This is a genomic window from Sphingobium sp. RS1, from assembly GCF_056156825.1.
The window spans coordinates 2,566,657-2,783,824 of sequence record NZ_JBLZXE010000002.1 but is presented as its reverse complement, the minus strand read 5'-3'; the positions used below and the strand labels follow the sequence as shown (position 1 = coordinate 2,783,824).

Below are 217,168 nucleotides of genomic sequence, written 5' to 3'. Positions count from 1 at the left end.
CCGGGCGACAACTGGATATCGGCATAGATGGTCTGGGCATAGGTGGTGACGGGCGAGGTTTCGCCCCAGAGCGACCCCATGATGACGCGGGCACGGACATGGCCATCGTCGATCACCGGCATGCCGCCTTCGCTGACATGCTCGAAGGCCGGGTCCATTTCCTCGAAGCGGTCGGGCAAGGCGAGCCAGGTCTGGATGGCCGAGAGCTTCGACAGTTTCGCGCGATCCTCGTCCGGCGAGCGTTCCGAATGGACGATCCCCTTGCCAGCGGTCATCAGGTTGACCGCGCCCGGCTCGATCAGTTGCTCGGTGCCCAGCGAGTCCCGGTGGAGGAAGGCGCCTTCATACATATAGGTGACGGTGGCGAGGTTGATGTGCGGGTGCGGCCGCACGTCGATCCCCTGCCCCGCGCCGATCTTCGCCGGGCCGGCCTGATCGAAGAAGATGAAGGGGCCGACCATGGTGCGCCCCTTGACCGGCAGGGACCGGTGCACCCGGAAATCACCCAGATCATGCGTGGTGGGCGTGATTGTTTGGAGGATGAGGTCGTCCGGCGCCATCAGGCTTCGCCCGGCGCGCGGGCCTTGATGGCGAGGGCATGGACCTTGTCGCGCAACAGGTCGGCGAGCGCAGCGTTGACGAGGCGCTGGCGCGCGACGCGGGCCTGGCCGGTGAAGCGGCCGGACACGATGTCCACCGTGAAATGGCTTTCGCCCGAGCCGTCATGGCCGGCATGGCCGCGATGCTTTTCGCTGTCGTCGATGACAGCGAGATGGTCGGGCAAGAGGGCAGCGCGCAGGCGCGCCTCGATTTCGGTGGCAACGGGGCCTTTGAGGTCTGTGGTCATCTTTCCTATATAGGCTGCTTTGCCAGCAGATCATCAGGACAATCTTGAGCAGCGACCCTTTCTCGTCCCGTCGTTTCAACCGTTTCCATGGCCGGGTGGAAAGCGACCGCCCCTGCGCGGTGCCGGGCTGCCCCGAGCCGGGCGAATTCCGCGCGCCAGCCAATGACGGTAGCCAGTCCAACATGGAGGGGCCGCGCTGGCGCTGGCTGTGCCTGGACCATGTGAAGGCGTTCAATCAGGGCTATAATTTCTTCAACGGCATGTCGCCCGAAGAGATCGCGGCGGCGCAGCGCCCCTATGCCGGGTGGGAGCGGGAGACGCGGGCCTTTTCCTCCAATGCGCACAGCCCGCCGCCCAAATGGTCGGATTTTTCTGATCCGCTCGACGCGATCGGCGCCAAGTTCAAGGAGCGGATGGCCAAGGCGAAGGCAGACGCGCAGGTGCGGCAGGACGGGAAATTTCTGTCGCCAGATGACCGCAAGGCGCTGTCGGTCATGGGCCTGCCGGTGGACGCCGACCGCAAGGCGCTGCGCAGCCGCTATACCGAGTTGCTGCGCCGCTATCACCCGGACCATAATGGCGGCGACCGGACCCAGGAAGGCGCTTTGCAGGCAGTGATCGAGGCCTATGCGCATTTGCGCAAGGCATCGGTCTTTGCCTGACATCCTCGCTTAACTTCGCACTTTTCCCGCAAGTTTCGACATTATCGTACGGGAATAGGAAATTTTGCTGCGCGGGCGGAGGGTTAGCCGACGGGGAGAAAGAGCCGGCTACCTTTGTACCAGAAGCCCTTGATGTAGGACAGCGCAGCCCCCTTGCCCCCATCCGGCAGGACTGTCATAGCGCCCGGCCTTTCAGAATCCCGGAGACTTTTCATGCAGCAGGTGCCGCGCGCGCTGGGCCTCGATTTTGGCACGACCAACAGCGTGGCCGCGCTGGCGACGGACGGGGAGTCGCAACTGGTGGAATTTACCGGCGAACAGGCGACCGGGGCGGTGTTTCGCTCCGCGCTCTGTTTCTGGCATGACGACGGCGTGAAAGGCGGCATGGCGCATGAGGCGGGGCCATGGGCGATCGCCGAATATATGGAATATCCCGAGGACAGCCGCTTCCTGCAATCGTTCAAGTCGGTGGCGGCCAGCCCCATTTTCGAAAGCGCCAATGTGTTCGAGAAGCGGTTCCGCTTCGAGGAACTGGGGCAGATGTTCCTGAACCGGATGATCGGCCATGCCGGCGGCATGCTGGACAAAAGGCCGGAGCGGATCGTGGTCGGCCGGCCGGTCGAATATGCCGGATCGCGGCCGGATGAGGCGCTCGCGCGCAAACGCTATGACGCGATGTTCGCCGGGTTCGGCACCGAGGTGCATTATGTCTATGAACCGCTGGGCGCGGCGTTCAGCTATGCCAGCCGGATCGACCACGCCGCCACCATCCTGGTCGCGGACTTTGGCGGGGGTACCAGCGACTTTTCGCTGGTGCGGATCGAGGCGCCGGGCGCGGCGCGGCGGGCGACGCCGCTGGGGTCGGCGGGTATCGGCCTGGCCGGGGACCGGTTCGATTATCGCATCCTCGACAATCTGGTGCTGCCGATGCTGGGCAAGGGCGGCAGTTATCAGAGTTTCGGCAAGGAACTGGAGATACCGCGCAGCTATTTCGCCGATTTTGCCGACTGGTCGCGCCTGGCGCTGATGCGCAACCGGCGCACGATGGACGAACTGGCACGGTTGCAGAAGACGGCGAAGGAGCCGGCGGCGATCGGCCGGATGATCACGGTGATCGAAAAGGAACTGGGCTATCCGCTCTATGATGCCGTCGGTGCGCTGAAGCGGGCGCTGTCGGATCAGGAGGAGGCGATCTTTCGCTTTTCGGGCGGCGGGCTGGAGATCGAGCAAGCGGTGTCGCGCGCCGAGTTCGAGGGCTGGATCGCGCCGGATATCGCCCAGATCGAGGCAACGGTGGATAAGGCACTGGCCAAGGCGGGCGTGACGCCTGATACTATCGACCGGGTGTTCCTGACCGGGGGATCATCGCTGATCCCGGCGATCCGTGATATTTTCCGGGCGCGGTTCGGGCAGGACAGGCTGGCTACCGGCGGCGAACTGACCTCCATCGCGCATGGGCTGGCGCTGATCGGCGAGGAAGCCAATTTGGCGGAATGGGCCGCTTGATCGTCGCGTTGCGAAGCGCCACTCTATCGACACGCGCTTTGAATCTGGGTTAGGGCGCGACTGACTCGCAGAAAGATGACGGACCCGATGACTGATATTTCCAACGTCCAGCCTGACACCCGCGCCGAAACGCTGCTGGAAGCGCCCGACCGCGAAGTGGATGCGCGGGAAATCTTCGGCATCGATGTCGACATGAAGATTCCGGCCTTTTCGGAGGCCGACGAGCGCGTGCCCGACCTCGACCCCGCCTATGTGTTCGACCCGGACACCACGCTGGCGATCCTGGCGGGCTTTGCGTTCAACCGCCGCGTCATGGTGCAGGGCTATCATGGTACCGGCAAGTCTAGCCATATCGAGCAGATTGCCGCACGCCTGAAATGGCCGTGCATCCGCATCAACCTCGACGCGCATATCAGCCGTATCGACCTGGTCGGACGCGACGCCATTGTGCTGCAAGACGGGCAGCAGGTGACGCAGTTCAAGGAAGGCCTGCTGCCATGGGCGTTGCAACGTCCGGTCGCCCTGGTGTTCGACGAATATGATGCCGGTCGCCCGGACGTGATGTTCGTGATCCAGCGCGTGCTGGAGACGGACGGCAAGATGACGCTGCTCGACCAGAATCGCGTGATCCGGCCGAACCCGCATTTCCGCCTGTTCGCGACCGCCAATACGGTGGGTCTGGGCGACACGACCGGCCTCTATCACGGCACGCAGCAGATCAACCAGGGCCAGATGGACCGGTGGAATCTGGTCGTGGCGCTGAATTACCTGCCCGCCGCGACCGAGGCGCAGGTGGTGCTGGCGAAGTCGGGCGAATATGATCATGAGGGCGGCCGCAAGGAGGTCGAGAATATGATCAAGGTCGCCGAACTGACGCGGCAGGGCTTCATCAACGGCGATATTTCGACCGTCATGTCGCCCCGTACCGTGATCAGCTGGGCGCAGAATGCGCTGATCTTCAAGAATGTCGGCTTCGCCTTCCGCCTGAGCTTCCTCAACAAATGCGATGAGGCCGAGCGGGCATTGGTCGCCGAATATTATCAGCGCGTGTTCGGCAAGGACTTGCCGGAAAGCGTGGCGAGCCGGGCGAACTGACCGTTCGCCCTGCTAGTGGCGCTTTTGGCACGGCAGGGAGACAGAAGATGATCGTCGTCGAACGGATCGACCCGACAGGCGGGACCGCGCACCGGATCAGCATCCGGGGGCATGAGATCGTGGCCGACATGTCGGCGCCCGATGGCCATGATGCCGGGCCGGACCCGCATGACCTGTATGATACGGCGCTGGGCGCGTGCAAGGCGATGACGATGCTCTGGTATGCGCAGCGCAACGCCATTCCGGTGGAGAATATCCATGTCGGCGTGGTTCGCGATGCTAGCCAGGAGCGCAAGGGCATCTACAAGCTGACCACGCGCATCGCGCTGACCGGAGACATGAGCGACGAGCAGCATGACAAGCTGATCGCGGTGGCGGCGAAATGCCCGGTCCACAAGCTGATGAGCGAAGTCGAGACGCAGATCGAGACGATCGCGGTGCCCCGCGTCGGGGAGCCGGAGCGGCCATGAGCGAGGAGGCGGTGATGGAACGCAGCGGATTGCCATTGGCCAGCGCGTTCAACCTGCGCGATTTCGGCGGTTATCCGACGGCGGACGGCCGCACGATCCGGCGCGGCATGCTGTACCGGTCGGGCACGATGGCGCTGCTGACGCCGGAGGACAGCGCGCAATTGCAGGCGCTGGGCATTCGCGCGATCTGCGATTTCCGGCGTCCGGCCGAGCGCATTTCGGAGCCGACCCGCTGGCATGACGCCACGGTCGATTATTATTGCCGCGATTATAGCGGGGCGACCGGCGTGCTGGTCGACATGCTGCATGAGGGGCGCGTTACGGCCGAGGATATGCGGACGGCAATGCTGACCGTCTATCATGAGATCGCGACCGAGCATGCCGAAGCCTATCGCGCCATGTTTGCGCAGATGCTGGCCGGCCATCTGCCGATCCTGATCAACTGTTCGGCGGGCAAGGACCGGACCGGGGCCGGTGCGGCCATGGTGCTGGCGGCGCTGGGCGTGTCGCGCGAGGTCATCATCGAGGATTATCTGCTGACCAACAGCCATGCCGACTGGACATGGCGGCTGGCGCAGGGCGAAAGCCATCTGAGCCGGCTGAAACAGGCGCGGGCGGACCTGCTTAAGCCGTTGCTGATCGCCGATGCCGCCTATCTGGAAGCGCTGTTCGACCATTTCGACCGACTGCATGGCGGCGTCGACGGCTATCTGCGCGATGTGCTGGGCGTGGGCGTAGCCGAGCAGGCGGCGCTGCGCGAGGTATTGCTTATTCCATGAGCGAACGGTCCCCCATCGACGCCTTCAAGGATGTGCTGTCCGGCGTGGCGCGCGCGATCACCCGCGATGCCGAGGTCGAGGTCGGCTTTACCGCCGATACGCCGCACGCCGTGGGCAAGGCGATCAAGGTGCCGACGCCCGGCCGTACCCTGCCCGCCGATCAGGTGGCGCTGGCGCGCGGTTTCGCCGATGCGTCCGCGCTGAAGCTGCGCCACCATAATCCCAAGATCCATGCGGCGTCCGCGCCGGGCGAGGCGGTGGCGCGCGCGGTGTTCGACGCGGTCGAGCAGGCGCGGGTCGAGGCGATCGGCGCGCGGTCGATGGAGGGCGTGCGCGCCAATCTCAATCACGCGCTGGACCTGCGGCTGAAATCCGACGCGATCCGTCGGGCGCGATCGGCCGACGAGGTGCCGCTGTCCACCGCATTGGCGCTGAAGGTGCGCGAGCGGCTGACCGGGCAGGCCATCCCCAAGGATGTGGCGGCGGGCGTCGCCATGGTCGAGCAGTGGATCGAGGACAAGGCTGGTGCCGATCTCGACGCGCTGACCATGGCGATCGACGACCAGCGCGCGTTCCAGAAGCTGACGACGGCAATGCTGGAACATCTGCAACTGATCGACGCCGATGTGCCGCCTGATACCGAAGAGCCGGAAGCCGAGGATGAGGGCGAGGATCAGGAAGACCAGCAGGAAGAGGGCGAGAGCGGCCAGGAGGAATCCGGCGACAGCGACATGAACGCCGAGGCGCGCGCCGAGGACAAGGGCGGCGACACCGAAGAGGGTGAAACCGACTATAGCGACGAGTTCGACGCCGACAGCGACGAAGGCGCGGACGATATGGGCGAGGAAGGCATGATGCCGGTCCGCCCGAACCGGCCGATGTCCGACCTGCCGCCCGGTTTCGACTATAAAAGCTATACGACCAAGTTCGACGAGGTCGTCGCGCCGGAAGAATTGTGCGACGAGGATGAACTGGTGCGGCTGCGCGGGTTCCTGGACCAGCAGCTCGTCAGCTTGCAGGGGGCGGTGACGAAGCTCGCCAACCGCTTGCAGCGCCGCTTGATGGCGCAGCAGTCGCGGTCGTGGGACTTCGATCAGGAAGAAGGCATGCTGGACGCGGCGCGGCTGGCGCGGATCGTGATCGATCCGACCCGGTCGCTGTCCTACAAGATCGAGCGGGACACCGAGTTTCGCGACACCGTCGTCACGCTGCTGATCGACAATTCAGGATCGATGCGTGGCCGGCCGATCAGCATCGCGGCGATCAGTGCCGACATCATGGCGCGCACGCTGGAGCGGTGCGGGGTCAAGACCGAGATTTTGGGCTTTACCACGCGGGCGTGGAAGGGCGGGCAGAGCCGCGAGGAATGGCTGGCCGCCGGACGTCCGCCGATGCCGGGGCGGCTTAATGACCTGCGCCATATCGTCTACAAGAAAGCGGACGATCCGTGGCGTCGCGCGCGCAAGAATCTGGGCCTGATGATGCGCGAAGGGCTGCTCAAGGAAAATATCGATGGCGAGGCGCTGCTATGGGCGCACAGCCGGCTGATCGCGCGGCATGAAGAGCGGCGCATCCTGATGGTGATTTCCGATGGCGCGCCGGTGGATGACAGCACCCTGTCAGTGAACAGCGGCACCTATCTGGAGCGGCATTTGCGGCAGGTGATCGACTGGATCGAGAACCGGTCGCCGGTGCAGCTGGTCGCGATCGGCATCGGCCATGATGTGACGCGATACTATCGCCGCGCCGTGACCATCATGGACGCCGAGCAACTGGGCGGCACGATGGTCGAGCAGTTGGCGGGCTTGTTCGACGAGGATTGATCCCGACATAGGGACGCGTTGAACCATGCGCCGGACAGCGTTCGGGGCATGGTTCGCTATTTCAGGAGAGTGATGACGTGAGTGTCGCCTTTCGTCGCGAGAGCGATGATGAGCATATGGAGCCGAAGTTCGAGCTGCCGATCCCGCCCGGCCCCAATTGGGTGACGGCGCGCGGGTTGCGGCTGACGCGGGAGAAGGTCGAGGCGCTGGAAGCCGTCGATACCGCCGGTATGGAGGAAGAGGCCGCCAAGAAGCACAAGCGCGAATTGCGCTATTGGCGCACGCGGCTGGCGACGGCGGAATTGCGGCCGGAAGCGGATGGCGAGGTGGTCGCGTTCGGCACGCGGGTCACCTATCGACTGAACCGGCAGGAGAAGACGATCGCGCTGGTCGGCGACGATGAGGCGAATCCGCATGAGGGGCGAATCAGCTTTTCCTCTCCCCTTGCCCGCGCGATGATGGATGCCGAGGTCGGCGAGAAGGTCGATTTCGCCGGGAAGCTCGAGGCGGTCGAGATCATGGCGATTGCGGTGGTCAGCGAGGATTGAACTAGCCCCCTAACCGATACGAAAAAGCCCGCCGGTTTGCGCCGGCGGGCTTTTTTATGTGCCAAAAGGCGAATCAGGCGCCGCGAGCGGCCTCGAACAGGAACCAGGCACGCTGTTCGGCCTGATCGGTCCAGTCGTCGACAATGCCCTCGGTCGCGTTGTCGCCGGCTTCGGTGGCGGCGGCCTTCACCGCGCGGAAGGTTTCGACCAGCGCCAGATTGTCGTCACGCAGTTCCTTGAGCATATCGGCCGGGCTGACGAAATCGGCGTCATTATCCTTGACCGTCTGGTGGCGGGCGATGTCACCGATCGAGCGCAGGGTAACATTGCCGGTCTTGCGCACGCGCTCCGCAATCAGGTCGGTCACGCCCAGAATTTCGGTCGCCTGCTCATCGAACATCAGATGATAGTCGCGGAAATGCGGGCCGGAGACGTGCCAGTGGAAATTCTTGGTCTTGAGGTACAGCGCATAGCTGTCGGCCAGCGCACCGTTGAGCGCTTCGGCGACGGACTTGGTGGCATTGCTCTTGAGGTCGGTCGGCGTCTTCAGATCGGGGGCGGTCATGCAATGTCCTCCTGTTCGCGGAAATGATTTCGGACATATAATGATCGCCAGCGGAGTTGGTGCCATTTTTTGCAGTGCAAAATCCCGATCAGGCTGATCCAGGCTTTCGATCAGGGACTGGCGATCAGGAACTGGCAATCAGAGGCCGGCGATCAGAGCAGGCCGACCGCCGACAGCGCCATGAGCGCGCCCGCGACGATCATCAGCACGCCGCCGCTCCAGCGAATCGCGCGCAGCGGCAGGACGGCAAGGAGACGGTCGCGGGCCACGACCACCGGCACCAGCGCCGCGATGACGCCGATCGCGCCGCCGATGCCGGCCAGCCAGGGGTCGGCGGTGCGCGTGGCGATGCCCAGCACCAGAAATTGCGGCCCATCGCCGAAGCCCAGGATGAAGAGGCCGATGGCGGTGGTGAGACAGGCGCCGAGCCGCCAGCCGACGAGCGTGTCGGGTTGGCTGACCGGCCAGAACAGGCCCGCACCCAGAAAGAGGACGGAGAGCGCCATGAACAGGAGCCGCGCATCAGATCCCAGCATCGGGCCGATCCAGGCGCCGGCGAAGGCGGATAGGGCGGCGTTGGCGATGGCGGCGATACAGATGCCGGCAATAATCGCGCCGTTGCGGTTGTAGCGGGTGGCAAGCGCGAGGACGAGCAACTGGCTCTTGTCCCCCATCTCGCCAAGCAGGCAGCCGAGCAAGGCGATCAGCAGTGCGTCCATCAGGTCGTGCGTATCAGGCGCGCAGCGGCAGGGTGGCGACCGCAGCGGTGCGCGGGATCATCGGGATGATCGCGGCGGTAGGGCAGTCGGGCGGCATATCCTCCGCCAGCGAATCGCGCATCAGGTCGAGATAGGACAGGACGATCGCCCCCAGGCCATGCAGCGACAGCGCCGATTCGAGCGTGCCGGCCAGCCCTTCGATCGTATCGAGGCGAAAGGCGCGAGCGATATGGCGTATCTGGGCCAGTTCATCCTGCATCCGGGGCGCGGAAACATGGCCACGCTGGCTTGCAAGACCATCCACTCGGCGCATAAGGTCCGCCAGAATGGCCAGTTTCGGATCATGTCGCATGGGAAAGTCCCCCGTCTGTCGCCCCATGAGAGATCATGCGCCTGATTGATTAAAGCCGTGTAAAGCGTGGTTGCAGATCGCCGATTCCTGTCCCCAGCCTTGACAGGGAGCCGAATCTGCCCCATGGGCCACCGCTGAAACGGGGCGGTCCGCTTTGGGCCGCTTTTCTTTTTACGCATTTCAAGACCAGGGAATAGGGCCATGGCCAAGCCGGCAACCGTCAAGATCCGTCTCGTCAGCACGGCTGACACTGGCTTCTTCTATGTCACCAAGAAGAATCCGCGCACCAAGACCGAGAAGTTCAGCTTCAACAAATATGATCCGGTCGTGCGCAAGCATGTCGAATTCAAGGAAGCCAAGATCAAGTAAGCCGCTTGCGGGCTTAATGCCTGCGCGCTTGATCCGTCGCTTTTGACGAACAGGAAAAGGCCCGCCCCATCTGGGAGCGGGCCTTTTCCTGTTGCTGGGTGTGCGCGTTAGAAGGGCACAAAAAAGGGAGAGCCCGAAACAGGCCCTCCCCTGCCCCCTCCCGCATGCGGGAGGGGAATTTACGGCCTTTAGTTGCCGACCGGCTGATTGTCGGTGCGGCGTACGACGATGGTCGAGGACCGCGGTTCCTGACCCGACACCGGCCAGTCGCCCGTGGGATGCTGGATGTTCACGAAGAAGGTCTTAAGATCCGGCGTATAGGCTAGGCCGGTGATCTCGCAACCCTTCGGCCCGACCAGGAAGCGAGAGGACTTCTTGGTGGTCTGGTCGATGTAGAACATCGCATTCTGGCCGAAGATATCTTCGATCGTGCGAGCCGAATCGCCCGAATTGCCCGGCACGCTGTGATCGGTCTGGACCCACAGGCGGCCCTTGGGGTCGATGCGGATGCCGTCGGGGCTGGAGAAGGTATCGCCGTTGATATTGCCCTCCAGCTTGTCGCCGAAGCCGGCCAGCGACGGATCACCCGCCAGCAGGAAGATTTCCCAGCTGAATGTCATGGCGAGCGGCGAATTGCCCTCTTCCTTGAACTTGATGATGTGGCCGTGACGGTTCTTCGTGCGCGGATTGGCGGCATCGACGACTGCGCGGCTGCTGTTGTTGGTCAGGGTCACGAAGACGGCGCTGTTGTCGGGCGCAACCGTGATCCATTCCGGACGGTCCATGACGGTACCGCCAGCGACGCGGGCGGCCGAGATGGTGTTGATGAGCACGTCCGCCTGGTTGCGGAAGTCGACCGCGGCCGGGGTCTGCGGCCCCTGGCTGACATTGCCCGGATCGCTGGCACCCACGACCAGACCATTCTGCCCCTGCACCAGCGCGCGCCATTCACCCGTACCATCCGCGTTGAAGCGGGCGACATAGAGGGTGCCATGGTCAAGCATGTCGCGGTTCTGGCTGCGATTGCTGCTGCTGAAGGCACGATCGCAGACGAATTTGTAGATGCAGCCCGGCGTGCCGTCATGGCCCATGTAAAAAGCGACGCGGCTGTTGGCGTCGGCCATGTAAGCGGTGTTTTCATGGTCGAAACGGCCAAGCTCAGTGCGCTTGGTCGCCGCATCCAGTTCCTGATAGGGGTCGATTTCGACCACCCAGCCGTAATTTTCCTCCGGCTGCGTCGGATCGATATAATTGTCGGTCGATTCTTCGCAGGTCAGATAGGTGCCCCAGGGGGTACGACCCGACGAGCAATTGTTGAGCGTGCCCTTGATCGATGTCGAGAGCAGGCCGGCGGCGCGGCCGCTGGCGCGGTAGGCGCTGTTGCCGGTATAGCGCTTGTTGTACTTGGAGCCGGCCTTGACCGCCCATTTGCCGTCCGAGCCCTTGGCGATTTCGACCACGCCCACGCCCACGCCCGACAGGGCGACGGCCTTCTGCTCGGCCGTGGCGGTGTCGGCATCATAGTCGCCACCGGAGAAGAGGATGTTATAGTCGGGCAGTTCGAAATTGATCGCCAGCAGGCCGCCGGCATTGGCGTCGGTGCCGGACAATTCGAAATATTCCATGCCGTCATGGTTGCCGCCGGCCCATTTTTCGGCATCAGCCGCGGTCGGGAAACTGCCCGCATAGGCGGTGCCGGTTTCGACCGAATCGCCGGCCTTGAGCAGGATGTCGACGGTGTAGCCGGTCGGCACGGTCACGGTGTCGTTCATGTTGGCGGCGACGGGCGCGAAGCTGATCGCATAGCTGTCCGTCGGAGTCGGCGTGGGGGTCGGCGTCGGCGTGGGGCTGCTCGAATCATCATCGTCACCGCAGGCGGCGAGCGAGCCGAGCAGCGGCAGGATGGAGAGGCCCAGCAGGCCATTCTTCAGCACCGAGCGGCGGGCCGGATTGGCGGCGACGATTGCTTCGAGGCTCTGATCGCCCATATCGATGGTGGGCTGCGCGGCGCGATAAGGCGCGCGCGCTTCGTCGGTCAGGTGAGACATGTGAAACTACCCCTGTGCGTACGGGCTGTCGGCAACGCGCCGCGCCCTTGCGCAGCGGGGGATGGCGCAGAAGAATGACGCACAAAGGGCGGGTTGATGAAGCCCGCATGAAAGGAAAATGACGATCCCGTGAAGTGCGTTGCGGGCGCGTTACAGACTGTTTGCAAAATGCCCTGCGGGCATTTTGACCCGTACCGGCAAAATTTGCTGTCAGCGAATTTTCATAGGAGTGCGTTCACCTGCTCGACAAAGCGCAGCACGGAAATGGGCTTGGATACATAGGCCTGCGCCCCGGCGGCGCGGATGCGATCCTCATCCCCCTGCCCGGCATAGGCGGTGACGGCCATGATCGGTACGGCCGACAGGCGCTCGTCCGCCTTTAGCGAAATGATGAGGTCCAGCCCGCTGACATGGGGCAGGTGGATGTCGGTGATGACGAGGTCGGGCAGGAAGCCCTGCGCCTGCGCCAGCACGTCGCGCCCGTCGCGCAGCGGCAACACCTCATGCCCGTGCGCGCGCAGCAGGTCGCAAAAAAGTTTGAGATTGAGTTCGTTGTCCTCGACAACGAGCACGCGCTTTGCCACCAGTCACCCGCGGTCCGAAAATGCCTTTTGGAGCGCCCAACCAGCCGCTCCGCCCCGAAAGCCGATCATGCGACCCGACACAGAGAATGGCAAGCAGGATAGCAATTCCGACCCCGCGACCCTGGCGCTGATGGCGCTGGGATGGACGCTGAGCGACGGGTCGCGCGCCGACCGGCTGCTGTCGCTGACAGGGCTGGATGTCGATGCGTTGCGCGCCGGGATCGGCGATCCCACCATATTGAGTGCGGTGCTGGCATTTCTGGCCGACCATGAACCGGACCTGATCGCCTGCGCCGCAGCGATCGACACCACCCCTGCCGCGCTGATCGCGGCGCAGGAGAGATTGAACCGATGACCCGCCCTCTCATCATCACCGATTGCGATGAGGTGCTGCTGCACATGGTGGTGCCGTTCCGGCAATGGCTGGACGAAACGCATGACGTGCATTTCGACATGCGGACACGCGGTTTTGCCGAGGCGCTGCGCCACAAGGATAGTGGCGTGGTGGTGGAGCGCGAACTGGTGTGGGAGCTGCTACTGGGCTTTTTCGAGACGGAAATGCACCGGCAGACGCCGATCGCGGGCGCAGTGGAGGCCCTGCACCGCCTGTCGGCCACCGCCGACATCGTCGTTCTGACCAATATCACCGAGCGGCACCAGCAGCCGCGCGCCGACCAGCTGGCGACCCATGGCCTGCATTTGCCGGTCCAGTGGAACCAGGGCGGCAAGGGACGGGCGCTGGCGAAAATCGTCGCGGAGCGGCAGCCGAGCGTCGCCCTGTTCGTCGACGATCTGGCCGAACATCATCATTCGGCGGCGATCCACGCGCCCGGCATATGGCGGCTGCATCTGGTGGGCGAACCGGAAATAGCAGAATATGTCGAGGATGCGGCCTATGCTCATGCCCGGATCGACCATTGGGCGGCCGCCGAAAGCTGGATCACCGAGAAGCTGGCGCAAGGGCCGGCGCCGATCGACACGCATAACAATCAAGGAGTGTTTTCATGAGCATCGAAGCCCGCCTGAACGAACTGGGCATCTCCCTGCCGCAGGCGGCCGCACCCGTCGCCGCCTATGTCGCCACCGTCGAAGCGAACGGCCTGCTGCATATCAGCGGTCAGATTTCGCTGGCGCCCGATGGCCTGATGACCGGCCGTCTGGGTGAAGATCGCGACCTGGACTATGGCGTTACGGCTGCGCGCATCTGCGGCCTGAACCTGATCGCGCAGATGAAGGCCGCGCTTGGTAGCCTCGACCGGGTCGAGCGGATCGTGAAGCTGGGCGCCTTCATCAGCAGCGCGCCGTCCTTCACCGACCAGCCCAAGGTTGCCAATGGCGCGTCGGAACTGATGGTCGAAGTGTTTGGCGAGGCCGGCAAGCATGCACGCAGCGCGGTCGGCGTGCCGGTGCTGCCGCTGGGCGCGGTGGTCGAGATAGACGCGGTCGTGCTTGTCAAAGCGACGGCCTGACGGGTTGGCGGCCTTCGGCCACTGGGCTGATTGGCTGACGGCCCGGCCCTTTGCCCATCGCGGACTGCATGGCCAGAAGGACGGGCGACGGTTGACTGAAAACGGGATGGCGGCGTTCGATGCCGCCATCGCCGCAGGATATGGCATCGAATGCGATGTCCGGGCGAGCCGGGATGGCGTCGCCTTCGTCTTTCATGACGCCGCGATGACGCGGATGACGAGCCGCGCCGAAACGGTCGCGGCGCTGGACGCCGCCGCATTGGACCAGATCAGCCTGCCTGATGGCGGCGCGATCCCGCGCCTGTCGGCGCTGCTGGTGCGATGCGGGAGCCACACGCCCTTGCTGGTCGAGATCAAGGCGGAAGGGCGGCGGGTCGATGCGGTCTGCGCCGCCGTCGCGCGCGATCTGGCCGCATGGCCCGATGCGCCGGTGGCGGTCATGTCCTTCAATCCATGGGCGGTGCGCTGGTTCGTGCGACAGCGAGTTGGACAGGTCCATGGCCTTGTCCTGACGCAGCAGGGCAAGGGCCGGTTACGCGGGCCGATCGAACGCGCTCTTGCACTTTGGCTGTCGACACCCGATTTTCTGGCCTGTGATATTCGCGACCTGCCATCCCGCCTGTCCCGCCATGCCCGCCACAAGGGGATGCCCGTGCTGACATGGACCGTGCGTAGCGAGGCCGAGCGCGCGCGCGCCGCCGCCCATGCCGACCAGATCATCTTCGAGCGGCCCCGTGGCTGACCTGGTGGCGCGCATCGCGTCGGGGGTCGCGGATTTCGACCGGGCGCAGTGGGACGCCTGCGCAGGAAATGACAACCCATTCATAAGTTGGGATTTTCTTGTCGCGCTTGAGCGATCCGGCAGTGTTGGAGAGGGCAGCGGCTGGCAGCCCTTGCCGATCGTGATCGACGGGGCGGATGGGCAGATCGCCGCTGCCGCGCCCGCCTATGGCAAGAGCCACAGCCAGGGCGAATATGTGTTCGACCATAGCTGGGCCGACGCCTGGGAACGGGCGGGCGGGCGCTATTATCCCAAGATCCAGATCGCCGCGCCCTTTTCCCCCGTGCCCGGCCCCCGGCTGCTGCTGCGCGACAAGGCGATGGCGCCTGCGCTGATCGCGGGGATCGAGACGCTGGTGCAGCGCAACGAACTGTCGTCGGCGCACGCGACCTTCATCGATCCCGATGAGGTGCCGCTGTTCGAGGCGGCGGGCTGGCTGATCCGGGAGGACAGCCAGTTTCACTGGAGCAATCGCGGCTATGGCAGCTTCGCCGATTTTCTCGCCGACCTGTCGAGCGAGAAGCGCAAGAATATCCGCAAGGAGCGCGCCCGCGCGGTCGAGGGGCTGGAGATCGTCCATCTGACCGGCAGCGACCTGACCGAGGCGCATTGGGATATTTTCTGGCTATTCTATCAGGATACCGGCGCCCGCAAATGGGGGCAGCCCTATCTGACCCGTGCCTTCTTCTCCCTGTTGGGGGAAATGATGGCGGAGAAGATATTGCTGATCCTGGCGTTGCGCGATGGCCAGCCGATTGCGGGCGCGCTCAACCTGATCGGCGGTGACACGCTATATGGCCGCTATTGGGGCTGTACGCAGGATGTGCCCAACCTGCATTTCGAGCTATGCTATTATCAGGCGATCGACGCGGCGATCGCATGCGGCCTGAACAAGGTGGAGGCCGGCGCACAAGGCGGGCACAAGCTGGCGCGGGGCTATGCGCCCGAGCCGACCTTTTCCGCGCATTTCCTGCCCAATGCCGGCTTTCGCCGGGCGGTTGCCGATTTTCTGGCGGCTGAACGGGAAGGCGTGCAGCGCGACCGGACATGGCTCGCCGAGCGGACGCCGTTCAGGAAAGGCGGCTAATCAGGCGGCGCGCAGCAGGCCAGCGGCGATCAGGGCACGCGCCTGACGCTGGGCCTCGGCGATCTGGCGGGCGGTCATTTCCTCGGCGATTTCGGCACGCATCGACTGCCCCTGCTCGCTGCCACGCAGCGCGGCGAGGTTGAACCATTTATGCGCTTCAATGAGGTCGATCGGCAGGTCGCCGGTGCCGCAGCTATAGGCGACGCCGAGATCGAAACAGTCTTCCGCCGAACCATAGGTTGCCCGTGACAGACGGGCCTGCATGAGAAATTGTGCGCTCTTGATACTGTTAGCCATGATGTTTCCCCCGTTTCCAAACTAGCTCAATGGATCTGGACCCCTTTTTTCATGAGCAGCAGATTGGCAGGCGAAGCGATAAAAAATGGTTAACGGCATTTTTGCCATTGGAATGACTGCATTAGACTTTCCGCTAACCGGCCGCTCACCGGCAAAATGATGATCCTGCGCACTTCTTATGGCCAGTGGCGGATTGGGACTGGCATCGGCGGGTCATTGCCCGCATAGCCCCCGCATGAGTCCCGTTTCCCCCGTTTCGCCCGGCCCCGCGCGCAAAGACATCCAGTTTCGCGAATTCGTGCTGCTGTGCGCCTGCCTGATGGCGATGAATGCGCTGTCGATCGATCCGATGCTGCCGGCCCTGCCGGAGATCGGCCGCGACCTGGCGATCCCTCATCCCAATGATCGCCAGTTCATCATCAGCATTTATTTCATGGGGCTGGGCTTTGGATCGCTGCTGTTCGGCGTCTTGTCCGACCGGTTCGGGCGCAAGGCGGTGCTGGGCAGCGCGATGGCGCTGTTCATCATCTCGTCCATCGCCTGCGCCAGCGCGCAAAGCTTTGCCATGCTGCTGGCGGGGCGCGCCTGTGCCGGCTTCTTTGCAGGGGCGAGCCGGGTCATCACCGTGGGCATCGTGCGCGACCGGTTCAGGGGCGACGCGATGGCGCGGGTCATGTCGCTGATCTTTGCGGTGTTCATGCTGATCCCTGTGATGGCGCCGAGTTTCGGGTCGGCGATCCTGCTGATCGCGCCGTGGCGCTGGATATTCTGGGCGCTGGTCATATTGGCCAGCCTGATCCTGATCTGGATGGTAGCGCGGCTGCCCGAGACGCTGAAGCCGGAAAATCGCATGCGGATCACGCCCGGTGCCCTGTTCCAGACGGTCGGCCTGGTCATCCGCACGCGCAGCTCGATCGGCTATATGCTGGCGAGCGGGGTGGTGATGGGCGGCCTGATCGGCTTCATCCTGTCGATCCAGCAGATCTTCTTCGACGTGTTCGACGCAGCGAAAATCTTTCCGCTTGGCTTTGCCGCGATCGCCGGTTGCATGGGGATCGGCAGCCTGATCAACAGCCGGCTGGTGTCGCGCTTTGGCGCCCGGCGGATGAGCCAGAGCGCGCTGGTCGCCTTCATCTTGATCGCCGCGGTACATCTGGCCGTGATTCTGGCGGGGCTGGAGACGCTGGTCACCTTCATGGTCCTGCAGGCGATGACGATGATGACGGTGGCGTTCACCGCGTCCAATTTCAGCGCCATTTCGATGGAGCCGTTCCACAAGGGGGCCGGCGTCGCCTCCTCCTTCCAGGCGTTTCTGACGACGGCGCTATCGAGCGCGCTGGGCAGCATCGTCGGCAGCGCCTTCGACGGCACCACCCTGCCCTTCACCATCGGCTTGCTGGTGTTCGGGATCAGCTCCTTCCTGATCGTGATCTGGGCGGAGCGCGGCAAGCTGTTCACGCGGCCGCACCATGGCGCGATGCGGGAAGCCGAGGTCGATTTCCACTGACCGGGGACGCCCTTACCAAGGGGCTTCGACAGGCTCAGCCCGAACGGGTGCGTGGGTGATCCAAAGCCTATTCAGACAAAGAAAAAGGGGCGGTTTCCCGCCCCTTCTTTTTGTCCGGATCTGCCTGTCGGATCAGGCGTCCTTGCCGCCCGGCGTCGGTGCGCCCGGCAGCGGCGGCACCGGCTGGGGCGGGACGTCGGCATCCCCTTCCGCCACATCCACCACGCCACGGCCGACATGGCTGCGGCTGCGGCTGTAGGCGAAATAGACGATCAAGCCGACGGTCGCCCAGCCGACGAACATCAGCTTGGTTTCGACGCCCAGGCTCCAGAAGAGATAGACGCAGCCGGCAATGGCGATCGGCGCCGTCACCATGATCGCGGGCGTGCGGAACGGGCGGGCGCGGTTCGGATCGGTCTTGCGCAACTGCATCACCGCGATCGACACGGCAGCGAAGGCGAAGAGCGTGCCGGAGTTGGAGATGTCCGCCAGGATGCCGACCGGGAAGAAGGCGGCGAAGAGCGCGACGAAGATGCCGGTCAGGATGGTGATGACATGCGGCGTCTTGTAGGTCGGATGCACCTTCGAGAACATCGCCGGCAGAAGGCCGTCACGGCTCATGACGAAGAAGATGCGGGTCTGGCCGAACATCATCATCAGAATGACCGAAGGCAGAGCGAGGCCAGCGGCAAGACCGAGCAGGTTGCCGATCTGGGGCCAGCCGATTTCACGCAGCGTCCAGGCCAGCGCTTCCTTCGAGCAGGTGACGGCTTCGGTACCGGCGGCCGCCAGCGCGGCGCATTGCTGCGACAGGGCGGTCGACCCGGGGGCCAGCACTTCGCCGGCCGGGCCAGCGACGGGTTGCGCGCCGACGGTGCCGATGACGCCGGCCGCGACCAGCATGTAGAAGATGGTGCAGATGCCGAGCGAACCGATGAGGCCGATCGGCATGTTGCGCTGCGGATTCTTGGTTTCTTCGGCAGCGGTCGAAACGGCGTCGAAGCCGACATAGGCGAAGAAGATCGAGGCTGCGGCCGCCGAAATGCCCGAGAAGCCGAGCGGAGCGAAGGGGGTGAACTTGTCCATGTTGATGACCGGCAGCGCCAGCACGATGAACAGGGTCAGCGCCGACACCTTGATCGCGACGAGGATGGCGTTGACGGTCGCGCTTTCCTTCGTGCCGATGACCAGCAGCCAGGTGACGAGGCTGGCGATCAGCATCGCTGGCAGGTTGACCATGCCGCCGTCGAACGGCCCGCGCGTCAGCAGGTCGGGGATGTCGAGGTGGAACGTATGTTCGATGAGGCCCACGACATAGCCGGACCAGCCCACCGACACGGCGCCGGCGGCGACCGCATATTCGAGGATCAGCGCCCAGCCGACCATCCAGGCAATGAGTTCGCCCATCACGGCATAGCTATAGGTGTAGGCGGAGCCCGAGACGGGAACCATCGCCGCCATTTCGGCGTAGCAGAGCGCCGCCACGGCGCAGACGAAGCCCGCGATGACGAAAGAGAGCATCATGCCGGGGCCGGCCTTCTGCGCCGCCTCCGCCGTGAGCACGAAGATGCCGGTGCCGATAACGGCGCCGATGCCCAGCATGGTCAGCTGGAATGCGCCCAGCGACCGATGCAGCGATTTCTTCTCGGCCGTCGCCAATATGGCGTCGAGAGGCTTTACGCGCCCGAAAATCATGAATGGATGCCCTTTACACTCATTTGTTTTGCTCGGGCAGCGTGACGCCGCCCCCCTTGAGCTATGAACGCGAGACTATCGCCTAATCCGCCACGCGCAAGTATGTTGCGTTCACGCGACATTCCGATGCAGTAGCGACGCGGACTGACATGGGACTGACTGGAGCTTTGCCGATGATCGAATTGCTGCGCGCGCCGGGGCTGGAGAGCGTGCCCCATGGCTTTGCCGGGCGGCGCGGCGGGGTGTCGGGCGGCATCCATGCGGGGCTGAATGTCGGGCTGGGATCGGCCGACGAACGCGAGGCGGTGCTGCGCAACCGCGATCTGGCGCGCGATGCGCTGCTGCCCGGCGCGACTCTGGTCACGGTGCATCAGGTCCATTCGCCCGATGTGGTGACGGTGACGGGCGGGATTGCGGAGGGCGATCGCCCAGCCGCCGACGCGATGGTGACCGACCGGCCGGGGCTGTTGCTGGGGATATTGACCGCCGATTGCGTGCCGGTGCTGTTCGCCGATGCACAGGGCGGCGTCGTAGGCGCGGCCCATGCCGGGTGGAAGGGCGCGATCGGCGGGGTTACCGACCGGACGATCGAGGCGATGGTCGCGCTGGGCGCCGACCGGAGCCGAATCGCCTGCGCCATCGGGCCGTGCATCGGCCGGCTATCCTATGAGGTGACGGACGATTTTGCGGTGCGTTTTGCCGAGGCTGATGCCGCAAACGAGCGGTTCTTCACGGCCGGCCGGGCGGGCCATTGCCAGTTCGACATCGCTGCCTATGTCGCGGCGCGGCTGGCGGCGGCCGGGATCGGGCGGATCGCGATGCTGGACGAGGATACCTATAGCCAGCCCGACCGATTTTACAGCTATCGCCGCTCCTGCCACCGCAGCGAAAGCGACTATGGGCGGCAGATTTCGATGATTGCGCTGCCGGGATAATCAAGCATCCATTCGTTTCGAGCTAGAGCACGCCGCGTTAAATCGGACGCAAGTCGCGCGCTCTAAGTTTTTGTTGTCGCATCGTTTTAAGCGCAAAACCGGTTCCCACTTTTGCGCACGATGCTCTAGTCGAACAACGATAGCGTAGCGCTGGACACTTCTCGACTTCGCTCGAAGCGAACGGGGATGGGATTAACGCCGCGCCACACGCGCATGCTTGTCCTCGCGGCGGCGGCCGACCAGCATGCCGCGCTCCAGCCGGGCGCAGAGCGCCGCATAATAGTCGGAAAGGAAGGCGTAGTCGTCGCCATCGTCGGGCAGGCCCGCCTTGTTGCGGATGGTTGCGGCGACGGTGACGATCGCGTCATCCTGTCCGTTGCGCAGGACATTTTCCAGCGTCTGCAATTCATAGATGCCATAAAGGTCGAGCGCGGCGTCGGTGAAGATGCGGCGCGGTTGCTGCGCGCGGGTGGCGACCAGATCATCGCCCAGCTTGGCGCGGACGGTGTTCACGACCCAGGTGCCCGCCAGCAAATCCCCCACGCGCAACCGATCCCGGTTGAAGAGCGGGAAGAAGAGGAAGATGCCGGTCCAGCAGAGCGCGAACAAAGTGAGGAAGCCGTCCGCCGCGCCATCCGCCGCCTGCATGCCGAGAAAGGAGAGCGGCAGGAAAATCTCGATCTCGCGCAAGGCATTGCGGGCGATCACCGCGCCGCCGGTCAGCCGGCCGCCATCGCGCGCGACGACGCGAAGGCCGAGCAGCCGTTTGCCCGGCGTGGCGCCGCGCCCGCCCATTTCGAACAGGATGAACCAGCCGTTGCGCAGCATGAAGGCGCCGATCAGCCAGAGGATCATGAAGATTTCGGCACGCGCCTTAGCAATGCCGAGCAGGCCGATCGCGACCGTGGTGAGGATCAGGCTGATGAAGAGGATGAGGATGTCGAGGATGAAGGCCGACGCCCGCGTCCCCGCACTCGCCAGTTCGAGGCGCAGATCGACACCTTCGGGCGTGACGAAGCTGCGCCGCAGCGAGGCGGGCGCTTTCCTTTCCCGCTTACGCCGCCAGCGCATCGCGACCCTCCTGCCGGCGGGGGAGGTAATAATAGGCCAGCCAGCCGGCGAGCGCAGCGAGGCCGATGCCGTAGCGCATGGCGTCCTGCTGGATCGTCTGGCGCCCGATCCCTTCGAGCAGCCCGGCGACCAGTAGCATCAGCACCACCCCGGCCATGGCGATGGCAGCGCTGCGCCCGGCGATGACGGCGGCTTCCGTCCGTTCATGGCGGCCGGGGAAGGCGACGGCGGTGCCGATCTTCATGCCCGCCGCGCCGGCCAGGATGATGGCGAACATTTCGGTCGAACCATGGATGGTGAGCCAGCCGAGAAAATTGAGGCCCAGCCCCTTGCTGGCGAACAGGCAGAGCATCGCGCCCAGGGTGAGGCCATTATAGAGCAGCAGCAGCACGGTCGGCACGGTGAAGGCGAAACCCAGTGCGAAGGCGAAGATCGCGACCTGGCTGTTATGGGTGAAGAGATAGGCGGCGAAAGTGGCAAGCCCCCCGCCCTCCTGCGGGCCGTAGATGGTGGCGCGCAGCGTTTCCACGCTGGCGGCGGGATCGCGTCCGCTGGCCATTGCGTCGGGGATGATGCTGTAATACCAGCTGGCATCGGTCGCCACGAGCCACCAGCCGGCGATGACGCCCGCCAGCGTCAGCACGAAGCTGACCAATGTTTCGCGCCACAGCCCCTGTACCGCGAGCGGCCAGTCGGTGCGGAAGAAGCGGCCAAGCTGGCGCATCGCCGTGTCCGGCACGCCGTAAAGCTGGAAATAGGCGCGGGTGCAGAGCTGCTCCAGATAGGTGGTAAGCGCCCGGTCGAGCGAGGTTTCCCGCGCCACCGACAGGGAAGAAAGCGCCGAGCGGTAGAGCAGGGGCAGCGCCAATATGTCGTCGTCCGACAAGGCGCGGACCGAGCGTTTTTCCATGCGGGTGACGAGTTGGTCGAGCCGGTCCCATTCCGCTTCATGGGCGGCGCGAAAGCGGCTGGCATTGACCAGTGGGGCGGCAGAGCCATGGACAAGTGCGCTCATAGCAGGTTCCTCCGCTTGAGATCGACATAACCCTGCACCAGCCGGTCGGCGACGCGATCATGCTCCGCCTCGATCACATGGGCGCCCAAATGGCGCAGGCGGGTGAGCACCATCAGCCGGTCGCGCAGCAGGGCGGCGGCGGTGACGGCGCGGGTGACGTCATCGGCGCTGGCAGGGCGGCGGTCGATGATGGATTCCAGTTCCTCGTCGCGCAGCACCACGACCAGCAACAGATGTGTTTCTACCAGCCGGCTGGCGGCGCGGACCAGAAATTCGGCGGAGGTCAGGTCGGTAAATTCGGTGAAGAGCACGATCATGGAGCGGCGGGTGAGCCGGGTCGCGAGCGTGGTAAGGGCGTGAGTATAATTGCTTTCCTCGCCGCTATAGTCGATCTGCGCGGCGAGCCGCTGAAGTTCGCCGAACGCCGCCGCGCCCGAGACGAGGCCGCTGGCGATGCGCGGGCGCGAATCGAAGGCGTGGAGCGCGACGCGATCGCCCAGTTTCAAGGCGACCCATGCAGTCAGCAGCATCGCCGAGACGACCCGGTCGAGCCGGGGCAGGCCGGCCACCGGCTCGCTCATCTGGCGACCGGCGTCGATCGCGAAGACGATCTGGTTGTTGCGTTCGGAGCGGAATTCCTTGGCGTGCAGCTTGCTATGGCGGGCGGACTGTTTCCAGTCGATCGCCCGCCGATCCATGCCGGAGCGAAATTCGACCAGCGCGTCGAAATCGGCGCCGTCACCGCGATCGACCTGCGCCATCAGGCCGGACAGCGCGTGGCGCTGGAAAATCTGTGCGCCGCGATCATGAACCGGGCGGATGTCGGGCAGGATCGCCATGCTGGCGTCGAGCGGCACTATGCGCTGTTTCCAGACGAGGCCAAGCGGCCCCTTCCAGCGGAGCCAGCCGCGTGTGACCCGTGCGGTGCCGCGCCGGGTGGTTTGCAGGGGAATGGCCGCTCCCCCCTTTCCTTCGGTCAGGTCGATCCAGAGGCCGTCCTCATCCTGAGTCAGGAGCGGGCCAATATCCAGCAGCAGTTGCGCGCGCGCTGTGCCGGGGATGGTGACCGTCGCCCTGCCCTCCACGCTCGCGCCGACGCTGGCGGTCTTGGGGAGGCTGAGGTGCAGCTGCGCCCGGCCCGGCCGCACCCCGCCCAGCGCGTCGGCCAGGCAGGCCAGCAGCACCGCGACCGGCCATGCCAGCGCGGCATACCAGCGGCCGGGCAGCATCAGCGCGACCAGCAGCGTGACGGGCACGCCGGCCGCCGCGCAGAAGATCGCGGTGCGGGTGGGGTAGATCATCGCGGGGCGCTCAGCGCGGCGCCTCGATCGTGTCGATGATGCCGGTCACGACATCCTCGATCCGGCGGCCATCGATTTCGGCGGCGGGCGAGAGGATCAGGCGGTGGCGTAGCAACGCGGGCGCAAGCGCCTTCACATCGTCGGGGATGACGAAGTCGCGGCCATCAAGCGCGGCGCGGGCGCGCGCAGCGCCGGCCAGCATCGCGCCAGCGCGCGGGGATGCGCCGCTTTCCAGATCGGCGACGTCGCGCGTGCCACGGACAAGCGCGAGGATATAGTCGATCACCTCATCGACCAGACGGACCTCGTTCACGACGGCGATGGCTTGCGCAATGCGGGCGGCGTTGGCGACGGGGGTGACGCCCCATGTTTCCGGCGTCATCGCATAGGTGCGCGCGCCATGGGTGGCGACGATCCGTCGCTCTTCCGTGGCGCTGGGATAATCGACGCTCTGCTTGAAGAGGAAACGGTCGAGCTGGGCTTCGGGCAAGGGATAGACGCCCTGCTGCTCGATCGGATTCTGGGTCGCGACGACCATGAAACGGTCGCTGAGCGCCAGGCTTTCGCCGTCGATGGTGACGGTGCGTTCCTGCATCGCCTCCAGCAGGGCTGCCTGCGTCTTGGGCGGGGTGCGGTTGATTTCGTCGGCCAGCAGCAATTCGGTGAAGATCGGCCCGCGCGTCAGGGTGAACTGGCTGGTCTGGAAATTGAACAGATTGGCACCGATGATGTCGCCGGGCATCAGGTCGGGGGTGAACTGGATGCGGCCGAACCCGAGGCCCAATGCACGGGCAAAGCTGTGCGCGATCAGCGTCTTGGCGGTGCCCGGCGGCCCTTCCAGCAGGATATGGCCGCCGGAGAAGAGCGCGACCAGCATGAGGTCGACCGTCGCCTCCTGCCCTACGACCGCGCGGGCGACCTCCTGCCGGATGCTTTGGCTAAGCGCCTGGACATCTTGTACGTTCACCGGGTCTTCTCCCCTTGCCAATCATGGAGCGCCTGCGCGGCATCGCGCAGGCTGTGTCGGTCGCTCGCTGCATCCGCCGCCTGTGCGAGGTCGGTGAAGCGGTGCGCCCCCTTCAAACTGTCGAGATATTGGTCGAGCGCCTGATCGCGCAGCCGTGCAGGCGCGCCAAAGGCGCGGGCTGCCCGTTCGCGGATGACGGCGGCATAGCGCCCGCCGAGGCGCGATTCACGGCCGGCCTTGCGGATCAGCAGCGCGCTGTTATCGACCAGTGCCGCCTTGCCGAAAGCGACCGCGCGGGTCCGCGCGCGCGGCGGGCCGAAGCGGCCGAAGGCGTGGAAGCCGGCGAGCAACAGGGTCGCTACGATCGCCAGCGTCATCGCCAGGAAGGGCGGCTCGAACAGCAATTTCAGCGGACTGCGCGAATGGCCGAGGCCGTTCATCGACACATCAAAGGCGATGCCTTCGGGATCGGTGCTGTTCAGCCAGTCGAGCAGCGCCAGCGCGGACCGCGCCTGCGCCAGATCCTTCATGCCGCGATTGTTGAGCAGGTCGGGATCGGCCAGCACGAAGAGCGGCCCCTGCCCGACCTGCGCCAGCACGATGCCGCCATGCCCGTCGGTCAGCAGCGGATGAAGGTCGCGCCACTGGTCCTGCTGCTGCTCATTGTCCGGATCGATGCCAGTGATGACCTGCACCGGGCGCGGGGTCCAGAAGCGGCCCGGCACGCCATGGGAGGTCAGCACGCCGCCGCCGCTTTTGCTTTGCCGCATGGTGAAGCGGACGCCGGGGGCGAGCACGCCGATCGGCTCGTCGAGCGGAAGCAGCCCCTGATAGCGCGCCCAGCCGGCATGATCCTCATCCGGCACGGTGCGCCATTTGGGCAGGACGAACAGGGTCGGCCGGGTGGCGCGCTGGATCAGCGCCTGGCTGATGTCGGTCGCGCCGGTTTCGGGCGTGACGACCAGCAGATCCTCCGTCTCGAAATCATGGGCGCTGCGGACGATGCGGGGATTGCGACCGGTCGCCTCCGCCAGCCTCACCAGCGCGGCATAGCCGGTGACGGCATTGGACAGGGCATGCGCGCCGCCATTGCGGCCCGACCGCAGGTCCGGCGCATAGGCGCCCAGCACCAGCATGCCGACAAAACCGGCGATGCCTATGGCCAGCATCAGCGCAACGGTGCGGCCCCGGAACAGGCCAGCGTCGCTCGTCTGGCGAACATTGCCGATATCGCTCATGCCGCCCAGTTCCGCGTCTGGGCGAAATCGGCATAGGCGTGGCGGCAGCGATCCCATTCCACCGCGTTGATCGGGCGGCCGCCAAACAGGCTGCGTTCCACCGCCTGCGCAATCTCGGCAAAGAGGCGACGGGGCGCGGACGGGATGCCGGGCGCACGGGCGAGGTCGCGGCTGGTCAACGCGGGTCGGACGATCTGTGGCCGGCGACGGGCCATGTCCTCGACGCTGCGCAGCAGCAGATGATGCACCGCTTCGGCATAGCGGCCCTGCCCGGCGAGTGCGTCCGCCTCCTCCAGCCAGGCGCGGGCCGGGGCAGCGTCGGGCGTCCAGTCTTCCTCCGCTGCGTCGACCGACCGGGCGGTACGGCGGCGGCGCCAGCGCGGCAGGCGCCATTCGCCATGGCGGAACCGGTCCACCACCATCCACAGGACCAGCAGCGCCAGCACGGCGATGATGGTCCACAGGAATATCCGGGCATAGGGCGCGTCGGGCATGAAGCTGCCGATCCAGCGCAGGAAGCGGCCGACCGGCGCCAGCACCTCTTCCAACCATTCGCCCAGCGCCTTGAGCCAGGCGGGCGGCGGCTGGCGGCCGGGCGCTGGCATCATGTCGAACTGGATATCGCCACCGGACCGCAGCGCGTCATGCGCCGCAGCCAACCTGTCGTCCGATTGCGAATCTGGTCCGGCCATTGCTGCCCACCCCCGTTGACCTGCGACCCTAGCGACTGGGGACCACGGCGCAAGTCATTCAAAGGATGACAAAGTCCGTCAGATGGGACAGCATGGCGCCGGGGTTATCAACAGGGGTATTCGCATGGCGACGCAGGCAATGGCAGATGAAGGGCCATCCTTTTCGGTTGGAACGGTATTGGGGCGCGCTTTCGGCACGCTGGGCAGCAATCCGATCGCAACCTTCGGCATCGCCTTCCTGTTCGGGGCGTTGCCGCAATCGCTCTACAGCTATTTCATCGGCTCTTCGCTGGCCGCTGCCGATCGGGCCAGCACCATCGCGGTGATCGCCGTGTCGATCGCCTCCTTCGCCATCTACATGCTCCTGTCGATGCTGGTGCAGGGCGCGCTGGTCCGCGCGACACTGGCCCACACGCAGGGGGAGAAGGCAAGCTTCGCCCAGTGCATCGGCACCGGCCTGTCGATAGCAGTGCCGCTGATCGGCCTGACATTGCTGCTGGTGCTGGCGGTCATGGCGGGCATGCTGCTGTTGCTGGTGCCGGGCATTATCCTGTTCATCATGTGGTCGGTCGCCGCCCCTGCGCTGGTCGCGGAGGAAAGCGGCGTCTTCGCGGCCTTGTCGCGCAGCCGCTACCTGACCAAGGGCGCGCGCTGGCGCATCTTCGGCATGCAGATATTGGTGTGGGTGCTGATCTGGCTGGTGTCAGGGGTGCTGGGCATCATCATGGTGACGGGCGGGATGCTGCCGACGGTCAGCAATGGCGCGATGCAATTGTCGCCTTCCTATCTGGCGCTGTCGGCGGTCAGCAACACGATCATCATCGCTTTCTGGAGCACGGTGCAGGCCAGCCTCTACACGTCGCTGCGCAACTGGAAGGATGGGCCGCAGTCGCAGGATCTGGCGAATATCTTTGCCTGACGCCGACCAGCGCGGGCGCCGTTACGCACCCGCGCAAACCCTGCTGCACCGTCGCTGAAACGCCCTTGCGGTGGCGCGGGCTGCAAGGGTGCCGGACAACAAAAAAGCGGCTGCTTCCAGCCGCTTTTGAGTGTTTTTGGACCCGCCAAAAAAATGGTGCCCGAGGAGGACTCACAATTACAGTTTATGTAATTGTTTTAAATACTTAGTCTCCAAAAGACAGCTTGGTTCGTACCCTCATTTGTACCCGCTTAGGAAAACGCGGAGCGGTTCGATGCCCCAAATTCGCTTTTTGATGATTTTTTTCTATCTGTGTGAAGCTACCATAATCCACCTGCGTTTGCAGCGATCATTTCAAACATAATGCAGCTCCAACGGCTGGATCATATCGGCTTCATAGGACTGATGGCCGATTGCGGCATGTCCGGTTCAGAGCGCTTCCACCGCGAAAGCTGCGGTCTCAGCCACGACGGCTCCCGACCAACATTGGCCATTCCGCTCAGGTAAAAGGAAGGTCGGCTTCTGTCGAAACCGACCGTTCATATGCACCCAGTGTCGGATCGAATGGCTTTCCACCGACCTTGGAAAGCCCGCAGCGGTAGCGAGTAATTTGCCGTAGACAGCGTTGCGCGACAGCGGCTGATCCGACGCCGCCGTTCTCGCTCATTTATTTAGTCTAGTGGAACGCCGTGCCTCGCGCGCAGGGCTACGACATCAACCTCGCCTGCCAGCATTTTCGCCTCCGCCTGACGAATGACAGCGGCTGCAAACTCCGCAAGAAAGGGATCGTAAGAGCACGGCGTCGCGACCTTGGTGTAAACGAGATTGAAGCGCCCCGGCTTTTCAGGAGGCAGTTTTCATTGGGCTATGCAGCCATATCGAGGTTCTCGAGGGCTGCATAGTAATTGTCTTCGGCCTCAGCGGGCGGGATGTGCCCGATAGGGCCGAAGAGCCGGTGATTATTGTACCAATCGACCCAGCGCAGTGTTGCCATTTCCACGGCCGAAACGCTTGGCCATGACCGCTGCCGCCAGATGACCTCGGCCTTGTAAAGGCCGTTGATCGTCTCAGCTAATGCATTATCATAGGAATCGCCGACGCTGCCCACCGAGGGAACGAGCTTGGCCTCGGCCAAGCGCTGGGTATAGTTCATCGCAAGGTATTGAACTCCCCTGTCGCTATGATGGATCAGCCCATCATCGGGACTTGGCCTGCGGGCATGAATCGCCTGCTCCAGGGCATCCAGAACGAAGCCTGCAGTGGCTGACGTGCTGACCTTCCACCCCACAATCCGCCGGGCAAAAGCGTCAATCACAAATGCGACATAGACGAAGCCCGCCCAGGTATGCACGTAGGTGAAATCGACAACCCACAGAGCGTTGGGCCGGCTGACGCGAAACTCCCGATTGACCTTGTCCAGCGGACACGGTGCCTTCGGGTTGCTGACAGTGGTGACTGTCTTCTTTCCACGCCGGACGCCCGCCAGTCCCATGGCGCGCATCAATCGTTCCACCGTGCATTTCGCCACCATGATGCCGTCACGCCGCATCTGGTGCCAGACCTTGCGTGCGCCATAGAGGCCGAAGCTGGCCTCATGGACTCGCTTGATCTGCTCCCTGATCTCCTCATCGCGCCGGGTACGTGCCGGACGCCTCCCGGGATCGGCACGGCGTGCAGCATGTTCATGGTAGGAGGAAGGGGCGATCGCCAGTTCGCGGCAGATCGGCTCGATCCCCAAATCCTCGCGATGGGCGTCGATGAACGCCATCATCATCTCCCGGGGCGGTCGAGCTCCGCCAACGCAAAATATGCTGATGCCTTGCGCAAAATCTCGTTGGCCCGGCGCAACTCCTTCACTTCGCGCTCAAGCAATCTCAGCCGCTCACGGTCATCGGCAGCCAGCGCCGCTGGTCCCGCTCGTCGGCTCGCCTCCTCCCGGCACCAGCGGCGCAGCGTCTCCAGCGAGCAGCCGATCTTCGCCGCGATCGACTTCATCACTTCCCATTCCGAGCCATATTCAGCTCGCTGCTCCGCGACCATACGGACCGCGCGCTCCCGGACTTCAGGAGAAAATTTGTTCGTCGTCTTGCTCATCACGGATGCTCCTTCTCACAAGTTGGAGCCTCCTGAAAAGCCGGGGCGCTTCAGATCGAACTCACGAGGAATCCAGGTATCGATCGCGGCGAGGTTGTGCTGGAGTTGGACCTCAAGCGTGTCGAGTGCGCAGCCGAACTTAGCCTCAGGGGTCTCGCGGGCCTCGAACTCAAGCCAGAGCGACTCTATTTCCGCGCCGACCACTGGGGGCAACATCAGCACGATCTCTGCCATCGCCGCCGTCTCAAGCGCGACCTTGTTGGCTTTACGATCGCTCGTCTCGAAATAGGGGATATCGCCGGCGATGCATTCGACCAGATCGTGAACGATCACCATCTTGAGCACCTTGCCTAGATCGACCGGCTTCTCGAGCCGGTCGGCCATCAGCATGGCGAGAAGCGACATCATCCAGCTGTGCTCTGCAACGCTTTCCTGCCGTCCATCGGACGTCCAGCTGTGCCGCAGTTCCCTTTTCAGCCGCTCTGCTACGGCATAGAAGGAAAGGATCGAGCCGATATGCTTGGCGCCGCGCTCAGCCATGGCTTCGTTCCGCATAGGCATCCGCGAGCCGATCGAGAAAGCCGTGGAGCTTGTCGTTCATATCGGTCCAGTCCTGCGCGCGCAGCACCTCGGCCTGTTGCACGAAACGATGTGCGATCAGGGTAGGCAGCGTGTGTTCTGCCTTGATCAGCAACTCGACCACATCGGTGGTGAACTCCATGTGGCACTGAAAGCCATAGACTAGAGGGCCATATTCGACGATCTGGCGTGGGCATCCCTCACTCGTCGCAAGGATCACGGCATTATCGGTGAGGCCGGGCATGTCATTGTGCCAATGACCGACTGCCAGTTCGCTGCCGAAATGGGCCACTTTGTCGTTGGACAGCCCCGCTTCGGTAAGCGCGATCGGAAACTTGCCGATTTCCTTCTCGGGGCTGTGACCAAAAGCGGCGCCAAGCGCCTCGCCAATCAGCTGCGAGCCGAGGCAGATTCCGACGACCGCTTTGTTGGCCTCAACGAACCGGGCGATCAAGGCGCGCTCTGCCAGCGCGTCGAAGTGTGGGCATTCGTCCGTCGTCGTTGCTGGCGACTGCGGTCCGCCCATAACGATGAGCATGTCATGATCGCGCGCTGAAGTCGGAAGGCGATCGCCATCATACAGCCGCGTAAACGAGACCTCATGGCCTCGCGCCCGCGCCCAAGTCTCATAGGCTCCTGGCGCCTCGAAAGCCTCGTGAATGACGAAATGAATCTTCATTTTCCAACTCCAGCAAGAGCAGCGCTGCCGAACTCAGTAAGTCTCCACGTCCGGTCGGGTTCGGACGCCGAGATGCAGTTGATGCCGCAGGGATCTTGGCAGCATCCTTCGCCAGGGATGCCCTGCAACAGGACGGCTCGCCACAGAGCGTCTGCGGCGAGGTCAAACCGCTCCCGGTCGAGACCGGATCGCTCGCGTAGTCGCTCGCCGGTTCGCGGCTCCTGATCCAGCAGGCCGAGGAGCGTTCGTTTGTCCACCGTCAGCGCCATCGAACGAACGCCCATGGTCAGCCGCCGATCGCTGGCAGGTCGAACCCGCTCAGTAACTTCGACAGGGTTTCCGTTCCCGCTGCCGGCAGCGGCTGAAGAGGAAGACGCGGAGGGCCCGCCTCAAGGCCACGCATCGCCAGCCCGGCCTTTACGGTGGTCGGCAGGCCGCCTGTCACGATGAACTGGAGAATGGGGAGGATGCGATAGAAGAGCTCGCGCGCGCCACCGATGTCTCCGGCCGCCATCAGATCGAACAGCTGCCTGGGCAGATCGCCGAGCAGGTTCGGCGCGGCGGTGCACCAGCCCGAGGCCCCGGCGGCAAGCGCCTCCAGCGTCATGTGATTGGCGCCGTTGTAGAAGGGGATCGCGCCGTCGGACAGCGTGCGGATAGCGTGCATCCGGTTGAGATCGCCACTGCTCTCCTTGATGTAGTGCACGGTGGCGATCTCGCGCACTAACCGGACCAGCAGCGCCGGGGGCATGTCCACGCCGCTGGTGGCGGGATTGTTATAGGCCATGATTGGCAGATCGGTCGCAGAGGCGATCGCGGCGAAATGGTCGAAGATCTCCGCCTCGGTCAGCTTCCAATAGGCGATGGGGATCACCATCAGCATGTCCGCGCCGATCTCGGCGGCATAGGTTGCCTTGGCGATAGCCGCCGCCGTGGTCAGTTCGCTGATGCCGACGATCACGGGCACGCGGCCCGCCACCGTCTCCACGCCCAGCCGGGCGCAGTGCCGCCATTCCTCGCCGCTCAGATAGGCGCTCTCACCGGCGCTGCCGAGGAAGGCGATGGCCGACGGAGCATCCGCCAGCAGATTCTCGGTGACGCGGCGGAAGGCCGTTTTATCGATCGCGCCGCTGACGGGGTCGAACGGGGTGACGGGATAGGCGATGATGCCGCTGATGGGGGTGTCGATCTTGGTCACTTGGCTTCCTCCCGGATGGCGAGGCCACCCGCATTCTGCAACATCGGGGCATTCTCGCAGGCGAGATAGCGCGCAGGCTTATCGGCATCGGCATTGACGTGATGGTGCCACGCCCAGACCGGGATGTAGAGCGCATCACCCACTTCCCACTCGATGCGGCGATCCTCGATCATCGAATAGCCGCGCCCTTCAAGCACATAGAGGATCGTCTCATAGGTGTGCCGGTGCCGCCCCGAGCGCCCGCCGGGGTTGAGCCCGCCGATCGTCATGCTGAGCGCGTGGCTGGGCAGATCGACGATATGCACCGGATGCTTGCGCTCGGCCGAGAAGCCGCCGCTGATATCACCCTTCTCGACGCCGGGATGCGATAGGCGCTCCGGCATCTGGACCTGAATGGAGGATGGCGTCTTACCGAAGTCTGCCGATCCGAATTTCGTTTGTGATTGCATGGCTACCTCCGTGTTGGAGGCTTTCTACCGCCCGGATCTTCTATTGGTCCAAGACTATGATCCAATAGAAGGCATTTGCTTTTCCTATGATACAGTGATGCGCTCATTGGCAGCGAGCGGCAGCCGAGCGAGTGGTCAATCTAGCGGAGCGCTCCGTCGTTGTGCCCGGCCGACCAACTCGTTGAAAAGTGCGTCGAGATCGTCACGGCTGATGTCGAGCGCATCGCCATAGTCGGCCAGAACCTCATCTAGATCCGACGGTTCGAGCGTGAGTTCGACGATCGGCGGGTGCGGGTGCAACGGCTGATGAGCATGGTGAGGATATGATCGACCCGTCGAATTGTTGTAGGCCAGTGCGACCAGCACCAGAACCAGCGAGTTGATGCCGACCGGCACCAAAACGAAGCCATAGCCCAATGACTGGATATGTGGGCCGCCTAAGACGGCCGTCAGGGCAACCGCTCCGCTGGGCGGGTGTACGCACCGCAGCGGCGCCATGATTGCGAAAGCAACTCCTATCGCAAGGGCAGCCAGCAATGGAGATCCGATTGCGCGCGCGGCCGTCACGCCGACAACAGCAGCGACCAGATTTCCGCCGATGATCGACCACGGTTGCGCCAACGGGCTGGCTGTCACGCCGAACAACAGCACCGCAGATGCGCCCATTGGAGCAACGAGCAGCGGAAGCGAACCAACCGGTCCAATTAGAAATGTGCTCACCAGCCCCGTCAATGCGATGCCAATGGCTGCTCCGAGACTAGCCCGAAGCCGCTCGGCGTAGCTTGTCGGAAGTGATTCTGGGACGAATCGCCCGAGCCAATCCCATTTCATTCAGTTCACCCAGCGGCGATGCGCTTGGCCGTTGACGATCCCGCTCTGGATCAAGGTCACATCTGCCATGCGGTGGTCCGGTTTTCCGGCCAATAGTGGCTGTTGGCTACAGGGCGCTGGCCGAAAATCGCTTGGCCGACGCGGATCACGTCGGCACCTTCCTCTATCGCGACCTCGTAATCGCCCGACATGCCCATAGAGAGGCCGGTCAGCGCCGGATGACGCCGAGCCGCCTCGTCGCGCAACCGTCGCAGCAATGCGAAGCAGGGCCGAACCCGCGCCATGTCATCGCTAAACACGGCGAGTGTCATCAGCCCGCGCGGGCGCAGGCAGGGGAAGCGATCGAGCATCGCGACGAAGGGGATTAGAGCTTCGGGATGCAAGCCGAACTTACTCTCCTCGCCCGAGGTGTTGACTTGAACATAGACGTCGAGGACGCGATCCTCGCGCTCCAGCCGGGCGTTGAGCATGTCGGCGAGCCGCAGACTGTCGAGCGCGTGAAACTCGCGGGCGAACCGCGTGAGATGTTTTACCTTGTTGGTCTGGAGATGGCCGACGATGGCCCAATCGATCGCAAGATCGGTCAATGCGTCGCGCTTTGCGTCGGCCTCTTGGATCTTGTTCTCGCCGAAGCTGTGAATGCCCGCTGTGTGGGCGATGCGCAGGATGGGTGCAGGCACCGTTTTCGTGATCGGCAGCAGCCGCACCTCGGATCGCGCCCGGCCCGCACGCGCGCAGGCTCCAGCGATCCGTGACTCGACCGTTGCGAGATTGGCGGTGAAAGTGGCGAGCGGATCGCGGCCGAACCGTTCTACGTCCGCGTCGCACAGCGAGTACGCCGTCATTCGGGGATTTCAGGCGCGGCTGCCGCCACCGCTCGTTCGGTGCGCGCGTCGCCGACGCGGGGCAGGAAGCAGGCGAACAGGCCGGCGAGCGGAATGAAGGCGCACATTCGGTAGACCGCCTCGATCCCGAAATGATCGGCCGCTGCGCCCAGTGCTGCTGCGGCGATCCCGCCCAGTCCGAAGTCGAGCCCATAGAAGATCCCGCCGACCAGCCCAACCCGGTGCGGCATCAACTCCATCGCGTAGATCAAGATCGAGGCGAAGGCGCTCGCCATGACGAAGCTGATCGCGACCGTCAACACGCCGGTCCAGAACAGGTCGGCATGGGGCAGCAGCAGCGCGAATGGCAACGGCCCGAGCACCGAGGCCCAGATGATTCGATAGCGGCCGATGCGATCGCCGATGAGGCCGCCCAGTAGCGCTCCCGCCGTGCCCGACGCCAGCAGTGCGAACAACATGAACTGCGAGCTTTGCACCGACAGCCGGAAATGGTCGATCAGGTAGAAGGTGTAGAAGGAGCGAAAGCTCTCTGCATAGGCATTCTTCGACACCATCAGCAGCGTCAGCACGGTCATGCCGACGACCACGGTGCGGGCCGAATGGCGGGGAGCCTGCGCGAGTGCCGACCGGATCCTGCTCGCCATCGCGTCTCCCGTGGCGGCGAGGTGGCGGCGTGCTGTCCAGAACAGGAGCGCCATCGCGACGAGCGCCAGCGCCGCAAACCACGCGATGCTCGTCTGGCCGCCGCTCACGATGATGAACGCCGCCAGCAGCGGTCCCAGCGCACCGCCCGCCTGGCCGCCCAGCTGGAAGATTCCCTGGCCCAACCCCTGCTGCCGGCCGGACGCCTCACGGATCACGCGGGTGGCTTCGGGATGGAAGATCGACGAACCGATACCGATACAGGCCACAGCGACTAGGATCAGCTTGTAATGCGTCGCGAAGGCCAGCGCGATCAGCCCGGCAAAGGTGAAAACCATGGCGCAGACGGCGGAATAGGGCATCGGTCGCCGGTCGATGATCGTGCCCGCGACGGGCTGGAGCAGCGAGCCGGCGATCTGGAAGGTCAGCGATATGCCCCCGATCTGCGCATAGTTGAGTCCGTGGGCTTGTTTGAGGATCGGGTAGGCCGCCGCAATCACGGACTGCATCAGATCGTTGAGCATGTGTGCGGTGCCGAGTGCGATCAGGATAGGGATCGCTGCCCGCGATGCCGTGGGGAATTGCTTCGTCATTGTAGTCCGTGTTTCGTCTATCGCTGCGCAGCTAGCGCCACGCCGGGCGCTCGTAGCACGCAGGCTTTCTATTGATCCAAGACGATGTTCCGATTGAAGCGATTGGTATTTCCTATAGATTGCTCCGATGGATCTACGCCGCCTTGGTTTCGTCGTCCGCGTGGCGGACGAGCACAGTTTCACTCGAGCAGCACAGTCGCTGAACGTCGCCCAGCCGACGTTGTCCCAGCAGATCCGCGATCTGGAGCTGGAGCTTGGTGTTGATCTGTTCCACCGGGGTTCTCGCCGGGTGGACACCACTGAGGCAGGTTCTCTGGTTGTTCAGCATGCTCGTATTGTGCTCGGTGCGGTCGATGCTTTGAAAGAGGCGGTTGTCGAACACAGGGGCTTAAAGCGCGGTCGCCTGCATATCGGCGTGACGCAGACATTCAACGCGCTATACCTGCCGCCGATCCTGACGGCCTTCGCGAGCGACTATCCTGGGATCGATCTAGAGGTCAGCGAGCTGGCCAATGCAGAAATCGTCGACGGGATACTATCGGGAACACTGCACCTAGGGGTCGGCATACCGCAAGCTGCGGAGCTGGAACACGCTGAGCCTCTATATCGCGACCAGTTGATGTTCGTCTGCCATTCGAGCCATCGGCTTGCCCGTGCCAGGACTGTGGCAGTCGATGAAATCTGTGAGGAGAGCTTGGCACTGCTCGGCCCGAGATATCGGACGCGCGCGGCAGTGGACTCCTACCTGGAGAACCACGGTGTCGAGCCCGCTCGCGTTCTCGCCTTCAACACATTCTCTGGCATCCTGCAGACCGTGTCGCTTGGCGGGCATTCAGCAATCATGCCTGCGGACGTCAGCAGAGGTGCTGGAGTTAACGATCTGCGGTTCATACCACTGGAACCCTCACCTCCCGAGCGTGTGGTATGCTTGCTGTCACCCAATTCCGGCCTCCGTTCACCGACCTCCCTAGAGATGGCCGAGCGGATCCGGCTTCGGTTCGCTGTGTGACGCTCGCGAACGGTAGCTCTCGGTCGAACCGGCCGTTCGTCGAAATCGCTGCGGATGACGGTTTCGTCCCACGATGCGGCATTCGGCTTCCGGCAGCACGCGACCAGAACACGACGTTCACCTGTTCTCGCGCCAACGTCCGATAATGGAAGGAGCGGACATTCAGGCTCTGAAACCTACTGGTCCAATTACCCCTGGGTTTGCACCAATGCGGCGCTGCGAACGCCAAATTCAGGCGACGCTCCTTCGCTAAAATAGCGTTGAACGCCCTAAATTGCGGAACTTTGGCAACGGTAACCTCCGCAGAATCCAGATTTTTCGGACTTCAGTTTCACCCAGCGAACCGGGCTCGGATCCGTTCGCCTAGTTCGATAGCGGAAGGCGATCGAAGGCCGGTAGCGGGCGATAGCAAGCATACGACCCGCTCGGGAGGCGTGGGTTCCAGGGGTATAAAGCGCAGATCATGGACCCCCGCGCCTCTGCTGATGTCCGCGGGCATGATCGCCGAATGCCCACCAAGCGAGACGGTCTGGAGGATGCCGGCGAACGTGTTGAAGGCGATCACGCGGGCAGGCGCCACACCGTGATCCTCCAGATAGGAATCCACCGCCGCGCGAGTCCGGTATCTCGGGCCGAGCAGTGCCAGGCTCTCCCTGGCGATTGCACCGACCGCCGCGGTCTTGGCGCGGGCAAGCCGATGGCTCGAATGGCAGACGAACATCAATTGGTCGCGATAGAGCGGCTCGGCGTGCTCGAGTTCCGCAGCTTGCGGTATGCCGACCCCTAGGTGGAGCGTGCCGGACAGGATCCCGTTCACAATCTCCGCATTGGCGAGTTCGCTGACCTCCAGGTCGATCCCCGGGTAATCTCCCGCGAAGCCGGTCAGGATCGGTGGAAGGTAGAGGGCGTTGAACGTCTGCGTCACGCCAATGTGCAGGCGGCCGCGCTTCAGGCCGCGATGTTCGACAACCGCCTCCTTCAACGCCTCGACCGCGCCGAGGACGATGCGCGCATGCTGCACGACCAGCGATCCGGCTTCGGTGGTATCCACCCGCCGCGAACCCCGGTGGAAGAGATCGACGCCGAGTTCCAGTTCGAGGTCGCGAATCTGCTGCGACAGCGTCGGCTGGGCGACGTTCAGCGATTGCGCCGCCCGCGTGAAGCTACGTTCGTCCGCGACACGGACAACGAAACGGAGGCGCCGCAAATCCATCGACGCATTGTATAGGAAATACCAATTGCTTCAATCGGAATATCGTCTTGGACCAATAGAACGGTGGCGCAGTAGAAGGCCTCCATCACGGAGGTAGCCATGCAACCACAGACGAAATTCGGATCGGCCGACTTCGGCAAAACGCCGTCCACGATCCAGGTCCATATGCCGGAGCGCCTGTCGCATCCCGGCGTCGAGAAAGGCGATATCAGCGGCGGTTTCTCGGCCGAACGCAAGCATCCGGTGCATATCGTCGATCTGCCCAGTCACGCGCTCAGCATGACGATCGGTGGGCTGAACCCGGGCGGGCGCTCGGGCCGGCACCGGCACACCTATGAAACGATCCTCTACGTTCTCGAAGGCCGCGGCTATTCGATGATCGAGGATCGCCGGATCGAGTGGGAAATGGGCGATGCGCTCTACATCCCCGTCTGGGCGTGGCACCATCACGTCAACGCCGACCCCGAGAACCCTGCCCGGTATCTCGCCTGCGAAAATGCCCCGATGCTGCAAAATGCCGGGGGCCTGGCCATTCGAGAGGAAGCGAAGTGAAGCACGAAACCCCCATTTCCGGGATCATCGCCTATCCCGTCACACCCTTCACCGCCGATGGCGGGGCCATCGACGAAGCGGCGTTCCGGCGGGTCACGGAAAACCTGCTGGCCGACCAACCCGCCGCCATCGCCTTCCTCGGTAGTGCCGGCGAGAGCGCGTATCTGAGCGGCGACGAGTGGCGGCAGTGCGCGCGGCTTGGCGTGGAGATCGTGGCGGGCCGGGTTCCGGTCATCGTCGGCATCAGCGAACTGACGACGTCGGCGGCCGTCGCCAAGGTGGGCTTCGCCGCCGAGGTGGGGGCCGATATGCTGATGGTCATTCCCATTGCCTATTGGAAGCTGACCGAGGCGGAGATTTTCGATCACTATGCCGCGATCGCCGCGGCCACCGACCTGCCGATCATGGCCTATAACAACCCGGCAACCAGCGGAGTCGATATGGCCCCGGCGCTGCTGGTGAAGCTGGTGCGGGAGATCGAAACCGTCCGCTTCATCAAGGAGAGCAGCGGCGACCTCAATCGGATGCACGCGATCCGCACGCTCTCGCAGGGCGCCATCCCATTCTACAACGGTGCCAATCACATGACGCTGGAGGCGCTCGCTGCCGGTGCCTCCGGCTGGTGCACTGCCGCGCCCAACCTGCTCGGCGATCTGCCACGGCGGCTGTTCGATCTGATGGCGGCGGGTGACATCCGTGCGGCGCGCGATCTGTTCTATCGCATCCTGCCGGTGCTCCAGTTCATCGTGACGGGTGGCCTGCCCACCACCGTGAAAGCCGGGCTGGCGATGCGGGGGCTCGAGGCGGGCGCGCCGCGCCTTCCGCTCCAGCCGCTGCCGGTGGCAGGCGCGGAAACCTTGTCGAGCTTGCTGGGCGGGTTCGCGCTGCCGGCGATCGGCGGTTGACCATGGGCGCTCGTTCGATCGCGCTGACTGCGGATGGGCGAGCGCTCCTTGGCCTGCTGAATCGGGAACAGCAAAGCGGTGCGCGGCTGCGCGAACGCTCCGGTCTCAATCGGGAGCGGTTCGACATCGCCGCGAACGCGCTGTGGAGAGGCGGCGGCGCTCGACTGGATAGTCGAAAAGTTCGGTGTCGAATTTCCGCAGAAGGGCATGGTCCTGGCCATGGGCACCCACCGGCGCTGGGAAGGTCAGTGGTTGATCAATGGCGTCCTGCGGGCGAACCCGGCAACCCAGATGACAATGCTGTAACAGCAGCTTGAATCTGGTGGTGTTTTTGACCGGACGGAGGGACCGGATTGCCTACCCCGAAATACATGTTGTTGGTTGCGAAGTCCCGGGCTGACTGTCTTTCCGCCGTCGAGAGCTACAACAGGGCGTCCTCACTGTATCGCGAGGAAACCTTCGCGATCCTGATGATCAACGCCTGGGAGCTGCTGCTCAAGGCGCGGGTCATGCGCGAACATGGTGGTAAGGCAAGCGCCCTTCATGAATATCGACAACGCAAGAAGAAGGACGGGACGCCGAGCAAGTTCAGGGAGGTGAAGACCACCCGATCCGGCGCGCCGATGACGATCGGCATCGACCGTTGCTGGAACCTGGTGTCAAATTACTCGAAGCACCGCATTGACGCCCACTGCATCGCGAACATCGAGGCGTTGATGGAAATCCGCGACAGCGCCACCCACTTTGTCGCTACCGACGCACTGCTCCGCAAGAAGCTCACCGAAATTTCCCTGGCGGCGGTGCGCAACTATGTGGAGGCGGCCCAGTCCTGGTTTTCGATTTCGTTCTCCGATCTGAACATCGCCTCGATCCCGATTTCTTTCGACCTCGACCAGAAGGAGGTCGATGCCGTGGCGAAGAAATCAGCGGAGGCGGTGACCAAATTCCTGGCGCATATGCAGAGGGTCGAGGCGGCCTTGCCCAATGATCAATCGCCCTATTCCTTCACGGTCCGGGTCGACTTCGATCTGATCAAGAAGAAGGACGGCGCGGCGGTCAAAGCTGCCGTTGTCGGCGGGGCGGAAGCGGATCTGACGGTGACGGTCGAAGGGGACAAGGTCCCGGCCGGGTTCACTCTAACTTACCAGGAACTCGTCAAGAAGCTGCAGGAGCGCTATTCTGACTTCAAACAGAATGCCGATTTCCATACGTTGATGAACGCTGTGAAGCCTAACGCGAAGCTGTGCTACGAGCGCTATCTGGACCCCGACAAACGCAAGGGAACCAAGAAATCCTTCTTCAACCCCAATGTGTTGAAGGAGCTCGAAGCGCATTACACGCGCAAGGAAGCCACGCTATTCGAACCGGCACCATCATAGGGTATCCGGGAACGGTAAGCAGACAGACCGCACCTAGGAACCAAAAAAAGGTGCTGAGCGGCCAGTAAGGGTCGGCCTTCCACAGCCACGCCCCCCCTAAGCTGCGCTCAAACCAGCAAGCCCATCCAGATAGTCGGACCAAGCCTGCATCTGTCAACGGCGGAGCAAAAGTCGGCCATTCGGCGGCGTAAAACCAGGCCATCGTGTTACATGCCGGGGGGAGTGGCGTGAGGGCGTAGCCCGAGGGCCACTCCCCCCGGCATTGGTGTAATTTTCAGGGTCTGGTTTTGGCCTTGCGGGCCCGGCTGTGCGCGAGGCGATAGCTTTCGCCGTTCATCTCGAGGATGCTGACGTGATGGGTCAGGCGATCGAGGAGCGCGCCTGTGAGACGCTCAGATCCGAAGGTTTCGGTCCATTCGTCGAAGGGCAGGTTGCTGGTGATGAAGGTGGAGCCGCGTTCGTAACGCTGGGAGATCAGCTCGAACAACAGTTCGGCGCCGGTCTTGGAGAGCGGCACAAAGCCCAGTTCGTCGATGATGAGCAGCTTGTATCCGGCCATCTGCTTCTGGAAGCGCAGAAGACGGCGCTCGTCGCGGGCCTCCATCATTTCGCTGACCAGCGCTGCCGCGGTGGTGAAGCCCACCGACAGTCCTTTCTGGCATGCTGCCAGTCCGAGCCCCAACGCTACGTGCGTCTTTCCGGTGCCTGATGGCCCCAGAGCGATGGCGTTCTCACGCCGCTCGATCCACTCGCAGCGCGCCATCTCGAGCACCTGCATCTTGTTGAGCCTGGGGATGGCGGCGAAGTCGAAGCTGTCGAGGCTTTTGACGGCGGGGAAGCGCGCGGCCTTGATGCGCCGCTCGACCATGCGACGCTCCCTGTCGATCATTTCCATCTCGACGAGGCGGGCGAGGAAGCGGATATGATCGACGCCTTCAGCGGCACATTGCCGCGAGAGATTGTGATGCTCACGCAGGCACGTAGGCAGCTTGAGCGCCTTGAGATGGTGAGCGAGAAGGATCTCCGGGGCCTGATCGCTCATGCGGCCTCCTGCCGGTCGGAGAGCAGGCTCAGATAGGCTCTGGCAAAGGTCTTCTCGACCGTGGTGCGTGGCAGGAAGGGATAGACGTCCAGGTCCAGCCTGGGCGGTACGCGTTCGATCCGGCACAGGACGAGGTGCTTGACGGCATCGAAGCCGATGGCGCCAAGATCGATGGCCTGTTCGACCGCCGCCTGGAGATCGGCGAGGGTGAACGTTTCCAGCAGGCGCAGTACCTGCACATATTCGCGCCTGCCATGTTTGTGCATGCGCCCTTCCATCAACCGCTGCAGTGTCGTGAACGCTTCGGGCAGGTCCCAGCCCTGCAAAGGCGCAGCCTGGTCGAATGCGTTGATCTTCTGCTCGATCAGCGGGAGATAATGGAGCGGGTCGAAGACAACCTCCTCGCGGGCATAGCAACGAGGATGACGGGCGATGACTTCGCTGCGGCAGCCGATCACCACCTCATCGACATAGGCCCTGATCCAGACCTCCTGATGGCCCCAGGCCACCGGAACCGAATAATCGTTGGTCCTGTAGCGCACCAGGGATTGCGAGGAGACCCGCCCGCCTTTCTGATCGCAGGCCTCGAAGGGTGTAGCGGGCAGAGGCTGCATGGCCGCGAGATCGCGCTGCAGCCGCTCACCGATCGTCTCGCTCTGCCCGCGCACCTTGTCCTGCTGGCGCTTGCGGCATTGCTCCTCCAGCCACAGGTTGAACGCCTCCCAGGTCGGGAACTTCGGGATCGGCACCATGAAGTTGCGCCGGCAATAGCCTACCAGCCCCTCCACATTGCCTTTCTCGTTCCCCTTGCCCGGGCGAGCATAGCGGTCGCGGATCACGTAATGTGACAGGAAAGCGCTGAACAGCGTGGCACGCTGCCGCGTGCCGTCGGGCAGGATCTTCGTCACAAGGCAGCGATCGTTGTCATAGACGATCGAGCGCGGTACCGCGCCGAAAAACGCGAAGGCATGCACGTGTCCGTCCACCCAGGCCTCCGCCACCGCCGCCGGATAGGCCCGCACATAGCAGGCATCACTGTGCGGCAGATCGAGCGCGAAGAAGTAGGCCTTCTGCTCCACCCCGCCGATCTCCACCAGCGCTTCCCCGAAATCGGCCTGCGCATCTCCCGCAGGGTGCGCCAGCGGCACGAACATCTCCCGGCTGCGCTGTTCGCGCTCCCGGATGTAATCCTTGATGATCGTATAGCCGCCGGTGAAACCATGCTCGGTGCGCAAACGGTCGAATACCCGCTTCGCCGTATGGCGTTGCTTGCGCGGGACACTGCGGTCACCCTCAAGCCATCCATCAATGATCGCCACAAACCCGTCCAGCTTCGGGCGCTGCGGTACGGACTGGCGCCGGTAACCCGGCGGCGATGAAAACGACAGCATCTTGCGTACCGTTTCGCGCGACACATTGAAACGCTTCGCCGCCGCCCGTTGGCTCATGCCATCCGCGCAAGCCAGACGGACCTGAAGATAAAGTTCCACGCTGTAGATCCCCACACCTCCCTGACTCGGCAGAAAGGCTTCAAGGTGGACGACTTTTACGCCGCCCGCAGCAGGACTATCCCGCCGCTACCGTGGTCGAATATTGCTCCGCCGTTCTCACTCATGACCGCGACAGCGCACTGAGCGCGAAAATGAATTTTAAAGGGGCTCGGAGGAAACTTCGGGCCCTTCTTGCATCTGGAGGACCTACCTATGCGCAGTCCCCGTAAGCCGTCGCCGTGGAACCTGTTTGGCGTCCTGTTCCCGATCATCGCCCTAAGCGGCATGGCCGCAACCGTGGCGGTCCTTCAAGCCCTCTCGGCACCAGACTATTGTCGTGCCATCCTGGCTCTTGGTGATACCGGGGGCAGCATGGGCAGCAATCCGCATAACAGAACAGGTCTATTCGGCCCACACGCCCGTGTTCGACTGGCAAGCTGTGCGGCGTGATGCGGGCATGGCGGTTGAAGGGCTATGTGAGGTAGCGGCCGGACTTATCGTTCTGCCCATCGCACTGGTAGTTCTTGCGGCCGTCGTGGCTCTGGTGGTCGCTTTCGCGGTGCCCTTGGCCTTCCTGATCGGGGCGCTTATCATCGCGGTGCCCCGAGACGGCAAAGACCACCAAGCGCTTTAACGGCGTAGCGCCAGCGGAGGTTGCAGGCGACGTCCAAGTTATACGGGTGATGACAGCTATATTTTCCGCGTGGATCGCAATACGAATGGTAGCACAGCGTATCCGCTGCTGACGATATGAGTATTCGAAATGCCAACGCCGCTAACCGCTACGCAAGCTCTAGAGCTTGCTACTAATTCGACGGGTTATCCCACCATATCTGTATCGACCTTCACATGCCCGCATTCTAATTGTCGGGCGGTCGCTCTTCATCGGTGGGGATACGTCCCAGGCGTCAATGTCGTTAACGGCAGCAACGGATATAGGCAACTAGCCGCAGATGCGCCGCCGATCGTTTGCGCTGTTTGCGAAGCTTGTTTGCAAGAAGTTATCTTTATCGGAGGGCGCCTGCACGTCCCAAATGAAAGCGAGGCACCAGGCGCCCCCATCGACCTACCACCTGATTTGGCAAGCGATTACGAGGAAGCACGGCGGGTTCTGTCGGTTTCCCCTCGTGGCGCGGCGGCATTGCTACGCTTGCTGGTGCAAAAGTTACTACCCCTGATCGGTGCCGACGAGGACGATATCAATAAGATGATCGGTCAGTTGGTAAGAATGGGCGTTATCAATCCCAAAATTCAGCAAGCGTTAGATTCAGTCCGCGTCATCGGCAATGAGGCAGTCCATCCCGGAACCATGGATTTGAAGGACGATAGCGCCACAGCAATGTCGCTATTCCATCTGATAAATTACATAGTAGAAAAGGCGATCACGGAGCCCAAGGAGATTGACGCCATTTATGCGGGGCTTCCGGCTGGAAAATTGGCGGGTATTGTAAGCCGCGATAGACCAAAGGAGTAAAAGCCCCCAGAGCGACATATCGTCACTCCGGGGGCGGTTAGTTTACGGTAAGATATTGCAGCTGCGAGACCATCCGGCCGGAAGAGGCAAACCCATTGCGGCCGTGCAGGCCTTTATGGGCGAAATGGACCATAAGCCCGACGAGGCAAATTGAGCCAAAGAGCCGCGTATCCGCAGGCGCTCGCTGCCTAGTCTAGACGGTAATGGGGGCATTTGAAAACTGGGCGGGCCGATTTAGACGGCTTCGGATTTAGCAGCTTTCGGTTCCGTACTTGGCTTTGAGGATTTCCGAAACATCGATGAGCTGCGGCCCCTCGTTCTCGCGAACCTCTAGCTCTTCGATGTGCTGCTCCAGCATCTCATAAAGCGCGTCCTCGGAAAATTCACTCGCGGCGAGTTGCTTGATCCAATATTCGAGGGTGGACCACTCGCGCTGATCGGGATCGCTTTCGTCAATGTAACCCGAACCGGCGTCCAACTCAGTAGAAATTTGAAATCCGTTGAGCGCGAGGAAGCGCTGAAGGCAGGCTAGAGCGACTCGCTTGTTCCCGTCTACATAGCCGTGATTCTTGCAGAGCCTAACGCATAGGCGCAGGCCAAGGGCGAGAACATCGTCCTCTTCTTCGTACTCGTACATTTTCTGTGGAGCGTCGATCGCGGAATGGATTCCGCTCTCCTCGCGAGTGCCCGAAGAGCCTCCGAAAAGTTCTATTCCGCGATCGTGTAGGTAGCTAACGTCTTCAAACGTCAGCCAAATGATGTCACTTGGCAAGGCCGTCGAACGTCCGCTTAAAATCGCCAAACATCCGGTCACTCACGGCGTTACGGTCGATTTCGGGACGAGGCTTTGCCTTGAACTTTGCCACTCGGCGCACCGGAGTAGCTATGAATGCACTCGCCATAATATGCTCCTTTGTGAGTGGTGAAACTACGCGATATATCGGTTTGTAGAACGCACAAGTCAACGAATGGTTGAAAAACTCGTGGAAAAACTCGCTCAAAAACCGGGCGCAAAACCACGAGAAAAATCGATTCGCATTTCCTAGTCACTCAAGCACGCAAAAACCAACGGAAAACAGCTCGCATTCTGAAAGCCTAGAATTACACTCTCGCACAGGTGCGTGATTCCGAGCCTTCTTAGGGAAGCCTTGTCCCCGATGGCCCGCAAGGTGCCTCATTGGCCGCTGCGTACTTATCGCGGTCCCCGAGCAGGACGGCCCGATCGGCCAGAACGCGCTTAACGGCCTCAAAGAGCTCGTCGCCCGCCCCACCGGCCGAAGGCAACGGAGAAGGCTGGACCTTCTCGACCTCACAGGGCTGAGGGACCGGAATGTAGACCGGCTTGGCGGGAGGGACTTGCGGCGGCAGCGGGGCCTTAGCGGGCGTAGAGCACGCGGCCAGGGCCAAAAATAATCCCCACGGTCCAGGACGCACCGCAGGGACATGATGAATTTTATTGGCCAGACCGCGCTAGGCGAAATCAGCCAACTTTTTGGATAGACCACCCAGAGGGCGGGGATTTACGCGGTGGGGGCTTCGGGAGACCGCGAGGGCGAGCGGACTTGCTACCCGGCTCCTTCAGAAAGTCACGCTCCGCGATCTGCTGGGCCTCCTCAAACGTCATGCCGTTAGGGGACGCTTGGGATGTGCTGCCAAACCGGCTGATCCACTTGGAACGCAGAAGGTTTCTCGCTTGCTCAAGGCCGCTATCGCGTCGCGCGGCCTCAATGATCCTCAAGTTTTCTTTCACGCCCTTGTAGGGGCTGACGCCAGCCGTCCGCGCCAGTGCCACGTCACGATCTGATGCCGGACCAGGTGGAAGCGTCTGGCCACGGGTAACGCTACGGGCCGCCACCGTGTTGAGCGTATCGCGGGCGTCCAAAGTATCCTGGCTGATAAAGGCACGCGGGATCAGGCCCGCAATCGCCCCAGCCGTATCCCAAAAACCACCCTGCTCCGATGGCGTGATGGCATCCAGAAAGCCCGCTTTCATCGGGCCTGTACTCATCGCCCGCACGGCGCGTTCGGTGACGTCGTAGTCTCGCATGGCGTCACGCTCCGTCTGCGCCTTGGCCGATGCGGCGTTAAGGGCAGTACGGTCTTGAGGGGTGGAGCGGCTGATCGTGGCGGCACCGCCTTCAGAAGCATTATGCCATTGGCCGCCTTGGAACACGAGCCTTTGCCCCGTTTTGGGATTGGTGGCCGTCTGGCCTTCTTGATATTCGTCCATTGACTGAATCCTGGAATTTTATTGTTTAAAGTGGATGGATATGCGCAGCATCGGCCGCAAAGTGCGCCATCTTGCCTAGATTGCGCATGGTGATGAGCGGCGGCGAACCGTCTGGACTGACACGCATTTCGTAGTGAAGAAGCCACCCGCCGATATTGTCGCGCCTGCCAAGCGCCAACTGCCTGTCGGCCGCTTGCTGACCATGTGCGATATCGGACCAATCCGGTTGCTGCTCGTCCCATGCAACGGGGCAGGCAGGCGTCAGCATGTGACCGGAGGGCATCGGCTCGGGCTGGAAATTACTCTCCGCTTTGTAGAGCCAGCCGACAACGTTGTTGGCGCTTTCATCCCATGCAAATAACACAGCCTTCGTATTCGGAAGCGCCGCAGGGCATTGGGGCATTTCGGAGGCCGCGAGGTGCATAACGGCCCCGGCGTATTCGACCATGTCAGACAGAATGGACGGGGCTGCGCCTAGCAGGCAGCGGATGTAGAATTGCAGCGCGGGGTGCGCCCAATCTTTTGCCGCCAGCATTATAGAACGCTCTGGCAAGCACCATCCTTTCGCCATAAACCGCCTAGGCTCGTGGGAAAGGGCATCACTAGCGAGACTGTCACAGACGATTGATGCCCGGTCGGCCAGGGGAGACCAGTTTTGTATGGTCATGCCGCGTCCGCAACGAGGACAGACAGCGGCAGGGTAGATAATGCCATGATGGCTTTCTTTATACGGCGGAGTTGGACACGGCTGGGACGAAGCCGCTGTTTGCGGCCACGCAGGCCAGAAAGCGCTGAATGCCTTCGTCGTTCGTCTGGGTCTCTTCCGACGCGGCGCTCTGCTCTGCCCGGTAGCGCTCCATGGCTATTGCCCTGTCAGTGCGGTAGGCTGGCAAGAGCTTCAGTTCTGTCCATTCAGGGACACGGCCGGTGAAGCGGCTGGGACGTTCGGGCCGAGAGCCGTCAGGACGAAGCGTCAGCCAAAAGCGGGCATCGTTGGCGGCTGGAACGGGGACCAGCTTGGCAGCTTCGCGGCGGGACCATGCGGCAAACTTGGCGTACTGTTCGGACAGGTTTTCTTCCACGAGCTTAAAGTGCCCGATGGGCGAGAGGACAAACACAGGCTCCGCGTCAAAGGCGAATTCCGCGATATCCGTGTCCAGCGCGTCTCTGTTGAAACGGTCTATTTCGGCGGGGTCGATGCCCATGGCGGCGCATAATGCCGTGGCATCGAACCATGGGCACCCATCGGCCATGTAGACGCGAACCGGCTTGCCGTGGCAGTCGAGAGTGAAGGTTAAGCCGTCGATTGATGGCTCAGGGGTCATTGGTATTCCTAGTGATGCTGGGGGTTAGAGTTAGTGAAATGCGCCGTCCCAGATACGGGACAGCAGCGCCTTCGCGTCAACCGGCGCGGACGGATATTCGCTATTCAATTGTGTTCCGGGCGCCTCTCGCTGGAGGCTATTCTGTTATCCTGTTCGCCTTGCGCCCATGCTTGGGGTATGTTTCGCGAACAGTGCGGAGGATGCATGACCTGGAATTTTGATAAAGCGCTGAGCAATCCGCTCGTAACCGTCGATAATCGAATCGATAAATGGGGCACGTTTGAGATTCAGATTGGAACAATTCCTACCATTGTCACCATTGAATTGGGCAGACACATGGATAGCGACGAGACGAAAGTCTGGGTCAGCCATGCAATCCATACGCCACTCCAGGGAGGCCCTTATCGAACCAGCCGGTCCTATTGGGACGACCCGGAATACGCTTTGCAGCGAACCATAAGCGGCCTGACTGACTATTATAGGCAGGCAGTCGCGGCCGGGCATCAGCCTAGCCCCGATTGGTTGGTCCGCTACTAACGACCGGCGATGACATCACTCGCTCAGAAGTCGTTGCCCTCGTAGGGCGTGGGAAAGTGAGGGTGTCTATTCGCGTATCGTAACGCGGAGGGGGAGGGATCAGCTAGCCGCCTGGTCCCAAGCCTTCAGGCCCGAGCGGCCATTTCGTCCACCCAGTCCTCAGCGGTCTTAACGACGCTTTCCGCCCGTACAGTCGGCCGCGTTTTCGTGAAGTCCAGTACGAGCCTAGCGGCGGCAGTGCGCACCGTGGCGGACCCAGGGGTGCGCAGAACGAGCAATGCGGCCTCCAGCGCCTCAACGGCCATCGGGTCGTCCGGTAGCTCCCCACGCTGGCCCATCTTCTTTATGATCTTGGCGACGACAGGGCGTTGTGCATCAATGGCTGCGTCATGCTGCGCATTGGTCAAATGCTTGGGCCGTCCGCGACGGGTGGACTTTCGGGGCCGGTTAGGGTCTCGGGCGGCAACCATGCGCTTTGCGTAGGCGGTGCGCTCTTCAGAGGTCATTCCGGCCATAGGGCCGCGCCGTTGTCGTTCCGGCTGGGTGACGGCGGGAACGAGCGGTGGCGACAGGAGGCTGTCCGTCACGAAGGTTTCAATGGGCGGTATGTTCCTAGCGCCCGGTGGGCGGCCTCTAGGGCGGCCGGTAGGTTTTGATGGCATGTGATCCGATTGTTGGCTTGGTAGCGGCTGGCGGGTCCCATAGGGGACTCCTTGGCCTGAAAGACGGTGAGGCCTTTTGGGGCGCGAAGGGCGGAAGGTTCGGATGGAACCCAGAAGCCCGGGAAGGGACCCAAATAGGGGACCCGCTAAATTATTTCCGTGAATTCCGGGGACGGGCGTGTGTGCGTGGAAGGTCCGAGTTGAAATTATTTCGTTCGAGCGAAGCCGCCAATTTTGAAATGGCTGGCTGCGGTTCGGGCTGGGACCACGGCAGGAGGCCGGAGGGGACCCGTGAAGATTTGCATTCGATAAAGACCACGCCTGCCCCAGCGCCGACGCCCCGGCCCTGCCAATCGCGACGAGCCCCCACCCCCATAGCGCCGATAGGTGGCATGGGGTGACGGTCAGGCCATTAGGCCAGCCGCAAGACCGATGGTCCGCGCCATACATTGGCGACATTTGCCCCCTCCCCTTGCGCATGGATGCACCAAGACATTAGCCTATCGGCATGACTGCGTTTGATCCGCGCTGGGATGGCACGTCGATCCCTGCACACCATTGGCATTTCCATCGGCGACTTCACGAGCGCTACGGTATCATCATGGGTCCGGGCGACTTCGGCGCGGTGGTGAAGGCCATTAAATGCGGGAAGGCCCTGATGGTGAAGCGGCACGGACGGAACCAGCGCGTCTATTGGTGCAAGGTGCCCAGCTGCCATGAGCGCATCTATGTGCTGGCTAGCGGTCCTGCGATCATGACAGCGTGGCCAGCCACCAAGGAGCTCACCTCCCTGCGGAAGCAGGCGCAGGCTCGACAGGAGGCTGAGCGGATCAGAGGAGCCTAGCGCCTGCATCGGAAACGAGCGATTACGATACATACCGCGAAGCTGTATCGGAAAATAGCTTGACCATGATTTAGATGCAGTCCATATATCGATCCACCATTTCGATACAGGATGCACCCATGCCCCGCACCTTCGCCTACTGCCGCGTCAGCACTGCCGATCAGACAACGGACAATCAGGTCCGTGAGATTGCGGCGGCTGGTTTCGCTGTCGATCCCAAGCGTGTGGTGGCGGAGACCGTCTCCGGGTCCGTGGCCGCTAAGGAGCGCAAAGGCTTCTCGCGGCTTGTCGATCGCCTGGAGGACGGCGACGTTCTTGTTGTGACCAAGCTGGATCGCCTGGGCCGCAATGCCATGGACGTCCGCAGCACTGTTGAAGCGCTGGCCGCTGACGGCATCCGGGTCCATTGCCTCGCTCTGGGCGGGGTGGACCTGACAAGCGCAGCAGGCAAGATGACCATGGGCGTCATCGCCGCCGTGGCAGAATTTGAGCGGGACCTTTTGGTGGAGCGTACCCAAGCGGGCCTGAGCCGCGCCAAGGCTGAAGGGAAGACGCTGGGGCGGAAGGTAAAGCTGGACACCGAGACGCAAGCTGCAATCGCTGCGAAGCGGAAGGCTGGCGCGTCATTGGGCGCATTGGCGAAGGAATACGGGACGAACCGCGCCGCTATTCAGCGGGTGGAGAAGCGTTTTTCCGATGCTGTATAGGGTCCGTGGGGGACCGGATGCGGTGCGCTTACTTAAGTGACCCGCTAGGCGGCTAGCCCATAGGATAAGCGCGAGATTTCAACCGGAAGATATTGCATCATAAAATTACCCGTGCTGGTAATATAATTACACAATATCAATGTACTAAGCAACCTATACGGTCGTCCCACTTTGTTGAGGTGGCGGGGTACAGCTCCCCGCGATCAGACGGGACGAGGGACCTCCCCGCGTCTACATGTATCCGGGGGGTGGGCACTATCGGGGCAAGCAACGTCTCTCGAAAATACCGCTGAAATGCTGCGCTCAGGACCGATTGGGCAAGGACTGCCTTGTTCTCAGGGACGATAAGCGCGTCATGCAACGGCAAGGCCGCAACGCCATGCCGGTCCCTCAGCACCTCCAGCGCCGACAAAATTATCTCGCTCTCGTGAAACTGGAGGTCCAGCGTAGTCATTCCCGGCTCCCCTGCCCGCGTCAGGATCGGATGGCGGCTTAGCGCAGCTTTCCGGGCCTTAGCGAACCTTTTGCCACCGATCGTCATATTCCCCGCGCCCATGGCGGTTCGGACCCATGTCTTTACATCCTCGCGGCTGCTGCCCTCAATGTCGTAGGGATCGCGGCCATGATCGAACGAGGCGCCGCATAGCCCATAAAGGAGCGTGAGGTGCGCTGCGTTCATATCGACCTCAACGACGGAGTGGCCGTCTAGGCGTATTCGTTCGCTTCGGGCTTCGCCTGGAGGCACGGGGCGGGCGTTCGGGTTCTTTCCGCTTGGGAAATTCTCGTAGCCTGTCAACGGCGGAGCAAAAGTCGGCCATTCGGCGGCGTAAAACCAGGCCATCGTGTTACATGCCGGGGGGAGTGGCGTGAGGGCGTAGCCCGAGGGCCACTCCCCCCGGCATTGGTGTAATTTTCAGGGTCTGGTTTTGGCCTTGCGGGCCCGGCTGTGCGCGAGGCGATAGCTTTCGCCGTTCATCTCGAGGATGCTGACGTGATGGGTCAGGCGATCGAGGAGCGCGCCTGTGAGACGCTCAGATCCGAAGGTTTCGGTCCATTCGTCGAAGGGCAGGTTGCTGGTGATGAAGGTGGAGCCGCGTTCGTAACGCTGGGAGATCAGCTCGAACAACAGTTCGGCGCCGGTCTTGGAGAGCGGCACAAAGCCCAGTTCGTCGATGATGAGCAGCTTGTATCCGGCCATCTGCTTCTGGAAGCGCAGAAGACGGCGCTCGTCGCGGGCCTCCATCATTTCGCTGACCAGCGCTGCCGCGGTGGTGAAGCCCACCGACAGTCCTTTCTGGCATGCTGCCAGTCCGAGCCCCAACGCTACGTGCGTCTTTCCGGTGCCTGATGGCCCCAGAGCGATGGCGTTCTCACGCCGCTCGATCCACTCGCAGCGCGCCATCTCGAGCACCTGCATCTTGTTGAGCCTGGGGATGGCGGCGAAGTCGAAGCTGTCGAGGCTTTTGACGGCGGGGAAGCGCGCGGCCTTGATGCGCCGCTCGACCATGCGACGCTCCCTGTCGATCATTTCCATCTCGACGAGGCGGGCGAGGAAGCGGATATGATCGACGCCTTCAGCGGCACATTGCCGCGAGAGATTGTGATGCTCACGCAGGCACGTAGGCAGCTTGAGCGCCTTGAGATGGTGAGCGAGAAGGATCTCCGGGGCCTGATCGCTCATGCGGCCTCCTGCCGGTCGGAGAGCAGGCTCAGATAGGCTCTGGCAAAGGTCTTCTCGACCGTGGTGCGTGGCAGGAAGGGATAGACGTCCAGGTCCAGCCTGGGCGGTACGCGTTCGATCCGGCACAGGACGAGGTGCTTGACGGCATCGAAGCCGATGGCGCCAAGATCGATGGCCTGTTCGACCGCCGCCTGGAGATCGGCGAGGGTGAACGTTTCCAGCAGGCGCAGTACCTGCACATATTCGCGCCTGCCATGTTTGTGCATGCGCCCTTCCATCAACCGCTGCAGTGTCGTGAACGCTTCGGGCAGGTCCCAGCCCTGCAAAGGCGCAGCCTGGTCGAATGCGTTGATCTTCTGCTCGATCAGCGGGAGATAATGGAGCGGGTCGAAGACAACCTCCTCGCGGGCATAGCAACGAGGATGACGGGCGATGACTTCGCTGCGGCAGCCGATCACCACCTCATCGACATAGGCCCTGATCCAGACCTCCTGATGGCCCCAGGCCACCGGAACCGAATAATCGTTGGTCCTGTAGCGCACCAGGGATTGCGAGGAGACCCGCCCGCCTTTCTGATCGCAGGCCTCGAAGGGTGTAGCGGGCAGAGGCTGCATGGCCGCGAGATCGCGCTGCAGCCGCTCACCGATCGTCTCGCTCTGCCCGCGCACCTTGTCCTGCTGGCGCTTGCGGCATTGCTCCTCCAGCCACAGGTTGAACGCCTCCCAGGTCGGGAACTTCGGGATCGGCACCATGAAGTTGCGCCGGCAATAGCCTACCAGCCCCTCCACATTGCCTTTCTCGTTCCCCTTGCCCGGGCGAGCATAGCGGTCGCGGATCACGTAATGTGACAGGAAAGCGCTGAACAGCGTGGCACGCTGCCGCGTGCCGTCGGGCAGGATCTTCGTCACAAGGCAGCGATCGTTGTCATAGACGATCGAGCGCGGTACCGCGCCGAAAAACGCGAAGGCATGCACGTGTCCGTCCACCCAGGCCTCCGCCACCGCCGCCGGATAGGCCCGCACATAGCAGGCATCACTGTGCGGCAGATCGAGCGCGAAGAAGTAGGCCTTCTGCTCCACCCCGCCGATCTCCACCAGCGCTTCCCCGAAATCGGCCTGCGCATCTCCCGCAGGGTGCGCCAGCGGCACGAACATCTCCCGGCTGCGCTGTTCGCGCTCCCGGATGTAATCCTTGATGATCGTATAGCCGCCGGTGAAACCATGCTCGGTGCGCAAACGGTCGAATACCCGCTTCGCCGTATGGCGTTGCTTGCGCGGGACACTGCGGTCACCCTCAAGCCATCCATCAATGATCGCCACAAACCCGTCCAGCTTCGGGCGCTGCGGTACGGACTGGCGCCGGTAACCCGGCGGCGATGAAAACGACAGCATCTTGCGTACCGTTTCGCGCGACACATTGAAACGCTTCGCCGCCGCCCGTTGGCTCATGCCATCCGCGCAAGCCAGACGGACCTGAAGATAAAGTTCCACGCTGTAGATCCCCACACCTCCCTGACTCGGCAGAAAGGCTTCAAGGTGGACGACTTTTACGCCGCCCGCAGCAGGACTATCCCGCCGCTACCGTGGTCGAATATTGCTCCGCCGTTCTCAACTAATCGCAAAGCCGATCCGACAGCGATCGAGCGGTTAGGCAGAGTGATACACTGGGCGGTGTTTACGTGGGCTGTGGTTCTCTTGTGCTCTACCCCCCTCGCTCTCTATCAGGAACAAACGGAGGCAATGCCGCTCTTTTATCAGTCTTCGCGTTAATTTCAGCGGCGGTAGGGCGTGCCTTTCTATACATCTTGGCCGGCGAGTAGGCGCCACATGGGCGGCTGTTCGTCGCCGTCAGCTTTTCCCGCTCTCTAAAACAGGATGGCCCAACCGGACCTGGAGAGCGCCACGGGCGAAATCTGCACGGGAAACTGCGAAGTTTCTCCATAGATTCAGTAATATTTCGCAACCGCCTGACTAACGAACGCTCACCGCTTCCCTAGCGCTAAATTATGAACCAGGAGGCGTGTCCGGGGCATTTTCTGCTATAATGCCGGCGAATTCTAACAAGCTTGAGCCGTGCTCGATGGCTGTATCTGCTCCACCTGCAACCGCACCAGCCCAAACCACTCCCGCGCCGATCAGTTTTAGCGCGGAACGCGCCTTAACGAGCCATCCTTGGACAACGGGCTCCTTAGCTTCCTTCGTGCTCCATGCGCGAGCAATCTCTGATGCGGTAGCGCCATAAATTCGGGAAAGGCCTTCTATCCCAATCGCATCGAAAGAGGCTACCGCTTGTAGCATATTTCCAACCTGAATTTTCAAAAACCTGCGCAAAGCGGCATCGATATCGATTGAATCAAGGTCCGCTAGCAATTCAGACAGGCTATTTGTGATATTTTCTAGAGTTATAGGATTAACAACGCTTTCCGCAATCCCTTGAGTTACATCAGCAGCCAAAAACATTAGGTCTATTGAGTCTGCATTTCTCTTAACCTGATCTACATTTACGGAACCAAAACTTGCAATGGCTAGAAACGGCTGTAATTTCCCTGCCGCTTTAGTATAGAGAGCCTTTGCTCTGTCGGAAGCAGTAGACAGTTCCAGCTCGAATTCAAATCTCGTAAAAGCCGAACCAAGACCTAATAGCCCTTCAAAATAAGCGGCAGATGCAACTGGCGCTGCAAAAATCGATGACCACGCCTCAGCTAAATTAGAATTGGGCAAAGAGTGAAATTTCTCGAATTGCTTTGCAATCTTCAACGCTGCACTATTGCTCATCGCTATTCTTTCTAGACAATAAATCTACAAAGAGACGTCATACAAACTGAATAGGCGTGAATCAACGACCTCACGCGTATCTGATTACCCCACGTCGTCGCTTTCCTAACGGCGGCAATCAGTCCTTTACCTCTCCCGCACTACAGCATCTTCAGGCCCGAAGAGGTCAGGTCGCGTCTCATGAAACCATCCAAAGGATTTTTAATGAAGAGGACGCTCATCGCTGCCGGTGTTCTGGCAATGCTTTCCACTTCCGGCGCCTATGCCCAGCGGACCGTCAACGTGCGCGGTCACGGCCGCAGCGACGGGGTCTATGTGCCCCCGCATACTCGCACGGCCCCCAATAGCAGCCGGACGGACAATTGGTCCTCGCAGGGCAACGTCAATCCCCGCACTGGCGCTGTCGGCACTGTGGACCCTTACGCTCCGAAGCCTTTCGGCTCCAGCACGACCACGACGCGGACGCGGAGCCCTTGGGGTAACTAAGTGTCGGGAGGGGCCGCCCCGCCCTCCTGTTCGGTGACGAGAGGCGCTCGCGGCGTAACCGCCTGCTACTGATCGAAATAACAGAATTTAGGATACCCGAAGCAGCCTGGGCGTTAGTGTCGCACCCTACTCCAAAAATGGATTCCCATGCCCCACCATAAAGAAAGGACGCCCAAAACTGCTACCCGCACGCTGGGCACCTATATGATCATCGCTTTCATCCTGGCTATGATGCTGGCAGTGCTATGGGTTGTAATGCACGGCTGACCTTGCTGCACCTTTCTCGGCTTCTTCCGTCATAATGCGCCGGATATCGTCCTCCCCTTCGTTGGCCATCGCAATCAAAGCCTCCGCCGTATGCGGGTCTGTCGTTGTTATGGCCAACTGACGGCAGTGAAGGACCCTGCCCCACATTCGGCGTAACAACTCTTTTCTTTCCATGATCGCGTCACCCCATACTGCCTAAATGCGGCTGGACGAATTCCCCTTCGTCCCATTGGTTCCGAAAGGCTGGGAAGTCAGCCTGACCAATGGTTCACCTGGACAGCGGCCATCACTTCACGCATTTCCGTCAGCGGCGAAAAGTGGATCGCACCGCGCCCTGCCGCCGCCCTCCGTTACCTAGAGACCCCAAGCGTCTCTAGGACCAACTGCCGCATTATCTTCCCATGCGGCGACAAAGTGACAACCTTCTCCCGTTCATCCAGCGGGTTATCGTAACGATATAGAAGCTTGAAGCCCTCCTGTCGGGACCTCCTCCGGTCAGACAGGTCCATCAAGTGCCTTGAGGCCGTCGTGGGGCTCGCGCCTAGTATGCTGGCGTATTCGTTGACGACCCGCCCTTCGTCCAGCGCAACGGCCAAATATGTTTGCACGATTTGACTAGGGACGTTGCCGCCCATCATGTCGCGAAGGTGCTTCAGGGCACGATAGAAGCGCTCCAAGGCTTCGCGCTGTGCCGGTGACATAGTGTCCATTGACGTCCCTTTCGGTGGCGTGTGGCCCCGCAGATTGGCTTGCAGCGGCGATCCATGCTGATAGGCTGTAGAGGCTGCGGGCCTGAGTTTGGCCTCCTCCGGTAAGACGGAGGTGTGGGCGCAGGTAACGATCCCAGGGGGCTCCGCAGCACCCTTACGCCACGTTGCCCTTGGTCGGCCGACACCAAGGCTGTACGCCCGACAGGTCCAAGCCCTCATGAGCGAGCTGATCGATATACAGCCCTAGTGACTTCCGGCTCCCATAGTCCTTATTCGCCGTCGCGCCGGAACTGTAGTGGCCCTGAATATACTCGCGGGCGTCCTCTGGGATGCCGCAGGCACGAGCCGCCGACGTCCAGTTGTGGCGAAACTCCCTGGAGGCTCTACGGCCCTTTCCGGGTGGCAAGATGCCTGCTTCTTGGACGGTCTTATTCCACCACTCCGAGAAGCCGACGAACAGGAGGTTCCTGTCGCCCTTCGTGCGTAGAAGAGGAAAGAGCGCGGTTTCTCCCGCCGCTTTGACATAGCGGACATAGGCAATGAAATTCAGGTCAAGGAGAGCCTTCGGGACAGGAAACTCCCTGCGCCCGCCCTTAGTGCCCTTCGACGTCTTCAGGCGGCGTAGTCCCTTATGCGGATGCTCGCCCTCGTCTGTGATCCTTATGAACCAACGGCCCTCGTCTCGGGCCTCCTGGAAAATGTCCTGCACCATGAGCTGAGCAAGTTCTTCCGGCCGCGCACCTGTCCACAGCAATAGCAAGGGGAGCCAATAAGAGGCCTCACCCTTTCCGCGAATGGGGCGCTCTCCGGCCGTGAAGATCGGAAGCGAGAAAATTGCCTGCATTTCGGCAAGGGATAGCTGTTCCGGCTCTTCGGGCTTATCGGCCACAAGGTACTTTCGGGCTTTGAAGGGATTGGGCACGTCCTCCGGGATCATGCCATCTTCCTCCTGCGCCTTGGTCCACAGGGCCGCCAGCCCGCCAAGATGGGTCATGATGGTCTTGTTGGATATCCGCGCCACGCCCGTCACGCCATCGTACATCGCGACAATCTCAGGGAGCGGCAAGTCCCTTTGATTCGCAGGCAGCTTGGCGGGACGCTGGGCCAGGACCTTCAACCAGTCGGACACAGCGGCCTTTGTAATCTTGGCAGGCACCGGGCGGCCGAAATGCTCCCCGAAGAAACGCAGGGCCGTGCGGTTCGCCTGCTTGGTCGCCGCGCCGATGTTGCGGAGGGGATTAGTCAGGATGCCTTCGGCCATGTCGTGGAAACTGACATCCCGTTCCGCACTCGTCTTGTCCCAGCGCGAATAGTCGGGCGGCGGGGGAGGAGGGGGCACGGCGGTCCCGCCCAGTAGCGATCGGGCCTGTGGCTCATATTCCAAAGCGGCGGCGTTGAGCGCCTTGCATAGACGCTGGAAGCCCAGCCAGTCCTTGGGGTCCCTGACGATGCGCTGCGTGGCCAAGAAGCGCTCTGCGGGCCCGGACCACTCTTCCATGATTTCGTCGGTATCGCCTTCCCCGTGCCAGCGATAGAAATCAGGGCCTTTCTCGTCCCAGAAATTTAGAGCCGGGAGCGCGAAATCATCGCCTTTTGCTTCCAACGCCTTCATGTCCATGAGGAGCCAGTCGTACTTGAACACTTCCGCGAGTTTGGCGACGTTGTTCAGTCCCAGCGCATCATAGCTCTGAGTCTGTCGCTTACGAGCAGCAGCAACATTTGCCTCCCATGCGGCATTGGCTTCGCGCCAAATGTCGAGAGCGCCAGCTTGGGCGATGGAGGAGGCCTGAAGGCTCCGCTTCAGTTCGGTAGGGGCTCTGCGCTTCCCGGCCGGGACATCAAGGAACGGAATGAGCTCCGGGGGATAGGCTCGCCTGTAGGAAAGGCGGCCTGTTTTCTTGTCCTTGAGGATGTGAGCCAAGAGCTGCCCCATGACGCGATATGTACCCTTCCTTGTACCGCATTTTCGGACAGAAGGGTCATATTCTCACGGAAATCCAAGGCTTTCAGGGCCTTGGAGAACAAATGGTGCCCAGAAGAGGACTCGAACCTCCACGACCTTGCGATCGCCAGCACCTGAAGCTGGTGCGTCTACCAATTCCGCCATCTGGGCACGGGGTAGGAGTGCGCCTCTAACGGCGGCCTCTTATGCTGTCAACGCATTGTCCGGATTATTTTTATCGCCATCGAAAAAAGTTCATACCGGCCCGTCGCGGGGTACGCCGTGCCGGTCATCGGCTGTTCCCGACGTCTATGGAAGGCTAAGGCAGGGCCTTGTCTGCCACACTATAAGGATGACGATCGTGACCGACGCCCCCGCTTCCCCGCCCGCGCTGTTTGCCCGGCCCGACGGATTGCGCCTTGCCTATCGGCATCAGGCCGGGACAGGGCCGACCATCCTGTTCCTGCCGGGCTATATGTCCGACATGGAAGGCGGCAAGGCCGTGGCGCTGGATCAATGGGCAGCGGAACAGGGCCGGGCGATGCTGCGGCTGGACTATGCCGGGTGTGGCGCCAGCGAAGGGCGGTTCGCGGACGGCACGCTGGCCAGTTGGCGCGACGATGTGCTGCTGCTGCTCGATAAGATGATCGAAGGGCCGGTTGTACTGGTGGGATCATCCATGGGCGGCTGGCTGGCCCTGCTGGTGGCGCTGGCGCGTCCGGACCGGATCGTGGGTCTGGTCGGTATTGCCGCCGCGCCCGACTTTACCGAATGGGGCTTTACCGATGCCGACAAGGCGTTGCTGAAGACCGAGGGGCGGATCGAGGAGCCGACGCCCTATAGCGACCAGCCCTATGTGACGACATTGGGCTTCTGGGAATCGGGACAGGCGCTGCGGTTGCTGGAAGGTGAGATCGGCATCGACTGCCCCGTGCGGTTCTTGCATGGGCAGGCGGATGGGGACGTGCCGTGGGATGTGGCGATCAAGGCGGCCGGGCGCCTGCGTTCATCCGATGTGCAGACGCTGCTGATTAAGGACGGCGACCATCGCCTTTCCCGCGACGGCGACATCGCCCTGCTGATCCATACCGTCGCCACTCTCCTGGATAGCCTCTGATGCCCTTCTTCTTCCTGCCGGTCCTGCTCCAGGCCTATGATCCCGAGATCGAGGCGGTGATGAACCGCAGCCGCAAGGAAAAGCAGGAACAGCGCGCCGCGGCCGCAGCAGCGACGGCTGCCCCGGCCGCTGCGCCAGCGCGGGAGGATGGCAAGGTGCCCGTCCCGGCCAAGTTCGCCGCCCCTTTTCAGGCCTGCCTCGACCAGGCAATCGAATCGCCAGACGCCGGCATCGCCTTTGCCCAGAAATGGCGGATCGACGGCGGCAGCTTCTATGCCCGGCACTGCATGGGCTTTGCCTATGCGCGGGCAGAGCGCTGGACCCCGGCCATCGTCGCCTTCGAACAGGCGGCAGAGGAAGCCGAGCGCAGCGGCGAAATGGTCGAGGCGGCGCGGCTATGGGCGCAGGCGGGCAATGCCGCGATGGCGAGCGGCGACCTGCCCAAGGCGCGGGGCGATTTCGACGCGGCGCTGGCACGTGGCCTGCCCGACGGGCTGGAAAAGGGCGAGGTGCATCTGGATCGGGCACGCGCGCTGGTGGCGCTGAACGATATGGAGGCGGCGCGCGATTCGCTGGACATCGCCCTGACGCAGGCGCCGAAAGACCCGCTCGCCTGGCTGCTGTCGGCGACGCTGGCGCGGCGATCCGGCGACATGCGGCTGGCGCAGGCGCATATCGCGAGGGCCGTGCAATTGTCGCCCGATGATGCCTCGGTCGCGCTGGAGGAAGGCAATATCGCGGTGCTGACCGACCATGAGGACATCGCCCGCGCTGCATGGGGCCGGGCGATGAAGCTGGCCCCGGATGCACCGGCGGGCAAGGCGGCGGCCGACAATCTGTCGCGGCTTCCTGCAGCAAAAGCCGGTGGTTAGGGCATAAACTCTTACATTCGCTCCGTTCGGACTGAGCTTGTCGAAGCCCCATGCTTCTTCTCATGCTGCAAGAAAGCGCCCTTCGACAGGCTCAGGACGAACGAAGTTGGGTGGGGTGAATATGCGCCTTGGCTCCAGTCCGGCCAGCAAGACTTTGTCACGGAACTGCCGCCGCGCCCGACCCGTTCGCCTGACGATGCGGGATGGGATGAAGGAGACAGCGAGATGGACAGTCATTGGAAGAAGGTTTTGGGCATCGGCCTGCTGGTCGTCGCGGCGACGGCCACCACCGCCTGTTCGCGCGGGGCGACGCGCGGCGGACTGATCGGTGGCGCCGGCGGCGCGATCGTTGGGAGTGCCACGGGCCTGGGCACCGCCGAAGGTGCGGTGATCGGCGGGGCCGCCGGCGCGATCATCGGCGACAAGAGCGATTGTTCGCGCCGGGACCGCCGCCGGGGTCGCTGCTGAGGCCGTTGCTGAGGCTCGCGGCTATTTGAGGTAGAAGTCGACGGTCGTGACGACGCGTACCTTCTTGTAGGGCGTGTCGCTCGATCCGTCGCCGCCTTCGCCATCACGCGCATCGATCGAGAAATAGCCCTGGGTCGCGCTCTTGATGCCACCCACGCCGGCGCCTGAATCCTTGGCGAACTGTTCGGCGGCAGCGCGCGCGTCCTTTGTCGCGGCGGCGACCATCTCCGGCTTCACGTCATTCAGCTTGGTGAAGCTGTAGCGCATGCCCGATCCTTCCTGAAGCGTCACGCCGCGACGGACCAGGTCGAATTGCTGCGCCACCGCCTTTTGTGCGCGGGCAATGTCCGTGGTGCGCAGCAGCATGCGCTGGGTGATGGTGATATTGTTGACGCCATTGTTAAGATATTGATTCACGCCCGCGCCGGTCGGGGTCAGGTCGCCCGCCTTGAAGCCAAGGCTGTTGAAATAGGCCTGTAGTTCCTTCGTATTATTATCGATTTCGCCGCGCACGGTGGGCAGGTCGAAGCCGCTGGCCGAATAGCTGATCGACCAGGTGGCGAGATCCGCCGTTACATCCTTTTCGGCGAGGCCCCGCACCGTGACGGACCGGTCCGCCGCCTTGGCCCGTTTCAGCCCGTCGCCCAGCAGATAGCCGCCTGTCATCACGCCCAGCGCCAGCAGCGCCGCGCTGCCCAGCAAAATCTTGTCCCGCATTTCCAAAGCCATTGTTCGCTTTCCTCTTCCGTCCGGTGATGCGCGACCTTATCTTAAGGGCCTATTTATAATCACCGAGATGAACCGTTGCTTTCCAGCGACGAACGGAGACTATCTTGCCCAAATTCCTGCATAGCATGATCCGCGTGACCGACGTCGACAAGACGATCGCCTTTTTCGCCCTGCTGGGCCTGAAAGAGGTCAAGCGCTTCGACAGCGAACAGGGCCGCTTCACGCTGGTCTATCTCGCCGCGCCGGGGGATGAGGATGCGCAGGTCGAACTGACCTATAACTGGCCGCCGACGGATGGCAGCGCGGGTGAAACCTATGATGGCGGGCGCAATTTCGGCCATATCGCCTATCAGGTCGAGAATATCTACGAGACGTGCCAGACGTTGATGGACGCGGGCGTCACCATCAACCGGCCGCCGCGCGACGGGCATATGGCGTTTGTGCGGACGCCCGATAATATCTCGATCGAGCTGTTGCAGGATGGACGTCTGGAGCCGGCCGAACCTTGGGTATCGATGCCCAATATCGGGAGCTGGTAAGCGCCATGCTGGAGGTCGTTCGCATCCCCGTTCTCAACGACAATTATGTCTGGCTGCTGCATGACGCGGCCAGCGGCGAGACGGTGGCGATCGACCCCGCAGTGGCGGACCCGGTGCTGGAGGCCGCCGCCGCGCGTGGCTGGACCATTGGCCAGATCTGGAACACCCATTGGCATGGCGATCATGTCGGCGGCAATGCGGCGATCAGGGCGGCGACAGGCTGCATCATCACCGGCCCGGCGGCGGAGGCGGAGAAGATCGGCACGCTCGACCGGACAGTGGGTGAAGGCGATCAGGTCCGCATCGGCGACCATGTCGCGACGGTGATGGCGGTGCCGGCGCATACGGCGGGTCATGTCGCCTATCATCTGGCCGACGATCATATCCTCTTCGTCGGCGACACATTGTTCGCCATGGGATGCGGCCGGCTGTTCGAAGGGACGGCGGCGCAGATGTTCGCCAATATGGCGCGCTTTGCGGCCCTGCCCGACGACACGACCGTTTACTGCGCGCATGAATATACGCTCTCCAACGGCCGTTTCGCGCTAGGGGTGGAGCCGGACAATGATGCGCTGTCGCAGCGAGTGGTAGCCGTCGAGGAAGCGCGCGCGCGGGGCGAGGCGACGGTGCCGACCAGCATCGGGCTGGAGCGGGCGACCAACATCTTCATGCGCGCGCGCAGCGTGGCGGAACTGGCGGAACGGCGCACGGCAAAAGACGCGGCGTGACGGTTTTTACGCTATGATGGCGTCCTTAAGGCATGACCATGGAGAGAGTCGCGATGGTGGCGTGGATCGGGCGTGCGGGAATGATTGTCGCACCGCTGCTGCTGGCGGGCTGCACCGGCAGCTATGAACCCAGGCCGCTGACCGAAAAGCAGACGGCGAGCCTGGACAAGGCGCTGGCCGGCAAGGTCGCTGGCGAGAAGGTCAGTTGCATCAATCGCGAACCGCAGACCAACCTGACCGTCATCAGCAACAATGTGCTGCTCTATCGGGTCAGCCGAAAGCTGGTGTACAAGAATGAACTGATCGGCAGTTGCAACGGCCTGTCTGCCGGCGACATCATCATCGTCCGCAGCTTCGGATCGCAATTGTGCCGCGGTGATTTTACCACCACCGCCGACCGGATGACCGGCATGACGTCGGGTGCCTGTGCGCTGGGCGACTTCATCCCCTATCGCGCGCCGGCCAGATAAAGGCGTTCAGTCGCCGATCGCCTTGGCGAGGTCCGCGCGGATGGCCAACAGGCGAGCCAGCAGGTCCGCCTGATCCGGCGGTGCGGGGGCCACGACAGTCGAAGCCGCCATGTCGGATGGCGCGAGGGGCGCTGAACCATTGCCGTCCACCAGCGCCTTTTGCGCGCCCTTGACCGTGAACCCCTCGACATTCAGCAGCCGATGGATGCGGCGCGCCAGCGCGACGTCGGCAGGGCGATAGTAACGGCGATTGCCCGATCGTTGCAGCGGGCGCAGCTGGGGAAAGCGCGTTTCCCAATAGCGCAAGATATGCTGGGGAAGACCAAGCTCGCCGGCCAGCTCGCTGATGGTCAGAAATGCACCCTCTGCCTTTTCCATGACAGGGATGTTGCACCCATGAAGGGGCGAAGGTCAACTATGGTAAAGCCATGGTAATATTGAAAAAGCGGCCAATCGCTTATTCGCGCAGGCAAATGACCGCGTCAGGCTGTTGCCACCATCCCATCGCTGGCAACCCTGAAGCGTGTCCTCAGGCGGAGGCGACCCGGTCGCGCATCGTTTGGCTGGCGCGGAAGGTCAGCACCCGGCGTGGTTCGATCGGCACCTCGACGCCGGTCTTGGGATTGCGGCCCATCCGTTCCGTCTTGTCGCGCAGGACGAAGGTGCCGAAGCTGGAAATCTTCACATTTTCCCCGCGCTCCAGCGCCGAAGACATATGTTCGAGGATCGATTCGACCAGCGCAGCCGCCTCGGCCCGCGAAAGGCCCACATGGCGATTCACGCTCTCTGCCAGATCCGCACGCGTCAGCGTTCCGTTGCCGGTCATCGACCATCCCCTCATTCAAGCCCAGCGACCATCCCCCCCGGACGGTCAACAGGAAATGTGATTGATTCGCGGCGCTTTGGCAAGCGGTAGCTATGGTTTACGACCGATAGGACTACAGGCGCAGGACGCAGGCGCCCCAGGTGAAGCCGCCGCCCATTGCTTCCAGCACGATGAGGTCGCCCGCCTTGATCCTGCCATCACGCACCGCGCAGTCCAGCGCGAGCGGCACGGACGCAGCGGAGGTGTTGGCATGGCGATCGACCGTCACCACCACCCGGTCAGGCGACAGCTTCAGCTTGCGTGCGGTCGCATCAAGGATGCGGGCATTGGCCTGATGCGGGACCAGCCAGTCGATATCCGCCGGGGTCAGGCCCGCCAGTTCCATCGCTTCCTTCAGCACGGAGGCGAGATTCACCACTGCATGACGGAACACTTCCTGCCCCTTCATGCGCAGCTTGCCGACGGTCTGGGTCGTGGACGGCCCGCCATCGACATAGAGAAGCTGGTTATGGCGGCCATCGGCATGCAGCTTCGCCGACAGGATGCCGCGTGCGGTTTTCGGATCGCTGTCCGCGCTTTCTTCCGCACCCAGCACCACGGCGCCGGCGCCGTCGCCGAACAGGACGCAGGTGGTGCGGTCTTCCCAGTCGAGGATGCGGCTGAAGGTTTCCGAGCCGATCACCAGCGCACGGTTGGCGGCGCCCGAGCGGATCATGCTGTCCGCCACGGTCATGGCATAAAGGAAGCCGGAGCAGACGGCGGCGACGTCGAAGGCGACGCAATCGTCGATGCCCAGCGCCGCCTGCACCTTGGTCGCGGCGGCGGGGAAGGTCTGGTCGGGCGTGGCCGTCGCCAGGATGATGAGGTCGATATCCTGCGTGGCGATGCCGGCCGCTGCGATCGCCTTCGCGGCGGCATCGGCGGCGAGCGAAGCGGTGGTTTCCCCCTCTCCGGCGATATGGCGGTTGCGGATGCCGGTGCGCTCGACGATCCATTCGTCGCTGGTGTCGACAGTCTGTGCCAGTTCGGCATTGCTGACCGTGCGGACGGGCAGGGCCGAGCCCGTGCCCAGCAAAATGGAACGGCGGATCACTTGACGGGCTGCTCCAGTTTCGATGCGGCGGCGGACAGCGGCTGGATGCCGGCCATGTCGGCCGCGATCCGGCGGGTAATATCTTCTTCCAGCAGGCGGGCGGCGACATGGACGGCGTTCGCCACGCCCTTGTCGTTCGCGCTGCCATGGCTTTTCACCACCACGCCATTGAGGCCGAGGAAGACCGCGCCATTATGATTGTTGGGATCGAGATGATGCTTGAGCAGGTGCATCGCCGGCTTCGAGATCAGGAAACCGATCTTCGAGCGAATCGAACTGGTGAAGGCCTTGCGCAGCACATCCGTGACGAAACGGGCGGTCCCCTCCGCCGTCTTGAGAGCGACATTGCCGGAAAAACCGTCGCACACAATCACGTCGGCGTCTCCGCGGGCGATCTTGTCGCCTTCGGTGAAGCCGTCAAATTGCAGCGGCAGGCTGGTCGCGTTGCGCAGCAAAGCGGCCGCATCGCGAATCTCGTCCGTGCCCTTGAGGTCTTCGGTACCGATGTTGAGCAGGCGCACGCGCGGCCGATCGAGATCGAAGGCGATGCGCGAATAAGCGGCGCCCATGACCGCGAACTGGACGAGGTTGCGGGCGTCGCATTCGGTGTTGGCGCCCAGGTCCAGCATGACGACGTCATTGTCGCCCAGCGTCGGCAGCAGGGCCGCCAGCGCCGGCCGGTCGATGCCCGGCATGGTGCGCAGGGCAAGCTTCGCCATGGCCATGAGCGCGCCGGTATTGCCAGCGGACACGGCAGCACCGGCCTCCCCCGCCTTCACGGCGGCGATGGCCATTGCCATGGAGCTGCTCTTCTTGCGAATCGCGACGCTCGGCTTGTCCGAGCCATCGACGACCGTATCGGCGTGGACGATTTCCGACGCCGCCCGCAGATTCGGGTGCTGGTCGAGCGCCGCCTTGATCCGCACCTCGTCGCCGAACAGGGTGAAGCGCAGACCGTCATGGCGGCGGCGGGCCAGTGCGGCCCCCGCCATCATCACGCGCACGCCTTCGTCCCCGCCCATCGCGTCGATTGCGATTCGCGGTTGGCCTGACACTTTAGAGCACCCCTTTGCGGAGTAGAGAGACGGGCTTACGCCCCGACGGCGACGATTTCGCGGCCGTTATAATGCCCGCAGGCGTCGCACAGATTGTGGGGACGCTTCAGTTCGCCGCAGTTCGAGCATTCCTGGAATGCTTCGACGCGGAGCGAGTCGTGGCTACGGCGCATGCCGCGCTTGGAGGGAGAAGTTTTGCGCTTGGGGACAGCCATGTCGGCACCTTGTTCCGTATATCAATCAAGTTGTACGACCGGCCAGTTCCCATGGAAAAGCTGACGCCAACGGCGCCGCAGACCCATGCGGCCCGGGTGATCGCGAAGCCCTGCGCCTATAGCGCTTTTTGTCAGAGGTGCAAGGCTTTCCTTCCCCGGACTTGCCCCCTTCTCCCGGCAGACTAGGGTATAGGATGTGAAATAGAGGGGATAATCCATGTTGCTGCCGATCACGCTGACCTTTGCCGCCGCCTGCGCGCTGCTGAACATGTGGCTGGCGATTCGCTGCGCCCGATTCCGGATCAAGGACAAGATATTACATGGCGATGCCGGCAACGGCCTGCTGGCCAAGCGGATGCGGGCGCATGCGAACTTCGTGGAATATACGCCGATCGTGCTGATTCTCTTCGCGCTGGTGGAAATGGCGGCGGGCGCATCGCTATGGCTGTGGATCGCCGCGCTGGTCTATGTGGTGGCACGGGTCGCCCATGCGTTCGGCATGGATGCGGACAAGCCTACGGCGCTGCGCGCGGCCGGCGCGCTGCTGACCTGGGGCGTGATGCTGGTGATGGCAGGCGTGGCGCTCAGCATCGCCTATGGCGCGACGCGGGACATGCCTGTCCCGCCGGCGATGGCGGCACGGGGGTAAAGCCCCTCCCCCTTTGGCGGCAAATTATCCCGCCAGCACCGAATCGGCGACGAAGGGGTTAGTGCGCCGTTCGTGGGCGAAGTTGCTCATCTGGCCATGGCCGGGGACGAAAGCGGTTTCCCCGCCCAGCGGCCAGAGCTTGCCGGTGATGGCGTCGATCAGATCCTGATGGTTGCCGCGCGGGAAGTCGGTGCGGCCGATCGAGCCCTGAAACAGCACGTCGCCCACGATTGCGAGTTTGCTGGGCGCGTGATGGAAGACGACATGGCCGGGCGTGTGGCCGGGGCAATGGAGGACGTCCAGCGTCAGATTGCCGACCGTCACCCGGTCGCCGTCATTGAGCCAGCGGTCCGGCTCGAAGCTCTCGCCCGGCAGGCCCCAGCGCTCGCCATCCTGCGGCAGCCGGTCGATCCAGAAGCGGTCATCCTCATGCGGCCCCTCGATCTGGACATTGAGGTCGCGCGCCAGCACGCCGGCCTGGCCGCAATGGTCGATATGGCCATGGGTGACGAGGATCTTCTCGATCGTGACGCCATGTTGCGCCACCGCCTTCTTGAGCACCGGCAGGTCGCCGCCCGGATCGACGAAGGCGCCGCGCATGGTTTCCGTGCACCAGAAGAGCGTGCAATTCTGCTGGAGCGGGGTGACGGGGATCAGGGCGGCTTTGAGCGGCGGCGTGGTCATGCCGTTTATGTGGCGAAGTGGCGAACGGGGCGCAAGGGCCGCTACCGGCCGAAGGCGCCTAAGCCTCGTCCATCGCCGCGAAGGGTTCCGCCAGACTGATGCTGTCGAGCACCTTGGCGGTTTCGTCGCGGACGCGCAGCATCACGCGATGGAGGCGGCATTCCGATTCGGGCAGGCAGTTGGTGCAGCTTTCATGCGCGAAGCGGCTGGCGCAGGGGGTCAGCGCCAACGAACCGCGCGTCAGGCGTACGATGTCGCCATAGCTGATGTCGACCGGGGCGAGCGCCAGCCAATAGCCCCCGTCCCGGCCGCGCTGGGTTGCGACCAGCCCTTCGCGCGACAATTCGGACAGGATGACCGTCAGAAATTTGGACGGGATATTCTGCCGCGTGGCGATTTCATTGAGGGGGACCGGACCCTGGCGGTAGCGATCGGCAAGATGCTGGAGCGCACGAATGGCATAACGGGTCTTCTGGGACAGCATGGGTCCGTTATTCGCGTGCGGGCGCGCTTTGGCAAGTCGGGCAAGGCCGTGGGACGAGAAGTTTTCCCAATCGGCCCGCCCTGACAGCAATCAGGGGTTGGCGGACGTCAAAGCAGCCTTGGCCTGCTCCGGAAAGTCGCTGAAGATGCCGTCGACGCCGGTATTGGCGATGGCGCGGACATAGCCGGCAAAGTCACCCCGGCCCTGCGGATCGTCTGCACGCCGATATTGGGCGGGCAGAAAGCTGTTTTCCATGCGCAGCGTCCAGACATGGACCTGAAGGCCCGCATCATGGGCGCGGCCGACGAGCGCGGTCGGCCCCTGCGCGTCGATCAGTTGCCCCGCCGAGGGGCCAAGCCCGTCTGCATAGGTGGCGATATCGGTCAGGCCCTGTACCGTCAGCATGTCGGCATAGGTCGTGCCGGGCAGGTCGGCCGGGCCTCCCTCCCCATCGACAAGCTGGATAAGGCGCAGGCGGGTCGCGGTGCGCAACGCTTTCAGATTGCCGACCTCGAAGGACTGGATGAAGACCGGATCGGCCTCGCTCTGATAGCCGTAGCAGCTCAGCAGATCGAGCAGGGCCGCCTGATGCGGCAGGCCGATGCCGGCGAAATAGCTGGGATGCTTGGTTTCGGGATAGATGCCGATGCGGCGATGCGCTTCGGCTTCCTTGGCGCGGACCAGCTTCAATATCTCCTCGAAGGTCGGGATGAGATAGAGGTCGTTGAAGCGCTTGTTGGCCGGACGCATATCGGGGAGGCGTTCGCGCGCCCGCAGCGTGCGCAGTTCGGCGAGGGTGAAATCCTCGGTAAACCAGCCCACCATGTCGATGCCGTCGATCCGCTTGGTCGTCTTGCGGTCGGCAAATTCGGGATGGTCGGCAACGTCGGTGGTGCCGCCGATCTCATTTTCATGCCGGGCGACGAGGACGCCGTCCTTGGTCAGCACCAGGTCCGGCTCGATGAAGTCGGCGCCCTGATCGATCGCCCGCTCATAGCTGGCGAGCGTATGTTCGGGCCGTTCGCCGCTGGCGCCGCGATGGGCGATCAGCAGCGGTTCGGCCCGCACTGTCTGGAGGGGGATGAGGCTCATCAACAGGATCAACCCGATGCGCAGCAGCCCCCGCCCGATCACGCCTTCACGCCTTGCAGCGCGTTTTCGTAAGTCGTCGCCTTGAAGCCGACGATCGTTTCGCCCCGGCCGGTATCGAGGATCGGGCGCTTGATCATCGAGGGGTTGGTGACCATCAGCAGGATTGCCTTGTCCGCATCGATATGCGCCTTGTCGCCCGCGTCCAGCGCCTTGAAGGTGGTGCCGGAGCGGTTGAGGATGGTTTCCCAGCCATGTTCCATCACCCATTCTTCCAGCTTCGCCTTGTCGACGCCGGCGACCTTGTAATCGTGGAAGCTGTAGGGGACGCGCTCATTGTCCAGCCAGTTGCGGGCCTTCTTGATCGTGTCGCAATTCTTGATGCCATACATGGTAATCATGATGCAGCGCTCCTGTTACCCTTTGAAGGCGGTGACTTCGATCTCGATCTTCATCTCCGGCTTAACGAGGCCGGCGATAACGCAACTGGCCGCCGGACGAATGTCGCCGAAGACCGGACCGGCAATGTCGCCCATCACATCCCAATAGGCGGCGTCGGTGATATAATAAGTGACGCGCACGACATCGGCAAAGGAGAAGCCGGCGTCTTCCAGCGCCTTGCCGATCACCTTGAGCGCGTTGCGGCCCTGTTCGACCACGTCTTGCGGCATGGTCTTGGTTTCGGGATCGGTGCCGGTGGTGCCGGCGACGAAGCACCAGTCGCCCTGGACGACGGCACGCGAATAGCCGACCTGCGCCTCGAAGGGCGAGCCGGAGGAAATAAGCTGGCGGGACATGAGGATTCCTGTTGCAGTGCGAAAGGATCGCAGCGGCCTTTGCGCGTTCAGGCGCGGATGTCCAGCATTATTCCCGGAACGGTGGGTCCGGCCGACCGTTGGTGGCGCATAGCCAAGGAGAGACATGATGCCCCCTTCAGAGCCGACGCCGACCCCCGACCGGGACTATGAGGAGAATAGCGAGCAGGCCGAGGCCGGCACGCAGGCGCAGGATGTCGCGGACGATGCCCGGGCGCGGTCGACCGACCTGTCGCAGGATAGTGTGCATGGCGGGCGGACCAATCCGGCGCAGATCATCCCGGACGATACCCCCGACCTGGTCGACAAGATGACCGAAATGGACCGGTCCGGCCGGATCGACATGGATGCCTATGCCGGCGAGCCGCAGATGGATGATGAGGACGACGACGCCTATGGGCCGACCGAGGACGAAGATTAGGCGGCGGCGCTGCTGCCGGGGTTAAGGCCAAAGTTTATCATGCCGCGCGCCATATGGCCGAGCGCTTCCGCCATGGCGTCGCCGAGCGCGGGATCGATGTCGTCGGCACCGGCGATGGCGCAGGCCATGGCGGTCGCCCATTGATCGGCCAGTGCCGGCGTGATCGGGAAGGCGCGGTGCAGCGACATGATGCACGGCCCGCGTTCGAACCAGTCGCGCGGACCGCCGAGCCAGCCGACGAGGAAGCGGGTGAGGCCATGACGCACCGCGCCAAGGTCCGCCGCGTGAATGGCCCGCAAGTCCGCATAGGCAGGATCGCTTTCCAGCAAGTCGTAGAAGCGATCGGCGATGGCGCGGATCGGCCGGTCGCCGCCAATGCGGGCATGGGGGCTGGGCGGCGCGGCAGCGTTCATCAATAGGCTCCGTTTCGGATGGGCCGTCGCAGCATGGCAGGGCGGCGGCGCGCGGCATTGACGGGCGTCAAATGCCGCTGTCGCCGGATCGGCGGAAAGATGGAGCGGCTTTAACCAACCCTTTGCCGTGGCGTCGCTAGAGCGGGGTGATGGCAAGATCGGGAACGGGGCGGCGGCAACCGTCGAACAGGGACAAGGTACAGCAGGCCTGGATCGCGGAGGCGCGCCGCGCGGGTGCCGGGCGCTTTCGGCCTGCGCCCCGGCGACGGGGCGGGTTCAGCGGGCCAGCGCTGATCTATACGCTGTGTCTGGGGCTGTTGCTGGGCTGGTATGGGCCGGACTGGATGAAGCGGTTCGATCGCCCCCTTGCCGATGCGCCGGTGCAGAGCATCGCGACCGACAGCCTGTCCGCCGATTTCGGCTTCTGCCATAGCGGCGGCGGGACCAATTGCGTGGTCGATGGCGACACATTCTGGTTCCGCGGCGACAAATATCGGATATCCGACATCGACACGCCCGAAACCCATGGACCGCGCTGCGCAGCCGAGGGCGAACTGGGCGCGCGGGCGACGCGGCGCTTGCAGGCATTGATGAACGATGGCCCCTTCTCGCTGGAGATCGAGGGGCGGGCGACAGATCGCTATGGCCGGGCGCTCAGGACCGTGACGCGCGGAGGCCAGTCGATTGGCGAACAACTGGTTGCCGAAGGACTGGCCCGACGCTGGGATGGCAGCCGCCATCCCTGGTGTTAAAGCATGAAGCGATCCGGCTGAACCGCACCATGCCCCAAGAGCCTTTTGTTTAGCGGCAGCTGACGCCACCACGGTCGATCTCGCGGCCGAGCAGAGCGCCCGCACCACCGCCGATCAGAATGCCCGCAACATTGGACTGGCCCTGATCGATCTGACTGCCGAGCAGGCCACCCAGTGCCGCGCCGACGATCAGGCCAGTGGTGCCGTCCGACCGGCGGCAATAATAGCGGTTGTCATAGCCGCGATAGATGCGGGTGCGACGGTCGACGCGGATCGGCGCATAGCCGCTGCGATAATAGCGGTCGGCGCGATAATAGCGGCCATAGCGCGGGTCGGGCCGGTTCCAGTCATAGCTGTAGACCGGGCGACCGGGCCGGCGATAATCGACGCGGCGATCCTGACGCCAGTCGCGCCGATCGGCCCGATAGTCGCGATTCGCATTGCGCATGTTACGGCGATAATCCTGGCGCGCATCGCGGACGTCGCGGCGATATTCCTGCCGGGCATCGCGGACGTCGCGACGATATTCGCGGGTATCGCGACCAGGCTGGGCAAAGGCCGGAGTGGCGGCAATGCCGGTCAGCGTCATCGCGCCGAGCGAGAGCGCGGCGATCGCCTGCTTGAACGAGAATGTCATGGGTGAGGCTCCTTCCCTCTATGATCGTGGCGGTAGAACCCGCGACCATGAAGGATGTTGCATGAACGGAACAAAACCGGTCGTTCAGGTATCGGACAGGCGGCGCAGTAGGGTTTGGACGCGGGGCAGGCGTTGCTTAACTTCGCACATTTCCCGCTGATTTCGACATTTCATGTCCTATTGCCGACATATCGTTGCGCGGTAGGCAGACGAGCCAAGCACTGACGCGGATGATAGCGTCAGGCAGTGCAATAGGACAGTGTGTCGACTATCCGCATCCGATATGCGCGGTCGAAAGTCGGCGCGTCTTCTTGTCCCCGCTGGCAAAGGCCGGAGCATGGCGATCGCAGCGCGCGCCAGAGCGATGAGGCGCATTACCGCGCATATGCCGGGTCAGAAGGCGTTGGCGATCGCCTGACGCTGATCGTTGGTGAGGCCGTCGACTGCGGCGGCATTGTCGCCCTGCGCCTGATCCTGCCGGTCGGGGCCAGGGCCGACGAACTGGATCGCGGTCAGAATCACCAGTAGCGCCCAGAGCAGGGCGAACCAGCGGCTAGTGAAGATCGAACGGAGACGGACGCCGAAGAACATGGATGGGAGGATAAGGCCGCGCGGTTAAGGAAGCCTCACCCCAGCGCCGGGGGCCGGCAGGCTTCGGGCGCGGAGAAGGTGACGGCACTGGTCAGGACGACACGGTCGAGGCGGGTGTGCCCCATGCAGCTATGGCAATGGGCATGGTCGAAGGCTGCTTCCAATACCCATTGCTGCGCGGCGACATCCCAGGCCGCCCAGGCTTCGCGCGTGACATGATCGCTGCCGCAGACATTGCAGACATAAGCGTGAAGCAGAGCATTTGGGGGCGCGGCAGGCTCGGTCATGGGGCGAGCATAGCGCGATTCCCGCCGTTTTGGCGGGAGATTGATCCGTTATGGATGCGATGGGTTGCACGGCCCAGGAAGAAGGCGCATCTTTCCATTCATGAAGATGCGCGACACATTGAAGGACAAGCTGGCCGAGCAGGAAGGCCCAGTCGCGCATGGTCATGAGGCGTGGAAACGCACCAAGGTAGAACGCGCCCTTGCCCAAGCGCAGGATCGGGACAGTCTGATCCCGCTAGACCGGATTTTGCGCGACTTCGACCTTGAAGGTTAATTTCACGCCGCAGGCGCGGGACGATCTGGCGGCGATCCGGAACTGGATTGCAGAAGATGACGAGCGGGCCGCTGATAGGGTTGTGGCGCGCATCGTGCAGACCGCGATGATGTTCGGGCAATTCCCCATGCTGGGTCGGGCCGGCGCGGTCCACGGGACACGCGAATTTTCGGTGGTCGGCCTGCCTTATCTGATCGTTTACCGGATCGAGACGGTGATAAGCGAAGTCGATGTGCTGACGATCATGCATATGCGGCGGATGTACCCGCCGGATTAAAATGCTAAGCCCCCCTCACCATTCTGGTCACTAAGAGAGCAAGCGTTTTGACGCTTGCTCTCCCAGATACATTATTGAAATCTTACTCCGCCGCGATGCCCGCGGCCTTGAACATGTCGGGATCGGCGTCGACATTCGCCGCTTCGCCGCCCTTGACCTTCTGGCGGCGGTCGAAGGCGTCCCAGACGTCGTTCCACTGGCCGCGAGTCGCGCCCTTCGAATATTCGGTCGCGCGGGTTTCGAAGAAGTTGGCATGTTCCACGCCGTTCAGCAGCGGGGTCAGCCAGGGCAGCGGATGCTCGTCGATCATGTAGATCGGCTTCAAACCCAGCTGGCCCAGGCGCCAGTCGGCGATGTAGCGGACATATTTCTTAATGTCCTTGGGCGTCATGCCGGGCACCGGCCCCATTTCGAAGACGAGGTCGACAAAGGCATCCTCGATCCGGACGGTCTTCTGGCACATGTCCATGATGTCGTCCTTGACCGAAGCGGTCAGGCAGTCGCGTTCCTTCACGAAGCTGTGGAACAGCTTGATGATGCCTTCGCAATGGAGCGTTTCGTCGCGGACCGACCAGGTGACGATCTGGCCCATGCCCTTCATCTTGTTGAAGCGCGGGAAGTTCATCAGCATCGCGAAGGAGGCGAAGAGCTGCAAGCCTTCGGTAAAGCCGCCGAACATGGCCAGCGTCTTGGCGATATCCTCATCCGTGTCGACGCCGAACTGGGCGAGATAGTCGTGCTTGTCCTTCATCTCCTTGTACTGGAGGAAGGCCGAATATTCGCTTTCGGGCATGCCGATGGTGTCGAGCAGATGCGAGTAGGCGGCGATATGGACCGTTTCCATGTTGCTGAACGCGGTCAGCATCATCTTGATTTCGGTCGGCTTGAACACGCGGCCATATTTTTCGTGGTAGCAATCCTGCACTTCCACGTCGGCCTGGGTGAAGAAGCGGAAAATCTGGGTCAGCAGATTGCGCTCATGGTCGCTGAGCTTCTGCGCCCAGTCGCGGCAATCCTCGCCCAGCGGCACTTCCTCGGGCAGCCAGTGGAGCTGCTGCTGGCGCTTCCAGAATTCATAGGCCCAGGGATATTCGAAGGGCTTGTAGACCTTGCTGGCTTGAAGAAGGGGCATGTGGGTTACTCCGAGCGATCTTTTCTTTCCCTCTCCCACCGGGAGAGGGAGGGGCCCGCGCCGTCAGGCGTGGGAGGGTGAGGGTGTTTGATGGTCCGGCCTGTCGCCCTCACCCTCCCGGCGCTTCGCGCCTCCTTCCCTCTCCCACAGGGAGAGGGAAATCCGGGTCAGGACTCCATCCAGATTGTCCATCACTTCATGGTTCCAGAAACGCAGGACTTGATAACCCTGCGTTTCAAAATAACGGGTGCGGATGACATCGCGTTCGATGCTTTCCGCGTGGGTGGCGCCATCGACTTCGACAATCAGCATCGCCGCGAAGCAAAGAAAGTCCGCGACATAGGCGCCATGGGGTACTTGGCGGCGCCATTTTTTGCCGGGCAGCTTTTCGCGCAAGGCACGCCACAAACGCTTTTCGACATCCGTGGCATTGCGGCGGAGGGATTTGGCTTTGTCGAGCGCGCCGGAAGGAAGCCCTTCATAATGGCGGCGGCTCGTCATCGCCCTCACCCTTCCGCCGCTGCGCGGCTCCCTCCCTCTCCCGTCGGGAGAGGGAATTGGATTACTGACAGGCGAGACACTCGTCATAGTCGGTGGTCTCGCCGATCTGGAATTTGGGCGCGTCGATCGTGTTGTCGGCTTCCACGCCACCGGCGAAGCCCGCGCGCTGGACCGACTTGGACCGCAGATAGTAAAGCGACTTGATGCCCAGTTCCCAGGCGCGGAAGTGGAGCATGAGCAGATCCCACTTCTCGACATCCGCCGGAATGAACAGGTTCAGCGACTGCGCCTGATCGATATAGGGCGTGCGGTCGGCCGCGAGTTCGAGCAGCCAGCGCTGGTCGATTTCGAAGCTGGTCTTGTACACATCCTTTTCTTCCTGGGTCAGGAAGTCGAGATGCTGGACGCTGCCGCCGCGCTCCAGGATCGAGTTCCACACCGCGCTGCTGTCCTTCGCCTTGGCGACCAGCAGCTTTTCGAGATAGGGATTCTTGACCGCGAAGCTGCCCGACAGGGTCTTGTGCGTGTAGATGTTCGCCGGGATCGGCTCGATACAGGCCGATGCGCCGCCGCAGATGATGGAGATCGACGCGGTGGGCGCGATCGCCATCTTGCAGCTGAACCGTTCCATCACGCCCTGATCGGCGGCGTCGGGGCACGGCCCGCGCTCATGGGCGAGCAGCATCGACGCTTCGTTCACCTTGGCATTGATATGCTTGAAGATGCGCAGGTTCCACGATTTGGCCATGGCCCCTTCGAACGGAATGTTGCGCGCCTGAAGGAAGCTGTGGAAGCCCATCACACCCAGGCCCACCGAACGTTCGCGGCTGGCGCTATATTTGGCCCGGGCCATTTCCGGCGGGGCGCGGTCGATATAGTCCTGAAGCACATTGTCGAGGAAGCGCATGATGTCTTCCGCGAAGGTCGGATGATCCTTCCACTCGTCCCAGGTTTCCAGGTTCATCGACGACAGGCAGCAGACCGCCGTGCGGTCATTGCCGAGATGGTCGGTGCCGGTCGGCAGGGTGATTTCCGAGCAGAGGTTCGAGGTCGATACCTTGAGGCCCAGATCGCGATGATGCTTGGGCATCATGCGGTTCACCGTGTCGCTGAACACGATATAGGGTTCGCCGGTGGCGAGGCGCACTTCGACCAGCTTCTGGAACAGGGCGCGGGCATTGACGGTGCCGCGCACCGACTGGTCCTTCGGGCTGCGCAGGTTGAATTCGGCGCCGTCGCGGACGGCCTCCATGAACTCGTCGGTCAGCAGCACGCCATGGTGCAGGTTCAGCGCCTTGCGGTTGAAGTCGCCCGACGTCTTGCGGATTTCGAGGAACTCCTCAATCTCCGGGTGGGACACGTCGAGATAGCAGGCGGCCGAACCACGGCGCAGGCTGCCCTGCGAAATCGCGAGGGTGAGGCTGTCCATCACGCGGACGAAGGGGATGATGCCGCTGGTCTTGCCGTTCAGGCCGACCGGTTCGCCGATGCCGCGCACCGCGCCCCAGTAGGTGCCGATGCCGCCGCCGCGCGATGCGAGCCAGACATTCTCGTTCCAGGTGTTGACGATGCCTTCCAGGCTGTCGTCCACGCTGTTCAGATAGCAGCTGATCGGCAGGCCGCGCCCGGTGCCGCCGTTCGACAGGACCGGCGTGGCGGGCATGAACCACAGTTTCGAGATATAGTCATAGACGCGCTGGGCATGATCGGCATCGTCCGAATAGGCGGCCGCGACGCGGGCAAACAGATCCTGATAGGATTCGCCGGGCAACAGATAGCGGTCGTTCAGCGTGTCCTTGCCGAATTCGGTCAGCAGCGCATCGCGCGACGAATCCGTCACCACCGGGAAGCGGCGCGCCAGCACGGTCGAGGAGGTCACAGGCTCAGCCTGCGCGGCGTCCACCGCCGCCGTTACCGCACCCTTCGCCTCTTCCACCAGATCATCCATCACAGTCGCCACGTCGCCACCTTGTCCACTATCTCGAAAATCCATGCGAGCCCCCGATGTTCCTGTTCCGTTCGATTCGGTCAAGCGGGTCGCGACAAGCCGCGCATCCTAGCATGAACCGTACCGTTGCGGGGACGGAAAAGGGCCCAACCGAGCGGATGCAGAGACAAAAAGCCCCTCCTCACCGGAAAATCATCCAGCGATGCAATCACAATCTGTTGGGTGACCCCCGTTGACCCGATACCACAGATAGTGCCTCCAACTATTGACCGGATCAAGAGCCGAATCATCGCGTCATGACAGGATGATGAAACCGTCCGTCGACAAAATGACTCGTCTCGCCGACAGGATTGTGGACGACGCGCGGACTTGCCTTGCCCCCACAAAAGGCAAGGGGGTCGGGGGCAGATAAAAAATAAAAAGTCCTTGCCACGGATTTTCCGACCAAGGTCTAAAAATCATGGCAGAAATCATCGTCGCGACCGTCATGGCCATGCGCCTATGAACCGGCGAACAGGATGGCAGGCACAAGATATTGTGGTCGACAGGAGGATATCCGATGATTCTCTACTATCACCCGCTTTCTTCCTATTGCTGGAAGGTGCTGATCGCCTTCTATGAAAATGGTGCGCCCTTTGCCGTGCGGATGCTGGAGGATGCGGCCGTGGCGGAGGAATGGCAAAGGCTGTGGCCGGTCGGCAAATTTCCCGTGCTGCATGACCCGGCCAGAGCCGCCACGATCGGCGAGGCGAGCATCATCATTGAGTATATGGCCTGTCATGAAGCGGGGACGTTCCACCCCTTCCCCGCCGATCCCGACGCCGCGCTGGAGGTGCGGCTGATGGACCGGCTGTTCGACAATTATGTGATGGCGCCGATGCAGGCGGTGGTGGCCGATCGGTTGCGCCCGGCGGCACAGCGCGATTCGACAGGCGTGACGCAGGCGCGCGCGCTGCTGGCGAAAAGCTATGCGATGCTGGAGACGCGGATGGCGGGCCGCAAATGGGCGGCGGGCGACGCCTTTACCCTGGCCGACTGCGCCGCTGCGCCTGCCCTGTTCTATGCCGACCAGATACAGCCGCTGGGCAGCGCGCATCCGACACTGGCCGCCTATCTGGACCGGTTGAAGGCGCGGCCGAGCTTTGCCCGCGTGCTGGAGGAAAAACAGCCCTGGTGGCATCTCTTTCCCTTCGCCGGGGGATGACGCGGCGCGAAGCCGCGTTGACGTAGGCCGTTTTTCCGCCAACAGCAGCCATCCCCCGAACCGCCGGAAGACCAGCCCATGCCCGTCCAGATCCATAATGCGCAAGGCAATGATGTCCGCATTCCGGCGGATTTCCTGGCCACCCAGGGCGGCGCGATCAAATTCACCGGCACGGGCGGGTCGATCGAGATTGGCGAGGATTGCCATGCCAGCCAGATCAACCTGACGATCGGCGATGGCTGCGCGGTGCGGATCGGCAACGGATGCCGGCTGGGGTTGCTCAGCATCTACCTGTTTCGCGATTCCACGGTGACGATCGGGGGCATGACCGGCTTCACCCGGACGTGCAGCCTGCAATGCCATGAATCCTTCGATATCAGCATCGGGCATGGCTGCCTGTTCGCCGACGATACATGGATCACCGTCAGCGACATGCATTCGGTCGTGGACCTGGCCAGCGGCGAACGCGTCAATCCCGGCGGTCCGGTGCGGATCGCCGACCGGGTCTGGGTGGGGGATGGCGCCGCCATATTGAAGGGATGCAGCATCGGCACGGGCAGCGTGATCGCCGCCCGTGCGCTGGTAAGCCGGGATGTCCCGGCGCAGTGCGTTGCCGCAGGCGTGCCGGCCCGTGTCGTGCGGACGGGCGCGAGCTGGGATTTTCGCCTGCTGCCGACATCGGTCGCGCCCCCGCCCCCGCCCCCTGCGCCGCGCAAGGATGGATGGGCCGGCCGGCTGCTGCGCATGGCGGGCCTCGCACGTCGCTGAACCCGCCTGCCGACAGGGCGGCAAATTCTGGACTCGGACGATCAAAAGCCTATAGCCGCCCCTGCCAGACCCGCCGTGCAGAGGCGGGCCGCAAGATATAGGGACTTAGGGTAGATGACGCTCATCAAGACCGCCGACCTCATCGAGAGCGTCGCCGACGCGCTCCAGTTCATCAGCTATTATCATCCGATGGATTATATCCGGGCATTGGGCACCGCCTATGAGGCCGAAGCCAATCCGGCGGCCAAGGACGCCATCGCCCAGATCCTGACCAACAGCCGCATGTGCGCCGAAGGGCATCGCCCGATCTGTCAGGACACCGGCATCGTCAATGTGTTCGTCAAGTGGGGCATGGAGTGCCGGCTGGACGATAATAGCCGGTCGATGCAGGAGGTGATCGATGAGGGCGTGCGCAAGGCCTATCTGAACCCGGAAAACCGCCTGCGCGCGTCGATCCTGAAAGACCCCGCTTTCAGCCGCCAGAATACCAAGGACAACACGCCCTGCGTGCTGAACGTGGAAATGGTGCCGGGCAACAAGGTGACCATCGACGTCGCGGCCAAGGGCGGCGGCAGCGAGAACAAGACCAAGTTCAAGATGATGAACCCGTCCGACTCGATCGTCGACTGGGTGCTGGAGATGGTGCCGCAGATGGGCGCCGGCTGGTGCCCGCCCGGCATGCTGGGCATCGGCATCGGCGGCACGGCGGAAAAGGCCGTGGCGCTGGCCAAGGAAAGCCTGATGGACCCGATCGACATGGGCGAGTTGAAGGCCCGCGGCCCGCAGAACAAGATCGAGGAACTGCGCATCGAGCTGTTCGACAAGGTCAATGCGCTGGGCATCGGCGCGCAGGGCCTGGGTGGCCTCGCCACCGTGCTCGACATCAAGATTCACGACTATCCCTGCCATGCGGCGGGCAAGCCGGTGGCGATGATTCCGAACTGCGCCGCCACGCGCCATGCGCATTTCACGCTGGACGGGTCTGGCCCCGCCTACCTCGAAACGCCCAAGCTGTCCGAATGGCCGCAGGTCGACTGGAAGCCGAGCAAGGAAGCGATCAAGGTCGACCTCGACACGCTGACGCCCGAAGTCGTGCAAAGCTGGAAGCATGGCGACCGCCTGCTGCTGAACGGCAAGATGCTGACCGGCCGCGACGCCGCGCACAAGCGGATCGCCGATATGCTGGACAAGGGCGAGCAACTGCCCGTCGATTTCAAGGGCCGCGTGATTTACTATGTCGGCCCGGTCGATCCTGTGCGCGACGAAGTGGTCGGCCCGGCTGGCCCGACGACCGCGACGCGCATGGACAAGTTCATGGACATGATGCTGGAACAGGGCCTGGCCGCCTGCGTCGGCAAGGCCGAGCGCGGCCCGGCGGCGACGGAGAGCATCAAGACGCACAAGAGCGCCTATCTGATGGCGGTCGGCGGTGCGGCTTATCTGGTCGCGCGCGCGATCAAGGAAGCCAAGGTCGTGGGCTTCGAGGATCTAGGCATGGAAGCGATCTACGAATTCACGGTGGAGGACATGCCCGTCACCGTTGCCGTGGATAGCGAAGGCCAGAATGTCCACCGCCTCGCCCCGCTGGTGTGGCAGGAGAAGATCAAGAAAGAAAAGCTGCTCGAAGGCGCGTGACTTTCCTATCCTCCCCATTTGACGATGGGGAGGGGGACCGGCGAAGCCGGTGGAGGGGAAGTGCGATACCGTCGAAAAGAAGCACCGTTGAGAAGGCTCGCAAACTACGGCGTGCCCTCTCCCCGCCTGAAGTGGCGTTGTGGCAATGGCTGCGCAGCAGGCCCAATAGCCTGAAGTTCCGGCGACAGCATCCGGCCGGTCCCTATATTTTGGATTTCTATTGCCCCTCGGCGCGGTTGGCGATCGAGGTGGATGGCGGCGGCCATGATATCGCCGAACAGATAACACATGATATGCGGCGCGATGTCTGGTTGCAGGCGCAGGGGTTTCACGTGTTGCGGGTCCGGGCATCAGACGTTCTGGGCGATCTCGATGCGGTGACACGGCTTATTCTCGACTGTTGCGCTATTTCCCCTCCACCATCGCTTCGCGATGGCCCCCCTCCCCCCGCTTCGCGCGGGGAGGATTAATATAAGCGTCTGGCAAGCGTCATACGGCGCTGATACACTCCCGTCCCATGACAGGGGAAATCGAAGCGGCGGGTGATGCGATCACCGGGGGGATGCTGGCGCGGGCAGTCGAGCCGGCCCATGGCGAAGCCGGGCATGGGGCCGGGCATGGGGCGCAAGAGGCCGGCCATGGCGCCTGCCTCAATTGCGGCGCGACCGTGACCGGCGCTTATTGCGCGCAATGCGGGCAGGCGGCGCATCTGCATCGCAGCTTTGCCGCGATCGGGCATGACCTGGCCCATGGCGTGCTGCATTTCGAGGGCAAGATCTGGAATACCCTGCCCGAACTGGCGCTGCGACCGGGCAAGCTGACGCGCCGCTATATCCATGGCGAGCGGGCGAAATTCGTGTCGCCCTTTGCCCTGTTCCTGTTCTCTGCCTTCCTGATGTACGCGATCTTCTCGCTCACCAGCCACAGCGGCACGACCGACGCGGTCAAGGGCGTGAAGATGAACGAAGGCGCGCAGGCCGAGTTGCGCAGGGAACAGGAGAAGGCCGACGCCCATATAAGCGAGATCGAGGCGAAGCTGAAGGCGCCGGGCCTTTCGGCCGCGCGCAAGGAAGCGCTGACCGAAAATCTCATCGACGCGCAGGCGGAGCGCAAGGGGCTGACGCTGGCGGGCGATCTGACCGATTCGCTGGTGGGCGAAGGCGTGAATGGCGGCATCGCCAAGACTGTGGGCAAGGCGGTGAGCGCCGCCGCAGAGAATCCCGAATTCGCTTATTACAAGCTCAAGGCCAATGCCTATAAATTCTCCTGGGTGCTGATCCTGATCTCGCTGCCCTTCCTATGGCTGCTTTTCCCCTTCAGCCGCCGGTTCAAGATGTACGACCATGCGATGTACGTCACCTATTCGATCACCTTCATGTCTTTGCTCTTTTCGCTGTCGATGATCCTGACCGCGCTGCATGTGACGAGCGGGCTGGTGACGCTGGGGCTGCTGCTGTTCGCCGCCTGGCACATGTATCGCCAGTTCAAGGATGCCTATAGCCTGTCGCGCACCGGCGCGCTGATGCGGCTGCCTTTGCTCTATGGCTTTGCCTGCGTGTCGCTCTCGCTCTTCTTCACGCTGATCGTCTCGCTGGGGTGACGCGGGCGGCCCGGCCTGTATAGGGGCGGGCATGATTAGCTCCCCCCTCTGGCTGCCCGCGACGCTGATCGCGGGCGCGGTGCAGGCGTGGCGCACCGCGGTGCAGCGCCGGGTCAGCCACAGCCTGTCGATCAATGCCGCCGGGCTGGTCCGCTACCTCTATGGCATCCCCTTCACCCTGCTGTTGCTGGGCGGATACCGGTTGCTCGTTCCGGCGCCCCTGCCCGCGATCGGGCCGCTGTTCCTGCTCTTCTGCGTCGCGGGCGGGCTGGCGCAGATCATCGCCACCAACCTGCTCATCATGGCGTTCAAGCATCGCAATTTCGTGGTCGGCACGGCCTATTCCAAGACCGAGGCAGTGCAGGGGGCCGTCCTGTCCTTCCTGCTGCTGGGCGAGCGGCTGCATCCGCTGGCCTGGGCGGGCATTGGCTGTGGCGTGATGGGGGTGATGCTGCTGTCGACCGGCGGCAAGCGGATGGGGCCGGGCGATTTCCTGCGCGCGCTGGGGCAACCGGCCGCGATCACCGGTATCGCGTCGGGATTTTTCTTTGCGCTGACCGCGATCGGCATCCGCCGCGCGACCCAGAGCGTCGGCGGCGACGATCGCATCCTGGCCGCGCTGCTGGTGCTGGTGGCGACGGTGCTGGTCCAGACGGTGATGCAGGGCGCATGGCTGGTGTGGCGCGAGCCGGGCGAGATGCGCCGGGTGCTGGCCAGCTGGCGCGTGTCGGGCCAGGTCGGCCTGCTGTCCGCGCTGGGCAGCGCCTGCTGGTTCACCGGCTTTGCCACCGCGCCGGTCGCGCTGGTGCGAATCGTCGGCCAGATCGAGGTCGCCTTCACCATGGCGTTCGGCCATTTCTACCTGAAGGAACGGATGCGCGGCAGCGAGGTCGCCGGGCTGATGCTGGTGGTGAGCGGGGTAGCACTGGCGCTGATGGGATCGCTCTGACACTGCGGCCCATCGCTAACCCTTATTTTACCATGGTGCGATAGCCCTTCATGCCGTGGGAAAAGAAGCGCAATCCGAAACCGTCGCCCGTGCGGTGATGAAGGTCGCCAAATTGTCTGGCGACCTGGGCATCCGTACGCTCGACCTTCAGGCAGACATCAGCGAACTGGCCGACCGGGTGACACACCAGGCGCGCACGATCGAGGCGATCAACGGCGCCGCGTCGCAATTGTCGCGCGATGGCGACAGCGTGGCGATGGCCGGACAGGCGGCGCGCGAACAGGCGGTCGCCGCCCGCGCCATCATCGACGATTCGAGCCGGCAGCTATCGACCGCCAACCTTAATTTCGTCGACCTGATCGAACAGGTGAGTCGCATCCATGCGCGGCTGGACGGCTTTGGCGAGGCGTTGAAGACCGTCGCCCATGTCACCAGCGTCATCAGCGGCATCGCCAGCCAGACCAACCTCCTTGCGCTCAACGCCACGATCGAGGCGGCACGCGCCGGGGACGCCGGGCGCGGCTTTGCCGTGGTCGCGTCGGAAGTGAAGAAGCTGGCGCAGGAAACCACCGCCGCGACCCATACGATCGAACAGTCGATCGCGGCACTGACCGGCGAGGCCGGCGGGATGCTGTCCAGCATCACCCATGGCGCCCAGACCGCCCGCACCGCGCTCAACGACACCAAGACGATCGAGGCGCTGGTGGAACGGCTCGGCACGCTGATGCAGGGCCTGTCGAACAATAGCGAGACGATGGCCGGCCGCATCGCATCCATGGTCGGATCGGCCAGCGAGATCCGGGGGGACTGGCCGCGCTGGCCAGCACATCGACCGACAATGCCGACGGCTTGCAACGCCTGTCGGGCCGCGTGTCCATTGCCAGCGACGATACCAACGAACTGCTGCAATATCTGGCCGAAAGCGGCGTCGACATTCCCGATTCGCCCTATATCGATTTCAGCCTGGAAAGCGCGCAGCAGGTCAGCCGTGCGATCGAGCGGGCGATCGACGCGGGCGAGGTGAGCGAAGCCGCGATCTTCAGCGAAGATTATGCACCGATCGTCGGGACCAACCCGCCGCTCTTCACCCATCCGGTGCAGGCGGTGATGCTGCCCGCCGCGCGCGCTGCGCAGGAAAGCGCCCGCAGCTTCTCCGGCCTGTTCGGCATGACCTTCACCGATCGCAATGCCTATGGCGCGATCGCCATGCCCGAACGCGCTCAGCAGCAGCGGCCGGGCGATAGCGAGTGGAACATGGAATATGCACGCCAGGGCGTCATGTTCGACTTCCCCGATACGCGCGAACAGGCGAAGATCACCCAGCCCTTCTGCATCAAGGCCTATCGCCGGCTGACCGCACAGGGCGACGTCATCCTGCTGAAGCAGGTGATCGCCTCCATCCATGTGAAGGGCCGCCATTGGGGTATCCTTCAGATGGCCTATCAGGATCAGGGCTGAGGCTGTATCGCCATTCAGCCCTGACGGCCTGCAAATGGCGCTTTCCCGCGCTTCCGGTGCTCACGTACTTTTAGTACGCTGCGCTCCGGTTCGTGAGAAAACACCATTTTAGCTGCGCTGGCCTTACGGCTCGGCACGTCATCATCTGAATGGCGATACAGCCTTGTAGCGTCCATCCTCGATTTTATTTGACTACAGCGTCGCCTCCGCCCGGCGCAACTGCATGAGGCGGCGGCGGGCGCGGATCGCACCGGCGTCGGTTTCCAGAATGGCGGGGCGCGCGTCCCAGAAATCCTGGCCGGCGAGCGCTTCCTGCGCCGCCTCGATCATCGGTTCATCCTCCTCGACAAAGACCTGACGGGCCAGCGCCGCCGCTTCCTCCGTGGCTTCATGGTCGTAGAAATAGTGCGAGCTGCCCAGCGTTTCGGGCGTGATGATGTGCGGGTTGGTCATTTGCGGCACCACCATGTCGCGGCGGCCGGTGCCGGTGCGGGCCAGCCCGACGGTCAGCGCCATGCAGGACGGCGCGTGCCAGCGCATGTGCAGCCACTGGTCGATCGGCGCATCGCAACCCAACAGCGGCAGCGCCCAGTTGGGCGGCGCGACCGCCTCCATATCCCAATTGTTCCAGATCGCGCCGCTATCGTCCTTCGTCACCGACTGCGCGCCCGAGAAGATCGAGCCGTTTACGCCGAAGCTGGTGACATGCAGGAACTCGGCATGGGTCAGGTCCATCAGATTGTCGGTCAGCAGTTCATAATGGCCGTGGATGGTCATATGGCTGCGGCTCATCCCTTCGCGATCGACGAAGGCGAAGTCGGGGATCAGCGCTGGATCGGCCTTGTCCGGGTCGCCGGGCCAAAACCACAGGCCGCGATGGCGATGGACGACCGGCATCGTGTCCACCCGGACATGGGCGGGCGGCGGCGCGGGAAAGGGATTATGGACGCAGGCGCCGCTGCGGTCGAAGCCCAGCCCATGATAGGGACAATGGATGACGTCGCCGTCCAGCCGCCCCTTGCTCAAAGGCACGAAGCGATGCGGGCAACGATCCGCCAGCATGGCATAGTCGCCATCGGGCAGGCGGGCGATCAGCCATTTGCGATCCAGCAGGGTGCGCGAGAGCATGCCGCCTTCGGGCACTTCATGATCCCAGGCCGCCATATACCATAGGTTGCGAACATAATCGGACATGATTCTCTCCCATCATCATCTTCGGGTGACAGAGGGAGCATCAGAAGGCTGCGCCGCTCCATCCCCGAAAGGACCGTCCCGAAGGACAAGCGGCCTGCAGCTGTCGGCACGGGATGTGTCCCCCGTGCCGCCTTCCCAAGCGCGACCATGACGGCCACACTACCAGGCATGGCCGCACGATAAATAGAATCATCATTCCAGTCAAGCATCCACTGCCGACATCCGCTTGCCCGGATGGCCCCATCCGCTATGTCCCCAAGCCATGTCCAATACGGGAATATCCATGGGTCGCCTTGCCAGCATCGTCCGGGGCGTGGGCATCGCCCTGCTGTTCGCCATCGTCGCCCTGTGCCTGGCGATCACGATCGTGCCGCCCTTCCTTGACCGCCTCTATTATGAAGGACCGGTCAGCCGCCATTATGACGGCGCGCATTTCTTCAACCCCGATGGCGCGATCGAGGCGCCCGCGCCGCCGGGGACCAGCCGGCAGGGCTTCATCGCGCGCTGGCTGCTGGGCCATGACGATCGGCCGCCATGGCCGCTGGCTATCGCGGTCAAGCCCGCACGTCCCGCCCCCTTCGCCGCGCCGCGCGGCATGGTGGCCACCTGGGTCGGGCATGCGACCGTGCTGGTGCAGGCGGCGGGCCTCAACATCCTGACCGATCCGATCTGGTCCGACTATGCCAGCCCGCTGCCGCCGCTGGGGCCGAAACGGGTGGCGGAACCGGGCATCCGCTTCGACGACCTGCCGAAAATCGACCTGATTGTCCTCAGCCACAATCATTATGACCATATGGACCTGCCCACGCTGAAAAAGCTGTGGGAGCGGGATCGACCCAGGATCGTCACCAGCCTGGGCAATGACGCGATCCTGAAGGCACAGGGCATCCCGGCCACCGCGCTGGACTGGGGCCAGTCGGTCAGCGGCGCGGCGCTCAACGGCCTGGCACCGCAGGCGGTGATCCAGTGCGGCAATTACGAACATTGCCCCGACTATCGCGTCCATGTGACCCGCAACCATCATTGGGGCAGCCGCTGGGGCACCGACCGCAACCGGGCGCTATGGTCGAGTTTCCTGATCGAGACGCGGGCGGGCAATATCTTCTTCGCCGGCGATACCGGCGCGGGCGACATGGGCTGGCCTTATGAGGCGAAGCGCTACGGCCCGATCCGGCTGGCGCTGATCCCGATCGGCGCCTTCCGCTTCTGGAAGGGGCAGATGGCGTCGGACGCGCATATCGGGCCGGCACAGGCGGTGGAGGTGTTCGAGCGATTGGGCGCATCGACCGCGATCCCGATCCATTGGGGCACGTTCCGCCTGTCCTACGAACAATGGGATACGCCGCCAAGGATGCTGGAACTCTATCTGCGCTGCGCCGGGATCGATCGGAAGCGCTTCGCGCCGTTGCGGATCGGCCAGACGCTGCCAGTACCAAAGGTCAGCCCGGTGCCGGTCGGGACGAAACGCTGCGACGAACGGGCGATCCGGACACTGGAATAATCCCGGACTTATCCACAGGTCATGCACAGGGTCATACAGCGACTGCACACAAGTGATACGCAGGAGAGTCCACAGGCATGCGCAACCGGGCGGTGCACGGCCGGCGCCCCGTCCGGTTGGCGCGCCTTTAGAGCCGTTCCCGATCCGATTGCATCGGCTCGGCTGCTCTAAGTTTTTGGTTTACCGCGTTTTAGCTGCGCTGGCCTTACGGCTCCGAGTCAGCAGGTGATTCCACCTGCTTAGAAAAGGCTCTAGCCGCAATCCCCCAGCCGTTCGATCGTGCGGTGCAGCTTGATGACGGCGCTATGGGTATTGCCGGACGGTTCGGGGATGCGCGCGATACTCTGGATATCGAGGCGGACATAGGTTTCGCCCATGGCGCCCTCTGCCCGCACCGTCGGCGTCACCTCCGTCGTGCCCCATTTGCGCGGGGTGCAGCGGGCCAGACCGGAGACGGCATGACCGTCATGCGTCCATTCCTCCACATTGCAATCGGGAATGCGCGCGCTGATGAGCCGGGTCGCTTCCTCCCGGTCGCGCAGGCGCGGTTCGCCGCATGTTTCCTCGACCTTGGCAGCCTTGTCCAGTTCGGCCGCCAGATTGCGCGGCAGTTCAGTCAGGGGGACCGACCGGTCGTCCAGCGTCAGCCCGACCAATTGGGTCTGGTCGCGCCAGCGGCCAAGCCGGGGCGGATTGGCGGGATCGTCCACCGCCGGTGCGCAACCGGCCAGGGTGCCGGCCAGTACAGCGGCCATGACCAGCCCCACCACCATTTTCGATCCGCATCGCCGCATGACTGTCCCCCGATTGTCCCGGACGGCAATCTAGGCGGCGACGCTTACCCAAGCCCTAATGGCGGCTCGCCCCTTCACGGGACGGATCATCCCGCCTTGGCGCAGTCCCCGGTGCGCGTGCCGGTAAGGTCATGCGTGGTGCGCAGAACAGGGTTGCCGCCCTCCGTCTTCGTCATGGTGGTGCCCAGCGTCAGGGAATCGGCGGTATAATTGCCCTCTACCGCAATTTCCGACGTGCCGGCACCCGACTTGCAACTGAGCGTCGCGATCAGGCGGCCCTTGCGCGCCATCTTGTCCTTATAGCTGCATGCGCTGCCTTCCTTGCCCGCGATCGCATCGGCATCCGGCAGGCCGTCCTTGTCGATGGCGATGCACAGCTTGTCCTCACCGATCTGCTTCAACGCTTCCTGATATTCGGCGGGAGTCACGGTAGGGGTGTTGTAGCCGGTCGTCTTGCGGGTCAGCGTCCATTGCCCGGCCTGCATCAGGACCGGTGCTTCCTCCGCCTCCGGCGCCGGCGCGGGTTCGCTGCCGCAGGCGGTCAGGCCAAGGGTGCCGCCCAATAGGATGGCCAGCGGCCATGCCGCATGCCAGGTCTTTCGCATATCCTCTCCCCTGTTCTCGATGGAACCTGTGCGAAGGCTCTACCGCTTAGCCACGGAGCGCAAGGGAAATTATCGCCGGCGCCGCGTGGGTGCATGCCGCGTGGGCGCATGGAAGTCCGCCGGCTTGTCCGCGATCCATGCCAGGAAGCGGGCGATGGCGGGCTGGGCGCGCAATGCGGCCCGATCGGCATAGGCGCGCGCCAGTTCGGCATTGGTCAATGTCGCATGGATGGTGCGATGGCAGATCGGGTGCAGCGGCACCACAACCCGCCCGCCGCGGCTTTTGGGCATGGGATGGTGCCACTCCACCCGCCCGCCTAGCGGCCGTTCGCACAGCCAGCACCCGTCCGCGACGTCAGTCGGCACCGGTCGATGCGCAATCCGGGCCGATCCACTTGCCTTCCGAGCGGGCGGTCATCGCCATGGTCATATTGTGCGGGCCGCCCGCCATCTTCATGTCCATGTCCATCGCATAGTTTTCCGGCGCATAGGTGCCGGACATGGTGGCGTTCATGGTGCCGCCCTGCGACTTGCAGGAAACCTGCCCCTTGACCGACCCGGCCTGCGCCTCGAACCCGCCATAGGTGCAGTCCTTATTCTCCTGACCCGCGAACATATCCCCGCTGGGATTGGCGGCCTGCTCCGGCGTGATGCAATATTTGAGCGAGGTCTGGCTCATCATGCTCTTCATCTGATCCTTCACGCCGGCCGGCGCGCCGGGCATGTCGATATCCCGCACGGTGAAGCGTCCCTCCCACTGGCCGGGCTTCAACTGCACCTTGTCGACCGCGGCCTTCACCTCCTGCCGGCTCATCGCATCGGTGGCGGCGATCTCGCCCGTCTTGTCGCCGGGCTTGTCCCCGCAGGCGGCAAGCCCGGCGACCATCGCAAGCATCATGACTGTCCGGCGCATCGTCATCCTCCCTGTTTCCATCCCAGGCCGAGCATATCAGCGCTGTTGGCGGGTTCAATGACAGGACGCAAATTGTGATTTGTTCTTACTTTGTTCTTTTGTTTTTGCTAGACGACCTCGGTTGAACTTTGGGGGGAGTTTGCATGCAGCGGACAATGTCGGGCGAACTGGCTGCCTTCAGCCTCTATCTGCGGACCGGGCGTCGTGTTGCACCAGCGGCGGTCGAAGTGAAGTTCAACCCCTGGCATGACGAAGAGAATGGGCGGTTCACCTTTGCAGGACAGGGGCGCTATTTTGGCGCCGGCGGCTATTCCGCCGGTTCGGGGACGACTGACCCTGGAAAGGCACGGAATGATGATGGCCTACCGGCTCGCAGTCGCAATCGGGCGGATCATCCGGATAATCATGCGATCCATATCGTGCAGCCGGGAGACTCGCTGTCCCGCATCGCCGCGCGACGAAAGGGGCTGACCGCCCGCGATCTGGCCTGGCTCAACCAGCATGCCATCGATCAGCCTTTGCGAGTGGGACAAAGGATCAAGCTGCCGCATCAGGCCTATCTGGATGCAGGTCGGGCGGCCAAGAATAATTTCCTTGGCTTAGCCCATCATATGGAACGCCATGACGGCAAGCCGCCGCCAGATCCAAGCAATGCGCCGTCGCTGGAAAGCCAGATTCTCGATCAAAATTGGAGGCGGGAGACGAAAAATGGCTATGATTTCCATATCGATGTCGCCGCGCGCGGTCGGCGGATATTTGGCCCGTTGTCGCTGGCCGTCTCGCCTGTGCGATCGCGCCACAATCAGGCGCAGGCCGGCAAGCCAAACCGGCTTGAGGGCGACGATGGCGGGCATTTCATTGCTGCTCGCTTCAACGGTCCCAGCGATAGCTTCAACCATTTCGCCCAGAATTCCAATTTCAACCGCGGCAGCTATCGCGTCATGGAAGATTCATGGGCCAGGGAACTGCGCGCCGGGCATAAGATATTCGTGGATATCGAACCGCTTTACCACGGCACCTCGAAACGACCTTATCAGATCAACGTCAACTGGGAGATCGATGGCGAAAGAACCAGCCAGAAATTCCCCAATGAAGCGAAAGGCAAAGCCGGTGACAAAAGATAAGCTCGATATTTTGAGCCGTCTCTTCAACCAGATTGGCGTGGAACTGGTCGACATCGTCGGCGGCGATCCCGATGGCATCTTTCTGTACGTCGAGATCGGCGAGGGTTGGATCAGCCCGAATATCTTCAAGGATGACGGCAACCAGATTCGCTATCTCGACGATAATGAAACGCTGTCTGATCTTCTCTGGGAAGCCTGGTATGCCGAGTCTGATGAAGGCGGCATCAAGCGCTGGTCGATCATGGAATATGAAATCAAACAGGGGAAGGTCGATATCAGCTTCCGCTTTCCCGACGAAGTCAATGTCGAAACAATCAGCATGGAACGCCGCCAGGCCGCCCTGCGCGCGCGGTTCGGCGACAAGCCGGTCGTCTATCCGCCCATGCCCAAGACGGCGTTCGAACTGAAACCCTGACCGCAAGCGACGCCGATTGCACCGCAGCCCTAAGTCCCCATATTGCGCCCATGTCGATTCAGATCCGCACCAGCCTCGATGAACCGGAAACCGGCGAGAGTTTTGTCCCGCACCGGCCCGCGCGCCCTGAAAAGAGCGAGGGTGGCCGGCCATTCACGCTGGTCAGCGACTATGAGCCATCGGGCGACCAGCGCACCGCGATTCCCGAACTGGTGGAGCAGGCGCTGGCAGGCGAGAAGGACCAGGTGCTGCTGGGCGTCACCGGCTCCGGCAAGACCTTCACCATGGCCAAGGTGATCGAGGCGTTGCAGCGGCCAGCGCTGATCCTGGCGCCGAACAAGATTCTCGCGGCGCAGCTCTATGGTGAGTTCAAGAGCTTCTTCCCCGATAATGCAGTCGAATATTTCGTCAGCTATTACGATTATTATCAGCCTGAAGCCTATGTCGCGCGGTCGGACACCTATATCGAGAAGGAATCGAGCGTAAACGAGAGCATCGACCGGATGCGCCATTCGGCCACCCGCGCGCTGCTGGAACGGGACGACGTCATCATCGTCGCGTCCGTCTCCTGCCTGTACGGTATCGGATCGGTCGAAACCTATTCGGCGATGACATTCTCGATGAAGAAGGGCGGGATCGAGGATCAGCGGGAGATCATCCGCAAGCTGGTCGCGCTCCAGTATAAGCGCAACGATGCGGGCTTTGCGCGCGGCAATTTCCGCGTGAAGGGCGACAATCTCGAAATCTTCCCGTCCCATTATGAGGACACGGCCTGGCGCATCAGCTTCTTCGGCAATGAAATCGAGGATATCGTCGAGTTCGACCCGCTGACCGGCAAGAAGGTCGCCAGCCTCGACTATGTGAAGGTCTTCCCCAACAGCCACCATGTCACGCCCGGCCCGACGCTGAAGCAGGCGATGGAAGCGATCCGCTTCGAACTTACCGAGCGGCTGAAGGAACTGGTCGAGGAAGGCAAGCTGCTGGAGGCGCAGCGGCTGGAGCAGCGCACCAATTTCGACCTGGAGATGATCGCGGCGACCGGCAGTTGCGCGGGGATTGAGAATTACAGCCGCTTCCTGACCGGCCGCCTGCCAGGCGAGCCGCCGCCGACCCTATTCGAATATCTGCCCGAAAATGCCGTGCTGTTCGTGGACGAAAGTCACCAGACCGTGCCGCAGATCGGTGCGATGGCGCGGGGCGACCATCGGCGCAAAATCACGCTGGCCGAATATGGGTTCCGCCTGCCCAGTTGCATCGACAATCGCCCGCTGCGTTTCAATGAGTGGGATGCGATGCGGCCGCAGACGGTCAGCGTGTCCGCGACGCCGGGCCCGTGGGAGATGGAGCAGACCGGCGGCGTGTTCAGCGAACAGGTGATCCGCCCCACCGGCCTGATCGACCCGCCGGTCGAGATCAAGCCGGTCGAGGATCAGGTCGACGATCTGATAAACGAGTGCCGCAAGGTCGCGGCGCAGGGATACCGTACGCTCGTCACCACATTGACCAAGCGGATGGCGGAAGACCTGACCGAGTTCATGCATGAGGCAGGGATCAAGGTCCGCTACATGCATAGCGACGTCGAGACGCTGGAGCGTATCGAACTGATCCGCGATTTGCGGCTGGGCGTCTATGACGTGCTGATCGGCATCAACCTGCTGCGCGAGGGGCTGGATATCCCCGAGTGCGGGCTGGTGGCGATTTTGGACGCGGACAAGGAAGGGTTCCTGCGCTCCGAAACTTCGTTGATCCAGACGATCGGTCGCGCGGCGCGCAACGTCGAGGGCCGCGTGATCCTCTATGCCGACCGGATTACCGGCAGCATGGAGCGGGCGCTCAATGAAACCTCACGCCGCCGCGAGAAGCAGGAAGCCTATAATCTGGAGCATGGCATCACGCCGACCACGATCAAGCGCAATATCGGCGACATCATCGCCCATGTGGCGTCGAAGGATCAGGTCACGGTCGACACCGGGCTGGAGGATCGCCCGCACCTCGTCGGCCATAATCTGCGCGCCTATATCGAGGATCTGGAAAAGAAGATGCGCGCCGCGGCGGCGGATCTGGAGTTCGAGGAAGCCGGACGGATCAGGGACGAAATCCGCAAGCTGGAGGCGGAGGAGCTGGGCCTGCCGGCACATGAGCAGGTGGCAGCGCCGAGAGGGCGGGCGACCGAGGGAAAGCCGGGGACGCGGAAGATGCGGTACGGGAAGGTGCAGAAGAAGTTCGGGCGATAAAGTTCTAGAACTTTTTATAGAAAGATCGGAACTGTTCTGATATCAGGGTCGGAACAGGATAGGTCAATGCGTACGATCGACATCAGCACGGACGTTTTTGCGAAGATTTGGGCACAACGAATCGAAGGTGAGGAGAGCGAGAATCAGATTCTCCAACGACTGCTTGGTTTGCATGATACTCGCCCTACAAAGTCAGCAACCGCAGAATCCAAGCAACTCAAGTTGAAACGCAAAATCCTGTGGCGTGACGATGTTCGCGAAGCACTCGCGACGTTAGGCGGCACGGCTTATCTACGCGAGTTATATGTAGAGGTTCGGAAAATTCGGCTTTCGGCAGGCCGAAGCCTACCTCTCAATACGGATGCCATCATAAGAAGAGAGCTCGAATATAATAGTTCCGATGCCACGGCATTTACCGGTAGCCGAGATTGGTTTCGAGCCGTCGAAGGAATTGGTGGAGGGAGATGGGCACTTCGCAAGGAAGTTGCGGAATGATCCGCTCCTTCGCCAACCCCGAAACCGAGAAAATCTGGCACGGCGAACGCAGCCGCAAGCTGCCGTCGGACATGCAGGATCGCGCATTTTATAAATTAAAGTTGCTCAATCGTGTCCGGACTCTGGACGACCTGCGCAATCCACCGAGCAATCGCCTTCATGCGCTGAGCGACGACCGGGCAGGCCAACATTCAATTTCCATCAACATGCAATGGCGTATATGCTTCGTCTGGAAAGACGGACACGCGCACAATGTCGAAATCACCAACCACTACCGATAATCCCGACTGGCTGCATAATGCCCATGCTGGCGAAATGCTTTGGCTGGAGTTCATGGAGCCACTGGAGATGACGGCGAAGGAACTGGCAACCGCCATCGGTCTGCCGACCCAACGCATACAATCGGTTATCGATGGCGAAACTCCGATGGACGGCGAACTCGACTTGAGGCTGGCCCGCTATTTCCGCATGTCAGAAGGCTTTTTCCTCGGCCTCCAAATCGACCATGAACTGCTGGAGGCCAAGCGCGCTTTGAAGGGCGCGCTGGACCAAATCGTTCCGCGCGCCGCCTGACCCCTACCCCTTGTACAGCGCGTCCAGCCGTTCCGCGTAGCGTTTGCGGATGACGTGGCGGCGGATCTTCATCGAAGGGGTCATTTCCTCATTCTCGATGGCGAAGGGTTCGTCGGCCAGGATGAAGCGGCGGACCCGCTCCAGCACCGACAGATCGTCATTCACCCGGTCCACCGCCGCGCGCAGCGTCGCCTGATAAGCGGGGTTGGCGGCCACGCTGTCCAGCGCCACGCCCTGTTCGATCGCCCATTCGCGGGTCCATTCCGCGTCCGGCACCAGCAGCCCGACCAGATAGGGACGGCGGTCGCCATGGACCATCGCCTGACCGATTTCGCTCTGGAGCGTCAGCATCCCCTCGACCTTCTGCGGGGAGACATTGTCGCCCTTGTCATTGACGATCAGATCTTTCTTGCGATCGGTGATGCGGATGCGGCCCTTCGCATCGATCTCGCCAATATCGCCGGTATGCAGCCAGCCATCCTTCAGCGCCTTTTCCGTCTCCGCCGGATTGCGCCAGTAACCGTGCATGACCAGTTCGCCGCGCACGAGAATCTCGCCATCGTCGGCGATCCTGACCTCTACACCGTCGAGCGGCGGACCGACCGTGTCCATGGCGATGCCGGCGGCGGGGCGGTTGCAACTGACCACCGGCCCGGCCTCGGTCTGGCCATAGCCCTGGAGCAGCGTCAGCCCCATTGCCTGAAAGAACAGGCCGACATCGGGGTTTAGCGGCGCGCCGCCCGACACCAGCGCCTTCATCCGCCCGCCAAAGCGCGCGCGAACCTTGGGGATGAGGGTGCGCGAGAGCAGGAGCTTCATCGGCGCGTCGAGGATGCTGCCCTTGCCCGCCGCTTCCTTGGCCGCGATGCGGATCGCCTGGCCCAGCAGATAATTGGGGAATTTGCCCTGTTTCTCGATCGACTTGATGATGCGCGTACGCAGCACTTCGAACAGGCGGGGCACGACCACCATGATGGTCGGCCGGGTTTCCTCGATATTGCTGGCAAGCTTTTCCAGCCCCTCGGCATAATAGATCTGCCCGCCCAGCAGCATGGGCAGGAACTGGCCGCCGCTATGCTCATAGGCATGGGACAGCGGCAGGAAGGACAGGAACAGCTCGTCGTCCCAGCCGAAATCCTCCGCCACGACCTTGCCCGCCCCCTCCACATTGGCGAGGATCGCGCCATGATGCTGCATCACGCCGCGCGGGGCACCGCCAGTGCCGCTGGTATAGATGATGCAGGCCTGATCGTTGCGGGTCGCGGCCTGGGCGGCTGCGATCATGTCCACATCGGCGGGATACGCCGCGAGCAGGTCGCTCCACAAATGGCAGGTGCAGGTGCCCTGCGCGCCGCGCAACGGTTCCATGCCGATGACGAACGCGGCCTGCGAGCGGACCACGGCGGGCATCAGCGCCTGCGCCAGCTTGGCGGTCGACACGATGACGGCACGGGCGCCGCTGTCGGTCAGGATATGCTGGTGATCGCGCGTGGTGTTGGTGGTGTAGGTCGGCACGCTGATGCAGCCCGCCGCCATGATGGCAAGGTCGGCGATACAGAATTCGGGCCGGTTTTCGCTGACCAGCATCACCGGATCGCCGGGCTTCAACCCCTGCGCCTTGAGCGCGGCGGCGAGCGAGGCGACCTGACGCGCGACCTCGGCCCAACTGAGCGATTGCCACTGACCGCCAGTCTTGCGCGACAGGAAGGGCGCGTCGCCCTTTTCCTGCGCGCGCGCGAAGAACATCGTTACCAGATTGGGGAATTTCTCAATGGCCCTCAAGGCTCGACTCCTGCGGTTTCCGGCGCGTCTGCTGCGCGCCTCCTCGTTAGACAAGGCTATAGTGACGCCTTGCCGTAACGGCCATGCTTTTCCGTTGGTTTCGTTTAAAGCCGTTCCTAAGCTGATTAGGCCAAACTAGGGCCGGCTTTAAGTTTTTGGGTTTGCCGCGTTTTGGCTGCGCTGGCCTTACGGCTGCGAGTCAGCAGGCGATGCCACCTGCTTTGAAAACGCTTCAGTCGAAAAGCCCGTCCTGCCCACCTGCCGGTGGGTTGAGGCCGAGATGCTTCCAGCCGGGGCCATTGAGGCAACGGCCCCGCGCGGTGCGAGCGATGAGGCCGAGCTGGATCAGATAGGGTTCGACCACTTCCTCGATCGTGTCGCGCGCTTCGGACAGGCCGGCCGCCAGCGTCTCCACGCCGACAGGCCCGCCGCGATAGATATCGGCGATCATCATCAGGTAACGCCGGTCCATCAGGTCGAGGCCAAGATGGTCGACCTCCAGCCGCATGAGCGCGGCATCGGCAACCTTGCGATCGACGCTGGGCGCACCCGCGACATTGGCGAAATCGCGCACCCGGCGCAGCAGCCGGCCGGCGATACGCGGCGTGCCACGCGAACGACGCGCAATTTCTATAGCGCCGTCGGAGGTGATGGCCAGGTCGAGCAGCCGCGCGGCCCGGCGCACCACCAGTTCCAGTTCGTCCACCGTGTAGAATTGCAGCCGCACCGGGATGCCGAAGCGGTCGCGCAGCGGCGTGGTCAGCAACCCCTGTCGCGTGGTGGCGCCGACCAGCGTGAAACGCGGCAGGTCGATCCGCACCGAGCGGGCGGACGGCCCCTCCCCGATCATCAGGTCGAGCGCGCGATCCTCCATCGCGGGATAGAGGACTTCCTCGACCGCAGGATTCAGCCGATGGATTTCGTCCACGAACAGGACGTCGCCCTCATCCAGATTGGTCAGCAGCGCGGCCAGATCGCCCGACTTGGCGATGACCGGGCCGGACGTGGCGCGGAACCCCACGCCCATTTCCTTGGCGACGATCTGCGCCAGCGTGGTCTTACCCAGACCCGGCGGACCGAAGAACAGCACATGGTCGAGCGCATCGCCCCGCGACCGGGCCGCCTGGATGAAGATGCGCAGATTTTCGCGCGCAGCCTGCTGCCCGACAAACTCGTCGAGGGACTTGGGACGCAAGGCCGCGTCGACATCCTCGGGGCGTCGCGCGGGGGTGATGAGGCGGTCGTCGTCAGTCACTTCGCCGCCTTCCGCAGCGCCAGCCGCACCAGCGCGTCCAGACTCGCCCCGTCGCCCAGTTCCTCTTCGGCGGCGGCGACGGCGATGCTGGCTTCATGCGGCTTGAAACCGAGATTCTGGAGGGCGGACAGCGCGTCGGCGCTGTGGCCGCCGGTCGGCAGCGGCACGACACCACCCGTGGGGACCGGCCCACCGCCGGGCGCGGCGCCGATCTTGTCCTTCAATTCGTTGACGATGCGCTGCGCCAGCTTGGGGCCGACGCCGTTGGCGCGCGATATCATCGCCTTGTCACCCGCCGCGACGGCGCGGTGCAGGTCGTGCGGTTCCAGCGCGGACAGGATCGCCAGCGCCACGCGCGACCCCACGCCCTGCACATGGGTGAGCAGGCGATACCAGTCGCGTTCGTCCGCACGGGCAAAGCCGACAAGGCGGATCGCGTCGTCCGACACCAGCATTTCGGTATGGATCGTCACCGCTTCGCCCACCGGCCCCAGCGCCGCCAGCGTGCGGGACGAGGCGCCGACCAGATAGCAGACGCCGCCCACATCGATGATGGCATGGTCGATGCTCGTGCTGTCGAGCAGCCCCTTGAGTTTCGCGATCATAGCTTTCGCCCTTTGGTCATGATCTGTTCTTTACAGGCTGTTGCGGTCGGCGCCAGTCAAAAGCGCGGCACCTTTTCCGATCCCAAGCGTAGTGCAGCCCGACATTCCCGCCAGACGAGGACCATTCATGCTGATGACTGCCCCCCTGCTTTCGCCCAAGGATTTCGAATTTCCATCGATCATGCTGTCGGGCGTGGTCGACCATGGCATGTATCTGCATTTCAAAAATTGCCTGTCCACCGCGCCGCAGACCGGCCTTGTCGTGGTGGAACTCTCCACGCTGGGCGGCGACCCGGAGATCGCCCGGCTGATGGGCGAGGATATCCGTTTCCATTCCGACCTCTATCCCGAACGGCGGCTCGTGTTCATGGGGCGCACGGCGGTCTATTCGGCCGGCGCGACCTTCATGAGCTTCTTCGCGACCGAGAATCGATACCTCACGCGCGGCACAAGGCTGATGATCCATGAGCGGATCATCACCAAGAACATCCAGCTGGCCGGCCCGCTGTCCACCTGCATCGCGACCCTGAAGGCGACGCTGAACGAGATCGAATCGTCGATCGCGATCCAGAATGAAGGCTTTGCCAACCTGATCCTGGGATCGCAGGTGACGATGGAGGAGCTTTTGGAGAAGGCGCCGGAGAATTGGTATCTGGAAGCCAATGAGGCGCAGGCGCGCGGGCTGATCGCAGCGGTGCTGTAATCCCTTGCCAGATGGTGCGGAGGCGCGCTTGATGTCGCCTATGCGCGCACCCCCCCTCTTCCCCTGGCGCTATGGCATGTTCCTGACGCTGCTGGGGGCCATGGCACCGCTGGCACTGGTGCTGCCATGGCATGAGGCGGTGATGGCGGGGTTCGACATCGCCGCCCTCGCCTTCATGATGTCGGTCGTGCCGCTGCTCGACGCGGATGCCGCATCGATGCGGCGGAAGGCGCTGGCGAACGATGCCAATCGCGAACTGATGCTGTTGCTGACCGCGATCGTCAGCCTGGTGATTCTGGTGGCGGTGGGTGTGGCGGTCAGCCAGCATGGCGGGCCGGATGCGATCAGCATCGCGCTGCTGCTGGCGACATTGCTGATCGCCTGGCTCTTCTCAAACCTCGTCTATGCGATGCATTATGCCCATATCTTCTACCTGCCCGGCAATAAGGGGCAGGATCGCAGCGGGTTGGATTTTCCAGACACGGACGAGCCGGGCTATTGGGATTTCCTCTATTTCGCCTTCACGCTGGGCATGACCTTCCAGACATCGGACGTGTCAGTGACCGCGAGCGCGATGCGTCGGACGGTGCTGTTCCAGTGCCTCGCCGCCTTCCTGTTCAACCTCGGGATTCTGGCCTTCACCATCAATGTGCTGGGTGGCAGCTAAGGATTAACCATGTTCCCAGCCGAGGCTGTCGGGCAGCGGGATGACCGCGCCGTCGATCTTGAGGGTAAGGCCCGATCCTTCAGCGACATGGCCCACCGGAATGGCGCGTACAGGCGGCACTGCGCCCGGCGGCAGGGCGAAGAGCAGTTCATAATCGTCGCCCGCCCGCGCGGCGGCCAGTTGGACGGCGACGCTGGCGCCGCGCACCTTTTCCAGCGCGATCGACAGCGGAATATGGTCGATGATGATGGCGACGCCGCTGGCCTGCGCCATGCGCGATGCGTCGATCAGCAGGCCATCGGACAGGTCCATCATCGCGTTGGCAACGGAGGCGAGCAGCGCACCTTCCGCCAGACGCGGGCGCGGACGGCGATAGGCTTCGACCAATGGTCCGGAAGCGGCGGGATCGTCGGTGGCGAGGGTGAGGCCGATGCCCGCGTCACCGACCGGGCCGGTGACATAAAGGCGGTCGCCCGGCTGCGCGCCGGTTCGGGTGGGGACCGGGCCGGTCGCTTCGCCCATGGCGGTCAGGCTGTAGCTGCGGGCGGAGCCTGTGGGCATCTTCACCGTGTCGCCGCCCAGCAGCGGCATGGCGTGGCGATCCAGCGCCTCGCCAAGGCCGGCGATAAAGGCCTCGTCCCAGCTTTCATCGCCCGACAGCGCATAGTTGAGCAGGCAACCGACCGGCCGCGCGCCCTTGGCCGCCAGATCGGACAGGTTTACCGCCGCCAGCTTCCAGCCGATATCCTGCGGCGGATCGGTGGGGAGGTAATGAACCCCCTCCACCATCGTGTCGCTGGTGAGGATAAGGCGGCTGCCGCCGATCGGCAGCACAGCGACATCGTCCACCAGCCCCTGCGCGGCGGGATCATGCGCCAGCAGGCGCAACAGGGTGAGGAAGCGGGATTCGGCGGACATGATCCCACTCTATACGGGCGCGCGGGCGCGCGCTTTACTTCCGCACGTCCTTCGACACGCCGTCGAGCAGGCCGTTGACGAAGCCGGACTCGCGCTTGTCGTAGAAGGCGTGGGCGACATCGACATATTCGCTGATGACCGTGCCGGTGCCGACATCGGCGCGGGCGAGCAGTTCATAGGTGCCGGCGCGCAATATCTGACGCATCGGCTTGTCGAGGCGCTCCAGGCTCCAGCCGCTCGACAGGCGGGCGGTGATGAGGCCGTCAATCTCGTCGCGGCGGCGGTCCACGCCCTGCACGATATCGTCGAAGAACGGCTCTTCCGCCTGCGCGTAGGTGACATCCTCGATCGTGGCGCCAAGGCGGTGCTGATGGAATTCGTGCAGCAGCAGGTGAAGGGGCGTGCCCTCCATTTCGAGCTGGTAGAGCGCCTGTACCGCGGCAAGGCGCGCGGCGGAGCGGGATTTGGAGCGATCGTTCATAGCGGTCCTATATAAACCGTTCGGGCTGAGCCTGTCGAAGCCCCTCTCTTCTTTCATGAAGAAAGGGAAGCCCTTCGACAAGCTCAGGGCGAACGGAGGTTATCCTAATCTCAGCGCCACCGAGGCGGCGTGCGCGGGCAGACCTTCCGCCTGCGCCAGTGCGACGGCAGCGGGGCCGATCGCGCCGATGGCATCGGGCGTGAGGCTGAGGAAGCTGGTGCGCTTCATGAAGTCGAGCACCGACAGGCCCGACGAGAAGCGGGCGCGGCGGCCGGTGGGCAGCACATGGTTCGGCCCGGCGACATAATCGCCGACCGCTTCGGGCGTCATGCGGCCAAGGAAGACGGAACCGGCATGGCGGACTTGCGCGAAATAGCGGTCGGGATCGTCCACAGCGAGTTCGAGATGTTCGGCGGCGAGCCGGTCGACCAGCGGCATGGCTTCGTCCAGATCGCGCACGACGATGATCGCGCCATTGGCATCCCAGCTGGCGCGGGCGACGGCGCTGGTGGAAAGCGCCGGAATCTGCCGTTCCACGGCCTGCGCGACGGCATCGGCGAAGGCCGCGTCGTCGGTAAAGAGGATGGACTGGCTGGTCGGGTCATGTTCCGACTGGCTGAGCAAATCGGCGGCGGTCCATTCGGGATCGTTCTGGCCGTCGGCGACGACGACGATTTCGGACGGGCCGGCAACCATGTCGATGCCGACGACGCCGTAAAGCTGGCGCTTGGCTTCGGCGACCCAGGCATTGCCGGGGCCGGTGATGACGTCCACTGGCTTGATCCGGTCGGTGCCATAGGCGAGCGCAGCGACGGCCTGCGCACCCCCTACCCGCCAGATTTCCTCGATCCCGGCAATCTGCGCGGCGGCGAGGACCAGCGGGTTGATCTCGCCATTGGGGGTCGGCGTGACCATGGCGATGCGTCCTACGCCCGCGACCTTGGCCGGGATGACGTTCATCAGCAGCGAGCTGGGATAGGCGGCGCGCCCGCCCGGCACGTAGAGGCCGGCGGCATCGACCGCGCTCCAGCGGGCGCCCAGACGCACGCCGGCGCCGTCCACGCTGTCGCTGTCCTGCGGCTTCTGCTTTTCATGATAGGCGGTGATGCGCGCGGCCGCGAGTTCGAGCGCGTCGCGCAACTCGGTCGAAAGCGTGTCGAGCGCGGCGCGGGTTTCCGCCGGGGTCACGGCCCAGCCGCTAACGTTCAGGTCATGCCGGTCGAAGCGCTGGGTATAGTCGGCCAGCGCCGCGTCGCCCCCGGCACGGACCGCCTTCAGGATCGCGGTAACGTCGCGTGACACATCCTCGTCCGCTTCGCGGCGGGCATCGACCAGCGCGGTGAAGGCGGACGCGAAATCGGCGTCGGTGGTGGAGAGCTTAAGCGGCATCCTTCCCCCCACGGCAGCGCGGAAGGCATCGACCAGCGGCGACAGTTCGGCCGAGCGCATCTTGTAGGCGGCGCGGTTGACGATCAGACGCGCACTGATCTGCATGATGACGTCGGTTTCGACGAGGCCATTGGCTTTCAGCGTCGCGCCCGACGAGACGAGATCGACGATCCGGCGCGACAGGCCGAGCGAGGGCGCCAGTTCCATCGCACCGTTCAGCTTCACGCATTCCGCCTGAAGCCCACGCTGTTCATAATAGCGGCGGGTGAGGTGCGGGTATTTGGTCGCGACGCGGACATGGCTCATCGCCGCCTGATCCTCGTCCCCCGCATCCACCGGCTCGGCGACCGACAGGCGGCAATGGCCGATGTCGAGGTCGACCGGCGCGTAAAGTTCGGAATAGTTGAACTCTTCCACCACGTCGGAGCCGACGATGCCGATCTGCGCCGCGCCATGGGCGACGAAGGTGGCGACGTCGAAGGCGCGCACGCGGATGATCGACACATCGGGCCGATTGGTGGCGAAGCGCAGCGCGCGGCTCTTCTTGTCATGAAACTCCGCCTCCGGCTCGATACCGGCTTTGGCGAGCAGGGGCAGCGCTTCATCGAGGATGCGGCCCTTGGGGATGGCGAAGGTGAGCGAGCGAGTCATGACGCGCGCGCCTTACGCGCGGGGGCGTAAAAGGGCAAGGTTTGGGGGGCTTCTTATCCCCTCCCCTTCAGGGGAGGGGACCAAGGGGTGGGGTCAGGCCGCAAGCACGATCTTTAGATTCACCGCAAGCCCCCACCCCAACCCCTCCCCTGAAGGGGAGGGGCTTATAGCTTCATGACTGTGCGACGGGCTGGATAACAAACACTTTGGTCAGTGTTTCCAATGGCTCATCGTCATGCAGCCAATATGACTTAAACCCTGCGTCCGTATCGAAGTGATAGATATGAGAGCCATCGTATAGGCTATAATCTACGCGCCGAAGCCTCACGATTTCGTCCGCTTCAAATGGGATTTGGGTAGAAGAAGCCACAACAGCCTGGAGCACCTTATAGAAAGCACCGGTTTCCATAGCGGCCGCACGATTATCCCAATCGCTCAACGTCAGGCCGCCTCCGCCATCGCGGCTTCCGTGCTGGCGATCCAGCCGCCGCCCAGCACGCGGTCGCCGGCGTAGAGGACTGCGGCCTGCCCCGGCGCGACGCCATATTCGGGCGCGTCGAAGAGCAAGCGGTCGCCGTCGAGGCGCGCGGGTGTGGGCTTGGCCATGGAGCGGACCTTGGCGGTCAAAGGTCCGCTAAAGTCGCCGCCCAGCCAGTTGATGTCGGAGAGGCGCGCGCCCGACACGGCGAGCGCCGCCTTCGGTCCCACGATCACGCGGCGGCCTTCCGCATCCAGCCGCACGACATAGAGCGGATCGGGCTGACCGCCGATTTCGAGGCCCTTGCGCTGGCCGACCGTGTAGTGGATCAGCCCCTTGTGCCGGCCGAGCGTCCGGCCGTCGACATGGACGATATCGCCGCCCTCGTCCGCATCGGGGCGCAGTTTCCGCACGATCTTCGCATAGTCGCCGTCGGGCACGAAGCAGATGTCCTGGCTGTCGGGCTTCAAGGCCACCGACAGGCCGAGTTCGGCCGCGATCTCGCGCACCTGCGGCTTGGGCAGGCCACCCAGCGGGAAGCGCAGATAGTCGAGTTGCGCCTGAGTCGTGGCGAAGAGGAAATAGCTCTGGTCGCGGGCGGGATCGGCGGCGCGGTGCAGTTCCGCGCCCGCCGCACCCTCGATCCGCTGGACATAATGGCCGGTGGCGAGGCAGTCGGCGCCGAGATCCCGCGCAATCTGGAACAGGTCGGTGAACTTCACCCCCATATTGCACTTCACGCAGGGGATGGGCGTGCGGCCGGCCATATATTCATCGGCGAAATCGGCGATCACCGAATCGCGGAAGGCGGTTTCATAATCAAAGACATAATGCGCAATGCCGATGCGGTCGGCGACCGCGCGCGCGTCGCGGATATCCTGCCCGGCGCAACAGCTGCCGGTGCGGCCCACCGCCGCGCCATGATCGTAAAGCTGGAGCGTGACGCCGATGACTTCGGCGCCGGTTTTCGCGGCCAAGGCTGCGACGACACTGCTGTCCACGCCGCCCGACATGGCGACGACGATACGCCGCTCGCTGAGCGGCTGAGAGAGCTGAAACTGGGGCTGCATGGCGCGCATATAGTGCAAGGTACGCCGGTGCGCAAAAGTTAACAAAGTGTGACGCCCATTCCTGCCCAATCGGGCCGGATCGACGCGAAACGGCGACCGGATGAGTCACGAAACTGTCCCGGAGTTTACGGACCCTTATCCATTGGTCCGTAAAAGAGGGGCATGGATCTGAGTTTCCTTCGGGGCGGCGGGCTGAAGCCCGGCGTTCCCAGACCCCTCAGCCGGCCGCGCGTGCCGGCCTGGCCATTTCTGCGGGCTGCCACGGCGGCCGCGCAGGCGGCCAGTCCCACCGCGCAGGCGGTGGCGGGTGTCCTGCGGGGGCAGGGCGGGAGCGATGACTGGGTCCAGGAACTGGCGGGAATTTTCGCGCCACGTTCCGGCGGCAAGATCGAAGCCGTGCGTCTCGCGGGAAGCTTTAACCCGCTGATCGCGAGCCGTTTAGCCAGGGGGCATGAATGATGAAGGCGATGTTTACCGTGGCGCTTTAGCCGTTCTTCAGGGCTGACGCACATAATTAGGAAACAAGGCCGAAATCGGTAACGCCAGTGCCGCACTTTGAGGGTAAGAATGATCGAGAACCAGAAAATCAAGCCTGCCCAGGTCGTCGGGCCACTCGGAGAGCCCCTGACGCTGGACAGCCTGCCGCCTGCGGACACGACCCGCTGGGTGGTGCGGCGCAAGGCGGAAGTGGTCGCGGCGGTGAATGGCGGTCTGCTGACCGTGGACGAAGCCTGTGCGCGCTACAATCTGACACTGGAAGAATTTGCCGGCTGGCAGCGCGCGGTCGACCGGTCGGGCATGCACGGCCTGCGCGTCACCCGCATCCAATATTATAAGTCGCTCTATGAGCGGCAGCAGAAATATTGATCGTCATCCAGACGATCCAGATACGGATATGAGGGGCCGCCGGACATTAATCCGGTGGCCCCTTTCGCATAGCGACGCGTACAAACAACGCAAAGCCAAGATGGTTTCCGTCCCGGAATCATTTTTACTCCATGGAACGGGACGCCCTTTGTTCCGTTGAATGCAGCACCCAACACGCTGGGGGCGTGGTCAAGGAGAATATCATGGGCATCATCTTGTGGCTTATCGTCGGCGGCATCATTGGCTGGCTTGCCAGCATGGTCATGCGCACGGACGCGCAGCAGGGCATCCTGCTCAACATCGTGGTCGGTATCGTTGGCGCCTTCATCGGCGGCCTCATCTTCAGCGGCGGTTCGATCAATGAAGGTCTGACGCTGTACAGCTTCCTGGTGTCGCTGGTCGGCGCGATCATCCTGTTGGCGATCGTCAATCTGGTCCGTCGCGGATCGGTACGCTAAAAAAAGCGCACCATCACCTAATGCAAAAGAGGCTGCGCCACCGCGCAGCCTCTTTTTTTCGTTTCAGCGTCGCGCCGCGAACCAGCGATAGAGGGCCAGTACGGCCACCGATCCCAGTATCGCGGCGACGAACCCGGCCCTCTGGCCCGGCGCATACAGGCCCGCGAGTCGCCCGACAAAGCCGGCGAGCAAGGCCCCGGCTATCCCCAGCAAGATCGTGACCACGCATCCGCCCGGATCGCGGCCGGGCATGATCAGTCGCGCGATCGCGCCTGCAATCAGGCCGACCGCGATCCATCCCAGCAAGTCCATGCTGCGTTCCCTTTTTATATAATAGCATCGACCCAGCGCTCATTGCGCCACAATCCGGCATTTTTGGCAAGTCAATGTGGCCCCAGGGACAGGAACGGCACGATATGCCGCCACTCCTGCCCCGTCCGCCGCGCATAATCGCTTTGCCGTCCCGCTTTGAACCATGATATTGGGGGTTGAGGGTGGTGATATATTCATATAACACAGCTGCCAACAGGGCGGATGCGCCGGAGAGACGAGAAGCGGGATGAATTACGAAACCCAGTTGGTGGGCGATTCCATGACGGTCATCGACGATGACGATGCGCGTCGCCGGCGCAAGCGACTGCTGCTGATCGGCGGTGGCGTGATCGTGGTGCTGGTGGCAGCGGCGGCAGCGATTTCGATGCGGGGCGGAAAAGCGGCGGATACCACCGCGCCGACCGCTTCCGTGCCGGTCGTGACCGTCGTCAGCCCCGGCCAGTCCACCGTCGCCCGTACCGTCAGCGCGACCGGGTCGCTCGCCGCACGGGTCGACATGCCGGTCGGCGTGGTCGGCGAAGGCGGCATGGTGACGCGCGTGCTGGTGCAGCCGGGCGACTGGGTGCGCGCGGGACAGGTGCTGGCCAGCGTAGAACGCTCCGTCCAGGCCGAACAGGTCCGTTCGCTCGCCGCGCAGGTGGAGGTGCAGCGCGCCAATGCCAAGCTGGCGCAGGCGCAGCTCGATCGCGCCAAGGCGCTGGTCGGCCGCGGTTTCATCAGCGCTGCCGACATCGATCAGCGGACCGCAACCCGCGACCAGGCCGAGGCACAGGTCCGCGTCGCCGCAGCCCAGCTGGCCGAGCAGCAGGCGCGTACCGGCCGGCTGGATATTCGCGCGCCGGCATCCGGGCTGGTGCTGACCCGTACGGTCGAACCCGGCCAGATCGTCCAGGCCGGCGGCGGCACATTGTTCCGCATGGCCAAGGATGGCGAGATGGAAATGCAGGCGCAGGTAGCCGAAGCCGACCTGGCGACCTTGCGCGCGGGCAACAGTGCGACGGTCACGCCGATCGGCAGCACGCAGAAATTTGCCGGCCGCGTCTGGCAGGTATCGCCCGTGGTCGATCCGCAGACCCGGCAGGGCATTGCCCGCATCGCCATCCCCTATAATCCGGCCATTCGCCCCGGCGGCTTTGCATCGGCGTTGCTGACCAGCGGATCGGGCAGCGCGCCGTTGCTGCCGGAATCGGCGGTGCAGAGCGACCCCAAGGGCAGCTATGTCTATATCGTCAATGCCAAGGGCCAGGTGGAACGACGCGATGTGACCGTCGGCCAGGTGTCCGACAATGGCGTGGCGGTGACCAAAGGCATCACCGGCGCCGAACAGATCGTCACTTCTGCCGGCGCCTTCCTGACGCCGGGGCAGAAGGTGAAGCCGGAATTGGCCAAGGGCCGCTGAAGACCGACGCGGGCGCCGGTCCGCATCGGGGCATTGGGAGGAACGGGCGCCTGACCGCGCCCGGTGAAGGAAGCGCGTCATGAATTTTCGCAATATGTCCGCATGGGCGATCCGCAACCCGGTGACGCCGCTGGTGCTGTTCATCGCACTGGTACTGGCGGGCATCGTCAGCTTCATGCGGATGGACGTCAACAATAATCCCGACGTCAGCTTCCCGATGGTCAGCGTGATCGTGTCGCAGCCCGGCGCTGCCCCGACTGAACTGGAAACCCAGGTCACCCAGCGGGTCGAAGCGGCAGTGCGCGGCATCAGCGGCGTGGATGAAATCACCTCCTTCGCGTCCGAAGGCCAGTCGCTGTCCAATGTCCAGTTCCAGATCGGTACCCCGGTCGATCGCGCGGTGGCAGACGTGAAAAATGCCATCGACCAGATCCGCAGCGACCTGCCCGACGGCATTTTGGAGCCGCAGGTCCAGCGCATCGACGTGGATGGCGGCCCGATCGCCTATTTCAGCGCCGAAGCGACCGACATGACGCTGGAGGAACTGTCCTGGTATGTGGACAATACCGTCGCCAAGCGGCTGCTGTCGATCAGCGGCATGGCTGCGGTCAAGCGCGGCGGCGGCGTTAGCCGCGAGATTCGCGTCATCCTCGATCCTGCCAAATTGCAGGCCTATGGCGTCACCGCCGCACAGGTGAATGCGCAGCTGCAACAGGTCAATCTGAATGCGGCGGGCGGCCGCACCGAAATCGCCGGCGCGGAACAGTCCATCCGTGTGCTGGGCAACGCTGCCAGCGCGCGGACGCTGGGCGAGACCCAGATCGCCATTTCCGGCGGCCGCACCGTCAAGCTGGCCAGCCTGGCCACCGTGCGCGACATGTATGCCGAACAGCGCAGCCTGTCGCTAATGAACGGGCGGCAGGTCACCAGCTTCAGCATGGAAAAGGCCAAGGGATCGTCCGACGTCACCGTCTATGACGAGGCGATGAAGGTGCTGGACCAGCTGAAAAAGGAAAATCCCAAGGTTCAGTTCAAGCAGCTCTACACCAGCGTCGAATATACCAAGGGCCAGTATCACAGCGCCATGTCGGCGATGATCGAGGGCGCGGTGCTGGCGGTGGTCATCGTCTTCCTGTTCCTGCGCGACTGGCGCGCGACCATGATTTCGGCGCTGGCGATTCCACTATCGGCGATCCCCGCTTTCTGGTTCATGGACATGATGGGCTTCACCCTGAACGGCATTTCGCTGCTGGCGCTGAGCCTGGTCGCGGGCGTGCTGGTCGACGACGCAATCGTGGAGATCGAGAATATCGTGCGCCACATGCGCATGGGCAAAAGCGCCTATCAGGCGTCGATCGACGCGGCGGACGAAATCGGCCTCGCCGTGCTGGCGACCACCATGGCGATCGTCGCGGTGTTCCTGCCGGTCGCGATGATGCCGGGTCTGGCCGGGCAGTTCTTCATCCAGTTCGGCATGACCGTGGTCGTATCGGTGCTGATGAGTCTCGCTGTCGCGCGCCTCATCACGCCGATGATCGCCGCCTATTTCCTGAAGGCCCATGGCGAGGAAAGCCATGGCGAAGGCTGGCTGATGGACCGCTATATGGGCGTGCTGCGCTGGTCGCTGAAGGATGAAAAGGCGAAGGAACGGCGCGCGCGCGGCGGTTTCCGCAACAAGGTCGCCGGCTTCTTCATCGACCATCGCGTCTGGACGCTGGGCATGGGGTTCCTGGCCTTTGCCGCCACCATAGTTGCCTTCGCGACCCTGCCCATGACCTTCCAGCCGACCACCAACACCGATTTCAGCCAAGTGAAGATCGAGACGGTGCCTGGCAGCACGCTGGAACAGACCACTGCGATCACGCGCAAGGTCGCCGACATGCTGAGCGCCGACAAGGATATGGTGGAAGCCGCCTTCGCCGATATCGAGCCGACCGGCGCCGACATCTTCCTGACGCTCAAGAAGGACCGGCCGATCAGTTCGGTCGACTGGGAACGCAAGGTCGCGCCCAAATTCCAGACGGTCGCCGACGCCCGTGTCAATTTCCAGTCACAGTCGGGCGGCGGCTTTGGCCGTGACATCATCATGATGTTCGGGTCGGACGATCCGGTGCTGTTGGAAAAGACCGCCAACCAGCTGGTGCATGAAATGGCCGGCATCCACGAACTGCGCGCGCCGCGCGTGCAGGGCGATTTGCAGCGCCCAGAAATCATCATCAAGCCGCGGCTGGACCTGGCCGCCAGCATGGGCGTGACGACGATGGCGCTGAGCCAGTCGATCCGCATCGCGACGATCGGCGACATCGACCAGAATGTCGCCAAATTCTCCCTGTCCGACCGCCAGATCCCGATCCGCGTCGCACTGGCCGAGGATAGCCGCAAGGATATCGCCACGATCGAGAATATGCCGGTACCGACCGTATCGGGTGGGTCCGTGCCCTTGAAGGTCGTGGCCGACATCAGCTTTGGCGCAGGGCCGACGCAGATCCGCCGCTACAACCAGATCCGTCGCGTCGTGGTGGGTGCGGATCTTGCGCCGGGCATCGTCACCAGCCAGGCCATGGCCAAGATCAACGCGCTGCCGCTGATGAAGGATATCGTCGCCGGCAAGATCCAGGGCGTGCAGAAGCTCAACGCAGGCGATGCCAAATGGCAGGCGGAGATGATCCAGAACTTCATCATCGCCGTCTTCTCCGGCATCCTGCTGGTGCTGGCGGTGCTGACCCTGCTCTACAAGCGCCTGATGCCGCCCTTCGTCAATCTGGGGTCGCTGTTGCTGGCGCCTCTGGGCGGCGCACTGGCGCTGCATATCGCCGGGCAGCCGGTGTCGATGCCGGTGTTCATCGGCCTGCTGATGCTGCTGGGCATCGTCGCGAAAAACTCCATTCTCGTCATCGACTTCGCGCTGGAGGAAATGGAGAAGGGCGTGCCCAAGAAGGTCGCGATCATCGACGCGGGTCACAAGCGCGCGCAGCCGATCGTCATGACCACCGTGGCGATGGTGGCCGGCATGGTGCCGACCGCCCTGTCGCTGTCTGGCGACGCCGCCTGGCGCGCGCCGATGGGCATCACCGTGATCGGTGGCCTGTTGCTGTCGACCGTGCTGACGCTGGTGATCGTGCCAGCCATCTTCAGCCTGGCGATTGGCCTCGAAAGCTGGGTAGGGCCGCGTCTGGGTCGGGGCCTTTTGACCTACAAGCCCGGCGACGATGGCAAGCCGATTCGGGGCGTGGTGCATCCCGCCGAATGAGGATGATCGTTCAGGCCAGGAAGCCGGACCGAGCAAAAGAAAGCCTTGCCTGAACGAAACGGCAGCGTAACCGTTAAGGGGTCATGACGCTGCTTCGCCTGCCCCGGCCGAAAGACCTTCTGACGCCGCACCCTGCCCGGCGGATGCGGCTGGTGGCGACCGGCATGCTGGTGGCGATGGCCGCGCTGTTCATCGCGGCGCGCGCCACCGTGCATCTCCACCCCGCCATCGGCTTCGTCCAAGCCTTTGCCGAGGCGGCGATGGTCGGCGGGCTGGCCGACTGGTTCGCGGTGACGGCCTTGTTCCGCCATCCGCTCGGCCTGCCCATCCCCCACACCGCCATCATCCCGCGCAACAAGGACCGGATCGGCGACACGCTGGCGCTGTTCCTGCGCGACAATTTCCTGATCCCCGCCGTGGTCGCGCGGCGGATGCGCCATATCGACGTCGCGGCGGCGGCCGGGCGCTTTCTGGCCAGTCCGTCCGAAGGCGACGGGCGGCTGCGCGAAGGTGCGTCGCGGCTGATCGCCGATGTGCTGGAGGCGCTGGATCAGGAGCGGCTGGGCGGCATGGTGAAGGGCGCGATCGGCCAGCGGCTGCGCGCCATCCATATCGGCCCGCTGATCGGGCAGGCGATCGAGGCGGCGATGCGCGACGGCCGCCATGCGCCGGTGATGGACGGTATCATCCACTGGGCCGACCGGACGCTGGAGGCCAATGACCATCTGATCCGCCAGATGGTGCATGAACGGGCGGGCAAGGTGCTGCGCTGGACGGGGCTGGACGAGAATCTGGCCAATGCCATCATCGATGGCCTGCGCAAGATGCTGGCGGAAATGGCCGCCGATCCCGGCCACAGCCTGCGCCTGAAGGCCGAGGAAGGCATGGCAAAGCTGGCCTTCGACCTTCAGTTCGATCTGGAGATGCAGGCCAAGGTCGCCAGGATTCGCGACGAGATAGTAGACAATCCGGCGATGCAGCGCTGGATCGAGGGGATGTGGGAGCAGGCGCGCGGCGGGCTGCTGCGCGCGGTACGCGATCCGGGCAAGGCGATGGCCGGTCGGCTGGGCGAAGCGCTGCGCGCGCTGGGCAGCACCTTGCAGCAGGAGGCGCGGCTGCGGCTGGTCATCAACCGCTTCGTGCGGCGCGCGGCGGTGGGGGCGACGGCCAGCTATGGCGACGCGATCGTGCGGCTGGTCAGCGACACGGTGCGCGGCTGGGATGCGGGCACCGTCACCAGCCGGCTGGAAAATGCGGTCGGCCGCGACCTGCAATATATCCGCATCAACGGGACGCTGGTTGGCGGCCTTGTCGGCCTGGCGATCCACGCGATCGATACATTCTTCTAGAGCGAACCGGCGCCGTGACAGACAGGCGGTTGGCGCATGTCCCGAATAGGTGCCGGGGCGCGTCGGGCCAAACGACGCGCCCCGGCGGAACCAGCCGCGCAGAGGAGAGAAGGCAGCCGGCTCCTGTCTCGATCGCTTATTCCTCCGGTTCTTCGGGCGGTCCTTCACCGCCGCGACCCGGCGGCGGCGGCAGTTCGTCGGCGGTCAGCACGCCGTCGCCATTGCGATCCTGATCGGCGAACATCGCGAGCGCCGGCGTCAGAAATTCGGCACGGTCGATCTGGCCATCATCATTGCTGTCCTCCGGATAGGGCATGGCCCGGCCCGGCGGTGGCGGCGCGCCGTCGGCACGGGCACCGCCCTTCGGCCGGCCGCCCGGCGGCGGACCACCGGCACCACCCGGACCACCCGGCCCACCACGCCCCTTGCCGGGACTGCGCGATGCCGAATCCGCCTGATCGCGGGCCTGCGGCTCATGGCCCAGCATGCGCTGCATCGCCTGCACCGGGACAAGCCCGTCGCCATCCTGGTCCATCAGGCCAAAGCGCCGCTCCATATAGGCGGCCATCTCGTCCCGGGTGATCCGGCCGTCGCCATCCGCATCGGCCGCCCAGGGGCCGCCCTGCGACGGGGCTGGCGGCGGGGCTGGCGGGGCGGATGGCATCTGCGCCAGCAGCGGGGTCGAGGCCAGCAACGCGACAGCGAGTTGGACAGCAGAAAGGCAGTGGCGAAAACGCATGGAGGCTCCTGAAAGCGGGATCGCCCCTCCCCTCGCACTCCGGCTTTGCCGCCATATGTCCCGATGCAGCTTCTATGTTGCAGGCATTGAAAAATGATGTTGCAACATATCATAAAATGATGTTGTATCATTTCATCAACGGTCAAAGCCCGATCGACAGAATTGGGCACCGGCGAGAGGATGCGACACATAGAGGAGCCGGACGATGCGACTCATGACCATGGAAACGACGGGGCAAGTCACGCAGGCGGGTGGACAATCGCGTTATGGCGCGGGGCGCAAATCCCCACTGGGGCTGGGCGGCACTATCGCGGTGCATGCGCTGGTGATCGGCGCCTTCCTGCTGATCCCCAAGGAGGTGATCGAGAGTGTGACCTCCAAGCCGTTTATCGGCAAGAATATCCCGCTACCGCCGCCGCCGGAACCGGTGGTCGAAAAGAAGACCGACGCCAAGATCGAAAATCAGCCGCAGCCAAAGCAGCAGCCCACCGTGACGGACCCGTTCATCGACCTGCCCAGAGGCGATCCGCCGGTCACTGCCAACAAGGATAGCGGGAGCGGCATGGGACCAGTCACGCCGCCCTATATTCCGCCACCGCCGCCCCTGCCCGACCCTGTGCTGACCGAAGCGTCGATCGATCCGCGGGCGATGGCCGCTTTTCAGCCCGACTATCCCGGCACGATGATTCGGCAGGGTGTGGAAGGCGCGGTCACGGTGCGCGTCACCATCAGCCCGGAAGGCCGCGTCACCGCCATCGAGAAGGTCAGCGCCACCGACGAGAGCTTCTGGCTGGCGACGCAGCGCCATGCCCTGCGCAAATGGCGTTTCCGCCCCGCCACCCGCGACGGCGTGGCGACCGCATCGACCAAGACATTGACGGTCCGCTTCACCCTGACCGATCGATAGGGCAATCGCGGCGGCGGCCGGTCCATCCGATACGGTCGTCGCCAATTATCGCGGCCCCACTTGCATGGTAGGGAGGGAACATGCGCTTCACTGCCCTGTCGCTTTCCTGCCTGCTGACCGCCTGTACGCCATCGGCCACAGCGGTCGACGGCTATCTAGCCCAAGTAGGTTATGTCAGCGTCTTTTCAGATGATGCACAATTTGCCGACTGGGCAATCGTCGATGATGGCCCGCCCGCCTACCGGGCCATGACAGAGAAAAATGGAGCGGCTGCCAGCCAGGGACGGTGCGGCGCAACGCTATGGAGAATCGCCGGCACGGTGCAACATGGCAGGCGCGGCTTCAAATTTCTGACAATCACGCAATTGTCCCGCATCAACCGGGAACAGGCCAATCGAATCGCGCGCCAATCCGCACATCCGACCCTGATGACCGTCACATTCTGCTGACGACAGGTGGTAGGGGCGGCCCCCGGTTCACATTATGGAGGAAGGCCAGCATGGACCATTTTGCATTGGCGCCCGCCCTGTCCTATAAGGGCGGCATGGCGATCTTTCCCCGTCCCGTTTCCCCCAAAAGTGCGCTTGGCGACTTCTGGGGCTATTTCAAGCAGCAGCGGCAGCATAAATGGCCGCTGCTGGGCCTGTCCGTTGCCTTTACCTGGGTGATCGTATGGACCTTCGTGATCGACGCGAACACCAATACGATGCCGACCCGCAACAAGATCATCTACGTCCAGAGCTGGGACGCGAACCGGTCCGACGCGGCGATCATCCTGCAACAGAAGATCGACTTTGCGAAGCGCGAGGCCGCGCTCATCAAGCAGCAGAAGAAGATGCAGGGCTTTGCCGACGCCTTCGGCATCGAATGGCGTGATGAGGAAGCCCGCAATACCGCCAAGCGCAAGGAAGCGGTGAAGGCGATCGACGCGATGCTGGACGATCGGCTGGCCAAGGCGGAAGCGGTTGAAAAGACCGGGCCGCAGGCCAGCGCGAAGCCGGCGACCGCCCCCGCACAGCCCTGATACCGGCCTGACCATGCGGCCATCGCCTGCTGACGACCGGCGCTATATGGCCGCCGCCATTGCCCTGTCATCGCGCGGGCGCGGCCTTTCCACCCCCAATCCCAATGTCGGCTGCCTGATCGTCCAGAACGAGTCCGACGGTGGGGGCAAGATCGTCGGGCGCGGCTGGACGCAGAAAGGCGGCCGCCCCCATGCCGAGGCGCAGGCGCTGGAGCAGGCACTGGACCGGGCGCGTGGCGCCACCGCCTATGTGACGCTGGAGCCATGTTTCCATTTGTCCCCGCGCGGGCCGCGCTGTGCCGACCTGATGGCGCGCGCGGGTGTCGCCCGCGTGGTGATCGCGCTGCGCGATCCCGACCCGCGGACCGATGGCCAGGGGGCAAGCTGGCTGCGCGAACGTGGCATCACCGTCGAGATGGGGCTGATGGCGGATGAGGCCGCGCGCGCCATGGGCGGCTTCGTGCTGCGTCAGACGCTGGGCCGGCCGCATGTGACGCTGAAGCTCGGCCTGTCGCTCGATGGCCGAATCGCGCTCCCCGACGGATCGAGCCGCTGGATCACCGGGCCGAATGCGCGTGCCCATGCCCATATGGAACGGGCGCGGCATGATGCCATTCTGGTCGGCGGCGGCACGCTGCGGGCCGATGCACCGCGCCTCGACGTGCGGCTGGCCGGGCTGGAGGCACGGTCGCCGCGCCGCATCCTGCTGAGCCGGGGCGACGTGCCCGCCGGCTGGGACCGGATTGCCGCGCCGGAGGAGATCGCCACGCTGGATCGGGTCGATCATCTGCTGGTGGAAGGCGGCGCGGCGACGGCAGCGGCCTTCCTGCGTGCCGATCTGGTCGACCGGCTGCTGCTGTATCGCGCGCCGATCATCGTCGGCGACGGGCTGGCCGGGATCGGCGACATTGGCCTCACCGACCTGGCGCAAGCGCATGGCCGCTGGCGCCTGACCGACAGCCGCGCGCTCGGCGTCGACCGGCTGGAGGTTTACGAGGCGGCGCGGAGCGCCTAAGTCCTCGTTCCAATGCTCCGTTCGGTTCGAGCCTGTCGAGAAGCGTTGCGCGCGGGTTCTCGACAGGCTCGAACCGAACGGACTTTTGCTTAATAGGATCGATCCATGTTCACCGGCATCATTACCGACATCGGCACCATCCGCAGCCATGAGCAGCGCGGCGACCTGCGCCTCGTCATCGGCTGTGCCTATGCCATGGACGGGGTCGCGATCGGCGCGTCGATCGCCTGTTCGGGCGCCTGCCTGACCGTGGTGGAAAAGGGGGACGACTGGTTTGCGGTCGATCTGTCGGCCGAAACCGTCGCCCGCACAGCATCGGGCCTGTGGGCGCAGGGTGGACGCCTCAATCTGGAGCGCGCGCTCAAGGTCGGCGATGAACTGGGCGGGCATATCGTGACCGGCCATGTCGACGGCATCGGCGCCCTGGTATCCGCCACGCGCGAAGGCGATTCGACCCGGCTGGTCATCAGCGCCCCCGCTGAACTGGCCACGGCGCTGGCGGCCAAGGGATCGATCACGGTGGACGGCATTTCGCTGACGGTGAACAGCGTCGAGGATCAGGCCGATGGCAGCGTGCATTTCGGCCTGAACATCATCCCCCATACCGCCGCCGCGACTACGCTGAACCAGCTGGCGGACGGCCGCGCCTTCAATCTGGAGATCGACGTCCTGGCCCGCTATCTCGACCGGATGCAGAGCCTGCGTGCCCGATGAACGCATAAGCAAAATCAGTAGATTGTGATTTCTCACTTGAAATAATCACATTGCAATGTGATATCGACACCATACCCGAACGGGAATGGAGTCTTTCTCATGTCGTCCGCGCTTCTCGATACCCTCCGCAACCTCGTCACCGATGGCGGCATGTCGCGATCCGGCCTGGCCCGCGCCGCCGGCCTGCACGCCAACTCGCTCCGCAAGCTGGGCGAAAGCGACTGGAACCCGACCGCCGACACGCTGGGCAAGCTGGAAACCTATCTGCTCAAGCGCGAGGGCGGCACCGCGCTCGCCAGCCCCGAGGAAATCATCAACGAAGCCCGCAACGGCCGCATGTTCATTCTGGTCGATGACGAGGATCGCGAGAATGAGGGCGATCTGGTGATCCCCGCGCAGATGGCGACGCCCGATGCGATCAACTTCATGGCCACCCATGGCCGTGGCCTCATCTGCCTGGCGATGACGCGCGACAGGGTCGAGCATCTGGGGCTGGACCTGATGAGCCGCAACAATGGCACCCGGCACGAAACCGCCTTCACCGTGTCGATCGAGGCGCGCGAGGGCGTGACCACCGGGATCAGCGCCGCCGACCGCGCACGCACCATTTCCGTCGCGATCGACGGCGCGAAGGGCAAGGCCGACATCGTCACGCCCGGCCATGTCTTCCCGCTGATCGCCCGCGACGGCGGCGTGCTGGTGCGCACCGGCCATACCGAGGCGGCGGTGGACGTGGCGCGGCTGGCCGGCTTGAACCCGTCGGGCGTCATCTGCGAAGTGATGCGCGACGACGGCACCATGGCGCGGCTCGACGACCTCATCCCCTTCGCCCAGAAGCACAAGATGAAGATCGGCACGATCCGCGACCTGATCGCCTATCGCCGTCGCCACGACCATATGGTCGAGCGCCGGTCGGAAACGACTTTCCAGAGCAAGTGGGGCGGCGACTGGAAGGCGATCAGCTTCTACAACAAGGCGACGCAGAGCGAGCAGCTCGTGCTGCAAAAGGGGCATGTCGTGCCCGACCAGCCGACGCTGGTGCGCATGCACCAGCTGTCGCTGCTGGACGATGTCTATGGCGCGACCGGGCCGCGTGGCGACCTGCTGGCCAAGTCGATGGAGATTATCGGCCGGGAAGGCGCCGGCCTGATCGTCATCCTGACCGGCAATGAGGATGGCGGATTCGTCAGCCGCTGCGTCGATGCCCATGCCGGCAGGGCACCGGCCGGAATGGACGAATTGCGCAACTATGGCGTGGGCGCGCAGTTGCTCGCCGAACTGGGCGTGCATGACATGATCCTGCTGTCCAACACCCAGCACAGCCTGATCGCGCTTGACGGCTATGACCTGTCCGTGGTTGGGCAGCGACCGATCGAGCTGTAAGGAACATCATCATGGCCAAATTCCTGATCGTCGAAGCCCGCTTCTACGACCATCTCAACGACCTGCTGATCGAAGGCGCGAAGGCCGCGCTGGACGAAGCCGGCCACAAATATGAGGTGGTGACGGTGCCCGGTGCGCTGGAAATCCCCGGCGCGATCGCGCTGGCGGCGGAAAGCGGCCGCTATGACGGCTTCGTGGCGATCGGTGTGGTGATCCGCGGCGAAACCTATCATTTCGAAGTCGTGTCGAACGAAAGCGCCCGCGGCCTGATGGCGCTGAGCATGGACGCCATCGCCATCGGCAACGGCATCCTGACCGTCGAGAATGAGGAACAGGCACTGGTCCGCGCCCGTCCCGACCAGAAGGACAAGGGCGGCGAAGCGGCCAAGGCGGCGATCGCCATGCTGGCGCTGCGGGAGCGGTTTGGCGCCTGATCGAGGCGCGACCTGTGGATAAAAAAGGGCGGCTCCCGATGGAGCCGCCGTTTTTTTGTTGGGTTGCAGTTTGTTGCTGTTTTCCATTCGTCATGCTGAACTTGTTTCAGCATCCATCAGCCCCAACAGACCTGCGCTTCATTCGGCAGAATGGACCCTGAAACACGTGCAGGGTGGCGATGATAGTCATGGCAGCGCGTTGGTGTCTTACGCCGCCGCCTTTTCCTCTTCGAGCGTTGGATAGTCGGTATAGCCCTCCGCACCCTGGCTGTACCAGGTCGTCATCGCCTGTGGCGGGTTGAGCGGTGCGCCCTGTTCCAGACGCTCCACCAGATCGGGATTGGCCATCAGCGGACGACCAAAGCTGATCGCATCGGCCAGGCCGCTGGCGAGGTCCGCCTGCGCGCGATCCGCATCATAATCGCTGTTCAGCACCAGCGGCCCCTTGAAATGCTGGCGAATGAGCGGCGATTGGCGCGGTACGTCAGTGGCGCCGAACGTGCCGTCCGGGCCGGGCTCGCGCAGTTCGAGGAAGGCGATGCCGATCGCGTCCAACACATCGGCCGCCGCCGCGAACAAGGTGGCGGGATCGCTGTCGTCGACACCCTGGGAATCGCCATTGGGCGACAGGCGCACCGACACGCGATCGGCGCCGATCGCATCGACCACCGCCTGCGTCACTTCGCGCAACAGGCGGACGCGGTTTTCGACGCTGCCACCATAGATATCGTCGCGGAAATTGCTGTTGTCGCGCAGAAATTCGTCGATCAGATAGCCGTTGGCGGCGTGGATCTGCACCCCGTCGAAACCGGCAGCGATCGCATTATGGGCGGCGCGGACATAGGTGTCGATAAGGCCGGGGATTTCCTCCAGAGCCAGCGGCCGCGCCGTTTCATAGGGCTGCTTGCCTTCATAGGTATGGGCGTCGCCCGGCGCGGCGGTCGCGCTGGCCGATACCGGCTGTTCACCGGTCACCGCGCTGTGGACAGCCCGGCCCATATGCCAGAGCTGGACGATGATCCTGCCGCCCTTGTCATGCACGGCCTGCGTCACCGGCTGCCATGCCGCGACCTGCTCGTCCGACCAGATGCCCGGCGCATAGGGCCAGCCCAGCCCCTGTTGCGAGATGCCCGTCGCCTCGCTTATGATGAGGCCGGCCGAGGCGCGCTGCGCATAATAATCGGCCATGATCGGGGTCGGCACATGGGCGCGCGTCGCACGGCCACGGGTCAGCGGGGCCATCAGGACGCGGTTGGCGGCGCTGACGGCGCCCAGCTGGATCGGATCGAACAGGGTCGTCATCAATAAGGCTCCCTTATAACAAAGTTGCAATTTGCAACGGGACTTGGTGTGCAAAGCCAGCTAGGGAGCCGCCATGTCCAGTTCAACCCCCACCGCGCCTATTATGATCCCGCGCCTCGCCTTTCCGGCGCTGCTGCTGGCGAACCTGATCCTGCCGCTGGGGCCGGTGCTGGTCCGCCTGTCCGACGTGGGGCCGGTGGCGGCCGCTTTCTGGCGGCTGGCGATCGCCCTGCCCTTCCTGCTGCTGCTGGCCCGGCCGGGGCTGACCCGCACGCCGCCGACGCGCGGCGAATGGGGGGCGCTGATCCTGTCGGGCGTGATGTTCGCGGCGGACCTGGCCGCCTGGCATCTGGGCATCCTCTATACCAAGGTCGCCAATGCCACCGTGTTCGGCAATATGAGCGGCCTGTTCCTGCCGGCCTGGGCCTTGCTGGTGCTGCGCCAGAAGCCGAAGGGATTGCAGGCGATGGCGCTGATGCTGGCGGCGGCCGGCGCCGCGGTGATGATGGGCGGCAGTTACGACCTGTCGATCGGCAATCTGAAGGGCGACCTGCTCTGCCTGCTCGCCGGCATCCTCTACACCGCCTATCTGCTGGTCGTGCAGCAGGTGCGCGGCCGGCTGGACAGCTGGTCGATCCTGTCGGTGTCCAGCGTCGTCAGCACGCCGCTGCTGCTGCTTTGCGCGCTGGCACTGGGCGAGCGGGTGATGCCCGGCGACTGGACGCCGCTGATCGTGCTGGCGCTCTCCAGCCAGGTGGTCGGGCAGGGATTGCTGACCTATGCGATCGGCTGGTTTCCGCCGCTGATCGTGGGCGTCAGCCTGCTCCTGCAACCGGCGGTGGCGGCATTGCTGGGCTGGCTGCTGTTCGGCGAGTGGCTGAGCCCGGTCGACATGATCGGCATGGGCGCCGTGGCGGCGGCACTGGTGCTTGTGCGCCTGCCGTCGCGGGCCTAGATAAGACGTCATGAGCGAAGCACAGGACGATCTCACCCTGGACGAAATCCGCGCGCTGCTGGCGCCCGCACTGGCGCGCCACGCCGCCTTTGACGGCTGGCGACCGCAGGCGGTGACGATGGCGGCGCAGGAAAAGGGGATCGACCCGGATATCGCGGCGCTCGCCTTTGCCGATGGCCCGGTCGACATGATCGACGCCTGGTTCGCCAGCATCGACGCCGGGATGGTCGCGGCCTTGCCGGCGGAGGAACTGGCGGCCCTGTCGATCCGCAAGAAGATCATCGCGCTGGTCGAAGCCCGGCTGGCGCTGCTCGCGCCCGATCGGGAGGCGCTGCGCCGCGCCATCGCCATCCTGGCGCTGCCGACCAATGCGGTGCGCGCAGGCAAGCTGGGCTGGCGCGCGGTCGACGCCATGTGGCGCGCGGCAGGCGACACCGCCGCCGACTTCAACCATTATAGCAAGCGCACCACGCTGACCGCCGTCTATGCCGCCACATTGCTGGTGTTCGTCGATGACGAGAGCGAGGGCCATGCCGACAGTCGCGCTTTCCTCGCCCGGCGGATCGAGAATGTGATGCAGTTCGAAAAAGCCAAGGCGAAGCTGAAGGGCGTGGGCGGGGGCGAGCATCTGAGCCTGTCGCGCTTCATCGGCCGGCTGCGCTATCCCGCGATCTGATCGGCCGGTGCGATGGGACGCAGGCGTTTGGGCAATCTGGCGGGCAATCTGGCGGGCAATCTGGCGGAAACGCGTTTTTTCTGGCGTTAACCAGTCGGTATTGATAGTCACTCGCAAAAATAGCCTGTGAGTCCATACCCCTTGCGCCTGACCGATCTGCCGCTGCGGCAACCCGCTTATGTCGATCTGATCGACTGGTCCGCCCTTACCCCGTCCGAAGGCCAGCGCCTGCGTGAATTCGGCCTGTGTGAAGGCGCCAGCGTCGAGGCGCTGCACCATGGCGGTTTCCTGGGCAAGGGGCCGATCGCCTGCAAGGTCGGGCGCATGACCATTGCCATGCGCCACGCCCATGCCGCCGCCATCACGGTGCGCACTGGTCCAGAAAATCCCGGGTCGGAGTTGGGGGCATGAGCGGCCTGCCGCTGGTCGCGCTGGTCGGCAATCCCAATGCCGGCAAGAGCGCCTTGTTCAACGCCCTGACCGGCGCCCGGCAAAAGCTGGGCAATTATCCGGGCGTCACGGTGGAGCGCAAGGCGGGCCGGCTGGCCCTGACCGACGGGCGCCCGGTCGAACTGGTCGACCTGCCCGGCACGTACAGCCTGGACCCCACCAGCCCCGACGAGCAGGTGACGCGCGATGTCATCCTGGGCAAGCAGGAGGGTGAAAGGCGGCCCGACGCGCTGGTCATCGTGGTCGACGCATCGAACCTCGACAATCATCTGCGCTTCGCGATCGAACTGATCGCGCTGGGCCTGCCCACCATCGTCGCGCTCAACATGGTCGATCTTGCCACCCGCGACGGGCTGGAGCTGGACGCCCATATCCTGTCGCGCGAACTGGGCGTGCCGGTGGTGTCGACCGTGGCGGTGCGCAAGCGCGGTCTCGACCATCTGCGGCAGGAACTGGACGGGCTGATGAACGGGGCGCCCCGGCCCTATACCGGCGGGGCAGCGCAGGATTTCGACAAGGTGCGCGGCGAGGCGCGACGGATCGCGCGCGCCGCGATCGTGCGCGAAACGCCGTCGCGCCGGCTGACTGCGGCGGTGGACCGGGTGCTGCTGCATCCGGTCGCCGGCTTCATCATCCTGCTCGCCTTGCTATTCGTGATGTTCCAGGCGGTGTTCAGCTGGGCCAGTGCGCCGGCCGACATGCTGGAAGGATGGGTGACCGCATTGGGCGAGGCGGTGACGAACACGCTGCCGCCCGGCATCGTCCACGACTTCCTGTTGCAGGGCGTGGTCGGCGGCGTGGGCGCGGTGATCGTCTTCCTGCCGCAGATCCTGATCCTCTTCTTCTTCATCCTGATGCTGGAAGCGACCGGCTATATGGCGCGCGCGGCCTTCATCATGGATGCGCTGATGGCGCGGGTCGGCCTGTCGGGCCGGGCCTTCATCCCTTTGCTCTCCTCCTTCGCCTGCGCGGTGCCCGGCATCATGGCGACGCGCACCATTTCCGATCCCAAGGACCGGCTGACGACGATCCTGATCGCGCCGCTGATGACCTGTTCGGCGCGGCTGCCGGTCTATGGCCTCATCATCAGCGCCTTCATTCCGGCGCGTACCGTTGGCTGGGGCGTCGGCTTGCAGGGGCTGGTGATGTTCCTGCTCTATGTCTTCGGCATCGTCGGCGCGCTGGTCGCCGCCTGGGCGCTGCGTCTGACCGTGACCAAGGGGCAGAGCAGCGGCTTCCTGATGGAAATGCCCAAATATCAGTGGCCCCGGCCGCAGGATCTGCTGATCGGCCTGTGGCAGCGCGCGGTCATCTTCCTGAAGCGCGCGGGCACGATCATCCTGTTTACCAACATCGTCCTGTGGGTGCTGATGAGCTTCCCCAAGGCGCCCGATGGCGTGCGGCAGAGCGAATATTCGATCGCCGGCCGGATCGCGGGGGGCATCAATGTGCTGGTCGAGCCGATCGGCTTCAACCGCGACATCAGCCTGGCCCTGCTGCCCTCCATGGCGGCGCGCGAAGTAGCCGTCTCCGCCATCGCCACCGTCTATGCGATCGATGCCGAAGACGATGTCGAGGCGCTGGACAAGGGGCTGGGCGAACGGTTGCAGGGGCGCTGGTCGCTGGCCACGGCGCTGGCCTTCCTCGCCTGGTTCGTGTTCGCGCCGCAATGCATCTCCACCATCGCGGTGACGCGGCGCGAAACCGCCGGCTGGAAATGGACCGGCTTCATGATCGGCTATCTATTCGTGCTGGCCTATGCCGCGGCGGGCATCACCTATTGGGCGGCGGTGGCGGCAGGGCTGGGATAAAGCCGCCGCTTTTTGCGATAGATCCGCCATGCCAGCCCCGAATCACGGCGCCATGCTGCTTCGTGCCGGCTGGATTTGCCGGCTCGCGCCGCTATAAGGGCCAGCTAATATTTCGGAGGAATCATGGCAGGCTCGGTCAACAAGGTCATTCTGATCGGCAATCTCGGCGCCGACCCGGAGGTCAAGAGCTTCCAGAATGGTGGCAAGATATGCAACCTGCGCATCGCCACGTCGGAAAGCTGGAAGGATCGCATGACCGGGGAGCGCAAGGAGCGCACCGAATGGCATAGCGTCGTCATCAACAGCGAAGGGTTGGTCGGCGTCGCCGAGCGGTTCCTGCGCAAGGGATCGAAAATCTATGTCGAGGGCCAGTTGCGCACCCGCAAGTGGCAGGACCAGTCAGGCAACGACCGCTACACGACCGAAGTGGCGCTGTCGGGTCCGGGCGCGGTGCTGACCATGCTGGACGGCGCGCCGGGCGGCGGTGGCGGCCAGGGCGGCGGTTATGGCGGCGGCGGTGGCCGTTCGCAGCAGGGCGTGAGCGACTGGAGCGGCGGGTCGAGTGGCTTTGGCGGCGGCGACTATGACGATTTCGGCGGCGGCCAGGGCGGCGGCGGCTTCGGTGGCGGCAACCAGGGCGGTGGCTTTGGCGGCGGTCGCTCGCAGGGCGGGAACAGCGGCGGTGGCGCCGGCCGCGCCGGCAGCCCCAATTTCGACAACGATCTGGACGACGAAGTGCCGTTCTGAGCAGTCGATTGACCAGATAGTGAAAAAGGGCGACCTCCACCGGGAGGCCGCCCTTTTTTAATGCCCCAAGGCGCTCGGTTCAGCGCGCCAGTTCTTCTGTCGCGAAGGCGCGGATATGGTCGCGCAGGTCTTCGCGCTCCAGCGCCAGCGCCAGATTGGCCTCGATATAGCCGGCCTTGGACCCGCAGTCGAAGCGGCGGCCGTCGAAGGTGACGCCATGGAAGGGCTGCTTGCCGATCAACGAGGCCATCGCGTCGGTCAGCTGGATTTCGCCACCCGCCCCCTTTTCCTGCGTCTCCAGTATCTTCATCACTTCGGGCTGAAGGATGTAACGGCCCGGCAGGATCAGGTTGGACGGCGCAGTGCCGAGCTTGGGCTTTTCCACCAGCCCCTTCACCTCGGTCAGGGCGCCGTCGCGCGCGCCCGGATCGATCACGCCATAGCTGGGCGTCTGTTCCATCGGAATTTCCAGCGCGCAGACCAGATTGCCGCCGACCTTTTCATAGGCATCGACCATCTGCTTCATGCAGCCCTGCCCCGGCGCGCCCTTCATGAACTCGTCGGGCAACAGGATGGCGAAGGGTTCGTCGCCGATGATGTCGCGCGCGACCCAGATGGCATGGCCCAGACCCAACGGCTCCTGCTGGCGCAGGAAGACGGCATTGCCGGGATCGAGCCGCGTGCCTTCCAGCGCGGACAGATCCTTGCCGCGCTCCTTCTGGGTCACTTCGCATTCGAAAGCGATGTCGAAATAATCCTCGATCGCGCCTTTGCCGCGACCGGTGACGAAGATCATCTGCTCGATCCCCGCTTCGCGCGCTTCATCGACCGCATATTGGATCAGCGGGCGATCGACCACCGGCAGCAATTCTTTTGGCACCGCCTTCGTCGCGGGCAGGAAGCGCGTGCCAAGGCCAGCGACAGGAAAAACGGCTTTACGAATCGGCTTAGTCAAGTTGGGATTCCCTTCACGCGGACGCGATCGGGCCTTTGAATTGCCGCCCATGTGGAAAAGGTCAAGCGTCGCGCGGATGTTAGTGCATGTCAAACCGACCAAGCGTCGGTTCAAGACATTGAATGGACAAACAAGGCGACAGACGGCCCAATGGACCTTCCGTCTCCCTAAACAGCGAGTAGACGGTTCGCGACCCCTTCCAGCGCCGAGATTTCACCGTCCAGCTGTTCAAACGCGACATGCTGGATATTGTTGCGTCCATCGCGGCAGGTGAAACCACCCTCCTCGGGCTGGTGGAACCCCTGGATGATAAGCGCGCGGAACCGGTCGATCCGCTGCATGTCGCGCTCGATCGCCGAAATTTCCGTCAGGGCACTGGCATTGCGGCGGTCGCGCATCGCCACCATGGTCCGCAATTCGGTCATCAGCTTGGCCATGCTGGGCCGGGTCCGGGCGCCGACGACACGCACGTCGCCCATGCCTTCCCGCAGCAGGCCGATCTTTGCCTCCAGACTCTGTTCCAGCATGGTCCAGGCGCAGACCAGCCGCCCGACCGCGCAAAGCAGCGCCGCATCCTCCGGCGCATAACCCGAAACAGCCTTCACATTCACATCAGAAACCAGTTGTACACCCACGCCCCGAAATCTCCTCTTGCCCAAGCCTTCAGACTTTGCGGCAGAAAAGGCCAGAGCGTGATGTCTTGGCTCCCCGCAGGCGCGGCACGGGCCATCGGCAGCCGTGCATAATCGACGGTGAGCGGAGGATGGCGCGCGAAATCAGGTGAATGGAGTCAAGGATTTAGCGGATCAGAAGTCGATCGCGATGCCCTTGCGCTCCCAGTCGCCATAGCGAACCGGGCTGAGTTCCTCCTGGTGGCGCGAGGGCGCGTCGAGTGGATCACCCTGCGGCACCGGCGGGTTCTTGGAGAGATGGGCAGGCGGCTTCACATGCGCCGGGCGCTTGCCGTTGAAGGTTCCCATATGCGCGGCCTTTCAATTGCGAACCGGGGCGATCCACCCCATATTCATGGTCTGGCCGCTATCTGGGCCGCAAAGGAGCGAAGTGCAAGTGAGCGGAATGAAGACGACCATGTTGCTGGCGGCGCTGACGGCGCTGTTCATGGCGCTGGGCTATACGCTGGGCGGCAGCGGCGGCGCGGTCATCGCGCTGCTGGTGGCGGCCGGCATGAACCTCTTCACCTTCTGGAATGCCGACAGGATCGTGCTGTCGATGCACGGCGCGCGGGAAGTCGACGCCCAGAGCGCGCCCGATTTCTACATTCTGGTGCGCGAACTGGCGCAGCGGGCCGGGTTGCCGATGCCGCGCGTCTATATCATCGACCAGGATGCGCCCAACGCCTTTGCCACCGGCCGCAACCCGGACAATGCCGCCGTGGCCGCGACCACCGGCCTGCTGGCGATGCTGAGCCGCGACGAGGTGGCCGGCGTGATGGCGCATGAACTGGGCCATGTGAAGAACCGGGACACGCTCATCATGACGATGGTCGCCACCATCGCCGGCGCCATTTCGATGCTGGCCAATTTCGGCCTGTTCTTTCGCAGCGGCGACCGGGAGGGGCATGGCAACATGATCGCCAGCCTGCTGGCGGTGATCGTCGCGCCCTTTGCCGCGATGATCGTGCAGATGGCGATCAGCCGCACCCGCGAATATGGTGCCGACCGCGCCGGAGCGGAGATCAGCGGCAATCCGCAGGCGCTCGCCTCCGCGCTTGCCAAGATAGCGGGGCAGGCGCAGCGCATCCCCAACCCGGTGGCGGAGCGCAATCCGGCCGCCGCCCAGCTCTATATCGTGCCGACCCATGTGAGCGAGCTGTTCTCCACCCATCCTGCGACCGAGAAGCGCATCGCCGCCTTGCAGGAGATTGCGGCGGACATGGGCGCGCCGGCGCTCCGTTCTTCCACAGCGCCCCGCGCCTCGGCGCTCTCGCCCCATGCTGCGCCGCCCAAGGCTCCCCGCAGCCGCAGCGCGCTCGACCCGAACCGGCGCTGATGCCGATCGACGAGGTGATCGAGGCCATTGCCTTCACCGGTCGGCTGGTGGCGGGCGCCGTCGATGCCTTGCAGGCGGTCGGCATGGTCGCAGAGCATATATTTTCGGGCCATACGGCCCGTTTCTTTCATGGCGTGGGCCGACGAGTGATCGCCGTCGCGACCTTCGGCACCAAACGCATCCCTTCCTCTCTGCGGGTCGTGCCCAAGGGCATCCATCCCAAGCCCCGCCGGTCGGACTGGCTGGCGCTGTGGATCGGCATCCTCTTCTGGATCGCGCTGTTCTTCGGAATCGGCCTTGGCGTCTCCCATTTTCTTTGACGGCGAAAGCGCGTAGGGGCCGCTGATGCCCCGTCCCCATGATCGCAGCCGCCCCAAAGCCCCCCGTGCCGACGACGTCCCCGGCTTTCCCGCCCGTCGCGCGGCGCTGAAGCTGCTCGATGCCGTGCTGCGCCGGGGCGATCCGCTGGAACTGGCGCTGCATGGCGCGGCGCAGGGCCTGCCGCCGGCGGACCGTGCGCTGGTCCATGCCATCGCCGCCGAAGCGCTGCGCCATTTGCCCGATCTCGACGCGCTGATCGATGGGGCCACCAAGCAGATACTGCCCGACGATGCCAAGGCGCGGATGGTGCTGCGGATTGCGCTCATTCAGACGCTGGCGCTCGACACGCCGGCCCATGCCGCCATCGCCACCGCGCTGCCGCTGGTCGACGGCGGGCCGCGCAAGCTGGTCCATGGTGTGTTCGGCACGGTGACGCGCAGCGAACCCAGCCTGCCCATCCCCCCGACCCTGCCCGAAGAGGTCCGCGCCCGCTGGGCCGGCCTATGGGGCGAGGCGATGCCGCAGGCCGCCGCCCACGCCTATGCGGTGCGGCCGCCGGTCGATGTCAGCCTGCGCGACGCCAGTGAGACAGCGACATGGACAGCCGAACTGGGCGGCACATCCTTCGCCCCCGGCCATGTCCGCCTGCCGGACGGTGCGGCCATCCCCAGCCTGCCCGGTTTTGCCGAAGGGGCATGGTGGGTGCAGGATATCGCCGCCTCCTGCGCCGCGCGGCTGCTGGGCGCCGGTGAGGGACGGACCGTGCTCGACCTGTGCGCCGCGCCGGGGGGCAAGACGATGCAGCTGGCGGCGGCTGGCTGGCATGTTACGGCCATCGACCAGTCGAAGAAGCGGCTGGAGCGACTGTCCGAAAATCTGGCGCGCACCGGCCTGACCGCCAACATCGTGCAGGCCGACCTGCGCCAGTGGCAGCCCGACGCACCGGTCGATGCGATCCTGCTCGACGCGCCCTGCACCGCAACCGGCATCTATCGCCGCCATCCCGACGTATTGCACCGCATCGGTCCGCGCCAGATTGCGGAACTGGCCGAATTGCAGGGCGAACTGCTCGCCCGCGTCGCCGGCTGGCTGAAGCCGGGCGGTCGCCTCGTCTACGCCACCTGTTCGCTGGAACAGGCCGAGGGGGAGGCGCAGGTCGAACGCTTCCTGGCGGATCATCCCGATTTCATGCTGATCCCGATCGCCCCGGCCGAATTGCCCGAAGGCATGATGCCGGCCACGCAGGGCTGGCTGCGCACCCTGCCCGACATGCTGGCGCAGCAGGGCGGCACCGACGGATTTTTCATCGCCCGGCTTGCCAGAAAGGCAAACTAAGCCTTAACCATGATGGGCCTAGACGGGACATCTTCCGTCTGAAAGTCGTGCCATGCGTCCGATCGAGCCTTTGCCCCTGAACCATAGCTGGCCGCTCTACGACCTGCGCGCGCATCTTGCCCCGGTCCTGCTCGATCCCAGCATTGCCCGCAACGACGCCGCCCTGGCCGAACGGGGGCTGGGCCTGTGGCATTGCAATCTGGCCGACAGCAAGCTGAGCTGGACGGCCGGGGTCTATGATATTTTCGGGCTGGAACGCGACAGCGCCGTGTCCCGCACCCTGTCGGTATCGCTCTATGCCCCGGATTCGCGCGAAGCGATGGAGCGGCTGCGCGCTTATGCGATCCGGCACAAGCGCGGCTTCACGCTGGACGTCGACATCAACCAGGCCGACGGTGTCGGACAATGTGCGATGCGCCTGATCGCCGCGCCGATCCTGAACGAAGCGGACGAGGTCATCGGCCTGCATGGCGTCAAGCAGTTGCTACCCAGGGGCACGGCCGGCTCGCAACGGCTAGACCCCACGATTTTCGTCATGCTTTGAAAGGGGGTAAAGTCGGTTTGATAATGCGCGGAAGGGCGCATTATCATTTGGCATCAGCCCTCTCCTCCACCCGGGCACCCAGCGGCAGTATTTTATGGGCGGCCGGGTCGGGGAGAGGGCTGGTGCGGCTTCCAAACAACAATCGCGAATCGCCTGAAAATGTCCGTTGCCCTGCGCCCCGGCGGTGACTAAGGCGAACGGTTAATGACCCGTCCTATTCTCATCTCGCCCTCCATCCTCTCCGCTGACTTTGCCCGTCTGGGCGAGGAGGTCCGCGCCATCGACGCAGCCGGTTGCGACTGGGTGCATATCGACGTGATGGATGGGCATTTCGTGCCCAATATCACCATCGGCCCCGCCGTGGTGAAGGCGCTGCGTCCGCACACGCAAAAGACGTTCGACGTCCATCTGATGATTTCGCCGGTGGACCTGTATCTGGACGCCTTTGCTTCGGCGGGCGCGGACATCATCACCGTCCATCCCGAAGCCGGGCCGCACATCCACCGCACCGTCCAGCATATCAAGTCGCTGGGCGTGAAGGCGGGCGTGGTGCTGAACCCCGGCACCCCGGCCAAGATGCTCGATTATCTGATGGACGATGTCGACCTGATCCTGGTGATGAGCGTCAATCCCGGCTTCGGCGGGCAGAGCTTCATCGAGAATCAGCTGCGCAAGATCGAGGCGATCCGCAAGATGATCGACAAGACCGGGCGCGACATCCACCTCCAGGTCGATGGCGGCATCGATTTCACGACCGCACCCAAGGCGATCGCGGCGGGCGCCGACGTGCTGGTCGCCGGCACCGCCACCTTCCGCGGCGGGCCCGATGCCTATGCCGACAATATCCGGAAGCTGCGGGGCGGGTGAGCGAGCCGCGGCGCATCTCCCCCCGCTCCGCGCCCGACACCGCCCCGGCGGCGGCAGACGACAGCATAGAGCAGGGCAAGCGGCTCATCCGCGTCGCGGATGACAAGGGGCTGTCGCTGGCCCAGCGCATCGCCAATCAATTTTATCTGCTGAGCTGGAAGACGCCGATCCACGGCCGCAAGCTCAAGGGCAAATATCCGCTCAAGTTGCTGGCCGTGCCGGACGATGCGATGCCGGGCGACGGCCGCGCCGGTGCCGCCATGCGGGCAGGCTATTTCCTGTTCCGGGGACAGAAGCTGCCGATCGACGCGCTGGATTTCGCGCGACTGTCGGTCAGCCCTGCCTTTGCCGACTATCTGCACAGCTTCCGCTGGCTGCGCGACCTGTCCAGCGCGGCCTCGCGCGAACAGGGCGCGCCGATCGCCGAGGCCGTGATGCGCAAATGGCTGGCGACCCATCATGAAACGCCCAGCGAGCCGGCATGGCGCGCGGACAATGCCGGCTGGCGCCTGCTGTTCTGGACCGCTCATGCGCCGCTGATCCTCTCGTCCAGCGACCTGGTCTATCGCTCGCTGGTCCTGAACTGCATCGCCCGCACGGCCCGCCATCTGGACCGCAGCGCCGACAAGGCGCCGATGGGCCTGCCCCGGCTGGTCGGCTGGTGCGGCATCGTCGCGGCATCGCTGCTGATCCCCGGCGGCAACGCCCGCAAGCTGTTCGGCGAAGCGGGGCTGAAGCGCGCGATCGACAGCGGCTTCCACCCCGATGGCGGCATCGTGTCGCGATCCCCGCTGGCGCAGATGGAGGCGGTGATGCTGCTGTCCATGGTGCAGGCCGTCTATGATGTCCGCCGCGAAGCGCCGCCGGCCTGCCTGACCGATGGCCTTGCCCGCGCGGTGCCGGCGCTGCTGGGCCTTACCCATGGCGATGGCGGCCTTGGCAGCTGGCAGGGTGCCGGCGCGATCGACCCGCAGATGGTTGCCGCGGTCGTCGCCGCCAGCCGGGTCCGTGCCCGGCCGCTGCGGCAGGCGCGCGACTGGGGCTATCAGCGGATCAGTGGCGGCGCGACCATCGTGCAGATCGACGCCGCCCCGCCGCCGGTCGCCCGTCTCGCCGAAGCGGGCTGCGCCTCCACCGGCGCGATCGAGATCAGCGACGGGCCGCTGCGCCTGATCGTCAATTGCGGCGGCGCCGCGCTGGAAGGCGCATGGATACCGCGCGATCTGGCGCAGGGGCTGCGCACTACAGCGGCGCACAGTACGCTGGTGCTCAATGACAGCAATTCGACCGCCCTGCTGGCCGACGGCACGCTGGGCAAGGGCGTGACCGAGGTGGAACTCAATCGGCAGGAACTGGACAATGGCAGCCGGCTGGACCTGTCCCATGACGGCTATGTCCGGCGCATGGGCTATGTCCACCGCCGCCTGCTGCTGATGAGCGGCGACGGCAAGGAAATTCGCGGCGAGGATATGCTGACCCCGGCCGAGCGGCGGCGCAAACCCGGCAAGCAGCCGGTGCAGTTGCGCTTCCATCTGGCGCCGGGCGTGGAGCCGACGCTGACCGCCGATAATATGGGCGCGCTGCTGCGCATCGACCTCGGGCCGCTCTGGCAGTTCCGCGCCGGCGCGGGTGCGCTGAGCGTCGAGGACAGCCTGTGGGTCGATGGCGATGGCCGCCCCCACCCTACCCGGCAGTTGGTCGTGACCGCAGAGGCGTTGCCCGGCGGATCGAGCATCGGCTGGATTTTCAAGCGGATGAACTGACGGCCCGGGCTGTTGGCCGCAATTGACGATGGCATCGGGCGGCTACACGGCTTACCAGTCGCGCGGTTCCGGTCCTTGCGAGAAAGCCCCGCTTATGTCCCTGACGTCCCTCCTCGTCCCCACCTATCGCCAGATGCTTGCAGCGCTGTCGTCCTGGCTTGAAAAGGCGCAGGCGCAAAAGGCCGGGTCCGAGGCTGATGCCCTGCTGTCGGCGCGGCTGGCGCCCGACATGTTCCCGCTGGCGACCCAGATCCGCTTCGCCTGCGTGCAGGCATGGGAAGGGGTCCATCGCCTACAGGACATGGACCTGCCTCCGCAGGTTCAGGCCTTGCTGGACGAAGGGCGGCAGGCCGGCGATCATCCCGGCACGATCGCCGACGCCCGCGCGCGCATCGCCGAGACGATCGCCCTGCTGGACGGCATCGCCGCCGACGCGCTCGACAGGGACGGGGCGCAGCCGCTCGCCCATGCCCTGCCCAACGGCATGATCTTCGACCTGACGGCGGACGGTTACGCCCGCGACTGGACGCTGCCGCAATTCTACTTCCATGTGATGACCGCCTATACCATCCTGCGCAAGGAAGGCGTCGCGCTGGGCAAGGCGGATTATGTGGCGCACATGCTGCCCCATCTGCGTCCGGGCACGATACCGGCGGGATAGGCGCGGGATAGACAAGGCTAGGGCTGTATTTTTCCTTCATCTGGCACTAAGGGGCTGGCGCAAAGTCGTCCTGCCCTTTGCCTGTAGAAAGCCCTGTCCCCATGACTGACGTCACCATCAAGCGCGCCCTCCTGTCCGTATCCGACAAGTCGGGCCTTATCGAACTGGGTCAGGCGCTGGGCAAACATGGCGTCGAACTGGTGTCGACCGGCGGAACGGCCAAGGCGCTGCGCGAAGCGGGCCTTGAGGTGAAGGATATTTCCGACCTCACCGGCTTCCCCGAAATGATGGACGGCCGCGTCAAGACGCTGCACCCCAAGGTGCATGGCGGCCTGCTCGCCGTACGCAACAATCCTGAGCATGTGGCGTCGATGAACGAGCATGCAATCGGCGCGATCGATCTCGTGGTCGTGAACCTCTATCCCTTCGCCGCGACGGTAGCCAAGGGCGCCGACCGCGACGAGATCATCGAGAATATCGATATCGGCGGCCCGTCCATGGTCCGTTCCGCTGCCAAGAATCATGAGAGCGTCGCGATCGTCACCGATCCGGCCGACTATGCCCGGCTGATCGAAGAAATGGCCGCAAAAGCCGGCGCGACCAGCTATGACTTCCGCCGGATGCTGGCCGCGAAGGCCTATGCCGCCACCGCCGCCTATGATTCGATGATCGCAAGCTGGTTCGCCTTCGCCGATCAGGGCGTGATGTTCCCCGAAACGCTGGCCGTGTCGAGCAAGCTGGGCACCACGCTGCGCTATGGTGAGAACCCGCACCAGTCGGCCGCGCTCTACTTGCCTGTCGGTCCTTCGGCGAAGGGCATTGCGCAGGCCGAGCAGATTCAGGGCAAGGAACTGTCCTACAACAATTATAACGACGCCGACGCCGCGCTGGAGCTGGTCAGCGAATTCCGCGACGGCCCGCCGACCGTAGTGATCGTCAAGCACGCCAATCCCTGCGGCGTGGCCACCGGCGAGACGCTGATCGAAGCCTATGAAGCCGCGCTTGCCTGCGACAGCGTGTCGGCATTCGGCGGCATCATCGCCGTCAACCGCCCGCTCGACGGCCCCACCGCCGAAGCGATCAGCGGCATCTTCACCGAAGTCGTCGCCGCGCCGGGCGCGGACGAGGAAGCGAAGGCGATCTTCGCCAAGAAGAAGAATCTGCGCCTGCTGCTGACCGGCGACCTGCCCGATCCGGCCCGTCCCGGCCTCCAGATCAAGAGCATCGCCGGCGGCCTGCTGGTCCAGAGCCGCGACAATGGCCAGGTAACCCAGGATGCCCTGAAGGTCGTGACCAAGCGCGCGCCGACCGAGCAGGAATTGAAGGACTGCCTGTTTGCCTGGACCGTGGCCAAGCATGTGAAGTCCAACGCCATCGTCTATGCCAAGGATGGCAGCACGGCGGGCGTCGGCGCGGGCCAGATGAACCGCCTCGAATCCGCGCGCATCGCCGCGTGGAAGGCGAAGGACGCCGCCGAAAAGGCCGGCTGGGCCACGCCGCGCACGATCGGCTCTGCGGTCGCCTCCGACGCGTTCTTCCCCTTTGCCGACGGCCTGCTGGCGGCGGTGGAAGCCGGCGCGACGGCGGTGATCCAGCCGGGCGGCTCGATCCGCGACGAAGACGTCATCGCGGCGGCCGACGAAGCGGGTCTGGCGATGGTCTTCACCGGCATGCGGCACTTCCGCCACTAAGGTTCCGGCGCCGCTGATAGACGCGGGATAGTCATCACATCGTCATTGCGAGCGCAGCGAGGCAATCCATGGGCGCACCAGTGGATTGCTTCGCTGCGCTCGCAATGACGAATTGAGTTATAGCCGGATCAGACGTCAGCGCGGCCTTGCCCTGAGCCAGGCCGCGCAGGCGTCATCCCCGGTGCCCATGCCATCCGGGTCGGTTCCGGCGAGGCCGCCGTTGCAGGGGTAGTCAGGATCGGAATAGCTGTGCCAGTCGTACCGCCGCGGCAAGAAATCAGCCGGGCCATAAGCGAGAGCCAGCCGATGCACATCACGGGTAAGTTGCGACAAGGGATTATCTGATCCCCTTTCACCTGCATTCGCCGTCATGGAACCGATCTTCCCCTTGTGGACCTGCTCAAACTTCAGGCCTGTGCCATCCGTCATCCCGAATCGTCGGCCGCGCCAGTTTGGCAACCTGTCATTGAAAGACTGAATGGCGTCGCGATAATCCTCCTCCGGCACATAAAATGCGCGACGCTCCACCCCAATCAGTTTGCCCTTGTTATCTGTCGCACTGCGCCAAACCTCTACGGCGATCATGCCGCATGGCCGATTCATATCGGCTTCGTGAAACTCGACATCCCGCCACATCATCAGACAACCCGCCGGCTGCGGCGTAAAGTCCAGCACATAGTCGTAAAGGCCAAAGGACGGCGCGACCTGCAACCGCATGGCGCCGTCCTGCGTCAGTGCCGGTAGTTTTAGCTTGGCTCTTTCAACGACATAGCTGTCCTTGAGCGGCCCATCGACATAGTGGCCCGTCCGCTTCGGCCCGCCCAGCATCTCCACCAGCCAGTCCGGCATGGCGCCGTAGGAACAGCCTGCCAACATCGGCAGCAGGAGCAGGGCGGGCAGGAGGCGGGTCAGACGCATGGTCCTGCATCCCGCGACGGCCCGGTCGGGGTCAAGCGCCAAAGCCCTTCGCACCTGCAAAAATCGCGGAAAACCGCCATTTTTTATGAAGTGGCCTCTTTTCAACCCCGCCGGGCGCGCCTATTTAGACAGGCGACCCTACTTCCACGGCAGACGTGGGGCGAACAATAAAAACATGTTCGACAGGAGAATAGGATGACCAAGAAGACGCTGGTGGCGCTGGCCGCCACGATGGCCCTTGCGCTGCCCGGCGTGGCGAGCGCCGGCAGCAACGACATGGATGTGGTGGTGGACGGCCATGCCGGCACCGAAACCCGCAGCATCGCCGTATCGGTGGCCGACCTCAACCTCGCCAGCACCAGCGGCATGCGCCGCGCCGATTCCCGCCTCGTCCGCGCCTCCAAGCAGGTGTGCGGCTGGGTGAACGGATCGGTCCTGCCGATCACCGACGATTATCGCGCCTGCTATGGCAGCGCGATCGACGGCGCGCGCAGCGACCTCAACACCCTGGCGCAGCGCCTGAGCTAACCCTCCGCGCTGCCATACGCCTTCCCCGCACGAAGGGGAACTGCAGGGGGCCGTTCCACCACCGTGGGGCGGCCCTTTGCCGTCATGGCAGGCATCATGCTTACCACCTGTTAACCACTCCTTAGAGGATTTCCTTCAGTTCCGGAGGGACGAAATATCTCTCGGGGAACAGCCTGCCATGCCGCGTACCGATCACAGCGTCGACGTTGCCATCATCGGCGCCGGCCCGGCGGGTCTGACCGCCGCCTATCTGCTGACAAAGCAGGGACTTAACGTGACGGTGATCGAGAAAGACCCGGTCTATGTCGGCGGCATCAGCCGCACGGTGGAACTGGACGGCTTCCGATTCGACATTGGCGGGCACCGATTCTTCTCCAAGTCGCAGCAGGTGGTGGACCTGTGGAACGAGATATTGCCCGACGACTTCATCCAGCGTCCGCGGATGAGCCGCATCTATTATGAGGGCAAATTCTACAGCTATCCGCTGCGCGCGTTCGAGGCGCTGTGGAACCTCGGCATCTGGCGCTCGACGCTGTGCATGGCGAGTTTCGCCAAGGCGAAGCTGTTCCCGAACCGCAATGTTCGCTCCTTTCAGGACTGGACCGTCAACGCCTTTGGCCACAAGCTCTTCTCCATCTTCTTCAAGACCTATACGGAGAAGGTCTGGGGCATGCCCTGCAACGAAATGTCGGCCGACTGGGCGGCGCAGCGGATCAAGGGCCTGTCGCTCTGGGGCGCCGTGACTGATGGCCTCAAGCGTTCGCTCGGCCTCAACAAGAAGCCCAATGACGGCATGGCGACCAAGACGCTGCTGGAGACGTTCCGCTATCCCCGCCTTGGCCCCGGCATGATGTGGGAGGCCGCGCGCGACAAAGTGCGCGAAGGCGGCAACCAGATATTGATGGCGCACAGCTTCAAGCGGCTGGAAGAGGATAAGGCGAACGACCGGTGGCGGCTGATCGCGACCGGGCCGGACGGCGATGTCATAATCGACGCCGCCCATGTCATTTCGTCGGCGCCGATGCGCGAACTGGCCGGCCGCATCCATCCGCTGCCCGACAGCCTGCCGCAGGCGATGGACCTGAAATATCGCGACTTCCTGACCGTGGCGCTGATGGTGAAGGGGGAGGATATCTTTCCCGACAACTGGATCTACATCCATGACAGCAAGGTGCAGGTCGGCCGTATCCAGAATTTCCGTAGCTGGTCGCCCGAAATGGTGCCTGATCCCTCGCTTGCTTGCGTGGGCCTCGAATATTTCTGTTTCGAGGGCGATGGCCTTTGGTCGGCGTCCGATGCGGATCTGATCGCGCTCGCCACCCGCGAAATGGGCCAGCTTGGCCTCTGCAAGGCGGACGATGTCGTCGGCGGCGCAGTGGTGCGGCAGGAAAAGGCCTATCCGGTCTATGACGACGACTATGCCGCCAATGTGCTGGCGATGCGCAGCGAACTGGAAGCGCGCTATCCCACGCTCCATCTGGTCGGCCGCAACGGCATGCACCGCTATAATAATCAGGACCATGCGATGATGACGGCGATGCTGACCGCGCGCAACATCGTCGCGGGCGCGCGCATCCATGACGTGTGGCAGGTCAATGAGGATGCCGAATATCATGAGGCCGGCGATGAGGGCCAAAATGCGGGAACTGATGCCGATACGCAGGCCGCCTTGTCGAGCGTGCGCGCGGTCCCATCGCGGCTGAAGGCCGCCTGACGCCCATGGCGGCGCGGATCGGCGCGCTGCTGGCCCGGCTGATGTTCGCCCGCTATCTGCTGGCCAGCATCGCTGCGCTGGCATGCGACTTCGCCACCTTCCTGATATTGTACCATGGCGGCGCCGCGCCGATGATCGCCGCGCTGGGGGGCTATCTGGTCGGCCTGATCGTCCATTGGGTGATTTCCGTCCGCTTTGTCTTCGATATGGGCAGCGGCCCGACCCATGTGCAGCGCATCGGCTTCGTTGTCAGCGCCGCGATCGGCATGGGCATCACCATGGCACTGGTCGGCGCGTTGAGCGCGGTTGGTGTCGCGCCGGCGATCGCCAAGCTGCTGTCGGTGCCGGTCAGCTTCCTCTCCGTCTATGCGATCCGCAAATATGGCCTATTTGGCAAAGCCTGACGCGCCGCGCGCCGCGCTGTGGGCGCTGCTGCTATGGCTGCTGTGCAGCATGGCGATGCTGTGGCTGTTCCGGGCCGACCTGCCGACGCTGGGTTTTCGCGATCCTGATGACGCGATGCGGCTGGCGCAGGTGCGCGACTGGATCGGCGGACAGGCTTTTTGGGACGTCAGCCAGCATCGGGTGTACCCGCCGGTCGGCGGCCCGATGCACTGGTCGCGGATCGTGGACATGCCGATCGCGGCGCTGATGCTGCTGCTCACGCCGATGATCGGCGCGGCGGGCGCCGAACTGGTCGCGTGCGCCACCGTGCCGATGCTGCTGCTGGGCGGACTGACCGCTGCCCTGTTCGTCGCCGCGCGCCGGATTGCGGGCAGCGGCATCGCCCTGCTGGCCGTGGTGCTGCTGCTGACCAGCCCCAGCATATTGGTGCAATTCACGCCGCTGCGGATCGACCATCATGGCTGGCAGATCATGCTGGCCGCGCTGGCGCTGTGCGGCGCGATCGACAGTCGGCCGCTGCGTGGCGGGATCGTCACGGGCCTTGCCCTCGCCCTCTGGCTCCAGATTTCGAGTGAAGCGCTGCCCTATGGCGCGCTGTTTGCCGCTACCTTCGCGCTGCGCCACTGGCATGCGCGCGATCAGGCGCCGCGCTTCATCGGCTTTGCGCTGACATTGGGCGGCGCTGCCCTGCTGCTGCTCGCCCTGCTGCGCGGGCCGCAGGCACTGTTGGCGCGCCAGTGCGATGCGCTGTCCTTCGTCTATCTCTGGCCGCTGGTCGCGCTCGCGCTGGCGACCGCGCTCGCAGTGCAATTGATCGGCACCACGACCGCCCGACCCCGCTTCCTGATCGCCGCGATCGGCGGCGGGGCGGCGATCGCGACTTTCCTCGTCACGGGCGGGCCGTGCCTGTCGGGCGATCCCTTCGCCGCGCTCGGCCCGGTCGCCTACCGACTCTGGTATCTGCAAGTGATGGAAGGCCGGCCGATCTGGGAACAGAGCCTGTCCTTGCAGGGGGTGATTCTGCTGCCCCCGCTGCTCGGCCTCACAGCCAGCCTGATGGCCGCGCGCGAAGCCCATGCCGAAGCGCGGATGCGCTGGCTGACTTTGCTCCTGCTGCTGGCCGGCGCGACGGCGGTGTCGATGCTGGTGATGCGGGCGCTGTCGGTCGCCCATGTCTTTGCTCTGCCCGGCATCGCCTGGCTGCTGCTGCGCCTGTTCCGTGGGTCGCAGGCATCGCATATGGCGCTGGTGCGTGTGCTGGGATCGGTCGCGCTAGTGCTGCTGACGCCGGCCGGACTATGCGCCGCCTGGGTGGCGGTCGCGGCCAAGCCCGAACCCGCCAAGGCCGCCAGCGCCAATTGCCGCGCCGCGTCCGTGCTGGCGCCGCTCAAGGCTTTGCCGACGAGCATAGTGTTCGCCCCGCTCGATCTTGGCCCCGATATCCTCGTCCAGACGCGCCACAGCGTCATCGGCACTGCCCATCATCGCAACGCGGCCGGCATCACCGCCGTGATCGAGGGCTTTGTCGACGCACCCGATCAGGCCCGCATCATCATCGGCCAGACCAGCGCCCGCTATGTCGTCACCTGCGACGGGCTGACCGAATATCGCCTCTATGGGCAGGAAAATGACAAGGGGCTGGCGGCGCAACTGGCGCAGGGCAAGGCGCCCGGCTGGCTCGACCCCGTGCCCGTGAAGGCGCCGCTGCGTATCTGGCGGATCAGGCCGGAATGAAGCGCAGCGCCACGCCGTTCATGCAATAACGCTTGCCGGTCGGGCGCGGCCCATCGTCGAAGACATGGCCCAGATGCCCGCCACAACGGGCGCAATGCACCTCGGTGCGGATTTCACCCAGGCCAAGGTCGCGGCTGGTGCCCACCCCGCCGGGCAGTGCCGCCCAGAAGCTCGGCCAACCGGTGCCGCTGTCGAACTTGGTTTTCGAACTGAACAATTTCTGGTCGCAACCGGTACAGGCGAAAGTGCCGGCGCGATGTTCGCGGTTCAAGGGACTGGAGCCGGGAAACTCGGTCGCCTGCTGGCGCAGCACCTTATAGGCCCAGGGGCTGAGCCGCTTCTTCCACTCCGCATCGCTGAGCGCAAAGGGATAGGCCGCCTCCGCCCGTTCCGGCATCATCTGCCAGAGCGCGATTCCCACGGCGCCGGTCATGACGCCACCCAGAAAATGCCGCCTATCCATGACGGGCGCCATAGCGGGTTCAGCCTGTCGCGGGCCTGAACAACCGCTTCCACCAGCGGCCGCCCGACTGCATCACATGGCGTCGGAACAGCAGCACGCCGACCCGGATGATGAGCGCCACGAACGCCGCCTGCCAGATGAGTGCCACCAGATGCGGCCACACCGCCCCGTCCTGCGCCGCGCGCGCGATCATGGCGAAGGGAGAACTGAACGGGAAAATGCAGGCGGCGACCTCCGCCGGCGATCCCATATGGTCGACCGCGTAGCTGGCGAAGAAGAAGATCAGCATCTGCGCCATGGTGATCGGCATATTGAGCGTCTGCACTTCGCGCACCGTGGCCGCCTGCGCGCCGATCCCCAGGAACAGCGAACCGAGCAGCGTATAGGCCATGGCGAAATAGAGCACCGCCAGCAGCAGGAACAGTGGCCAGCCCACCGCCGGCGCCGGCAGCGGTCCGCCCCCGCCATGCAGCGCCAGGAAGATGGCGAAGGCCGTGCCGCCCCAGAAGGCGATGCCGACGAAACTCATCGCCAGCATGGCCATCAGCTTGCCCAGGAAGATCGCATCGATCGGCACGGCGGCGGCCAATATCTCGATGATCTTGTTCGTCTTTTCCTCGACCAGATTGGACAGGATCATGCCCGCCAGCAGGATGGTGAGGAAGAACATTACCACCTGCGCCACCCGGCCGATCAGCAATCTCGCCTGCGCCTGCGCGCCAAGGCTGGTGGTCACTTCCTGCCGATCGACGGTCACGAAAGTCAGTGTCCGTTCGGCCAGCGCGGCAGTGGACAGCAGGCTGATATCGCCCTGCAACCGGTCCAGATCCTCCACCTTGCCGGTCAGCACCGGATGGCGCAGCGTCCCCGACAGGATCGCCACCACCGCCGAATCCGGCCGGGCCAGTTGAATGCGCGGCGCGGGCGCGGATGGGACCGGGCGCAGGCGCGGCAACGTCTGGTCCCCCATCCGATCGGCCAGCCGGTCATGCGCCCGCAGCAGCGCGGCGCTGTCTGCCGCCGACATGGCGACACCGACGATCGGGCGCAGGTCGGTGCTGCTGATCTTGTCACCCAGCCCGCCAAAGGCGAAGCCGATCAGGATCGGCAGCAAGGGGCCAAGCAGGAAGAGGATGAAGGTGCGGGACAGCACGACGGCGGTGAAATCCCGTCGGGCGATGACATAGGCGGCGCGCCACAGGGCGGTCATGCGTCCACCTCCGCCGCATCGTCCTGCCCCATCTGGCTGGCCACCGCCGCGCCCGCGATCGCGACGAAGGCGTCATGCAGGCCCGGCCGCTCGATCGACAGGCTTTCGATCCCCGCCTGCCCGTCCAGCAAGGCCCGCAGCAATGGCTCTATCCCCTCGTCGGGCAGGGCGAAATGCCATGCCCCCTCTTCCGCCATGGTGTCGGCCGGCAACGCCCGGCGCCATGCGCCATCGCTGATGCGGGTGCGCAGCCGCACCTGCGGCCGCAGCCGGTCGCGTGCCTCTCCGGGCGTGCCTTCGAACCGGATGCGCCCGCCCGCGACGATGGCGATCCGCTCGCACAGCCGTTCGGCATGGGCGATGACATGGGTGGAAAAGAGGATGGTGACGCCATTGCGGGCCTGCTCGCGGATCAGTGCTTCCAGCTTCTCCTGATTGATCGCGTCGAGGCCGGAAAAAGGCTCGTCCAGCACGATCAGGCGCGGTTCGTGGACGATGGTGCCGAACAATTGCACCGTCTGGGCCATGCCCTTGGACAGTTGGCGGATCGGTTTTTCGATCGACGCCCCCATGCCGTGCCGGTCGAGCATCGCCTTCGCCCGCTCGCGCCCGATCTTCAGCGGCAGGCCGCGCAGTGCGCCCATGAAGGCGATCGCCTCATAGGCTTTCATCGAGGGGTAGAGGCCGCGTTCTTCGGGCAGATAGCCCACCGCACGCGCCATGCGCAGCGGCTGCGCCTCGCCCAGCAGGATGCGATGCCCCTCGTCCGGGTCGATGATGCCGAGCAAGGTGCGCAGCAGCGTCGTCTTGCCCGCGCCATTGGGGCCGAGCACGCCATAGATGGCGCCCGCCGGCACTGCGATGTCGATGCCGTCAACCGCGCGGAAACTGCCGAATGTCTTGACAAGCCCATGCCCCTCGACGGCATAGGCCGGGATGGAGGCGGGGGATGAGGCCGTTATGTCGCCGATCATCCCGCCCTGATAGTCTGGACCCGTGCCCGTGCCTATAGAAACCTTGGAACCCCAAAGCCTGGAACAGGGCCTGAAGGCGGAGGCCGCGCGGCTGGGCTTTGCCGCCTGCCGCATCGCGCCCGCCGATGTCGCACCCAAAACCGGGGAAAGGCTGCGCCAATGGCTCGACGCGGGCCATCATGGCGACATGCTGTGGATGGAGGATCGGGCCGAGCAACGCGGATCGCCCAAGGGGCTGTGGCCCGATGTGCGCAGCGTCATCATGCTGGGGATGAGCTATGCGCCGGGGCGCGATCCGCTGGCACTCGCGGAGGTGCCCGACCGGGCGCGCTTTTCCGTCTACGCGCAGGGCAAGGATTATCATGACGTCGTCAAGAAGGCACTGAAGGCACTGGCCCGCTGGCTGGTGGAGCAGCAGCCCGGCGCGCTGAAGGTGTTCGTGGATACAGCGCCCGTGATGGAAAAGCCGCTGGCACAGGGCGCCGGCCTTGGCTGGCAGGGCAAGCATAGCAATCTCGTCAGCCGCGACCATGGCAGCTGGCTGTTCCTGGGCGCCATCTATACCGAAATGGCGCTGGCGCCCGACAGCGGCGAGCGCGACCATTGCGGCAGTTGCAGCGCCTGCCTGAACGCCTGCCCGACCGACGCCTTCCCCTCTCCCTATGTGGTCGATGCGCGGCGCTGCATCTCCTACCTCACCATCGAACATAAGGGACCGATCCCGGAGGATTTGCGCACAGGGATCGGCAACCGCGTCTATGGCTGCGATGATTGCCTGTCGGTCTGTCCGTGGAACAAGTTCGCCGACCATGCGGCAGCGAACAAGGCGTTCATCGGCCGGGCGGAACTGGCCGCGCCGGCGATCGGCGACCTGCTCGACCTGGACGATGCGACCTTCCGCGAGATTTTCTCCGGATCGCCGATCAAGCGCATCGGCCGCAACCGCATGGTCCGCAACGCAGCGATCGCGGCGGGCAATAGCGGCGACCCCCGGTTGCTGGCACGGCTGGAGGCGCTGGTGGCGGATGAAGATCCGGTCGTGGCGGAAGCGGCGACCTGGGCGATCGGGCAATTGTCAGCCTAGAGGGAGATGATTTTGCATTGAACCGTCATCGCGAGCGAAGCGTGGCGATCCACTGACGCGCCCTTGGATCGCTACGCTTCGCTCGCGATGACGCAGTGAGTCTGTCTCAAATCATCAGACTCTGAGCTGGCGGGCGAGTGTCAGCAGCGGTTTCTTTTGTTTTCCCCATTGTTGAAGTCGCCTGTTCCAGCCGGGTTCAGAATGCTCTAAGGCCGCCCGATGGCGCGCGACATCCCCACGCTTCTCCACGATATTTTCGGTTTCACCGCCTTTCGCGGCGTGCAGGAACAGGTGGTGGGCCGCGTCATGGCGGGGCGGCCGACGCTGGCGATCATGCCCACCGGCGCGGGCAAGTCGCTCTGCTATCAATTACCCGCCGCCGCGCTCGACGGCTGCTGCATCGTCGTGTCGCCGCTGATTGCATTGATGCACGACCAGTTGCGCGCCGCCAATGCGGTGGGCCTGCGCGCCGCCAGCCTGACCAGCGTCGATGCCGACTGGCGCGAGACGCAGGACCGGCTGCGTAACGGTGATCTCGACCTGCTCTATGTCGCGCCCGAACGCGCCAGTCAGGAACCGTTCCGCAATCTGCTGCGCGCTGCGAAGGTCGCCCTCTTCGCCATCGACGAAGCCCATTGCGTGTCCGAATGGGGCCATGATTTCCGCCCCGACTATCGCCTGCTGCGCCCGCTGCTGGACGAATTTCCCGATGTTCCCCGGCTGGCGCTCACCGCCACCGCCGACGCGCATACGCGCAAGGATATTCTCGTCCAGCTCGGCATTCCCGACGACGGCCTCATCATCTCCGGCTTCGACCGGCCCAATATCCGCTATGCCGTGCATCCGCGCGACGGCCTGACCCGGCAACTGGCCGATCTGGTGGCGGCCAATCCCGGCCCCGGCGTCGTCTATGCCCAGACCCGCGCCGCGACCGAAAAGCTGGCCGAGACGCTGGGGCGGGGCGGCCGGGCCGTGCGCGCCTATCATGCCGGCATGGACCCGGCCCAGCGCGCCGCCAACCAGGCCGCCTTCATCGCCAGCGAAGATATGGTGATGGTGGCCACCGTCGCCTTCGGCATGGGGATCGACAAGCCCGACGTGCGCTTCGTCGCCCATGCCGGCCTGCCCAAGTCGATCGAGGGCTATTATCAGGAATCGGGCCGCGCCGGCCGCGACGGCGAACCGGCGGTCGCCCATCTCTTCTGGGGGGCGGAGGATTTCGCCCGCGCCCGCATGCGCATCGCCGAGCTGGAACCGGCCCGGCAACAGGGCGAGCGCGCCCGCATCGCGGCGCTTGGTGCCCTGGTGGAAACGGCGACCTGCCGCCGCGCCATCCTGCTCCGCCATTTTGGCGAAGACCCGCCGCCATCCTGCGGCAATTGCGACAATTGCCTGTCGCCCCCGGCCAGCGTCGACGCGACCGAGACGGCGCGCAAATATCTCTCCGCCGTCTATCGCACCGGCCAGAGCTTCGGCGCCGGCCATATCGAGGCGGTGCTGACCGGCGCGCCCAACGACAAGATCCGCGAGCGCGGCCATGATCGCATTTCCGTCCATGGCATCGTCGCGGGCGATGAGGTCGCGCTGCTGCGCCCCGTCTCGCGCGCGCTGCTGGTGCGCGACGCGCTGGAAACGACGGAACATGGCGGGCTGATGCTCGGCCCCAATGCCCGGCCGATCCTGCGCGGGGAGGAAGAGGTGCGCATCCTGATGCCGCCCAAGCGGGAGCGGCGCGGCAAGCGCAGCGCCCGCAATGGCGCCGACGCCAACCCGGTCGGCGATCCGCTGTTCGACGCCCTGCGCGCCTGCCGCCGCGAACTGGCGCAGGAGGCCGGGGTGCCGCCCTATGTCATCTTCCATGATTCGACCCTGCGCGAAATGGCCGAGCAGCGTCCGTCCAGCATCCGCGAGATGAGCCATATCAGCGGCATCGGCCAGAAGAAGCTGGATGCCTGGGGCGACGCCTTCCTCGCCGCGATCCGCCCCTATCTCTGACCTTTCCTGTCCTATCGGCGCTGCGCCTGCTAAGATCATCGGGTCGATCCGCCCCGTTGAAAGAATATGTCGGCAATAGGATATATAATGTCGAAACATGCGGGAAATGTGCGAAGTTAAGCCCGGCATTTCCTATCCTGCGGCGCTCTGGCAACGCCAAATATCTTGAAACTGCTCCCCGCCCGGCGCATGGCTCGGCCCAAGAAGGAGATCATCCCATGTTCCGCAAGCTGACCGACCGCATCCTCGTATCCCCGCAGATCAGCGTCGAGCAGGTGGCGGAAGCCAAGGCGCAGGGCGTCACCCTCATCATCAACAATCGCCCCGATGACGAGGAACCCGGCCAGATCAACGGCGCGGCGATCGAGGCGGCGGCGCAGGCGGCGGGCATCGCCTATATGGCCGTGCCGGTCGCCCATGGCGGCTTTGCCCCCTGGCAGCTGGACGGGATGGCGCAGGCGCTGGAACAGGCCGGGGATGGCAAGCTGCTGGCCTATTGCCGCTCGGGCACGCGCAGCACGCTCCTGTGGGCGCTGACCCGTGCCCGCGTCGGCGACAATGGCGACGTGCTGGCCGCGCAGGCGGCCGCGGCCGGCTATGACATCGCCCCGGTCCGGCAGATCATGGACGCGCTGGCCGGCCAGTAAGGCCGCGCTCAAGCCTTCCGATCCCCCGCGCGAGACAGACATGGCTCCTGCCCCGCCCGGCGGGACGGGGCAATGCCGTGTTGCGCCCATTTTCGAGCGCCTTTTCCGCCGATATAATCAAGCCTTGGATTTCCCGGTCCCGCCCCTACATGGGAAGCAGATTTGCGATTGATTCTTAACTGGGAGTCCTTCTGAATGTCCGCTACCCGTATCGAAACCGACAGCATCGGCGCCATCGACGTGCCGGCCGACGCCTATTGGGGTGCGCAGACGCAGCGCAGCATTGAAAATTTCCCCTTTGGCGATACGGAACGCATGCCGATCGGCATCGTCCATGCACAGGCGATCGTGAAGCAGGCGGCCGCGCGGGTGAATGGCAAACATGGGCTGGACGGCCAGATCGTCACCGCCATCGAGGATGCGGCGCAAACCATCGTGTCGGGCCGGCTGGACAACCAGTTCCCCCTCGTCATCTGGCAGACCGGTTCGGGCACCCAGACCAACATGAACGTCAACGAAGTGATTGCCGGCTTCGCCAACGAGCAGCTGGCCGGCACGCGCGGCGGCAAGGCGCCGGTGCATCCCAACGACCATGTGAATATGAGCCAGTCGTCCAACGACAGCTTCCCGACCGCGCTGCATGTCGCGACGGTGATCGCCACCCGCGACCGGCTGATCCCCGCGCTGGAAAGGCTGACGAGCGCGCTGACCGCCAAGGCGCAGGCCTGGAGTCATATCGTCAAGATCGGCCGTACCCACACCCAGGATGCGACGCCGCTGACGCTGGGGCAGGAATTTTCCGGCTATGCGGCGCAGCTTATCAGCGGCCGGGCGCGGATAGAGGGCGCGCTCAATGGCAATATCCGCAAGCTGGCGATCGGCGGCACGGCGGTCGGCACCGGGCTCAATGCGCCCGACGGCTGGGCGGAGGATATGGTCGCGGCGATCAGCGACATTGCCGGCACCGATTTTGAAAGCGCGCCCAACAAGTTCGAGCAGCTGGCGGCCAAGGATGGCCTCGTCTTCTTCTCCGGCGCCCTCAATACGCTGGCGGTATCGCTGACCAAGATCGCCAATGATATCCGTTTCCTGGGGTCCGGCCCGCGCTCGGGTCTGGGCGAACTGGACCTGCCCGCCAATGAACCGGGCAGCTCGATCATGCCGGGCAAGGTCAACCCGACCCAGTGCGAATCGCTGACCATGGTGGCGGCGCAGGTGATCGGCAATCATCAGGCGGTGACCGTCGGCGGCATGCAGGGACATTTCGAACTCAATGTGTTCATGCCGCTGATCGGCGCCAATGTGCTGCGCTCCATCCATCTGCTCAGCGTCGGCATGGAAAGCTTCGCCGAACGCTGTGTCGACGGGTTGCAGGCCAATGAAGCGCGGATCGCCGAACTGGTCGACCGGTCGCTGATGCTGGTGACGGCGCTGGCGCCTGAGATCGGCTACGACAATGCCGCCGCCATCGCCAAACATGCGCACAAGAAGGGGCAGACGCTGAAGCAGGCCGGGCTTGAACTCGGGCTGGTCGATGAAGCGACCTTCGACCGGCTGGTGCGTCCGGAAAATATGGTCTGATCCAGATCAACATGGCGGAACCGGCGGGGCTGCGGTACATTAACCCTCTATGAAGAGGAAAGCCCCGCTCCCCGCCGCACCGCTGGTGACGATCCGCCCGCCGAAAAAGGCCGGGCTGCTCCGAAAGGCGGCGCGTGTCGGGGCCACCGTGGTCGCGGCACGGGTTGCCGCAGCGACCGGCAAGAAGGGCGTGTTCGGCCTGATCGCCGGGGCCGGGGCCAAGCGGATCATCATGCGCTATCCCGCTGGCGCGCTGTTCGTTACCGGCGCCTATATGGCCGGCAAATTATATGAGGCGAAGCGGGAGGTCGACCGGAAAAAGGCGACCAAGCTGCTGCCGGACAAGAGCAGCGAGCCCATCCCGATAGAAAGCGCCCGCAAGGCCCAGGGATAGCTGACGAGCGGCGCAACGGGGACAGCCCCCTTGCAAAAGCGCGGCAGTGGAGGCACTAGCGGCCATGGCCGACAGCATTCCTACCGAAACTCCCGACTTCAAGCGCCGCGGCGTGCTCTTCGTGTTGTCCTCGCCCTCCGGCGCGGGTAAGTCCACCATCGCGCGCAAGCTGCTGGCCGCCGAATCCGATCTTTCCATGTCGGTATCGGCCACGACCCGACCGATGCGGCCGGGCGAGGTCGACGGCAAGGATTATCATTTCGTCGATCTGGAAGAGTTTCGCCGCATGACGGCGGATCATGAATTTCTGGAATGGGCGCATGTCTTTGGCCAGCGCTATGGCACGCCCCGCGCGCCCGTCGAAGCGATGCTGAAATCGGGCAAGGACGTGCTGTTCGACATCGACTGGCAGGGTGCGCAGCAATTGCACCAGATTGCCGGTGGCGACGTCGTCCGCATCTTCATCCTGCCGCCGTCGATGGAGGAGCTTGAACGCCGCCTGCGCGGACGCGCGACCGACAGCAACGAAGTCATCGAAGGCCGCATGGCCCGCGCCGCCGGCGAGATCGCCCATTGGGACGGCTATGATTATGTGCTGTGCAATGTCGATGCGGAGGATTGTTTCCAGCGCGTCCAGACCATCCTGCACGCCGAACGGATGAAGCGCAGCCGCCAGACCGGCCTCATCGGCTTCATCCGCAGGCTCGGCCGCTACCATCAGGAAGACTGAGCATAGTCGTGCCGCAGGGTTCAGGGGAACCGCATGCCGATAGACCCTGAAACCCCGATAGACCCTGAAACCGTCGTCAGCGGCAGCCTGCTAAGCCGCCGCTATCCGGTCTATGCGGTGGGTCTTAGCAATGCGCCCCTCGCGGCCAGCATGTTGAGCGTGCCGGCGTTCATGGATACGCCGCTCCGCCATGTCTTCCTGATGAACCCGATGTGGTCGCTGGGACCGGGCGGATTTTCCCAGCGGGTGATCGCAGCGGTGAATGCGGCGGTAACCGCCTTTTCGCACCATGCTTATGTACTGCTGGTCAACGACCCCTCCGACTTCGCGGTTCGCGACCTCCTTCACCCATCCATCTCGCTTTATGCCTGCGGCGAACATGCGCTGGCCGACCCGGACAAGTTCAGGCAGGCCGATATCCGACCGGCTACCAGAATCGGGTGGCCGCGACGGCGCAAGCCGGTGGGACCGGCGACAACAGCCGCTTTCGACGCCGTCTACATCGCCGGGCACCAACCCTATAAACGGATCGAACTGGCATCGAAGATCGCGTCGCTCTGCCTGATTTCCATCGGCATTACCGGCGAAACGGTGGAACGGATGCGCGCGGTGCAGCCGGGGCTATTCTGCCCGAACATAAGCGACGGTGCCTATCGCTGGCTGGGCGTGGAAGACGTCGCGCAGCATCTGCGGGATGCGCATTGCGGACTGATCCTGTCCGAACGCGAAGGACAGAACCGCGCGACGATCGAATATCTGCTGTCGGGTCTGCCGGTGGTAACGACGATGAACAGCGGCGGCCGCGACCGTTATCTGACGCCGGCCAATTCCGTCTATGTCGAGGCGGACGCTGATGCCGTGGCCGAAGCCGTAGCCTATCTCCGCAACGCCGCACCGGACCGCCAGCAGATCGCGGCGGCGGCGCGGGCCGCGGTGGAAGGGGATTTTGCCCGGCTTTGTCATATTGTGGACCGCACGCTGGCGCGGTTCGGCCTGCCGAGCGCGGACATCGCGAAAGGCGAGGTGCCGCATCATGGCTTTTCCCGCCTGGTGGGTCTGGCAGACCTGATCGACCAGCGTGACCGCCTGTTCCTGGCCTGAGTCCGCAATCGCAGAATCAGGCGGCGAACCCCGCCGGGTCGGCCCAGTCGGGATGAGTCCAGGCCATCGCCTTGAACAATGTGCCCATTTCCCCCTCGTCGGTCAGGCGATGACGCGCGGCTTCCACTTCGGCGGCGCGGGCCGGCGCGGTGGCGGCAAGCTGGGCGGCACGGGCATCGATGCCCAGTTGTTGCAGGAACGCCCCCTGCCCCACCGGGCCATGGACCCGCAGCCCCGCCTGCCGCGCCATATTGCCCAGCACCGTGAAGTCCACATGGGTGGTCAGGTCCACCTCGCCCGGATCGGCGAAGGGATCGACAAATTGATGCGCCTTGACCGCCTGTAGCGTGTCGCCGAGCGCCGGACCTTCATAACCATAGTCGATCAGGATCACCGCGCCGCCCTGTTTGGCGATGCGGTGGGCAAGGGCATAGGCAATGCCGGCGCCAACGATGGGTGATTCGAGAATCGCGCCTTCGGGTGCCTCAACGGCGAGCGGAGGAAGGCCCGATTCGATCCGGCGGTAACCCGGCACGGCGAGGAAGCGCCCCTCAGCCTCTCGGCTGACGACGACCCGTTCGCGCCATTCATCCCCGACGCGGATGCATTGGCGTACGGGCAGCGCATCGAAAAATTCATTGGCGACGACCAGCAGCGGACCGGTGTCCGGCAGGTCGTCGATATTGTCATGATGGACGACGTTAGGCAGCAAGGCCCGTTGCCGGTCGCGCAGGGTGGGGCTGGTTTCGACCAGATGCAGCTTGGGCGCCAGCGCGGCGCGTTCCATGGCGCGGATCGCGTCCGACGCCAGCGTGCCGCGGCCCGGCCCCAGTTCGACATAGGCGGGATCGGGCCGGCGACCGGAACGCATCCATATGTCGGCAAGGGCAAGCCCCACCAGTTCGCCGAACATCTGGCTGATTTCCGGCGCGGTGGTGAAATCGCCATCCGCGCCCAGCGGGTCGCGGGTGGCGTAATAATGCTGGTTCGCCTCGCCGATATAATGAGCGACCGAGATCGGCCCGCCCGAGGCGATCTGCCCGGCGAGCCGCCGGGCCAGCGCCGTCTTATCAGCTGACACTGCTGGTGCCGGCCACCGGCTCGACGCGCAGGCGACGGCCATTCGCGGTGACGATCAGGTAGAGGCCACCCAGGATCATCGGCAGGCACAGCCACTGGCCCATGTGCAGGCCGGTACGCTCGGCAAATTCCATCAGCTGAGAATCCGCCTCGCGGACATATTCGACGGCAAAGCGGAAACAGCCATAGCCGAAGACAAAGATGCCCACGAGCATGCCCGGCTTGTAGCGCGCCTTCGTCTTCCAGAATGCGAAGGCGAGGATCAGGAACAGGACGACGCCCTCCAGCGCCGCTTCGTAAAGCTGGCTGGGGTGGCGGGCGAAGGGACCGCCGGTGGGAAAGACCATCGCCCAGGGCACGTCGGTTTCCTTGCCCCACAATTCGCCATTCACGAAATTGGCGAGGCGGCCGAAAAAGAGGCCGAAAGGGACCACGCAGGCGACATAATCGTGGATGCGCAGCCAGCTGAGTTTTTCCTTGCGCGCCATGTAGAGGATGCCGAGCGATACGCCCGCTGCGCCGCCATGGAAGGACATGCCGCCATTCCACAGCTTGAAGATGTCCAGCGGATGCTGAAGAATTTCAGGCTGGTAGAAGATGACATAGGCGAGGCGTCCGCCGATGATGATGCCCAGCGTCGCATAGAAGATCATGTCGTCGGCATGCCGCCGCGCCATTGGCGATCCGGGCTGGTCGACCAGCTTGAGCAGATACCAGTAGCCGATCAGGATACCCGCCAGATAGGCGAGGCTGTACCATTTCAGCGTGAAGAAGCCCAGATCGAGGGCGACAGGGTTGAGCCCCAGATCTTTGAATTGAATGGCGCCCGAAGCGGCGGCGGCGATATCCAGGATCAAAATGGCGTCCTCTTGGGAATTGGATTGCGGGCATAGAACAAGCGGCGGGGAAGATGAAGGGGGGGGTGATGGCACGGCGCGGATTTGCTGATGGGTGACGCCTCCGGAAGCGCGGCACGGGCGCGATCCAAAGTTCACACCGTCACAGCCCCAATTTTGGCCTTTTGCGCCTGCGATGCGCGCTCGAAGCGTCCCCAACGCGCTTGCAAAGCCTCGGCTATGCCAACGCTGCGTGCAACCGGCGCGCCTGACGCAGCAGGCATCGGACAGAGATGGAACGGCAAGATCATCCAGGAGGACAGATCAGAGGAAATCCTATTAGGAAAGGCCCGTATCGCGGCGACGCAACGCCCGCAGGACCGGATTATTTCGTCTGCAACGCCGTGGCGCAGGCGGCAGGATCAACATCGGTGCCGGTCGAACTGCGCGCATCGACATGGGTGACGACCGGCTCCTTCCCCCGCGCGGGCGCATAGAGATAGGCGTCGAGAATGCAGCGACCGTTGGCGAACTGCAATTTGCGCACCGTCGTCTCGCGAATATCGAGCCGGGGCTGGCCGAACATCTGGGTCAGGCGGCGGGCGTCGGCACCCAGCAGCGGCCCCTGCTTCATGAAGGCGCTGGCCGGTGGCCCCGGCGGCGGCGCGATCGGGCGGCCCGGCGGCACCACGCTGCCCGCGCCGCAGGCGGCGAGCGGTAGGGCAAGAAGGGACGTCAGGCCCGAACGGAGGGTCTTCATGATGTCGTCTTTCGTCCCAGCAGCATGTGGACCGCCATAGCCGCGCTGAAGATCGGTGCAAGCAGGTTGACCAGCGGTACCATGAAGAGAAGCGCCGAAACAAGGCCCATGAGCCACCGGCTGCTGCGAGTGAGCGGCGGAAGGGTCGGATGGCGCGGCTCCACCATGTCGGCCATGTCGCGACCGAGCAGATAGGCATTGAGGGCGAGGAACAGTCCGATCGTGCCCACGCCCGTCACCAGCAGCAGGATATAGGCGGGCAGTGCGAGCAGGTTCCAGCCGATCGTCCGCGCAACCGAGCGGCAGGCAAAGCGCAGGCTGCGCGCCCAGCCGACCGGGCGCGCGGTGACATGAGGATAATCGTCCCGCTCGACCGCTTCGATAATATCATCGGCGAACAGGCCCATCACCGCCATCGCGGTGGCGCGAAACAGCAGCCAGCCGGACGCGATCATCAGCAGGGCGGTCGCCGTCGCCTCTCCGTAACCGCCGCCGCCCCAGCCGAAATGCAGCCGCAGCGCATGAAAGCCGAACCAGAATGCCGTCGCCAGTGCAGCGAAGAGCAGCAGGGTCAGGATCAGCGTCTTCATCAGCAGACGCAACGCAGCGCCGTGGAAAATGGAGGGAAAGGCACGAAGGGCAGCGGTCAGGACCATCGCCCTGCTATCCTACCGCCCGGCGGCGAGGTCAATCAGCCCCGTTGCATGCAGCGGACCGGACCGATAAAGGTCGTGAAATTTTATTTCCTCCAAATGACAAGGATATTGCGTGACCGCCACCGCCCCCACGCTTGACGTCGTCGCGATCGGCAACGCCATCGTCGACGTGATCGCCCGCAGCGACGATGCCTTTCTGGCGCAGCATGCGCTGACCAAGGGCGGCATGCAGCTGATCGACGCCGACATGGCCGAAACGCTCTATGCCGACATGCCCCAGGCAAAGGAAATCAGCGGCGGGTCCGCCGCCAACACGCTGGCGGGCCTGGCCGCGCTGGGCAAGAAGTGCGGCTTCATCGGCCAGGTCAATGACGACCAGCTGGGCGGGGTCTTCGCCCATGACGTCCATGCGCTCGGTATCCGCTTCGATACGCCGGTGATGCAGGGTGACGTGCCGACCGCGCGCTGCCTGATCCTGGTGACGCCGGATGCGCAGCGGACCATGAACACCTTCCTGGGCGCCTCGCAATTCCTGCCCGAAGCGGCGCTGGACCTGGGCATGATCCGGTCCGCCGGCATCCTCTATCTGGAAGGCTATCTGTGGGACCCGGCCCAGCCGCGCGCGGCGATGCGCGCGGCGATCGATGCTGCCCGTGGCGCCGGCCGCAAGGTCGCCTTCACCCTGTCCGACAATTTCGTGATCGACCGGCATCGCGCCGACTTCATCGACCTGATCGAGCAGGGGCTGATCGACATCCTCTTTTCGAACGAGGGCGAGATACAATCGCTGGCGCAGGTCGATGATTTCGACACGGCGCTGGCCCGCTTCGCCGACAAGGTCCCGGTGCTGGTGTCTACCCGCAGCGAAAAGGGTGCGGTCGCCATCGTCGATGGCTTGCGCCATGAAGCGCCGGCGGCCCCGGTTGCGCAGATCATCGACACGACGGGTGCGGGCGACCTCTTCGCCGCCGGCTTCCTGGCCGCCCATATCGACGGGCGCAGCGTTGAAGATGCGCTGGCGCTGGGCGCAGCAGCAGCAGCCGAGGTCATTTCCCACTGGGGTGCACGGCCGGAAGAGGATCTGGGCGTGATCCGCGACGCGCTGTTCGCCTGATCCGCGCCTGTCAGAAGGCAGAAAGGCCCGTCTCTCCGGTAAGAGGCGGGCCTTTTTCTATGCCGGTTTCTGCTTGCGGAAGAGCGCCCGGTCGTCGGAGCCGAAGCCCCAGCGCCAGATGACCAGGCCATAGGCGCCCAATATCGCCCAGACCCCGACGGCAAGCTCGACCCATTCGAAACGGGCCGGCAGGGCGACGAAGCCGGCGCCGACGATGCAGGCGACGCCCGCCGCGCTCAGCAGCGGCCAGCGCCAGGCATTGACCGGCGCATCGAGCAGGCGGGACAGCAGCCGTGCCTTGACGAACGCGCTCACCCCCAGCGCCAGGCAGAGCGCCAGCGCGGGCGCCGCGGCGATCCACATGTCATCCAGTTTCATGTCACGACCCAGCAGGATGAGGGCGAAGCTGAAGGCGGCCTGCAAGCCGATCATGACCAGCGAGATCATGAGATTCCTGTGCCGGGCGATATAGACCAGCGCCGATTCGCTGACGACGGCGGTAGCGGCAACCACTTCGGCCAGCAGCAGGAAGGCGAGCGCACCGGTGCCACCGACGAAATGCGGGCCGACCAGACCCATCACCGCTTCGCCGGGGATGCCGAGCGCCAGCGCGATCCCGGCCTGTGCAGCGATGATCCAGAAACCGACCTGACTGACCTGTCTGGCGATGGCAGCGAGGTTGTTCTCCGCCAGATTACGGGTGATGACCGGACCGAGGATCGGGTCGAAGCTGGTCTTGAGCTTCTGCGGCAGCGAGGCGACCTGCTGCGCGACATAATAGATGCCGATCACCGCCGGGCTGACGAACAGGCCGAGAATCGCCATGTCGAGCCGGCGCGACCCCCATTCGACGCCGTCGGCCGCCGCCAGTGGAAGATTGCGCCGGGCCAGGCGCCACAGCCGGCGCGGATCGGGGCGCCAGCCACTAGGCAGGCCATAATGGCGCAGCATCGGGATGATCGACGCGACCAGCGCGGCGATCATCGAGACGGCATAGGAGAGGATCAGGCCATCGCGCTTCGAATAGAAAGCAAAGGCGAAGGCGCCGATGCTGATCGCCCAGGGCTCGATGATCGACCGTGCCCGGACGGTCGCGCCGACATCGAAGCGATAGGCACAGGCGGCCAGCGCCACGTCCGATCCCGCCACACCGATCACCACCAGCGCCAGCAGCCGGTCCAGCCCGTTGATATTGCTGTTGGGGAACATCGCCTGCGGGAAGGCGATCAGGATCGCCGAACCAAACAGCGCCGCCAGCAGAGTCACGACCATCGCGTCGGTCACGACATGATTATGCGGCCGCTCCGTCTGGGCCAGTGCGCCGGCAAGGCCGCGCTTCAGGCCCAACGTCGCAATCTGGGCGACGAATTCGACCACCAGCACGGCATAGGCGAAACGGCCCAGCGCTTCGGCGCCATACCAGCGGCCGGCGATGAACAGGAAGGGCAGGCGCGCGGCCAGCCGCAGCAGGAAGCCAAAGATATTGGTTCGCCCGCCCTTGGCCAGAGCGGCGATATCATCCTGATCCTTGGATGGAGACGCCTCTGTCGCCAACGAACTATGAACCCCTTGTGTCATTCTCTGTTGCTATATCTGTTTGTTGTAGGCGCAATGCAGCCTCAGCGCGACGGGTTATTCCGGCCGCAGCGGCCGGGCGAGCAGCGCGTCGATGACCTGGGCCAGCGGCGCGACGTCGGCCAGCAGGGCGCAGACCGCTTCCACCACCGGCATTTCCACACCGGCAGCGCGGGCCGCATCGCGCAGGACGGGGGCGGTGAAGGCCCCTTCGGCCACGGTGCGGCGGTTGGACAGGAGATCGGCGGCGCTGCCGCCCTCACCCAGCCCCTTGCCCAGCGAGAAGTTGCGCGAGTTGGTGGACGAGCAAGTGAGGACGAGGTCGCCCAGCCCGGACAGGCCGCCCAGCGTTTCCGCGCGCGCGCCACGCGCCAGGCCGAAGCGGGTCATTTCGGCAAAGCCCCGCGATATGAGCGCGGCGCGCGCGTTGAGGCCAAGGCCGGCCCCGTCCGCGACACCGCAGGCGATGGCGAGCACATTCTTGACCGCGCCGCCGATTTCCGCACCGATCACATCGTCCGACAGATAGGGGCGGAAGGCGGGTCGGGCGATCCGGGCAGCGAGGCGCTGGCCCAGTTCCCGGTTCTCGCAGGCCAGGGTGATGGCGGTCGGCAGCCCCTTGGCCACTTCATGCGCGAAGGTCGGGCCGGACAGGACCGCGATGGGCGATGTCGGTTGCGCCTGCAAAGCGACTTCCGACATGAGCAGGCTGCTCCCCGCCTCTATGCCCTTTGAGCAGAGGACGAGCGGAACGCCGGCGGGCGCCTGCGCCACGACGCTGCGCAGATGCTGGGCCGGGCTGACCACCAGCAACAGGTCGCAACCCGACAGGTCGGCCATGCTGGTCGTCGCCGTGATCGAGGGCGAAAGCGGAATATTGGCGAGATAGAGGGGATTTTCCTGGGTACGATTGATCGCATCCACCACATCGGGTTCCAGCGCCCAGAGGGCGACCGGCTGGCCATCGCTGGCCAGCAATTGTGCCAGCGCCGTACCCCAGGCGCCTGCGCCGATGACTCCCGCCTTCATGCCTTCACTCCTGCTCCACGCGCCTTTTCCGCTGCCGGGTCGAGCGGCCAGCGCGGCCGGGCGGGCACGGTCAGATCATCGACAAGGCCCACCGCATAGCGCTCCGCCCCTGCCCAGGCGATCATCGCCGCATTGTCGGTGCACAGCCACAGCGGCGGCGCGACGAAGGGCAGGTCATGCGCGGCCGCCAGCGATTCGAGCGCGGTGCGGATCGGCTGGTTTGCGGCCACGCCGCCCGCTACGACTAGCGCGGTAACGCCTTCGCTGGCCGCCAGCGCGCGACGGGTGCGGTCGATCAGACAGTCGATCACCGCCTGCTGGAAGGAGGCGGCGATGTCTTCGGTTGTATATTGGCCCGACTGGACGGCGCGCATCACCGCGCTCTTGAGGCCGGCGAAAGAGAAATGTGGTTCGGCCGTGCCGACCAGCGGGCGCGGCAGGGGGACGGCCTTGGGATTGCCTTGCGCCGCCGCCTTTTCCACGCGCGGGCCGCCAGGATAGCCGAGGCCCAGCAGCTTGGCGGTCTTGTCGAACGCCTCGCCGGCCGCATCGTCGATCGTGGTGGCGAGGCGCGCATAATCGCCCGGCCCCTTCACATGAAGCAACTGGCAATGGCCGCCCGAGACAAGGAGCAGCAGATAGGGAAATTGCAGCGTCGGATCGGCCAGGCGCGGCGAAAGGGCATGGCCTTCCAGATGGTTGACCGCGACCAGCGGCTTGCCCGCCGCATGAGCGAGCGCCTTGCCAGTGACGAGGCCGACCATCACGCCGCCGATCAGGCCCGGCCCGGCGGTGGCGGCGATCACGTCCACGTCCGCCAGCGTCATCTCCGCATCAGCCAGCGCCGCCTCAATCAAGGGCGCGAGTGCTTCCACATGGGCGCGGGCGGCGATTTCGGGCACGACGCCGCCATAGGGGCGGTGCGCTTCTTCCTGCGTGGCGAGGCGATGCGCCAATATCCGGCCATCGGCCGTCACCAGCGCCGCCGCGGTTTCGTCGCAGCTTGATTCCAGGCCAAGGATGATGGTCATTGCCGCTTCCATCTAATGCCCACGGCTATTAGAGCAAGCCGCATATGCTTTTCACAGATCGACCGTTGCGCCTCGGCACCAGAGGATCGCCCCTGGCGCTGGCCCAGGCCCACATGACCGCCCGCGCCCTGTGCGCTGCCCATGGCTGGGCCGACGATGCCGTGCAGGTCGTCACGGTGCAGACCAGCGGCGACCGGATTCAGGACCGGGCGCTGGCCGAGATCGGCGGCAAGGCGTTGTGGACCAAGGAACTGGACCGGGCGCTGGTGGCGAGCGAGATCGACTTTTCGGTCCATAGTATGAAGGATGTGGAGACGCTGCGCCCGGACGCCTTCCGTATCGCCGCCATGCTGCCGCGCGCCGATGTGCGCGACAGGCTGGTCGGGGTGGAGAGTTTCGATGCGCTGCCGGCTAATCCGCTGGTCGGCACCAGCTCGCCACGCCGGGCCGCGCAGGTGAAGCGGCTGCGCCCCGATGCGACCATCACCCTGTTTCGCGGCAATGTCGCCACGCGGCTGGCCAAGCTGGAAGCAGGCGAGGTGCATGCGACGCTGCTGGCAGCGGCAGGACTCGACCGGCTGGACCAGAGCGATGTCGGCACGACGATTCCGATCGACCTGATGCTGCCGGCGCCGTCGCAGGGCGCGGTGGGGATCGAAACGCTGGCGGACAATGAATCCGTGGTCGCGGCGCTGACGGCGATCAACGACCGTGACACGTTCGACGCCGTGATGGCGGAGCGTGGCGTGTTGAAGGGACTGGGCGGCACCTGTCATTCGCCGATCGCGGCATTGGCGCGGGTGGAGGCTGACGGCCTGTATCTGATGGCTGAGATCATCAGCCCGGATGGGCAGGAAACGGTGCGCGAGGAAGCGCAACTGGCGCGTGCCGACGAGGCGGCAGCGGAAGCGATCGGGCAAGCGCTGCTGGAGCGGGCCAGTCCGGCGCTGCGCGCGCTGTTCGAGGGGTGAGACGCGTCCTGATCCTGCGCCCCGAACCGGCGGCGGGCAGGACGGCGGCCAAGGCCGTGGCCATGGGCATGGATGCACGGGTGCATCCTTTGTTTGCGCCCCAGCCGATCGACTGGACGCCGCCGGTGCCGGAGGATTTTGACGCGCTGTTGCTGACCAGCGCCAATGGCGTGGCCTTTGCCGGGCCAGCACTGCTCCATTATCGCGGCCTGCCTGCCTATGCCGTGGGCGCGGCCACGGCGCAGGCACTGTCGGAGGCCGGATTTCCTTGCATCATCGCGGGCGACGGCGACGGCAGCGCGATCGCGGCACGGATCATCAGCGACGGGCATGGCCGGGTTTTGCATCTGGCCGGCACGACGGTCGCGCCAATGGAAACCGGCGCGCTCGATATCATACGGATCGCAGTCTATGGCATGACCGGCCTGCCGCCAGACCCTGCCCTGCTGGAGGATGCGGTGCCGGGGGCGATCCTGCTGGTTCATTCGCCGCGTGCAGCGGCCCGACTGGCAGAACAGATCGACCGGGACCGGCGGAAAAGCCTGCATATCGTGGCGATCAGCGCGACGACGCTGGCCGCCTGCGGCAATGGCTGGGCCAGTGGCCAGTTCCCCCATTTACCGCGCGATGACGATATGCTGGCCCTTGCCCGTCGATTGTGCGAATGACGGGGCAATGACAGACGAAAGGGTCCGCATGAACGACGAGGATGGGGTCGGCACGGTCGGCGCCGTGCCGCCGCCCGCGCGTCGGCGTAGCCTGTTGCCGCTGCTGATCCTGACGCTGCTGGCCTTTGCCGTGGGCGTGGTGCTGACCGTCTGGGCCTGGCCGCAGGTGCAACGGCGCTGGGGCGATCCGCAGCCCCAGCCAGCTTCGCAAGTCCCGACACAGGGCCTGATCGGGGCCGCCAATCCCGTCACCGTCCGGCCGCTGACCGCCGATGCCGCGCAGATGCTGGACAGCCGGGTCATCCAGTTGGAGGAGCGGCTGAACCGCATCACCGTGGAGGCACAGGCCGCATCGGGCAATGCCGCGCGCGCCGAAGGGCTGCTGGTCGCCTTTGCCGCGCGCCGTGCGCTCGATAACGGAACCCCGCTCGGCTATATCGAGGGGCAGTTGCGGCTGCGTTTCGGCCAGGCGCAACCCCGCGCCGTCGCCGCGATCATCAATGCCGCGCGCGAGCCGATCACGCTCGCTGACCTGCGCGGCGGACTAATGGACGTATCCGTCCAGTTGACGACACCGCCCGCCAATGCCGGATGGTGGGACGCGCTGGAGCATGAGGCGCGCGAGCTCATCACCATCCGCAAGGCATCGACCCCCTCCCCCCGGCCGCAGGTCGCGATGGACCGGGCGCTGCGCTATATCGACGGCGGCCGGGTCAGCGCCGCGCTGGCCGAGGTCGAGCGAATGCCCGGACGGGCAGCGGCCGACCGGTGGATGCAATATACAAGGCGCTATCTGGAGGCCCGGCGCGCGCTGGACCTGATCGAGACAGCGGCCATTTTGGAACCGCGTGAGTTGCGCGGAACCGAAGGCAGCACGGTTAGCCAAACCTCCCCGCTCGCTCCCTGACCCAGTGTCACAAACGACGAACCGTTGATCGCATGAGGCGAAACCCATAGACGCGCTCGGCGTTGTCACGATAATGTCATCGTTTCCCGCGGCGCATCATGCGGCGGGGTTCAGGGATCATCGTCGTCGTGCCGCCTTACGCTCAAGCTGTCAGCACATTCTGGAAGGATCGCCTCGCGTCCGGGCCGCGCGCGGCGCAGCTTCCGCCTGTGCAGCAGTTGCTGGGCAATCTGAGCGTGCCGTTCGACCTGAAGCGGACGCGAGCGCAGGCTGCCCTGCTGGCCGGGCAGATGCAGGGCGACGGGCGCAGCGTGCTGCTGATCCCCGGCCTGATGGCGTCGGAACAGCGCATGGGATGGCTGCGCGATATATTGAACGCGGCCGGTTATGACGCGCATGACTGGGGCATAGGCCGCAATTTCGGGCCGAAGCCCGACAGTCTCGACAAGATCGACCGGCGCGTGGACGCGATTCGTAAACAGACCGGGGCGCCAGTGACGCTGGTGGGATGGAGTTTGGGCGGACTTTATGCCCGCGAATATGCCAAGTTTGCCGCACACAAGGTCGGTGGCGTGGTGACGATGGGCACGCCCTTTTCCGGCGATCCGCGCGCCAACCATGCCTGGCGGCTCTATCAGCTGGTGTCGGGCCATCCGGTCGATCGTCCGCCCTTCCCCTGCACCCGCGAGGCCAAGCCGCCGGTACCGACCGTGGCGCTGTGGTCCAAGCGTGACGGCGTGATCCTGCCGGAATGTTCGCGCGGCCGGGCCGGTGAGCGCGACAAGGCGATCGAGGTGGATTGCACCCATATGGGCTTTGCCGCCTCGCCCGAGGGCATTGCGGCCGTGGGCAAGGCGCTGGAGGCGTTGCGGGCCTGACGCGGCCGGCCTGATCGGGTCACGGATTCGACCGACAGGATCACGGCACCCAAGTTCACACCGTCGATGCCATGCTGTTTCCGGGCTTTTTGGCCAAAAACGCGGCCACCACGCGCCCCCAATGCACCACTGGCGCACCAACCGGGTCATCATGGCGCGCGGCCCACGCACCGGGGATGCGCCACTTGGGTCAAGATGGCGCGTCGCTTTGCGGAATGTCCAACGGGACGGGACATGATGCAGGGCAGCCTGGTCATCCTTGAGGATAGATCAGGCAAAATCCTACATTGGAAGGGAAGTAGGAGGGCAGCCATCCCCTCAGCGATCCGCAGGATATCGGCGCGCACTCTAGCTCTCGGCGCTTTCCGCGAGCGTCAAAATGATTCGCGCGGCGGCGCGGAGAACGCGGAGGAATTGGAAGCCGATGTCAGCGCCGCGGCAGACCGCTGGCGATCAGCGTGGCACGAAGGTCGGTATCCTGCTCTGTTGTCAGAACATGGCGCGGCACGAACTGGTAGAGCGTGTCGTTCAGATAGAGAAGATAGACCGATCCGGTTTCGCGCCAGCGATGATAATGCGACCAAGGCAATCTTTGACTTCCATTCACAGTTTCCCAAAATATGCCTTCGGGAGACCAACCGAACGTCATTTCCTGATGCTGCGATTTGCTCTGCTCAAACAGTTTTTCCACCCGACCCGGCAGCAGCATAAAGTTTAGCGCAACGAGCAACAGGACGCAGACTACGCCTCCAACGGCTCCGATCGCTGCGGAGGGAAACAAACTGTCCAGAGATTCGCCTGCCTGTAGCGTTAATATGACCAGCGCTCCAATCACCAAAGCGCAGCCCACACAAATGCCTATCCATGTCTTCAAAGAGGCAAGACGGCGAATATAATTACCTCTGGCTGCCGCCACATAATGAGGGAGCATCGGCCGAAAAGTGATTTGCATCGTCACAGGTTGCCTCCTTGTGAAGACATTTAAACCGACGAAACGACCAGCCGCTCTAACGCTCTCTCCCGGCCAATCAGGGGCAGCAATTGTGCCATGTCGGGGCCGTGGTCCAGGCCGGTCAGGGCGCGGCGCAGGGGCAGGAAGAGGGGCTTGCCCTTGCGGCCTGTCTCTTCCTTCAGCGCATTAGTCAGCGTGCGCCAGATGTCGGCATCGAAGGCCGTGCCGGACAGGATACGATGCGCGCTGGCGAGAAAATCGCGATCCTCTTCCGCCACTTCGGGTGCGGCGATCGGGCCGGTGACAATGCGCCACCAGTCGGCCGCGCCCGCGACCGTTTCCAGATTGGGGCGGATCGCTGCCCATGCCAGCGCGTCCATGCCATCAGGAAGCCGGTCGGCGACCGCTTCATAGGAGAGCAGATGGACGACCTTCTGGTTGAGGGTCGCCAGTTCGGCTTCGTCGAAGCGCGCGGGCGCGCGGCCGAAATGAGCGAAGTCGAAATGATCGATCAGGGGCGCTGTGTCGGCGAAGGGTTCGACCGGCTGCGACGTGCCGAGCCGCGCGAGCAGGGACACGACGCTCATCGCTTCCAGCCCGATCTCGCGGAAATGGGCGACGCCGAGCGAGCCGAGGCGCTTCGACAGCTTGCCCTCGCTGCCGGTGAGCAGCGCTTCATGGGCGAACGCCGGGAGCGACGCGCCGAGCGCGGTGAACATCTGGATCTGGGTCGCGGTGTTGGACACATGATCCTCCCCACGCAGGACATGGGTGACGCCCATGGCGATATCGTCGATGACGGAAGGGAGCATGTAGAGCCAACTGCCGTCGGCGCGGCGGATCACCGGATCGGACAGCAATTTCGGATCGAAACGCTGATCGCCACGGATGAGGTCGGTCCAAATGATCGGCTGGTCATGATCCAGTTTGAAACGCCAGTGCGGCGTGCGGCCTTCGGCTTCATAGGCGGCGAACTGGTCCCGGGTCAGCGACAGGGCGGCGCGGTCATAAACCGGCGGCAGGCCGCGTCCGAGCAGGATCTTGCGGCGTAGCTCGAGTTCCTGCTGGGTTTCATAGGCCGGGTAGACATGACCGGAGGCTTTGAGCGCCTCGAACCGGGACTCATAGAGGGCGAAGCGGTCGGACTGTTTTTCCTCGCCATCCCAATGGAGGCCCAGCCAGTTGAGGTCCGCCTTGATGCTTTCCGCATATTCGGGGCGCGAGCGTTCGAGGTCGGTATCGTCGAGGCGCAGCAGGAAGCGGCCGCCGGACTTGCGCGCCCACAGCCAGTTGTGGAGCGCGGCACGGATATTGCCGACATGGAGATGGCCGGTCGGCGACGGGGCGAAGCGGGTGATGACGGTCATAAGTCCAGTCCTGAACCCGTTCGGTTCGAGCCTGTCGAGAACTGTTCTCGACGACGCTTCTCGACTTCGCTCGAAGCTGCTCGAACCGAACGGTTTGGGGTTGGTTAGATGCTGCGGAAGCCATTGGTGATCGGATAGCGGCGGTCGCGGCCGAAATTGCGGATGCCGAGCTTCACGCCGGGCGGCGACTGGCGGCGCTTATATTCGGCGATGTAGAGAAGGCGTTCGATGCGGGCGACCGTCTCCTTCTCGAAGCCACGCTCGACCAGCTTGTCGACCGACAATTCCTCCTCGACCAGGCCGTAGAGGATCGGGTCCAACACCTCATAGGGGGGCAGACTGTCGTCGTCGCGCTGGTTGTCGCGCAGTTCGGCGCTGGGGGGCTTGGTAATGACTCGTTCGGGCATGACCGGGCCGGCGGGACCAAAGCCTTCGCCGAGCGACGGCATATTCTCGTTGCGCCAGCGGCAGAGGTCGAACACGGTGGTCTTGTAAGCATCCTTCAGCACCGAATAACCGCCCGCCATGTCGCCATAGATGGTGGCATAACCGACCGACATCTCGCTCTTGTTGCCGGTGGTCAGCAGCATATGGCCATATTTGTTGGACAGGCCCATCAGCGTCACGCCACGAATGCGCGACTGGATATTCTCCTCCGTCAGGTCGCGGCTGCGGCCTTCGAAGACGGGGGCGAGCATCGTGTCGAAGGCAGCGACGGCCGGTTCGATCGGGATCGTGTCGTAACGAACACCTAACAGGCGCGCACATTCGACCGCGTCGTCCAGGCTTTCCTGACTGGTGAAGCGCGAGGGCATCATCACGCACCAGACGCGATCCGCGCCCAGCGCATCGACCGCGACGGCGGCGGAGAGCGCGGAATCGATGCCGCCCGACAGGCCCAGCACCACGCCGGGGAAACGGTTGCGGTTCACATAGTCGCGCAGGCCCAGCACCATGGCGTTGTAGATGTCGGCCGGGCGCGGATCGAGATCATGCCTGTCGCCGGGCAGGCAGACCCACTGGCCATCCCACTTTTCCCATGTCGTGAGTATCAGCGATTCCTCCCAGTCGGGCAGTTGCTGCGCGACGCTGAGATCGCCGTTCATCACGAAGGAGGCCCCGTCGAACACCAGTTCGTCCTGCCCGCCGACGCGATTGAGATAGACAAGCGGCAAGCCGGTTTCGCGGACGCGCGTGCCGGCGACGGCGTTGAGGCGGCGATCGTCCTTGTCGACTTCGAACGGGCTGCCATTGGGGCTGATCAGGATTTCCGCGCCCTCGGCCCGCAAATGGGCGGTGACGAAGGGGAACCAGATATCCTCGCAGATGGGAACGCCGATCTTGACGCCCTTGAACAGGATCGGCGCAGGCAGCGGGCCGGGCGCGAAAAGCCGCTTTTCGTCGAAGGTGCCGTAATTGGGCAGTTCACGCTTCTGCCGGATCGCGGTGACGGCGCCATTTTCCAGCAGGGCGACGACGTTGAAGAGAACCCCCTGCGAGGCGACCACGGTGCCAACCAGCATCGCCGGGCCGCCGTCCGCCGTTTCCTGCGCCATCCGGTCGAGATGATAATTGGCCTGATCGAGCAGGGCAGGCTTGAGCACCAGATCCTCGGGCGGATAGCCGATCAGTTGCAATTCGGGATAGACGATCAGGTCCGCGCCCTTCGCCCGTGCGCGCCATTCCAGCATGGCGTCGGCATTGGCTTTGGGGTCGCCCATATATTGGGACATCTGCGCAAGCGCGATCACGAGTTTATCGGTCATGGTTCGGCCCCTAGTTCATTTTGTCGCAGGGCGCAAAAGCGCCTTTCCACATGGGACATGCGCCGCTAAAGGGGCCGCGTTTCGCGCATCGTCATCCATCTGTCACAGGGGTTTTCGCTATGAAACTCATGACCGGCAATTCCAACAAGCCGCTTGCGGCCGCCATCGCCGACTATATCGAAATCCCCCTGACCGACGCCAGCGTCCGTCGTTTCGCCGACGAAGAAGTTTTCGTTGAAATTCATGAGAATGTCCGCGGCGAGGACGTGTTCGTGATCCAGTCGACGGCCTATCCGACCAACGACAATCTGATGGAATTGCTAATCATGATCGATGCGCTGAAGCGCGCGTCGGCCAAGCGAATCACTGCCGTCGTTCCCTATTTCGGCTATGCCCGGCAGGATCGGAAGCCCGGTCCGCGCACCCCGATTTCCGCCAAACTGGTCGCCAACCTGATCACCACCGCCGGCGCCGACCGCGTGCTTTCGGTCGACCTGCACGCAGGTCAGATTCAGGGCTTCTTCGACATCCCGACCGACAATCTGTTCGGCGCACCGGTGATGTCGGCCGATATTCAGGCCCGTTTCGGTGACAAGAATATCATGGTCGTGTCGCCTGACGTCGGCGGCGTGGTGCGCGCCCGCGCGCTGGCCAAGCGGCTTGACAACGCGCCGCTCGCCATCGTCGACAAGCGCCGCGAACGCGCCGGCGAATCCGAGGTGATGAACATCATCGGCGACGTGAAGGGCCGTTTCTGCATCCTGATCGACGATATCGTCGATTCCGCCGGGACGCTGTGCAACGCCGCCAGCGCGCTGAAGGCAGCAGGCGCAGAGGACGTCATCGCCTATGTCAGCCATGGCGTGCTGTCGGGCGGGGCGGTCGCGCGGGTCGATGCGTCGGAACTGCTGGAACTGGTCATCACCGATTCGATCCAGGGCACCGATGCGGTGAACGGCAGCCAGCGCATCCGTCACCTGCCCATCGCCCCGCTGCTCGGCGAAGCGATCAAGCGCATCGCCGACGAGAGTTCGGTATCCAGCCTGTTCGATTGAAACGAGATTACGCCGCTGGCAGCAAGGCCAGCGGCGTCGCACATAGCAGGATCAGCGCGACGACGATGCGCTGACCGCGCGAGATGCCCAGCATATTTTCGCGCCACAGCATCGGACAGGCCAGAACGGCGAGGCCGATCAACAGGTTGGAGAGCATGGCCGATCCGCCGATCGGCATGTCCTGACGCAGGGCGAGGCCCACGAACAGGGCGATGAAGCTCAATATCCAGCCGACCATGGCCATGGGCATGCCCCTTTCTTATCGCAGGCTAGAACGGCGCGGTTGCGGAAGGCTTAATCCGTCCATGGATCGTAGCTGCCGAAGCTCCAGACATTGCCCTCCGGATCGAGCGCGGTGTAGCCGCGACCGGGATAGCCATCATTGTCATGCGGTTCATCGACCACCACCGCGCCTTCATTGCGGGCATGGAGGCAATGGGCGTCAGGATCGGGCACCACGATATAGACGCAGGCGGTGATGCCGCCGAGGTCGCGGGCGGTGGACCAGGTGTAGAGGGATTCGCCCTCCATATCCTTGACGCTGCCCAACATGACCATGCCGTCGCCCAGCATCAGTTGGGCATGGTGGATGATCGTGGGATCGGCATCGTCGGGATAGACGGCATGACGTTGAAAGCCGAAAGCGGCGCACAGAAAGTCGATGGCGGCAGGCGCATCGGCGTAGCGCAGGCATGGGATGACGGGCGAACCGGGCATGGTCCTCTCCTTCTTCTGTTGCGCCGTTCAGTCTAGCGCAACGGCAGCGCAACCGCTAGGCGAGAGGCATGACGACCCGCGACGATCTGGCCCTTGCCAACCGCCTTGCCGACGCCGCCGGCGCCGCCATCCGCCCCTTTTTTCGTGCCCGCTACGATCTGGAGATCAAGGCGGACAAATCGCCTGTGACGGAGGCCGATCGTGCCGCCGAAGCCGCGATCCGCGCCATATTGGAAAAGGAACGGCCGGACGACGGCATCATCGGCGAGGAATATGGATCGGTGCGGACCGATGCCGAGCGGGTGTGGATTCTCGATCCGATCGACGGGACGCGCAGCTTCATCGCCGGGCGACCGATCTTCGGCACGCTGATCGCACTGACTCAAGCAGGGTGGCCGACCATCGGCATCATCGACCAGCCGATCGCGCGCGAACGCTGGGCCGGGATGAGCGGGCAGCCGACCACCTTCAACGGCAAGCCCGTCCGCACGCGCGGATGCAAGGCGTTGGAGGGTGCGGGCATCGCCACCACCAGCCCGCATCTCTTCGCCGATGGCGACGTGCCGCATTATCTGGCGCTGGTCGCCGCCGTATCGGGCGGATCTCCGCGACAGGGGCCGGTCTATGGCGGGGATTGCTATAATTACGGGCTGCTGTCGTCCGGCTTTCTGGACATCGTCATCGAATCGGGTCTGCAAAGCTATGATTTTGCAGCGCTGGTGCCAGTGGTCGAAGGTGCGGGCGGGCTGATGTGCGACTGGAATGGCGAGCCGCTGACGGCAGATAGCGAAGGTCATGTGCTGGCGCTGGGCGATCCGGCGCGACTGGAGGATGTGCTGGAGGCGATCCATCAGTCCGGGCACGACCATGGGCATGATCATCATCATTGATCGGCCCAGGTCGCAGGTCAGCATGCTCACAAAGCGCCGATCAGCTGTTCAGGCCTTGGGATTAGTCCTGGCGCTGACGATGGGAGGGTGCGACCGCAAACTGCCTTTTTCCCCGACCGTCTTTGAAAAGGCGCAGGCGCGATGCGGCGCGAAGGACGCCTACATCATACCGGATCACCCTAAAGCGATCGCCTTCCATGGCTCTTCGGACGACCATGGGGCGCAGGCGAAATGCCTGAAGGGCATATTGCGGGACACGGATATGGAGCAGATCGTCCTCATCCGCTCGCAAATGTATGTTACGCCTTGACCGGCCCTCCGATCGACCAGACATGGCCGAAGGGATCGACCAGCTGGCCGTAGCGCGCACCCCAGAACTGGTTGTCGAGCGGGAAGCGGATGCTTGCCCCGGCATCCAGCGCGCGGCCCCACCATAGATCGGCATCGTCAACCTCCAGATGCAGGGTGGTGCCGGCCGCGGGCGGCAAGGGCTCGCCATTGGCCATCTCATGAAAATGATCGTTCAGCATCAGCGGCCCGCCATTGATGGTCAGATGGGCGTGCATGATCCGGGCGCCATCATCGGCCAAGTGACGGCTCTGTTCGGTCGCGCCGAATGCCGTCTGATAGAAACGGATCGCCTCGGTGGCCTTGCCGTCGGGGATGACGATATGCGGGGTGACGCCCGGCATGGTGAAGGGTGTGTCGGTCATGGCCCTCTCCGTCTTCGAGTCGTGATGTGCACAGGATAAACCCGGCGGATGACAGGCAGAAGATGCTCCACGACGCCGAATCGCTTGCTTTTCCTGCCATGGCCTACTAAGGGCCGCCCTTCGCGATATTCGGAAGGACCGCCCGGCTAACTAGGGCTGCCGGGGCTGTCTGTAATCGTCGCGCCAACCAAGGAGACGAAAATGCCCAAGATGAAGACCAAGAGCGGTGTGAAGAAGCGCTTCAAGTTCACCGCCACCGGCAAGGTGAAGCACGGCGTCGCTGGCAAGCGTCACCGCCTGATCAGCCACAATGCCAAGTATATCCGTCAGAACCGCGGTACGTCCGTCCTGTCGGATTCCGATGTTGCCCATGTGCGCCTGTGGGCGCCCTACGGCCTGAAGTAAGGAGTAGAGGCACATGGCACGCGTAAAACGTGGTGTAACCACCAAGGCGAAGCATAAGCGGATTTTGGATCAGGCGAAGGGCTATTATGGCCGTCGCAAGAATACGATCCGCGTCGCTCGCCAGGCCGTCGAAAAGGCCGGCCAGTACGCCTATCGCGACCGTAAGGTTAAGAAGCGTTCGTTCCGTGGTCTGTGGATTCAGCGCATCAACGCCGGCGTTCGCGCCGAAGGCCTGACCTATTCGCAGTTCATGCACGGCCTGAAGCTGGCCGGCGTCGAACTGGACCGGAAGGTTCTGGCCGACATCGCGATGCACGAAGGCGAGGCGTTTAGCGCCATCATCGCCCAGGCGAAGGCTGCGCTGCCCGCGGCCTGAGCGGACTGATCGCAAGATCGTCAAAGGGGCGCCGGGGCAAATGCCTTCGGCGCCCTTTTTGTTTTTTCAGTTCCCTTTCCGTTCGTGCTCAGTCGTTCGAGGCGAGCATGCGCCCTTCGACAGGCTCAGGGCGAACGGAGGTTGGTTGAGTCTGAACATCGGGGGCTAATCCCATGTCGCTGCATCTCTGGTGGTTGTACGTTACGGCAGTTTTCCTGATTTCGGCCACGCCCGGCCCCAACATGCTGCATGTGATGACGCAGAGCATCGCCCATGGCCCCCGCAAGGCGACCGCCACGATGGCGGGGTTGATGAGCGCGGTACTGCTCTGCCTGATCGCGTCGGCCCTGGGTCTTGGCGCGTTGCTGAAGGCCTCGCCACGCCTGTTCGACGTGCTGCGCTACGCCGGGGTTGCCTATCTGGTCTGGCTGGGAATCAAGGCCTGGCGCGCGCCCGTCGGCGGCGACGACGCCCACGCGACGAAGGCACGGTCGGTCCGGGCGCTCTACACCACCGGCCTGCTGACCGGACTCGCCAATCCCAAGCTGATCATCTTCGCCGCCGCACTGTTCCCGCAGTTCATCGATCTGGAGCGGCCCTTCTGGTTGCAGCTTGCGATCCTGATCGCCAGCTTCGTGGTGATCGAAAGCTTCTGGTATGGCGTCTATGCACTGGGCGGCGCGCGGCTGGCGCGCTGGCTGGCACCCGCCAACCGGCAGAAACTGTTCAATCGCGGTACGGGCCTGATGTTCATCGGCTTTGGTGGCGCTTTGCTGGGCGCGCGGGCGTAACATCTCCATCTTCGTCATTCCCGCGAAAGCGGGGGCCCATCACCGGAAGATGGGATGATGCGCGAGATCAGCCCAACCGTCTACATACTCGCGAGCCGGAAGAACGGCACACTGTATACAGGCGTCACCGCCGACCTCATAAAGCGCCTCTATGAGCATCGAAACGGCTTGATCGAAGGCTTCACGAAAGACTACGGCGTGAAGCGCCTGGTCTGGTTCGAACCGCATGACAGCATGGACAGCGCCATCCTGCGGGAAAAGCGGAACAAGAAATGGAACAGGCAGTGGAAGATTGAGCTGATCGAAGCCGGCAACCCTAACTGGGATGATCTGGCGCTGGGCTTTGGCTTTGAGCCTTTGTCCTCTTTACGTAGCGAATGACCGGCAGGTCAGGAGATGGGTTCCCGCTTTCGCGGGAATGACGAAGGTTTGGGAAGAATGACCGAAATTAGCGCATTGAAAGCCGGCCTGATCGCCGACATCGCCGCCGCCGACACGCTCGATGCGCTCGATGCGTTGCGGGTGGGCGCGCTGGGCAAGAGCGGGGTCGTGACCGGCCTGCTGAAGACGCTGGGCGGCATGTCGCCCGAAGAGCGGATGGAAAAAGGTCCGCCGATCCAGGATCTGCGCGAGAGCGTGACGGCTGCGCTGGCAGACAGGAAGGCGGCGCTGGAGCAGGCGGCGCTCGACGCCAAGCTGGCTTCGGAGAAGGTCGACATGACCCTGCCCGCTGACATCGGTGCGCAGGGATCAATCCATGCCGTATCTCAGGTGATGGACGAACTGGCCGAAATCTTCGCCGACCTTGGCTTCTCGGTCGCCACCGGGCCGGAGATCGAGGACGATTGGCATAATTTCACCGCGCTCAATATCCCGGAGACGCACCCGGCGCGCGCGATGCACGACACCTTCTACTTCCCGGATGAGGAAGGGCAGAAGAAGATGCTGCTGCGCACCCATACGTCGCCGGTGCAGATCCGCACGATGATGACGCAGGAGCCGCCGATCCGCATCATCGCGCCCGGTCGCGTCTATCGCAGCGATTCCGATGCGACCCACACGCCGATGTTCCATCAGATTGAGGGGCTGGTGATCGACAAGGGCATCACGCTGGGCCATTTGAAGTGGACGCTGGAAACCTTCCTCAAGGCCTTCTTTGAGCGTGAGGATATCGTGCTGCGCCTGCGGCCGAGCTATTTCCCCTTTACCGAGCCTTCGGTCGAGGTCGACGTCGGCTACACCCTGACCAACGGCCAGCGGGTGATCGGCGGCGACGGCGATGCGCAGGGCGGCGGCTGGCTGGAAGTGCTGGGCAGCGGCATGGTCAACAGGCGGGTGATCGAGGCCTGCGGGCTTGATCCCGACGAATGGCAGGGCTTTGCCTTCGGCACCGGCGTCGATCGCCTCGCCATGCTGAAATATGGCATGAACGACCTGCGCGCCTTCTTCGACGGCGATCTGCGCTGGCTGAAACATTATGGATTTTCGGCGCTCGATGTGCCCACGCTGAGCGGAGGAGTCGGCGCATGAAGTTCACCCTGAGCTGGCTCAAGACGCATCTCAATACCGATGCGGACCTGACGACGATCCTCAAGACGCTGAACGCCATCGGGCTGGAAGTCGAGGGCGTCGAGAACCCGGCCGAAAAGCTGGGCGCGTTCAAGATCGCCAGGGTGCTGACGGCCGAGCGTCATCCGCAGGCGGACAAGTTGCAAGTGCTGAGCGTCGACCATGGCGACGGTAATCCGCTGCAGGTCGTGTGCGGGGCGCCCAATGCGCGCGCCGGCCTGATCGGCGTGTTCGGGGTCGAGGGCGCGGTGGTGCCGGTCAACGGCATGGTGCTGAAGAAGACCGCGATCCGGGGCGTCGAATCCAACGGCATGATGTGTTCAACGCGCGAACTGGAACTGGGCGACGATCATGACGGCATCATCGAACTGGCGGCCGATGCGCCTGTCGGGCAGGTCTATGCCGACTGGGCGGGGCTGAACGATCCGGTCATCGACGTCAGCATCACGCCCAACCGGCAGGACTGCATGGGCGTGCGCGGCATTGCGCGCGATCTGGCGGCGGCGGGCCTCGGCACGCTGAACGCCATCATCGTGCCGACGATCGAGGGCGTGGGGCCGGGGCCGGATGTGCGCACGGACGACATGGACGGCTGCCCCGCCTTCTTCGCACGCACCGTGCGCGGCGTGACCAATGGCGCGTCGCCCGAATGGATGAGCAAGCGATTGAAGGCGATCGGCCAGAAGCCGATCAGCACTTTGGTCGATATCACCAATTATATCATGATCGACCTTGGCCGGCCGCTGCATGTCTATGACATGGCGACACTGAAGGGCGGCCTTGTAGCGCGCAAGGGCAAGGCCGGCGAGCAGGTGCTGGCGTTGAATGGCAAGACCTACACCGTCGATGAGAGCATGACCGTCATCGCCGACGATGAAGCGGTGCATGATATCGGCGGCATCATGGGCGGCGAACATTCGGGCGCGCAGGACGGCACGACCGATGTCCTGATCGAATGCGCCTATTTCACGCCGGAACGGATCGCTGTGACGGGGCAGAAGCTGACCCTGACCTCCGACGCGCGCGGTCGATTCGAGCGCGGGGTCGACCCGGCGTTTCTGGACGATGGCCTGTCGATCGCGACCGATCTGGTGGTGAAGCTGTGCGGCGGCACCGCGAGCGAGGCGACCCGCGCGGGCGTCGCGCCCGCCACGCCCAAGACCGTCAGCTACAGCCCCGACCAGTGCCTGTCGCTGGCGGGGGTGGACGTACCGACCGACGAGCAGCAGCGCATCCTCGAAAGCCTGGGCTTTGGTGTCAGCGTATCGGGTGGCGGCGTCGAATATCAGGACGGCATGCCCGTCAGCGTGCCGGCCAGCTGGATCATCACGGTGCCGACCTGGCGCCGGGACGTCGATGGCTGGCCCGACATTGTCGAGGAAGTGGTGCGGATCGTGGGTCTGGACCATGTGCCCTCTACCCCGCTGCCGCGCGTGCCGGGCGTCGCCCGCCCGACCGCCACGCCCGAGCAGTTGGTCGAGCGCCGGGTGCGCCGCACGGCGGCTGCGCGGGGCCTCGCCGAAGCGATCAACTGGTCCTTCCTGTCCGAAAAGGAAGCCGCCGCCGTGGGCGGAGGCGACTGGACGCTGGCCAATCCGATTTCCGAGGATCTGAAGGTCATGCGACCTTCGCTGCTGCCCGGCCTGCTGTCGGCGACGAAGCGCAATGTCGATCGCAGTGCGAGCAGCATCCGCCTGTTCGAACTCGGCCGTCGTTATTTCAAGCAGGGCGAGCGGGCGACCGTGGGCTTTGTGCTGGCCGGCGAGAAGACCACGCGCGGCTGGCAGAGCGGCAAGGCGCAGGCGTTCGATGCGTTCGACGCCAAAGCCGAGGTGATCGCGCTGCTGGCCGCGGCCGGTGCGCCGGTGGGCAATCTCCAGAATTTCGGGGAGGCTTCGGCCGCCTATCATCCGGGGCAGTCGGGCACTTTGCGGCTGGGGCCGAAGGTGGTGCTGGCCGAATATGGCGTGCTGCACCCGTCGCTGGCCAAGCAGTTCGGCCTGTCGGGCACCTTGGTTGCGGGTGAAATTTTCCTCGACGCCATTCCGGGAAAGCGCAAGAGCGGCTTCATGCGCGCGCCCTACGCGCCGCCGGCGTTGCAGGCCGTGAAGCGCGACTTCGCCTTCCTTGTGCCGGAAACGGTCGAGGCCGATGCGCTGGTGCGTGGCGTGAAAGGTGCGGACAAGAAGAGCATCGTTGATGTGCGCCTGTTCGACGTCTTTGTCGGGCCGGGCGTGGAAGAGGGTATGAAGTCGCTCGCGGTCGAAGTGACGTTGCAGCCGGGCGAGAAGAGTTTCGGCCAGGAAGAGCTGGAGGCGATCAGCGCCGCCGTGGTCAAGGCCGCGCAGAAGCTGGGTGGTAGCCTGCGGGGCTGAACGCCCTTTTCAGAGTTATAAAAAGGGGCGCGGTGAACGATCATCGCGCCCCTTTTGCATGTGCCGCTTTCAGACAAGAACGGGACTTCGACAAGCTCGCCTGAGCGAAGTCGAAGGGCCGAACCGGTGTGGGTACTGCTTACAGATCCACCCCGGCTGCGATCGCTTCCAGCTTGCGGATGCGTTCCTTGAGGTCGGCGACCTCGATCCGGGCGGCAGCAGTGGGCGGGCCGCTGTCCTCGCCGTGGCCGTAGCGGATCAGTTCGGCGCGCTTAAGGTCCAGCCAGCCGTTCCAGCCACGCAGACCTGCAAGGGTCAGGATGGTGAGGCCGACCAGGCTGGCCCCGGCCAGAGTCATGTAAAGATAGGGGTCTTGCATATAAGCCTCCCTGTCCAATGGACCGCTATCAGTCGCGGTCCCGGAGTTTTTCGAATTCCCGCTCCAGCGCGGTAGAGCCATCCGTTGCGAGCCGTTCCAGCACGGCGACGCGGTCCTTGAGAGCCTTCACTTCGGCGCGGAGCCTTTCCGTTTCCGGATCGGGACCGCGCTGGATCAGCGCTTCGCCCTTGCCGTGGCGCACGACGCCATATTTGGCGCGGACGACGCTGGCGATGGCGGTGATCGCGACGATGGCGACGACCATTTCAAACGGGCCCATTTTGATCACTCCCTGAAATATAGTGTCGCGCGGTCAGTTGGCGGGGCCGCGCAATTGTTCGATTTCGCGGTTCAGCTGGTGGCTGCTGTCGGTAACGATGCGTTCGACCACGATCAGGCGATCCTTCATCGATCCGATCTCCGCACGAAGCTGGGCATTTTCCTGGCTCAGCAGCTTGATGCGTTCGACCATTTCCTCATTCTTCTGCGGATAGACGGCCTTGCCCCAGCTATTTTCCAGCGGATAGCCATGTTTGATGCGCAGCCAGGTGGTGAAGATCCAGCCGGCGACCGCCAGCGATCCGACGATGACGGCGACAGGCGCGAAAGCTTCGAATGGAAACATCATGGTCTACTCCCTTGCCCGGTCGGTCAGCGCAGCGCGTCGATGTCGCGCGCGGTGCGGGTGGCGGGATCGGTGGCGATCCTCTCCAGCACGGCGATGCGTTCTTCGAGGCGGCTGATGCGGCCAACCAGCTTTTCGTTTTCGCTTGATAAAAGGTCGATTTTTCGACCGGCGTCGGGTTCCGTTCGATGAACGGTGCCGCTCCACTCATTTTCCACCGGATAGCCATGGCGGGCTCGGACCCAGGTGGTGAACATCCAGCCCAGCGTCGACATGGCGATGATGGCGAGGACGAAAGCGGGACCAGCGAAGTTCATGACTGTCTCTCCCTGTTATATGCCCCGGCCGGCGGTTCAGCGCAGGCTGTCAATCTCGTCGGCGAGGCGGGTGTTGCGGCTGGTATAGTAGATTTCGATGTCGGCGAGGCGGCGGTCGATGTCGCGAAACTTGGACCGGACGTCGCGAGTGGAGCGGGTCGGGTTGGTGCGCACGCCCTGCCAGAATTTCTGGTCGTCGCGATCCGCATAGAGGCCCGTCGGCTTGTTATCGGCGAAGTAGACGGCGGCGAAATAGGCGACCAGCGTCCAGGGGAAGGCGCCCATCAGGGTGATGAGCACCGCGCCGACCCGGACCCAGACCACGTCGATCCCGGTATAGTCGGCGATGCCGGCGCAGACACCCATCCATTTGCCATTGGCCTTGTCGAGATAAAATTTGGTGCGGCGGGCGGTCATGTCAGTTCCTCCGGTCGAAGCTGTAGTCGTCCGGCTCCTGGGCCGGGCGCTGCGGACGGAAATCGGGGTTGTCGGCGGCGACGATCCGTTCGACCGTCTGGAGCCGTTCTTCGAGGCGGCGGGCGAGAAGGTGGAGTTCGTCCAGCAGCTTCTCATCCTCGTCGGTGATCTTGGGCGCCTGCTTCCACTTGGTGACATAGTGGAAGATCAGCCAGGGCATGCCGATGAACAGCATGCCGCAGACCATGATGGGCAGAAAGACGTCTTCCATGGGATCACGCTCCCTTGTTCATCGAGGCCTTGAGCGCGGCGAGATCGGCATCGACCTTGTCGGCCGACTTGAGTTCCGCAATCTCTTCTTCCAGTGTCTTGGGCTGACCGCCCAGCGTCACGGCGTCGGCGCGGCCTTCCGCCAGATCGACGCGGCGTTCCAGCATGTCGAAGCGGGCAAAGGCGTCGTTGACCTTCTCACCGGCATAGGCTTCGCGGACGCGCAGGCGATTTTCGGCGCTCTGCATGCGGGTGACCAGGCTGTTCTGGCGGGTGCGGGCTTCGCGCAGCTTGCCTTGCAGCTTGGCGATATCCTCTTCCGAGGCGCGCAGCGCGTCGTCCAGCGTCTCGATCTCATGATTGAGATGGTCGGCCATGTCGGCCGCCTTCTGGCGTTCGACCAGCGCGGCCTTGGCGAGGTCTTCGCGATCCTTCGAGAGCGCAAGCTGCGCCTTTTCGGTCCAGCTGTCCTGCAACGCGGTCAGCTTGGCGATGTGGCGGCGCATTTCCTTCTGATCGGCGATGGTGCGCGCAGCCGAGGCGCGGACTTCCACCAGTGTTTCCTCCATTTCGAGGATGATCATACGGATCATCTTCGCGGGGTCTTCCGCCTTGTCGAGCAGGTCGGTCACATTGGCGGCGATGATGTCGCGGGTGCGGGAGAAAATACCCATTTTAACGTCACTCCTGGTCGTATCTCGTTATCGGGTGCCGGGGCGGGCGAGAGGGGGCAGTCCCGCCCCGGCCGTCTGTGCGATCCTTACGCCAGATAGCGCAGGGTCGCGGGGGTTTCGTGCGTCGCGAGGACCGGGGTTTCGCTGGCGCGGGCCGGGCCGACCGCCGAAAGGATCATGGTCGATCCGAACAGGACGGCGGCAATGGCGACCGACATCAGCTGACCGATTTCGCGAACGCTGTTGCTCTGGTTGGTCATGGTCATACTCCCTGAATCTTGGCCTTCATAGGTTCCGCGATTGGTTGCGGATTGTCCCCAGCATTGCAGAGGCCATGCCAATTTCAGGAAATGGCGGTTTTCCTTAATTTTTTGGCCGCGCGGCAAGGCCATACCAATATGCCACTTGCCAAGGAGTAGGAAATTTCACCATAAGTTGGCACATGGAGAAAAATACGCAGTTTGTCGGTCAAAGCTTCGCCTTTCTCGACGCGGTCGAGCAAGCGGGGCGCGCGGCCGAACTCAACCGGCCGGTGCTGGTGATCGGCGAACGCGGCACCGGCAAGGAACTGATTGCCGAACGCCTGCACCATCTGTCGCCGCGCTGGGGCGAGCCGCTGATCACGATGAACTGCGCCGCGCTGCCCGAGACGCTGATCGAGGCGGAATTGTTCGGCCATGAACAGGGTGCCTTCACCGGCGCGACCAAGGCGCGGCCGGGCCGGTTCGAGGATGCCGATGGCGGGACGCTGTTCCTGGACGAACTGGGGACGCTGTCGATGGCGGCACAGGAGCGGCTGCTGCGCGTGATCGAATATGGCGAGGTGACGCGGATCGGCGCATCGCGGCCGATGACGGTGGATGTGCGGATCGTCGCGGCAACCAATGAGGATCTGCCCGCTGCCGCCGAGGCCGGGCGGTTTCGTCCCGACCTGCTCGACCGGCTGAGTTTCGAGGTCATCACCCTGCCGCCGCTGCGCGCGCGCGAGGGCGACATCACGGTGTTGGCCGACCATTTCGGGCGGCGCATGGCCGCCGAGCGGGACTGGCCGCAATGGCCGGGCTTTACCGCAGCCTGCGCGGCGGAACTGGAAGGCTATGGCTGGCCGGGCAATGTGCGCGAACTGCGCAATGTGGTGGAGCGGGCGGTCTATCGCTGGGACGAACCGGGACGGCCGATCAGCCGCATCACCTTCGACCCGTTCGCGTCGCCGTGGAAGCCCAAGCCGATGATGCCGCGAGTGAGCGCAGCGCCTGTAGGGGATGCCCCTGCCCCGGTTGCCGCCGCCGCGCCGGCCATCGCATTCGAGGATATCAGCGATCTGCGCGCGGCGGTGGACGGGCATGAGGCGGCGATCATCCGCGCGGCACTGGATCGCTATCGTTATAATCAGCGGGCGACGGCCAAGGGATTAGGGCTGACCTATGACCAGTTGCGCCACTGCATGAAGAAGCATGGCCTGAGCGCGGGTTGAGCGCGAGCTTACACGCCCGCGCCCATGGATGGCTCAGCGGGTCGGAACGGGTTCCGCGCCGCTATAGTCGTAAAAGCCCCTGCCGGTCTTGCGGCCGTACCAGCCGGCCTCGACATATTTCACCAGCAGCGGCGCCGGGCGATATTTAGGGTCGCCGGTGGTGGTCAGGAAGACGTTGAGGATTTCGAGCGCAGTGTCGAGGCCGACGAAATCGAGCAGGGTCAGCGGTCCCATCGGGTGATTAAGGCCCAGCTTGCAGCCCTGGTCGATGTCGGTGACGCTGCCCACGCCTTCGCCCAGCACGAACACGGCTTCATTGAGCATAGGCAGCAGGATGCGATTCACCACGAAGCCCGGCGCGTCGAAGGCATGGACGGTGGTCTTGCCGATCTTCGCGGCGAAGCCTTCGACCGCCGCGACCGTTTCCGGCGTGGTGGCGAGGCCGCGAATGACCTCCACCAGCACCATCACCGGTACGGGGTTGAAGAAATGGACGCCCACGAAGCGGCCGGCATCGGGCGCGGCCTGGGCCAGCCGGGTGATAGGGATGGAGGAGGTGTTGGTGGCGAGGATCGCGTCGGGGGCAAGGATCTTGCCGACATTATTGAAGATTGCGCGCTTCACCTCTTCCCGTTCGGTCGCGGCCTCAATCACCAGTTGGGCACCGGCCAGCGGGGCGATATCGCCCGCCGGGGTGATGCGGGCGAGCGCGGCATCGGCATCGGCCTGGCTGATCTTTTCCTTTTCCACCGCCTTGGCCAGCAGCTTGGCGATACCCGCCAGCCCTTTCTCCGCGCGGGGCAGTTCGATGTCCGACAGAATGACGTCATAGCCCGCCTGTGCCGCGACCTGGGCGATACCCGCCCCCATCTGACCCGCGCCGATCACGCCCACCGTCCGAATATCCGTCATGCCTGTCTCTCCATTCTGAGTGGCATAGCCTTAGCTACACTGCGGCATCGGGGCCACTCTCCATTGCAGCAGGTGCCTTACGGGCGATGGAACGTGCCGTCATGACGGATGGATTGGGCGGGGCGGGCATTTCCGGCTTTGCGCGACGCAGCGGCCATGGTTAAAAGCCCGGCATGTCTGTTTCCCAAATGATGCCCGTGCCGGCCACCGGATGCTTCATTGCCGCCGCGCATCATTTCCCCGTGCGCGTCTATTTCGAGGATACCGACCTTTCCGGCCTCGTCTACCATGCCAATTATCTACGCTATATGGAACGCGCCCGATCCGACATGCTGCGCGTGGCCGGCATCGACCAGCGCGCCCATCATGAAAGCGGCGCGGGCGTCTATGCCGTCACCGACCTTCAGATCAGATATCGCCGCCCGGCAAGGCTGGACGACGACCTGATGGTGGTCAGCAAGGTCGCCGCCGTGGGCGCCGCGACCTGCGCCATTCATCAGTCAGTCAGGTGCGGCGCGGAAGAGTTGACCAACGCCAGCATTTCCGTCGCCTGGCTGACGCCGCAGGGCCGCCCGCAGCGCCAGCCCAAGGCCTGGACCGACATTTTCACTCGCCTGCTCCAAGGGGAAGACCTTCACCCATGACGCTCAACCTGCCTGCCGGCGCCATTACCGACGCCGCGACCATTTCCCCGCTTGCCCTATTCCTTCAGGCCGATATCGTCGTCAAAGGCGTGATGCTGGGCCTGTTGCTGGCCAGCATCTGGACCTGGGCGATCATCTTGTCCTTCAGCTTCAGCCTGCGCAAGGCGAGCAAGGAAAGCCGCAAGTTCGAGGCCGATTTCTGGAAGGCGGAGGATATCGACCGTTTCTATGAATCGCGCGGCAAGGCGGAATTTCCGGCGGCCAAGGTGATGGCAGCGGGTGTCACCGAATGGCGCCGGTCGACCGCGCAGAAGGTCGTCGACCGCGACGGCACGCGCGACCGGCTGTCGACATCCATGTCGAGCACGATCGCGGCCGAGGTAGACCGGCTGTCCGACCGGCTGAACATATTGGCGACAGTGGCATCGGCCGCGCCCTTCATCGGTCTGTTCGGAACTGTGTGGGGCATCATGCGCGCCTTCACCAGCATCGCCGCCGAGCAGAACAGCAGCCTTGCGGTCGTGGCGCCGGGCATCGCCGAGGCATTGTTCGCCACCGCCATCGGCCTGTTCGCGGCGATCCCGGCACTGATCGCCTACAACCGGTTCAGCCATGGCATCAACCGGCTGGAAGCGGTGCTCTCGCGCTTTGCCGACAGCTTCTATGCCACACTGAGCCGTGAACTCGAGGCGCAACGGTAATGGCGATGTCCGGTCCTCCTTCCGCGCGGCGCGGACGCGGGCGCGCGCCCATGGCGGACATCAACGTGACGCCGCTGGTCGACGTCATGCTGGTGCTGCTCATCATCTTCATGGTGACCGCGCCGTTGCTGGTGACCGGCGTGCCGGTGAACCTGCCGGAAACGCGGGCCAAGGGGCTGGACGCAGACGCCAAGCCCACGATCGTGTCGATCGACCGCGACGGCGGCTTGTTCATCAACGACGACCAGATCAGCGACGCCGACCTGCCCGATCGTCTGGCCGAGATCGCATCGGCCCATGCCGGCCAGCCCGAGCCGCCGCAAATCTTCCTGCGCGCCGACACGGCGCTGGACTATGGCCGGGTGATGCGGGTCATGGGTGAACTGAACCGCGCCGGCCTGAACAAGGTATCGCTAGTCAGCACCGATGCTGGTGCGGACAGCGCCAGTTCGGACAGCGGCGGTTCAGAATAGGGGCCATAGGTCAAAGATATGGAGCGTACGGAAAAGATCGGCCTTGGCGTCGCGACGGCAGGACATGTCCTGCTGTTCGGGCTGCTGTCTGCCGGTTTCCTGTCCACCCCCAACCCGTTGAAGCTGAAGTCACCGCCGATGGACATCAGCCTGGTGGACGAGGTCGCGCTGCAATCGACCGCGCCGCAGCTTTCGACCCAGCCGCCGCCAGCCAGCGTGGCGCCGGAGCAGGGACCGACCGAAGACGCCAAGCCCGCCCCCGAGCCGGCCCCGGCGCCCGAACCCACGCCCGCGCCGCCGGAACCCAAGCCAGTGCCCAAGCCCCTTCCGAAGCCGACCCCGCCCAAGGAGGTCGCGAAGGAAGTACCCAAGCCGCAGCCCAAGCCTGCGCCAACCAAGAAGGAAGTGGCCAAGGCGCCGGCCAAGCCCAAGCCTGCGCCGGAGAAGCCCGCGCCCAAGGCGAAGCCTACCCCGGAAAAGCCGGCGGCCAAGGCGAAACCCGCGCCTGAAAAGCCCAAGGCCGCTGCCGCCGCGCCGTCCAAGGCGAAGAGCGATGCCAAGGGCAAGAGCGACGCGCCGGCCAAGGCGTCGGGCGCCGGCAAGGCGGACAAACCCAAGGGATCGTTGCTGGGCAAGGACTTCCTGAAGGGCATCGACACCAAGGACGATGCGCCGCGCAAGCCCGCGCCCCCGCCGGCCGCCGCTATGGGTCCAGCGCAGAAATCGGCTCTGGACGCCGAACTGCGTCGCCAGTTGAAGCCGCACTGGCGCCCGCCTTCAGGCGCGGATGCCGACCAGTTGGTCACGCTACTGGAAGTGCGGCTGGACAAGAGTGGCGCAGTCATCGGCACGCCCGAGGTCATCGACCAGCAGGGCGTGACCGCCAGCAACCGGCCGCAGGCGAAGCTGCACGCGGAGCGCGCGATTCAGGCGGTGAAGCTGGCATCGCCCTTCCGCAACATGCCGCCCGAATATTATGACCAATGGAAATGGCTCCGGCCACTCCGCTTTGACGCGAGGCTGAACCGATGAAGACCACCATTTTGCGCCGCCTGGCTCTTGCGACCGCCGCGCTGGCCGCTGCTTTGTCTGCGCCGGCCATGGCGCAGCTGTCGGTTGATGTGACCGGCGAAATCGACAGCAACCTGAAGGTCGCCGTGCCACCGATGCCCGCGCAGCAGGATGTCGCCACGCCGGCCGGTACGGCCAGCGAACTGGGCCGCAAGATCGCCGAAGTGATCGCGTCGGACCTCAAGGGCTCGGGCCTGTTCGATCCTTCGGGTCCGGGCGGCCTGCCCAATGTGCCCTTCCCCGAAGTCACCTTCCCGGTGTTCGACAAATGGGGTGCCTATCAGGCGCTAGTGCAGGGCTTCGTGCGCACCACCGGGGGCGAGGCGGACATTACCGTGGGCTGCTATCTTTATGACGTGGCGCTGAAGCAGGAACTGACGCGGCAGGGCTATGTGGTGAGCCCACGCGACTGGCGCCGGGCCGCGCATAAGTGCGCCGACGCCATCTATGCCCGCCTGTCGGGCGAAAGCCCCTTCTTCGACAGCCGCATCGCTTACATCGCCGAGAGCGGGCCGAAGGGGAACCGGGTCAAGCGACTGGCCATCATGGATAGCGACGGCGCCAACCATCGCTTCATCACCAATGGTCAGTCGATGGCGCTGACGCCGCGCTTCTCACCCGATTACAAGTCGATCGTCTATGTCAGCTATCTGGGCAGCCGGGTGCGCATCTATGTCTATGACATCGGCGCCGGGCAGCAGAAGCTGGTGACCGAAAGCAGCAATGCCACCTTCGCGCCGCGCTGGTCGCCCGATGGCCGCAATATCCTCTTTTCCATGGCGGTGGCCGGCAATACCGACATCTACCGCGTTTCGGCCAATGGCGGCTCGCCGGTGCGGCTGACCAATTCGCCGGGCATCGATGTCGGCGGCAGCTACTCCCCCGACGGCAGCCAGATCGTGTTCGAAAGCGACCGGTCGGGCGGGCAGCAAATCTATGTCATGAATGCGGACGGGTCGAACCAGCGGCGCATCAGCCATGGTGGCGGCCGCTATGCGACGCCCGAATGGAGCCCGCGCGGCGACCTGATCGCCTTCACCAAGCTGTCGGGTGACTTCAAGGTCGCGGTCATGACGCCGAGTGGCGATAATGAGCGCATTCTGACAAACGGCTGGCAGGACGAGCAGCCGACCTGGTCACCCAATGGCCGCGTGCTGCAATTCTTCCGCACGACGCCGGGCAAGCAGGGCAGCAGCCAGGTGTGGCAGGTCGACCTGACCGGGGTGAACGAGCGCCGGATTCCGACGCCGCTCAGCGGCTCCGACCCGGCATGGGGACCGTTGCTGCCGTAAGGCTGGGTTCAGGCTGGCTTCCCTAGGCGGGAACCTAATCGTCTTGACAGCGTAACGACCTTCACGAAGCATGCGCTCTGTTTTCGCGGGTGGGCATGAGGAATAAAAGGAGACCCCGATGAAATTGTCCCGGACACTGGTCATGGCTACGGCGATCATTGCCCTTGCCGCCTGTTCGAAGAAGCCCCCGGCCGAACTGCCCCCCGCCCCCGGCGGTACCGGCGGCACGACCGTACCGAGCGGCCCGGTTGGCACCAGCGGCCCGGTCAAGGGCAGCCAGGAGGACTTCCTGGCATCGGTGGCGTCGGACCGCATCTTCTTTGGCCTGGACCAATTTGATGTCGATGCCGAGGATCAGGCGACCTTGCAGAGCCAGGCCGCCTGGCTGCGCCAGAATCCGTCGGTGCGCGTCACGATCGAAGGCCATGCCGACGAACGCGGCACCCGCGACTATAATATCGCGCTGGGCGAACGCCGTGCCAATGCGGCCAAGAACTATCTCGCCTCGCTGGGTATCGATCCGGGCCGTCTGACCACCGTCAGCTATGGCAAGGAACGACCGGCAGCACTGGGGTCGGACGAAGCCAGCTGGGCGCAGAACCGCCGCGCGGTGACCGTCACCATCCAATATTGATCGCCTGATCGAGACACAGCAAAAAGCCCGCCGGTCCCCGCGACCGGCGGGCTTTTTGCCGGGCGGATGGGAAGCAGAGGCAGATGATGCAGCGCTTAACTTCGCACTTTTCCCGCAGATTTTGAAATTTCCGAACGATTGTTGGACATTATCCTGCGCCCGCATAGGAAGGGCGCAAGGCTTATAACATGCCGCCAGCTCTATAGGACAGGCGGCAGAAGGACGGAGACGGATATGCGGCAAACCCTGACATGGCCGGCGATGATGCTGCTGGTGCTGGCGAGCGGCCCGGCGCTGGCGGATGGCTGGTCGCGCAGTTGGATGGCGGCGCCGCAACGGTCCAGTACGCCGGCGGAACAGCGCCCCGACCTGAATGACCGCACCGTGCGACAGGTGGTGCGGATCAGCAGCGGTGGCCAGCGCATCCGCCTGCGCCTGTCCAACGAAATGGCGATGCAGGCGCTGACCCTCGGCGCGGTGCATGTCGCGCTGGCCGGGGACGATGGGGCGATCCTGCCCGGAACCGATCAGTTGGTGACGTTCAATGGCGTACAGGGGGCGACCCTGCCGGCGCGCGCGCCGCTGCTGAGCGATCCGGTGGCGCTGAAGGTCGCGCCGCTGACCCGGCTGGCCGTCAGCATCCATTTGCCGCTGGGGGCGCCGGATGCGACAGTGCACAGCTATGCGGCGGCAACCGGCTGGACCGCGCCCGGCGACCAGACCGGCGCCACCAGCCTGACCGACGCCGTGACGATCGGACCGCGCCTGATCCTGAGCGCGGTGGAGGTGGAGAATCGCCGCGCCGCCACTACCGTCGTGACGCTGGGCGATTCCATCACCGACGGGGTGCGCGCCACGCCCGACAGCAACCGGCGCTGGCCCGATTTGCTGGCGGAGCGATTGCAGAAGGCGGGGCGGACGTCGGTGGGGGTCGCCAATGCCGGCATCAGCGCCAACCGGCTGCTGAGCGAGGGCGAGGGCTGTAATGCCCTTGCCCGGTTCGACAGCGACGTGCTGGCCGTGCCGGGCGTGACCCATGTGCTGATATTGGAAGGGGTGAACGATATCGGCGCCGCCTTTGCCCAGAACCGGCCGATCCCGACGCAGGAGGACCTGATCGGCGCCTATCGCCAGATGATCGCCCGCGCCCATGATCGCGAGGTGAAGGTGATCGTGGCGACCATCCTGCCCTATAAGGGTGCCGGCTATTGGAGCGAACAGGGTGAGGCGGTCAGGGTCGCGGTCAACGACTGGATTCGAAGCACGAGGGAAACGGACGGCTTTGTCGATCTGGCCAGGGCGGTCGCCGATCCGGCCGATCCGGCGCGCATGGCCAAAGCCTATGATGTGGGTGATGCGCTGCACCCCAATGATGCGGGCTTCCGCGTCATGGCCGATGCGGTCGATTTGAGCTTGCTGCGATGATCGCGATCCCGGACCGGGGCAGTTCCGCCAATCGGGCGATTTTCCACCGCCGGAAAAGCGGCTAGACAGGCGCGATGCAGAAAAGCGACCCCAGGAAGAAGCCGCCCACGATCAAGGAGGTCGCCGCCCATGCCGGCGTGTCGATCATGACCGCGTCACGCGCGGTTAATGGCAAGGCGCTGGTCAGTGCCAAGGCGAAGCGGGCGGTGGACCAGGCGGTCAAGGCGCTGGGCTATGTCCCCAATGCATCGGCACGGGCGCTGGCAGGCAGCGCCGACCGGCGCGTCGCGCTGCTTCACAGCCATAGTACGACATCGGCCTATCTGGGCGAATTGCTGCTGGGGGCGATGAGCGAGGCGCCGCAGCGCCATCTGCATCTGGTGGTCGAACAATGCGCGCCCGGCGCCTTTGCCGAGGAAATTGTCGAGCAGGTCGCCCATGCCCATGTCGCCGGGGTGATGCTGCCGCCGCCGCTGTGCGACTGGGCGGAACTGGTGGACGGGCTGCGCGCGCGCGACATCGCCATCGTCGCCATCGCCACCGACCAGGACGGGCCCGACATGCTGAGCGTCAGCACAGACGACCGTCACGCCGCCTTCGACCTGACCCGGCATCTGATCGAACTGGGGCACAAGCGCATCGGCTTCATCGAGGGCAATCCGCGCCACAGGTCGAGCGCGCGGCGGTTGCAGGGATTCAGGGATGCGCTGGTGCATCATGGGCTGGACCATGACGAGACACTGATCGTGCCGGGCGACTTCAGCTATCGATCCGGACTGGATGCGGCCGAGCGGCTGATGACGCTGGAGGAACGGCCGACCGCCATCTTCGCCTGCAACGACGACATGGCGGCGGCAGCGATCACCGTCGCGCATCAGCGCAAGATCAACGTGCCGGCCGAAATCAGCATCTGCGGCTTTGACGATACGCCGCTGGCGAGCGCGATCTGGCCGGCGCTGACCACCATCCGCCAGCCGATCCGCGACATGAGCCGTGAGGCGATCGGCCTGCTGGCGATGCGGTTCCGTAGTCAGGATGAGGGGGCGGATGGCATCATCGGCAAGGTGAAGCTGGATTATCAGCTGATCCGCCGCCAATCCGACGCGGTGCCGGCCCGGCATTAATGCCGGGCTCAGCGGTCAGGGGGCGAGGCGATTGCCATAGCCGATGATGATGGTGGCGAAGACCAGCAGGCCAACCCCGGTCCACACCATGCGGCGCACGGCAGGCGCGGCGTCCTTCCACTCGCGGAAGGCGAAGCCCCAGAGCGTGCCGAAGATGATGATCGAGGCCATGTGCAGCGTCCAGCTGGAGAAGCCGAAGCGGCCCATCTGGCTTTCGCCCATCGTGTAGAAGAAGAACTGGAAATACCAGGCCGTGCCGGCGAGCGCGCAGAGCAGGAAATTGGGCAGCAAGGCGGGCCGCTGGCCCGAGGCATCGGCCGCACCGGCCCATTGACCGGCCGATTTGTTGCGAACGATCAGCCAGCCGCACCAGAGCGCATTGGTGACAAGACCGCCGAACATGACGAGGCAGAGGGTCGGCAGGCCGGTCCAGAGCGGGCCGGTGCCGGCGGCGGCGGACAGCGCCTTGACTGGTTCCCCCGCCGCCAGGCCGAAGGCGAAGCAGCTGGACATGATGCCGGAGAAGATGGCGACGGCGATGCCCTTCTTAAAATCGAATTCGGCAACGGCGGCGGCCTTCTGGTCGGCCGATAGCGCTTCATCCTTGCGTGCGCCGGCCCGCGCGACGACGATGATGCCGAGCAGCGTGACGGCAAGGCCCAGCAGGACGATCTGCCCGTGCAGGGTGCCGGCGATTTCCGTCATGAAGCTGCCGTCGAAAATGGGCGGGATGAGCGTGCCGAAGACGGTACACAGGCCCAGCACCACCGCCATGCCCAGCGACAGGCCGAGATAGCGCATGGTCAGGCCATAGGTCAGGCCGCCAAAGCCCCACAGGAAGCCGAAGAAGATGCACCAGCCCATGACGGAGGATGGCACCCGCGCCATGACGCCCATCAGGTCGCTGGTCTGGATAGCGGCGAAGAACCAGGGCGCGATCACCCAGGAAAACAGGCCGCCGGTCAGCCAGAAAATCTCCCAGTTCCAGCGTTTGACGCCGCGATAGGGGACATAGAAGCTGGCCGAGGCGAAGCCGCCGAGCCAGTGGAAGAGAACGCCGAGCAACGGGTTGGCACCCATCATATCCTCCTAATGGATCGCAGCACGATCCTTTATTGCTGTCATTGCAGGTGAAAGACGGTTTCGAGCGGGATGCTGACCGGAGAACCATCGGCATAGACATGCATGAGCGGCGCCATGGCCGCCCACCAGCGCTGCATGACGTCAAGGGTGGGCAGCGCGTCCATGCCATGATCCGTATCCCGCCACAGCGTCGCGAACAGCGCGTCGGTCTGCGGATCGTGATGGATGGAATAGTCGCGAATGCCCGCCTGCCGCAGCGCATCGACAAGGTCGGGCCAGATTTCGTCATGACGCCGCCGATATTCGTGCAGATGGCCGGGCTTGAGCTGCATGCGGAAGGCGATCTTTTCCATCATAGCGTCAGGCCCAGACGGTAAAGGCGATTGGCGTTGCCGGCGAAAAGCGCACGGCGATCGGCCTCCGGGAAATCCGCGACGATGGCGTGATAGGCCTCCATATAGCGGTCGATCGGGCCGAACAGCTTGTCGGTGGGGGTGTCGCTGGCGAAGGCGCAGCGGTCTATGCCGAACAGGTCGATCGCCTCCAGAACCAGCGGCGCGATGCTCTCGCGTGTCCAGTTGTTGCGGATGAAGCCCATGCCAGACAGCTTGACCGCGACATGGGGCAAGGCAGCGAGCGCCTTCATGCCCCGGCGCCAGTCATCCAGGCCATCGGGATCGGTCAGCACCGGCATGCCCATATGGTTGATGATGACCGGGATGTCGGGGTGGCGGGCGATCAGTGCGGCAAGGCCGGGCATCTGGCCCGGATAGCATTGCAGGTCGAAGGACAGGCCATGCTTCGCCAGCAGCGCATAGCCGGCCTGCCATTGCGGATCGACGGTGAGGTCAGCGGGCGTGTAAGTGCGCTTTGAGTCAGCATGCCAGTTGACGATATGGCGGATGCCCTTGACGCGAGGATGCGCCGCCTGTGCGGTGAGGAGGGCGTCGACGTCCGGATCGTTCAGCGCGGCGAAGGCGACCAGGCCGGTGGGCAGCCCCTCCACGGCGGCGAGGCCGTCAAGCCATTGGGTTTCGCGCAGCGCGCTGTCTGCGGTGGCGCCGGCATCGACATGGACGGCGCCCACGACATGCCAGCGGGCAAGATCGGCGCGATAGTGGGCGACGCCATAATCATGGGCGATCGCCTCCACACTGCCGTTCGGCCCGTCATCGGAGAAAGGCGGGCTGAGCCAGTCATAGCGGATATGCTTGAGATCCCACAGATGGATGTGGGCATCGACAAAGGGGATCATCGACCTCTCCGGTGAAAGGCGCTGAGGGCGCGACTTTATGTTATTGGCCGGAGCGACGCCCGCCATGCCCATGGCGCAGGCAGAACCGAGCAGTCCGGTCAGCAGCGCGCGGCGATCATGGATAGGCGTCAAAGACATCGCTCTCCGGGGTGAAAAATGCGGCGCTCCGGCTCTTTCCGACCGGTCGCGCCGCGCAACTTTTGCCTTTAAAAGGTCGTGCGGCCGCCCGACGTGTCGAAGGTCGACGCCGTGGTGAAGCTGCATTCTTCGCTCGCCATGAAGCAGACCATCGCGGTCGATTCCTCGACCAGGCCAAGGCGGCCCATCGGGATTTTCGAGCGCATATAGTCGACCTGGCTTTGCGGCAGCTGGGCCAGGATCGGACTTTCAAAGGTCGCGGGGGTCAGCGCGTTGGCGATGACGCCCTTGCCCGCCAGTTCCTTGCCCAAGCTCTTGGTAAAGCCGATCACGCCCGCCTTGCTCGCCGAATAGGCGCTGGCATTGGGATTGCCTTCCTTGCCCGCGACCGAGGCGAGGTTGACGATCCGGCCATAGCCATTTTCGAGCAGGAACGGCGCGACTTCCCGGTTGCAGTAGAAAAGCCCTTTAAGGTTGATGTCGATCACCTGCTGGAAGCTGTCCACCGGATAGTCCCACACGGTTGCGGTCGCGCCGGTGATGCCGGCCGAGCAGATGAGGATATCGACCTTGCCCAGCACGGCGGCTGTTTCCTTCGCGGCGGCGGCGACGGCGGCATAGTCGCTGACGTCGAGCGCGACGACATGCGTGGCGCCGACCTCTTGCCGGGTGGCGGCGAGCGCTTCGGGATTGAGATCCCAAAGCGCGACTTGCCCGCCTTCCGCGACGATGCGCGCGGCCACCTGCTTGCCGAGGCCCGACGCGCCGCCGGTGATGATGGCGTTACGGCCCGCGAAACGGCCGGCATAGACGCTCATCCCAGCACCGCGTCGCCAAGGTGACGCCATTCAGACACGTTCTGCGTCTGGACGCCCAGCTTTTCGATGCCCAGTTCCATGACGTCGCCGGCCTTGAGGTAGATGGCTTGCGGCTTCTTGCCCTCACCCACGCCCGGCGGGGTGCCGGTAATCATCAGGTCGCCCGGATAGAGGGTGATATATTCGCTGACATAGGAAATCAGCTGGGCGACGTTGAAGATCATCGTCTTCGTGTTGCCGGTCTGCATCCGTGTCCCATTGATGTTGAGATACATGTCGAGATTCTGCGGATCGCCCACTTCATCGGGCGTCACCAGCCAGGGGCCGACCGGGCAGAAAGTGTCGTGGCCCTTGCCCTTGCTCCACTGGGTACCGCGCTGCTTCTGGTTGAAGCGTTCGGACACGTCGTTGACGAGGGTGTAGCCCGCGACCTTGGACAGCGCCTCTTCTTCGGACACGAAGCGGCAGGTTTCGCCGATGACGACGCCCAGTTCGACTTCCCAGTCGCCATGAGTCGAACCCTTTGGCAGCATCACTTCGTCGTTCGGGCCGTTCAGCGAGGACAGCGCCTTCATGAACATCATCGGTTCGGTCGGGATCGGCAGGTTCGATTCGATCGCATGATCCTCATAATTGAGGCCGATGGCGACGATCTTGCCGATGCCCTTGACCGGCACGCCGTAGCGCGGGTCGCCTTCCACAACGGGGAGCGAGGCGATGTCGGCGGCTTTGGCAGCAGCGAGGCTTTCGATGGTCAGGTCGGACACGACGGCAGACAGGTCGCGGATATTGCCTTCGGCATCGATGACGCCGGGCTTTTCCTGGCCACGCTGGCCGAAACGAACGAATTTCATGGGGTCAGTCTCTCTGTCAGGTCAGTGGGTATAGGGGCGGTGCATTTTGATGTCGGGGTTGAGGTCGACGCCGAAGCCCGGCTTGTCGAGCGCGGTCACCTTGAGCCGGCCATTTTCCGGTACTGGTTCGCCCAGCAATTGCGGATGGAACATCGGCACCACCTCCGTCGGCCCCGGATGCATCATCAGGAACTCGGCGAAGGGCGAATTGTGGCGGGTGATGACGAAATGATAGGAGTAGACCGACGAGCCATGCGGCACGACCATCTTGCCATGGGCATCGGCCAGCGCGCTGATCTTCAAAAGTTCGGTCACGCCGCCGCACCAGCCGACATCAGGCTGGATGATGTCGCAGCAGTCCATTTCCATCAGCATGCGAAAGCCCCAGCGGGTCGCTTCATGTTCGCCGGTGGTGACCAGCATGCCCTTGGGCACGTTGCGCTTGAGCTGTTGATAACCCCAATAATCGTCGGGGCTGATCGCTTCCTCGATCCATTTGAGGCCAAGGTCGTGGGCCGCGATGGCAAGGCGGGTGGCATAGTCGACGTCCAGCGCCATCCAGCAGTCCCACATCAGCCAGAAATCTTCGCCGACCTTCGACCGCATGTCGGCCAGTTCGGCGATGTTCTTCTTCAAACCCTCGACGCCCTCGGCCGGGCCGTGGTGCAGCGCCATCTTGCCGCCGATAAAGCCGAATTCCTTGGCCTTGTCCGGGCGCGCGCCGGTGGCGTAGAACTGCAATTCGTCGCGCACCGCGCCGCCCAGCAGATGATAGACCGGTTCCTGTCGCAGCTTGCCCAGCAAGTCCCAGAGCGCCAGATCGACACCGGAAATGGCGTTGATGACCAGCCCCTTGCGCCCATAATATTGGGTCGAGAAGTACATCTGGTCCCAGATCTTTTCATAATCCGTGGGCGCGCGGCCTTCGAGGAAGCGGGCGAGATGCTTTTCCACGATATAGGCGGCCGGCTCGCCGCCGGTCGTCACCGCGAAGCCGACCGTGCCGTCTTCCGCCTCGATCTCCACGACCAGCGTGCCGAGTACGTTGATGCCGAAGCTTTGGCGCGACTGGCGATATTCGGGATATTTCGACATCGGCGTGGCGATATGGTCGTCGATCCAGTGGCCTTCGCCCTGGTCATGATAATCGGCACCGCCGCCGCGCACGGTAAAAGCGCGGACATGCTTGATCTTGGGCAACGTTACGATCGGCACGCAAGAACACTCCCTGGACCTGACCGTCGTTCAACATGTGGGAACGGACGGCAAAAACTTTCAATATATGATCGCCGCACCATGATACGGGATCGAAGCGAAGGTCAGGCGAAGCGGAAAGAATCAGATCGACCCCTCCTTCACCCTTGTTTTTCTCATTTTGTGGGATAGAGTGTTATTAGATGAGACAGAAAACGTCAAATCCAGAATTGGACACCCCCGAAAATTTGGGGCGAGAGGACAAGGCGACCGCGAAAAGCGGGGGATCGCAGACCCTGCATCGCGGGCTGGACCTGCTCGATCAGGTGATCGACGGGCCGATCAAGCTGGCCGACCTGTCCGAACGCATGGGCCTGACCCGATCGACCACGCACCGGCTGGCCAACGCCATGGTGGAGCGCGGTTTCCTGACATTCCTGCCGCGCGAGGGGTATCAGTTGGGGCCAAAGCTGTTGCATCTGGGCTTTCTGGCGCAGGCGCAGGCCGACGTGGTGCAGATCGCGCGGCCGCATCTGGAGATACTCGCCGCGGCCAGCGAAGATACGGTGCATCTTGGTCGGCTGGATGGCGATCAGGCGCTGTATCTCGACAAGATTCCCGGCCGCCGCCGCGTGGATATTTCAAGCCGGATCGGCGACCGCCATCCGCTGACCTCCACTGGCCTTGGCAAGGCGCTGATGCTGGACGAGAGCGAGGCCGGCTGGCAGCGCGCATTCGACAGCGAGCGGGACGCGGGCATCCATTCGGCCGACTATGGCCTCTGGCTGGACCGGATGAAGGATTATGCCGCCCAAGGCCGGTCCTTCGACCTGGAAGAGAATGAGGATCAGATTCGCTGCGTCGCCGCGCCGATCCGCGATGCATCCGGCGCGATCGTCGCCGCGATCAGCCTGTCGAGCGCCGCGCAATATATGGACGATGAGCGGATGCAGGCGCTGAGCATGCAGGTGCGCGATACTGCGCACCGGATCAGCGCCGATCTGGGCTGGACACCCGGCGTCAAACCACCCCGCCGCCCCGTGCGGCGCTAATATCCCAAGGAAGAGCGATCCCATGAAGCTGCTTGAAGGCAAGACCGTCCTCGTCACCGGCGCATCGACCGGCATTGGCCGTGCCGCCGCGATCGGCGCGGCGCAGCATGGGGCCGATGTCGCGATCAACTATGCCCATAGCGACGACCCTGCCCGTAGCTGCGTGGCGGCGATCGAGGCGCTGGGCCAGCGCGCCATCGCGGTGAAGGGCGACGTCGCCGATCCGCAGACCGCGCAGGACTTCGTCGCGAAGGCCGTGGACGCTTTCGGCAAGGTTGACGTCATGGTGAGCAATGCGGGCATCTGCCCTTTCCACGCCTTTCTGGACATGCCGGTCGATGTGGTGGAGCGGACCTTCAGGGTGAACCTGCACGGTGCCTACTTCATGGTACAGGCCGCCGCGCAGCAGATGGTGAAACAGGGGCATGGCGGATCGATCGTCGCCGTTTCCTCCATCTCCGCGCTGGTGGGGGGCGAATATCAGACTCATTATACCCCGACCAAGGCGGGCGTGCATTCGCTGATGCAGTCCACCGCGATTGCGCTGGGTAAATATGGCATACGCTGCAACAGTGTGCTGCCGGGCACCATCCTGACCGAGATCAACAAGGATGATCTGGCCGATGTCGAGAAGCGCGAATATATGGAGGCGCGCACGCCGCTCGGTCGCCTGGGCCAGCCGGAAGATCTGGCCGGGCCGATCGTCTTCCTGGCGTCCGACATGGCGGCTTATGTCACCGGCGCGGCGCTACTGGTCGATGGCGGCATGTATGTGAACCTGCAATAAGGGGAAAAGGCCGAGGGAAAGGGACGGACCGCCGATGACGTCGATGAATCGCCGCACCCTGCTGGCCGGCAGCATGGCGAGCGCCGCCCTCACCCAACCCGCGTTGGGACAGGGAATGTCGGGAGAAGGGGTACCCGAACCGCCGATGAAGACCGGCCCCTTTCCGGCGCCGCAGGGATTTGAACGTTTCGCGATCTGGCCCGGCAAGGCGCCGGGCGGCGACCATGTGACCGTGCAGGAGGTGGAAACGCTGCGCCGGCCGGACAGCGCACCGGACGACAGCATCTTCGCCCATGTGGTGACGCCGACGCTGACCCTGTTGCGCCCGCAATCCGTTGGAGCGAAGCCCAATGGCGCGGCGATGCTGCTGATCCCGGGCGGCGGCTACAGCCGCGTCGCGCTGGGCCATGAGGGCTATCATGTCGCGCGGCGGCTGGCCGCGGCGGGCTACGCCTGTTTCTCGCTGCTCTATCGCCTGCCCGGCGATGGCTGGGCAGCGGGCGCGGAGGCGCCGTTGCAGGATGCGCAGCGGGCGTTGCGGCTGGTACGGGCGCTGGCGCCGCGCGAACGGTTCGACGCCGATCGCGTGGGCGTGATAGGCTTTTCCGCCGGCGGGCATCTGGCCGCATGGCTGACCAGCCGGTCGCCGGTCGAAAGCTATGCGCCGGTCGATGCCGCCGACCGCGAGCCGATCAGGGCGGCGCTCGCCGCCTATATGTATCCGGTGATCCAGATGGAGGGGCCGTTCGTCCATCAGGGATCGCGAACGCAATTGCTGGGGCTGGCGGCTACGCCGGAGCGGATGCGCGCCTATTCGCTGGACCGGGACGTGAGCGCGGAAACGCCGCCCGTCTTCATGGCCCATGCGATCGATGATCCGACGGTGCCGGTGGACAATAGCCTGGCCATGCTGGCGGCACTGCGCGCACGGCGGATTCCAGCAGAATGCCACCTGTTCGACAATGGCGGCCATGGCTTCGGCCTGGTGACGCCGCCCGCCGCGCCGGCGCCATGGCCGGACCTGTTCCTCGATTTCGCGAAACGCCACGGATTATGACCAAGCACGTCGCTCTGTTCGTCACCTGCCTTGTCGACCTGATGCGGCCGCGCATCGGCTTTGCCGCGATCCGCGCGCTGGAGGCGGCGGGATGCACGGTGGTTGTGCCGGAGGGACAAACCTGTTGTGGCCAGCCCGCGCTCAACAGCGGCGACCGGGATCATGCGGCGGCGCTGGCGAAGCAGACGATCGCTGCGCTGGAACCCTATGAAGCAGTGGTCGTGCCGTCGGGATCGTGCGCGGGGACGATCCGCTGCCATTATCCCGAGATATTCGAGCATGACGCGCACTGGCTGCCGCGCGCGCAGGCGGTGGCGGGCAAGACATGGGAGATCATGGCCTATCTGGACGAGGTGTTGGGCTGGCGTCCCGAAGGTGTCGCGCTGGACGCGAGGGCCACCTATCATGACAGCTGTTCGGGGCTGCGCGAGCTGGGGATCAAGGCACAGCCGCGCCGGTTGCTGAAGAGCGTCGAGGGCCTGCGTTTCGCGCCGCTCAAGGGCGAGGAGACATGTTGTGGCTTCGGCGGCACATTCTGCGTCAAATATCCGGCCATTTCCAACGCGATCGTCGGCGAGAAGGCGGACGCGATCGACGCCACCGGCGCGGACCTGCTGCTGGCGGGCGATCTGGGTTGCCTGATGAACATGGCGGGGAAGCTGAACCGACAGGGGAGCAAGGTGCGGGCTTTCCACGCGATCGAACTGATCGCCGGCATGGGTGATGGCCCGGCGATCGGGGAAGAGGCATGAGCGGTTTCAAGGATCGCGCCGATGCAGCGCTGGCCGACCGCATATTGAAGGTCGCGGTCGAACGGACCGCGGGCACGGCCGAGGCCAAGCGCGCCGTGGCGGTCGATGCCTTCCCCGATTTCGAGGCGGCGCGTGAACGGGCGGCGGCGATCAAGGATCATGTCATCGCGCATCTGGGCGCCTATCTGGAACAGTTCGAGGCCAATGCCATCGCCGCCGGGGCAAAGGTGCATTGGGCGAACACGGCGGACGAGGCCTGCCGGATCGTCATCGACATCTGCAAGGCGGCGGGCGCGAAGAGCGTGGCGCGGTCCAAGTCGATGCTGGGCGAGGAAATCGGCCTGCCCCATGCGCTCGCGGAAGCAGGGATCGGCCGGGTCGAGACGGACCTGGCGGAACATATCATCCAGCTGGCCGACGAGCGGCCGTCGCACATCATCTGGCCCGCCATGCACAAGACCCGCGAGCAGGTGTCGGCGCTGTTCAGGGCGAAGCATCGCAGTCCGCATGAGGAAGAGACGATCGCCGCCATGGCGGAAAGCGCGCGGCGCGAACTGCGCACGCAGATGCTGGGCGCGGATGTCGGCATTTCCGGCGCGAATTTCCTGATCGCGGATACGGGTGCCATCTGCACCGTCACCAATGAGGGCAATGCCGAATTGTCGCTGGTGCCGCCGCGCGTCCATATCGTGACGGCGGGGATCGAGAAGATCGTGCCGTCCATGCCGCACGCCATCCATATGCTGCGGATGCTGGCGCGGTCGGCCACCGGCGCGGCGCTGACCCAATATACGACCTTCTATACCGGGCCGAAGCGCGCGGGCGACCGGGATGGGCCGGAAGAGATGCATATCGTGCTGGTCGACAATGGCCGCACGAAGATGCGCGAAGAGGGACTGGCCGAGATGCTGCGCTGCATCCGCTGCGGCGCCTGCATGAATCATTGCGTGGTGTTCCGGCAGATTGGCGGCCATGCCTATGGCGGCACCTATCCGGGGCCGATGGGCGCGGTGTTGACGCCGGTATTCGACGGGCTGAAGCAGAGCCGTGATCTGGCCAATGCCTGTACCCTGAACGGCAAGTGCCAGGAGGTATGCCCGGTGCGCATTCCGCTGCCCACGCTGCTGCGCGGCTGGCGCGAGAAGAGCTGGCGCGAAGGGCTGGAGCCGACATCGATGCGCTGGGGGCTGGGCATCTGGGCATGGGTGGCGCGGCGGCCGGCGCTGTATCGGCTGGGCACCGGGATCGCGGTCCGGGGGATGCAGATGCTGGGGCGACAGAGCTGGATCAGCCGGTTGCCGCTGGCCGGCGGCTGGACCCGCTATCGCGACATGCCCAAGCCTGCGGCCCGGACGTTCATGGAACAATATCGCAAGGAACGCAGCCAATGAGCGCGCGCGATACCATCCTCGCCCGGTTGCAGGGCGCAGCGCCCGACAAGGTCGAGGCCGACGCCCTGCTGGTCGCGCCGGAGCGACCGGGCGTGGACGAGGATGCTCTGGAGGCCGAATTTCTGGCCCGGCTGGCCTTGCCCAGCGTCAGTGCCAGCCATGATGCGATCGCGACCATGGCCGATCTGCCGGCGGCCGTCGCCCGCTATCTGGACGCGCAAGGCGCGGCGCACAGCCTCTGCCTGCCCCCCGACCCGCGCCTGAGCGCCTGCGACTGGCGCGGCTTCACCCTGCATGCGGTGGCCGCACCGGACGAGGTCGCAGCGCTGGCCATCGCCCGCAAAGGCATCGCCGAGAGCGGATCGCTGATCTTCGAGACATCACCGCAGGCACCGATGTTGCCCAATTTCCTGGCGCTGCATCATATCGTGCTGCTGGCCGTGCAGGACATTGCCGCCCATCTGGAGGATGCGCCGATAGCCGGGCCGCAGCCGCGCGCCCATTATTGGATCACCGGCGTATCGGGCACCACCGACATCGAAGGCACCTATGTGCGCGGTGCCCATGGGCCGCGATATCTGCACGTCATCCTGTTGCGCGACCCGGCACAATAACCTCTCTCAGGATGCGCAGCCGCGCGTCACGTCGGGCGGCAGGATGTCGCGCAGCCGCTGGCGCACCACATCAGCCCAGATGCGATAGCCATGCGCGTTCATATGGACGCCGTCTGGCTGATAATTGTCGCCCAGCTTACCGCCGACGAGCAGCGGCGTGGTGATGTCGGCATAATAGGCCGTCTGCATATGGGGCAGGAAATGCCGGGCCGCCGCGTTGAACAACCGCTGCTCACCCAGGAAGGCCGCGCGGCCGGGGCTGGGCTTGGCCGACAGCAATAGCACAGGCACGCCGGGCATCAGCCGATCGCGCAGGTCGAACAGTTGTGCGAGCTGGTGCATCACGGTGCGAACGGGCACGCCGCTGGCAATGTCATTTTCACCGACATAGAGGATGAGCGCGCGCGGGCGGCCTTCGCTGGCCTTGATATTGGCGAAGCGCGGCAGGATGTCGGCCAGGGTCGCGCTGTTGATGCCGCGGTTTTCTGTCACCCAAGGCACCATATCCTGTTCCAGGCTGGTCCAGCGATGGATGGACGAACTGCCCACGAACCAGAGCGCACAGTCCCCCTGTGCCACGCCCGCTTCGGGCAATGTTGCATGGGATTCGCGATAGCGGCCATAAAGCCGCCAGCCGACGATGATGATGGCGAAGACGAGCAATGCCGTGAGCATTTTGGTGAGCGGCGAAGTTTTGCGCAACGAGGCGGCCTCCTTGGATGGTCGGAACGGCGCTTTCCCAACGGGGAAAATCCATATTGGTGCCACATCCTAACCGTTCACCATCTTTTTTAAAGCGTCTGCAAGTACAGGGTGCCAGCTTGGCGTGGGGCCGGGGATTTATCAGCGTGGGCAAGAATCCGTCGATCGACCTCCTCAAAGGGGTACTGATCCTGCTCGTGATGGCAGGGCATGCCATGGAACTGGCCCATGCGCAGCATCTGGCGCTGTGGATCGGATCGGGATTCCGCATGCCGCTGATGATCGGCATATCGGGTTATCTGCTCAATATCAGCCGGCTGCGCAGCGAACCGGGCGAGCATTTCTTCGGCCGCTATGGCGAACGCATGCTGTTGCCATGGCTGGTCGCGATGATCGCCTATCTGCTTATCAGCGGATGGCCACTCTCGTGGCAGACGCCGGTCGAGCTGTTGCTGCGACCGCCCTTCCACCTCTGGTATATCCCTGTCCTGTTCTTCCTGATCCTGGTGGCCCGCGCCGTGCCGCTGCCGCCGATCTGGCTGCTGGCGATCGGCGTGCCGTTCAGCCTGTCGATCATGTACGGCTTTGGCCCGCATCATGGCGCGATCGGAACCAGCCTGTTGTCGCCCGACAGCCGCTATCTGCGTTATCCGATCTATTTCTTCTTCGGCATGCTGATGGCCGAACGGGGATTGCCGACCCGCTATCTGGGCATCGTGCTGCTGGTCGCGGCGCTGGGCATGGGATGGTGGTCGGAACTGGAGTTCAGCGCCAATATCTTCGCCTTCGTATCTGCCCGACTGATCATGTGCCTGGGCCTGATCGCGCTGTTGCCGCAATTTGCGCGGCTGCGCCTGTCCTTCGCCCCGGTCAACCATATCGGCCGGGACAGTCTGTTCTTCTATCTGTGGCATCCGCTGGTGATGGGGCTGGTGATGGCGACCGGGATGAGCGCCGCCGTCACGCTGGCACTGTCGATGCCGATCCTGTTCGGGCTGGGGCGGCTGTCAGCCACCCATGAACGGCTGCGCCGCTGGACCGGCAGCGTGCCGCCGATCCGCCCGCGTGACGAGGAACCGCCGCTCGACCCGGCACCCCAGCCGGCTTAGACTTTTCCGTATTTCGCCTCGAAACCGGCGATGTCGCCGGCGGCGAGATATTTTGCCTGATCGACCCACTGGTCGCGGACGGGGCGGCCCTTGAAATTGCCGAGCTTCGCGTCGATCGTGGCAATGTCCGCATCGGTCCAGGCCGCGATCTGGGCATAGCGGGTGACGCCGAGGTCTATCAGCAATACCTTCAGCTTGGGGCCGACGCCCTTGAGGCGCAGCAGGTCATCCTCTCCATCCGCGACGGCAGCCACGGCCGGCGAGGCGGCTACGGGTGCAGGGGTCGGTGCAACCGAAGCAGGCGCGGGCGCGGCTGGTTCCGGCGGCGCCTCGAAAACCGGTTCGGCGATGGGCGCGACAGGCGCAACCGGTTCGACCACGACCGGGTCGGCGACCACGGGCGACGCAGCGACCGGGGCGGCGATGATCGGATCGACGAAGGGCACGGGCGCGGGCGGCGGCGCCGGTTCTGCGGCGGCAGCCGTTTCGATCGGCTGTTCCGCCTTGCGCCGACCCGACAGGAGGAAGACGAGCGCTATGACGACCAGCAGGCCGACCAGCAGCCACAGTCCATAATCCATGAAGAATTCCTGCATCGCGCGTCTCTCCCCTGCAAAATGCTATGCGCTATTTATGGGCGCTTTCCCGCGCGCCGCAAGGGTTCAGCCCTGCTCCGCCTCACGCGCGACTTCGCGCCAGCCGATATCCCGGCGGCAGAAGCCGGTCGGGAAGTCGATCGCGCCCACTGCCGCATAGGCGGCGGCCTGCGCCGCGCCGACCGTATCGCCGGTGGCCGTGACGTTGAGCACGCGCCCGCCATTGGCGACCAGCACGCCGTCCTTGTCCGCCGTACCGGCATGGAAAATCTTGGCACCATCCTTTTCCGCTGCGTCGATCCCGGCGATCGCGCCGCCCTTTTCAGGCGTGCCGGGATAGCCGTTCGCCGCCATGACGATGGTGAGCGCGGTGCGATCGGCCAGCTGGACCGGCCCCTGTTCGGCCAGCCTGCCCTGTGCCACGGCGAGCAGCAGGTCGACCAGATCGCCGTCGAAGCGAGTCATCAGCACCTGGCATTCGGGATCGCCGAACCGGGCATTATATTCGATCAGCTTCGGCCCCTGCTCCGTCAGCATCAGGCCGGCATAGAGGACGCCCGAATAGGGCATGCCTTCGGCCGCCATGGTATCGACCGTCGGCTGGATGATCGTTTCGATCACCTGGCGTTCCAGTTCCGGCGTCAGCACGCGGGCCGGGCTGTAGGCGCCCATGCCGCCGGTATTGGGGCCGGTGTCGCCATCCCCCACCCGCTTGTGATCCTGCGCCGAGCCGAAAGGCAGGATCGCGCTGCCATCGGTCAGGGCGAAGAAGCTGGCTTCCTCGCCGGTCATGAACTCCTCAAGCACGACCTCTTCACCTGCCGCGCCGAACGCGCCGGAGAACATGGTGTCGAGCGCTTCCACGGCTTCGTCGCGGGTTTCGGCGATGATGACGCCCTTGCCCGCGGCCAGCCCGTCCGCCTTGATGACCACCGGCAGCGCGAAATCGTCGAGCGCGGCGAGCGCGCCATCCTTGCTGGTGACGCGGATATAGGCGGCGGTGGGGATGTTGGCGCGCTGGCACAGATCCTTGGTGAAGCCCTTCGACCCTTCCAGTTGCGCCGCCTTCTTGTTAGGGCCGAAGACCGGCACCCCCATGGTGCGCAGATTGTCGGCCAGGCCGTCGACCAGCGGCGCTTCCGGCCCGATCACCACCAGGGCGATCGAATGGCGGACGCAGAAATCGAGCACGGCGCGATGATCCGTCGCGTCGAGGTCGACCAATGTGGCATGCTCGGCTATGCCCGGATTGCCCGGCGCCGCGAACAGCGTATCGAGCCGGGGCGATTGCGCCAGTTTCCATGCGAGCGCATGTTCGCGGCCGCCGCCGCCAAGCAGAAGGATGTTCATGTCGCCCATGTCCCCGGAATATGATGCCTATGACAGTTCGGGCCGCCTGTTAGCGGAGGATCGCGCGGGGGACAACGCGCCGCCACTGTCGGTGAGCGAATTGTCGGGATTGCTGAAGCGCACGGTCGAGGACCGGTTCGGCCATGTCCGGCTGCGCGGCGAGATTTCGGGCTTCAAGCGGGCAGCGTCGGGGCATCTCTATCTGGCGCTGAAGGATGAGAATGCCGTGCTGGACGGCGTGATGTGGAAGGGCGGCGCGCAGCGGCTGGCCTTCAGTCCGCAGGATGGGGTCGAGGTGATCGCGACGGGCAAGCTGACCACATATCCCGGCCGGTCCAAATATCAGATCGTGATCGACCGGATGGAACTGGCCGGCGAAGGCGCGCTGATGGCGTTGCTGGAGAAGCTGAAGGCGAAGCTGGCGGGCGAAGGGCTGTTCGCGGCGGAGCGCAAGCAGCCCCTGCCCTTCCTGCCGCGTACGATTGGCGTCGTGACGTCGCCTACCGGCGCGGTGATCCGCGACATATTGCATCGGCTGACCGATCGCTGCCCGACCAATGTGCTGCTGTGGCCGGTGCTGGTGCAGGGCCAAGGCGCGGCCGAGCAGGTGGCGCGCGCGGTGCGCGGGTTCAGCGCGATGGACGGCAGTGGGCCGCTGCCCCGGCCGGATCTGGTGATCGTGGCGCGCGGCGGCGGGTCGATCGAGGATCTTTGGAGTTTCAACGAGGAAATCGTCGTCCGGGCGGTAGCCGACTGCACCATCCCGATCATCTCCGCCGTGGGGCATGAGACAGACACGACCCTGTGCGACTATGCCGCCGACCGACGCGCGCCGACGCCGACCGCTGCGGCGGAAATGGCCGTGCCGGTGCGGGCGGAATTGCTGGCGGGATTAAGCGAAATGGGCCTGCGCGCCGGACGCGCAGTGCGACGCGGGGCGGCCCAGGCGCGCGAGCGGCTGGAGACGCAGGCGCGGCTGATGCCGACGCCGGATACTTTGCTGGCGCCGCAGCGGCAGAAGCTGGACCAGTTGTCCGACGGGTTGGTGAACGGCCTTCGTCACCGGCTGGCCGATGCACGCGCCCATCTGGGACAGGCGGGTGGCGCGTTGCGGCCGGCGCTGTTGCAGCAATATGTGTCGCGGGCGGGCGAGCGGCTGGACCGGCTGAGGTTGCGGCCCGACCATCTGCAACGTGCGCTGTCGGAGCGGGCCGTCACCTTCGACCGGGTGTCGCGCCATTTCGCCTCGCTCGATCCCGACCGGCCGTTGCAGAAGGGCTATGCCCGCGTGATGGCGCAGGACCGGCTGGTGCAGTCGGTCGCGGCGGCGCAGGCGGCCGGTGCGGTGACGCTGCATTTCAAGGACGGGACGGTGGACGCGGCAATCGGCGATGCCGTGCTTGAGCCAAAGGCCCCGCCTGTCCTATCCTCCCATGCCCGGCCGGCGCGCAAGACGCGCGAGGCCGATGACAAGCAGCAGCAGGATCTGTTTTCCTGATGTCGTGCAAAGAGGCCTGACCCATGTTGATGTCCAACCGCGACCGGATCGCCCGGCTCCATTATATGCCCTACAGCTTCCGCGTGTTGCAGGCGGGCGACCATGTTCTGTGCGCCGTCACCGGCGAACGGATCGCTTTGCAGGATTTGCGCTACTGGAGCATCGCCCGGCAGGAAGCCTATGCCAGCGCAGATGCGTCTGTACAGGCGGAGTTGAAGGCGCGCGGCGCGCGATGAGGCGGATCGCTATCGTCCTGCTGCTGGCCGGCGCCGGCGCAGCAGTGGCCCAGCCCGGCATGCGTCCGGCGGCGGTGGCGCGCGCCGACTTCCAGTTGACCGGCACGGCGACGCAAGGCGGGACCATGTCCGGCATCGCGCCGGCCGGCACGGTCGCGTTGAAACTGGACGGGCTACTCGTCCCGGTCGATGCCGACGGCCGATTCCTGATCGCCTTCGACCGGGACGCGGGGCCATCGGCGCGGCTGGTCGCCAGACTGCCTGACGCACGCATAGTCGAGCGCAACCTGACCGTGGCCCCGCGCGCCTGGCGGATCGAACGGATCGATGCGCCGATGCGGCCGACCAAGAGTACGGAAGCCTTTCTGGCGCTGCGCAAGCCCGAACTGGAAGCGATCGCCGCTGCGCGCGAGACGGTGACCGACGCGCAAGGCTGGCGCCAGCGCTTCATCTGGCCGCGGATCGGGCGGATTTCCGGCCTGTTCGGGGCGCAGCGCGTCTATCAGGGCACGGCCGGCGCCTATCATGGCGGTGTCGATGTCGCCGGCGCGACCGGCGTGCCGGTGGTGGCGCCCGCCGATGGGGTGGTGATATTGGCGGCGGCGGACAAGCCCTTCACGCTGGAAGGGCATTTGCTGATGATCGACCATGGCCATGGCCTCAACAGCGCCTTCCTCCATCTGTCACGGATCGACGTGAAGCCGGGCGAGCATGTGACGCAGGGGCAGAGAATCGGCGCGGTCGGTGCAACCGGGCGCGCGACCGGCCCGCATCTCCACTGGGGGATGAAATGGAACGATGCCCGGATCGACCCGATGCTGATCGCCGGGCCGATGCCGAACGGGCTGTAGAAGGGCCGCGGCGTTCAGCTCACCCGCTTCATGCGGACGGCACGGCCGCCATCCACCTTGCCGATGAAGCTGCCCATGGCGGCGCGCTTCAGCTCGATCTTCTGCCCGGCCTTGGGATCTCGCCCCGTAATGGCTTCGGTGGTCATCCACTGTGCGCCGTCTTCCAGACCAATCTGCCACTTGCCGTAGCCCAGGCTGCGGACGGAGGCGATGACGGCTTCGATCTGGCTGACCCCTTCGGCCTGCGGCTTGTCGCCGTCATCATCGTCATTCCCGCCCAGGAACGGCAGCTTGGGGAAAGAGAAGCCGAACAGGGTCTTGCGCGTCTTGTTCAGTTCGCTCTTGTCGAGCACCACCACCTCGTCGCGCTGAGCCGCCGCGTCCATGGCACCGACCTGGCGGTCGAAACAGGCAAGACGTTCCACATTGTCCGCAATGGCGCGACACTGGAGCAGGTTGGTGAAGATCTCCGGACGAGGCTGTTGCTGTTTTGGCGCAGCCTGCGCCGGCCCGGCCAGAAGGCCCAGGGCCGCCATCCACAACCAGCCGCGCTTGCCGTTCATATCCGCTCTTCCCTTCCCGAACCGTTCGATAGCTTGTACCATGCACCCGCAGGACATGACGTCAATATGACGTTCCGGCGGATTAAAGAGCGTTCCCACGCCACAATCGGTCCATCGCCGCGCATGGTGATGCATGATTGCTTCATCCTGTTGTAACTTCGTGTAATTATCTTGCAATACGAACGTAAAACAGCGGGCCGGCGAGCTTGTTGCATTTATGATACAGCCGCTTCCAAAAGCGGCTTTCCCCCTTTTCCCCCGCTTTACAGCGCCCTGAAGCCCGCGCAGTTTCGGCCAATCCATATGGGGGGATCGCTGTCGGGCACCATATCCCTCCGTACGGGCACTGATGTGGCAGGCCATCTGCCAAACTCCAGAGCAAGGGACTGGACCGTGAAAACATTTTCGAAGAGGGCACTTCTGCGTGCCAGCGCCGCTCCGGCGATCCTGGGCGCGTCGCTGATCGCGACGGCCGCGTTCGCACAAGACGCGCCGCAGACCGCAGAAGCCGATGCCGGTGACACCATCATCGTTACGGGCTCGCTGATCAAGAACCCCAACCTGGTTCAGTCGACCCCGGTTCTGGCGACGACGTCGGACGAAATCGACCTGCGCCAGAGCAACAACGCTGAACAGCTGCTCCGTGAAATCCCGGGCGTCGTTCCCAGCATCGGTTCGGCCGTGAACAACGGTAACGGCGGTGCATCGACCCTTAACCTGCGTGGCCTGGGCAGCAACCGCAACCTCGTCTTGATCGACGGCCGTCGCATGGTTCCCTACGGCCTAGGCGGCGTTTTCGATCTTAACAACGTCCCGCTGGCGCTGGTGGAACGCGTTGACGTTCTGACCGGTGGCGCTTCCACCACTTATGGTGCCGACGCGATCGCCGGTGTGGCCAACTTCGTCCTGAAGAAGGATTTCGCCGGCTTCGAAGCGAATGTTTCGAATCAGCTGACCGAAGATGGCGACGGCAACGCTTTCCGCGCCGACGTCACCATGGGTGCCAATTTCGACGATGGCCGCGGTAACGCCGTGTTCAGCATCGGTTACCAGGAAGTCGACCCCGTCTATCAGGGCGCCCGTTCCTTCTCGGACACCTATCTGGAATCCTATCTGGCCGAATGTACCTCGTGCCAGGGTTCGGGTACGTCGACGCCGACCCGCATGTCGCTGCCGGGTGCCGGTACGCGCCAGATCAGCGCAGACGGCAATTCGCTGGTTCCGACCTACCAGACCTACAACTTCAACCCGTTCAATATCTTCCAGACGCCGTTCAAGCGTTTCAACATGTTCGGTTCGGCCAGCTACGAGATCAGCGACTCGGTCAAGGCCTATACCCGTGGCATGTTCTCGAAGAACACGGTCAACACGATCATCGCTCCGTCGGGCGCCTTCGCGCTGGCGGTCACGATCCCCTACAGCAACCCGTATCTGAGCGACGGCATCCGCAACCAGTTCTGTACCGCGAATGGCCTGACCACCGCGCAGTGCTCGGCCGCCGCTGCCGCCACCGATCCGAACAGCCCCGACTACAAGACCTTCAACTCCACGATTTCGCGTCGTGCGGTCGAAGCCGGTCCGCGCATCTCGGAATTCAAGACCACCTTCTTCGACTATGCGCTGGGCTTCCAGGGCGACATCGGCTCGCACCTGAGCTGGGACGTCGGCGGTTCCTATGGTGAATCGGAACAGGTCCAGACGCAGATGGGCTACACGCTCAATTCGCGCGTCAAAAACGCACTGCTGGCGACCAACACAACCACCTGCCTTGACGGTTCCGACACCTGCGTCCCGCTGAATATCTTTGGCCCGACCGGTTCGATCACGCAGGACATGGTCGATTATCTGACTGCCAACAGCCAGATCACGACCAAGACCACACTGGCCCAGGCGCATGCTACGCTGAGCGGCGACTTCGGCGTGACCTCGCCGATGGCGTCCAACCCGATCGGCTTCGCCGTCGGCGGTGAATATCGCAAGTATAAGGCGATGATCCAGTCGGACGAATTGTCGAAGGCAAACGATCTGGGTGGTGCCGGTGGTGCCCAGCCTGATGTGAACGGCGGCTTCGATGTCTATGAAGCCTATGGCGAATTGATCGCTCCGCTGATCGAAGATCGTCCGTTCGCCAAGCTGCTGACGGTTGGCGCCGGCGTTCGTTACTCCAGCTATTCGGTCGACGCACCGACCAGCCCGAGCTACGACACCTGGACCTACAAGTTCGAAGGCAGCTGGGCTCCCTCGTCCGACATCAAGTTCCGTGGCAATTATTCGCGCGCCGTCCGTGCGCCCAACGTTGCGGAACTGTTCACGCCGCTGACCACCGGTCTGACCAACCTGGCGACCGATCCCTGCGCCGGCAGCGCTCCGCTGGGCAACGCCAATCTGGCCGCAATCTGTCTTGCTCAGGGCGCGCCGGCTGACACCATCGGCTTCATCGAACAGCCTTCGGCTGCTCAGGCCAATGCCAGCAGCGGCGGCAATCTGAACATCAAGCCGGAAACCTCGGACAGCTGGGGCGTCGGCGCGACCTTCACGCCGACCTTCCTGCCGGGCTTCAACGCCACGGTCGACTATTACAACATCAAGGTGAAGGACGCGATCACGACCCCGACCCCGGGTGATGCGATGGCCGCCTGCTTCGACAACATCACTGCCGCCAGCGCCACCAGCGCAGCCTGTACCGTCATCGGCCGCGCCGAAGACGGCAGCCTGAACGGTACCGCCACCGGTCTGTTGCTGCCGCTGTCGAACTTGGGCAAGTTGAAGACCGACGGCATCGACGTGTCGCTGAACTACAAGCATGAGTTCAACTTCGCGACGCTGACCCTGGGCTTCAACGGCAACTGGACCAACAGCTCGAAGTTCCAGGCCACCCCGACCTCGCTGAATCGTGAATGCGTTGGCTATTATTCGGTCAACTGCGCATCGATCCAGCCGAAGTTCCAGTGGTCGCAGCGCACCACGCTGACCTTCGGCGACGTCGACTTCTCGCTGCTGTGGCGCCACATCGACAGCGTCAAGTTCGAGCCTCAGCAGCTGGCTGACGATATCGCTTCGGGTATCGACGCTGGTTGCACCGATCCGGGCGGTGCCGATCCGGACGGCTGCACGATCGATCCGCAGTTCCGCAAGATCAAGGCTTACGACTATTTCGACCTGACGACCCGCGCGCAGGTTTCGGATAATGTGACCCTGACCTTCACGGTGATGAACATGTTCAACAAGAAGCCCCCGATCGTCGGTGGCTCGGCCGGTTCGACCAGCTACAACAGCGGCAACACCTATCCGTCGACCTACGACGCGCTGGGTCGCAAGTTCGCCGTCAGCGCGAAGATGAAGTTCTGATCTTCATCGCGACAAGGTGAAAAAAAGGAGAGGCGGACCTGATGGTCCGCCTCTTTTTTGTTGCCCCCATAATGGGAGGGCCGACCGCCGCTTGCCAGACTGATCGCCGGCATGCGGCGAGAGGGACGAGAGACGAGGGAAAAGCCTACCCCCGGCCCGCTACGCAGGATGCGCCTGTCAGCCGGCGATCGGGTGGTCCAATGTCATGGGAATATCGAAACGTATCGCAACTTCTCTCGCCCAATGCAGCACCATCGCGATCTCTTCTCCATGCAGATCTAGCGATTGCTGCCTATGCTGCGTGCGCTGGTCGTTGGCGAAGGCATTTCCGGTCTTGCTGTCGGTCGCCAGTGCAGGGCCGGCCAGCCTCTCGGCGATCGCCTCCTGCCGCGCATCCAGCCCGAAATGGCGAACCAATGCCTCCATATGGATGGGAAGGTCCGCCATCAGATGCTCGCTGTCCAGCGATCGCACCCGCGCCGGTCCCAATGTCCGCAACAACCCGGCAAATTGCTGCTGCTGCACCAGCCAGCCTACGGCCGCAGCCTGAAGATCAGTCAGTTGTAGTAACGCGGTTTCGTCTAGGCCGAGTTGCACCATTCCGTCGTGCAACTGCTTGACCAGCAATTCGCGTACCCAGAGCCGGCTCCACATCCCCTTGCGGGCAATCGAGGAGAGATATTGCTCCAAGGGCGCATGCAGCAACACCGCCCGCGCGCCGGGGCGCATCGCCATCATCACCGGGATCAGTGCGTTCACCAGATTGGACGGCTTGATGATGACCGCTTCGCCGGGTTCAAAAGGGCGCGTCAACAGTTCCAGCCCTTGATCCAGTACCATGGCGATACGGCGCCCTTCGCCGCCGCGATGCCGCCACCCGACCATATCGTTGAGCAGGACCGGTTCCTTGAGCGTGGAGGCGATGCCGGGCATGTCGAGCAGGCGCGCCAGCAAGGTCGAGCAACAATAGGCCGAGTGGAAGATGAAATGGACCGGGGCAGTGGCGGATGCCGCCGCAACGACCTCCGCCCGATCGATCACGAGCGGCTTGCGATCGCCCAGATGTTCGTCCGTCAGGAAAGGGATCGCCCCGCGTCCGGCACGATCGACCTGAAGCAGGTGGAAAGCATCCTGCCGTTCGTCATAGCGGTGCGGTAGCCAGGACGGATCGGACAGAAGCTGACGGAGCGCTAGATTAAAGCCGGTCATGACCGTCCTTCGCATGTTTGCCGGTCGGCCGGCAAGCACCGCCAACGCTTTGCTATTGCGTCCATTCCGTCGTTTCGGCACCTTCGCATCGGGGGATATGATATGGACACTGTCGAAACGTTGCTGCGAGCTGCAGATGAGGCGCGGGCGAAGGGGGATCGGGCGCGCGAAGCCGCGCTGATGGATCGTGCCCTGACGATCGCGCCGGCAAGCCCGCAATTGTTGAACAGCCGGGGCATGCTGGCACTGAATTTGGACCGGGCAGGCGAAGCGGCGGATTTTTTCCGGCGTGCGGCCGGTGTCGATCCCAGACAACCCGCCCTGTGGATGAACCTGGCCACGGCCTGCCGGCGGATCGGGGACGAAGCCGGGGAAAAGGCGGCGCTGGAACAGGCGCTCGATCTGGATCGCGTGCATTTCATGGCCCAGTTGCGCATGGCCGAATGGCAGGAGCGCAATGGCGCACTGGCCGACGCGACGAAAAGCTGGGGGCAAGTGCTGGCGCTGGCAGACGGGCTGAAGGAGCTGCCGGCCGCCCTGCGCGATCGGCTGGACGAGGCGCGACGGTTCGTGCAGGCGCGCATGGTCGACTTTGCCGGCGAGGTGGACGGCCATTTCGAGGCCGAGTTCGTCGGGGCGCTGCCGGCCGACGTCCGGCGGTTCAAGGCGAGCATCGATCATCTGCTGGGGCGTCGGCGCATCTATCGCAACGAATGTTCAGGCCTGCACTATCCGTTTCTGCCGGCCGACGAATTTTTTGACCGGGGGCATTTTCCCTGGATGGCCGAACTGGAGAGCAAGACCGACGTCATCCGCGCCGAATTGCTGAATCTGTTAAAGCAGGGGCCGGACCTGCTGCGCCCCTATGTGCGGCTGGATGCCGGAACGCCAGACAATCCCTGGAGCGCACTGGACCAGTCGCTCGACTGGGGTGCCTGTTTCCTGTGGGAATATGGCGTGCGCAACGATCCGGTCTGCGACCTGTGTCCGCAAACCGCTGCCGCGCTGGAGACATTGCCGCGCAGCGATATCAATGGCCGAGCGCCATCGGCCTTTTTCTCTCTACTGAAACCCGGAGCGCATATTCCACCTCATAGCGGGGTGACCAATATGCGGGCAATCGTGCATCTCCCGCTGATCGTTCCTCCAGATTGCGGATTCCGCGTCGGGGGCGAAACCCGCCCATGGGAGGAAGGCCACGCCTTCGCCTTTGACGATACGATTGAGCATGAAGCCTGGAACAATAGCGACGCCATGCGCGCCGTCCTTATCTTTGACGTTTGGAATCCGTATCTTACAGAAAAAGAGCAGGAACTTTTACGGCGCTATTTCCAGTTTGCGGATCAGAGCGAACATCGGCCGGAATCTTGACGCACGATCATGATTGGCCATTGCCGCGAACCAATATTTATATCACAATTGCACAATAGCCTACCGATCAGGCCGCTCTCTCGAGGAACGGAACGCTGAAGGTCCGCAAAGATGGCTTTATTCCGTTGGGAGTCGTTGAATGAAACTTCGTTTTGGCCAGATCATGCTTGGCCTCTCGATCCTGTCTGCCCCGGCCTATCTTCCCGCGCAGACGACGCAGCCCGCTGCCAAGCTGGACAGGAATGATCCGGGCGCGATCCGCTGCCGCCGTCTGGACGTCACGGGTTCGCTGGTGCGCAAGGAGCGCGTCTGCAAGACCAATGCGGAATGGCGCGCAATTAGTGAGCAACAGAATCGCGATGCCGACGACATGATTACGCGCAGCCGCGCCGGCATGAATCCCAACGGCTGAGCCGTTCCCTGCCGTGATGGAAAGCAAAGGCCCGCCGATCGGATCAGCGGGCCTCTTCGTCATTCAGCCGATGCTGAGCGCCAGCGCGCCGTCGCCATCCTCCACCTTCACCGTAGATCCGTCCGGCACTTCGCCGCGCAGGATCAGGTCGGCGAGCGGGTCTTGCAGATAGCGCTGCACCGCGCGCTTGAGCGGGCGGGCGCCATAGACCGGATCATAGCCGACCCGGCCAAGCCAGGCACGGGCGCCGTCGGTCAGGTCGAGCACGATCTTGCGATCCTTCAGCAGCTTGCCGATACGCGCGACCTGGATATCCACGATCGGCGCCATATGCGCGGCGCCGAGACGGTGGAACAGGATCACCTCGTCCAGCCGGTTAAGGAATTCCGGCCGGAAATGGGCACGGACGATGTCCATCACCTGATCCTCGACCTTTTCCACCGGCTCGTCATCGGCCAGTGCCGTCAGATACTGACTGCCCAGGTTCGACGTCAGCACGATGATCGTGTTGGTGAAATCGACCGTGCGCCCCTGCCCGTCGGTCAGGCGGCCGTCGTCCAGCACCTGAAGCAGGATGTTGAACACGTCGCCATGCGCCTTTTCGACCTCATCGAACAGGACGACCTGATAGGGGCGACGGCGGACGGCTTCGGTCAGCACGCCACCTTCCTCATAGCCGACATAGCCCGGAGGCGCGCCGATCAGCCGGGCAACCGAGTGCTTCTCCATGAACTCGCTCATGTCGATGCGCACCATCGCGCTATCATCATCGAACAGGAAGCCGGCGAGCGCCTTGGTCAGTTCGGTCTTGCCGACGCCGGTGGGGCCGAGGAAGAGGAAGGAGCCGAGCGGCCGGTTCGGATCTTGCAAACCGGCGCGAGACCGGCGCACGGCGGTGGATACGGCCTTGACCGCATCCGCCTGCCCGATGACACGCTTGCCCAGCGTCTCCTCCATCGCCAGCAGCTTCTCACGCTCGCCTTCCAGCATCCGGTCGACCGGGATGCCGGTCCAGCGGGAGACGACAGCGGCGATGTCCTCGCTCGTCACTTCCTCCCGCAGCATCGCGCCGGCGGACGCGGTCTGCGCCGCCTCCAGCTGCTTTTCGAGCGCGGGGATCGTGCCATATTGCAGTTCGCCCGCCTTGCCATATTCGCCTGACCGCTGTGCCTGCTCCAACTGGATGCGCGCGGCGTCCAACTGCTCCTTCAGCTTCGCCTCGCCAGCAATCTTGTCCTTTTCCGCCTGCCAGCGGGTCGTGAGCGTGGCCGACTGTTCCTCCAGATTGGCCAGGTCGGCTTCCAGCGTGGCGAGCCGGTCCTTCGACGCGGCGTCGCTTTCCTTCTTCAGCGCTTCCCGCTCGATCTGAAGCTGCATGATGCGGCGGTCGAGATTTTCGATTTCCTCCGGCTTGCTCTCCACCTCCATACGGATGCGCGAGGCGGCCTCGTCCATCAGGTCGATCGCCTTGTCGGGCAGGAAACGGTCGGTGATGTAGCGGTTGGAGAGGGTCGCGGCGCTGACGATCGCGGCGTCGGCGATGCGGACGCCATGATGCGCCTCATATTTCTCCTTGATGCCGCGCAGGATGGAGATGGTATCCTCCACCGTCGGTTCGCCAACAAACACCGGCTGGAACCGCCGCTGGAGCGCGGGGTCTTTCTCCACATATTTGCGATATTCGTCGAGCGTGGTCGCGCCGATGCAATGCAGCTCGCCGCGCGCGAGGGCGGGCTTGAGCAGATTACCGGCGTCCATCGCCCCTTCGGATTTGCCTGCGCCGATCAGCGTGTGCATTTCATCAATGAACAGAATGATCTGGCCTTCCGCGCCCTTCACCTCGTCCAGTACGCCCTTAAGGCGCTCCTCGAATTCGCCGCGATATTTGGCGCCCGCGATCAGGCTGCCCATGTCGAGTGCCATCAGCGTGCGGTCCTTGAGCGTGTCGGGCACGTCGCCATTGGCGATGCGCAGCGCAAGCCCTTCGGCGATCGCGGTCTTGCCGACGCCGGGTTCGCCGATCAGCACCGGGTTATTCTTGGTCCGGCGGGCGAGGATCTGGATGGTGCGACGGATTTCCTCGTCGCGGCCGATGACCGGATCGAGCTTGCCCGCGCGCGCCGCTTCGGTGAGGTCGCGCGCGAATTTCTTGAGCGCGTCATAGCGATCCTCCGCGCCCGCCGTGTCGGCGGTGCGGCCGCCACGTAAGGCATTGATCGCGGCGTTGAGCGCTTCGGGCTTCACACCCGCCGCAGCCAGCGCCTTGCCCGCCGTCGTGGTGGTAGCAAGCGTGAGGGCCAGAAGCAGCCGTTCGACGGTGACGAAACTGTCGCCGGCCTTGGTCGCGACCTGCTCGGCAGAATCGAGAACGCGCACGGCATCATTGTCGAGGCCCGGCGTCTGTTGCGCGCCACTGCCCGAGACGGACGGCACCTTGGCCAGCGCGGCATCGGTGTCGCGCAGCGCGACTTCGGCGGAACCTCCCGCCGCCTTGATAAGGCCAGACGCCATGCCCTGCTGGTCTTCCAGCAGCGCTTTCAGCAGATGTTCGGGGCCGATGCGCTGATGGCTCATGCGGATCGCCACGGTTTGCGCCGACTGGAGGAAGCCCTTGGCGCGATCGGTGAATTTTTCGAGGTTCATGACATCCCCTTTGGAACGATATGTCGCTGATGTAGTGTTGCCCAAAAGCAACACAAGGCCATGCTGCATTTTTTTGGCACAGGTCGCTCACTCGCACATGTCGTAATTATCCTATGCCATCCCGCCTGACGGCAGTAAACGAGCGCCGTGGGTCGCACCATATTGGGGGATATATGAAGCGACTGCTCGCGCTCGCCGCGACGATGACGGCCCTGTCATTCACGGCACCGTCATCCACGGCCTATGCCAACACGCATTGCAACTATGGCGGTGGCGTCACCGTCGGCCCGTCGACCACCGGCATCATCTATGCACCGCCGGGCACCTATGCCATCGTGCCGCACCCATCCGATGGTGCCGACGCCATCTATGTCGCGCCCAATCCGGCGCTGGGCATCACCGGCTATTATCTGCGCCTGTCGCAATTGCCGATCCTGGGCGTACCGTTCAACGTCGCCCAGGGTGGCAATCCGCTGCAACTGACCTGCGGCAGCCCGGACAGCGCCAATTTCAAGGCGATCGCCGACGCGCTGGACATGGATTTCGACTTCGATGTCGAGGGCGATTCCGACACGATCGGCGGCACCGCGACCTATTGGGACATGGCCAATGAAAATGGCCAGCGGTTCGACCTGAAATATGCCAAGGGCATGCAGTTGAGCGAAGGCAGCCGCACCCGGCTGGTCCTGACCGGCACGGCGCGCTACCTGACCGTGGGGGATACGGTGGGCGGTCTGGCCGGCGGCCATGGCAACCTCAACGCCCTGTCGCTGAGCGTGGGCGCGGGGGTGCAGATCCCGGTGCAGCCTAACTGGTGGCTGACGCCGCGCATTTCCTATACCGCGACGGCGGCAAGCCGGGGCATCGGTGGCGACAATGAAGTGGCGGCAGCAACGCTGGCGAGCAATTATCGCTTCGCCGGCCTTGGTCGCGGCGAGTTCACCATGGGTAATCTGGTCGGCTATACCCAGACGATCCGCACCGGCATCACGGCGCAGGACAGCGCCAATTATGTCAAGCAGCAGAATTGGTGGTTCCGCAACGGCATCGCCTATCAATTGCCGCTGGGGGGCCGGATGTTCGGGCGGCAGACGTCGCTGCGCACCAGCTATGTCTTCACCCAGGGTGTCAAGGACACGATGGCGTTCAAGCAGGTGCATGAAGCCGCGCTCAATTTCGGTTTTCGCATGCGCGAGACGGAACAGCGGGCGGGCAGCGATCTGTTGCGCGTGGGCCTGCTCTACACCCATGCAAAGAACGAATATTTCAAGAATGCGGATTATGACTCGCTGACACTGACGGTCGGCTACCGCTTCTGAATCAAGAAGGGGCGCTGTTACAGCGCCCCTTTTCCTTATTTCGCGGCCTTTTCTGCCTGCGGGGCGAAGAGATCGCCGAAGAAATCCTGCGCAAACCAGCGCGGTGGCGCATCGCCATCAGCCATGGCGCGGGTGATGCGATAATTGGCCTCGGCAAAGCGGGCGCCGGCGGTCCAGTCGATCTTCTGGCTCATATCGTCACCGGGGTGGTGATAGGCGCCGCCCAGAAACTCGCCCCACGCCTTTTCGCCGCCATTGGCATAGCCAGTGGCGAGGAAGACCGCGGGCACGCCCTGCTTCACGAACATATAATGGTCCGAGCGCACGAAGATGGTTTCCTGCGGCATCGGATCGGGCGCGAGTTTCACGCCCATCGGCGCGACCGCCTTCGCGACGATCGGGCCGAGGGTCGAATGGTCGGCGCCGAAGGCGATGACATCAGCGAAGGGATAGAGCAGCAGTGGCATGTCGAGATCGACATTGCCGACGATCTGCTTGACCGGAACACTGGGGTGGCGGGCGAAATAGTCGGCGCCGAGCAGCCCCTTCTCCTCCGCCGTGGAGGCAAGGAAGATGATCGAGCGGCGCGGCTTGTCCGGCGACTGCGCCATGGCGCGGGCGACCTCCAGCATGGTCGCGATGCCGGCGCCATTGTCCAGCGCGCCATTGTTGATCCGATCCTTGTCGGCCGCGTCGCCGGGTTTCGCCGGGCTGATACCGATATGATCGAGATGGGCGGAGAGGACGACATATTCGTCTTTGAGCTTCGGATCGCTGCCGGGCAGGAAGGCGACGACATTGGGGCTGGTCACGCGCTGGCTGACCGTATCGGCCTTGATCGTCACGCTGGTCTTGAGCGCGAAGCCTTTGGGCTTGCCACCGGCCTTGTCGGCGGTCTTGCGGATCGCGGCAATGGTCGCAGGGGCGCCGGCGAACACGGCCTCCGCAGCCGGATCGTTCAGCATGGCGGACGCGCGCAGGCCGGGTGCGGCGTTGAAGGGGATGCCTTCGGGCGACACCCAGGTGAAATCAGGTTCGTCGGCGAACTGCACCATGCGCGCCCAGGGCCGGGCCTTGGCCGACTGGAGCGTATTGAGCGCGATCATGCCGATGGCGCCATGGGATTCGGCGATCTTGCCCTTGGTGGCGGAGAGATGCGCGCCCTCCTCGCTCGGCAGCCCCTTGGGATAGCCGCGCAGGGTGACGACGATCTTCCCCTTCACGTCGAGGCCGGCATAGTCGTTGAGGCCAAGCCGCGCATTTTCAAGGCCGAAGCCGACGAAGACGAGCGGCGCCGTGACGTCAAGATGCGGCTGATCGGCGTTGATGCCGACGATAACATCGCCGGCATGGGTGAAGCTCTTGGCGCCGGCCGGGCCGGTGACGGTCAGGGTGGCGGGCGTCTTGCCGAATTCGGTCTTCTGGAAGGTGATGCGCTGGAGCCAAGAGCCCTTGTCGCCTGCGGGCTTGAGGCCGAGGCCGTCAAACTGGCTGGCGACATAGCGGGCGGCGATTTCATGCCCTTCGCTGCCGGTGTCCCGCCCTTGCAGCAGGTCGTCGGCGAGAAATTCGACATGGGCACGCATCGCGGCCGGGGTGAAGACGGGA

General features: G+C 64.1%; 237 protein-coding genes, 1 tRNA gene, 2 pseudogenes and 1 other annotated feature (2 of these 241 running past the window's edge). Of the genes and pseudogenes, 126 read left to right on the top strand and 114 right to left on the bottom strand.

Features of this window, described 5'->3' with window-relative positions; translation table 11 throughout:
• Together ACNHGR_RS15410 and ACNHGR_RS15405 are read right to left on the bottom strand one after the other, a co-directional pair.
• A protein-coding gene (locus ACNHGR_RS15410; RefSeq protein WP_475287225.1) for a pirin family protein crosses the window boundary here: on the bottom strand, positions 1-560 show its 5' portion. It extends 346 nt beyond the left edge of the window; the window shows 560 of its 906 coding nt (coding positions 1-560); it begins with the start codon at positions 558-560; the stop codon falls past the left edge of the window.
• Positions 560-847, bottom strand: a complete 288-nt coding sequence (locus tag ACNHGR_RS15405) for a BolA family protein (protein WP_475287223.1) — start codon at positions 845-847, stop codon at positions 560-562. Before ACNHGR_RS15405 ends, ACNHGR_RS15410 begins: the two co-directional genes overlap by 1 nt.
• A gap of 44 nt (positions 848-891) precedes the next feature.
• Between ACNHGR_RS15405 and ACNHGR_RS15400 the strand changes: the two genes are divergently transcribed.
• The 7 genes from ACNHGR_RS15400 to ACNHGR_RS15370 all read left to right on the top strand — a co-directional run bounded on the left by ACNHGR_RS15400 (position 892) and on the right by ACNHGR_RS15370 (position 7,730).
• Complete coding sequence (locus ACNHGR_RS15400; protein ID WP_475287221.1) at positions 892-1,509, top strand: J domain-containing protein; 618 nt, start codon at positions 892-894, stop codon at positions 1,507-1,509.
• A 213-nt stretch (positions 1,510-1,722) separates the two neighbouring features.
• Positions 1,723-3,015 (top strand): Hsp70 family protein, encoded by a 1,293-nt coding sequence (locus ACNHGR_RS15395; protein WP_475287219.1) that lies wholly within the window; start codon positions 1,723-1,725, stop codon positions 3,013-3,015.
• A gap of 87 nt (positions 3,016-3,102) precedes the next feature.
• Positions 3,103-4,110, top strand: coding sequence for a cobaltochelatase subunit CobS (gene cobS / locus ACNHGR_RS15390; RefSeq protein WP_475287217.1), 1,008 nt, complete (start codon positions 3,103-3,105; stop codon positions 4,108-4,110).
• Positions 4,111-4,157: 47 nt separating this feature from the next.
• Positions 4,158-4,580 carry an OsmC family protein gene (locus ACNHGR_RS15385; protein WP_475287215.1) on the top strand — a complete coding sequence of 141 codons (423 nt, stop codon included), beginning with the start codon at positions 4,158-4,160 and terminating at the stop codon, positions 4,578-4,580.
• A complete protein-coding gene (locus ACNHGR_RS15380; RefSeq protein WP_475287213.1) occupies positions 4,577-5,359 on the top strand; it encodes a tyrosine-protein phosphatase in 783 nt (260 codons plus the stop codon). Before ACNHGR_RS15385 ends, ACNHGR_RS15380 begins: the two co-directional genes overlap by 4 nt.
• A complete protein-coding gene (gene cobT, locus ACNHGR_RS15375; protein ID WP_475287211.1) occupies positions 5,356-7,182 on the top strand; it encodes a cobaltochelatase subunit CobT in 1,827 nt (608 codons plus the stop codon). The genes ACNHGR_RS15380 and cobT overlap by 4 nt, the downstream gene beginning before the upstream one ends.
• Positions 7,183-7,259: 77 nt before the next feature.
• Positions 7,260-7,730: a GreA/GreB family elongation factor gene (locus ACNHGR_RS15370; protein ID WP_475287209.1), complete on the top strand. Its 471-nt coding sequence runs from the start codon at positions 7,260-7,262 to the stop codon at positions 7,728-7,730.
• Positions 7,731-7,803: 73 nt separating this feature from the next.
• Here the strand turns inward: ACNHGR_RS15370 and ACNHGR_RS15365 are convergent, their stop codons facing one another.
• The 3 genes from ACNHGR_RS15365 to ACNHGR_RS15355 form a co-directional block, all read right to left on the bottom strand.
• Entirely contained in the window at positions 7,804-8,295 is a 492-nt protein-coding gene (locus ACNHGR_RS15365; RefSeq protein ID WP_093082040.1) for a Dps family protein, read from the bottom strand.
• Positions 8,296-8,447: 152 nt separating this feature from the next.
• Positions 8,448-9,014, bottom strand: a complete 567-nt coding sequence (locus ACNHGR_RS15360) for a TMEM165/GDT1 family protein (protein WP_475287207.1) — start codon at positions 9,012-9,014, stop codon at positions 8,448-8,450.
• Between the two features lie 13 nt (positions 9,015-9,027).
• The gene (locus ACNHGR_RS15355) at positions 9,028-9,366 is read right to left on the bottom strand and encodes a hypothetical protein (protein ID WP_475287205.1); all 339 of its coding nucleotides are present in this window, start codon (positions 9,364-9,366) and stop codon (positions 9,028-9,030) included.
• 201 nt (positions 9,367-9,567) lie between these two features.
• Between ACNHGR_RS15355 and rpmG the strand changes: the two genes are divergently transcribed.
• Entirely contained in the window at positions 9,568-9,735 is a 168-nt protein-coding gene (gene rpmG / locus ACNHGR_RS15350) for a 50S ribosomal protein L33 (protein ID WP_043154839.1), read from the top strand.
• A gap of 188 nt (positions 9,736-9,923) precedes the next feature.
• Here rpmG and ACNHGR_RS15345 read toward each other — a convergent pair whose 3' ends face one another.
• Positions 9,924-11,783 carry a PhoX family protein gene (locus ACNHGR_RS15345; protein ID WP_184269026.1) on the bottom strand — a complete coding sequence of 620 codons (1,860 nt, stop codon included), beginning with the start codon at positions 11,781-11,783 and terminating at the stop codon, positions 9,924-9,926.
• Between the two features lie 221 nt (positions 11,784-12,004).
• Positions 12,005-12,367, bottom strand: coding sequence for a response regulator (locus tag ACNHGR_RS15340; RefSeq protein ID WP_184269024.1), 363 nt, complete (start codon positions 12,365-12,367; stop codon positions 12,005-12,007).
• 67 nt (positions 12,368-12,434) lie between these two features.
• Between ACNHGR_RS15340 and ACNHGR_RS15335 the strand changes: the two genes are divergently transcribed.
• From ACNHGR_RS15335 to ACNHGR_RS15315, 5 genes are all read left to right on the top strand, one after another.
• Positions 12,435-12,722: a DUF3572 domain-containing protein gene (locus ACNHGR_RS15335; RefSeq protein WP_475287202.1), complete on the top strand. Its 288-nt coding sequence runs from the start codon at positions 12,435-12,437 to the stop codon at positions 12,720-12,722.
• Positions 12,719-13,375 carry an HAD family hydrolase gene (locus ACNHGR_RS15330; RefSeq protein WP_475287200.1) on the top strand — a complete coding sequence of 219 codons (657 nt, stop codon included), beginning with the start codon at positions 12,719-12,721 and terminating at the stop codon, positions 13,373-13,375. The genes ACNHGR_RS15335 and ACNHGR_RS15330 overlap by 4 nt, the downstream gene beginning before the upstream one ends.
• Positions 13,372-13,836 carry a RidA family protein gene (locus ACNHGR_RS15325; RefSeq protein WP_475287198.1) on the top strand — a complete coding sequence of 155 codons (465 nt, stop codon included), beginning with the start codon at positions 13,372-13,374 and terminating at the stop codon, positions 13,834-13,836. The genes ACNHGR_RS15330 and ACNHGR_RS15325 overlap by 4 nt, the downstream gene beginning before the upstream one ends.
• 106 nt (positions 13,837-13,942) lie before the next feature.
• Complete coding sequence (locus ACNHGR_RS15320; RefSeq protein ID WP_475288452.1) at positions 13,943-14,578, top strand: glycerophosphodiester phosphodiesterase family protein; 636 nt, start codon at positions 13,943-13,945, stop codon at positions 14,576-14,578.
• Positions 14,571-15,704 carry a GNAT family N-acetyltransferase gene (locus ACNHGR_RS15315; protein ID WP_475287197.1) on the top strand — a complete coding sequence of 378 codons (1,134 nt, stop codon included), beginning with the start codon at positions 14,571-14,573 and terminating at the stop codon, positions 15,702-15,704. Before ACNHGR_RS15320 ends, ACNHGR_RS15315 begins: the two co-directional genes overlap by 8 nt.
• Here ACNHGR_RS15315 and ACNHGR_RS15310 read toward each other — a convergent pair whose 3' ends face one another.
• Entirely contained in the window at positions 15,705-16,001 is a 297-nt protein-coding gene (locus tag ACNHGR_RS15310) for a hypothetical protein (protein WP_475287195.1), read from the bottom strand. It abuts the gene before it with no gap.
• A 235-nt stretch (positions 16,002-16,236) separates the two neighbouring features.
• Between ACNHGR_RS15310 and ACNHGR_RS15305 the strand changes: the two genes are divergently transcribed.
• Complete coding sequence (locus ACNHGR_RS15305; protein ID WP_475287194.1) at positions 16,237-17,508, top strand: multidrug effflux MFS transporter; 1,272 nt, start codon at positions 16,237-16,239, stop codon at positions 17,506-17,508.
• Positions 17,509-17,640: 132 nt separating this feature from the next.
• On the opposite strand, the gene ACNHGR_RS15300 is transcribed toward ACNHGR_RS15305, so the two are convergent.
• Complete coding sequence (locus ACNHGR_RS15300; protein ID WP_475287192.1) at positions 17,641-19,203, bottom strand: amino acid permease; 1,563 nt, start codon at positions 19,201-19,203, stop codon at positions 17,641-17,643.
• 173 nt (positions 19,204-19,376) lie between these two features.
• Between ACNHGR_RS15300 and pgeF the strand changes: the two genes are divergently transcribed.
• Positions 19,377-20,138: a peptidoglycan editing factor PgeF gene (pgeF, locus tag ACNHGR_RS15295; protein WP_475288450.1), complete on the top strand. Its 762-nt coding sequence runs from the start codon at positions 19,377-19,379 to the stop codon at positions 20,136-20,138.
• Positions 20,139-20,330: 192 nt separating this feature from the next.
• Here pgeF and ACNHGR_RS15290 read toward each other — a convergent pair whose 3' ends face one another.
• From ACNHGR_RS15290 to ACNHGR_RS15265, 6 genes are read right to left on the bottom strand one after another with little or no spacing between them, the layout of a single operon-like run.
• On the bottom strand, positions 20,331-21,209 hold the full coding sequence (locus tag ACNHGR_RS15290; RefSeq protein ID WP_475287190.1) for an RDD family protein: 879 nt from the start codon (positions 21,207-21,209) through the stop codon (positions 20,331-20,333).
• Positions 21,193-22,224 (bottom strand): stage II sporulation protein M, encoded by a 1,032-nt coding sequence (locus ACNHGR_RS15285; protein ID WP_475287188.1) that lies wholly within the window; start codon positions 22,222-22,224, stop codon positions 21,193-21,195. The genes ACNHGR_RS15290 and ACNHGR_RS15285 overlap by 17 nt, the downstream gene beginning before the upstream one ends.
• Positions 22,221-23,525, bottom strand: coding sequence for a DUF58 domain-containing protein (locus ACNHGR_RS15280; RefSeq protein WP_475287186.1), 1,305 nt, complete (start codon positions 23,523-23,525; stop codon positions 22,221-22,223). The genes ACNHGR_RS15285 and ACNHGR_RS15280 overlap by 4 nt, the downstream gene beginning before the upstream one ends.
• Positions 23,526-23,535: 10 nt before the next feature.
• Entirely contained in the window at positions 23,536-24,492 is a 957-nt protein-coding gene (locus ACNHGR_RS15275) for an AAA family ATPase (RefSeq protein WP_475287184.1), read from the bottom strand.
• Complete coding sequence (locus ACNHGR_RS15270; protein ID WP_475287182.1) at positions 24,489-25,730, bottom strand: DUF4350 domain-containing protein; 1,242 nt, start codon at positions 25,728-25,730, stop codon at positions 24,489-24,491. Before ACNHGR_RS15270 ends, ACNHGR_RS15275 begins: the two co-directional genes overlap by 4 nt.
• On the bottom strand, positions 25,727-26,422 hold the full coding sequence (locus ACNHGR_RS15265; protein ID WP_475287180.1) for a DUF4129 domain-containing protein: 696 nt from the start codon (positions 26,420-26,422) through the stop codon (positions 25,727-25,729). The genes ACNHGR_RS15270 and ACNHGR_RS15265 overlap by 4 nt, the downstream gene beginning before the upstream one ends.
• A gap of 124 nt (positions 26,423-26,546) precedes the next feature.
• Here ACNHGR_RS15265 and ACNHGR_RS15260 point away from each other — a divergent pair, with 124 nt between their 5' ends.
• The gene (locus ACNHGR_RS15260; protein WP_475287178.1) at positions 26,547-27,341 is read left to right on the top strand and encodes a YciC family protein; all 795 of its coding nucleotides are present in this window, start codon (positions 26,547-26,549) and stop codon (positions 27,339-27,341) included.
• Positions 27,342-28,206: 865 nt separating this feature from the next.
• Here the strand turns inward: ACNHGR_RS15260 and ACNHGR_RS15255 are convergent.
• From ACNHGR_RS15255 to ACNHGR_RS15220, 8 genes are all read right to left on the bottom strand, one after another.
• Positions 28,207-29,435 (bottom strand): IS3 family transposase gene (locus tag ACNHGR_RS15255; protein WP_475284053.1). Its coding sequence is split into 2 segments (ribosomal slippage): positions 28,207-29,147 and positions 29,147-29,435, totalling 1,230 coding nucleotides; the frame shifts between segments, so codons are not numbered across the junction.
• Positions 29,038-29,154 (bottom strand) — a sequence feature (AL1L pseudoknot). Its footprint overlaps the gene before it by 117 nt.
• A gap of 15 nt (positions 29,436-29,450) precedes the next feature.
• Positions 29,451-29,975 (bottom strand): HD domain-containing protein, encoded by a 525-nt coding sequence (locus tag ACNHGR_RS15250; protein ID WP_475287176.1) that lies wholly within the window; start codon positions 29,973-29,975, stop codon positions 29,451-29,453.
• The gene (locus ACNHGR_RS15245; RefSeq protein WP_475287174.1) at positions 29,968-30,693 is read right to left on the bottom strand and encodes a type 1 glutamine amidotransferase; all 726 of its coding nucleotides are present in this window, start codon (positions 30,691-30,693) and stop codon (positions 29,968-29,970) included. Before ACNHGR_RS15245 ends, ACNHGR_RS15250 begins: the two co-directional genes overlap by 8 nt.
• 286 nt (positions 30,694-30,979) lie before the next feature.
• Positions 30,980-31,891 (bottom strand): dihydrodipicolinate synthase family protein, encoded by a 912-nt coding sequence (locus ACNHGR_RS15240; protein WP_475287172.1) that lies wholly within the window; start codon positions 31,889-31,891, stop codon positions 30,980-30,982.
• Positions 31,888-32,340 carry a cupin domain-containing protein gene (locus tag ACNHGR_RS15235; protein WP_475287171.1) on the bottom strand — a complete coding sequence of 151 codons (453 nt, stop codon included), beginning with the start codon at positions 32,338-32,340 and terminating at the stop codon, positions 31,888-31,890. Before ACNHGR_RS15235 ends, ACNHGR_RS15240 begins: the two co-directional genes overlap by 4 nt.
• A gap of 135 nt (positions 32,341-32,475) precedes the next feature.
• Positions 32,476-33,171 carry an HPP family protein gene (locus tag ACNHGR_RS15230; RefSeq protein ID WP_475287169.1) on the bottom strand — a complete coding sequence of 232 codons (696 nt, stop codon included), beginning with the start codon at positions 33,169-33,171 and terminating at the stop codon, positions 32,476-32,478.
• Between the two features lie 56 nt (positions 33,172-33,227).
• Positions 33,228-34,016, bottom strand: coding sequence for a YggS family pyridoxal phosphate-dependent enzyme (locus ACNHGR_RS15225; protein WP_475287167.1), 789 nt, complete (start codon positions 34,014-34,016; stop codon positions 33,228-33,230).
• Positions 34,013-35,251: an MFS transporter gene (locus tag ACNHGR_RS15220; RefSeq protein ID WP_475287165.1), complete on the bottom strand. Its 1,239-nt coding sequence runs from the start codon at positions 35,249-35,251 to the stop codon at positions 34,013-34,015. The genes ACNHGR_RS15225 and ACNHGR_RS15220 overlap by 4 nt, the downstream gene beginning before the upstream one ends.
• A 127-nt stretch (positions 35,252-35,378) precedes the next feature.
• Here ACNHGR_RS15220 and ACNHGR_RS15215 point away from each other — a divergent pair, with 127 nt between their 5' ends.
• A complete protein-coding gene (locus tag ACNHGR_RS15215) occupies positions 35,379-36,260 on the top strand; it encodes a LysR substrate-binding domain-containing protein (RefSeq protein WP_475287163.1) in 882 nt (293 codons plus the stop codon).
• Between the two features lie 331 nt (positions 36,261-36,591).
• Here ACNHGR_RS15215 and ACNHGR_RS15210 read toward each other — a convergent pair whose 3' ends face one another.
• The gene (locus ACNHGR_RS15210; protein ID WP_475287161.1) at positions 36,592-37,473 is read right to left on the bottom strand and encodes a LysR substrate-binding domain-containing protein; all 882 of its coding nucleotides are present in this window, start codon (positions 37,471-37,473) and stop codon (positions 36,592-36,594) included.
• Between the two features lie 99 nt (positions 37,474-37,572).
• Here ACNHGR_RS15210 and ACNHGR_RS15205 point away from each other — a divergent pair, with 99 nt between their 5' ends.
• The 3 genes from ACNHGR_RS15205 (at position 37,573) to ACNHGR_RS15195 (ending at position 40,309) form a co-directional block, all read left to right on the top strand.
• Complete coding sequence (locus ACNHGR_RS15205) at positions 37,573-38,025, top strand: cupin domain-containing protein (RefSeq protein WP_475287159.1); 453 nt, start codon at positions 37,573-37,575, stop codon at positions 38,023-38,025.
• The gene (locus tag ACNHGR_RS15200) at positions 38,022-38,930 is read left to right on the top strand and encodes a dihydrodipicolinate synthase family protein (protein WP_475287158.1); all 909 of its coding nucleotides are present in this window, start codon (positions 38,022-38,024) and stop codon (positions 38,928-38,930) included. The genes ACNHGR_RS15205 and ACNHGR_RS15200 overlap by 4 nt, the downstream gene beginning before the upstream one ends.
• A 353-nt stretch (positions 38,931-39,283) precedes the next feature.
• Positions 39,284-40,309, top strand: a complete 1,026-nt coding sequence (locus tag ACNHGR_RS15195) for a DUF3644 domain-containing protein (protein WP_475287156.1) — start codon at positions 39,284-39,286, stop codon at positions 40,307-40,309.
• A 274-nt stretch (positions 40,310-40,583) separates the two neighbouring features.
• Here ACNHGR_RS15195 and istB (ACNHGR_RS15190) read toward each other — a convergent pair whose 3' ends face one another.
• Positions 40,584-41,351, bottom strand: coding sequence for an IS21-like element ISSsp5 family helper ATPase IstB (gene istB, locus ACNHGR_RS15190; RefSeq protein WP_063142326.1), 768 nt, complete (start codon positions 41,349-41,351; stop codon positions 40,584-40,586).
• Positions 41,348-42,841, bottom strand: a complete 1,494-nt coding sequence (istA, locus tag ACNHGR_RS15185; RefSeq protein ID WP_011950768.1) for an IS21 family transposase — start codon at positions 42,839-42,841, stop codon at positions 41,348-41,350. Before istA (ACNHGR_RS15185) ends, istB (ACNHGR_RS15190) begins: the two co-directional genes overlap by 4 nt.
• Before the next feature lie 991 nt (positions 42,842-43,832).
• Here istA (ACNHGR_RS15185) and ACNHGR_RS15180 point away from each other — a divergent pair.
• The gene (locus ACNHGR_RS15180) at positions 43,833-44,315 is read left to right on the top strand and encodes a DUF4145 domain-containing protein (protein ID WP_475287154.1); all 483 of its coding nucleotides are present in this window, start codon (positions 43,833-43,835) and stop codon (positions 44,313-44,315) included.
• Between the two features lie 250 nt (positions 44,316-44,565).
• On the opposite strand, the gene ACNHGR_RS15175 is transcribed toward ACNHGR_RS15180, so the two are convergent.
• From ACNHGR_RS15175 to ACNHGR_RS15160, 4 genes are all read right to left on the bottom strand, one after another.
• Entirely contained in the window at positions 44,566-45,117 is a 552-nt protein-coding gene (locus ACNHGR_RS15175) for a type II toxin-antitoxin system death-on-curing family toxin (RefSeq protein WP_475287152.1), read from the bottom strand.
• A 678-nt stretch (positions 45,118-45,795) separates the two neighbouring features.
• Complete coding sequence (locus ACNHGR_RS15170; protein ID WP_475287150.1) at positions 45,796-46,545, bottom strand: hypothetical protein; 750 nt, start codon at positions 46,543-46,545, stop codon at positions 45,796-45,798.
• Between the two features lie 25 nt (positions 46,546-46,570).
• On the bottom strand, positions 46,571-47,098 hold the full coding sequence (locus ACNHGR_RS15165; protein ID WP_475287148.1) for a hypothetical protein: 528 nt from the start codon (positions 47,096-47,098) through the stop codon (positions 46,571-46,573).
• Positions 47,099-47,270: 172 nt separating this feature from the next.
• Positions 47,271-47,870, bottom strand: coding sequence for a hypothetical protein (locus ACNHGR_RS15160; RefSeq protein ID WP_475287146.1), 600 nt, complete (start codon positions 47,868-47,870; stop codon positions 47,271-47,273).
• Positions 47,871-48,074: 204 nt separating this feature from the next.
• Here ACNHGR_RS15160 and ACNHGR_RS15155 point away from each other — a divergent pair, with 204 nt between their 5' ends.
• On the top strand, positions 48,075-48,407 hold the full coding sequence (locus ACNHGR_RS15155; protein ID WP_475287144.1) for a hypothetical protein: 333 nt from the start codon (positions 48,075-48,077) through the stop codon (positions 48,405-48,407).
• A 125-nt stretch (positions 48,408-48,532) separates the two neighbouring features.
• Here the strand turns inward: ACNHGR_RS15155 and ACNHGR_RS15150 are convergent, their stop codons facing one another.
• A complete protein-coding gene (locus ACNHGR_RS15150; RefSeq protein WP_475287142.1) occupies positions 48,533-48,922 on the bottom strand; it encodes a hypothetical protein in 390 nt (129 codons plus the stop codon).
• A 655-nt stretch (positions 48,923-49,577) separates the two neighbouring features.
• Between ACNHGR_RS15150 and ACNHGR_RS15145 the strand changes: the two genes are divergently transcribed.
• Together ACNHGR_RS15145 and ACNHGR_RS15140 are read left to right on the top strand one after the other, a co-directional pair.
• Entirely contained in the window at positions 49,578-49,913 is a 336-nt protein-coding gene (locus ACNHGR_RS15145) for a hypothetical protein (protein ID WP_475287140.1), read from the top strand.
• 119 nt (positions 49,914-50,032) lie between these two features.
• Positions 50,033-50,620, top strand: coding sequence for a recombinase family protein (locus tag ACNHGR_RS15140; RefSeq protein WP_475287139.1), 588 nt, complete (start codon positions 50,033-50,035; stop codon positions 50,618-50,620).
• Between the two features lie 913 nt (positions 50,621-51,533).
• Here ACNHGR_RS15140 and istB (ACNHGR_RS15135) read toward each other — a convergent pair.
• The 3 genes from istB (ACNHGR_RS15135) to ACNHGR_RS15125 all read right to left on the bottom strand — a co-directional run bounded on the left by istB (ACNHGR_RS15135) (position 51,534) and on the right by ACNHGR_RS15125 (position 55,075).
• A complete protein-coding gene (istB, locus tag ACNHGR_RS15135; RefSeq protein ID WP_063142326.1) occupies positions 51,534-52,301 on the bottom strand; it encodes an IS21-like element ISSsp5 family helper ATPase IstB in 768 nt (255 codons plus the stop codon).
• On the bottom strand, positions 52,298-53,791 hold the full coding sequence (istA, locus tag ACNHGR_RS15130; RefSeq protein WP_011950768.1) for an IS21 family transposase: 1,494 nt from the start codon (positions 53,789-53,791) through the stop codon (positions 52,298-52,300). The genes istB (ACNHGR_RS15135) and istA (ACNHGR_RS15130) overlap by 4 nt, the downstream gene beginning before the upstream one ends.
• Positions 53,792-54,304: 513 nt before the next feature.
• Positions 54,305-55,075: a hypothetical protein gene (locus ACNHGR_RS15125; protein WP_475287137.1), complete on the bottom strand. Its 771-nt coding sequence runs from the start codon at positions 55,073-55,075 to the stop codon at positions 54,305-54,307.
• Positions 55,076-55,279: 204 nt separating this feature from the next.
• Here ACNHGR_RS15125 and ACNHGR_RS15120 point away from each other — a divergent pair, with 204 nt between their 5' ends.
• The gene (locus tag ACNHGR_RS15120; RefSeq protein WP_475287135.1) at positions 55,280-55,561 is read left to right on the top strand and encodes a hypothetical protein; all 282 of its coding nucleotides are present in this window, start codon (positions 55,280-55,282) and stop codon (positions 55,559-55,561) included.
• A gap of 1,131 nt (positions 55,562-56,692) precedes the next feature.
• Here the strand turns inward: ACNHGR_RS15120 and ACNHGR_RS15115 are convergent.
• Together ACNHGR_RS15115 and ACNHGR_RS15110 are read right to left on the bottom strand one after the other, a co-directional pair.
• Positions 56,693-58,459, bottom strand: a complete 1,767-nt coding sequence (locus ACNHGR_RS15115; protein ID WP_475287133.1) for a site-specific integrase — start codon at positions 58,457-58,459, stop codon at positions 56,693-56,695.
• A 105-nt stretch (positions 58,460-58,564) separates the two neighbouring features.
• Positions 58,565-58,651 (bottom strand) — tRNA-Leu (locus ACNHGR_RS15110).
• A gap of 181 nt (positions 58,652-58,832) precedes the next feature.
• Here ACNHGR_RS15110 and ACNHGR_RS15105 point away from each other — a divergent pair.
• The 3 genes from ACNHGR_RS15105 (at position 58,833) to ACNHGR_RS15095 (ending at position 60,937) form a co-directional block, all read left to right on the top strand.
• Positions 58,833-59,597 (top strand): alpha/beta fold hydrolase, encoded by a 765-nt coding sequence (locus ACNHGR_RS15105; RefSeq protein ID WP_475287131.1) that lies wholly within the window; start codon positions 58,833-58,835, stop codon positions 59,595-59,597.
• The gene (locus tag ACNHGR_RS15100; protein ID WP_475287129.1) at positions 59,597-60,469 is read left to right on the top strand and encodes a tetratricopeptide repeat protein; all 873 of its coding nucleotides are present in this window, start codon (positions 59,597-59,599) and stop codon (positions 60,467-60,469) included. The genes ACNHGR_RS15105 and ACNHGR_RS15100 overlap by 1 nt, the downstream gene beginning before the upstream one ends.
• A gap of 225 nt (positions 60,470-60,694) precedes the next feature.
• Positions 60,695-60,937 (top strand): hypothetical protein, encoded by a 243-nt coding sequence (locus ACNHGR_RS15095; RefSeq protein WP_475287127.1) that lies wholly within the window; start codon positions 60,695-60,697, stop codon positions 60,935-60,937.
• Positions 60,938-60,958: 21 nt separating this feature from the next.
• Here the strand turns inward: ACNHGR_RS15095 and ACNHGR_RS15090 are convergent, their stop codons facing one another.
• The gene (locus ACNHGR_RS15090; RefSeq protein WP_475287126.1) at positions 60,959-61,666 is read right to left on the bottom strand and encodes an SIMPL domain-containing protein; all 708 of its coding nucleotides are present in this window, start codon (positions 61,664-61,666) and stop codon (positions 60,959-60,961) included.
• Between the two features lie 104 nt (positions 61,667-61,770).
• Here ACNHGR_RS15090 and ACNHGR_RS15085 point away from each other — a divergent pair, with 104 nt between their 5' ends.
• Genes ACNHGR_RS15085 through ACNHGR_RS15075 form a run of 3 tightly spaced genes read left to right on the top strand, consistent with a single transcriptional unit; the run spans position 61,771 to position 63,403 of the window.
• Positions 61,771-62,205 carry a VOC family protein gene (locus ACNHGR_RS15085; protein WP_475287124.1) on the top strand — a complete coding sequence of 145 codons (435 nt, stop codon included), beginning with the start codon at positions 61,771-61,773 and terminating at the stop codon, positions 62,203-62,205.
• 5 nt (positions 62,206-62,210) lie between these two features.
• Complete coding sequence (gene gloB / locus ACNHGR_RS15080) at positions 62,211-62,933, top strand: hydroxyacylglutathione hydrolase (protein ID WP_475288449.1); 723 nt, start codon at positions 62,211-62,213, stop codon at positions 62,931-62,933.
• 53 nt (positions 62,934-62,986) lie between these two features.
• The gene (locus tag ACNHGR_RS15075; RefSeq protein ID WP_475288448.1) at positions 62,987-63,403 is read left to right on the top strand and encodes a hypothetical protein; all 417 of its coding nucleotides are present in this window, start codon (positions 62,987-62,989) and stop codon (positions 63,401-63,403) included.
• 6 nt (positions 63,404-63,409) lie between these two features.
• Here the strand turns inward: ACNHGR_RS15075 and ACNHGR_RS15070 are convergent, their stop codons facing one another.
• The 5 genes from ACNHGR_RS15070 to rpmF form a co-directional block, all read right to left on the bottom strand.
• Positions 63,410-63,781, bottom strand: coding sequence for a MerR family transcriptional regulator (locus ACNHGR_RS15070; RefSeq protein WP_475287122.1), 372 nt, complete (start codon positions 63,779-63,781; stop codon positions 63,410-63,412).
• A gap of 151 nt (positions 63,782-63,932) precedes the next feature.
• The gene (gene ihfA / locus ACNHGR_RS15065; RefSeq protein ID WP_056691284.1) at positions 63,933-64,229 is read right to left on the bottom strand and encodes an integration host factor subunit alpha; all 297 of its coding nucleotides are present in this window, start codon (positions 64,227-64,229) and stop codon (positions 63,933-63,935) included.
• A 112-nt stretch (positions 64,230-64,341) separates the two neighbouring features.
• Positions 64,342-65,322 (bottom strand): beta-ketoacyl-ACP synthase III, encoded by a 981-nt coding sequence (locus tag ACNHGR_RS15060; RefSeq protein WP_184268881.1) that lies wholly within the window; start codon positions 65,320-65,322, stop codon positions 64,342-64,344.
• Complete coding sequence (gene plsX / locus ACNHGR_RS15055) at positions 65,319-66,344, bottom strand: phosphate acyltransferase PlsX (protein WP_221417085.1); 1,026 nt, start codon at positions 66,342-66,344, stop codon at positions 65,319-65,321. The genes ACNHGR_RS15060 and plsX overlap by 4 nt, the downstream gene beginning before the upstream one ends.
• Positions 66,345-66,412: 68 nt before the next feature.
• The gene (gene rpmF, locus ACNHGR_RS15050; protein WP_066606737.1) at positions 66,413-66,592 is read right to left on the bottom strand and encodes a 50S ribosomal protein L32; all 180 of its coding nucleotides are present in this window, start codon (positions 66,590-66,592) and stop codon (positions 66,413-66,415) included.
• A 217-nt stretch (positions 66,593-66,809) separates the two neighbouring features.
• On the opposite strand from rpmF, the gene ACNHGR_RS15045 reads away from it, so the two are divergent.
• Complete coding sequence (locus tag ACNHGR_RS15045; protein WP_475287119.1) at positions 66,810-67,241, top strand: MAPEG family protein; 432 nt, start codon at positions 66,810-66,812, stop codon at positions 67,239-67,241.
• 24 nt (positions 67,242-67,265) lie between these two features.
• On the opposite strand, the gene ACNHGR_RS15040 is transcribed toward ACNHGR_RS15045, so the two are convergent.
• From ACNHGR_RS15040 to ACNHGR_RS15020, 5 genes are all read right to left on the bottom strand, one after another.
• Positions 67,266-67,925: an MBL fold metallo-hydrolase gene (locus tag ACNHGR_RS15040; protein WP_475287117.1), complete on the bottom strand. Its 660-nt coding sequence runs from the start codon at positions 67,923-67,925 to the stop codon at positions 67,266-67,268.
• Between the two features lie 58 nt (positions 67,926-67,983).
• Positions 67,984-68,409, bottom strand: coding sequence for an RrF2 family transcriptional regulator (locus ACNHGR_RS15035; protein ID WP_120251189.1), 426 nt, complete (start codon positions 68,407-68,409; stop codon positions 67,984-67,986).
• 90 nt (positions 68,410-68,499) lie between these two features.
• A complete protein-coding gene (locus ACNHGR_RS15030; RefSeq protein ID WP_475287115.1) occupies positions 68,500-69,543 on the bottom strand; it encodes a glycerophosphodiester phosphodiesterase in 1,044 nt (347 codons plus the stop codon).
• Positions 69,540-69,899: an ArsC family reductase gene (locus tag ACNHGR_RS15025; protein ID WP_184268871.1), complete on the bottom strand. Its 360-nt coding sequence runs from the start codon at positions 69,897-69,899 to the stop codon at positions 69,540-69,542. Before ACNHGR_RS15025 ends, ACNHGR_RS15030 begins: the two co-directional genes overlap by 4 nt.
• Before the next feature lie 15 nt (positions 69,900-69,914).
• Complete coding sequence (locus tag ACNHGR_RS15020) at positions 69,915-70,295, bottom strand: RidA family protein (protein ID WP_184268869.1); 381 nt, start codon at positions 70,293-70,295, stop codon at positions 69,915-69,917.
• A 127-nt stretch (positions 70,296-70,422) separates the two neighbouring features.
• On the opposite strand from ACNHGR_RS15020, the gene ACNHGR_RS15015 reads away from it, so the two are divergent.
• Complete coding sequence (locus ACNHGR_RS15015) at positions 70,423-70,734, top strand: hypothetical protein (RefSeq protein WP_475288446.1); 312 nt, start codon at positions 70,423-70,425, stop codon at positions 70,732-70,734.
• Here ACNHGR_RS15015 and ACNHGR_RS15010 read toward each other — a convergent pair.
• Complete coding sequence (locus ACNHGR_RS15010; RefSeq protein ID WP_475287113.1) at positions 70,731-71,147, bottom strand: globin domain-containing protein; 417 nt, start codon at positions 71,145-71,147, stop codon at positions 70,731-70,733. The two genes, ACNHGR_RS15015 and ACNHGR_RS15010, sit on opposite strands and share 4 nt — an antisense overlap.
• A 149-nt stretch (positions 71,148-71,296) precedes the next feature.
• Here ACNHGR_RS15010 and ACNHGR_RS15005 point away from each other — a divergent pair, with 149 nt between their 5' ends.
• Positions 71,297-71,899, top strand: a complete 603-nt coding sequence (locus ACNHGR_RS15005) for a thermonuclease family protein (protein ID WP_475287111.1) — start codon at positions 71,297-71,299, stop codon at positions 71,897-71,899.
• Positions 71,900-71,948: 49 nt separating this feature from the next.
• On the opposite strand, the gene ACNHGR_RS15000 is transcribed toward ACNHGR_RS15005, so the two are convergent.
• The 3 genes from ACNHGR_RS15000 to ACNHGR_RS14990 form a co-directional block, all read right to left on the bottom strand.
• Positions 71,949-72,536, bottom strand: a complete 588-nt coding sequence (locus tag ACNHGR_RS15000) for a glycine zipper 2TM domain-containing protein (protein WP_475287109.1) — start codon at positions 72,534-72,536, stop codon at positions 71,949-71,951.
• Between the two features lie 393 nt (positions 72,537-72,929).
• Positions 72,930-73,127 (bottom strand): hypothetical protein, encoded by a 198-nt coding sequence (locus ACNHGR_RS14995; RefSeq protein ID WP_475287107.1) that lies wholly within the window; start codon positions 73,125-73,127, stop codon positions 72,930-72,932.
• Between the two features lie 35 nt (positions 73,128-73,162).
• Positions 73,163-73,414, bottom strand: a complete 252-nt coding sequence (locus ACNHGR_RS14990; protein ID WP_475287105.1) for a hypothetical protein — start codon at positions 73,412-73,414, stop codon at positions 73,163-73,165.
• A gap of 100 nt (positions 73,415-73,514) precedes the next feature.
• On the opposite strand from ACNHGR_RS14990, the gene ACNHGR_RS14985 reads away from it, so the two are divergent.
• Complete coding sequence (locus ACNHGR_RS14985) at positions 73,515-73,688, top strand: hypothetical protein (RefSeq protein WP_475287103.1); 174 nt, start codon at positions 73,515-73,517, stop codon at positions 73,686-73,688.
• Positions 73,678-73,965, top strand: a complete 288-nt coding sequence (locus tag ACNHGR_RS14980; RefSeq protein WP_475287101.1) for a type II toxin-antitoxin system RelE/ParE family toxin — start codon at positions 73,678-73,680, stop codon at positions 73,963-73,965. The genes ACNHGR_RS14985 and ACNHGR_RS14980 overlap by 11 nt, the downstream gene beginning before the upstream one ends.
• 82 nt (positions 73,966-74,047) lie before the next feature.
• On the opposite strand, the gene ACNHGR_RS14975 is transcribed toward ACNHGR_RS14980, so the two are convergent.
• The 4 genes from ACNHGR_RS14975 to ACNHGR_RS14960 form a co-directional block, all read right to left on the bottom strand.
• Complete coding sequence (locus ACNHGR_RS14975; RefSeq protein ID WP_184268853.1) at positions 74,048-75,097, bottom strand: ribonucleotide-diphosphate reductase subunit beta; 1,050 nt, start codon at positions 75,095-75,097, stop codon at positions 74,048-74,050.
• A 63-nt stretch (positions 75,098-75,160) separates the two neighbouring features.
• The gene (locus ACNHGR_RS14970; RefSeq protein ID WP_475287098.1) at positions 75,161-75,598 is read right to left on the bottom strand and encodes an endonuclease domain-containing protein; all 438 of its coding nucleotides are present in this window, start codon (positions 75,596-75,598) and stop codon (positions 75,161-75,163) included.
• Positions 75,599-75,659: 61 nt separating this feature from the next.
• Positions 75,660-77,591, bottom strand: coding sequence for a ribonucleoside-diphosphate reductase subunit alpha (locus tag ACNHGR_RS14965; RefSeq protein ID WP_184268849.1), 1,932 nt, complete (start codon positions 77,589-77,591; stop codon positions 75,660-75,662).
• Between the two features lie 249 nt (positions 77,592-77,840).
• Positions 77,841-78,035: a hypothetical protein gene (locus ACNHGR_RS14960; RefSeq protein ID WP_475287096.1), complete on the bottom strand. Its 195-nt coding sequence runs from the start codon at positions 78,033-78,035 to the stop codon at positions 77,841-77,843.
• 70 nt (positions 78,036-78,105) lie between these two features.
• Here ACNHGR_RS14960 and ACNHGR_RS14955 point away from each other — a divergent pair, with 70 nt between their 5' ends.
• From ACNHGR_RS14955 to ACNHGR_RS14925, 7 genes and pseudogenes are all read left to right on the top strand, one after another.
• A complete protein-coding gene (locus ACNHGR_RS14955; RefSeq protein ID WP_475287094.1) occupies positions 78,106-78,750 on the top strand; it encodes a glutathione S-transferase family protein in 645 nt (214 codons plus the stop codon).
• Positions 78,751-78,828: 78 nt separating this feature from the next.
• Positions 78,829-79,518: an acyltransferase gene (locus tag ACNHGR_RS14950; RefSeq protein ID WP_475287092.1), complete on the top strand. Its 690-nt coding sequence runs from the start codon at positions 78,829-78,831 to the stop codon at positions 79,516-79,518.
• 114 nt (positions 79,519-79,632) lie between these two features.
• Positions 79,633-81,153 carry a fumarate hydratase gene (locus ACNHGR_RS14945; protein ID WP_184268841.1) on the top strand — a complete coding sequence of 507 codons (1,521 nt, stop codon included), beginning with the start codon at positions 79,633-79,635 and terminating at the stop codon, positions 81,151-81,153.
• On the top strand, positions 81,108-81,623 hold the full coding sequence (locus ACNHGR_RS14940; RefSeq protein WP_475287089.1) for an endonuclease domain-containing protein: 516 nt from the start codon (positions 81,108-81,110) through the stop codon (positions 81,621-81,623). The genes ACNHGR_RS14945 and ACNHGR_RS14940 overlap by 46 nt, the downstream gene beginning before the upstream one ends.
• 47 nt (positions 81,624-81,670) lie before the next feature.
• Positions 81,671-82,753 carry a DUF3667 domain-containing protein gene (locus ACNHGR_RS14935; protein ID WP_475287087.1) on the top strand — a complete coding sequence of 361 codons (1,083 nt, stop codon included), beginning with the start codon at positions 81,671-81,673 and terminating at the stop codon, positions 82,751-82,753.
• A 31-nt stretch (positions 82,754-82,784) separates the two neighbouring features.
• Positions 82,785-83,702: a DMT family transporter gene (locus tag ACNHGR_RS14930; RefSeq protein ID WP_184268837.1), complete on the top strand. Its 918-nt coding sequence runs from the start codon at positions 82,785-82,787 to the stop codon at positions 83,700-83,702.
• A gap of 97 nt (positions 83,703-83,799) precedes the next feature.
• A pseudogene (locus tag ACNHGR_RS14925) lies at positions 83,800-85,160 on the top strand (methyl-accepting chemotaxis protein).
• A 192-nt stretch (positions 85,161-85,352) separates the two neighbouring features.
• Here ACNHGR_RS14925 and ACNHGR_RS14920 read toward each other — a convergent pair.
• Entirely contained in the window at positions 85,353-86,354 is a 1,002-nt protein-coding gene (locus ACNHGR_RS14920) for a Rieske 2Fe-2S domain-containing protein (RefSeq protein ID WP_475287085.1), read from the bottom strand.
• A 283-nt stretch (positions 86,355-86,637) separates the two neighbouring features.
• Between ACNHGR_RS14920 and ACNHGR_RS14915 the strand changes: the two genes are divergently transcribed.
• The gene (locus ACNHGR_RS14915) at positions 86,638-87,855 is read left to right on the top strand and encodes an MBL fold metallo-hydrolase (RefSeq protein WP_475287083.1); all 1,218 of its coding nucleotides are present in this window, start codon (positions 86,638-86,640) and stop codon (positions 87,853-87,855) included.
• A gap of 251 nt (positions 87,856-88,106) precedes the next feature.
• Here ACNHGR_RS14915 and ACNHGR_RS14910 read toward each other — a convergent pair whose 3' ends face one another.
• From ACNHGR_RS14910 to ACNHGR_RS14895, 4 genes are all read right to left on the bottom strand, one after another.
• Positions 88,107-88,649, bottom strand: coding sequence for a hypothetical protein (locus ACNHGR_RS14910; RefSeq protein ID WP_475287082.1), 543 nt, complete (start codon positions 88,647-88,649; stop codon positions 88,107-88,109).
• Between the two features lie 86 nt (positions 88,650-88,735).
• Positions 88,736-89,254 (bottom strand): DUF3617 domain-containing protein, encoded by a 519-nt coding sequence (locus ACNHGR_RS14905; RefSeq protein WP_184268831.1) that lies wholly within the window; start codon positions 89,252-89,254, stop codon positions 88,736-88,738.
• Between the two features lie 69 nt (positions 89,255-89,323).
• Positions 89,324-89,635: an HNH endonuclease gene (locus ACNHGR_RS14900; RefSeq protein WP_475288445.1), complete on the bottom strand. Its 312-nt coding sequence runs from the start codon at positions 89,633-89,635 to the stop codon at positions 89,324-89,326.
• Positions 89,610-90,167 carry a DUF3617 domain-containing protein gene (locus tag ACNHGR_RS14895; RefSeq protein WP_475287081.1) on the bottom strand — a complete coding sequence of 186 codons (558 nt, stop codon included), beginning with the start codon at positions 90,165-90,167 and terminating at the stop codon, positions 89,610-89,612. Before ACNHGR_RS14895 ends, ACNHGR_RS14900 begins: the two co-directional genes overlap by 26 nt.
• Before the next feature lie 143 nt (positions 90,168-90,310).
• Here ACNHGR_RS14895 and ACNHGR_RS14890 point away from each other — a divergent pair, with 143 nt between their 5' ends.
• The 6 genes from ACNHGR_RS14890 to ACNHGR_RS14865 all read left to right on the top strand — a co-directional run bounded on the left by ACNHGR_RS14890 (position 90,311) and on the right by ACNHGR_RS14865 (position 95,008).
• Positions 90,311-91,291: a LysM peptidoglycan-binding domain-containing protein gene (locus tag ACNHGR_RS14890; protein ID WP_475287079.1), complete on the top strand. Its 981-nt coding sequence runs from the start codon at positions 90,311-90,313 to the stop codon at positions 91,289-91,291.
• Positions 91,278-91,706 (top strand): hypothetical protein, encoded by a 429-nt coding sequence (locus ACNHGR_RS14885; protein WP_184268825.1) that lies wholly within the window; start codon positions 91,278-91,280, stop codon positions 91,704-91,706. The genes ACNHGR_RS14890 and ACNHGR_RS14885 overlap by 14 nt, the downstream gene beginning before the upstream one ends.
• Before the next feature lie 50 nt (positions 91,707-91,756).
• Entirely contained in the window at positions 91,757-93,940 is a 2,184-nt protein-coding gene (gene uvrB, locus ACNHGR_RS14880) for an excinuclease ABC subunit UvrB (protein WP_475287078.1), read from the top strand.
• Positions 93,941-94,006: 66 nt separating this feature from the next.
• On the top strand, positions 94,007-94,435 hold the full coding sequence (locus ACNHGR_RS14875; RefSeq protein ID WP_475287076.1) for a hypothetical protein: 429 nt from the start codon (positions 94,007-94,009) through the stop codon (positions 94,433-94,435).
• Positions 94,432-94,716 carry a type II toxin-antitoxin system RelE/ParE family toxin gene (locus tag ACNHGR_RS14870; protein WP_475287075.1) on the top strand — a complete coding sequence of 95 codons (285 nt, stop codon included), beginning with the start codon at positions 94,432-94,434 and terminating at the stop codon, positions 94,714-94,716. Before ACNHGR_RS14875 ends, ACNHGR_RS14870 begins: the two co-directional genes overlap by 4 nt.
• A complete protein-coding gene (locus tag ACNHGR_RS14865) occupies positions 94,688-95,008 on the top strand; it encodes a HigA family addiction module antitoxin (protein WP_475287073.1) in 321 nt (106 codons plus the stop codon). Before ACNHGR_RS14870 ends, ACNHGR_RS14865 begins: the two co-directional genes overlap by 29 nt.
• Positions 95,009-95,011: 3 nt before the next feature.
• Here the strand turns inward: ACNHGR_RS14865 and ACNHGR_RS14860 are convergent, their stop codons facing one another.
• From ACNHGR_RS14860 to ruvA, 3 genes are all read right to left on the bottom strand, one after another.
• Positions 95,012-96,754 carry an AMP-dependent synthetase/ligase gene (locus ACNHGR_RS14860; RefSeq protein WP_475288444.1) on the bottom strand — a complete coding sequence of 581 codons (1,743 nt, stop codon included), beginning with the start codon at positions 96,752-96,754 and terminating at the stop codon, positions 95,012-95,014.
• A 268-nt stretch (positions 96,755-97,022) separates the two neighbouring features.
• On the bottom strand, positions 97,023-98,045 hold the full coding sequence (gene ruvB / locus ACNHGR_RS14855; RefSeq protein WP_475287071.1) for a Holliday junction branch migration DNA helicase RuvB: 1,023 nt from the start codon (positions 98,043-98,045) through the stop codon (positions 97,023-97,025).
• Positions 98,042-98,650 carry a Holliday junction branch migration protein RuvA gene (ruvA, locus tag ACNHGR_RS14850; RefSeq protein WP_475287070.1) on the bottom strand — a complete coding sequence of 203 codons (609 nt, stop codon included), beginning with the start codon at positions 98,648-98,650 and terminating at the stop codon, positions 98,042-98,044. The genes ruvB and ruvA overlap by 4 nt, the downstream gene beginning before the upstream one ends.
• Before the next feature lie 127 nt (positions 98,651-98,777).
• On the opposite strand from ruvA, the gene ACNHGR_RS14845 reads away from it, so the two are divergent.
• Together ACNHGR_RS14845 and ACNHGR_RS14840 are read left to right on the top strand one after the other, a co-directional pair.
• Positions 98,778-99,353 (top strand): peptidase S14, encoded by a 576-nt coding sequence (locus ACNHGR_RS14845; protein WP_184268812.1) that lies wholly within the window; start codon positions 98,778-98,780, stop codon positions 99,351-99,353.
• A 40-nt stretch (positions 99,354-99,393) separates the two neighbouring features.
• Entirely contained in the window at positions 99,394-100,020 is a 627-nt protein-coding gene (locus tag ACNHGR_RS14840; protein ID WP_475287068.1) for a DUF1345 domain-containing protein, read from the top strand.
• A gap of 3 nt (positions 100,021-100,023) precedes the next feature.
• Here ACNHGR_RS14840 and thiL read toward each other — a convergent pair whose 3' ends face one another.
• The 6 genes and pseudogenes from thiL to mnmA form a co-directional block, all read right to left on the bottom strand.
• Positions 100,024-100,938: a thiamine-phosphate kinase gene (thiL, locus tag ACNHGR_RS14835; RefSeq protein ID WP_475287067.1), complete on the bottom strand. Its 915-nt coding sequence runs from the start codon at positions 100,936-100,938 to the stop codon at positions 100,024-100,026.
• Positions 100,939-100,972: 34 nt separating this feature from the next.
• On the bottom strand, positions 100,973-101,419 hold the full coding sequence (gene nusB, locus ACNHGR_RS14830; protein ID WP_311269376.1) for a transcription antitermination factor NusB: 447 nt from the start codon (positions 101,417-101,419) through the stop codon (positions 100,973-100,975).
• A gap of 99 nt (positions 101,420-101,518) precedes the next feature.
• On the bottom strand, positions 101,519-102,808 hold the full coding sequence (hisD, locus tag ACNHGR_RS14825) for a histidinol dehydrogenase (protein ID WP_475288442.1): 1,290 nt from the start codon (positions 102,806-102,808) through the stop codon (positions 101,519-101,521).
• 6 nt (positions 102,809-102,814) lie between these two features.
• Positions 102,815-103,459 (bottom strand): annotated as a pseudogene (hisG, locus tag ACNHGR_RS14820) (ATP phosphoribosyltransferase); the annotation flags it as partial.
• 172 nt (positions 103,460-103,631) lie between these two features.
• Complete coding sequence (locus ACNHGR_RS14815; protein ID WP_475287066.1) at positions 103,632-103,898, bottom strand: hypothetical protein; 267 nt, start codon at positions 103,896-103,898, stop codon at positions 103,632-103,634.
• A 2-nt stretch (positions 103,899-103,900) separates the two neighbouring features.
• On the bottom strand, positions 103,901-105,007 hold the full coding sequence (mnmA, locus tag ACNHGR_RS14810; RefSeq protein WP_475287064.1) for a tRNA 2-thiouridine(34) synthase MnmA: 1,107 nt from the start codon (positions 105,005-105,007) through the stop codon (positions 103,901-103,903).
• A gap of 162 nt (positions 105,008-105,169) precedes the next feature.
• Here mnmA and ACNHGR_RS14805 point away from each other — a divergent pair, with 162 nt between their 5' ends.
• From ACNHGR_RS14805 to ACNHGR_RS14795, 3 genes are all read left to right on the top strand, one after another.
• Complete coding sequence (locus ACNHGR_RS14805) at positions 105,170-105,466, top strand: hypothetical protein (protein ID WP_184268798.1); 297 nt, start codon at positions 105,170-105,172, stop codon at positions 105,464-105,466.
• 108 nt (positions 105,467-105,574) lie between these two features.
• Positions 105,575-105,874, top strand: a complete 300-nt coding sequence (gene sciP, locus ACNHGR_RS14800) for a CtrA inhibitor SciP (RefSeq protein ID WP_120251221.1) — start codon at positions 105,575-105,577, stop codon at positions 105,872-105,874.
• A gap of 203 nt (positions 105,875-106,077) precedes the next feature.
• Positions 106,078-106,332: a GlsB/YeaQ/YmgE family stress response membrane protein gene (locus tag ACNHGR_RS14795; protein WP_093082464.1), complete on the top strand. Its 255-nt coding sequence runs from the start codon at positions 106,078-106,080 to the stop codon at positions 106,330-106,332.
• Positions 106,333-106,395: 63 nt separating this feature from the next.
• Here the strand turns inward: ACNHGR_RS14795 and ACNHGR_RS14790 are convergent, their stop codons facing one another.
• Positions 106,396-106,644, bottom strand: a complete 249-nt coding sequence (locus ACNHGR_RS14790) for a GlsB/YeaQ/YmgE family stress response membrane protein (RefSeq protein ID WP_184268797.1) — start codon at positions 106,642-106,644, stop codon at positions 106,396-106,398.
• A gap of 247 nt (positions 106,645-106,891) precedes the next feature.
• Between ACNHGR_RS14790 and ACNHGR_RS14785 the strand changes: the two genes are divergently transcribed.
• The 3 genes from ACNHGR_RS14785 to ACNHGR_RS14775 all read left to right on the top strand — a co-directional run bounded on the left by ACNHGR_RS14785 (position 106,892) and on the right by ACNHGR_RS14775 (position 112,663).
• Entirely contained in the window at positions 106,892-108,064 is a 1,173-nt protein-coding gene (locus ACNHGR_RS14785; RefSeq protein WP_184268795.1) for an efflux RND transporter periplasmic adaptor subunit, read from the top strand.
• A gap of 79 nt (positions 108,065-108,143) precedes the next feature.
• On the top strand, positions 108,144-111,314 hold the full coding sequence (locus tag ACNHGR_RS14780; RefSeq protein WP_475287062.1) for an efflux RND transporter permease subunit: 3,171 nt from the start codon (positions 108,144-108,146) through the stop codon (positions 111,312-111,314).
• A gap of 83 nt (positions 111,315-111,397) precedes the next feature.
• Complete coding sequence (locus ACNHGR_RS14775; RefSeq protein ID WP_475287060.1) at positions 111,398-112,663, top strand: DUF445 domain-containing protein; 1,266 nt, start codon at positions 111,398-111,400, stop codon at positions 112,661-112,663.
• A gap of 136 nt (positions 112,664-112,799) precedes the next feature.
• On the opposite strand, the gene ACNHGR_RS14770 is transcribed toward ACNHGR_RS14775, so the two are convergent.
• Positions 112,800-113,402, bottom strand: coding sequence for a hypothetical protein (locus ACNHGR_RS14770; RefSeq protein ID WP_475287058.1), 603 nt, complete (start codon positions 113,400-113,402; stop codon positions 112,800-112,802).
• A 205-nt stretch (positions 113,403-113,607) separates the two neighbouring features.
• On the opposite strand from ACNHGR_RS14770, the gene ACNHGR_RS14765 reads away from it, so the two are divergent.
• The 7 genes from ACNHGR_RS14765 (at position 113,608) to ribH (ending at position 118,879) form a co-directional block, all read left to right on the top strand.
• The gene (locus ACNHGR_RS14765; RefSeq protein ID WP_475287056.1) at positions 113,608-114,309 is read left to right on the top strand and encodes an energy transducer TonB; all 702 of its coding nucleotides are present in this window, start codon (positions 113,608-113,610) and stop codon (positions 114,307-114,309) included.
• Between the two features lie 80 nt (positions 114,310-114,389).
• On the top strand, positions 114,390-114,758 hold the full coding sequence (locus ACNHGR_RS14760; RefSeq protein WP_475287054.1) for a hypothetical protein: 369 nt from the start codon (positions 114,390-114,392) through the stop codon (positions 114,756-114,758).
• A 50-nt stretch (positions 114,759-114,808) separates the two neighbouring features.
• The gene (locus ACNHGR_RS14755; RefSeq protein ID WP_184268785.1) at positions 114,809-115,333 is read left to right on the top strand and encodes a hypothetical protein; all 525 of its coding nucleotides are present in this window, start codon (positions 114,809-114,811) and stop codon (positions 115,331-115,333) included.
• A 13-nt stretch (positions 115,334-115,346) separates the two neighbouring features.
• Positions 115,347-116,348 (top strand): bifunctional diaminohydroxyphosphoribosylaminopyrimidine deaminase/5-amino-6-(5-phosphoribosylamino)uracil reductase RibD, encoded by a 1,002-nt coding sequence (gene ribD, locus ACNHGR_RS14750; RefSeq protein WP_475287052.1) that lies wholly within the window; start codon positions 115,347-115,349, stop codon positions 116,346-116,348.
• A 105-nt stretch (positions 116,349-116,453) separates the two neighbouring features.
• Complete coding sequence (locus tag ACNHGR_RS14745; protein ID WP_184268783.1) at positions 116,454-117,062, top strand: riboflavin synthase; 609 nt, start codon at positions 116,454-116,456, stop codon at positions 117,060-117,062.
• A gap of 99 nt (positions 117,063-117,161) precedes the next feature.
• Complete coding sequence (gene ribB, locus ACNHGR_RS14740; RefSeq protein WP_184268781.1) at positions 117,162-118,445, top strand: 3,4-dihydroxy-2-butanone-4-phosphate synthase; 1,284 nt, start codon at positions 117,162-117,164, stop codon at positions 118,443-118,445.
• 11 nt (positions 118,446-118,456) lie between these two features.
• Positions 118,457-118,879, top strand: a complete 423-nt coding sequence (gene ribH, locus ACNHGR_RS14735; protein WP_184268780.1) for a 6,7-dimethyl-8-ribityllumazine synthase — start codon at positions 118,457-118,459, stop codon at positions 118,877-118,879.
• 207 nt (positions 118,880-119,086) lie between these two features.
• On the opposite strand, the gene ACNHGR_RS14730 is transcribed toward ribH, so the two are convergent.
• Complete coding sequence (locus ACNHGR_RS14730; protein ID WP_475287050.1) at positions 119,087-120,181, bottom strand: alkene reductase; 1,095 nt, start codon at positions 120,179-120,181, stop codon at positions 119,087-119,089.
• Between the two features lie 73 nt (positions 120,182-120,254).
• On the opposite strand from ACNHGR_RS14730, the gene ACNHGR_RS14725 reads away from it, so the two are divergent.
• The 5 genes from ACNHGR_RS14725 (at position 120,255) to ssb (ending at position 124,820) form a co-directional block, all read left to right on the top strand.
• The gene (locus tag ACNHGR_RS14725) at positions 120,255-121,136 is read left to right on the top strand and encodes a DMT family transporter (protein WP_475287048.1); all 882 of its coding nucleotides are present in this window, start codon (positions 120,255-120,257) and stop codon (positions 121,134-121,136) included.
• A gap of 10 nt (positions 121,137-121,146) precedes the next feature.
• Positions 121,147-121,812, top strand: a complete 666-nt coding sequence (locus ACNHGR_RS14720) for a COQ9 family protein (protein ID WP_475287046.1) — start codon at positions 121,147-121,149, stop codon at positions 121,810-121,812.
• A gap of 141 nt (positions 121,813-121,953) precedes the next feature.
• Complete coding sequence (locus tag ACNHGR_RS14715; RefSeq protein WP_475287044.1) at positions 121,954-122,223, top strand: FeoA family protein; 270 nt, start codon at positions 121,954-121,956, stop codon at positions 122,221-122,223.
• A complete protein-coding gene (gene feoB / locus ACNHGR_RS14710) occupies positions 122,220-124,073 on the top strand; it encodes a ferrous iron transporter B (RefSeq protein WP_475287042.1) in 1,854 nt (617 codons plus the stop codon). The genes ACNHGR_RS14715 and feoB overlap by 4 nt, the downstream gene beginning before the upstream one ends.
• A gap of 123 nt (positions 124,074-124,196) precedes the next feature.
• Positions 124,197-124,820: a single-stranded DNA-binding protein gene (gene ssb / locus ACNHGR_RS14705; protein ID WP_184268768.1), complete on the top strand. Its 624-nt coding sequence runs from the start codon at positions 124,197-124,199 to the stop codon at positions 124,818-124,820.
• Between the two features lie 79 nt (positions 124,821-124,899).
• Here ssb and ACNHGR_RS14700 read toward each other — a convergent pair whose 3' ends face one another.
• The 3 genes from ACNHGR_RS14700 to ACNHGR_RS14690 all read right to left on the bottom strand — a co-directional run bounded on the left by ACNHGR_RS14700 (position 124,900) and on the right by ACNHGR_RS14690 (position 126,755).
• Positions 124,900-125,775 carry a UTP--glucose-1-phosphate uridylyltransferase gene (locus ACNHGR_RS14700; protein WP_184268766.1) on the bottom strand — a complete coding sequence of 292 codons (876 nt, stop codon included), beginning with the start codon at positions 125,773-125,775 and terminating at the stop codon, positions 124,900-124,902.
• 167 nt (positions 125,776-125,942) lie between these two features.
• The gene (locus ACNHGR_RS14695) at positions 125,943-126,410 is read right to left on the bottom strand and encodes a hypothetical protein (protein ID WP_184268764.1); all 468 of its coding nucleotides are present in this window, start codon (positions 126,408-126,410) and stop codon (positions 125,943-125,945) included.
• A gap of 171 nt (positions 126,411-126,581) precedes the next feature.
• The gene (locus tag ACNHGR_RS14690) at positions 126,582-126,755 is read right to left on the bottom strand and encodes a DUF1674 domain-containing protein (protein WP_184268762.1); all 174 of its coding nucleotides are present in this window, start codon (positions 126,753-126,755) and stop codon (positions 126,582-126,584) included.
• Positions 126,756-126,843: 88 nt separating this feature from the next.
• Here ACNHGR_RS14690 and htpX point away from each other — a divergent pair, with 88 nt between their 5' ends.
• The 8 genes from htpX (at position 126,844) to purH (ending at position 134,967) form a co-directional block, all read left to right on the top strand.
• Positions 126,844-127,785 carry a zinc metalloprotease HtpX gene (htpX, locus tag ACNHGR_RS14685; RefSeq protein ID WP_475287039.1) on the top strand — a complete coding sequence of 314 codons (942 nt, stop codon included), beginning with the start codon at positions 126,844-126,846 and terminating at the stop codon, positions 127,783-127,785.
• The gene (locus tag ACNHGR_RS14680; RefSeq protein WP_184268758.1) at positions 127,785-128,105 is read left to right on the top strand and encodes a hypothetical protein; all 321 of its coding nucleotides are present in this window, start codon (positions 127,785-127,787) and stop codon (positions 128,103-128,105) included. The genes htpX and ACNHGR_RS14680 overlap by 1 nt, the downstream gene beginning before the upstream one ends.
• Before the next feature lie 25 nt (positions 128,106-128,130).
• On the top strand, positions 128,131-129,441 hold the full coding sequence (locus ACNHGR_RS14675; protein WP_475287036.1) for an RsmB/NOP family class I SAM-dependent RNA methyltransferase: 1,311 nt from the start codon (positions 128,131-128,133) through the stop codon (positions 129,439-129,441).
• A gap of 52 nt (positions 129,442-129,493) precedes the next feature.
• On the top strand, positions 129,494-129,985 hold the full coding sequence (locus ACNHGR_RS14670) for a diguanylate cyclase (protein ID WP_184268754.1): 492 nt from the start codon (positions 129,494-129,496) through the stop codon (positions 129,983-129,985).
• Positions 129,986-130,189: 204 nt separating this feature from the next.
• The gene (gene rpe / locus ACNHGR_RS14665; protein WP_184268752.1) at positions 130,190-130,852 is read left to right on the top strand and encodes a ribulose-phosphate 3-epimerase; all 663 of its coding nucleotides are present in this window, start codon (positions 130,190-130,192) and stop codon (positions 130,850-130,852) included.
• The gene (locus ACNHGR_RS14660; protein ID WP_475287034.1) at positions 130,849-132,615 is read left to right on the top strand and encodes a heparinase II/III family protein; all 1,767 of its coding nucleotides are present in this window, start codon (positions 130,849-130,851) and stop codon (positions 132,613-132,615) included. Before rpe ends, ACNHGR_RS14660 begins: the two co-directional genes overlap by 4 nt.
• 94 nt (positions 132,616-132,709) lie before the next feature.
• Positions 132,710-133,276 carry a DUF1993 domain-containing protein gene (locus ACNHGR_RS14655; protein WP_475287032.1) on the top strand — a complete coding sequence of 189 codons (567 nt, stop codon included), beginning with the start codon at positions 132,710-132,712 and terminating at the stop codon, positions 133,274-133,276.
• A 101-nt stretch (positions 133,277-133,377) separates the two neighbouring features.
• Positions 133,378-134,967, top strand: coding sequence for a bifunctional phosphoribosylaminoimidazolecarboxamide formyltransferase/IMP cyclohydrolase (gene purH, locus ACNHGR_RS14650; protein ID WP_475287030.1), 1,590 nt, complete (start codon positions 133,378-133,380; stop codon positions 134,965-134,967).
• Between the two features lie 135 nt (positions 134,968-135,102).
• Here purH and ACNHGR_RS14645 read toward each other — a convergent pair whose 3' ends face one another.
• Positions 135,103-135,816, bottom strand: coding sequence for a hypothetical protein (locus ACNHGR_RS14645; RefSeq protein ID WP_475287028.1), 714 nt, complete (start codon positions 135,814-135,816; stop codon positions 135,103-135,105).
• Positions 135,817-136,080: 264 nt separating this feature from the next.
• Between ACNHGR_RS14645 and ACNHGR_RS14640 the strand changes: the two genes are divergently transcribed.
• The 4 genes from ACNHGR_RS14640 (at position 136,081) to ACNHGR_RS14625 (ending at position 140,266) form a co-directional block, all read left to right on the top strand.
• Positions 136,081-136,413, top strand: a complete 333-nt coding sequence (locus tag ACNHGR_RS14640) for a UrcA family protein (protein ID WP_184268742.1) — start codon at positions 136,081-136,083, stop codon at positions 136,411-136,413.
• Between the two features lie 178 nt (positions 136,414-136,591).
• Positions 136,592-138,127, top strand: coding sequence for an NAD(P)/FAD-dependent oxidoreductase (locus ACNHGR_RS14635; protein WP_475287026.1), 1,536 nt, complete (start codon positions 136,592-136,594; stop codon positions 138,125-138,127).
• Between the two features lie 5 nt (positions 138,128-138,132).
• Positions 138,133-138,531 (top strand): GtrA family protein, encoded by a 399-nt coding sequence (locus ACNHGR_RS14630; protein ID WP_475287024.1) that lies wholly within the window; start codon positions 138,133-138,135, stop codon positions 138,529-138,531.
• Positions 138,509-140,266, top strand: coding sequence for a hypothetical protein (locus ACNHGR_RS14625; protein ID WP_475287022.1), 1,758 nt, complete (start codon positions 138,509-138,511; stop codon positions 140,264-140,266). The genes ACNHGR_RS14630 and ACNHGR_RS14625 overlap by 23 nt, the downstream gene beginning before the upstream one ends.
• On the opposite strand, the gene msrB is transcribed toward ACNHGR_RS14625, so the two are convergent.
• The 3 genes from msrB to ACNHGR_RS14610 are packed head-to-tail and all read right to left on the bottom strand — an operon-like array spanning position 140,253 to position 142,913.
• Positions 140,253-140,729 carry a peptide-methionine (R)-S-oxide reductase MsrB gene (msrB, locus tag ACNHGR_RS14620; protein WP_184268732.1) on the bottom strand — a complete coding sequence of 159 codons (477 nt, stop codon included), beginning with the start codon at positions 140,727-140,729 and terminating at the stop codon, positions 140,253-140,255. The genes ACNHGR_RS14625 and msrB overlap by 14 nt on opposite strands.
• Before the next feature lie 19 nt (positions 140,730-140,748).
• Complete coding sequence (locus tag ACNHGR_RS14615) at positions 140,749-141,939, bottom strand: ABC transporter permease (protein WP_475287019.1); 1,191 nt, start codon at positions 141,937-141,939, stop codon at positions 140,749-140,751.
• A complete protein-coding gene (locus tag ACNHGR_RS14610) occupies positions 141,936-142,913 on the bottom strand; it encodes an ABC transporter ATP-binding protein (RefSeq protein ID WP_475287017.1) in 978 nt (325 codons plus the stop codon). Before ACNHGR_RS14610 ends, ACNHGR_RS14615 begins: the two co-directional genes overlap by 4 nt.
• Before the next feature lie 58 nt (positions 142,914-142,971).
• Here ACNHGR_RS14610 and queG point away from each other — a divergent pair, with 58 nt between their 5' ends.
• The 7 genes from queG to ACNHGR_RS14575 all read left to right on the top strand — a co-directional run bounded on the left by queG (position 142,972) and on the right by ACNHGR_RS14575 (position 150,445).
• On the top strand, positions 142,972-143,997 hold the full coding sequence (gene queG, locus ACNHGR_RS14605) for a tRNA epoxyqueuosine(34) reductase QueG (protein WP_475288440.1): 1,026 nt from the start codon (positions 142,972-142,974) through the stop codon (positions 143,995-143,997).
• A 219-nt stretch (positions 143,998-144,216) separates the two neighbouring features.
• Positions 144,217-145,992, top strand: a complete 1,776-nt coding sequence (gene recQ / locus ACNHGR_RS14600) for a DNA helicase RecQ (RefSeq protein ID WP_475287015.1) — start codon at positions 144,217-144,219, stop codon at positions 145,990-145,992.
• Positions 145,993-146,210: 218 nt separating this feature from the next.
• Complete coding sequence (locus tag ACNHGR_RS14595; RefSeq protein ID WP_475287013.1) at positions 146,211-146,639, top strand: protein tyrosine phosphatase family protein; 429 nt, start codon at positions 146,211-146,213, stop codon at positions 146,637-146,639.
• 195 nt (positions 146,640-146,834) lie between these two features.
• A complete protein-coding gene (gene fumC, locus ACNHGR_RS14590; RefSeq protein ID WP_475287011.1) occupies positions 146,835-148,220 on the top strand; it encodes a class II fumarate hydratase in 1,386 nt (461 codons plus the stop codon).
• A 49-nt stretch (positions 148,221-148,269) separates the two neighbouring features.
• On the top strand, positions 148,270-148,614 hold the full coding sequence (locus ACNHGR_RS14585; protein ID WP_184268722.1) for a hypothetical protein: 345 nt from the start codon (positions 148,270-148,272) through the stop codon (positions 148,612-148,614).
• A gap of 64 nt (positions 148,615-148,678) precedes the next feature.
• Positions 148,679-149,344, top strand: coding sequence for a guanylate kinase (gene gmk, locus ACNHGR_RS14580; protein WP_184268721.1), 666 nt, complete (start codon positions 148,679-148,681; stop codon positions 149,342-149,344).
• 33 nt (positions 149,345-149,377) lie between these two features.
• Complete coding sequence (locus ACNHGR_RS14575; protein ID WP_475287008.1) at positions 149,378-150,445, top strand: glycosyltransferase; 1,068 nt, start codon at positions 149,378-149,380, stop codon at positions 150,443-150,445.
• A gap of 16 nt (positions 150,446-150,461) precedes the next feature.
• Here ACNHGR_RS14575 and ACNHGR_RS14570 read toward each other — a convergent pair whose 3' ends face one another.
• The 4 genes from ACNHGR_RS14570 to ACNHGR_RS14555 form a co-directional block, all read right to left on the bottom strand.
• Positions 150,462-151,526 carry a class I SAM-dependent methyltransferase gene (locus ACNHGR_RS14570; protein WP_475287007.1) on the bottom strand — a complete coding sequence of 355 codons (1,065 nt, stop codon included), beginning with the start codon at positions 151,524-151,526 and terminating at the stop codon, positions 150,462-150,464.
• Complete coding sequence (gene lgt, locus ACNHGR_RS14565) at positions 151,516-152,382, bottom strand: prolipoprotein diacylglyceryl transferase (RefSeq protein ID WP_184268716.1); 867 nt, start codon at positions 152,380-152,382, stop codon at positions 151,516-151,518. The genes ACNHGR_RS14570 and lgt overlap by 11 nt, the downstream gene beginning before the upstream one ends.
• 364 nt (positions 152,383-152,746) lie before the next feature.
• Positions 152,747-153,121 carry a hypothetical protein gene (locus tag ACNHGR_RS14560; RefSeq protein WP_184268714.1) on the bottom strand — a complete coding sequence of 125 codons (375 nt, stop codon included), beginning with the start codon at positions 153,119-153,121 and terminating at the stop codon, positions 152,747-152,749.
• Complete coding sequence (locus ACNHGR_RS14555; RefSeq protein WP_475287004.1) at positions 153,118-153,777, bottom strand: EI24 domain-containing protein; 660 nt, start codon at positions 153,775-153,777, stop codon at positions 153,118-153,120. Before ACNHGR_RS14555 ends, ACNHGR_RS14560 begins: the two co-directional genes overlap by 4 nt.
• A 112-nt stretch (positions 153,778-153,889) precedes the next feature.
• Here ACNHGR_RS14555 and ACNHGR_RS14550 point away from each other — a divergent pair, with 112 nt between their 5' ends.
• Positions 153,890-154,891, top strand: coding sequence for an adenosine kinase (locus tag ACNHGR_RS14550; RefSeq protein WP_475287002.1), 1,002 nt, complete (start codon positions 153,890-153,892; stop codon positions 154,889-154,891).
• Positions 154,892-154,948: 57 nt separating this feature from the next.
• Here the strand turns inward: ACNHGR_RS14550 and ACNHGR_RS14545 are convergent, their stop codons facing one another.
• Genes ACNHGR_RS14545 through tsaD form a run of 3 tightly spaced genes read right to left on the bottom strand, consistent with a single transcriptional unit; the run spans position 154,949 to position 158,526 of the window.
• The gene (locus ACNHGR_RS14545; RefSeq protein WP_184268708.1) at positions 154,949-156,469 is read right to left on the bottom strand and encodes a lipopolysaccharide biosynthesis protein; all 1,521 of its coding nucleotides are present in this window, start codon (positions 156,467-156,469) and stop codon (positions 154,949-154,951) included.
• A 54-nt stretch (positions 156,470-156,523) separates the two neighbouring features.
• A complete protein-coding gene (locus ACNHGR_RS14540) occupies positions 156,524-157,495 on the bottom strand; it encodes an NAD(P)H-dependent glycerol-3-phosphate dehydrogenase (protein WP_475286999.1) in 972 nt (323 codons plus the stop codon).
• Positions 157,492-158,526 (bottom strand): tRNA (adenosine(37)-N6)-threonylcarbamoyltransferase complex transferase subunit TsaD, encoded by a 1,035-nt coding sequence (gene tsaD / locus ACNHGR_RS14535; protein ID WP_475286997.1) that lies wholly within the window; start codon positions 158,524-158,526, stop codon positions 157,492-157,494. The genes ACNHGR_RS14540 and tsaD overlap by 4 nt, the downstream gene beginning before the upstream one ends.
• Before the next feature lie 44 nt (positions 158,527-158,570).
• On the opposite strand from tsaD, the gene hemC reads away from it, so the two are divergent.
• The 4 genes from hemC (at position 158,571) to ACNHGR_RS14515 (ending at position 161,950) form a co-directional block, all read left to right on the top strand.
• Positions 158,571-159,497 (top strand): hydroxymethylbilane synthase, encoded by a 927-nt coding sequence (hemC, locus tag ACNHGR_RS14530; protein ID WP_475286995.1) that lies wholly within the window; start codon positions 158,571-158,573, stop codon positions 159,495-159,497.
• The gene (locus ACNHGR_RS14525; protein ID WP_475286993.1) at positions 159,494-160,165 is read left to right on the top strand and encodes a uroporphyrinogen-III synthase; all 672 of its coding nucleotides are present in this window, start codon (positions 159,494-159,496) and stop codon (positions 160,163-160,165) included. The genes hemC and ACNHGR_RS14525 overlap by 4 nt, the downstream gene beginning before the upstream one ends.
• A gap of 28 nt (positions 160,166-160,193) precedes the next feature.
• The gene (locus ACNHGR_RS14520) at positions 160,194-161,072 is read left to right on the top strand and encodes a hypothetical protein (RefSeq protein ID WP_475286991.1); all 879 of its coding nucleotides are present in this window, start codon (positions 160,194-160,196) and stop codon (positions 161,070-161,072) included.
• A gap of 128 nt (positions 161,073-161,200) precedes the next feature.
• A complete protein-coding gene (locus ACNHGR_RS14515; protein ID WP_184272248.1) occupies positions 161,201-161,950 on the top strand; it encodes an alpha/beta fold hydrolase in 750 nt (249 codons plus the stop codon).
• Between the two features lie 427 nt (positions 161,951-162,377).
• Here the strand turns inward: ACNHGR_RS14515 and ACNHGR_RS14510 are convergent, their stop codons facing one another.
• From ACNHGR_RS14510 to ACNHGR_RS14500, 3 genes are all read right to left on the bottom strand, one after another.
• The gene (locus tag ACNHGR_RS14510; protein ID WP_475288438.1) at positions 162,378-162,902 is read right to left on the bottom strand and encodes a YcxB family protein; all 525 of its coding nucleotides are present in this window, start codon (positions 162,900-162,902) and stop codon (positions 162,378-162,380) included.
• Between the two features lie 29 nt (positions 162,903-162,931).
• Positions 162,932-164,269 carry a glutamate--tRNA ligase gene (gene gltX / locus ACNHGR_RS14505; RefSeq protein ID WP_475286989.1) on the bottom strand — a complete coding sequence of 446 codons (1,338 nt, stop codon included), beginning with the start codon at positions 164,267-164,269 and terminating at the stop codon, positions 162,932-162,934.
• Positions 164,270-164,373: 104 nt separating this feature from the next.
• Positions 164,374-166,035 (bottom strand): NAD+ synthase, encoded by a 1,662-nt coding sequence (locus ACNHGR_RS14500; RefSeq protein WP_475286988.1) that lies wholly within the window; start codon positions 166,033-166,035, stop codon positions 164,374-164,376.
• A gap of 119 nt (positions 166,036-166,154) precedes the next feature.
• Here ACNHGR_RS14500 and ACNHGR_RS14495 point away from each other — a divergent pair, with 119 nt between their 5' ends.
• Positions 166,155-167,090, top strand: a complete 936-nt coding sequence (locus ACNHGR_RS14495) for a ribose-phosphate pyrophosphokinase (protein WP_184268692.1) — start codon at positions 166,155-166,157, stop codon at positions 167,088-167,090.
• A 7-nt stretch (positions 167,091-167,097) separates the two neighbouring features.
• Here ACNHGR_RS14495 and ACNHGR_RS14490 read toward each other — a convergent pair whose 3' ends face one another.
• Together ACNHGR_RS14490 and ACNHGR_RS14485 are read right to left on the bottom strand one after the other, a co-directional pair.
• Positions 167,098-167,334, bottom strand: a complete 237-nt coding sequence (locus ACNHGR_RS14490) for a hypothetical protein (protein ID WP_184272245.1) — start codon at positions 167,332-167,334, stop codon at positions 167,098-167,100.
• A 50-nt stretch (positions 167,335-167,384) separates the two neighbouring features.
• On the bottom strand, positions 167,385-167,807 hold the full coding sequence (locus tag ACNHGR_RS14485) for a VOC family protein (protein WP_475286986.1): 423 nt from the start codon (positions 167,805-167,807) through the stop codon (positions 167,385-167,387).
• Positions 167,808-167,875: 68 nt separating this feature from the next.
• Between ACNHGR_RS14485 and ACNHGR_RS14480 the strand changes: the two genes are divergently transcribed.
• On the top strand, positions 167,876-168,697 hold the full coding sequence (locus ACNHGR_RS14480; protein ID WP_184268688.1) for an inositol monophosphatase family protein: 822 nt from the start codon (positions 167,876-167,878) through the stop codon (positions 168,695-168,697).
• Positions 168,681-169,007 (top strand): hypothetical protein, encoded by a 327-nt coding sequence (locus ACNHGR_RS14475; RefSeq protein WP_475286984.1) that lies wholly within the window; start codon positions 168,681-168,683, stop codon positions 169,005-169,007. Before ACNHGR_RS14480 ends, ACNHGR_RS14475 begins: the two co-directional genes overlap by 17 nt.
• Here ACNHGR_RS14475 and ACNHGR_RS14470 read toward each other — a convergent pair.
• A complete protein-coding gene (locus tag ACNHGR_RS14470) occupies positions 168,997-169,410 on the bottom strand; it encodes a VOC family protein (protein WP_475286982.1) in 414 nt (137 codons plus the stop codon). The two genes, ACNHGR_RS14475 and ACNHGR_RS14470, sit on opposite strands and share 11 nt — an antisense overlap.
• Positions 169,411-169,611: 201 nt before the next feature.
• On the opposite strand from ACNHGR_RS14470, the gene rpmI reads away from it, so the two are divergent.
• The 6 genes from rpmI to pheT all read left to right on the top strand — a co-directional run bounded on the left by rpmI (position 169,612) and on the right by pheT (position 174,926).
• Positions 169,612-169,815 carry a 50S ribosomal protein L35 gene (gene rpmI / locus ACNHGR_RS14465; RefSeq protein WP_056690492.1) on the top strand — a complete coding sequence of 68 codons (204 nt, stop codon included), beginning with the start codon at positions 169,612-169,614 and terminating at the stop codon, positions 169,813-169,815.
• A 13-nt stretch (positions 169,816-169,828) separates the two neighbouring features.
• On the top strand, positions 169,829-170,191 hold the full coding sequence (rplT, locus tag ACNHGR_RS14460; RefSeq protein ID WP_120251268.1) for a 50S ribosomal protein L20: 363 nt from the start codon (positions 169,829-169,831) through the stop codon (positions 170,189-170,191).
• Positions 170,192-170,364: 173 nt separating this feature from the next.
• A complete protein-coding gene (locus ACNHGR_RS14455) occupies positions 170,365-170,982 on the top strand; it encodes a LysE family translocator (protein ID WP_475286980.1) in 618 nt (205 codons plus the stop codon).
• A 54-nt stretch (positions 170,983-171,036) separates the two neighbouring features.
• Positions 171,037-171,363 (top strand): GIY-YIG nuclease family protein, encoded by a 327-nt coding sequence (locus tag ACNHGR_RS14450; RefSeq protein ID WP_475286978.1) that lies wholly within the window; start codon positions 171,037-171,039, stop codon positions 171,361-171,363.
• 57 nt (positions 171,364-171,420) lie between these two features.
• Positions 171,421-172,512, top strand: coding sequence for a phenylalanine--tRNA ligase subunit alpha (gene pheS / locus ACNHGR_RS14445; RefSeq protein ID WP_184268679.1), 1,092 nt, complete (start codon positions 171,421-171,423; stop codon positions 172,510-172,512).
• Positions 172,509-174,926 (top strand): phenylalanine--tRNA ligase subunit beta, encoded by a 2,418-nt coding sequence (gene pheT / locus ACNHGR_RS14440; RefSeq protein WP_475286975.1) that lies wholly within the window; start codon positions 172,509-172,511, stop codon positions 174,924-174,926. Before pheS ends, pheT begins: the two co-directional genes overlap by 4 nt.
• 139 nt (positions 174,927-175,065) lie before the next feature.
• Here pheT and ACNHGR_RS14435 read toward each other — a convergent pair whose 3' ends face one another.
• From ACNHGR_RS14435 to ACNHGR_RS14400, 8 genes are all read right to left on the bottom strand, one after another.
• A complete protein-coding gene (locus ACNHGR_RS14435; protein WP_475286973.1) occupies positions 175,066-175,305 on the bottom strand; it encodes a hypothetical protein in 240 nt (79 codons plus the stop codon).
• A 28-nt stretch (positions 175,306-175,333) separates the two neighbouring features.
• Positions 175,334-175,585: a hypothetical protein gene (locus ACNHGR_RS14430; RefSeq protein WP_184268673.1), complete on the bottom strand. Its 252-nt coding sequence runs from the start codon at positions 175,583-175,585 to the stop codon at positions 175,334-175,336.
• A gap of 33 nt (positions 175,586-175,618) precedes the next feature.
• The gene (locus ACNHGR_RS14425; protein WP_475288436.1) at positions 175,619-175,930 is read right to left on the bottom strand and encodes a hypothetical protein; all 312 of its coding nucleotides are present in this window, start codon (positions 175,928-175,930) and stop codon (positions 175,619-175,621) included.
• 26 nt (positions 175,931-175,956) lie between these two features.
• Positions 175,957-176,247 carry a hypothetical protein gene (locus ACNHGR_RS14420; protein ID WP_184268671.1) on the bottom strand — a complete coding sequence of 97 codons (291 nt, stop codon included), beginning with the start codon at positions 176,245-176,247 and terminating at the stop codon, positions 175,957-175,959.
• Between the two features lie 36 nt (positions 176,248-176,283).
• Positions 176,284-176,664 (bottom strand): envelope stress response membrane protein PspC, encoded by a 381-nt coding sequence (gene pspC, locus ACNHGR_RS14415; protein WP_184268669.1) that lies wholly within the window; start codon positions 176,662-176,664, stop codon positions 176,284-176,286.
• Position 176,665: 1 nt separating this feature from the next.
• A complete protein-coding gene (gene pspB, locus ACNHGR_RS14410; protein ID WP_298399924.1) occupies positions 176,666-176,935 on the bottom strand; it encodes an envelope stress response membrane protein PspB in 270 nt (89 codons plus the stop codon).
• A 4-nt stretch (positions 176,936-176,939) separates the two neighbouring features.
• Complete coding sequence (pspA, locus tag ACNHGR_RS14405; protein WP_475286971.1) at positions 176,940-177,608, bottom strand: phage shock protein PspA; 669 nt, start codon at positions 177,606-177,608, stop codon at positions 176,940-176,942.
• Between the two features lie 86 nt (positions 177,609-177,694).
• A complete protein-coding gene (locus ACNHGR_RS14400; RefSeq protein ID WP_184268663.1) occupies positions 177,695-177,868 on the bottom strand; it encodes a hypothetical protein in 174 nt (57 codons plus the stop codon).
• A 182-nt stretch (positions 177,869-178,050) separates the two neighbouring features.
• Between ACNHGR_RS14400 and pspF the strand changes: the two genes are divergently transcribed.
• Positions 178,051-179,082 (top strand): phage shock protein operon transcriptional activator, encoded by a 1,032-nt coding sequence (gene pspF / locus ACNHGR_RS14395; protein ID WP_184268661.1) that lies wholly within the window; start codon positions 178,051-178,053, stop codon positions 179,080-179,082.
• A gap of 33 nt (positions 179,083-179,115) precedes the next feature.
• On the opposite strand, the gene ACNHGR_RS14390 is transcribed toward pspF, so the two are convergent.
• Positions 179,116-179,994, bottom strand: a complete 879-nt coding sequence (locus tag ACNHGR_RS14390) for a 3-hydroxybutyryl-CoA dehydrogenase (RefSeq protein ID WP_475286968.1) — start codon at positions 179,992-179,994, stop codon at positions 179,116-179,118.
• A 173-nt stretch (positions 179,995-180,167) separates the two neighbouring features.
• Between ACNHGR_RS14390 and ACNHGR_RS14385 the strand changes: the two genes are divergently transcribed.
• The 8 genes from ACNHGR_RS14385 to ACNHGR_RS14350 all read left to right on the top strand — a co-directional run bounded on the left by ACNHGR_RS14385 (position 180,168) and on the right by ACNHGR_RS14350 (position 187,358).
• A complete protein-coding gene (locus tag ACNHGR_RS14385) occupies positions 180,168-180,638 on the top strand; it encodes a YbgC/FadM family acyl-CoA thioesterase (RefSeq protein ID WP_475286966.1) in 471 nt (156 codons plus the stop codon).
• On the top strand, positions 180,635-181,339 hold the full coding sequence (gene tolQ, locus ACNHGR_RS14380; protein WP_184268655.1) for a protein TolQ: 705 nt from the start codon (positions 180,635-180,637) through the stop codon (positions 181,337-181,339). Before ACNHGR_RS14385 ends, tolQ begins: the two co-directional genes overlap by 4 nt.
• Positions 181,339-181,812 carry a protein TolR gene (gene tolR / locus ACNHGR_RS14375; RefSeq protein WP_184268653.1) on the top strand — a complete coding sequence of 158 codons (474 nt, stop codon included), beginning with the start codon at positions 181,339-181,341 and terminating at the stop codon, positions 181,810-181,812. Before tolQ ends, tolR begins: the two co-directional genes overlap by 1 nt.
• Before the next feature lie 18 nt (positions 181,813-181,830).
• Complete coding sequence (locus ACNHGR_RS14370) at positions 181,831-182,844, top strand: cell envelope biogenesis protein TolA (RefSeq protein WP_475286964.1); 1,014 nt, start codon at positions 181,831-181,833, stop codon at positions 182,842-182,844.
• The gene (gene tolB / locus ACNHGR_RS14365) at positions 182,841-184,175 is read left to right on the top strand and encodes a Tol-Pal system beta propeller repeat protein TolB (RefSeq protein WP_475286962.1); all 1,335 of its coding nucleotides are present in this window, start codon (positions 182,841-182,843) and stop codon (positions 184,173-184,175) included. Before ACNHGR_RS14370 ends, tolB begins: the two co-directional genes overlap by 4 nt.
• A 118-nt stretch (positions 184,176-184,293) precedes the next feature.
• Positions 184,294-184,809, top strand: a complete 516-nt coding sequence (pal, locus tag ACNHGR_RS14360; protein ID WP_475286961.1) for a peptidoglycan-associated lipoprotein Pal — start codon at positions 184,294-184,296, stop codon at positions 184,807-184,809.
• Between the two features lie 234 nt (positions 184,810-185,043).
• Positions 185,044-186,234: an SGNH/GDSL hydrolase family protein gene (locus tag ACNHGR_RS14355; protein ID WP_475286959.1), complete on the top strand. Its 1,191-nt coding sequence runs from the start codon at positions 185,044-185,046 to the stop codon at positions 186,232-186,234.
• A 74-nt stretch (positions 186,235-186,308) separates the two neighbouring features.
• Positions 186,309-187,358, top strand: coding sequence for a LacI family DNA-binding transcriptional regulator (locus tag ACNHGR_RS14350; protein ID WP_475286957.1), 1,050 nt, complete (start codon positions 186,309-186,311; stop codon positions 187,356-187,358).
• A 15-nt stretch (positions 187,359-187,373) separates the two neighbouring features.
• Here the strand turns inward: ACNHGR_RS14350 and rhaT are convergent, their stop codons facing one another.
• The 6 genes from rhaT to rhmD form a co-directional block, all read right to left on the bottom strand.
• A complete protein-coding gene (gene rhaT, locus ACNHGR_RS14345; RefSeq protein WP_184272239.1) occupies positions 187,374-188,438 on the bottom strand; it encodes an L-rhamnose/proton symporter RhaT in 1,065 nt (354 codons plus the stop codon).
• A 41-nt stretch (positions 188,439-188,479) separates the two neighbouring features.
• Complete coding sequence (locus ACNHGR_RS14340; protein ID WP_475286955.1) at positions 188,480-188,797, bottom strand: L-rhamnose mutarotase; 318 nt, start codon at positions 188,795-188,797, stop codon at positions 188,480-188,482.
• Positions 188,794-189,696, bottom strand: a complete 903-nt coding sequence (locus tag ACNHGR_RS14335; protein WP_475288435.1) for an amidohydrolase family protein — start codon at positions 189,694-189,696, stop codon at positions 188,794-188,796. The genes ACNHGR_RS14340 and ACNHGR_RS14335 overlap by 4 nt, the downstream gene beginning before the upstream one ends.
• A 206-nt stretch (positions 189,697-189,902) precedes the next feature.
• Complete coding sequence (locus ACNHGR_RS14330; protein WP_184268638.1) at positions 189,903-190,652, bottom strand: SDR family oxidoreductase; 750 nt, start codon at positions 190,650-190,652, stop codon at positions 189,903-189,905.
• Positions 190,649-191,506 carry a 2,4-didehydro-3-deoxy-L-rhamnonate hydrolase gene (locus ACNHGR_RS14325; RefSeq protein WP_475286952.1) on the bottom strand — a complete coding sequence of 286 codons (858 nt, stop codon included), beginning with the start codon at positions 191,504-191,506 and terminating at the stop codon, positions 190,649-190,651. The genes ACNHGR_RS14330 and ACNHGR_RS14325 overlap by 4 nt, the downstream gene beginning before the upstream one ends.
• Before the next feature lie 21 nt (positions 191,507-191,527).
• Positions 191,528-192,721 carry an L-rhamnonate dehydratase gene (rhmD, locus tag ACNHGR_RS14320; protein WP_475286951.1) on the bottom strand — a complete coding sequence of 398 codons (1,194 nt, stop codon included), beginning with the start codon at positions 192,719-192,721 and terminating at the stop codon, positions 191,528-191,530.
• Between the two features lie 182 nt (positions 192,722-192,903).
• Between rhmD and ACNHGR_RS14315 the strand changes: the two genes are divergently transcribed.
• From ACNHGR_RS14315 to ACNHGR_RS14290, 6 genes are all read left to right on the top strand, one after another.
• Complete coding sequence (locus ACNHGR_RS14315; protein WP_475286949.1) at positions 192,904-193,752, top strand: IclR family transcriptional regulator; 849 nt, start codon at positions 192,904-192,906, stop codon at positions 193,750-193,752.
• Between the two features lie 22 nt (positions 193,753-193,774).
• The gene (locus tag ACNHGR_RS14310; RefSeq protein ID WP_475286947.1) at positions 193,775-194,539 is read left to right on the top strand and encodes an SDR family NAD(P)-dependent oxidoreductase; all 765 of its coding nucleotides are present in this window, start codon (positions 193,775-193,777) and stop codon (positions 194,537-194,539) included.
• 115 nt (positions 194,540-194,654) lie between these two features.
• Positions 194,655-195,596: an alpha/beta hydrolase gene (locus tag ACNHGR_RS14305; protein WP_475288434.1), complete on the top strand. Its 942-nt coding sequence runs from the start codon at positions 194,655-194,657 to the stop codon at positions 195,594-195,596.
• Entirely contained in the window at positions 195,593-196,348 is a 756-nt protein-coding gene (locus ACNHGR_RS14300) for a (Fe-S)-binding protein (protein WP_184268628.1), read from the top strand. Before ACNHGR_RS14305 ends, ACNHGR_RS14300 begins: the two co-directional genes overlap by 4 nt.
• A complete protein-coding gene (locus ACNHGR_RS14295; RefSeq protein ID WP_475286945.1) occupies positions 196,345-197,739 on the top strand; it encodes a lactate utilization protein B in 1,395 nt (464 codons plus the stop codon). The genes ACNHGR_RS14300 and ACNHGR_RS14295 overlap by 4 nt, the downstream gene beginning before the upstream one ends.
• Positions 197,736-198,353 (top strand): LutC/YkgG family protein, encoded by a 618-nt coding sequence (locus tag ACNHGR_RS14290; RefSeq protein ID WP_475286943.1) that lies wholly within the window; start codon positions 197,736-197,738, stop codon positions 198,351-198,353. The genes ACNHGR_RS14295 and ACNHGR_RS14290 overlap by 4 nt, the downstream gene beginning before the upstream one ends.
• 6 nt (positions 198,354-198,359) lie before the next feature.
• Here ACNHGR_RS14290 and ACNHGR_RS14285 read toward each other — a convergent pair whose 3' ends face one another.
• Positions 198,360-199,055 carry a GDSL-type esterase/lipase family protein gene (locus ACNHGR_RS14285; protein WP_475286941.1) on the bottom strand — a complete coding sequence of 232 codons (696 nt, stop codon included), beginning with the start codon at positions 199,053-199,055 and terminating at the stop codon, positions 198,360-198,362.
• A gap of 146 nt (positions 199,056-199,201) precedes the next feature.
• On the opposite strand from ACNHGR_RS14285, the gene ACNHGR_RS14280 reads away from it, so the two are divergent.
• Positions 199,202-200,164, top strand: a complete 963-nt coding sequence (locus ACNHGR_RS14280) for an acyltransferase family protein (RefSeq protein ID WP_475286939.1) — start codon at positions 199,202-199,204, stop codon at positions 200,162-200,164.
• On the opposite strand, the gene ACNHGR_RS14275 is transcribed toward ACNHGR_RS14280, so the two are convergent.
• Complete coding sequence (locus ACNHGR_RS14275) at positions 200,161-200,760, bottom strand: hypothetical protein (RefSeq protein WP_475286937.1); 600 nt, start codon at positions 200,758-200,760, stop codon at positions 200,161-200,163. The two genes, ACNHGR_RS14280 and ACNHGR_RS14275, sit on opposite strands and share 4 nt — an antisense overlap.
• A gap of 66 nt (positions 200,761-200,826) precedes the next feature.
• A complete protein-coding gene (gene purD, locus ACNHGR_RS14270; RefSeq protein WP_475286935.1) occupies positions 200,827-202,110 on the bottom strand; it encodes a phosphoribosylamine--glycine ligase in 1,284 nt (427 codons plus the stop codon).
• A gap of 7 nt (positions 202,111-202,117) precedes the next feature.
• Here purD and xseA point away from each other — a divergent pair, with 7 nt between their 5' ends.
• Genes xseA through ACNHGR_RS14255 form a run of 3 tightly spaced genes read left to right on the top strand, consistent with a single transcriptional unit; the run spans position 202,118 to position 204,695 of the window.
• On the top strand, positions 202,118-203,608 hold the full coding sequence (xseA, locus tag ACNHGR_RS14265) for an exodeoxyribonuclease VII large subunit (protein ID WP_475288432.1): 1,491 nt from the start codon (positions 202,118-202,120) through the stop codon (positions 203,606-203,608).
• Positions 203,609-203,631: 23 nt separating this feature from the next.
• Positions 203,632-203,844, top strand: coding sequence for a DUF2093 domain-containing protein (locus ACNHGR_RS14260; protein ID WP_184268616.1), 213 nt, complete (start codon positions 203,632-203,634; stop codon positions 203,842-203,844).
• Complete coding sequence (locus ACNHGR_RS14255) at positions 203,841-204,695, top strand: M23 family metallopeptidase (protein WP_475286933.1); 855 nt, start codon at positions 203,841-203,843, stop codon at positions 204,693-204,695. The genes ACNHGR_RS14260 and ACNHGR_RS14255 overlap by 4 nt, the downstream gene beginning before the upstream one ends.
• A gap of 14 nt (positions 204,696-204,709) precedes the next feature.
• Here the strand turns inward: ACNHGR_RS14255 and ACNHGR_RS14250 are convergent, their stop codons facing one another.
• Positions 204,710-205,231 (bottom strand): hypothetical protein, encoded by a 522-nt coding sequence (locus ACNHGR_RS14250; RefSeq protein WP_475288431.1) that lies wholly within the window; start codon positions 205,229-205,231, stop codon positions 204,710-204,712.
• Positions 205,232-205,651: 420 nt separating this feature from the next.
• Between ACNHGR_RS14250 and ACNHGR_RS14245 the strand changes: the two genes are divergently transcribed.
• Positions 205,652-208,606: a TonB-dependent receptor gene (locus ACNHGR_RS14245; protein ID WP_475286931.1), complete on the top strand. Its 2,955-nt coding sequence runs from the start codon at positions 205,652-205,654 to the stop codon at positions 208,604-208,606.
• A 177-nt stretch (positions 208,607-208,783) separates the two neighbouring features.
• Here ACNHGR_RS14245 and ACNHGR_RS14240 read toward each other — a convergent pair whose 3' ends face one another.
• A complete protein-coding gene (locus ACNHGR_RS14240; protein ID WP_475286929.1) occupies positions 208,784-209,815 on the bottom strand; it encodes a hypothetical protein in 1,032 nt (343 codons plus the stop codon).
• A gap of 102 nt (positions 209,816-209,917) precedes the next feature.
• Between ACNHGR_RS14240 and ACNHGR_RS14235 the strand changes: the two genes are divergently transcribed.
• The gene (locus ACNHGR_RS14235) at positions 209,918-211,186 is read left to right on the top strand and encodes an aspartyl/asparaginyl beta-hydroxylase domain-containing protein (protein ID WP_475286927.1); all 1,269 of its coding nucleotides are present in this window, start codon (positions 209,918-209,920) and stop codon (positions 211,184-211,186) included.
• 139 nt (positions 211,187-211,325) lie between these two features.
• Positions 211,326-211,598, top strand: a complete 273-nt coding sequence (locus tag ACNHGR_RS14230) for a hypothetical protein (RefSeq protein ID WP_475286925.1) — start codon at positions 211,326-211,328, stop codon at positions 211,596-211,598.
• Positions 211,599-211,661: 63 nt separating this feature from the next.
• Here ACNHGR_RS14230 and clpB read toward each other — a convergent pair whose 3' ends face one another.
• Positions 211,662-214,241 (bottom strand): ATP-dependent chaperone ClpB, encoded by a 2,580-nt coding sequence (clpB, locus tag ACNHGR_RS14225; protein WP_475286923.1) that lies wholly within the window; start codon positions 214,239-214,241, stop codon positions 211,662-211,664.
• Between the two features lie 173 nt (positions 214,242-214,414).
• Between clpB and ACNHGR_RS14220 the strand changes: the two genes are divergently transcribed.
• On the top strand, positions 214,415-215,560 hold the full coding sequence (locus tag ACNHGR_RS14220; protein WP_475286921.1) for a hypothetical protein: 1,146 nt from the start codon (positions 214,415-214,417) through the stop codon (positions 215,558-215,560).
• A gap of 35 nt (positions 215,561-215,595) precedes the next feature.
• Here the strand turns inward: ACNHGR_RS14220 and ACNHGR_RS14215 are convergent, their stop codons facing one another.
• On the bottom strand, positions 215,596-217,168 hold the 3' portion of the coding sequence (locus tag ACNHGR_RS14215) for a M28 family metallopeptidase (RefSeq protein WP_475286919.1). It continues 89 nt past the right edge of the window; only the last 1,573 of its 1,662 coding nucleotides appear in the window; the start codon falls outside the window, past its right edge — the gene reads right to left on this strand; it ends in the stop codon at positions 215,596-215,598.

Excerpts from the sequence above, each read along its gene's own strand:
- cobS (WP_475287217.1), top strand. The coding sequence starts at position 3,103 with ATGACTGATATTTCCAACGTCCAGCCTGACACCCGCGCCGAAACGCTG.
- ACNHGR_RS14680 (WP_184268758.1), top strand. The coding sequence starts at position 127,785 with ATGCCGATCGACGAGGTGATCGAGGCCATTGCCTTCACCGGTCGGCTG.
- pheS (WP_184268679.1), top strand. The coding sequence starts at position 171,421 with ATGACCGAAATTAGCGCATTGAAAGCCGGCCTGATCGCCGACATCGCC.
- ACNHGR_RS14485 (WP_475286986.1), bottom strand. The coding sequence starts at position 167,807 with ATGCCCGGTTCGCCCGTCATCCCATGCCTGCGCTACGCCGATGCGCCT.
- gmk (WP_184268721.1), top strand. The coding sequence starts at position 148,679 with ATGGCCGACAGCATTCCTACCGAAACTCCCGACTTCAAGCGCCGCGGC.
- ihfA (WP_056691284.1), bottom strand. The coding sequence starts at position 64,229 with ATGACCGGCAACGGAACGCTGACGCGTGCGGATCTGGCAGAGAGCGTG.
- gloB (WP_475288449.1), top strand. The coding sequence starts at position 62,211 with ATGCTGGAGGTCGTTCGCATCCCCGTTCTCAACGACAATTATGTCTGG.
- ACNHGR_RS14995 (WP_475287107.1), bottom strand. The coding sequence starts at position 73,127 with ATGTTCTTCGGCGTCCGTCTCCGTTCGATCTTCACTAGCCGCTGGTTC.
- ACNHGR_RS14935 (WP_475287087.1), top strand. The coding sequence starts at position 81,671 with ATGACAGGGGAAATCGAAGCGGCGGGTGATGCGATCACCGGGGGGATG.
- uvrB (WP_475287078.1), top strand. The coding sequence starts at position 91,757 with ATGTCGATTCAGATCCGCACCAGCCTCGATGAACCGGAAACCGGCGAG.
- ACNHGR_RS15020 (WP_184268869.1), bottom strand. The coding sequence starts at position 70,295 with ATGTCCCGCCAGCTTATTTCCTCCGGCTCGCCCTTCGAGGCGCAGGTC.
- ACNHGR_RS15230 (WP_475287169.1), bottom strand. The coding sequence starts at position 33,171 with ATGAAATGGGATTGGCTCGGGCGATTCGTCCCAGAATCACTTCCGACA.
- ACNHGR_RS14315 (WP_475286949.1), top strand. The coding sequence starts at position 192,904 with ATGAGACAGAAAACGTCAAATCCAGAATTGGACACCCCCGAAAATTTG.
- ACNHGR_RS15210 (WP_475287161.1), bottom strand. The coding sequence starts at position 37,473 with ATGGATTTGCGGCGCCTCCGTTTCGTTGTCCGTGTCGCGGACGAACGT.
- ACNHGR_RS15125 (WP_475287137.1), bottom strand. The coding sequence starts at position 55,075 with ATGAGCAATAGTGCAGCGTTGAAGATTGCAAAGCAATTCGAGAAATTT.
- ACNHGR_RS14760 (WP_475287054.1), top strand. The coding sequence starts at position 114,390 with ATGCGCTTCACTGCCCTGTCGCTTTCCTGCCTGCTGACCGCCTGTACG.
- ACNHGR_RS14990 (WP_475287105.1), bottom strand. The coding sequence starts at position 73,414 with ATGACCGAGCCTGCCGCGCCCCCAAATGCTCTGCTTCACGCTTATGTC.
- ACNHGR_RS14690 (WP_184268762.1), bottom strand. The coding sequence starts at position 126,755 with ATGGGAACCTTCAACGGCAAGCGCCCGGCGCATGTGAAGCCGCCTGCC.
- ACNHGR_RS15225 (WP_475287167.1), bottom strand. The coding sequence starts at position 34,016 with ATGACGGCGTACTCGCTGTGCGACGCGGACGTAGAACGGTTCGGCCGC.
- ACNHGR_RS14975 (WP_184268853.1), bottom strand. The coding sequence starts at position 75,097 with ATGCCCCTTCTTCAAGCCAGCAAGGTCTACAAGCCCTTCGAATATCCC.
- feoB (WP_475287042.1), top strand. The coding sequence starts at position 122,220 with ATGAGCGGCCTGCCGCTGGTCGCGCTGGTCGGCAATCCCAATGCCGGC.
- ribB (WP_184268781.1), top strand. The coding sequence starts at position 117,162 with ATGTCGTCCGCGCTTCTCGATACCCTCCGCAACCTCGTCACCGATGGC.
- rpmF (WP_066606737.1), bottom strand. The coding sequence starts at position 66,592 with ATGGCTGTCCCCAAGCGCAAAACTTCTCCCTCCAAGCGCGGCATGCGC.
- ACNHGR_RS15360 (WP_475287207.1), bottom strand. The coding sequence starts at position 9,014 with ATGGACGCACTGCTGATCGCCTTGCTCGGCTGCCTGCTTGGCGAGATG.
- ACNHGR_RS15310 (WP_475287195.1), bottom strand. The coding sequence starts at position 16,001 with ATGGCTAACAGTATCAAGAGCGCACAATTTCTCATGCAGGCCCGTCTG.
- mnmA (WP_475287064.1), bottom strand. The coding sequence starts at position 105,007 with ATGCAGCCCCAGTTTCAGCTCTCTCAGCCGCTCAGCGAGCGGCGTATC.
- ACNHGR_RS15040 (WP_475287117.1), bottom strand. The coding sequence starts at position 67,925 with ATGACCACGCCGCCGCTCAAAGCCGCCCTGATCCCCGTCACCCCGCTC.
- ACNHGR_RS14330 (WP_184268638.1), bottom strand. The coding sequence starts at position 190,652 with ATGAGCGTCTATGCCGGCCGTTTCGCGGGCCGTAACGCCATCATCACC.
- rhaT (WP_184272239.1), bottom strand. The coding sequence starts at position 188,438 with ATGGGTGCCAACCCGTTGCTCGGCGTTCTCTTCCACTGGCTCGGCGGC.
- ACNHGR_RS14585 (WP_184268722.1), top strand. The coding sequence starts at position 148,270 with ATGAAGAGGAAAGCCCCGCTCCCCGCCGCACCGCTGGTGACGATCCGC.
- ACNHGR_RS14355 (WP_475286959.1), top strand. The coding sequence starts at position 185,044 with ATGCGGCAAACCCTGACATGGCCGGCGATGATGCTGCTGGTGCTGGCG.
- ACNHGR_RS15120 (WP_475287135.1), top strand. The coding sequence starts at position 55,280 with ATGAAGAGGACGCTCATCGCTGCCGGTGTTCTGGCAATGCTTTCCACT.
- ACNHGR_RS15270 (WP_475287182.1), bottom strand. The coding sequence starts at position 25,730 with ATGAGCGATATCGGCAATGTTCGCCAGACGAGCGACGCTGGCCTGTTC.
- ACNHGR_RS15035 (WP_120251189.1), bottom strand. The coding sequence starts at position 68,409 with ATGCTGTCCCAGAAGACCCGTTATGCCATTCGTGCGCTCCAGCATCTT.
- rpe (WP_184268752.1), top strand. The coding sequence starts at position 130,190 with ATGACCCGTCCTATTCTCATCTCGCCCTCCATCCTCTCCGCTGACTTT.
- ACNHGR_RS14645 (WP_475287028.1), bottom strand. The coding sequence starts at position 135,816 with ATGCCGGACTGGCTGGTGGAGATGCTGGGCGGGCCGAAGCGGACGGGC.
- ACNHGR_RS15395 (WP_475287219.1), top strand. The coding sequence starts at position 1,723 with ATGCAGCAGGTGCCGCGCGCGCTGGGCCTCGATTTTGGCACGACCAAC.
- ACNHGR_RS15105 (WP_475287131.1), top strand. The coding sequence starts at position 58,833 with ATGACGATCGTGACCGACGCCCCCGCTTCCCCGCCCGCGCTGTTTGCC.
- rplT (WP_120251268.1), top strand. The coding sequence starts at position 169,829 with ATGGCACGCGTAAAACGTGGTGTAACCACCAAGGCGAAGCATAAGCGG.
- nusB (WP_311269376.1), bottom strand. The coding sequence starts at position 101,419 with ATGAACGATCGCTCCAAATCCCGCTCCGCCGCGCGCCTTGCCGCGGTA.
- ACNHGR_RS14765 (WP_475287056.1), top strand. The coding sequence starts at position 113,608 with ATGCGACTCATGACCATGGAAACGACGGGGCAAGTCACGCAGGCGGGT.
- pgeF (WP_475288450.1), top strand. The coding sequence starts at position 19,377 with ATGATCGAATTGCTGCGCGCGCCGGGGCTGGAGAGCGTGCCCCATGGC.
- ACNHGR_RS14220 (WP_475286921.1), top strand. The coding sequence starts at position 214,415 with ATGAAGCGACTGCTCGCGCTCGCCGCGACGATGACGGCCCTGTCATTC.
- ACNHGR_RS14425 (WP_475288436.1), bottom strand. The coding sequence starts at position 175,930 with ATGTTTCCATTCGAAGCTTTCGCGCCTGTCGCCGTCATCGTCGGATCG.
- ACNHGR_RS14845 (WP_184268812.1), top strand. The coding sequence starts at position 98,778 with ATGCTGATGACTGCCCCCCTGCTTTCGCCCAAGGATTTCGAATTTCCA.
- hemC (WP_475286995.1), top strand. The coding sequence starts at position 158,571 with ATGCTTTTCACAGATCGACCGTTGCGCCTCGGCACCAGAGGATCGCCC.
- ACNHGR_RS14230 (WP_475286925.1), top strand. The coding sequence starts at position 211,326 with ATGAAACTTCGTTTTGGCCAGATCATGCTTGGCCTCTCGATCCTGTCT.
- ACNHGR_RS14755 (WP_184268785.1), top strand. The coding sequence starts at position 114,809 with ATGGACCATTTTGCATTGGCGCCCGCCCTGTCCTATAAGGGCGGCATG.
- ACNHGR_RS14340 (WP_475286955.1), bottom strand. The coding sequence starts at position 188,797 with ATGATGGAAAAGATCGCCTTCCGCATGCAGCTCAAGCCCGGCCATCTG.
- ACNHGR_RS14920 (WP_475287085.1), bottom strand. The coding sequence starts at position 86,354 with ATGTCCGATTATGTTCGCAACCTATGGTATATGGCGGCCTGGGATCAT.
- ACNHGR_RS14985 (WP_475287103.1), top strand. The coding sequence starts at position 73,515 with ATGAAGATGCGCGACACATTGAAGGACAAGCTGGCCGAGCAGGAAGGC.
- pheT (WP_475286975.1), top strand. The coding sequence starts at position 172,509 with ATGAAGTTCACCCTGAGCTGGCTCAAGACGCATCTCAATACCGATGCG.
- ACNHGR_RS14420 (WP_184268671.1), bottom strand. The coding sequence starts at position 176,247 with ATGAACTTCGCTGGTCCCGCTTTCGTCCTCGCCATCATCGCCATGTCG.
- ACNHGR_RS14725 (WP_475287048.1), top strand. The coding sequence starts at position 120,255 with ATGTCCAGTTCAACCCCCACCGCGCCTATTATGATCCCGCGCCTCGCC.
- ACNHGR_RS15215 (WP_475287163.1), top strand. The coding sequence starts at position 35,379 with ATGGATCTACGCCGCCTTGGTTTCGTCGTCCGCGTGGCGGACGAGCAC.
- ACNHGR_RS15260 (WP_475287178.1), top strand. The coding sequence starts at position 26,547 with ATGGCGACGCAGGCAATGGCAGATGAAGGGCCATCCTTTTCGGTTGGA.
- ACNHGR_RS15160 (WP_475287146.1), bottom strand. The coding sequence starts at position 47,870 with ATGACCCCTGAGCCATCAATCGACGGCTTAACCTTCACTCTCGACTGC.
- ACNHGR_RS14795 (WP_093082464.1), top strand. The coding sequence starts at position 106,078 with ATGGGCATCATCTTGTGGCTTATCGTCGGCGGCATCATTGGCTGGCTT.
- ACNHGR_RS14490 (WP_184272245.1), bottom strand. The coding sequence starts at position 167,334 with ATGGCCATGGTCGGCTGGATATTGAGCTTCATCGCCCTGTTCGTGGGC.
- ruvA (WP_475287070.1), bottom strand. The coding sequence starts at position 98,650 with ATGATCGCGAAACTCAAGGGGCTGCTCGACAGCACGAGCATCGACCAT.
- ACNHGR_RS15205 (WP_475287159.1), top strand. The coding sequence starts at position 37,573 with ATGCAACCACAGACGAAATTCGGATCGGCCGACTTCGGCAAAACGCCG.
- purD (WP_475286935.1), bottom strand. The coding sequence starts at position 202,110 with ATGAACATCCTTCTGCTTGGCGGCGGCGGCCGCGAACATGCGCTCGCA.
- ACNHGR_RS14955 (WP_475287094.1), top strand. The coding sequence starts at position 78,106 with ATGATTCTCTACTATCACCCGCTTTCTTCCTATTGCTGGAAGGTGCTG.
- gltX (WP_475286989.1), bottom strand. The coding sequence starts at position 164,269 with ATGACCGTCATCACCCGCTTCGCCCCGTCGCCGACCGGCCATCTCCAT.
- cobT (WP_475287211.1), top strand. The coding sequence starts at position 5,356 with ATGAGCGAACGGTCCCCCATCGACGCCTTCAAGGATGTGCTGTCCGGC.
- ACNHGR_RS14895 (WP_475287081.1), bottom strand. The coding sequence starts at position 90,167 with ATGCGCCGGACAGTCATGATGCTTGCGATGGTCGCCGGGCTTGCCGCC.
- ACNHGR_RS14950 (WP_475287092.1), top strand. The coding sequence starts at position 78,829 with ATGCCCGTCCAGATCCATAATGCGCAAGGCAATGATGTCCGCATTCCG.
- ACNHGR_RS14945 (WP_184268841.1), top strand. The coding sequence starts at position 79,633 with ATGACGCTCATCAAGACCGCCGACCTCATCGAGAGCGTCGCCGACGCG.
- ACNHGR_RS14370 (WP_475286964.1), top strand. The coding sequence starts at position 181,831 with ATGGAGCGTACGGAAAAGATCGGCCTTGGCGTCGCGACGGCAGGACAT.
- pspB (WP_298399924.1), bottom strand. The coding sequence starts at position 176,935 with ATGGAAGACGTCTTTCTGCCCATCATGGTCTGCGGCATGCTGTTCATC.
- ACNHGR_RS15025 (WP_184268871.1), bottom strand. The coding sequence starts at position 69,899 with ATGATTACCATGTATGGCATCAAGAATTGCGACACGATCAAGAAGGCC.
- ACNHGR_RS15155 (WP_475287144.1), top strand. The coding sequence starts at position 48,075 with ATGACCTGGAATTTTGATAAAGCGCTGAGCAATCCGCTCGTAACCGTC.
- ACNHGR_RS15380 (WP_475287213.1), top strand. The coding sequence starts at position 4,577 with ATGAGCGAGGAGGCGGTGATGGAACGCAGCGGATTGCCATTGGCCAGC.
- ACNHGR_RS15015 (WP_475288446.1), top strand. The coding sequence starts at position 70,423 with ATGCCCCCTTCAGAGCCGACGCCGACCCCCGACCGGGACTATGAGGAG.
- ACNHGR_RS14865 (WP_475287073.1), top strand. The coding sequence starts at position 94,688 with ATGTCGAAATCACCAACCACTACCGATAATCCCGACTGGCTGCATAAT.
- ACNHGR_RS15235 (WP_475287171.1), bottom strand. The coding sequence starts at position 32,340 with ATGCAATCACAAACGAAATTCGGATCGGCAGACTTCGGTAAGACGCCA.
- ACNHGR_RS14480 (WP_184268688.1), top strand. The coding sequence starts at position 167,876 with ATGACGACCCGCGACGATCTGGCCCTTGCCAACCGCCTTGCCGACGCC.
- ACNHGR_RS14450 (WP_475286978.1), top strand. The coding sequence starts at position 171,037 with ATGATGCGCGAGATCAGCCCAACCGTCTACATACTCGCGAGCCGGAAG.
- ACNHGR_RS14575 (WP_475287008.1), top strand. The coding sequence starts at position 149,378 with ATGCCGATAGACCCTGAAACCCCGATAGACCCTGAAACCGTCGTCAGC.
- ACNHGR_RS15365 (WP_093082040.1), bottom strand. The coding sequence starts at position 8,295 with ATGACCGCCCCCGATCTGAAGACGCCGACCGACCTCAAGAGCAATGCC.
- ACNHGR_RS15280 (WP_475287186.1), bottom strand. The coding sequence starts at position 23,525 with ATGATCTACCCCACCCGCACCGCGATCTTCTGCGCGGCGGCCGGCGTG.
- ACNHGR_RS14635 (WP_475287026.1), top strand. The coding sequence starts at position 136,592 with ATGCCGCGTACCGATCACAGCGTCGACGTTGCCATCATCGGCGCCGGC.
- ACNHGR_RS14295 (WP_475286945.1), top strand. The coding sequence starts at position 196,345 with ATGAGCGGTTTCAAGGATCGCGCCGATGCAGCGCTGGCCGACCGCATA.
- ACNHGR_RS14630 (WP_475287024.1), top strand. The coding sequence starts at position 138,133 with ATGGCGGCGCGGATCGGCGCGCTGCTGGCCCGGCTGATGTTCGCCCGC.
- ssb (WP_184268768.1), top strand. The coding sequence starts at position 124,197 with ATGGCAGGCTCGGTCAACAAGGTCATTCTGATCGGCAATCTCGGCGCC.
- ACNHGR_RS14260 (WP_184268616.1), top strand. The coding sequence starts at position 203,632 with ATGTTGATGTCCAACCGCGACCGGATCGCCCGGCTCCATTATATGCCC.
- ACNHGR_RS14610 (WP_475287017.1), bottom strand. The coding sequence starts at position 142,913 with ATGATCGGCGACATAACGGCCTCATCCCCCGCCTCCATCCCGGCCTAT.
- ACNHGR_RS14970 (WP_475287098.1), bottom strand. The coding sequence starts at position 75,598 with ATGACGAGCCGCCGCCATTATGAAGGGCTTCCTTCCGGCGCGCTCGAC.
- ACNHGR_RS15250 (WP_475287176.1), bottom strand. The coding sequence starts at position 29,975 with ATGGCTGAGCGCGGCGCCAAGCATATCGGCTCGATCCTTTCCTTCTAT.
- ACNHGR_RS15265 (WP_475287180.1), bottom strand. The coding sequence starts at position 26,422 with ATGGCCGGACCAGATTCGCAATCGGACGACAGGTTGGCTGCGGCGCAT.
- ACNHGR_RS15070 (WP_475287122.1), bottom strand. The coding sequence starts at position 63,781 with ATGGAAAAGGCAGAGGGTGCATTTCTGACCATCAGCGAGCTGGCCGGC.
- ACNHGR_RS14275 (WP_475286937.1), bottom strand. The coding sequence starts at position 200,760 with ATGCAGGAATTCTTCATGGATTATGGACTGTGGCTGCTGGTCGGCCTG.
- ACNHGR_RS14235 (WP_475286927.1), top strand. The coding sequence starts at position 209,918 with ATGGACACTGTCGAAACGTTGCTGCGAGCTGCAGATGAGGCGCGGGCG.
- ACNHGR_RS14905 (WP_184268831.1), bottom strand. The coding sequence starts at position 89,254 with ATGCGAAAGACCTGGCATGCGGCATGGCCGCTGGCCATCCTATTGGGC.
- ACNHGR_RS14240 (WP_475286929.1), bottom strand. The coding sequence starts at position 209,815 with ATGACCGGCTTTAATCTAGCGCTCCGTCAGCTTCTGTCCGATCCGTCC.
- ACNHGR_RS14930 (WP_184268837.1), top strand. The coding sequence starts at position 82,785 with ATGATTAGCTCCCCCCTCTGGCTGCCCGCGACGCTGATCGCGGGCGCG.
- tolR (WP_184268653.1), top strand. The coding sequence starts at position 181,339 with ATGGCGATGTCCGGTCCTCCTTCCGCGCGGCGCGGACGCGGGCGCGCG.
- tolB (WP_475286962.1), top strand. The coding sequence starts at position 182,841 with ATGAAGACCACCATTTTGCGCCGCCTGGCTCTTGCGACCGCCGCGCTG.
- ACNHGR_RS14335 (WP_475288435.1), bottom strand. The coding sequence starts at position 189,696 with ATGATCCCCTTTGTCGATGCCCACATCCATCTGTGGGATCTCAAGCAT.
- ACNHGR_RS14545 (WP_184268708.1), bottom strand. The coding sequence starts at position 156,469 with ATGACACAAGGGGTTCATAGTTCGTTGGCGACAGAGGCGTCTCCATCC.
- istB (WP_063142326.1), bottom strand. The coding sequence starts at position 52,301 with ATGAGCGATCAGGCCCCGGAGATCCTTCTCGCTCACCATCTCAAGGCG.
- ACNHGR_RS15405 (WP_475287223.1), bottom strand. The coding sequence starts at position 847 with ATGACCACAGACCTCAAAGGCCCCGTTGCCACCGAAATCGAGGCGCGC.
- pspF (WP_184268661.1), top strand. The coding sequence starts at position 178,051 with ATGGAGAAAAATACGCAGTTTGTCGGTCAAAGCTTCGCCTTTCTCGAC.
- ribD (WP_475287052.1), top strand. The coding sequence starts at position 115,347 with ATGCGGCCATCGCCTGCTGACGACCGGCGCTATATGGCCGCCGCCATT.
- hisD (WP_475288442.1), bottom strand. The coding sequence starts at position 102,808 with ATGCCGCTTAAGCTCTCCACCACCGACGCCGATTTCGCGTCCGCCTTC.
- ACNHGR_RS15145 (WP_475287140.1), top strand. The coding sequence starts at position 49,578 with ATGACTGCGTTTGATCCGCGCTGGGATGGCACGTCGATCCCTGCACAC.
- xseA (WP_475288432.1), top strand. The coding sequence starts at position 202,118 with ATGTCCCCGGAATATGATGCCTATGACAGTTCGGGCCGCCTGTTAGCG.
- ACNHGR_RS15285 (WP_475287188.1), bottom strand. The coding sequence starts at position 22,224 with ATGAGCGCACTTGTCCATGGCTCTGCCGCCCCACTGGTCAATGCCAGC.
- istB (WP_063142326.1), bottom strand. The coding sequence starts at position 41,351 with ATGAGCGATCAGGCCCCGGAGATCCTTCTCGCTCACCATCTCAAGGCG.
- ACNHGR_RS14840 (WP_475287068.1), top strand. The coding sequence starts at position 99,394 with ATGCGCGCACCCCCCCTCTTCCCCTGGCGCTATGGCATGTTCCTGACG.
- pspC (WP_184268669.1), bottom strand. The coding sequence starts at position 176,664 with ATGACCGCCCGCCGCACCAAATTTTATCTCGACAAGGCCAATGGCAAA.
- recQ (WP_475287015.1), top strand. The coding sequence starts at position 144,217 with ATGGCGCGCGACATCCCCACGCTTCTCCACGATATTTTCGGTTTCACC.
- ACNHGR_RS14310 (WP_475286947.1), top strand. The coding sequence starts at position 193,775 with ATGAAGCTGCTTGAAGGCAAGACCGTCCTCGTCACCGGCGCATCGACC.
- ACNHGR_RS15090 (WP_475287126.1), bottom strand. The coding sequence starts at position 61,666 with ATGGCTTTGGAAATGCGGGACAAGATTTTGCTGGGCAGCGCGGCGCTG.
- ACNHGR_RS14860 (WP_475288444.1), bottom strand. The coding sequence starts at position 96,754 with ATGTTCTTCGCGCGCGCGCAGGAAAAGGGCGACGCGCCCTTCCTGTCG.
- ACNHGR_RS15290 (WP_475287190.1), bottom strand. The coding sequence starts at position 21,209 with ATGCGCTGGCGGCGTAAGCGGGAAAGGAAAGCGCCCGCCTCGCTGCGG.
- ACNHGR_RS14790 (WP_184268797.1), bottom strand. The coding sequence starts at position 106,644 with ATGGACTTGCTGGGATGGATCGCGGTCGGCCTGATTGCAGGCGCGATC.
- ACNHGR_RS14780 (WP_475287062.1), top strand. The coding sequence starts at position 108,144 with ATGAATTTTCGCAATATGTCCGCATGGGCGATCCGCAACCCGGTGACG.
- ACNHGR_RS14495 (WP_184268692.1), top strand. The coding sequence starts at position 166,155 with ATGAAACTCATGACCGGCAATTCCAACAAGCCGCTTGCGGCCGCCATC.
- ACNHGR_RS14255 (WP_475286933.1), top strand. The coding sequence starts at position 203,841 with ATGAGGCGGATCGCTATCGTCCTGCTGCTGGCCGGCGCCGGCGCAGCA.
- ACNHGR_RS14540 (WP_475286999.1), bottom strand. The coding sequence starts at position 157,495 with ATGAAGGCGGGAGTCATCGGCGCAGGCGCCTGGGGTACGGCGCTGGCA.
- ACNHGR_RS14640 (WP_184268742.1), top strand. The coding sequence starts at position 136,081 with ATGACCAAGAAGACGCTGGTGGCGCTGGCCGCCACGATGGCCCTTGCG.
- ACNHGR_RS14595 (WP_475287013.1), top strand. The coding sequence starts at position 146,211 with ATGTTCCGCAAGCTGACCGACCGCATCCTCGTATCCCCGCAGATCAGC.
- ACNHGR_RS14615 (WP_475287019.1), bottom strand. The coding sequence starts at position 141,939 with ATGACCGCCCTGTGGCGCGCCGCCTATGTCATCGCCCGACGGGATTTC.
- sciP (WP_120251221.1), top strand. The coding sequence starts at position 105,575 with ATGATCGAGAACCAGAAAATCAAGCCTGCCCAGGTCGTCGGGCCACTC.
- ACNHGR_RS14470 (WP_475286982.1), bottom strand. The coding sequence starts at position 169,410 with ATGACCGACACACCCTTCACCATGCCGGGCGTCACCCCGCATATCGTC.
- ACNHGR_RS14305 (WP_475288434.1), top strand. The coding sequence starts at position 194,655 with ATGTCGGGAGAAGGGGTACCCGAACCGCCGATGAAGACCGGCCCCTTT.
- ACNHGR_RS14785 (WP_184268795.1), top strand. The coding sequence starts at position 106,892 with ATGAATTACGAAACCCAGTTGGTGGGCGATTCCATGACGGTCATCGAC.
- ACNHGR_RS14400 (WP_184268663.1), bottom strand. The coding sequence starts at position 177,868 with ATGACCAACCAGAGCAACAGCGTTCGCGAAATCGGTCAGCTGATGTCG.
- ACNHGR_RS15095 (WP_475287127.1), top strand. The coding sequence starts at position 60,695 with ATGGACAGTCATTGGAAGAAGGTTTTGGGCATCGGCCTGCTGGTCGTC.
- ACNHGR_RS14475 (WP_475286984.1), top strand. The coding sequence starts at position 168,681 with ATGATCATCATCATTGATCGGCCCAGGTCGCAGGTCAGCATGCTCACA.
- ACNHGR_RS15325 (WP_475287198.1), top strand. The coding sequence starts at position 13,372 with ATGAGCATCGAAGCCCGCCTGAACGAACTGGGCATCTCCCTGCCGCAG.
- ACNHGR_RS14675 (WP_475287036.1), top strand. The coding sequence starts at position 128,131 with ATGCCCCGTCCCCATGATCGCAGCCGCCCCAAAGCCCCCCGTGCCGAC.
- ACNHGR_RS15140 (WP_475287139.1), top strand. The coding sequence starts at position 50,033 with ATGCCCCGCACCTTCGCCTACTGCCGCGTCAGCACTGCCGATCAGACA.
- ACNHGR_RS15245 (WP_475287174.1), bottom strand. The coding sequence starts at position 30,693 with ATGAAGATTCATTTCGTCATTCACGAGGCTTTCGAGGCGCCAGGAGCC.
- ACNHGR_RS15075 (WP_475288448.1), top strand. The coding sequence starts at position 62,987 with ATGGTGGCGTGGATCGGGCGTGCGGGAATGATTGTCGCACCGCTGCTG.
- ACNHGR_RS15355 (WP_475287205.1), bottom strand. The coding sequence starts at position 9,366 with ATGCGACATGATCCGAAACTGGCCATTCTGGCGGACCTTATGCGCCGA.
- ACNHGR_RS15220 (WP_475287165.1), bottom strand. The coding sequence starts at position 35,251 with ATGACGAAGCAATTCCCCACGGCATCGCGGGCAGCGATCCCTATCCTG.
- ACNHGR_RS15320 (WP_475288452.1), top strand. The coding sequence starts at position 13,943 with ATGGCGGCGTTCGATGCCGCCATCGCCGCAGGATATGGCATCGAATGC.
- ACNHGR_RS14455 (WP_475286980.1), top strand. The coding sequence starts at position 170,365 with ATGTCGCTGCATCTCTGGTGGTTGTACGTTACGGCAGTTTTCCTGATT.
- ACNHGR_RS14670 (WP_184268754.1), top strand. The coding sequence starts at position 129,494 with ATGCGTCCGATCGAGCCTTTGCCCCTGAACCATAGCTGGCCGCTCTAC.
- ACNHGR_RS15005 (WP_475287111.1), top strand. The coding sequence starts at position 71,297 with ATGGCAAGATCGGGAACGGGGCGGCGGCAACCGTCGAACAGGGACAAG.
- ACNHGR_RS14625 (WP_475287022.1), top strand. The coding sequence starts at position 138,509 with ATGGCCTATTTGGCAAAGCCTGACGCGCCGCGCGCCGCGCTGTGGGCG.
- ACNHGR_RS15000 (WP_475287109.1), bottom strand. The coding sequence starts at position 72,536 with ATGACATTCTCGTTCAAGCAGGCGATCGCCGCGCTCTCGCTCGGCGCG.
- ACNHGR_RS14965 (WP_184268849.1), bottom strand. The coding sequence starts at position 77,591 with ATGGATTTTCGAGATAGTGGACAAGGTGGCGACGTGGCGACTGTGATG.
- ACNHGR_RS14510 (WP_475288438.1), bottom strand. The coding sequence starts at position 162,902 with ATGCAAATCACTTTTCGGCCGATGCTCCCTCATTATGTGGCGGCAGCC.
- ACNHGR_RS15305 (WP_475287194.1), top strand. The coding sequence starts at position 16,237 with ATGAGTCCCGTTTCCCCCGTTTCGCCCGGCCCCGCGCGCAAAGACATC.
- ACNHGR_RS14910 (WP_475287082.1), bottom strand. The coding sequence starts at position 88,649 with ATGCGGCGATGCGGATCGAAAATGGTGGTGGGGCTGGTCATGGCCGCT.
- ACNHGR_RS14805 (WP_184268798.1), top strand. The coding sequence starts at position 105,170 with ATGGATCTGAGTTTCCTTCGGGGCGGCGGGCTGAAGCCCGGCGTTCCC.
- ACNHGR_RS14430 (WP_184268673.1), bottom strand. The coding sequence starts at position 175,585 with ATGGGCCCGTTTGAAATGGTCGTCGCCATCGTCGCGATCACCGCCATC.
- thiL (WP_475287067.1), bottom strand. The coding sequence starts at position 100,938 with ATGTCCGCCGAATCCCGCTTCCTCACCCTGTTGCGCCTGCTGGCGCAT.
- clpB (WP_475286923.1), bottom strand. The coding sequence starts at position 214,241 with ATGAACCTCGAAAAATTCACCGATCGCGCCAAGGGCTTCCTCCAGTCG.
- ACNHGR_RS14290 (WP_475286943.1), top strand. The coding sequence starts at position 197,736 with ATGAGCGCGCGCGATACCATCCTCGCCCGGTTGCAGGGCGCAGCGCCC.
- ACNHGR_RS14385 (WP_475286966.1), top strand. The coding sequence starts at position 180,168 with ATGTCTGTTTCCCAAATGATGCCCGTGCCGGCCACCGGATGCTTCATT.
- rpmI (WP_056690492.1), top strand. The coding sequence starts at position 169,612 with ATGCCCAAGATGAAGACCAAGAGCGGTGTGAAGAAGCGCTTCAAGTTC.
- ACNHGR_RS15010 (WP_475287113.1), bottom strand. The coding sequence starts at position 71,147 with ATGAACGCTGCCGCGCCGCCCAGCCCCCATGCCCGCATTGGCGGCGAC.
- ACNHGR_RS14870 (WP_475287075.1), top strand. The coding sequence starts at position 94,432 with ATGATCCGCTCCTTCGCCAACCCCGAAACCGAGAAAATCTGGCACGGC.
- ACNHGR_RS14730 (WP_475287050.1), bottom strand. The coding sequence starts at position 120,181 with ATGACGACCCTGTTCGATCCGATCCAGCTGGGCGCCGTCAGCGCCGCC.
- ACNHGR_RS14745 (WP_184268783.1), top strand. The coding sequence starts at position 116,454 with ATGTTCACCGGCATCATTACCGACATCGGCACCATCCGCAGCCATGAG.
- ACNHGR_RS14390 (WP_475286968.1), bottom strand. The coding sequence starts at position 179,994 with ATGACGGATATTCGGACGGTGGGCGTGATCGGCGCGGGTCAGATGGGG.
- ACNHGR_RS14500 (WP_475286988.1), bottom strand. The coding sequence starts at position 166,035 with ATGACCGATAAACTCGTGATCGCGCTTGCGCAGATGTCCCAATATATG.
- ACNHGR_RS14325 (WP_475286952.1), bottom strand. The coding sequence starts at position 191,506 with ATGAAATTCGTTCGTTTCGGCCAGCGTGGCCAGGAAAAGCCCGGCGTC.
- ACNHGR_RS14350 (WP_475286957.1), top strand. The coding sequence starts at position 186,309 with ATGCAGAAAAGCGACCCCAGGAAGAAGCCGCCCACGATCAAGGAGGTC.
- ACNHGR_RS14520 (WP_475286991.1), top strand. The coding sequence starts at position 160,194 with ATGAACGACGAGGATGGGGTCGGCACGGTCGGCGCCGTGCCGCCGCCC.
- ACNHGR_RS15100 (WP_475287129.1), top strand. The coding sequence starts at position 59,597 with ATGCCCTTCTTCTTCCTGCCGGTCCTGCTCCAGGCCTATGATCCCGAG.
- ACNHGR_RS15335 (WP_475287202.1), top strand. The coding sequence starts at position 12,435 with ATGCGACCCGACACAGAGAATGGCAAGCAGGATAGCAATTCCGACCCC.
- ACNHGR_RS14915 (WP_475287083.1), top strand. The coding sequence starts at position 86,638 with ATGGGTCGCCTTGCCAGCATCGTCCGGGGCGTGGGCATCGCCCTGCTG.
- ACNHGR_RS14655 (WP_475287032.1), top strand. The coding sequence starts at position 132,710 with ATGTCCCTGACGTCCCTCCTCGTCCCCACCTATCGCCAGATGCTTGCA.
- ACNHGR_RS14960 (WP_475287096.1), bottom strand. The coding sequence starts at position 78,035 with ATGACGGTCGCGACGATGATTTCTGCCATGATTTTTAGACCTTGGTCG.
- pal (WP_475286961.1), top strand. The coding sequence starts at position 184,294 with ATGAAATTGTCCCGGACACTGGTCATGGCTACGGCGATCATTGCCCTT.
- tolQ (WP_184268655.1), top strand. The coding sequence starts at position 180,635 with ATGACGCTCAACCTGCCTGCCGGCGCCATTACCGACGCCGCGACCATT.
- rpmG (WP_043154839.1), top strand. The coding sequence starts at position 9,568 with ATGGCCAAGCCGGCAACCGTCAAGATCCGTCTCGTCAGCACGGCTGAC.
- ACNHGR_RS15300 (WP_475287192.1), bottom strand. The coding sequence starts at position 19,203 with ATGATTTTCGGGCGCGTAAAGCCTCTCGACGCCATATTGGCGACGGCC.
- ACNHGR_RS15150 (WP_475287142.1), bottom strand. The coding sequence starts at position 48,922 with ATGGCCGGAATGACCTCTGAAGAGCGCACCGCCTACGCAAAGCGCATG.
- ACNHGR_RS14250 (WP_475288431.1), bottom strand. The coding sequence starts at position 205,231 with ATGGCGGCCCTGGGCCTTCTGGCCGGGCCGGCGCAGGCTGCGCCAAAA.
- fumC (WP_475287011.1), top strand. The coding sequence starts at position 146,835 with ATGTCCGCTACCCGTATCGAAACCGACAGCATCGGCGCCATCGACGTG.
- ACNHGR_RS14435 (WP_475286973.1), bottom strand. The coding sequence starts at position 175,305 with ATGCAAGACCCCTATCTTTACATGACTCTGGCCGGGGCCAGCCTGGTC.
- ACNHGR_RS15170 (WP_475287150.1), bottom strand. The coding sequence starts at position 46,545 with ATGGACGAATATCAAGAAGGCCAGACGGCCACCAATCCCAAAACGGGG.
- ACNHGR_RS14890 (WP_475287079.1), top strand. The coding sequence starts at position 90,311 with ATGCAGCGGACAATGTCGGGCGAACTGGCTGCCTTCAGCCTCTATCTG.
- ACNHGR_RS14875 (WP_475287076.1), top strand. The coding sequence starts at position 94,007 with ATGCGTACGATCGACATCAGCACGGACGTTTTTGCGAAGATTTGGGCA.
- ACNHGR_RS14300 (WP_184268628.1), top strand. The coding sequence starts at position 195,593 with ATGACCAAGCACGTCGCTCTGTTCGTCACCTGCCTTGTCGACCTGATG.
- ACNHGR_RS14775 (WP_475287060.1), top strand. The coding sequence starts at position 111,398 with ATGACGCTGCTTCGCCTGCCCCGGCCGAAAGACCTTCTGACGCCGCAC.
- tsaD (WP_475286997.1), bottom strand. The coding sequence starts at position 158,526 with ATGACCATCATCCTTGGCCTGGAATCAAGCTGCGACGAAACCGCGGCG.
- ACNHGR_RS15045 (WP_475287119.1), top strand. The coding sequence starts at position 66,810 with ATGTTGCTGCCGATCACGCTGACCTTTGCCGCCGCCTGCGCGCTGCTG.
- ACNHGR_RS15345 (WP_184269026.1), bottom strand. The coding sequence starts at position 11,783 with ATGTCTCACCTGACCGACGAAGCGCGCGCGCCTTATCGCGCCGCGCAG.
- ACNHGR_RS15330 (WP_475287200.1), top strand. The coding sequence starts at position 12,719 with ATGACCCGCCCTCTCATCATCACCGATTGCGATGAGGTGCTGCTGCAC.
- plsX (WP_221417085.1), bottom strand. The coding sequence starts at position 66,344 with ATGGGCGGGGACGAAGGCGTGCGCGTGATGATGGCGGGGGCCGCACTG.
- purH (WP_475287030.1), top strand. The coding sequence starts at position 133,378 with ATGACTGACGTCACCATCAAGCGCGCCCTCCTGTCCGTATCCGACAAG.
- ACNHGR_RS15385 (WP_475287215.1), top strand. The coding sequence starts at position 4,158 with ATGATCGTCGTCGAACGGATCGACCCGACAGGCGGGACCGCGCACCGG.
- ribH (WP_184268780.1), top strand. The coding sequence starts at position 118,457 with ATGGCCAAATTCCTGATCGTCGAAGCCCGCTTCTACGACCATCTCAAC.
- msrB (WP_184268732.1), bottom strand. The coding sequence starts at position 140,729 with ATGGATAGGCGGCATTTTCTGGGTGGCGTCATGACCGGCGCCGTGGGA.
- ACNHGR_RS14720 (WP_475287046.1), top strand. The coding sequence starts at position 121,147 with ATGAGCGAAGCACAGGACGATCTCACCCTGGACGAAATCCGCGCGCTG.
- ACNHGR_RS14555 (WP_475287004.1), bottom strand. The coding sequence starts at position 153,777 with ATGGTCCTGACCGCTGCCCTTCGTGCCTTTCCCTCCATTTTCCACGGC.
- ACNHGR_RS14770 (WP_475287058.1), bottom strand. The coding sequence starts at position 113,402 with ATGCGTTTTCGCCACTGCCTTTCTGCTGTCCAACTCGCTGTCGCGTTG.
- pspA (WP_475286971.1), bottom strand. The coding sequence starts at position 177,608 with ATGGGTATTTTCTCCCGCACCCGCGACATCATCGCCGCCAATGTGACC.
- ACNHGR_RS14560 (WP_184268714.1), bottom strand. The coding sequence starts at position 153,121 with ATGAAGACCCTCCGTTCGGGCCTGACGTCCCTTCTTGCCCTACCGCTC.